Source organism: Paractinoplanes rhizophilus (assembly GCF_042664765.1).
In the GTDB taxonomy this organism is placed as follows: Bacteria; Actinomycetota; Actinomycetes; order Mycobacteriales; family Micromonosporaceae; genus Actinoplanes; species Actinoplanes rhizophilus.
The window spans coordinates 281978-506667 of record NZ_JBHTBJ010000001.1 but is presented as its reverse complement, the minus strand read 5'-3'; the positions used below and the strand labels follow the sequence as shown (position 1 = coordinate 506667).

Annotated in this window: 205 protein-coding genes, 3 tRNA genes, 1 pseudogene and 1 riboswitch (2 of these 210 running past the window's edge); of the genes and pseudogenes, 113 read left to right on the top strand and 96 right to left on the bottom strand. The window is 72.2% G+C overall.

From position 1 onward, the window contains the following. The 8 genes and pseudogenes from ACFQS1_RS02260 to ACFQS1_RS02225 form a co-directional block, all read left to right on the top strand. On the top strand, positions 1-923 hold the 3' portion of the coding sequence (locus tag ACFQS1_RS02260; RefSeq protein ID WP_378964204.1) for a glycosyltransferase family 2 protein. Its footprint begins 100 nt before the window's first position; 923 of the gene's 1023 nt are visible here — the last part of the coding sequence; its start codon lies beyond the left edge, outside the window; the stop codon is at positions 921-923. Beyond that, a complete protein-coding gene (locus ACFQS1_RS02255; protein ID WP_378964203.1) occupies positions 920-2629 on the top strand; it encodes an HAD-IIIA family hydrolase in 1710 nt (569 codons plus the stop codon). Before ACFQS1_RS02260 ends, ACFQS1_RS02255 begins: the two co-directional genes overlap by 4 nt. Further along, the gene (locus ACFQS1_RS02250) at positions 2626-3552 is read left to right on the top strand and encodes a glycosyltransferase (RefSeq protein WP_378964202.1); all 927 of its coding nucleotides are present in this window, start codon (positions 2626-2628) and stop codon (positions 3550-3552) included. The genes ACFQS1_RS02255 and ACFQS1_RS02250 overlap by 4 nt, the downstream gene beginning before the upstream one ends. Continuing rightward, positions 3537-4742, top strand: coding sequence for a glycosyltransferase (locus ACFQS1_RS02245; RefSeq protein WP_378964201.1), 1206 nt, complete (start codon positions 3537-3539; stop codon positions 4740-4742). Before ACFQS1_RS02250 ends, ACFQS1_RS02245 begins: the two co-directional genes overlap by 16 nt. Continuing rightward, positions 4742-5296 (top strand): annotated as a pseudogene (locus ACFQS1_RS02240) (D-sedoheptulose-7-phosphate isomerase); the annotation flags it as partial. The gene ACFQS1_RS02245 and the pseudogene ACFQS1_RS02240, both read left to right, overlap by 1 nt. Before the next feature lie 27 nt (positions 5297-5323). After that, on the top strand, positions 5324-6712 hold the full coding sequence (locus ACFQS1_RS02235; RefSeq protein WP_378964633.1) for a PfkB family carbohydrate kinase: 1389 nt from the start codon (positions 5324-5326) through the stop codon (positions 6710-6712). A gap of 14 nt (positions 6713-6726) precedes the next feature. After that, positions 6727-7407, top strand: coding sequence for an SDR family oxidoreductase (locus tag ACFQS1_RS02230; RefSeq protein WP_378964199.1), 681 nt, complete (start codon positions 6727-6729; stop codon positions 7405-7407). Further along, the gene (locus ACFQS1_RS02225; protein WP_378964198.1) at positions 7404-8363 is read left to right on the top strand and encodes a glycosyltransferase family 9 protein; all 960 of its coding nucleotides are present in this window, start codon (positions 7404-7406) and stop codon (positions 8361-8363) included. The genes ACFQS1_RS02230 and ACFQS1_RS02225 overlap by 4 nt, the downstream gene beginning before the upstream one ends. On the opposite strand, the gene ACFQS1_RS02220 is transcribed toward ACFQS1_RS02225, so the two are convergent. From ACFQS1_RS02220 to ACFQS1_RS02210, 3 genes are read right to left on the bottom strand one after another with little or no spacing between them, the layout of a single operon-like run. After that, on the bottom strand, positions 8360-8890 hold the full coding sequence (locus ACFQS1_RS02220; protein ID WP_378964197.1) for a DUF6328 family protein: 531 nt from the start codon (positions 8888-8890) through the stop codon (positions 8360-8362). The genes ACFQS1_RS02225 and ACFQS1_RS02220 overlap by 4 nt on opposite strands. A 51-nt stretch (positions 8891-8941) precedes the next feature. Continuing rightward, a complete protein-coding gene (locus ACFQS1_RS02215; protein WP_378964196.1) occupies positions 8942-10156 on the bottom strand; it encodes a PP2C family protein-serine/threonine phosphatase in 1215 nt (404 codons plus the stop codon). Positions 10157-10170: 14 nt separating this feature from the next. Further along, positions 10171-11148, bottom strand: a complete 978-nt coding sequence (locus tag ACFQS1_RS02210; RefSeq protein ID WP_378964631.1) for a DNA topoisomerase IB — start codon at positions 11146-11148, stop codon at positions 10171-10173. A gap of 99 nt (positions 11149-11247) precedes the next feature. Here ACFQS1_RS02210 and ACFQS1_RS02205 point away from each other — a divergent pair, with 99 nt between their 5' ends. From ACFQS1_RS02205 to ACFQS1_RS02195, 3 genes are read left to right on the top strand one after another with little or no spacing between them, the layout of a single operon-like run. Continuing rightward, positions 11248-13011 carry a thiamine pyrophosphate-dependent enzyme gene (locus ACFQS1_RS02205; protein ID WP_378964194.1) on the top strand — a complete coding sequence of 588 codons (1764 nt, stop codon included), beginning with the start codon at positions 11248-11250 and terminating at the stop codon, positions 13009-13011. 2 nt (positions 13012-13013) lie between these two features. Beyond that, positions 13014-15875, top strand: a complete 2862-nt coding sequence (locus ACFQS1_RS02200; RefSeq protein WP_378964193.1) for an FAD-binding and (Fe-S)-binding domain-containing protein — start codon at positions 13014-13016, stop codon at positions 15873-15875. Then, positions 15865-16935: an enolase C-terminal domain-like protein gene (locus tag ACFQS1_RS02195; protein ID WP_378964192.1), complete on the top strand. Its 1071-nt coding sequence runs from the start codon at positions 15865-15867 to the stop codon at positions 16933-16935. The genes ACFQS1_RS02200 and ACFQS1_RS02195 overlap by 11 nt, the downstream gene beginning before the upstream one ends. Positions 16936-17013: 78 nt before the next feature. Here ACFQS1_RS02195 and ACFQS1_RS02190 read toward each other — a convergent pair whose 3' ends face one another. Both ACFQS1_RS02190 and ACFQS1_RS02185 read right to left on the bottom strand, forming a co-directional pair. Further along, positions 17014-17475 carry an SRPBCC family protein gene (locus ACFQS1_RS02190; RefSeq protein ID WP_378964191.1) on the bottom strand — a complete coding sequence of 154 codons (462 nt, stop codon included), beginning with the start codon at positions 17473-17475 and terminating at the stop codon, positions 17014-17016. Between the two features lie 71 nt (positions 17476-17546). Next, positions 17547-18560 (bottom strand): NADPH:quinone reductase, encoded by a 1014-nt coding sequence (locus tag ACFQS1_RS02185; protein ID WP_378964190.1) that lies wholly within the window; start codon positions 18558-18560, stop codon positions 17547-17549. A gap of 94 nt (positions 18561-18654) precedes the next feature. Between ACFQS1_RS02185 and ACFQS1_RS02180 the strand changes: the two genes are divergently transcribed. Together ACFQS1_RS02180 and ACFQS1_RS02175 are read left to right on the top strand one after the other, a co-directional pair. Next, complete coding sequence (locus tag ACFQS1_RS02180; RefSeq protein ID WP_378964188.1) at positions 18655-19017, top strand: metalloregulator ArsR/SmtB family transcription factor; 363 nt, start codon at positions 18655-18657, stop codon at positions 19015-19017. Beyond that, complete coding sequence (locus ACFQS1_RS02175; protein ID WP_378964187.1) at positions 19014-19493, top strand: SRPBCC family protein; 480 nt, start codon at positions 19014-19016, stop codon at positions 19491-19493. The genes ACFQS1_RS02180 and ACFQS1_RS02175 overlap by 4 nt, the downstream gene beginning before the upstream one ends. Before the next feature lie 2 nt (positions 19494-19495). Here ACFQS1_RS02175 and ACFQS1_RS02170 read toward each other — a convergent pair whose 3' ends face one another. Genes ACFQS1_RS02170 through ACFQS1_RS02145 form a run of 6 tightly spaced genes read right to left on the bottom strand, consistent with a single transcriptional unit; the run spans position 19496 to position 28935 of the window. Further along, entirely contained in the window at positions 19496-22210 is a 2715-nt protein-coding gene (locus tag ACFQS1_RS02170; RefSeq protein ID WP_378964186.1) for an FtsX-like permease family protein, read from the bottom strand. Further along, positions 22207-25353, bottom strand: a complete 3147-nt coding sequence (locus ACFQS1_RS02165) for an FtsX-like permease family protein (protein WP_378964184.1) — start codon at positions 25351-25353, stop codon at positions 22207-22209. The genes ACFQS1_RS02170 and ACFQS1_RS02165 overlap by 4 nt, the downstream gene beginning before the upstream one ends. Then, the gene (locus tag ACFQS1_RS02160) at positions 25350-26027 is read right to left on the bottom strand and encodes an ABC transporter ATP-binding protein (RefSeq protein WP_378964183.1); all 678 of its coding nucleotides are present in this window, start codon (positions 26025-26027) and stop codon (positions 25350-25352) included. The genes ACFQS1_RS02165 and ACFQS1_RS02160 overlap by 4 nt, the downstream gene beginning before the upstream one ends. Continuing rightward, entirely contained in the window at positions 26024-26941 is a 918-nt protein-coding gene (locus tag ACFQS1_RS02155) for an ABC transporter ATP-binding protein (protein WP_378964182.1), read from the bottom strand. Before ACFQS1_RS02155 ends, ACFQS1_RS02160 begins: the two co-directional genes overlap by 4 nt. A 42-nt stretch (positions 26942-26983) precedes the next feature. Then, positions 26984-27883 (bottom strand): hypothetical protein, encoded by a 900-nt coding sequence (locus ACFQS1_RS02150; RefSeq protein ID WP_378964181.1) that lies wholly within the window; start codon positions 27881-27883, stop codon positions 26984-26986. Next, positions 27880-28935 carry an SPFH domain-containing protein gene (locus ACFQS1_RS02145; protein ID WP_378964180.1) on the bottom strand — a complete coding sequence of 352 codons (1056 nt, stop codon included), beginning with the start codon at positions 28933-28935 and terminating at the stop codon, positions 27880-27882. Before ACFQS1_RS02145 ends, ACFQS1_RS02150 begins: the two co-directional genes overlap by 4 nt. A gap of 62 nt (positions 28936-28997) precedes the next feature. Here ACFQS1_RS02145 and ACFQS1_RS02140 point away from each other — a divergent pair, with 62 nt between their 5' ends. After that, positions 28998-29696 (top strand): NUDIX hydrolase, encoded by a 699-nt coding sequence (locus tag ACFQS1_RS02140; RefSeq protein ID WP_378964179.1) that lies wholly within the window; start codon positions 28998-29000, stop codon positions 29694-29696. Between the two features lie 44 nt (positions 29697-29740). Here the strand turns inward: ACFQS1_RS02140 and ACFQS1_RS02135 are convergent, their stop codons facing one another. Beyond that, a complete protein-coding gene (locus ACFQS1_RS02135) occupies positions 29741-30229 on the bottom strand; it encodes a hypothetical protein (protein ID WP_378964178.1) in 489 nt (162 codons plus the stop codon). Positions 30230-30390: 161 nt separating this feature from the next. On the opposite strand from ACFQS1_RS02135, the gene ACFQS1_RS02130 reads away from it, so the two are divergent. Then, positions 30391-30765 (top strand): VOC family protein, encoded by a 375-nt coding sequence (locus ACFQS1_RS02130; RefSeq protein WP_378964177.1) that lies wholly within the window; start codon positions 30391-30393, stop codon positions 30763-30765. On the opposite strand, the gene ACFQS1_RS02125 is transcribed toward ACFQS1_RS02130, so the two are convergent. The 3 genes from ACFQS1_RS02125 to nadE form a co-directional block, all read right to left on the bottom strand. Then, positions 30744-31379, bottom strand: coding sequence for a hypothetical protein (locus tag ACFQS1_RS02125; protein WP_378964175.1), 636 nt, complete (start codon positions 31377-31379; stop codon positions 30744-30746). The two genes, ACFQS1_RS02130 and ACFQS1_RS02125, sit on opposite strands and share 22 nt — an antisense overlap. Positions 31380-31428: 49 nt before the next feature. Further along, positions 31429-31680, bottom strand: a complete 252-nt coding sequence (locus ACFQS1_RS02120) for a hypothetical protein (RefSeq protein ID WP_378964174.1) — start codon at positions 31678-31680, stop codon at positions 31429-31431. Positions 31681-31818: 138 nt separating this feature from the next. Then, on the bottom strand, positions 31819-32658 hold the full coding sequence (gene nadE / locus ACFQS1_RS02115) for an ammonia-dependent NAD(+) synthetase (RefSeq protein ID WP_378964173.1): 840 nt from the start codon (positions 32656-32658) through the stop codon (positions 31819-31821). A gap of 133 nt (positions 32659-32791) precedes the next feature. Here nadE and ACFQS1_RS02110 point away from each other — a divergent pair, with 133 nt between their 5' ends. Continuing rightward, positions 32792-33733, top strand: a complete 942-nt coding sequence (locus tag ACFQS1_RS02110; protein WP_378964172.1) for a serine hydrolase domain-containing protein — start codon at positions 32792-32794, stop codon at positions 33731-33733. Positions 33734-33807: 74 nt separating this feature from the next. On the opposite strand, the gene ACFQS1_RS02105 is transcribed toward ACFQS1_RS02110, so the two are convergent. The 4 genes from ACFQS1_RS02105 to ACFQS1_RS02090 are packed head-to-tail and all read right to left on the bottom strand — an operon-like array spanning position 33808 to position 38739. After that, positions 33808-35568, bottom strand: a complete 1761-nt coding sequence (locus ACFQS1_RS02105; protein ID WP_378964170.1) for an FtsX-like permease family protein — start codon at positions 35566-35568, stop codon at positions 33808-33810. A 2-nt stretch (positions 35569-35570) separates the two neighbouring features. Then, on the bottom strand, positions 35571-36302 hold the full coding sequence (locus ACFQS1_RS02100; RefSeq protein ID WP_378964169.1) for an ABC transporter ATP-binding protein: 732 nt from the start codon (positions 36300-36302) through the stop codon (positions 35571-35573). Then, positions 36299-36820 (bottom strand): PadR family transcriptional regulator, encoded by a 522-nt coding sequence (locus ACFQS1_RS02095; protein ID WP_378964168.1) that lies wholly within the window; start codon positions 36818-36820, stop codon positions 36299-36301. Before ACFQS1_RS02095 ends, ACFQS1_RS02100 begins: the two co-directional genes overlap by 4 nt. 41 nt (positions 36821-36861) lie before the next feature. Further along, positions 36862-38739 (bottom strand): MFS transporter, encoded by a 1878-nt coding sequence (locus ACFQS1_RS02090; RefSeq protein ID WP_378964166.1) that lies wholly within the window; start codon positions 38737-38739, stop codon positions 36862-36864. A gap of 135 nt (positions 38740-38874) precedes the next feature. Here ACFQS1_RS02090 and ACFQS1_RS02085 point away from each other — a divergent pair, with 135 nt between their 5' ends. Next, entirely contained in the window at positions 38875-39306 is a 432-nt protein-coding gene (locus tag ACFQS1_RS02085; RefSeq protein WP_378964165.1) for a universal stress protein, read from the top strand. A gap of 80 nt (positions 39307-39386) precedes the next feature. Here ACFQS1_RS02085 and ACFQS1_RS02080 read toward each other — a convergent pair whose 3' ends face one another. Continuing rightward, complete coding sequence (locus ACFQS1_RS02080) at positions 39387-40940, bottom strand: MFS transporter (RefSeq protein ID WP_378964163.1); 1554 nt, start codon at positions 40938-40940, stop codon at positions 39387-39389. Positions 40941-41000: 60 nt separating this feature from the next. Between ACFQS1_RS02080 and ACFQS1_RS02075 the strand changes: the two genes are divergently transcribed. Then, positions 41001-41447 carry a MarR family winged helix-turn-helix transcriptional regulator gene (locus tag ACFQS1_RS02075; RefSeq protein ID WP_378964162.1) on the top strand — a complete coding sequence of 149 codons (447 nt, stop codon included), beginning with the start codon at positions 41001-41003 and terminating at the stop codon, positions 41445-41447. 141 nt (positions 41448-41588) lie between these two features. Here the strand turns inward: ACFQS1_RS02075 and ACFQS1_RS02070 are convergent, their stop codons facing one another. Continuing rightward, positions 41589-42050 carry a PNPOx family protein gene (locus ACFQS1_RS02070; RefSeq protein ID WP_378964160.1) on the bottom strand — a complete coding sequence of 154 codons (462 nt, stop codon included), beginning with the start codon at positions 42048-42050 and terminating at the stop codon, positions 41589-41591. Positions 42051-42337: 287 nt separating this feature from the next. Here ACFQS1_RS02070 and ACFQS1_RS02065 point away from each other — a divergent pair, with 287 nt between their 5' ends. Beyond that, positions 42338-42553: a hypothetical protein gene (locus ACFQS1_RS02065; protein WP_378964159.1), complete on the top strand. Its 216-nt coding sequence runs from the start codon at positions 42338-42340 to the stop codon at positions 42551-42553. A gap of 33 nt (positions 42554-42586) precedes the next feature. Next, positions 42587-43372 carry an AAC(3) family N-acetyltransferase gene (locus ACFQS1_RS02060; RefSeq protein WP_378964158.1) on the top strand — a complete coding sequence of 262 codons (786 nt, stop codon included), beginning with the start codon at positions 42587-42589 and terminating at the stop codon, positions 43370-43372. Here ACFQS1_RS02060 and ACFQS1_RS02055 read toward each other — a convergent pair. Both ACFQS1_RS02055 and ACFQS1_RS02050 read right to left on the bottom strand, forming a co-directional pair. Beyond that, entirely contained in the window at positions 43365-44822 is a 1458-nt protein-coding gene (locus ACFQS1_RS02055) for an SMI1/KNR4 family protein (protein WP_378964157.1), read from the bottom strand. The two genes, ACFQS1_RS02060 and ACFQS1_RS02055, sit on opposite strands and share 8 nt — an antisense overlap. A gap of 242 nt (positions 44823-45064) precedes the next feature. After that, positions 45065-46147: a glycoside hydrolase family 19 protein gene (locus tag ACFQS1_RS02050; protein ID WP_378964155.1), complete on the bottom strand. Its 1083-nt coding sequence runs from the start codon at positions 46145-46147 to the stop codon at positions 45065-45067. A gap of 135 nt (positions 46148-46282) precedes the next feature. Here ACFQS1_RS02050 and ACFQS1_RS02045 point away from each other — a divergent pair, with 135 nt between their 5' ends. Together ACFQS1_RS02045 and ACFQS1_RS02040 are read left to right on the top strand one after the other, a co-directional pair. Further along, entirely contained in the window at positions 46283-48511 is a 2229-nt protein-coding gene (locus ACFQS1_RS02045) for a putative bifunctional diguanylate cyclase/phosphodiesterase (RefSeq protein WP_378964154.1), read from the top strand. Positions 48512-48641: 130 nt separating this feature from the next. Beyond that, positions 48642-48986, top strand: coding sequence for a response regulator (locus tag ACFQS1_RS02040; RefSeq protein ID WP_378964153.1), 345 nt, complete (start codon positions 48642-48644; stop codon positions 48984-48986). On the opposite strand, the gene ACFQS1_RS02035 is transcribed toward ACFQS1_RS02040, so the two are convergent. Next, on the bottom strand, positions 48983-49636 hold the full coding sequence (locus ACFQS1_RS02035) for a response regulator (protein WP_378964152.1): 654 nt from the start codon (positions 49634-49636) through the stop codon (positions 48983-48985). The two genes, ACFQS1_RS02040 and ACFQS1_RS02035, sit on opposite strands and share 4 nt — an antisense overlap. A gap of 85 nt (positions 49637-49721) precedes the next feature. Between ACFQS1_RS02035 and ACFQS1_RS02030 the strand changes: the two genes are divergently transcribed. Then, on the top strand, positions 49722-50075 hold the full coding sequence (locus tag ACFQS1_RS02030) for a DUF5999 family protein (protein ID WP_378964150.1): 354 nt from the start codon (positions 49722-49724) through the stop codon (positions 50073-50075). A gap of 194 nt (positions 50076-50269) precedes the next feature. Here the strand turns inward: ACFQS1_RS02030 and ACFQS1_RS02025 are convergent, their stop codons facing one another. Both ACFQS1_RS02025 and ACFQS1_RS02020 read right to left on the bottom strand, forming a co-directional pair. Then, positions 50270-51616 carry an ATP-binding protein gene (locus tag ACFQS1_RS02025; protein WP_378964149.1) on the bottom strand — a complete coding sequence of 449 codons (1347 nt, stop codon included), beginning with the start codon at positions 51614-51616 and terminating at the stop codon, positions 50270-50272. Positions 51617-51619: 3 nt separating this feature from the next. Next, complete coding sequence (locus ACFQS1_RS02020) at positions 51620-52069, bottom strand: nitroreductase family deazaflavin-dependent oxidoreductase (RefSeq protein WP_378964148.1); 450 nt, start codon at positions 52067-52069, stop codon at positions 51620-51622. A 165-nt stretch (positions 52070-52234) separates the two neighbouring features. On the opposite strand from ACFQS1_RS02020, the gene ACFQS1_RS02015 reads away from it, so the two are divergent. Both ACFQS1_RS02015 and ACFQS1_RS02010 read left to right on the top strand, forming a co-directional pair. Further along, the gene (locus tag ACFQS1_RS02015) at positions 52235-53152 is read left to right on the top strand and encodes an LLM class flavin-dependent oxidoreductase (RefSeq protein WP_378964147.1); all 918 of its coding nucleotides are present in this window, start codon (positions 52235-52237) and stop codon (positions 53150-53152) included. Positions 53153-53160: 8 nt separating this feature from the next. Next, positions 53161-53868, top strand: a complete 708-nt coding sequence (locus tag ACFQS1_RS02010; RefSeq protein WP_378964145.1) for a class I SAM-dependent methyltransferase — start codon at positions 53161-53163, stop codon at positions 53866-53868. A 3-nt stretch (positions 53869-53871) separates the two neighbouring features. Here the strand turns inward: ACFQS1_RS02010 and ACFQS1_RS02005 are convergent, their stop codons facing one another. The 3 genes from ACFQS1_RS02005 to ACFQS1_RS01995 all read right to left on the bottom strand — a co-directional run bounded on the left by ACFQS1_RS02005 (position 53872) and on the right by ACFQS1_RS01995 (position 56027). After that, positions 53872-54576, bottom strand: a complete 705-nt coding sequence (locus tag ACFQS1_RS02005; protein WP_378964144.1) for a hypothetical protein — start codon at positions 54574-54576, stop codon at positions 53872-53874. 370 nt (positions 54577-54946) lie between these two features. Further along, positions 54947-55621 (bottom strand): hypothetical protein, encoded by a 675-nt coding sequence (locus ACFQS1_RS02000; RefSeq protein ID WP_378964143.1) that lies wholly within the window; start codon positions 55619-55621, stop codon positions 54947-54949. A 7-nt stretch (positions 55622-55628) separates the two neighbouring features. After that, entirely contained in the window at positions 55629-56027 is a 399-nt protein-coding gene (locus ACFQS1_RS01995; protein ID WP_378964142.1) for an RDD family protein, read from the bottom strand. Between the two features lie 471 nt (positions 56028-56498). On the opposite strand from ACFQS1_RS01995, the gene ACFQS1_RS01990 reads away from it, so the two are divergent. After that, on the top strand, positions 56499-57365 hold the full coding sequence (locus tag ACFQS1_RS01990; protein ID WP_378964141.1) for a DUF6929 family protein: 867 nt from the start codon (positions 56499-56501) through the stop codon (positions 57363-57365). Positions 57366-57499: 134 nt separating this feature from the next. Here the strand turns inward: ACFQS1_RS01990 and ACFQS1_RS01985 are convergent, their stop codons facing one another. Beyond that, positions 57500-58075 carry an NADPH-dependent F420 reductase gene (locus ACFQS1_RS01985; RefSeq protein WP_378964139.1) on the bottom strand — a complete coding sequence of 192 codons (576 nt, stop codon included), beginning with the start codon at positions 58073-58075 and terminating at the stop codon, positions 57500-57502. A 91-nt stretch (positions 58076-58166) separates the two neighbouring features. Between ACFQS1_RS01985 and ACFQS1_RS01980 the strand changes: the two genes are divergently transcribed. Continuing rightward, on the top strand, positions 58167-58658 hold the full coding sequence (locus ACFQS1_RS01980; RefSeq protein ID WP_378964138.1) for a MarR family winged helix-turn-helix transcriptional regulator: 492 nt from the start codon (positions 58167-58169) through the stop codon (positions 58656-58658). Here ACFQS1_RS01980 and ACFQS1_RS01975 read toward each other — a convergent pair. Then, positions 58637-59908 carry an endo-1,4-beta-xylanase gene (locus ACFQS1_RS01975; RefSeq protein ID WP_378964137.1) on the bottom strand — a complete coding sequence of 424 codons (1272 nt, stop codon included), beginning with the start codon at positions 59906-59908 and terminating at the stop codon, positions 58637-58639. The genes ACFQS1_RS01980 and ACFQS1_RS01975 overlap by 22 nt on opposite strands. 109 nt (positions 59909-60017) lie before the next feature. Here ACFQS1_RS01975 and ACFQS1_RS01970 point away from each other — a divergent pair, with 109 nt between their 5' ends. The 11 genes from ACFQS1_RS01970 (at position 60018) to ACFQS1_RS01920 (ending at position 72797) form a co-directional block, all read left to right on the top strand. Further along, the gene (locus tag ACFQS1_RS01970; protein ID WP_378964136.1) at positions 60018-61040 is read left to right on the top strand and encodes a LacI family DNA-binding transcriptional regulator; all 1023 of its coding nucleotides are present in this window, start codon (positions 60018-60020) and stop codon (positions 61038-61040) included. A gap of 133 nt (positions 61041-61173) precedes the next feature. Then, positions 61174-62526 carry an ABC transporter substrate-binding protein gene (locus ACFQS1_RS01965; RefSeq protein ID WP_378964135.1) on the top strand — a complete coding sequence of 451 codons (1353 nt, stop codon included), beginning with the start codon at positions 61174-61176 and terminating at the stop codon, positions 62524-62526. Further along, positions 62523-63467, top strand: a complete 945-nt coding sequence (locus ACFQS1_RS01960) for a carbohydrate ABC transporter permease (protein WP_378964134.1) — start codon at positions 62523-62525, stop codon at positions 63465-63467. Before ACFQS1_RS01965 ends, ACFQS1_RS01960 begins: the two co-directional genes overlap by 4 nt. Further along, positions 63467-64255 (top strand): carbohydrate ABC transporter permease, encoded by a 789-nt coding sequence (locus ACFQS1_RS01955; protein ID WP_378964132.1) that lies wholly within the window; start codon positions 63467-63469, stop codon positions 64253-64255. The genes ACFQS1_RS01960 and ACFQS1_RS01955 overlap by 1 nt, the downstream gene beginning before the upstream one ends. 17 nt (positions 64256-64272) lie before the next feature. Continuing rightward, the gene (locus ACFQS1_RS01950; protein ID WP_378964131.1) at positions 64273-64629 is read left to right on the top strand and encodes a tautomerase family protein; all 357 of its coding nucleotides are present in this window, start codon (positions 64273-64275) and stop codon (positions 64627-64629) included. Then, positions 64626-65675 carry an NAD-dependent epimerase/dehydratase family protein gene (locus tag ACFQS1_RS01945; protein ID WP_378964130.1) on the top strand — a complete coding sequence of 350 codons (1050 nt, stop codon included), beginning with the start codon at positions 64626-64628 and terminating at the stop codon, positions 65673-65675. The genes ACFQS1_RS01950 and ACFQS1_RS01945 overlap by 4 nt, the downstream gene beginning before the upstream one ends. A 61-nt stretch (positions 65676-65736) precedes the next feature. Further along, complete coding sequence (locus ACFQS1_RS01940; RefSeq protein ID WP_378964129.1) at positions 65737-66684, top strand: aldo/keto reductase; 948 nt, start codon at positions 65737-65739, stop codon at positions 66682-66684. A gap of 301 nt (positions 66685-66985) precedes the next feature. Next, positions 66986-68527 (top strand): glycoside hydrolase family 13 protein, encoded by a 1542-nt coding sequence (locus tag ACFQS1_RS01935; protein ID WP_378964128.1) that lies wholly within the window; start codon positions 66986-66988, stop codon positions 68525-68527. Positions 68528-68579: 52 nt separating this feature from the next. After that, a complete protein-coding gene (locus ACFQS1_RS01930; RefSeq protein WP_378964127.1) occupies positions 68580-70127 on the top strand; it encodes a serine/threonine-protein kinase in 1548 nt (515 codons plus the stop codon). An 80-nt stretch (positions 70128-70207) separates the two neighbouring features. Beyond that, positions 70208-71458 carry an MFS transporter gene (locus tag ACFQS1_RS01925; RefSeq protein WP_378964126.1) on the top strand — a complete coding sequence of 417 codons (1251 nt, stop codon included), beginning with the start codon at positions 70208-70210 and terminating at the stop codon, positions 71456-71458. Between the two features lie 598 nt (positions 71459-72056). Further along, positions 72057-72797: an SDR family oxidoreductase gene (locus ACFQS1_RS01920; RefSeq protein ID WP_378964125.1), complete on the top strand. Its 741-nt coding sequence runs from the start codon at positions 72057-72059 to the stop codon at positions 72795-72797. A 138-nt stretch (positions 72798-72935) separates the two neighbouring features. Here ACFQS1_RS01920 and ACFQS1_RS01915 read toward each other — a convergent pair whose 3' ends face one another. The 3 genes from ACFQS1_RS01915 to ACFQS1_RS01905 are packed head-to-tail and all read right to left on the bottom strand — an operon-like array spanning position 72936 to position 75555. Beyond that, positions 72936-73304, bottom strand: coding sequence for a nuclear transport factor 2 family protein (locus ACFQS1_RS01915; protein ID WP_378964123.1), 369 nt, complete (start codon positions 73302-73304; stop codon positions 72936-72938). Then, positions 73288-74631 carry an NAD(P)/FAD-dependent oxidoreductase gene (locus ACFQS1_RS01910; protein ID WP_378964122.1) on the bottom strand — a complete coding sequence of 448 codons (1344 nt, stop codon included), beginning with the start codon at positions 74629-74631 and terminating at the stop codon, positions 73288-73290. Before ACFQS1_RS01910 ends, ACFQS1_RS01915 begins: the two co-directional genes overlap by 17 nt. 60 nt (positions 74632-74691) lie before the next feature. Then, entirely contained in the window at positions 74692-75555 is an 864-nt protein-coding gene (locus ACFQS1_RS01905; RefSeq protein WP_378964121.1) for an RNA polymerase sigma-70 factor, read from the bottom strand. 147 nt (positions 75556-75702) lie between these two features. On the opposite strand from ACFQS1_RS01905, the gene ACFQS1_RS01900 reads away from it, so the two are divergent. Together ACFQS1_RS01900 and ACFQS1_RS01895 are read left to right on the top strand one after the other, a co-directional pair. Next, complete coding sequence (locus ACFQS1_RS01900) at positions 75703-76653, top strand: alpha/beta hydrolase (protein ID WP_378964119.1); 951 nt, start codon at positions 75703-75705, stop codon at positions 76651-76653. Beyond that, a complete protein-coding gene (locus tag ACFQS1_RS01895) occupies positions 76653-77363 on the top strand; it encodes an alpha/beta fold hydrolase (protein WP_378964118.1) in 711 nt (236 codons plus the stop codon). Before ACFQS1_RS01900 ends, ACFQS1_RS01895 begins: the two co-directional genes overlap by 1 nt. Positions 77364-77465: 102 nt before the next feature. Here the strand turns inward: ACFQS1_RS01895 and ACFQS1_RS01890 are convergent, their stop codons facing one another. From ACFQS1_RS01890 to ACFQS1_RS01850, 9 genes are all read right to left on the bottom strand, one after another. After that, positions 77466-77996 carry a GntR family transcriptional regulator gene (locus tag ACFQS1_RS01890; RefSeq protein WP_378964117.1) on the bottom strand — a complete coding sequence of 177 codons (531 nt, stop codon included), beginning with the start codon at positions 77994-77996 and terminating at the stop codon, positions 77466-77468. Between the two features lie 124 nt (positions 77997-78120). Next, the gene (locus tag ACFQS1_RS01885; protein ID WP_378964116.1) at positions 78121-79866 is read right to left on the bottom strand and encodes a putative bifunctional diguanylate cyclase/phosphodiesterase; all 1746 of its coding nucleotides are present in this window, start codon (positions 79864-79866) and stop codon (positions 78121-78123) included. Positions 79867-79876: 10 nt separating this feature from the next. Then, a complete protein-coding gene (locus tag ACFQS1_RS01880; protein WP_378964114.1) occupies positions 79877-81046 on the bottom strand; it encodes an FIST signal transduction protein in 1170 nt (389 codons plus the stop codon). Positions 81047-81077: 31 nt separating this feature from the next. Continuing rightward, complete coding sequence (locus ACFQS1_RS01875) at positions 81078-81857, bottom strand: SDR family NAD(P)-dependent oxidoreductase (RefSeq protein WP_378964113.1); 780 nt, start codon at positions 81855-81857, stop codon at positions 81078-81080. A gap of 61 nt (positions 81858-81918) precedes the next feature. After that, positions 81919-83298, bottom strand: a complete 1380-nt coding sequence (locus ACFQS1_RS01870; RefSeq protein WP_378964111.1) for a sensor histidine kinase — start codon at positions 83296-83298, stop codon at positions 81919-81921. 15 nt (positions 83299-83313) lie between these two features. After that, positions 83314-83967 (bottom strand): response regulator transcription factor, encoded by a 654-nt coding sequence (locus tag ACFQS1_RS01865; protein WP_378964110.1) that lies wholly within the window; start codon positions 83965-83967, stop codon positions 83314-83316. Positions 83968-84013: 46 nt separating this feature from the next. Beyond that, positions 84014-86827, bottom strand: a complete 2814-nt coding sequence (locus tag ACFQS1_RS01860; RefSeq protein WP_378964109.1) for an FAD-binding and (Fe-S)-binding domain-containing protein — start codon at positions 86825-86827, stop codon at positions 84014-84016. A gap of 135 nt (positions 86828-86962) precedes the next feature. After that, positions 86963-87523 (bottom strand): DinB family protein, encoded by a 561-nt coding sequence (locus tag ACFQS1_RS01855; protein ID WP_378964108.1) that lies wholly within the window; start codon positions 87521-87523, stop codon positions 86963-86965. A gap of 40 nt (positions 87524-87563) precedes the next feature. After that, positions 87564-88475, bottom strand: a complete 912-nt coding sequence (locus ACFQS1_RS01850) for a TAXI family TRAP transporter solute-binding subunit (protein WP_378964630.1) — start codon at positions 88473-88475, stop codon at positions 87564-87566. A 74-nt stretch (positions 88476-88549) separates the two neighbouring features. Between ACFQS1_RS01850 and ACFQS1_RS01845 the strand changes: the two genes are divergently transcribed. Further along, complete coding sequence (locus ACFQS1_RS01845) at positions 88550-89119, top strand: hypothetical protein (protein ID WP_378964107.1); 570 nt, start codon at positions 88550-88552, stop codon at positions 89117-89119. 118 nt (positions 89120-89237) lie between these two features. On the opposite strand, the gene ACFQS1_RS01840 is transcribed toward ACFQS1_RS01845, so the two are convergent. Then, on the bottom strand, positions 89238-89624 hold the full coding sequence (locus tag ACFQS1_RS01840; RefSeq protein ID WP_378964105.1) for a DUF6582 domain-containing protein: 387 nt from the start codon (positions 89622-89624) through the stop codon (positions 89238-89240). A 108-nt stretch (positions 89625-89732) separates the two neighbouring features. On the opposite strand from ACFQS1_RS01840, the gene ACFQS1_RS01835 reads away from it, so the two are divergent. Then, positions 89733-90434 (top strand): DUF4142 domain-containing protein, encoded by a 702-nt coding sequence (locus tag ACFQS1_RS01835; protein WP_378964104.1) that lies wholly within the window; start codon positions 89733-89735, stop codon positions 90432-90434. Positions 90435-90444: 10 nt separating this feature from the next. Beyond that, complete coding sequence (locus tag ACFQS1_RS01830; protein ID WP_378964103.1) at positions 90445-90948, top strand: MarR family winged helix-turn-helix transcriptional regulator; 504 nt, start codon at positions 90445-90447, stop codon at positions 90946-90948. Between the two features lie 50 nt (positions 90949-90998). On the opposite strand, the gene ACFQS1_RS01825 is transcribed toward ACFQS1_RS01830, so the two are convergent. Further along, the gene (locus ACFQS1_RS01825) at positions 90999-91244 is read right to left on the bottom strand and encodes an aldo/keto reductase (protein WP_378964102.1); all 246 of its coding nucleotides are present in this window, start codon (positions 91242-91244) and stop codon (positions 90999-91001) included. Further along, a complete protein-coding gene (locus ACFQS1_RS01820; RefSeq protein WP_378964100.1) occupies positions 91241-91438 on the bottom strand; it encodes a hypothetical protein in 198 nt (65 codons plus the stop codon). The genes ACFQS1_RS01825 and ACFQS1_RS01820 overlap by 4 nt, the downstream gene beginning before the upstream one ends. Positions 91439-91535: 97 nt before the next feature. On the opposite strand from ACFQS1_RS01820, the gene ACFQS1_RS01815 reads away from it, so the two are divergent. The 9 genes from ACFQS1_RS01815 (at position 91536) to ACFQS1_RS01775 (ending at position 105570) form a co-directional block, all read left to right on the top strand. After that, positions 91536-91772 (top strand): hypothetical protein, encoded by a 237-nt coding sequence (locus tag ACFQS1_RS01815; protein ID WP_378964099.1) that lies wholly within the window; start codon positions 91536-91538, stop codon positions 91770-91772. Positions 91773-92271: 499 nt separating this feature from the next. Further along, the gene (locus ACFQS1_RS01810; RefSeq protein ID WP_378964097.1) at positions 92272-93276 is read left to right on the top strand and encodes an Acg family FMN-binding oxidoreductase; all 1005 of its coding nucleotides are present in this window, start codon (positions 92272-92274) and stop codon (positions 93274-93276) included. A gap of 436 nt (positions 93277-93712) precedes the next feature. Next, positions 93713-95110, top strand: coding sequence for a glycoside hydrolase family 6 protein (locus tag ACFQS1_RS01805; protein WP_378964096.1), 1398 nt, complete (start codon positions 93713-93715; stop codon positions 95108-95110). Positions 95111-95252: 142 nt separating this feature from the next. Next, positions 95253-96767 (top strand): type I restriction-modification system subunit M, encoded by a 1515-nt coding sequence (locus tag ACFQS1_RS01800; RefSeq protein WP_378964095.1) that lies wholly within the window; start codon positions 95253-95255, stop codon positions 96765-96767. Then, positions 96760-97893: a restriction endonuclease subunit S gene (locus tag ACFQS1_RS01795; protein WP_378964093.1), complete on the top strand. Its 1134-nt coding sequence runs from the start codon at positions 96760-96762 to the stop codon at positions 97891-97893. Before ACFQS1_RS01800 ends, ACFQS1_RS01795 begins: the two co-directional genes overlap by 8 nt. Before the next feature lie 241 nt (positions 97894-98134). Next, positions 98135-99931, top strand: a complete 1797-nt coding sequence (locus ACFQS1_RS01790; RefSeq protein ID WP_378964092.1) for a stealth family protein — start codon at positions 98135-98137, stop codon at positions 99929-99931. A gap of 44 nt (positions 99932-99975) precedes the next feature. After that, on the top strand, positions 99976-101508 hold the full coding sequence (locus tag ACFQS1_RS01785; RefSeq protein ID WP_378964629.1) for a stealth family protein: 1533 nt from the start codon (positions 99976-99978) through the stop codon (positions 101506-101508). 1 nt (position 101509) lies between these two features. Then, a complete protein-coding gene (locus ACFQS1_RS01780; RefSeq protein WP_378964091.1) occupies positions 101510-103567 on the top strand; it encodes a glycosyltransferase family 4 protein in 2058 nt (685 codons plus the stop codon). Beyond that, positions 103567-105570, top strand: a complete 2004-nt coding sequence (locus ACFQS1_RS01775) for a PIG-L family deacetylase (RefSeq protein WP_378964627.1) — start codon at positions 103567-103569, stop codon at positions 105568-105570. Before ACFQS1_RS01780 ends, ACFQS1_RS01775 begins: the two co-directional genes overlap by 1 nt. Before the next feature lie 7 nt (positions 105571-105577). Here the strand turns inward: ACFQS1_RS01775 and ACFQS1_RS01770 are convergent, their stop codons facing one another. After that, positions 105578-106615 carry an acyltransferase family protein gene (locus ACFQS1_RS01770; protein WP_378964089.1) on the bottom strand — a complete coding sequence of 346 codons (1038 nt, stop codon included), beginning with the start codon at positions 106613-106615 and terminating at the stop codon, positions 105578-105580. Between the two features lie 228 nt (positions 106616-106843). Here ACFQS1_RS01770 and ACFQS1_RS01765 point away from each other — a divergent pair, with 228 nt between their 5' ends. The 4 genes from ACFQS1_RS01765 (at position 106844) to ptsP (ending at position 111372) form a co-directional block, all read left to right on the top strand. Next, positions 106844-107197 (top strand): DUF2238 domain-containing protein, encoded by a 354-nt coding sequence (locus ACFQS1_RS01765; RefSeq protein WP_378964088.1) that lies wholly within the window; start codon positions 106844-106846, stop codon positions 107195-107197. Positions 107198-107285: 88 nt separating this feature from the next. After that, on the top strand, positions 107286-108275 hold the full coding sequence (gene dhaK / locus ACFQS1_RS01760; RefSeq protein WP_378964087.1) for a dihydroxyacetone kinase subunit DhaK: 990 nt from the start codon (positions 107286-107288) through the stop codon (positions 108273-108275). A 5-nt stretch (positions 108276-108280) separates the two neighbouring features. After that, entirely contained in the window at positions 108281-108916 is a 636-nt protein-coding gene (gene dhaL / locus ACFQS1_RS01755; protein ID WP_378964086.1) for a dihydroxyacetone kinase subunit DhaL, read from the top strand. Further along, positions 108916-111372, top strand: a complete 2457-nt coding sequence (gene ptsP / locus ACFQS1_RS01750) for a phosphoenolpyruvate--protein phosphotransferase (RefSeq protein ID WP_378964084.1) — start codon at positions 108916-108918, stop codon at positions 111370-111372. Before dhaL ends, ptsP begins: the two co-directional genes overlap by 1 nt. A 35-nt stretch (positions 111373-111407) precedes the next feature. Here ptsP and ACFQS1_RS01745 read toward each other — a convergent pair whose 3' ends face one another. After that, entirely contained in the window at positions 111408-112013 is a 606-nt protein-coding gene (locus ACFQS1_RS01745; protein WP_378964083.1) for a TetR/AcrR family transcriptional regulator, read from the bottom strand. Between the two features lie 58 nt (positions 112014-112071). Here ACFQS1_RS01745 and ACFQS1_RS01740 point away from each other — a divergent pair, with 58 nt between their 5' ends. Continuing rightward, entirely contained in the window at positions 112072-113319 is a 1248-nt protein-coding gene (locus ACFQS1_RS01740; protein WP_378964081.1) for an NAD(P)/FAD-dependent oxidoreductase, read from the top strand. 259 nt (positions 113320-113578) lie between these two features. Here the strand turns inward: ACFQS1_RS01740 and araA are convergent, their stop codons facing one another. Genes araA through ACFQS1_RS01715 form a run of 5 tightly spaced genes read right to left on the bottom strand, consistent with a single transcriptional unit; the run spans position 113579 to position 118474 of the window. Next, a complete protein-coding gene (gene araA / locus ACFQS1_RS01735; protein ID WP_378964080.1) occupies positions 113579-115069 on the bottom strand; it encodes an L-arabinose isomerase in 1491 nt (496 codons plus the stop codon). Next, the gene (locus ACFQS1_RS01730; protein WP_378964079.1) at positions 115066-115731 is read right to left on the bottom strand and encodes an L-ribulose-5-phosphate 4-epimerase; all 666 of its coding nucleotides are present in this window, start codon (positions 115729-115731) and stop codon (positions 115066-115068) included. Before ACFQS1_RS01730 ends, araA begins: the two co-directional genes overlap by 4 nt. Continuing rightward, the gene (gene araB / locus ACFQS1_RS01725; protein WP_378964078.1) at positions 115728-117359 is read right to left on the bottom strand and encodes a ribulokinase; all 1632 of its coding nucleotides are present in this window, start codon (positions 117357-117359) and stop codon (positions 115728-115730) included. Before araB ends, ACFQS1_RS01730 begins: the two co-directional genes overlap by 4 nt. 60 nt (positions 117360-117419) lie before the next feature. Further along, the gene (locus ACFQS1_RS01720) at positions 117420-117848 is read right to left on the bottom strand and encodes a hypothetical protein (protein WP_378964076.1); all 429 of its coding nucleotides are present in this window, start codon (positions 117846-117848) and stop codon (positions 117420-117422) included. Positions 117849-117901: 53 nt separating this feature from the next. Beyond that, positions 117902-118474 (bottom strand): hypothetical protein, encoded by a 573-nt coding sequence (locus ACFQS1_RS01715; protein ID WP_378964075.1) that lies wholly within the window; start codon positions 118472-118474, stop codon positions 117902-117904. A 173-nt stretch (positions 118475-118647) separates the two neighbouring features. Between ACFQS1_RS01715 and ACFQS1_RS01710 the strand changes: the two genes are divergently transcribed. Beyond that, positions 118648-121650, top strand: coding sequence for an AfsR/SARP family transcriptional regulator (locus tag ACFQS1_RS01710; RefSeq protein ID WP_378964074.1), 3003 nt, complete (start codon positions 118648-118650; stop codon positions 121648-121650). A gap of 243 nt (positions 121651-121893) precedes the next feature. Then, positions 121894-122043 (top strand): hypothetical protein, encoded by a 150-nt coding sequence (locus ACFQS1_RS01705; protein ID WP_378964073.1) that lies wholly within the window; start codon positions 121894-121896, stop codon positions 122041-122043. A gap of 181 nt (positions 122044-122224) precedes the next feature. Here ACFQS1_RS01705 and ACFQS1_RS01700 read toward each other — a convergent pair whose 3' ends face one another. Both ACFQS1_RS01700 and ACFQS1_RS01695 read right to left on the bottom strand, forming a co-directional pair. Next, positions 122225-123049, bottom strand: coding sequence for a hypothetical protein (locus tag ACFQS1_RS01700; protein WP_378964072.1), 825 nt, complete (start codon positions 123047-123049; stop codon positions 122225-122227). A 37-nt stretch (positions 123050-123086) separates the two neighbouring features. Continuing rightward, positions 123087-124715 carry a CotH kinase family protein gene (locus tag ACFQS1_RS01695; RefSeq protein WP_378964071.1) on the bottom strand — a complete coding sequence of 543 codons (1629 nt, stop codon included), beginning with the start codon at positions 124713-124715 and terminating at the stop codon, positions 123087-123089. 239 nt (positions 124716-124954) lie between these two features. Between ACFQS1_RS01695 and ACFQS1_RS01690 the strand changes: the two genes are divergently transcribed. Then, positions 124955-125722, top strand: coding sequence for a S1 family peptidase (locus ACFQS1_RS01690; RefSeq protein ID WP_378964069.1), 768 nt, complete (start codon positions 124955-124957; stop codon positions 125720-125722). Between the two features lie 117 nt (positions 125723-125839). Further along, positions 125840-127195, top strand: a complete 1356-nt coding sequence (locus tag ACFQS1_RS01685) for an HIRAN domain-containing protein (protein ID WP_378964068.1) — start codon at positions 125840-125842, stop codon at positions 127193-127195. A 112-nt stretch (positions 127196-127307) separates the two neighbouring features. Here ACFQS1_RS01685 and arfA read toward each other — a convergent pair whose 3' ends face one another. The 4 genes from arfA to ACFQS1_RS01665 form a co-directional block, all read right to left on the bottom strand. Further along, a complete protein-coding gene (gene arfA, locus ACFQS1_RS01680) occupies positions 127308-128819 on the bottom strand; it encodes an arabinosylfuranosidase ArfA (RefSeq protein WP_378964066.1) in 1512 nt (503 codons plus the stop codon). 358 nt (positions 128820-129177) lie between these two features. Continuing rightward, the gene (locus tag ACFQS1_RS01675) at positions 129178-130029 is read right to left on the bottom strand and encodes a carbohydrate ABC transporter permease (protein ID WP_378964065.1); all 852 of its coding nucleotides are present in this window, start codon (positions 130027-130029) and stop codon (positions 129178-129180) included. A gap of 47 nt (positions 130030-130076) precedes the next feature. Continuing rightward, positions 130077-131018, bottom strand: a complete 942-nt coding sequence (locus ACFQS1_RS01670; protein ID WP_378964064.1) for a carbohydrate ABC transporter permease — start codon at positions 131016-131018, stop codon at positions 130077-130079. 58 nt (positions 131019-131076) lie between these two features. Next, on the bottom strand, positions 131077-132435 hold the full coding sequence (locus ACFQS1_RS01665; RefSeq protein ID WP_378964063.1) for an extracellular solute-binding protein: 1359 nt from the start codon (positions 132433-132435) through the stop codon (positions 131077-131079). A gap of 269 nt (positions 132436-132704) precedes the next feature. Here ACFQS1_RS01665 and ACFQS1_RS01660 point away from each other — a divergent pair, with 269 nt between their 5' ends. From ACFQS1_RS01660 to ACFQS1_RS01635, 6 genes are all read left to right on the top strand, one after another. Continuing rightward, positions 132705-133721, top strand: coding sequence for a LacI family DNA-binding transcriptional regulator (locus ACFQS1_RS01660; protein WP_378964062.1), 1017 nt, complete (start codon positions 132705-132707; stop codon positions 133719-133721). A 91-nt stretch (positions 133722-133812) separates the two neighbouring features. Continuing rightward, a complete protein-coding gene (locus tag ACFQS1_RS01655) occupies positions 133813-134388 on the top strand; it encodes a LemA family protein (RefSeq protein WP_378964061.1) in 576 nt (191 codons plus the stop codon). Between the two features lie 4 nt (positions 134389-134392). After that, a complete protein-coding gene (locus ACFQS1_RS01650) occupies positions 134393-136108 on the top strand; it encodes a DUF2207 family protein (protein WP_378964060.1) in 1716 nt (571 codons plus the stop codon). 72 nt (positions 136109-136180) lie between these two features. Beyond that, the gene (locus ACFQS1_RS01645) at positions 136181-137332 is read left to right on the top strand and encodes a hypothetical protein (protein WP_378964059.1); all 1152 of its coding nucleotides are present in this window, start codon (positions 136181-136183) and stop codon (positions 137330-137332) included. Continuing rightward, positions 137329-138240: a hypothetical protein gene (locus tag ACFQS1_RS01640; RefSeq protein WP_378964058.1), complete on the top strand. Its 912-nt coding sequence runs from the start codon at positions 137329-137331 to the stop codon at positions 138238-138240. The genes ACFQS1_RS01645 and ACFQS1_RS01640 overlap by 4 nt, the downstream gene beginning before the upstream one ends. After that, the gene (locus ACFQS1_RS01635; RefSeq protein WP_378964057.1) at positions 138237-139595 is read left to right on the top strand and encodes a hypothetical protein; all 1359 of its coding nucleotides are present in this window, start codon (positions 138237-138239) and stop codon (positions 139593-139595) included. The genes ACFQS1_RS01640 and ACFQS1_RS01635 overlap by 4 nt, the downstream gene beginning before the upstream one ends. A gap of 25 nt (positions 139596-139620) precedes the next feature. On the opposite strand, the gene ACFQS1_RS01630 is transcribed toward ACFQS1_RS01635, so the two are convergent. Next, a complete protein-coding gene (locus tag ACFQS1_RS01630) occupies positions 139621-139941 on the bottom strand; it encodes a hypothetical protein (protein WP_378964055.1) in 321 nt (106 codons plus the stop codon). Beyond that, a complete protein-coding gene (locus ACFQS1_RS01625; RefSeq protein WP_378964054.1) occupies positions 139938-140489 on the bottom strand; it encodes a TetR/AcrR family transcriptional regulator in 552 nt (183 codons plus the stop codon). Before ACFQS1_RS01625 ends, ACFQS1_RS01630 begins: the two co-directional genes overlap by 4 nt. Positions 140490-140572: 83 nt before the next feature. On the opposite strand from ACFQS1_RS01625, the gene ACFQS1_RS01620 reads away from it, so the two are divergent. The 3 genes from ACFQS1_RS01620 to ACFQS1_RS01610 all read left to right on the top strand — a co-directional run bounded on the left by ACFQS1_RS01620 (position 140573) and on the right by ACFQS1_RS01610 (position 142561). After that, positions 140573-140944 (top strand): nuclear transport factor 2 family protein, encoded by a 372-nt coding sequence (locus ACFQS1_RS01620; RefSeq protein ID WP_378964053.1) that lies wholly within the window; start codon positions 140573-140575, stop codon positions 140942-140944. Between the two features lie 76 nt (positions 140945-141020). After that, complete coding sequence (locus ACFQS1_RS01615; RefSeq protein ID WP_378964052.1) at positions 141021-141353, top strand: YciI family protein; 333 nt, start codon at positions 141021-141023, stop codon at positions 141351-141353. Continuing rightward, positions 141350-142561: an RNA polymerase sigma factor gene (locus ACFQS1_RS01610; protein ID WP_378964051.1), complete on the top strand. Its 1212-nt coding sequence runs from the start codon at positions 141350-141352 to the stop codon at positions 142559-142561. Before ACFQS1_RS01615 ends, ACFQS1_RS01610 begins: the two co-directional genes overlap by 4 nt. Positions 142562-142882: 321 nt before the next feature. Here the strand turns inward: ACFQS1_RS01610 and ACFQS1_RS01605 are convergent, their stop codons facing one another. Beyond that, positions 142883-143374: a GNAT family N-acetyltransferase gene (locus ACFQS1_RS01605; protein WP_378964050.1), complete on the bottom strand. Its 492-nt coding sequence runs from the start codon at positions 143372-143374 to the stop codon at positions 142883-142885. A gap of 142 nt (positions 143375-143516) precedes the next feature. Between ACFQS1_RS01605 and ACFQS1_RS01600 the strand changes: the two genes are divergently transcribed. The 3 genes from ACFQS1_RS01600 (at position 143517) to htpG (ending at position 147617) form a co-directional block, all read left to right on the top strand. Continuing rightward, positions 143517-144518, top strand: coding sequence for an RNA polymerase subunit sigma-70 (locus ACFQS1_RS01600; protein WP_378964048.1), 1002 nt, complete (start codon positions 143517-143519; stop codon positions 144516-144518). 45 nt (positions 144519-144563) lie between these two features. Further along, positions 144564-145649 carry a hypothetical protein gene (locus tag ACFQS1_RS01595; RefSeq protein WP_378964047.1) on the top strand — a complete coding sequence of 362 codons (1086 nt, stop codon included), beginning with the start codon at positions 144564-144566 and terminating at the stop codon, positions 145647-145649. 120 nt (positions 145650-145769) lie between these two features. Beyond that, positions 145770-147617, top strand: a complete 1848-nt coding sequence (gene htpG / locus ACFQS1_RS01590) for a molecular chaperone HtpG (protein WP_378964046.1) — start codon at positions 145770-145772, stop codon at positions 147615-147617. 312 nt (positions 147618-147929) lie between these two features. On the opposite strand, the gene ACFQS1_RS01585 is transcribed toward htpG, so the two are convergent. Together ACFQS1_RS01585 and ACFQS1_RS01580 are read right to left on the bottom strand one after the other, a co-directional pair. After that, positions 147930-148085, bottom strand: a complete 156-nt coding sequence (locus tag ACFQS1_RS01585) for a hypothetical protein (protein WP_378964045.1) — start codon at positions 148083-148085, stop codon at positions 147930-147932. A 74-nt stretch (positions 148086-148159) separates the two neighbouring features. Next, positions 148160-149047: an amidohydrolase family protein gene (locus ACFQS1_RS01580; protein ID WP_378964044.1), complete on the bottom strand. Its 888-nt coding sequence runs from the start codon at positions 149045-149047 to the stop codon at positions 148160-148162. Between the two features lie 56 nt (positions 149048-149103). Between ACFQS1_RS01580 and ACFQS1_RS01575 the strand changes: the two genes are divergently transcribed. Beyond that, complete coding sequence (locus ACFQS1_RS01575; protein ID WP_378964042.1) at positions 149104-150612, top strand: MFS transporter; 1509 nt, start codon at positions 149104-149106, stop codon at positions 150610-150612. Next, on the top strand, positions 150609-151208 hold the full coding sequence (locus tag ACFQS1_RS01570) for an acyl-CoA-like ligand-binding transcription factor (RefSeq protein WP_378964041.1): 600 nt from the start codon (positions 150609-150611) through the stop codon (positions 151206-151208). Before ACFQS1_RS01575 ends, ACFQS1_RS01570 begins: the two co-directional genes overlap by 4 nt. Before the next feature lie 196 nt (positions 151209-151404). Here ACFQS1_RS01570 and ACFQS1_RS01565 read toward each other — a convergent pair whose 3' ends face one another. Next, positions 151405-151938 (bottom strand): TetR/AcrR family transcriptional regulator, encoded by a 534-nt coding sequence (locus ACFQS1_RS01565; protein ID WP_378964040.1) that lies wholly within the window; start codon positions 151936-151938, stop codon positions 151405-151407. Positions 151939-152010: 72 nt separating this feature from the next. On the opposite strand from ACFQS1_RS01565, the gene ACFQS1_RS01560 reads away from it, so the two are divergent. The 3 genes from ACFQS1_RS01560 (at position 152011) to ACFQS1_RS01550 (ending at position 154436) form a co-directional block, all read left to right on the top strand. Further along, positions 152011-152682 carry an SDR family oxidoreductase gene (locus tag ACFQS1_RS01560; RefSeq protein ID WP_378964039.1) on the top strand — a complete coding sequence of 224 codons (672 nt, stop codon included), beginning with the start codon at positions 152011-152013 and terminating at the stop codon, positions 152680-152682. Between the two features lie 138 nt (positions 152683-152820). Further along, positions 152821-152988, top strand: coding sequence for a hypothetical protein (locus ACFQS1_RS01555; protein ID WP_378964037.1), 168 nt, complete (start codon positions 152821-152823; stop codon positions 152986-152988). A 29-nt stretch (positions 152989-153017) separates the two neighbouring features. After that, on the top strand, positions 153018-154436 hold the full coding sequence (locus ACFQS1_RS01550; protein ID WP_378964036.1) for a GntP family permease: 1419 nt from the start codon (positions 153018-153020) through the stop codon (positions 154434-154436). A 135-nt stretch (positions 154437-154571) separates the two neighbouring features. Here the strand turns inward: ACFQS1_RS01550 and ACFQS1_RS01545 are convergent, their stop codons facing one another. The 5 genes from ACFQS1_RS01545 to ACFQS1_RS01525 form a co-directional block, all read right to left on the bottom strand. Further along, positions 154572-155417 (bottom strand): ABC transporter permease subunit, encoded by an 846-nt coding sequence (locus ACFQS1_RS01545; RefSeq protein ID WP_378964035.1) that lies wholly within the window; start codon positions 155415-155417, stop codon positions 154572-154574. Next, entirely contained in the window at positions 155414-156298 is an 885-nt protein-coding gene (locus ACFQS1_RS01540) for an ABC transporter ATP-binding protein (protein ID WP_378964033.1), read from the bottom strand. Before ACFQS1_RS01540 ends, ACFQS1_RS01545 begins: the two co-directional genes overlap by 4 nt. Next, positions 156295-157368, bottom strand: coding sequence for a hypothetical protein (locus tag ACFQS1_RS01535; protein ID WP_378964032.1), 1074 nt, complete (start codon positions 157366-157368; stop codon positions 156295-156297). Before ACFQS1_RS01535 ends, ACFQS1_RS01540 begins: the two co-directional genes overlap by 4 nt. Continuing rightward, positions 157352-157843 (bottom strand): sigma-70 family RNA polymerase sigma factor, encoded by a 492-nt coding sequence (locus ACFQS1_RS01530; protein WP_378964031.1) that lies wholly within the window; start codon positions 157841-157843, stop codon positions 157352-157354. Before ACFQS1_RS01530 ends, ACFQS1_RS01535 begins: the two co-directional genes overlap by 17 nt. A gap of 341 nt (positions 157844-158184) precedes the next feature. Continuing rightward, positions 158185-158628 (bottom strand): hypothetical protein, encoded by a 444-nt coding sequence (locus tag ACFQS1_RS01525; protein WP_378964030.1) that lies wholly within the window; start codon positions 158626-158628, stop codon positions 158185-158187. Between the two features lie 215 nt (positions 158629-158843). Here ACFQS1_RS01525 and ACFQS1_RS01520 point away from each other — a divergent pair, with 215 nt between their 5' ends. After that, positions 158844-160670, top strand: a complete 1827-nt coding sequence (locus ACFQS1_RS01520) for a LamG-like jellyroll fold domain-containing protein (protein ID WP_378964029.1) — start codon at positions 158844-158846, stop codon at positions 160668-160670. Positions 160671-160755: 85 nt separating this feature from the next. Here the strand turns inward: ACFQS1_RS01520 and ACFQS1_RS01515 are convergent, their stop codons facing one another. From ACFQS1_RS01515 to ACFQS1_RS01500, 4 genes are all read right to left on the bottom strand, one after another. Continuing rightward, positions 160756-162384 carry a protein kinase domain-containing protein gene (locus tag ACFQS1_RS01515; RefSeq protein WP_378964027.1) on the bottom strand — a complete coding sequence of 543 codons (1629 nt, stop codon included), beginning with the start codon at positions 162382-162384 and terminating at the stop codon, positions 160756-160758. A 9-nt stretch (positions 162385-162393) separates the two neighbouring features. Further along, positions 162394-164490, bottom strand: a complete 2097-nt coding sequence (locus ACFQS1_RS01510; protein WP_378964026.1) for a bifunctional polysaccharide deacetylase/glycosyltransferase family 2 protein — start codon at positions 164488-164490, stop codon at positions 162394-162396. After that, the gene (locus ACFQS1_RS01505; RefSeq protein WP_378964025.1) at positions 164487-164864 is read right to left on the bottom strand and encodes a hypothetical protein; all 378 of its coding nucleotides are present in this window, start codon (positions 164862-164864) and stop codon (positions 164487-164489) included. The genes ACFQS1_RS01510 and ACFQS1_RS01505 overlap by 4 nt, the downstream gene beginning before the upstream one ends. 156 nt (positions 164865-165020) lie before the next feature. Then, positions 165021-165644, bottom strand: coding sequence for a maleylpyruvate isomerase family mycothiol-dependent enzyme (locus ACFQS1_RS01500; RefSeq protein ID WP_378964024.1), 624 nt, complete (start codon positions 165642-165644; stop codon positions 165021-165023). Between the two features lie 334 nt (positions 165645-165978). Here ACFQS1_RS01500 and ACFQS1_RS01495 point away from each other — a divergent pair. The 4 genes from ACFQS1_RS01495 (at position 165979) to ACFQS1_RS01480 (ending at position 167142) form a co-directional block, all read left to right on the top strand. Continuing rightward, positions 165979-166051 (top strand) — tRNA-Gly (locus tag ACFQS1_RS01495). A gap of 10 nt (positions 166052-166061) precedes the next feature. Continuing rightward, positions 166062-166134: transfer RNA gene (locus ACFQS1_RS01490), tRNA-Leu, on the top strand. 10 nt (positions 166135-166144) lie between these two features. After that, positions 166145-166217 (top strand) — tRNA-Leu (locus ACFQS1_RS01485). A 175-nt stretch (positions 166218-166392) separates the two neighbouring features. Continuing rightward, positions 166393-167142 (top strand): sulfite exporter TauE/SafE family protein, encoded by a 750-nt coding sequence (locus tag ACFQS1_RS01480; RefSeq protein ID WP_378964022.1) that lies wholly within the window; start codon positions 166393-166395, stop codon positions 167140-167142. A 138-nt stretch (positions 167143-167280) separates the two neighbouring features. Here the strand turns inward: ACFQS1_RS01480 and ACFQS1_RS01475 are convergent, their stop codons facing one another. Continuing rightward, positions 167281-168714 carry a DHA2 family efflux MFS transporter permease subunit gene (locus ACFQS1_RS01475; protein WP_378964021.1) on the bottom strand — a complete coding sequence of 478 codons (1434 nt, stop codon included), beginning with the start codon at positions 168712-168714 and terminating at the stop codon, positions 167281-167283. 76 nt (positions 168715-168790) lie between these two features. Here ACFQS1_RS01475 and ACFQS1_RS01470 point away from each other — a divergent pair, with 76 nt between their 5' ends. Together ACFQS1_RS01470 and ACFQS1_RS01465 are read left to right on the top strand one after the other, a co-directional pair. Beyond that, entirely contained in the window at positions 168791-169339 is a 549-nt protein-coding gene (locus ACFQS1_RS01470) for a TetR/AcrR family transcriptional regulator (RefSeq protein WP_378964020.1), read from the top strand. Positions 169340-169354: 15 nt separating this feature from the next. Then, positions 169355-169582, top strand: a complete 228-nt coding sequence (locus ACFQS1_RS01465; RefSeq protein WP_378964018.1) for a hypothetical protein — start codon at positions 169355-169357, stop codon at positions 169580-169582. Here ACFQS1_RS01465 and folP read toward each other — a convergent pair. After that, positions 169579-170376 (bottom strand): dihydropteroate synthase, encoded by a 798-nt coding sequence (gene folP, locus ACFQS1_RS01460; RefSeq protein ID WP_378964626.1) that lies wholly within the window; start codon positions 170374-170376, stop codon positions 169579-169581. The genes ACFQS1_RS01465 and folP overlap by 4 nt on opposite strands. A gap of 129 nt (positions 170377-170505) precedes the next feature. Between folP and ACFQS1_RS01455 the strand changes: the two genes are divergently transcribed. Further along, positions 170506-171444: a TIGR03557 family F420-dependent LLM class oxidoreductase gene (locus tag ACFQS1_RS01455; RefSeq protein WP_378964625.1), complete on the top strand. Its 939-nt coding sequence runs from the start codon at positions 170506-170508 to the stop codon at positions 171442-171444. 43 nt (positions 171445-171487) lie between these two features. Here ACFQS1_RS01455 and ACFQS1_RS01450 read toward each other — a convergent pair whose 3' ends face one another. Next, positions 171488-171958: a MarR family transcriptional regulator gene (locus ACFQS1_RS01450; protein ID WP_378964017.1), complete on the bottom strand. Its 471-nt coding sequence runs from the start codon at positions 171956-171958 to the stop codon at positions 171488-171490. Positions 171959-172029: 71 nt separating this feature from the next. Between ACFQS1_RS01450 and ACFQS1_RS01445 the strand changes: the two genes are divergently transcribed. Beyond that, a complete protein-coding gene (locus tag ACFQS1_RS01445) occupies positions 172030-172695 on the top strand; it encodes an NAD(P)-dependent oxidoreductase (protein WP_378964016.1) in 666 nt (221 codons plus the stop codon). Here ACFQS1_RS01445 and ACFQS1_RS01440 read toward each other — a convergent pair. Further along, positions 172689-173312, bottom strand: coding sequence for a CG0192-related protein (locus ACFQS1_RS01440; protein ID WP_378964015.1), 624 nt, complete (start codon positions 173310-173312; stop codon positions 172689-172691). The genes ACFQS1_RS01445 and ACFQS1_RS01440 overlap by 7 nt on opposite strands. Before the next feature lie 275 nt (positions 173313-173587). Here ACFQS1_RS01440 and surE point away from each other — a divergent pair, with 275 nt between their 5' ends. Then, complete coding sequence (gene surE / locus ACFQS1_RS01435) at positions 173588-174349, top strand: 5'/3'-nucleotidase SurE (RefSeq protein ID WP_378964014.1); 762 nt, start codon at positions 173588-173590, stop codon at positions 174347-174349. 16 nt (positions 174350-174365) lie between these two features. On the opposite strand, the gene ACFQS1_RS01430 is transcribed toward surE, so the two are convergent. After that, positions 174366-174902: a TetR/AcrR family transcriptional regulator gene (locus ACFQS1_RS01430; RefSeq protein ID WP_378964013.1), complete on the bottom strand. Its 537-nt coding sequence runs from the start codon at positions 174900-174902 to the stop codon at positions 174366-174368. Positions 174903-174990: 88 nt separating this feature from the next. On the opposite strand from ACFQS1_RS01430, the gene ACFQS1_RS01425 reads away from it, so the two are divergent. From ACFQS1_RS01425 to ACFQS1_RS01410, 4 genes are all read left to right on the top strand, one after another. Further along, positions 174991-176178 carry a thiolase family protein gene (locus ACFQS1_RS01425; protein WP_378964012.1) on the top strand — a complete coding sequence of 396 codons (1188 nt, stop codon included), beginning with the start codon at positions 174991-174993 and terminating at the stop codon, positions 176176-176178. Between the two features lie 30 nt (positions 176179-176208). After that, positions 176209-178434: a S9 family peptidase gene (locus ACFQS1_RS01420; RefSeq protein ID WP_378964010.1), complete on the top strand. Its 2226-nt coding sequence runs from the start codon at positions 176209-176211 to the stop codon at positions 178432-178434. A 66-nt stretch (positions 178435-178500) separates the two neighbouring features. Next, positions 178501-178851: a hypothetical protein gene (locus ACFQS1_RS01415; protein WP_378964009.1), complete on the top strand. Its 351-nt coding sequence runs from the start codon at positions 178501-178503 to the stop codon at positions 178849-178851. After that, positions 178851-179360: a glycosyltransferase gene (locus ACFQS1_RS01410; protein ID WP_378964008.1), complete on the top strand. Its 510-nt coding sequence runs from the start codon at positions 178851-178853 to the stop codon at positions 179358-179360. The genes ACFQS1_RS01415 and ACFQS1_RS01410 overlap by 1 nt, the downstream gene beginning before the upstream one ends. 71 nt (positions 179361-179431) lie before the next feature. On the opposite strand, the gene cydC is transcribed toward ACFQS1_RS01410, so the two are convergent. Genes cydC through ACFQS1_RS01395 form a run of 3 tightly spaced genes read right to left on the bottom strand, consistent with a single transcriptional unit; the run spans position 179432 to position 185586 of the window. Further along, a complete protein-coding gene (gene cydC / locus ACFQS1_RS01405; RefSeq protein ID WP_378964006.1) occupies positions 179432-183232 on the bottom strand; it encodes a thiol reductant ABC exporter subunit CydC in 3801 nt (1266 codons plus the stop codon). Beyond that, positions 183229-184209: a cytochrome d ubiquinol oxidase subunit II gene (gene cydB / locus ACFQS1_RS01400; protein ID WP_378964005.1), complete on the bottom strand. Its 981-nt coding sequence runs from the start codon at positions 184207-184209 to the stop codon at positions 183229-183231. The genes cydC and cydB overlap by 4 nt, the downstream gene beginning before the upstream one ends. Before the next feature lie 15 nt (positions 184210-184224). Continuing rightward, entirely contained in the window at positions 184225-185586 is a 1362-nt protein-coding gene (locus ACFQS1_RS01395; RefSeq protein ID WP_378964003.1) for a cytochrome ubiquinol oxidase subunit I, read from the bottom strand. A gap of 76 nt (positions 185587-185662) precedes the next feature. On the opposite strand from ACFQS1_RS01395, the gene ACFQS1_RS01390 reads away from it, so the two are divergent. The 3 genes from ACFQS1_RS01390 (at position 185663) to ACFQS1_RS01380 (ending at position 188227) form a co-directional block, all read left to right on the top strand. Beyond that, a complete protein-coding gene (locus tag ACFQS1_RS01390; protein WP_378964002.1) occupies positions 185663-186010 on the top strand; it encodes a BlaI/MecI/CopY family transcriptional regulator in 348 nt (115 codons plus the stop codon). A 46-nt stretch (positions 186011-186056) separates the two neighbouring features. Then, on the top strand, positions 186057-186959 hold the full coding sequence (locus tag ACFQS1_RS01385) for a M56 family metallopeptidase (protein WP_378964001.1): 903 nt from the start codon (positions 186057-186059) through the stop codon (positions 186957-186959). Positions 186960-187081: 122 nt separating this feature from the next. Then, a riboswitch (cyclic di-AMP (ydaO/yuaA leader) is annotated at positions 187082-187218 on the top strand. Between the two features lie 16 nt (positions 187219-187234). Beyond that, positions 187235-188227, top strand: a complete 993-nt coding sequence (locus tag ACFQS1_RS01380; protein WP_378964000.1) for a C40 family peptidase — start codon at positions 187235-187237, stop codon at positions 188225-188227. Positions 188228-188379: 152 nt separating this feature from the next. Here the strand turns inward: ACFQS1_RS01380 and ACFQS1_RS01375 are convergent, their stop codons facing one another. Then, a complete protein-coding gene (locus tag ACFQS1_RS01375; RefSeq protein WP_378963998.1) occupies positions 188380-188829 on the bottom strand; it encodes a MarR family winged helix-turn-helix transcriptional regulator in 450 nt (149 codons plus the stop codon). Positions 188830-188882: 53 nt separating this feature from the next. Here ACFQS1_RS01375 and ACFQS1_RS01370 point away from each other — a divergent pair, with 53 nt between their 5' ends. Genes ACFQS1_RS01370 through ACFQS1_RS01360 form a run of 3 tightly spaced genes read left to right on the top strand, consistent with a single transcriptional unit; the run spans position 188883 to position 192464 of the window. Further along, on the top strand, positions 188883-189956 hold the full coding sequence (locus ACFQS1_RS01370; protein WP_378963997.1) for an epoxide hydrolase family protein: 1074 nt from the start codon (positions 188883-188885) through the stop codon (positions 189954-189956). 44 nt (positions 189957-190000) lie between these two features. Continuing rightward, positions 190001-191311, top strand: a complete 1311-nt coding sequence (locus ACFQS1_RS01365; RefSeq protein WP_378963996.1) for an AAA family ATPase — start codon at positions 190001-190003, stop codon at positions 191309-191311. Positions 191312-191330: 19 nt separating this feature from the next. Continuing rightward, entirely contained in the window at positions 191331-192464 is a 1134-nt protein-coding gene (locus tag ACFQS1_RS01360; RefSeq protein ID WP_378963994.1) for a tetratricopeptide repeat protein, read from the top strand. 150 nt (positions 192465-192614) lie between these two features. Here the strand turns inward: ACFQS1_RS01360 and ACFQS1_RS01355 are convergent, their stop codons facing one another. Beyond that, positions 192615-193007 carry an SCO5389 family protein gene (locus ACFQS1_RS01355; protein ID WP_378963993.1) on the bottom strand — a complete coding sequence of 131 codons (393 nt, stop codon included), beginning with the start codon at positions 193005-193007 and terminating at the stop codon, positions 192615-192617. Between the two features lie 91 nt (positions 193008-193098). Between ACFQS1_RS01355 and ACFQS1_RS01350 the strand changes: the two genes are divergently transcribed. Then, positions 193099-193716 (top strand): tyrosine-protein phosphatase, encoded by a 618-nt coding sequence (locus tag ACFQS1_RS01350; RefSeq protein ID WP_378963992.1) that lies wholly within the window; start codon positions 193099-193101, stop codon positions 193714-193716. 63 nt (positions 193717-193779) lie between these two features. Here ACFQS1_RS01350 and nicT read toward each other — a convergent pair whose 3' ends face one another. From nicT to ACFQS1_RS01325, 5 genes are all read right to left on the bottom strand, one after another. Then, positions 193780-194892, bottom strand: a complete 1113-nt coding sequence (nicT, locus tag ACFQS1_RS01345) for a Nickel transporter NicT (protein WP_465263192.1) — start codon at positions 194890-194892, stop codon at positions 193780-193782. Between the two features lie 129 nt (positions 194893-195021). Beyond that, on the bottom strand, positions 195022-195972 hold the full coding sequence (locus tag ACFQS1_RS01340; protein WP_378963990.1) for a GntR family transcriptional regulator: 951 nt from the start codon (positions 195970-195972) through the stop codon (positions 195022-195024). After that, complete coding sequence (gene trpA, locus ACFQS1_RS01335) at positions 195941-196738, bottom strand: tryptophan synthase subunit alpha (protein ID WP_378963989.1); 798 nt, start codon at positions 196736-196738, stop codon at positions 195941-195943. Before trpA ends, ACFQS1_RS01340 begins: the two co-directional genes overlap by 32 nt. Then, positions 196735-197889, bottom strand: a complete 1155-nt coding sequence (trpB, locus tag ACFQS1_RS01330; protein ID WP_378963988.1) for a tryptophan synthase subunit beta — start codon at positions 197887-197889, stop codon at positions 196735-196737. Before trpB ends, trpA begins: the two co-directional genes overlap by 4 nt. A gap of 78 nt (positions 197890-197967) precedes the next feature. Continuing rightward, on the bottom strand, positions 197968-199086 hold the full coding sequence (locus ACFQS1_RS01325) for a LolA family protein (protein WP_378963987.1): 1119 nt from the start codon (positions 199084-199086) through the stop codon (positions 197968-197970). A 103-nt stretch (positions 199087-199189) separates the two neighbouring features. Here ACFQS1_RS01325 and ACFQS1_RS01320 point away from each other — a divergent pair, with 103 nt between their 5' ends. From ACFQS1_RS01320 to ACFQS1_RS01310, 3 genes are read left to right on the top strand one after another with little or no spacing between them, the layout of a single operon-like run. Further along, positions 199190-199849 carry a response regulator transcription factor gene (locus ACFQS1_RS01320; RefSeq protein ID WP_378963986.1) on the top strand — a complete coding sequence of 220 codons (660 nt, stop codon included), beginning with the start codon at positions 199190-199192 and terminating at the stop codon, positions 199847-199849. 40 nt (positions 199850-199889) lie between these two features. Beyond that, positions 199890-201191, top strand: a complete 1302-nt coding sequence (locus ACFQS1_RS01315; RefSeq protein WP_378964624.1) for a sensor histidine kinase — start codon at positions 199890-199892, stop codon at positions 201189-201191. Between the two features lie 44 nt (positions 201192-201235). Continuing rightward, the gene (locus tag ACFQS1_RS01310) at positions 201236-201979 is read left to right on the top strand and encodes a YcnI family copper-binding membrane protein (RefSeq protein WP_378963985.1); all 744 of its coding nucleotides are present in this window, start codon (positions 201236-201238) and stop codon (positions 201977-201979) included. 280 nt (positions 201980-202259) lie between these two features. On the opposite strand, the gene ACFQS1_RS01305 is transcribed toward ACFQS1_RS01310, so the two are convergent. The 3 genes from ACFQS1_RS01305 to ACFQS1_RS01295 all read right to left on the bottom strand — a co-directional run bounded on the left by ACFQS1_RS01305 (position 202260) and on the right by ACFQS1_RS01295 (position 205726). Continuing rightward, positions 202260-203918, bottom strand: a complete 1659-nt coding sequence (locus tag ACFQS1_RS01305; RefSeq protein WP_378963984.1) for a family 43 glycosylhydrolase — start codon at positions 203916-203918, stop codon at positions 202260-202262. Positions 203919-204047: 129 nt separating this feature from the next. Continuing rightward, positions 204048-205016: a polysaccharide deacetylase family protein gene (locus tag ACFQS1_RS01300; protein ID WP_378963983.1), complete on the bottom strand. Its 969-nt coding sequence runs from the start codon at positions 205014-205016 to the stop codon at positions 204048-204050. A 440-nt stretch (positions 205017-205456) separates the two neighbouring features. Next, complete coding sequence (locus ACFQS1_RS01295) at positions 205457-205726, bottom strand: DUF2277 domain-containing protein (protein WP_378963982.1); 270 nt, start codon at positions 205724-205726, stop codon at positions 205457-205459. Positions 205727-205814: 88 nt separating this feature from the next. Between ACFQS1_RS01295 and ACFQS1_RS01290 the strand changes: the two genes are divergently transcribed. Beyond that, positions 205815-206201: a DnaJ family domain-containing protein gene (locus ACFQS1_RS01290; protein WP_378963981.1), complete on the top strand. Its 387-nt coding sequence runs from the start codon at positions 205815-205817 to the stop codon at positions 206199-206201. Between the two features lie 30 nt (positions 206202-206231). Here ACFQS1_RS01290 and ACFQS1_RS01285 read toward each other — a convergent pair whose 3' ends face one another. Together ACFQS1_RS01285 and ACFQS1_RS01280 are read right to left on the bottom strand one after the other, a co-directional pair. After that, a complete protein-coding gene (locus tag ACFQS1_RS01285) occupies positions 206232-207845 on the bottom strand; it encodes a DUF6114 domain-containing protein (RefSeq protein ID WP_378963980.1) in 1614 nt (537 codons plus the stop codon). Between the two features lie 101 nt (positions 207846-207946). Further along, on the bottom strand, positions 207947-208558 hold the full coding sequence (locus tag ACFQS1_RS01280) for a DUF6230 family protein (protein ID WP_378963979.1): 612 nt from the start codon (positions 208556-208558) through the stop codon (positions 207947-207949). Positions 208559-208951: 393 nt separating this feature from the next. Here ACFQS1_RS01280 and ACFQS1_RS01275 point away from each other — a divergent pair, with 393 nt between their 5' ends. Further along, positions 208952-211027 carry a transglycosylase domain-containing protein gene (locus ACFQS1_RS01275; RefSeq protein ID WP_378963978.1) on the top strand — a complete coding sequence of 692 codons (2076 nt, stop codon included), beginning with the start codon at positions 208952-208954 and terminating at the stop codon, positions 211025-211027. Positions 211028-211182: 155 nt separating this feature from the next. Here the strand turns inward: ACFQS1_RS01275 and ACFQS1_RS01270 are convergent, their stop codons facing one another. Further along, a complete protein-coding gene (locus ACFQS1_RS01270) occupies positions 211183-211701 on the bottom strand; it encodes a hypothetical protein (protein WP_378963977.1) in 519 nt (172 codons plus the stop codon). Between the two features lie 35 nt (positions 211702-211736). Here ACFQS1_RS01270 and ACFQS1_RS01265 point away from each other — a divergent pair, with 35 nt between their 5' ends. The 3 genes from ACFQS1_RS01265 to ACFQS1_RS01255 all read left to right on the top strand — a co-directional run bounded on the left by ACFQS1_RS01265 (position 211737) and on the right by ACFQS1_RS01255 (position 213459). Next, positions 211737-212114: a VOC family protein gene (locus ACFQS1_RS01265; protein WP_378963976.1), complete on the top strand. Its 378-nt coding sequence runs from the start codon at positions 211737-211739 to the stop codon at positions 212112-212114. A 114-nt stretch (positions 212115-212228) separates the two neighbouring features. Then, on the top strand, positions 212229-212789 hold the full coding sequence (locus ACFQS1_RS01260; RefSeq protein WP_378963975.1) for a TetR/AcrR family transcriptional regulator: 561 nt from the start codon (positions 212229-212231) through the stop codon (positions 212787-212789). A gap of 4 nt (positions 212790-212793) precedes the next feature. Next, positions 212794-213459: a lysophospholipid acyltransferase family protein gene (locus tag ACFQS1_RS01255; RefSeq protein ID WP_378963974.1), complete on the top strand. Its 666-nt coding sequence runs from the start codon at positions 212794-212796 to the stop codon at positions 213457-213459. Here ACFQS1_RS01255 and ACFQS1_RS01250 read toward each other — a convergent pair whose 3' ends face one another. Further along, positions 213460-214401, bottom strand: a complete 942-nt coding sequence (locus ACFQS1_RS01250) for a DUF4037 domain-containing protein (RefSeq protein WP_378964622.1) — start codon at positions 214399-214401, stop codon at positions 213460-213462. 134 nt (positions 214402-214535) lie between these two features. Between ACFQS1_RS01250 and ACFQS1_RS01245 the strand changes: the two genes are divergently transcribed. The 6 genes from ACFQS1_RS01245 to ACFQS1_RS01220 all read left to right on the top strand — a co-directional run. Then, positions 214536-215501 carry an SGNH/GDSL hydrolase family protein gene (locus ACFQS1_RS01245; RefSeq protein ID WP_378963973.1) on the top strand — a complete coding sequence of 322 codons (966 nt, stop codon included), beginning with the start codon at positions 214536-214538 and terminating at the stop codon, positions 215499-215501. Between the two features lie 169 nt (positions 215502-215670). After that, positions 215671-217110 (top strand): hypothetical protein, encoded by a 1440-nt coding sequence (locus ACFQS1_RS01240; RefSeq protein ID WP_378963972.1) that lies wholly within the window; start codon positions 215671-215673, stop codon positions 217108-217110. A 71-nt stretch (positions 217111-217181) separates the two neighbouring features. Beyond that, positions 217182-217964 carry an FAD binding domain-containing protein gene (locus tag ACFQS1_RS01235; RefSeq protein ID WP_378963971.1) on the top strand — a complete coding sequence of 261 codons (783 nt, stop codon included), beginning with the start codon at positions 217182-217184 and terminating at the stop codon, positions 217962-217964. Further along, the gene (locus tag ACFQS1_RS01230) at positions 217961-220723 is read left to right on the top strand and encodes a molybdopterin-dependent oxidoreductase (RefSeq protein ID WP_378963970.1); all 2763 of its coding nucleotides are present in this window, start codon (positions 217961-217963) and stop codon (positions 220721-220723) included. The genes ACFQS1_RS01235 and ACFQS1_RS01230 overlap by 4 nt, the downstream gene beginning before the upstream one ends. A 607-nt stretch (positions 220724-221330) precedes the next feature. Beyond that, positions 221331-222506: an alginate lyase family protein gene (locus tag ACFQS1_RS01225; protein ID WP_378963969.1), complete on the top strand. Its 1176-nt coding sequence runs from the start codon at positions 221331-221333 to the stop codon at positions 222504-222506. 14 nt (positions 222507-222520) lie between these two features. Continuing rightward, a protein-coding gene (locus ACFQS1_RS01220; RefSeq protein ID WP_378963968.1) for a ricin-type beta-trefoil lectin domain protein crosses the window boundary here: on the top strand, positions 222521-224690 show its 5' portion. It continues 11 nt past the right edge of the window; only the first 2170 of its 2181 coding nucleotides appear in the window; the start codon lies at positions 222521-222523; its stop codon lies off the right edge, out of view.

Below are 224690 nucleotides of genomic sequence, written 5' to 3'. Positions count from 1 at the left end.
GGCGGGACCGGTCGGCGGAACTCGGCGTGCCCGGCTGGGTCACCGTGCTGCCGGGTCCGGCGCGCGGCCCGGCCGCGGCCCGCAACCTGGGCTGGCAGACCGCCGAGAGCGAGTGGGTCGCGTTCCTCGACGACGACGTGGTGCCCGAGCCCGGCTGGCTCGACCACCTAGCCGAGGACCTGGCCGCGGCGCCCGAGGAGGTGGGCGGCGTGCAGGGCCGGCTGATCGTGCCGCTGCCGCCGGATCGCCGCCCGACCGACTGGGAGCGGGTGACGGCCGGCCTGGCCACCGGCGAGTGGATCACCGCCGACATGGCCTACCGCCGGGTCGCGCTGGCGCGCGCCGGCGGCTTCGACGAGCGTCTGCCGCGGGCTTTCCGCGAGGACGCCGAGCTTGCCTTTCGCGTACGGCGGGGCGGCTGGTCCCTGCGTCGCGGCCGGCGGCGGGTCACCCACCCGGTCCGGCCCGAAGGCCCGTGGGTCAGCGTGCGGACCCAGCGCGGCAACGCCGACGACGCCCTGCTCCGCCGCCTGTACGGGCCGCGGTGGCGCGCGCTGCTGGACGTCCCGGAGGGAAGGCGCCCCCGGCACGCGGTGATCGCCGCGGCCGGGCTGGCGGCGCTGGCATGCGGCGCGGCCGCCCTGGCCACCGGCCATCGGGGCTGGGTGGGCGCGGCCGGGCTCGCCGCCGCGGGCTGGGCGGCCGGAACCGCCGAGTTCGCGGCCGCTCGCATCGCGCCCGGCCCGCGCGACCCCCGCGAGGTGGCCACGATGCTCGCCACCAGCGTCGTCATCCCGCCGCTGGCCGTCGCGCACTGGCTGCGCGGCTGGTGGCGCTGGCGCGCCGCCCGCCCGATCCCGGTCATCACCGTGGGCGGTGAGCGCTCGGCGGGGGACCGTGCGCGCGCGGAGGCGGGCCGATGAGCCGGCTCTTCGACGCTGTCCTCTTCGACCGGGACGGCACGCTCATCGTCGACGTTCCCTACAACGGCGACCCGGCGAAGGTCGTCCCGATGCCCGGCGCCCGCGCCGCCCTCGACCGGCTGCGCGCCGCCGGCCTGCGCCTCGGGGTGGTCACCAACCAGTCGGGGCTGGCCCGCGGCCACTTCACCCGCGAGCAGCTCGACGCCGTCCACCGCCGCGTCGAGGAGCTGCTCGGCCCGTTCGGCACCTGGCAGGTCTGCCCGCACGGCGACACCGCCGGCTGCGCCTGCCGTAAGCCCGCCCCGGGCCTGGTCACCGCGGCCGCCGGCGCCCTCGGCACCACCCCGGCGCGGTGCGTGGTGGTCGGCGACATCGGCCGGGACATGGGCGCCGCCCTCGCGGCCGGCGCCTCCGGCATCCTGGTGCCCACCCCGGTGACCCTGCCCGCCGAGGTCGCCGCCGCCCCGGCCGTCGAGCCGACCCTGGCCGGCGCGGCCGACCGGATCCTGGTGCGGGAGGACCTCGTCCGACCGGCGCCGCGCCCGGGCCCGGCCGGCACGGTCCTCGTGGTCCGCTCCGACTCCGCCGGCGATGTGCTGGTCACCGGGCCGGCCATCCGCGCCGTCGCGGCCGGCGCCGGGCGGGTGGTGCTGCTCTGCGGACCGCGCGGCCGGGCCGCCGCCGAGCTGCTGCCGGGCGTCGACGAGATCGTCGAGTGGGGCCTGCCGTGGATCGACGCGCACCCGGACCCGGTCGACCCGGCCGGCATGGCGGCGCTCGTCACCCGGATCGAGCGGATCGGGGCCGACGAGGCGGTCATCTTCACCTCGTTCCACCAGTCGCCGCTGCCGCTGGCGCTGCTGCTGCGCCTGGCCGGGGTCGGCCGGATCAGCGCGATCAGCGAGGACTACCCCGGTTCCCTGCTGGACGTGCGCCACCGCGTACCCGATGACCTGCCCGAACCCGAACGTGCCCGCAGCCTGGCCGCGGCCGCCGGTTTCGCCCTGCCGGTCGGCGACGACGGCGCCCTGCGCCTGGCCGCCGCCCGCGGAGCAACCGGCACGAGCGGGCCAGGCATGAGCGGGCCAGGCATGAGCGGGCCCGGCACGAGCGCGGCCGGCACGAGCGGGCCCGGCACGAGCGCGGCCGGCACGAGCGCGGCCGGCCTCGGAGCAATCGGCCCGGGAGCAACCGGCCGGGGGGATTACGTCGTCGTTCATCCGGGAACGGCCGCCGCGGCCCGCGCCTGCCCGCCCGCGACATTGCGGGCCGTCGTCGACGCGCTCGCCGAGGCGGGCCACGACGTGGTGGTCACCGCCGGCCCAGGGGAGGAGCTGCTGGCCGCGCAGGTGGCCGGCGCCGGCGCCCGCTGGACCGCGCCCGGCTCGCTCGCGGCCATGGCCGGGCTGATCGCCGGGGCGTCCTGCCTGGTCGTCGCCAACACCGGGCCGGCCCACCTGGCGGCCGCCGCCGGCACCCCGGTGGTCAGTCTCTATGCGCCCACTGTCCCTTTCGGACGGTGGGGTCCCTACCGCGTTCCGGTGGTGCGCCTCGGCGTCCCGGACGCCCCCTGCCGGGACTCCCGGGCCATCACCTGCCCGGTCCCGGGACACCCGTGTCTGTCCACTATCGACCCGGCCGCGGTGCTCGACGCCGTACGTGTGCTCGGCGCCCGGCCCCCCACCGAGCGCGAGGTTGCCGCGTGAGAATCATGCTCTGGCATGTGCACGGCTCCTGGACGACGGCGTTCGTCCAGGGCAAGCACCAGTACCTGATCCCGGTCAACGAGGCCCGCGACAGTTGGGGCCGGGGCCGCGCGCAGACCTACGACTGGCCGCCGACCGTGGAGGAACGGCCCCTGGCCGCGATCCGTGACCCCGACGTCGCCATCGTGCAGCGCCCCGAGGAGCTTGCGCTCGTCCCACCCCGGGTCCCGATCATCTACGTCGAGCACAACACCCCGAAGGGGGACGTGCCGAACACCCGGCATCCGATGGCCGACCGGGACGGCGTCCTGGTCGTCCACGTGACCCACTTCAACGAGCTGTTCTGGGACTGCGGGAGCACCCGCACCACGGTCATCGAGCACGGCGTCGTCGAGCCGGAGCCGCGCTGGACCGGCGAGTTGCCCCGGCTCGCCGTGGTCACCAACGAGCCGATCCGCCGCGGCCGGGTCACCGGGACCGACCTGTTCGGCCGGTTCGCGGCGGTGGCGCCGCTCGATGTGTACGGCATGGGCGTGGCCGGCCTGGCCGGCGACCGGATCGCCGCCCATGACGACCCGCCGCAGCGCGCGATGCACGCCGAGGTCGCGCGCCGCGGCGCCTACCTGCACCTGTGCCGCTGGACCTCGCTCGGGCTGAGCCTCATCGAGGCCATGCAGATGGGCATGCCGGTGATCGGCCTGGCCACCACCGAGGCCATCGAGGCGGTCCCGCCGGACGCCGGCGTGCTCTCCACCGACGTGAGCGTGCTGGCCGAGGCTGCCCGGTGGCTGCTCGAGGAGCCCGCCGCCGCCCGGCGGCTGGGCGAGCGCGCCCGCCAGGTGGCACTGACCCGTTACGGCCTCGACCGGTTCCTCGCGGACTGGGACCGGCTGCTGGAGGAGGAGACATGCGCATCGCGATGATCTCGGAGCACGCCAGCCCGCTCGCCACGCTCGGGGGCGTGGACGCGGGCGGGCAGAACACCCACGTCGCCGAGCTGTCGGCCGCGCTGGCCGCGGACGGGCACGAGGTACGGGTCTACACCCGGCGGGACGCGGAGCTGCCCGAGGCGGTCCCGCTGGGCGACGGCGTCGAGGTGGTGCACGTGCCGGCCGGGCCGGCCGCGCCGCTGCCCAAGGACGAGCTGCTGCCGCACATGGGCGCGTTCGCCGAGTGGCTGTCCGCGGACTGGCGCGACACCTGGAAGCCGGACGTGGCGCACGCGCACTTCTGGATGAGCGGGCTGGCCACGGTCACCGCGGCGCGCGATCTCGGGGTGCCGGTGCTGCAGACGTACCACGCGCTCGGCTCGGTGAAGCGCCGCTACCAGGGCGCCGCCGACACCAGCCCGGCGCAGCGCATCGGCTACGAGCGGGCGCTCGGGCGGGCCGTCGACCGGGTGGTCGTGCAGTGCCAGGACGAGGTCGCCGAGCTGGTCCGGATGGGCGTCCCGCGCACCCGGATGGCGATGGTGCCGTCGGGCGTGAACACCGATCGCTTCGCGCCGGCCGGGCCGGCCGTGCCGCGCGAGCCCGGCCGGCAGCGGATCCTGACCGTGGCCCGGCTGGTCGAGCGCAAGGGGGTCGAGGACCTGATCCGGGCCCTGCCCAAGGTGCCGCGGGCCGAGCTGGTTGTGGTGGGCGGGCCGCCGGACGGCGACCTCGCGCGCGACCCGTACGCGTGCCGGCTCGGCGCCCTCGCCCGCAAGTGCCGCGTCGAGGACCGGGTCCGCCTGGTCGGCGCCGTGCCCGCCCAGGAGATGCCGGCCTGGTACCGCTCGGCCGACCTGCTGGCCGCCACCCCGTGGTACGAGCCGTTCGGCCTGACCGTGCTCGAGGCGATGGCCTGCGGCGTGCCGGTGGTGGCCTCGGCGGTCGGCGGCCTGGTCGACACGGTCGTCGACGGCGTCACCGGCGACCTGGTCGCACCCCGCGACGTGACCGGGCTGGCCCGCACCCTGCGCCGCCTGCTGGCCGACGACACCCGGCGCATCTCGTACGGCGCGGCCGCGCACGACCGGGCCGTCCAGTCGTACTCGTGGCCGCGGATCGCCCGCCGCCTGGCCGGCGTCTACACCACGGTGGCGGCCGCCCCCACGGGGGCGATCGCCTGATGGATCCGCTGGAACAGCACCTCACCGCGCTGTCCGCCGCGATCGGCGAGTTCCCCACCGTCGGGGCCCGGCTGGCCGGCTGGGGCGCCGAGCTCGCCCGGCACCTCGGCGGGGGCGGCCGCCTGCTGGTCGCCGGCAACGGCGGCAGCGCGGCCGAGGCCCAGCACCTGGCGGCCGAGCTGACCGGCAAGCTCCGCGAGGATCGCCGGCCGCTCTCCGCGATCGCGCTCACCGCGGACTCGTCGGCGGTGACCGCGATCAGCAACGACTACGGGTACGACGAGGTCTTCGCCCGCCAGGTGCGGGCGCACGGCCGCCCCGGCGACGTGCTGCTCGTGCTTTCCACCAGCGGCCGCAGCCCGAACCTGGTCGCGGCGGTGCGGGCGGCCCGCGAGTGCGGGTTGCGCACCTGGGCGATGACCGGCGCCGGGCCCAGCCCGGTCGGCGACGCCTGCGACGAGGTGCTGCGCTGCCCGTCGCCGGAGAGCCAGGTCGTGCAGGAGCTGCATCTGGTGGCGGTGCACGTGATGTGCGAACACGTTGATCTTGCCCTGGGGACCGAACCGCTGAAGGGGAGGACGATGAAGAGGCTGGTGATAGTGGGGGACACCCTGCTCGACCGGGACGTCGAGGGGGCGGTCCGGCGGATCGCCCCGGACGCGCCCGCCCCGGTGCTCGACGAGGAACGGGTCCACGAGCGGCCCGGCGGCGCCGGCCTGGCCGCCCTGCTCGCCGCCGCCGACGGGCACGAGGTCGCGCTGGTCACGGCGCTGTCCTCGGACGCCGGCGGGGCGCGGCTCAGCGAGATGCTCACCGCGGCCGGCGTCGAGCTCTACGCCCTGCCGCTGCCCGGGGCGACCCCCGAGAAGGTGCGGCTGCGCTCCGGCGGGCAGGTCCTGCTGCGCCTCGACCGGGGTGGCGACCCGGTGCCCCCGGGCGATGCCCCGCCGGCCGCGCTGGACGCGCTGCGCGATGCCAAGGCCATTCTGGTCAGCGACTACGGCCGTGGCGTCGCCCGGCACCCGGCCCTGCGCGCCGCGATCGAGGCCTCCGCCGCGCCGGTGGTGTGGGACCCGCATCCGCGTGGCCCGGCCCCGGTCCCGGACGCCCGGCTGGTCACGCCCAACCTCGCCGAGGTGTGCAAGCTGTCCGGCGACGCCGGCGACGGCGCCACCCTCACCACCGCCCAGCGGGCCGGCCACCTGCTGCGCCGGCGCTGGCGGGCCGCCGCGGTCGCGGTGACCTGCGGCCCCGGCGGCGCGGTGCTCTGCCATTCCGGGCCGACCCCGCTGGTGGTGCCGGCCCCGGCGGAGGCGAGCGGCGACACCTGCGGCGCGGGCGACCGGTTCGCCGTCGCCGCGGCGCTGGCCCTGGCCGACGGCGCGCTGGTCTCCGAGGCGGTGCAGGAAGCGGTCCGGGCGGCCACGGCCTTCGTGGCCGGCGGGCTGCCCGCAGCGCTCGGCGCGATGCCGGCGTCCCCGGCGGTGAGCGGGCCCGAGCGGGTCGGCGCCGACCAGGCCGGGGCGCTGGTCACCGAGGTCCGCGCCCGGGGCGGCGTCGTCGTCGCCACCGGCGGCTGCTTCGACCTGCTGCACGCCGGCCACCTGGCCACCCTGCGCGCCGCCCGCCGGCTGGGCGACTGCCTGGTCGTCTGCCTCAACAGCGACGAGTCGGTCCGCGGACTCAAGGGCCCCGGCCGCCCGCTCACCGCCCAGGCCGACCGGGCCCGCCTGCTCGCGGCCCTCGACTGCGTCGACGCCGTCGTCGTCTTCGACGAGCCCACCCCCGAGGCCGTGCTGTCCTGGCTGCGGCCCGACGTCTGGGTCAAGGGCGGCGACTACGCCGACGGCGGGCCCGAGTTGCCCGAGTCCGAGCTGGTCGCGCATTGGGGCGGGCAGACCGTGATCGTGCCGTACCTGGACGGCCGTTCCACCACCAGGACCATCGCCGCCGCCCGGAGCGGCTCGTAATGGGAGGGACAACCATGGACGCAGTGCTGATCACCGGCGGATCGAGCGGCCTCGGCGCCGCCGTCGCCGACGCCGTCCGCAAGGAGGGCGGCCGCCCCGTGATCGTCGATCGGCAGCGGCCCGCCGACGGCCTCGACTGGATCGAGTGCGACCTGAGCGACACGCGCGCCGCCGAGGACGCCACCCGGCGCGCCATCGCGCTGGCCGGCGGCCGGATCGACGGCGTGGTCACCGCGGCCGGCTTCGATGTCCCCGGGGCGCTCGCGGACATCCCGGCCGAGGTGTGGGAGCGGATCGTCACCGTCGACCTGCTCGCCACCGCCGCCGTCGTGCGGGCCGCGCTGCCCACGCTCGAGGAGACCCACGGCAGCATCGTCACCGTCGCGTCCACGCTGGGCGTCAAGGCGGTCGGCGACGCCACCGCGTACTGCGCCGCCAAGTTCGGGGTGGTCGGCTTCACCCGCTCGCTCGCCGCCGAGCTGGCCGGCCGGGTCAACGTCACCCTGCTCATCCCCGGCGGCATGCGCACGCGCTTCTTCGACGACCGCGACGAGCAGTACAAGCCCGGGCCGGACGCCTCGCTCAACGAGCCGGCCGACACCGCCGCGGCGGTGGTGTTCGCGCTGAGCCAGCCGCCCGGCTGCTCGATCCGGGAGCTGGTCGTCGCGTCCGAGCGGGAGACCTCGTACCCGTGATCCTCGCCCTTCGCGCGCTCGGCGTCGGCGACCTCGCCACCGCCGTGCCCGCCCTGCGCGGTCTGCGGGCCGCCTTCCCCGGCGAGCCCCTGGCGCTGGCCGCCCCGGCCTGGCTGACGCCGCTGATCGACCTGATCGGCGGCGTCGGCCGGATCGTGCCGACCGACGGGCTCACGCCGCGCCGCTGGGACATCGAGCGGCCGCGGCTGGCGGTCAACCTGCACGGGCGCGGGCCCGAATCGCACCGCCTGCTGCGCGCCGCCGCCCCGGAGACGCTGTGGGCCTTCGCCAACGCGGACGCCGGCCACCTCGACGGCCCGCCGTGGCGGGAGGAGGAGCACGAGGTCCGGCGCTGGTGCCGGCTGCTGTGCCGGCACGGGGTGACCTGCGACGAGAGCGACCTCGCGCTGGCGGTGCCGGATCTGCCGGCGCCGCGCGGCGTGACGATCGTCCATCCGGGCGCGAAGGTCCCGGCGCGTCGCTGGCCGGCCGACCGCTTCGCGGCCGTCGCGCGCCATCTCGGCGAGGCGGGACACCGGGTCGTGATCACCGGTTCCGCTTCCGAGCGAGATTTGCGCGTACGGGTGGCCCGGCGCGCCGGCCTGCCCGCGTCCGCGCTGCCGTTCACCGGCCTGGGCGAGCTCGCCGCGCTGGTCGCCCACGCCCGCCTGGTGATCAGCGGCGACACCGGGATCGCGCACCTGGCCACCGCGTACGCGACGCCGTCGGTCACGCTGTTCGGGCCGATGTCGCCGGCGCGCTGGGGGCCGCCGGACCGCCCGTACCACCGCGCGATCTGGCACGGCACCCAGAGCGAGCCGGGCGACCGGCCCGGCCCCGGCGTGCATCCCGCCCTGCTCGCCGTCGGCGAGCACGAGGTGCTCGAGGCCGCGGCGGAGGTGACCGGCGTCGCGGCCGTCCGTTCGGCTCCGCCGGGAATCGCGCGGCCGGCCTAGGAACGCGGCTGCTCGTCGCCGGTGGCCTCCTCGTCCTCTTCCTCGTCCTCCTCGTCGATCCAGTTGTGCCGGTACCACGGGATGCCGGCCCAGAAGGTCAGGAAGAAGACCGCGGTGAGGCCGCCCAGCAACAGCGCCATCGGCATGCTGAGGATGAAGTCGACGACCAGGAAGACGCTGCTGACCATCGCGACCAGCAGGAACGCGAGGCCGCCGGTGGCCATCCGGTGCGCGTAGCGGACGAGCTCGGGCTTGCGGCCCTGGCGGAACAGCGCGCGGTGGAACGCGACCGGCGAGATGATCATCGCGGTGGAGGCGGCGGCGGCCAGCAGCGCGACGATGTACACGTCCTTCTGGAACGCGGTGGTGCGCGGGAAGCCGTTGCTGAACGGCAGGGTCAGCAGGAACGCGAACAGGATCTGGATACCGGTCTGCGCGACCCGCAGCTCCTGCAGCAGGTCGGCGAAGTTGCGGTCCCAGCGCTTCTTCTCGTCCTCATACCGGACGCGGCGTTTCTCGGGGGCCATGCCGCTGGGTGCCCACTTCAACGATCATCGAAACGCCGCCGGGCGGCCGCGTCAGCGGTCGTCGAAACGCCGCACCACGAGCAGCGCCACGTCGTCGGTGGGACGCTCGAGGCCCATGGTCGCCATGATGCCGGCGCAGAGCGCCTCGGCCGGCGCGGCCTTGACCACGTCGATGAGCCGCTCCACCCCCTCGTCGATGACCTCGCCGCGCCGCTCCACCAGGCCGTCGGTATAGCACACCAGCGCCGCTCCGGGCGGCAGCTCGACGGTGGCAGTACGCCGCGGGCGGTGCTGGATGTCGACGCCGAGCGGCGGGTCGGCCGGCAGCCGCATCACCGTGGCCCGCGCGCCCGGCAGGGCCAGCACCGGCGGCGGATGCCCGGCCGTGGAGACCCGGACGGTGCCGCGGTCCGGTGAGATCATGGCGTACAGCGCGGTGGTGAGGCTGCCCGCCTCGAAGTGCCGCACCTTGCGGTCGAGCAGGCTGAGCGCCTCGGCCGGGTCGTCGGTGATCAGCGTGTACGCCCGCAGCGCGCTGCGCACCCGGCCCATCACGACCGCGGAGGCCAGGCCGTGCCCGGAGACGTCGCCGATCACCACGCCGAGCCAGCCCGAGGGCAGCGTGAACACGTCGTACCAGTCGCCGCCGATGCCGAAATCGTGACCGGGCACGTAGCGGGCGGCGAGCTCGACGCCCGGCACCCGGGGCAGCGTGCCCGGCAGCAGGCTGCGCTGCAGGGCGAGCGCCGCGGCCTGCTCGAGCTTCTGGCCGCGGATCTGCCCGGCGGTGCCGGCCCGGTCGGCGGCCAGCTCGAGCAGCTGGATGTCGTCGGCGCCGAACTCGTACGGGCTGAGCATGCCGACGTGCAGGACCCCGACCACCTCCCCGGCCGCGAGGATCGGCACGCCGAGCAGGGAGCGGATGCCCTTCTCCAGCAGGATCGGGTTGACCACGTCCTCGGCCGTCACCTCGGCGACCACCACCGGCCGGCCGGTCTGCGCCACCCGGCCGGCGAAGCCTCGCCCGACCGGGACGCGGACGCCCTGGCGTATCTCCTCCTCCAGGCCCTTGGCCGCGGTGGCGACCAGCTGCCGGGAGTGCGGGTCCAGCAGCAGGATCGCCGCCGTGTCGGCGCCGAGCAGATCGCGCACGCGTTCCAGCAGCTCGTCGAGGAGATCGGAGGCGTCCAGCCGGGACAGCGTGGCGTCGGTGATCGCCTCGAGCCGGCGCAGGCGCTCGCCGTTCCGCTTGCTGTCCAGGCCCATGGAGAACAACCTACTCAGGATTCGTCCGCGAGAAGGTCGCGCACCGCCTGCTCGGTGTCGCGCGCGACCGTCTCACCCTTCTCGTAACGATCGATGACCCGCGGATCCACATACGACGCGCGAGCCACCGCCGGCGTGTTGCCGAGCAACCCGGCCACCTCCTTCATGGCGTGGGCCACGACCTTCTTACGCTTCGCCTCGGTCGGTTGCGGGCCGGCCTCGGCGAGCGTCACGGCCGCCTTGACGGTGCCGTGCCACGTGCGGAAGTCCTTGGCAGTCATGCGCTGCCCGCTGACGTCCTGAAGATAGTCGTTGATCATCCCGGCGTCGACATCGTGCCACGTCCGGGTGTGTGGATCCCAGAAGGCGAACAAACGTTCGTCGCCCCGGCGTCGCCTCTTGAGCGCGGTCAGCACGGCGCACACCTCGCCGTCGTCGACCGTGCCGCTGTGCTCGACCCCCGCCTTGCCCGGGAATCGCAGCAGCGCACAGCCGCCCCGGGTCCGTACGTGCGAGGCGCGCAGGGTGGACAGCCCGAAGGACGGGTCCTCGTCCCGGGCGGCGTACTCGTCGCTGCCGATCCGGAACATGCCCAGGTCGAGGATGCTGACGACGGCGGCGAGCACGCGCTCGCGGGTCAGGCCGCGGCCGGTGGTGAGGTCGGCCTGCAGGCGGCGGCGCACGCGCGGCAGCCGGCCGGCGATCTCGCGTACCCGCCGGAACTTCTGCTCGTCGCGGCCGGCGCGCCAGTCCGGGTGGTAGAGGTACTGCTTGCGGCCCGCGTCGTCGATGCCGGTGGCCTGGATGTGCCCGCGTGGATCCGGCGAGATCCACACGTCCCGCCAGGCCGGCGGGATGACCAGCCCTTTGATCCGCTTGATCGTGGCGGCGTCGGCGATCCGGGCGCCGCCGGCGTCGAGGTACGTGAAACCGCGACCGGACCGGCGGCGGGTGAGACCGGGTCTGGTCAGATCGCTGCGCCGCAGCCGCACCACGGGTTCCTCCAGCACCATTCCAGGGGCCGAGGGGATGCCCCGGCATCGAAGTCGGCAAACCTGATTGGCGGCCGTGAACGGGGGTAGGCGCCGGGGGTGGCTGAGATAACTTCCGAACTTTTGATCAAGCGGCTGGCCGAGTGGGGCGTCGACACGATCTTCGGCATACCCGGGGACGGCATCAACGGGATCATGGAGGGCCTCCGGCGGCACGCCGACAAGGTCAAGTTCGTGCTGGTGCACCACGAGGAGGCGGCGGCGTTCATGGCGTGCGCGCACGCCAAGGCGACCGGCCGGATCGGCGTCTGCCTGGCCACCTCGGGCCCGGGCGGCATCCACCTGGCCAACGGGCTGTACGACGCGAAGCTCGACCACGTGCCGGTGCTGGCGATCACCGGGTTGCAGGAGTCCAGCGTGCTGGGCACCGGGTACCAGCAGGAGGTCGCGCTGGACCGGCTGTACGAGGACGTCACCGAGTACAACCAGGTGGTGATGAACCCGGCGCAGATGCCGGCCCTGGTCGACGTGGCGATCCGGACCGCGTACGCGCGGCGCGGCGTGGCCCATCTGACCTTCCCGAACGACATCCAGATCGCGCCGGCCGGGGAAGACCCGTACCAGACGGTCGCGCCGGTCCGGCCGCCGTCGACCGCGCCGATCTACGTGGATCCGATGGTGTGGCCGCGCGACGGCGACCTGCGCCGGGCCGCCGACGTGCTCAACGCGGGCACGAAGATCGCCATCCTGGCCGGGATCGGGGCGCGCGGCGCGGGCCGGTGGGTCGAGCAGGCCGCCGAGAAGCTGGGCGCGCCGATCGTGAAGTCGCTGCTCGGCAAGATGGTGGTGCCGGACGACTCGCCGTACACCACCGGCGGGCTCGGCCTGCTCGGCACCAAGCCCTCCGAGGAGCTGATGGAGGAGGCCGACACGCTGCTCATGCTGGGCACGAACTTCCCGTACACCAAGTTCCTCCCGGAGCCCGGGAAGGCCCGGGTGGTGCAGGTCGAGATCGACCCGGCGCGGGCCGGCACCCGGACCCCGACCGAGGTGCCGCTGGTCGGCGACGTCGGCGCGACGCTCGAGCGGCTCCTGCCCCTGCTCGACGTCAAGGACCACGCGTTCCTCGGCAAGTACCAGGAGAAGACCCGGGACTGGCGGGAGGCGATGACCGCGCTCGAATCGGCCGACCGGGACCCGATCGCCCCGCAGTACCTGGCCCACGAGCTCGACGTGCAGGCGGCCGACGACGCCATCCTGACGTGCGACTCCGGGACGATCGCGACGTGGGCGGCCCGGCACTGGCAGATCCGCGGCCGGCGCGAGTTCTACCTGTCCGGCACGCTCGCGACGATGGCGCCGGGGCTGCCGTACGCGATCGGGATCCAGCACGCCCACCCGGGGCGGCAGGTCATCGCGTTCGTCGGCGACGGCGGGTTCGCGATGCTGATGGCCGAGTTCCACACCGCGATGCGGTACGGGCTGCCGATCAAGGTGGTGATCAACAACAACAACGCGCTGGGGCAGATCCTCTGGGAGCAGATGGTGCTGGGCTACCCCGAGCACGGGGTGCGGTTCGGCGAGCCGCTGCCCGACTACGCGGCGTGGGCACGCGGGTGCGGCGGGTTCGGCGTACACGTCAACAAGCCCGGCGATCTGCCGGGCGCGCTGCAGGAAGCCCTCGCCCACCCGGGCCCCGCGCTGCTCGACGTCGCGGTCAACCCGGACGAGCCGCCGCTGCCCGGAAAGGTCAGCTACGACCAGGCGAAGAAGTTCGCCGAGGCGTGGCTGCACGGCCAGCCGCGCAAGGCGTCGATCGCGTCGACGCTGTTCAAGGACAAGATCCAGCAGTTGAAGGGCTGAGCATGGCGGTCATTTCCCTGCCGCACCCGACCGCTCGCCGGAACCCGCCCGCCGCCTCCTACGAAGCGCTGGAGGCGGCGCTGCGGTCCGCCGTCCGCGGCGAGGTGCGATTCGATGCCGGCGCGCGGGCGGCCTACTCGACCGACGCGTCGAACTACCGGCAGGTGCCGATCGCGGTGGTCTGCCCGCGGGACGTCGACGACGCGGTCGAGGCGGTCCGGGTGTGCCACGAGCACGACGTGCCGCTGCTCAACCGGGGCGGCGGCACCAGCCTCGGCGGCGAGTGCTGCAACGTCGCGGTGGTGCTCGACTGGACGAAACACGTGCGCGGCGTCGAGTCGGTCGACGTCGACGCCCGCACGGCGGTCATCCTGCCGGGGACCACGCTCGACGACGCGAACGCGGTGCTGCGCGAGCACGACCTGATCATCGGCCCGAAACCGGCCACCCACTCGCACTGCACCATCGGCGGGATGGTCGGCAACAACTCGTGCGGCGCGACGGCGCAATGGAGCGGCACCACCGCCGAGAACGTCGCCCGCCTGGAGATCCTCACCTACGACGGCCGCCGGATGTGGGTCGGACCCGGCGAGGGCGACGAGGACATCCGGCGCGCGTTGCGCGAGCTCTACGACCGGTACGCCGACCGGATCGCGACCCGGTTCCCGGACATCCCGCGGCGCATCTCCGGGTACAACCTGCCGGCCCTGGCCGACCTGGACCTGGCGCGGGCGCTGGTCGGCACCGAATCGACGTGCGTCACCGTGCTGCGGGTCGAGATCCGCTTGCTGCGGCCGCCCCCGCATCTGGTCACCGTGGTGCTCGGCTATCCCGACATCGCGTCGGCCGGCGACGCGGCGCCGTCGGTCGCCACGCATCAGCCGATCCAGCTGGAGGGGCTGGACGAGAAGCTGCTGCGGTACGAGCGCGAGGAGCACCGGCCCACCGAGATCCTCGACATGCTCCCGGCGGGCCGGGCCTGGCTGATGGCCGAGCTCGGCGGCGAGACCCCGCAGGAGGCCCGGGCGGCGGCCGAGCGGCTGGCCGGCGACCGCGGCGTAATCCTCGAGGACGAGCTGCGGGAGCGGCTCATCAAGGTGCGCGAGGCCGGGCTCGCCACCACCGCCCGCACGCCGAACGGCCCGGACGCCTGGCCCGGCTGGGAGGACTCCGCGGTCGCCCCCGAACGCCTCGGCGACTACCTGCGGGCCCTGCTGAAGCTGCTGGACGAGTACGGCTACGGCGCGACCAGCCTCTACGGCCACTTCGGGCACGGCTGCGTGCACTGCAGCATCCCGTTCGACCTGACCAGCGTGGACGGCATCAAGGCGTACCGGTCCTTCGTCGAGCGCGCCGCGCGGCTCTGCGTCGAGCACGGCGGCTCGCTCTCCGGCGAGCACGGCGACGGCCAGGCGCGCGGCGAGCTGCTGCGGACCATGTACGGCGACGACATCGTGCGCGCGTTCGAGGAGTTCAAGGCCGTCTTCGACCCGCGCAACCGGATGAACCCGGGAAAGGTCGTCCACGCCCGGCCGCTCGACCACGATCTGCGCCTCGGCGCCGACTACGCCCCCGCCCAGCCCGCCACCCACTTCGGCTACCACGAGGACGACGGCAGCTTCGCGCGCGCCGCCCTGCGCTGCGCCGGGGTGGGCGAGTGCCGCCGCTCGGCGCCGGACGGCGGCGTCATGTGCCCGAGCTTCCAGGTCACCCGGGACGAGGAGCACTCCACGCGCGGCCGGGCGCGGCTGCTGTTCGAGATGGTCAACGGCGGCGTGATCGACGACGGCTGGCGGAGCGAGGCGGTCCGCGACTCGCTCGACCTGTGCCTGGCCTGCAAGGGCTGCCGCAGCGACTGCCCGGTGCAGGTCGACATGGCGACGTACAAGGCCGAGTTCCTGTCCCACCACTACGCCGGGCGGATCCGGCCGCGCGACCACTACTCGCTGGGCTGGCTGCCGGCGGCGGCCCAGGCGGCGGCGCTTGCCCCCGGCCTGGCCAACACCATCGCGCGCTCGAAGACGGCCAAGCGGCTCGCCGGGATCGACCCGCGGCGGTCGGTGCCGCGCTTCGCGCCGGCCCGCATCGACCGGTGGCTGCGCAAGCGCAAGTCCCCGCCCGGCCCGCTCGGCCCGGTGCTGCTCTTCACCGACTCGTTCACCACCGCGTTCGCGCCCGGCATCGCGGCCGCGGCGGTCGGCGTGCTGGAGGCGGCCGGGTTCGAGGTGGTGGTGCCGCCGCGTACTGTCTGCTGCGGGCTCACCTGGATCTCGACCGGGCAGCTCGGCGTCGCGTCGCGCGTGCTGCGGCGCACCGTGGACACGCTCGCGCCGTACCTGCGGGCCGGCCTGCCGGTCGTCGGCCTGGAACCGTCGTGCACGGCCGTCTTCCGCTCGGACCTGCCCGAGATGTTCGGCCGCGACCAGGACGCCGACCGGCTCTCCCGGCAGACCCACACGCTCGCGTCGCTGCTGGTCTCCCGGGCGCCCGGCTTCCGGCCGCGGCTGCCCGGCGACGAGCCGGTGCGCGCGATCGTGCAGAAACACTGCCATCAGCACGCGGTGCTCGGCTTCGACGACGACCGCCGCCTGCTGGACCGGATCGGCGTCGACGTGTCCGAGCCGGCGTCCGGCTGCTGCGGCCTGGCCGGCAACTTCGGCATGACCGCCGCCCACCGGGACGTCTCGCTGGCCTGCGCCGAGCAGGGCCTGCTGCCGGCCGTGCGGGCCGCGGCGCCGGACACGCTGGTGCTCGCCGACGGCTTCAGCTGCCGCACCCAGATCGACGACGCGAACACCGGCAAGCGGCCCCGGCACCTGGCCGAGGTGCTGCACGCCGCGGTGCGAGGCCGCCGTGTCCCTTGACCTGTCCTGGGCGGCGTACCGGGTGCCGACCGACGGCCCGGAGGGCGACGGCACCTTCGCGTGGGAGGCCACCACGGTCGTCGTCGTGCACGCGCGGGCGGCCGGCCAGACGGGCCTGGGCTGGACGTACGCGCCGGCGGCGGCCGGGCACCTGATCGGCGAGCTGCTCGCGCCCGCGGTGGCCGGCCTGCCGCCCACCGACGTGCCGGCCGCCAACGAGGCGATGGTCCGCGCGATCCGCAACGTGGGCCGCGCGGGCGTCGCGGCGACGGCGATCTCGGCCGTGGACGTCGCGCTCTGGGATCTCAAGGCCCGCCTGCTCGGCGTACGCCTGGCGACCTTGCTGGGCGTGGCCCGCCCGTCGGTTCCGGTCTACGCCAGCGGCGGCTTCACCACGTGGGACGACAAGCGTCTCACCGGCTGGCTCGCCGACCACGCCGGGATCGGGCGGGCCAAAATCAAGATCGGCGAGTCCTGGGGTACGCGTGAGGCACGCGACCTGGCTCGCATCGCGGTCGCCCGGCGCGTGCTGGGCGACGGCGAGCTCTACGTCGACGCGAACGGCGGCTACTCCGCGAAGCAGGCCATCCGCCTGGCCGCCGAGTTCCCCGGCGTGCGCTGGTTCGAGGAGCCGGTCTCGTCGGACGACCTCGACGGCCTCCGCCGGGTGCGTGCCGCGATCGCCCCCGACGTGGCCGCCGGCGAGTACGCGTACGACCTGCCGTGCTTCGCCCGCCTGGCCCCGGTCGTGGACTGCCTGCAGGCGGACGTCTCACGTTGCGGCGGCATCACCGAGTGGCAGCGGGTGACCGCGCTGGCCGCCGCGCATCAGCTGGAGGTCTCCGGCCACTGCGCCCCGGCGCTGCACCTGGACTGCGCGGCCGCGACTGCCAACCTGCGGCACCTCGAGTACTTCCACGACCACGTCCGGATCGAACGGCTCTTCTTCGACGGGGTCACGCCGCTCGGGCCGGGCGGGACGCTGACCCCCGACCTGTCCGCCCCCGGCCACGGCCTCACCTTCAAGGCGGCCGACGCCGAGCCCTACCGCGTGGCGTAGGCCCTGTTTCGTAACCCGACCAGGGCTGCGGCGTGGCCTGGACCTCGCCTCGCACTTGGCCGGGTCACGAAACAGGGCCTAGCTCGCTCGGTGCGGTTGCCGCGTCTCCTTGCGCTCGGCGAGGTCGCCCAGGCGGCTCAGCGTCTCGGTGTTGCGCCCGTGCAGCACCAGGTCGTTGATCTTGTTCTTGACCCAGTGCAGCGGCCCGGCGTGGAAGTCCTCGCGGATCGTCACCTTGGTCGCGCCCGGCCCGGCCGGCTCCAGCACGATGTCGACGGTGGCCTCGCCGAACGGCCACAGGCCCGCCCGCAGCGTCAGGCGCCGGTCGGTCTCCACCGCCGTCACGGTCGACTTGTCCTTGAGCGAGAGCGGCCACGGCCCCGCCTTGTGGTGCAGCGAAGCACCGACCGCCGGCCAGGACGGGTCGACGTCGCGGATGTGGGCGGTGCCGACCACCCAGTCGCTGTAGGCCCATCCGTCGCTCAGGACCGCGAAGACGCGGTCCGGGGTTGCCGAGATCGTGCGGGTCACCGTTGCCATGGCATGCGATTACCCCGCGACAGCCGCTGATAACGCGGGGTCGTACGTCCGCCTGGCCGCCGTGGTTCTGCTCAAATGTCGACCAGGACCTTGCCGACCGCGCCGTTCTCGACCGCCTGCTGCGCCTCGGCGGTGCGGGCCAGCGGGAAGCGGACCAGCGGCAGGCCGTGCTCCTCGCCGACCGGCAGCGCGCCGTCGCGGACCGCGGCGGCGACGTCCTCGGCGCCCGCGGCGAGCGCCTCGTCGCCGACCGTGTAGAGTACGAGGAACTGGAACCGGGTGTTCAGCGTCATGTTCTGCCGCACGTCCAGCTCGACCGGCTTGCCGCCGTCGTTGGCGTAGGTCGCGATCGTGCCGCGCGTGCGCAGCACGGCCAGGTCCAGCGCGAGGTTGGCGCCGAGCGCCACCTCGGCCACGATGTCGACGCCGTCCGGCGCGATCGCCCGGATCTCGGCCGCCGGGTCGCCCTCGCGGTAGTTGACCACGTGGTGGGCGCCGGCGGCGGTGGCCAGCCGGGCCTTGCCGGGCCCGCTGACCGTGCTGATCACGGTGCCGCCGGCCCAGCGGGCGAGCTGGATGGCCGCGTGCCCGACCGCGCCCGCGCCGCCCGCGACGAGCACCACCTTGCCGTCGAGCGCGCCGGGCCGCAGCCGCCGCGGGCCGTCCTCGGCGACGGTGAGCGCGCGGTGCGCGGTGAGCGCGGGCACGCCCAGCGACGCGCCCACGTCGAAGCCGGCCTGATCGGCCAGCGGCACGGCCCGCGCCGCCGGCGCCACCGTGAACTCGGCGGCGGTCCCGCCGGACAGTCCCGCCCCCGCCAGGTACAGCCAGACCCGCTGCCCGGTCCGCCCCGGGTCGACGCCGTCGCCCACGGCGTCGATCATCCCGGCGCCGTCGAGCTGCGGAATGATCTCCGGGTGCTGCATGGGGTTGGTGGCGCCCGAGCGGTTCTTCCAGTCGGTGGGGTTGACCCCGGAGACGGCGAGCCGCACGCGTACCTCGCCGGGGCCGGGCGCGGGCACGTCCCGGTCGACGAGCTCGAGCACCTCGGGGCCGCCGTTGTCGCGGTAGATGATGGCCTTCATGGATCGACCGTACGTCGCACGTCTCGCGCCCGTCGCCGAAGGCGTACCGGATCGTGCGGTTGCGGACGCGTAACCCAATGGTTACGCTTCCGGCGTGGACGAGGTGGCGGGCGCGATCGCCGACCCGGTGCGGCGGGAGATCCTGCTGATGTTGCGCGACGAGCCGCTCTCGGCCGGCCAGATCGCCGGCCGGTTCGCGATCAGCCGCCCCGCGGTCAGCCGCCACCTGCGCGTGCTGCGCGAGGCCGGCCTGGTCCGCGACACCGCCGCCGGCCGTCGCCGGCTCTACGAGCTGGTCACCGCCCCGCTCGACGAGCTGTCCGGGTGGCTGGAGAGCGTGCGGCGCCCGTCCGGCTGGCCGCAGCGCCTCGACGCGCTGGAGACCGAGGTCTACCGCACCCGCCGCGAGCGGCGCACCGCCGCCGGACGCACCGCTTCTCAGGAGGAAACCGCATGAGCCCGACACCGGCCGGCCGTCTCTTCGGCGACGACCTCGTGCTGACCCGCACGTTCCGCGCGCCCATCGACGACGTCTGGGCGAGCCTCACCGATCCGGAGCGCACCGCCCGCTGGTTCGGCGCTTGGGCGGGCGACGCCGCGCCGGGCCGGATCGTCAAGGTGCAGATGGCGCAGGAGGAGGGACAGCCCTGGATGGACATGACCATCGACGCGTGCGAGCCGCCGCGACGCCTCGCCCTCTCGGCCGGCGAGGAGCCCGACCGCTGGCGCCTCGATCTGACCCTCATCGAGACGCCGGGCGGGACCGAGCTGCGGTTCACCCAGCACCTGACCACCACCGACGGCGTCGGCGAGGTCGGGCCGGGCTGGGAGTTCTACCTGGACGCCCTGGTCGCCGCCCGCGACGGCCGGCCGCTGCCGAGCTTCGACGACTACTACCCGGCGATGCGCGAGCACTACGAGGCGCAGCGATAGCGTCAGTCGCCGCCGGTGCGCAACACGTCGGACAGACCCTGGCGGCGCCGCACCGCCCCCTCGGCCGGCACCACGACGAGCAGGGCGAGCAGCAGCACGAGCGCCAGCGCGCCGAGCGCCCACCACGGCACCACCGTGGCCGGCGCGGCCGACTGGCCGGTGATCAGGCGCAGCGAGAGCGGGCCGAAGCCGAGCCAGACCACCGACAGCCCGAGCAGCGGGCCGAACACCGCCGCCGCCAGCACCGGCGGCAGCAGCTCGCCGGCCGCCACCCGGTGCGTGTCGCGCGGCCGCAGACCCAGCGTGCGCAGCCGGGCCAGGGTGCGCCACCGCTCCGGTGCGGTGGCCGCCGCACCCAGGGCGAAGCCGAGCAGCCCGAGCGCCAGCAGGGTCGCCGCCGCCGCGATGTCGAGCGTCAGCAGCCCGGACGTCAGCGCCGCCGAGCGCCGCTCGGCCAGCACCTCGGTCCGCACCACCGGGTGTCCGCTGATCGCCACCGCGTCCACCGCCCGGGCCGCGCCCGGCCCGGTGGCCCAGATCGTGTCCGGCTCGCTGGGCAGGGCCGACGCGTCGACCACCACGACGTCGCCGAGGTTGTTGAGCTCCGGGGCGACCCCGACGGCGGTCACCTCGACGGCCTCGTCGGGGTCGTCGACCCCGTAGCCACTCGTCCCGTAGGTGCCCGCGCCGTCGCCGACGTAGAGCCGCAGCTGCTGCCCGGGCCGCAGGCTGTCGTCGGACGTGCGGACCAGTGCCCCGCCGGCCGGCAGCCGGTCCAGCGCCGGCAGATCCCCGAGCGGTGTGGACGCCAGCATCCGGCGGAACGCCGCCGCGTCGACGATCACCAGGCTGGGCGTGACCGACGTGTCGTTCGTGACCACCCGTACGCCGGAAATGACCTCGCCCGCGACCGCGGCCGTGACCCCCGGCGAAGCGGCGATTTTCGCCGCGAGCTGCGGCGTCGACCCGGTGGCGTCGGGCGAGACGTCGAGCCGCGCGTCCGCGCCGACCGTGTGCCAGGCCCCGTCCGCGAGCCCGTGCGAGACGGTCGCCGAGAGTGTGACCGCGAACGACGCGAGCGCGGTCGTGGTCGTCAGCACCAGCAGCGGGAGCGCCCGGCCGGCCGTGGACGCCGCCTGCGCGGCCCCGAACACCGCCAGCGGCCGGCGCGACCGCAGCGCCCGGCGCAGCGCCAGGCCGGTACCGGCCGGCATCAGCCGCAGCAGCACCAGCGTGCCGGCGATGACCCCGAGGGCGGGCGCGGCCGCCGGCAGCGCCGAGTCGCCCACGCCGCGCTGCCGCAGCGACACGATCGCGCCCACCGCCGAGAGGACGATGGCGACGTCGAGAGCCGCGCGCCGCAGCTGGGCGGTGCGTTGCTGCCAGCGGCGGGCGGCCCGGTTGGCGGGCGTACGCCGGTCCCGCGTGGCCCGGGCCGCCGCGACCGTCCCGAATCCCGGCCCCGCCAGGACGGCGCACGCCACCACCGGCCAGACCCCGGCGATCGCCGCGTCGCCGGCGATCGCCAGCGCGAGAAGCACCCCGATCGCCGCCGCCGGGAGCGTCACGGCCACCGACTCGATCAGCAGCTCGGTCGCCAGGGTGGGCAGCGACGCCCCGCGCCGGCGCGCCGTGGTGAGCGCCGCCGCCCGCCGCCGGGTCAGCAGGTCGGCCGCGAGCAACAGCACCAGCACGCCGCCGGCCAGCACGGCGATCAGCAGCACCGAGGCCTGCGCGGTCGCCGCGTCGACCTGCTCGCGCACCTTGTGCAGCACCCGGTCGAGCTGGGTCTGCCACTTGAGCGAGTCGTCGCGCTCGGCGGACGACGCCGACTTGGCCTTGAGCGTGGCGACCGTGACGGCCAGGCGCTGCGCGGACTCCCAGGTCAGCTCGTCCGGGTCGGCCGAGAACCAGACCGTGCGCCGCAGCTGGTCCTGCAGGGTGGCGAGCCGGGCGTCGGGCAGCGAGTCGGCGGAGAGCAGGCCGCCCAGCCGGGTGGTGCCGGCGCCGTCGAGCCCCAGCGTGGGCCGCAGCACCCACGGCGTCCGCTGCCAGGCGGGGTCGGCGGTGTCGACCGGCTTGAAGATGCCGCTGACCTTCACGTTGTACTTGTTGCGCTGCTCGTCCTGCAGCGGGATGTGGTCGCCCGGACGCATCTTGAGCGCGGCCGCCTCGGCCTCGGAGAGCCCGACCTGCACCTCCCACGGCGCGCCGTTCAGCGCGATCTCCCGGTTGCCCTCGGCGGTGCCCTTCGGCGCGCCGCCGGCGACCCAGGTGACCGCCGGGCCCTGCTCGCCGCTGCGCAGGTAGGCCAGCAGGAAGTGCCGCTGCACGCTGCCGTCGGTGACCAGCAGGGAGAGGCTGGTGACGGTGGTGACCGGCGGTCGCAGGGCGGCCCGCAGATCGGGCGCGAGCGTCGATTCCGCCCGCTCGCGCATGTCTTCCATGTCTTCGGCGAGGCGGGCATTGCGGACGCGTCCGCCGGTGGGCCCGTAGTCGTCCTCCCACCGGGCGTCGACGCGCACGGCGGAGTCGTCGGGCGCCTCCCGGATCGCGTCCCGGGCGGCGTCGTCGGCGGTGGCCCGCAGCAGCGGCGGCACCACGGCGGCGAGCAGGCTGATCGCCGCGACCACGATCGCGACCAGCAGCAGCGGACCGGCGTCGGCCCAGGCCCGCCCGCGCACGCTGGGCCAATGCGGTGCCGGAAGGAATCTCATGAGGCCACCCGCAGGTGCGCGGCGTCGGCCCGGCGGGCCTGTACGGTGACGACCGCGGCCACGGCCAGCGCGGTCCCGGCGACGAGCAGGGCGAGCAGCGCCGTCTCGGTGAGCCATGGCCAGTGCGCCTGGGCCGGCGGCACCGGCGCCGCCCCGGTGTCGGAGCGGATCATCAGCGGCGCCACCACCCAGGTCGCGAGCGCCCCGACCGCCGCCCCGGCGGCGAGCAGCGGCAGCAGCACGGCGGCGTGCTCGCCGAGCAGGGCGCGCCTGATGTCACGGCGGGACATGCCGAGCCCGCGCAGCCGGGCCACCTCCAGCGCGCGGATCTGCACGTCGCAGGTCACGTGCAGGATCACTCCGCCGAGCAGCAGCAGGATCGCGGCGGCGACCAGCACCCGCAGCACCGCCGGCAGCGAGGCGCGCAGCGGGCTGCCGGTGAGCCGCTCGGTCTCGCCGGCGCGGGTGGTGACCACGCCGAGGTGCTGCCCCTCGACGCGTTGCTGCGCGCCGGCCCGGGGGTTGCCGACCCACCAGGCGCTGACCGGGGAGTCGAGGTCGCCCCGGGCGATCAGGGCGCGGGAGAGCGCGTCGACATCGGCCAGGGCCGCCGCGGCGCCGGGCGCGGCCGGCACGGACGGGATGACCTCGGTGACCACGGTGTCGACCGGCGTGACGCCGAAGGTGAGACTGAGCTCGCTGCCGGCCTTCGCGCCGACGTTGCGGGCGAGATCGTCGGAGATCGCGATCGGCACCGGGCCCGGGTCGCCGAACGCGGTGACGACCAGGGTCCGGCTCGCGTCGGTGGGGTCGGCGAACTGCAGCGCGCCGGACATCCGCATCCGGTCCCCGGCGACCGACACCTTGGCGCCGGTGAGCTGCCGCGACTCCGGCGAAGCGGCGCGCGCGGTCCAATGTGGCGCGGCGCCGGTGGCGCCCGGGACGGTCAGCGTGACGTCGACGGCGGCGACCGCCTGCCAGTCGAAGAGCTGGCCGGCGAAGGGCATGGCCACCGCGACGAGGCTCAGCCCGGCCGCCGGAACGCAGCCGGGCACCTTGTGCGGCCGGCCGTCGAGCGGGAGGTCCGGGCCGGAGCAGGAGGTCCGCAGCCCGGTCTCGTCCTGCAGGAGCAGCCAGGGCGTGACCGAGACAGCGGCGTTGCCGGTCGCGGTGCCGGAGACCACCGGGGTGGCGCCCTTCGGCAGCGCCAGGCCCGCGACCGGCGTCGCCGGGGTGAGCGGCGCGACGATCTGGGCCCAGCCGCGGTCGCCGTCGCCGCGCCCGCGCAGCAGGCCGCTCGCGCGCCGGGTGTCGACCGCCACGAGCTGCGGGGAGGAGTCCGGGCCGCCGAGCCATTGGCCGACCGCGATGCTGTGCCGGGCGACCGGGCTCACCACGCCGCCGGTGGCCGCCGCGACCGCGCCGCTCTGCCCGGTGACCGGGGGAGCGCCGAGCTCGATGGCGAGGTCGGTGCCGACGGCGAGGTCGGCCTGGTCGTGCTGGGAGGCGGTCCAGGTGGCGCCGAACGCGGTGCCGAACGTCGCGGCCGCGCAGCCGAGGCCGATCAGCAGCCCGGCGGCGATGGCCTGCGGCCGGCGGGCGGCCTGGAACGCGGCGAGCGGCAGCACGAGACCGCGCCGCCGGGCGGCGAGCCGCTCGGCCCAGCCGAGCGCGGGCGGGACCAGCCGCAGGGCGAGGGCGGTCCCGGCGGTGAGGAGCAGGGCGGGGGCGAGCACGCGTACGGCGTCGGCGCGCGTGCCCGAGGCCGCGGGCTGGGTGCTCAGCTGCCACCAGCCGACCCCGGCCAGCGCCACCAGCAGCACGTCGGCGCCGGACCGGGCGAGCAGCTCGCGGCGGCGGCGCCGGTCCCCCGACGGCATCGTGGGCCAGACCGCGAGCGTGACCAGCAGCAGCGCGAGGGCCAGCACGCCGGACCCGACGGTGACGAGCTGCGTGACCGTGACGGCCGGCCGGGCGGACAGGCCTGCGCCGGAGAGCGGCGGCACGTGGGTCAGCGCCGAGTGCAGCACCGAGGAGGCCGGGATGGACAGCGCGGCGGCCAGCAGGGCCAGCCCGAGGGCCTCGACGGCTGCGGCGGCGGCGAACTGGCCGCGGCTGGTGCCGAGCGCGGTGAGCAGGTCGCTCTCCTCGGCGCGCACGCCGGTGGCGAGCCGGCCGGCCAGGGCCAGCGCGATGGCGGTGAGCACCAGGCCGATGAGGGCGAGCGCGAGGACCGCGCCCGCCGTCAGCTGCTGCTGGGAGCGGGCGCCGAGCAGGGTGGCGGGCAGCGGGGAGGTGACGCGCTCGATGCGTACGCGGTCGGCGAGCGTCCCGGCCAGCTTGCGGTCGGCGGCGAGCAGCGCGGCGGCGAGCTTGTCGAGGTCGCGGGCCCGCGGCGCGGACAGGTCCGGCCGGGCGGTGACCTCCAGCCGGTCCAGCGCCGAGCCGCTGGCCAGCAGGTCGGCCAGGTCCACCAGGAACGGCCCGTACGCCTGCATCTTGCGCCCGAACGCGGCGTCGGTGGGCGTCGGGTCGAAGCCCTCGCCGGCGAGCGGATCCCGGTCCCAGCCCGCCGCGGGCAGCGGGTGCACGAGCCCGACCACGGTCACCTCGACCGGCGGCGCCGGGTCGCGGGTCATCTCCGCGCCGAGCCGGACCCGGCTGCCGACCTTCACGCCGAGCAGCCGCGCGGTGTTGTCGAAGAGCGCGGCCTCCAGCGGGGTGCCCGACGGCGCCGCGTCGGCCGCGGCCCGCGGCCACCGCCCGGCGATGAGGGTGGCGCGCGAGGCGAGACCCTCGACCCCCGACATGTACGCCTCCCGGTCGCCCGGCAGCGCCCGCATGACCGACGACGCGCGGGTGGTCGTGGTCGACGCGAACGGCGCGATCGCCGAGGTCAGCACGGCCCGGGTGTCGGCGGCGACCGAGCGGGCGTCGCCGGGCGCGATGGTGACCGTGTACGCGGTGACCGCGACGTCGTCGGCGTCGGCCCGGGTGGCGGCGACCTCCACGGCCCGCTCCGACGTGCGGGTCACCAGCAGCGCGCAGGCGCCGAGCAGGGTGGCGCCGACGGTGAGCACGGCGAGCAGGGCGGCCAGCAGCGGCCACTGCGCGCGGGCGCGCCGGGCGAGGAGCGCGATCACGGGAGCAGGTGTCCGTCGGCGATCTGGATGACCCGGTCGGCGAGCGCCATCATCACCGGGTCGTGGGTGGAGACGAGCGCGGTGACGCCCTCGGACTCGACGATGCCGCGCAGCAGCGCCATCACCGCGAGGCCGGTCTCGGCGTCGAGCTGGCCGGTGGGCTCGTCGGCGATGAGCAGCCGGGGCGACGCGGCCAGCGCGCGGGCGATCGCGACCCGCTGCTGCTGGCCGCCGGAGAGCTCGCCGGGCCGCTGCCTGGCGTGGTCGGCCAGCCCGACGAGCTCGAGGAGCAGCTCGACCCGGCGCTCGCGCTCGGCGGCCTCGGCGCGGGCCAGGCGCAGCGGCACGCCCACGTTCTCGGCGGCGGAGAGCACCGGGATCAGGCCGAAGGTCTGGAAGACGTAGGAGACCTTCTCGCGCCGCAGCCGGGAGAGCCCGTCCTCGTCGAGGCCGGTGACGTCGACGCCGTCGACGGTGACCGAGCCGGCGTCCGGCCGGTCGAGGCCGCCGATGACGTTGAGCAGGGTCGTCTTGCCCGAGCCGGAGCGGCCGACGAGCGCGACCATGGTGCCCGGCTCGACCTCGAAGGAGATGTCGTCGAGCGCGTGCACCGCGGCAGGCCCCGATCCGAAGGTGCGGTGCACCCCTGCGACCGTAAGAAGCGGCGCGGTCATGCGTCCGGCCGGATCGTGACGTGGTCCGGCTCCAGCGCCAGCCGCACCCGGCGGGTGAGGGCGAGGGCCTCGCGGTAATCGGCCGGGATCTGCACGCGGCCGGCCCGGTCCATCACCGCGTACTCCTCGGCGATGACGTGCTCGCCGCCGTCGTCGGCGGTGGCGGTGCGGCGCAGCACCTCGCTGCTGGTGCGGCCGTCACGGATGGCCACGGTGCGCTCCACCTGGCCGCTGACCGCCGGGTCGTGGGTGACGACGACGATGGTGACCCCCAGGTCGCGGTTGACGTCGCGCAGCGCGCCGAACACCTCGGCCGAGGTGGCGGTGTCGAGCTCGCCGGTCGGCTCGTCGGCGAGCAGCACGCGCGGCTCGTTGGCGAGCGACACCGCGATGGCGACCCGCATCTGCTGCCCGCCGGAGAGCTGACCGGGCCGCCGGTCGGCCAGCTCGCCGACCCCGAGCGCGCCGAGCAGCTCCCGGCTGCGCTTGTGGCGGGTCCGGGCCGGCACCCGGGCCGCGGTCATCGGCAGGTCGACCATCTGCCCGGCGGTCAGGTACGGCACCAGGTTGCTCGCGGTCTGCTGCCGGACGAAACCGACCGTGTGCCGGCGGTACCGCACCCGGTCGGCGCGCGACATCGACAGCAGGTTCCACCGGTCGACGCGGGCGCGGCCGGCGGTCGGCGCGTCGATCCCGGCGAGGATCGACAGCAGCGTCGACTTGCCCGACCCGGAAGCGCCGACCACGGCGACCATCTCGCCGGCCTCCACGATCAGGTCGAGACCCTGCAGGGCCTGCACCTCGACCGGCCCGGTCTGATAGATGCGCACCAGGCTCTCGCAGGCGATCAGCGCCTCGGCGCCGAACTCGGGCGCACGCGGCGGCGGGGGCGGCAGGGACAGCGGAGTGGACATCGGCGATCACCCTATACCGGCGCCGCCAACCGTGATCAAGGGTCAGACCAGGCGCAGCCGCCGGTCCGCGACGCCGATCGCGACCCGCTGGCCCCAGGAGAGCTCCAGCGCGTCGGACTCGAGCCCGTCGCCGAACACCACCAGCCGCTCCGATTCGCTGGTCAGCCGCACCTCCTCGCCCGCCGTCAAAAACCCGGCGGCTTGCCGCACGCCGGTGGTGGGTGAGGGCCATGCTTCGCGTACGAACCAGCACAGCGCCCGCTCGTCCGCGGCCGGCATGGCCGGGGCGGTCGCGCGCTCGCGGGCGATGGAGGCGCACCAGCCGGTGGCGCCGGTGCCGGTGCCCACGATCAGGCCGGAGGAGGACTGCCGCTCCCGGCCACCGTCCGGAGTGGTCAGCAGGTAGCGGGCGGACTGGTGGCTCGGGTGGCCGGCGTAGACCTCGTTGAGGCCGTACAGCTCCTGGCCGTCGTCGAGCCGCGCGACCACCATCGTCCGTTCCTGTCCCAGCCCGTCCTGTCCCCGCCCGCCGGCCCGGCGCAGCAGATCGGCCACCTCGGCCGCGCCGTGCCGTACCAGCACCCCGGCGTTGCGGCCGGGCTCCGGGTCGACGCCGATCACCGGCTGGCCGTCGACGTACTTCGCCACGTTCGCCACCAGGCCGTCCGGGCCGACGGCGACGACGATGTCCTCCGGCCCGAACAGGAACCGCGGCAGGTCGGCGCGCTCGACGTGGCCGCGCCGCCAGTCGGCCGGGATCGCGCCGCCCACCTCGGTCAGCGCGGCGGTCAGCGCCTCGTGCCGGGCGGTCACCTCGGCGAGGTCGCGCCCGCGCTGGCGCAGGAAGTAGGCGGCGGCGCCGCGGGTGCCGTGCCGGACCAGCAGCTCGTCGAGCTCGCTGCGCCGCGACACGACCACCACGCGCGGGGTGAGCACGCTCATCCCAGCCGGCCGATCAGCTTGCCGAGCAGGTCGGGGGTGACGGTGAGCTCGCCGATCGCGGGCACGTGCGCGGCCAGCTCGCGCAGCGCGAGCGACTGCAGGACGGCGGGCGGCAGGTCGCGGTAGGCGGCCAGGCGCGCGGCCTCGGCCTCCGCCTCGGCCAGGCCCACCACGCGGGCTCCGGCGGCGCGCGCGTCATCCCGTACGCGTGCCGCATCTGCCTCGGCACCCGCCGTGAGCCGGGACCGTTCCGCGGCGCCCTGCGCCGCCACCTCCTGCCGCTCCGCCTCGCCGCGCGCCGCGACCAGCCATGCCTCGGCGTCCAGCTCGGCCTCCCGCCGCGTGTTCGCGCCGCGCTGCTCGACCAGTTGCTGCTCGCGCCGGGCCAGCTCGATCTTGCTCTGCAGCTCGTTCTCGGCGATCGCCCGCTCCTGCTGCACCGCGTTGGCGCGCCGGGCGTAGGTGGCCCGGTCGGCGTCCTGCTGCACCTGCTCGCGGGTCGGCGTCTGCAGCGCCCGCTCCAGCTCGGGCTCGGGGCGGATCGCCGCCACCCGCGCGCTCACCACGGTCACGCCGGTCTCGGTCAGCCGCGGGTCGCCGGCGAGCACGTCCGCGACGGCCTGCCGCACCGGCGCGATGCCGGTGGTCAGCGCCTCCGCGAGCGGCACCCGGGCCAGCACGTCGAGGGCCGGCTGCTGGGCCAGCTCGGCCAGCAGCGTGGCGACCTGGTCGAGCGGCTGACCGCGCCAGCGCCCGCGGTAGGGATCGATGGAGAAGTCGAGGCGGGTCGCGGCGGCGGCCGGGTCGCTGAACCGGTAGGTCACCGTGGCCTGCACGGTCACGTCGGCGAAGTCCTCGGTGCGGGCGTGGAACAGCAGTGGCAGCTCCCGGTCGTCGACCGGCACCTCGGACAGGACCGCGGTCAGCGGCCGGTACCAGAAGGAGAGCCCCGTCCCCTGCGCCCGGACCTTTCCGCCGGCCGTGTGGCTTACCCAGCTGGTCGGGGCGCCGCGCAGGTGCCGCAGGTGCAGTCGTCGTGTCACGTCAGCCATGTCGGCCGTCCTCCCACTTTGTCGTCAGGATGACGATAAAGGAGTCCGCTATTATCGTCAACATGACGTTAAACACGGTGGCCGTCACGGTGGATCTGGTGCTGCTCACCATCCGGTCGGCGGAGCTGCAGGTGCTGCTGATCCGGCGGGCGATCCCGCCGTTCCGGGGCGCCTGGGCGCTGCCCGGCGGCTTCGTCCTGCCCGACGAGGATCTCGATGCCGCGGCGGCGCGCGAGCTGAGCGAGGAGACGGGGCTGCGCCCCGGATATCTCGAGCAACTTGCCACGTACGGGACGCCGGGGCGTGACCCGCGCGGGCGGGTCATCACGGTGGCCTACCTCGCGCTGCTGCCGGACCAGCCGCTCCCGGTGGCCGGCAGCGACGCCGCGGTCGCCTCCTGGCTGCCGGTGTCGTCGGTTTCCCCGGCTTCCTCAGAGTCGCCGGGTTCCTCGGGGGCGCTGGCCTTCGACCACGCGCGGATCCTCGCCGACGGGCTGGAGCGGGCCTCGGCCAAGCTCGAATACACGCCCTTGGCCACTGCGTTCTGCCCGCCGGAGTTCACCATCGCCGAGCTGCGCGCCGTTTACGAGACGGTGTGGCGCACCCGGCTCGACCCGCGGAATTTCCATCGCAAGGTGACCGGGGCGGAAAGTTTCGTGGAGCCGACGGGTGCGACCGCGATCCGGGATCGGGGGCGGCCGGCCCAGCTGTATCGGCGGGGGACGGCGACGCTGCTGCATCCGCCGTTGCTGCGGCCGTAAAGGCCGGGCGCGCTCGCGCACGCCCGGCCTCGATAGGGGTTACCTCAGCGGTGGCCGGGGCGGTGGTTCCCCGGGGCCCCGCCGATCTGGCGGATCACCGGCAGGCTGAGGTTGGCCCGGGTCCACTGGGTGCGGGCGTGCCGGCCGCAGTCCGTGTAGGACATCGACGCGCGCAGCACCACCACGCCGCTGCGGCGGGCGATCGGGTTGACCCGGATCGGGGTCGCCGCGGTGCGGCCCGGGCGCAGCGTGTTGCCGGTGGTGAACGTGGTCGTGCGGCGCAGGCCCGGGTACGAGACCCGCACCTGGCGGCCGCCGTCGACGGCCACCTTCGCGTTGCAGACCGGGCGGTTGGTGCGCCAGTAGATGTTCACCCAGCTGGCCGTGTTCGCCTTGACCGCGGTGAGCCGGTTGCTGACCGGCTGCGGGCCGCGCGCCACGGCGGACGCCGGACCGGCCGCGGCCACGGCCGCCACCGAGCCGGCCGCGCCGGCCAGCGCGACCGCCGCGATCACTCGCTTGATCGTGCTCATATGTCTGACCTCCTGTGTCAGGATTCCGAGCGATGGGGGAGCCCCGCTCGCGATAGGTCAGACGTTAGCGTTTTGTCCGATTCGCCGGACGCAGGCGCGCGGCGAAACGGTCATATCTGGACAAAAGGTCGCCGCTGGATGGCCGAAAGTATGATCGCGTCGTGCATCGCAGCCGCCTGTCCACCGTGCTCATCGACGTCCCGTCCGCCGCCGCCGGCGAGGCCGCCGCCTTCTGGTCCGCGGCGCTCGGCGTCCCGGCCCAGCCCGTCCCCGGCGAGGAGCAGTTCACCGCACTGCCGGGCGCGCTCCCGGGCCTGACCCTGGCGATCCAGGCCGTCGACGACCAGGCGCGCTATCACGTCGACTTCGAGACCGACGACCTCGACGCCGAGACCGCCCGGCTGATCGGGCTCGGGGCGCTGCAGATCGGCCAGTGGCTGGAATGCCGCATCCTGCGCGCGCCCGGCGGTCACCTGCTGTGCGTGATCCCCCGCCACAGCGACGACTTCGACCGCTACGCCACGGTCTTTCCCTGAGGGCCGGCGGACTCCTGCGTCTGGGTGGTCTCCGGCGCCTTGGCGGTCCCCGGCGTCTGGGTGGTCTCCGGCGTCTTGGCGGTCCGCGGCGTTTCGGCGGTCGCCGGATACGAGCCCTCGGGGTGGTCACCCACCGTGCCGCCCAGATAGAACGGCACGTCCTCCAGCGCGCGACCCAGCGATCGCCGGATCGCGTTGAGCAGCGCGAGGTGTGCGGCGGCGGCCGGCCGGGACGCCTCGTCCAGGCCCTTCTCGTCGACCGGGTCCGTCGCCGGGTCGCGGGTCGCCACCTTGCCGAGGAAGATCGCCACGGCCTTCGCGAACCGGTCGATGGCCCGCGCCACCTCCAGCGGCGCGACCAGGCTGGCGGCGGTGAGCGCCGCGCTCCAGGCGGCCCAGTCGACATCCGTGCCGCGGCGGTCCAGGTGCGCGCGGCGCAGGGCCATCATGAAGCGGGAGTACTGCGCGAACAGTTCCTGGTAGGCCTGCAACTGCCGGTCCCGCAGCCAGTGCCGCTCCTGGACCCGCCGGGTGACCGCCCCGCCGACCAGCACGCCGAGCGTCGCCGAGAACGCGCCCCCGAGTGTCGTCACGATCACCGGCGTCAATTCCACGACGGACTTCTTAGCGGGGCGGCGGCCGTCCTGGCAAGGCCCGCCGGTGTCAGCCCAGGGCGTTGAGCCGCGCCTCGATGCGCTCGCGGCGCTGCTCCAGCACGTCGATGACGGCCTCGGTCTCGTTGATGCCGGTCAGCTCGGTGGCGATCTCCTCCGGCTCGATGAAGCCCTCGGAGGTGTCGCTGTCCCGCCCGCGGCGCGCCTGCGCGTCGCCGACGAGCCGGCGCAGCTCGGCGAGCTCCGCGTCGACGTCCTTGAGTTCCTGACGCAGCTGCTCGGCCGTGGTCTCATCGGTCATGGCCCCATCCTAGGTACTGCCCCCGGCCGGCGCGTGGCGCGGGGCCCAGGTCGGCGCCGCGAGTCGTCGGCCCGGGCTGCCTGGCGGCGCCGCGAGTCGTCGCCCGGGGTGCCTGGCCGCGCCGCGAGTCGGGGCCGGTCAGCGCCACCAATCGTCGAGCGGGGTCACCGGCAGGGCGCGCTTGTGGCGGGTCGCCCGGAAGACCGACTCGACCTTCGCGGCGACCTCGGGGGCGACGTCGGCGCCTTCCAGGTAGTCGTCGATCTGGTGGTAGGTCAGCCCCAGCGCGACCTCGTCCGGCAGGGCCGGGCGGTCGTCCTCGAGATCGGCGGTCGGGATTTTCTCCCAGACGCTCGGCGGGGCGCCCAGCTCGCGCAGCAGGGCCGCGCCCTGGCGTTTGGTGAGGCCGGTCAGCGGGGTGATGTCGACGCCGCCGTCGCCGTACTTGGTGAAGAAGCCGGTCACCGCCTCGGCGGCGTGGTCGGTGCCGGCCACCAGCAGATTCAGCTGACCAGCGATCGAGTACTGGATCACCATGCGCTCGCGGGCCTTGATGTTGCCGCGGACGAAGTCGCGCAGCCGGGGCTCCCCGCCGAGCAGCTCGGCGAGGCCCAGCGCCGACTCGGCGGCCACCGCGTCGGCGGACGGCCGGACGTTCACGGCCACGGACCGGTCCGGCCGGATGAAGTCGAGCGCGATCCGGGCGTCGTGCTCGTCGGCCTGGACCCCGTACGGCAGCCGGACGGCGACGAAAGTCGCGGGCCGGCCCTCGGCCCGCAGCTCCTCGGCGGCCAGCTGGCACAGGCGGCCCGCGAGCGTGCTGTCCTGGCCACCGCTGATGCCGAGCACGTAGCCCTCGGCGGGCGTCGACCGCAGGTAGTCCTTGAGGAAGCCGACCCGGTCGCGGATCTCCGCCGCCGGGTCGATGCTGGCCTTGACGCCGAGCTCCGCCAGGATGTGCTTCCTCAGGTCGGTCATGCCCGCACTTTACTGACCGGCATCCCCGGCACGGGCCGCGATCCCAGCACGTCCAGGGCGCTCCCAGCAGGTCCAGGGCCTCGGCGACGACCGGCGCGCCGCTCGAGCAGGCGACGGGCGTTAGATTCAAGGCGTGGATCTCCGGGACGCGCTCGACGAACTGCGCGACGTGCCCGCCGCCGTCGCGGGCGTCTCCGTCGCCGGAGCGCGGGACGTCGCCGCGAAAGGGACGGACGAATTTTCGTGCTTTCGCATCGCCTCGCTGACCAAGGCCGTCACGTCGGCCGCGCTCGTGCTCGCCCTGCGTTCTCGCGGTGTGCCGCTCGACACTCCCGCGATCACGCTGCTGCCCGCCCTCGGGCCCGATTGGCGGGCGCGCACGGACATCACCGTCGCGCAGATCCTCGGCCAGGTCGCCGGCCTTCGTGAATCGGTGACTGCCGCGAACGTCGCTTCCCTTCCGCTCGCGGAGGCGGCCCGGCTGGTGGTGCGCGCCGGGAGCGAGCGGGTGCCCGGCGCGCGCTGGTCCTACTACAACGGCAACTATTTCCTGGCCGGCGCGATACTTGCCGGCCTCGACGACACAACTTTCGAGAAAGCTCTGGCCGCCCGCCTGCTCGGCCCGTGGGGCATGTCCCGCACCGGCTTCGCGACGCCGGCGAAAGCGATCGGCGGCTGGGACGGGCCGGAGGCGCTGCCCGCCATCGACTACCCGCCGTCGCGCCGCCCGAGCGGCGGGCTCTGGTCCTGCGTCCCCGACCTGCTCAGCCTGGGTGAGGGCCTGCTCCGCGAGCCGGCGGCGCTCGCCGCGATCCGCCGCCGGCAGACCACCGAACACGACCCCATGGCGTACGGCCTGGGCTGGGCGCTCGGGCCGAGCGGTCAGATGTACCTCAACGGCCGGCTGCCCGGCTATCGCGCCGCGATGCTGCTGATCCCCGACCGGGAGTACGTGAGCGTCGTCCTCACCGCCCAGCAGCGCGCGCTGCCCGCGGCCGCCAACCTCCTCAGTGACCTGCAGCGGCCCCTGACCGGCGACGACCTGAGCGCCGCCGTCGACGAGTTCGCGGCTTGACCTGAGCATCGACCCGGCTGGCGACGGCCGGCCAACGGCCGACCGCCGGGTGACAGCCGGCCGGCCGCCGCGCATCAGGGGGAGCGCAGCGCCTCCGCCACCGGGCGGCGCCCGCCCAGCCGGGCCGGCACCGCGGTCAGCGCCGCCACCCCCACCACCGTCGCCAGCACCAGGGCCGACACCTGCCAGAGCGACGGCAGGGTAGCCGCGTCCCGGCTGCCGCCAGTGATCGCGACGATGGCGACGAACAGCAGGAAGCCGCCCGGGAACACCCCGATGACCGCCCCGAGCAGCGCCGGCAGCACCTGCGCGGCGGACAGCGCCGCCGTCATCTCGCGCGGCGTCGCGCCCAGGGCCCGGGCCAGCGCCGACGCGTGCCGGTTGTCGAGGACGGTCGCCCAGGTGATGACGACCGCGTTCACCGCGGCCAGGCAGAGCAGGATGACCGTCCACACCAGCAGCACCTCGCGCAGCGCGGCGGCCCGATCCGGCTGGGTGTCCAGCACCGCGTTGAGGATCAGCGCCACGTAGACGCCGCTCACGGTGATCGCGACGCCGGCCACCGCCAGCGCGGCCCGGCGCGGGCGGCGAGCCGCGACCCGCACCGCGAGCAGCAGCGGCACCGGCAGCCGGGCCGAGGCGGCGATGATCCAGCCGACCCGCCGGGGCGGGCGCGGCGTGTCGGCGAGGGCGTCGACGGTGCTGGACCGGGCGGCGCGCAGGGCCGGGACGAGGGTCGCCAGGACCGCGACACCGAGCGCGGCGGCGGTCACCAGGCCGGCCGTGGCGGGCGTCAGCGCCGGCGTGCCCGCGCTGCCGATCAGGCCGGCGGTCGGCTGGATGAGCAGCGGCGCGGTGAGCGTGCCGAGGGCGAGCCCGGCCGCGGCCGCGACGACGGCGACGAGCAGGTATTCGGCGAGCAGCACGGCGGCGACCACGCCGGGGGTGCCGCCCGCCGCCTTGAGCAGGCCGACGCGCCGGGTCTGGTCGGCCATCCGCCCGCCGACCAGCACCGAGAGGCTGGCCACGGCGAGCAGGCCGAGCAGCCAGGCGCCGATCATCAGCAGGATCCGGGTGTCGCCGGCGACCTCGGTGGCGTCGGCCAGGACGCTCTGCCACGCGGTGCCGTGGTGCGCCTCGGCGAAGGCCGGCGCCTGGGCCGGGTCGGCCAGCCGGAGGTTCATCAGGTAGCTGCCGGCCGCCATGCCGTCCAGGTCGGGCCGGGCGACCCAGATCAGCCCGGGGTCGTGCAGCAGGTGGGGCAGCTCGCCGGGCGCGGCGCCGCTGACACAGCCCCCGGCGGTGATGCAGGAGGCGGCGGGATAGGGCGCGATGGCGGCGGTGACCCCGATGCCCGCGACCTCGAACGGCTTGCCGCCCAGCGCGATGCGGTCGCCGACGTGCAGGCCGAGCTCGGCGGCGAAGGCCGCCTCGACGACCGCGCCACCCTCGCGGACCCAGCCGCCCCGGACCGTCGCGGGCTGGTCGACCGTCGTGGGCTCGCGGTCGCGGCCCACGACCTGCACATCCGCCGTACGTGTGCCGGTCTTGATCTTGGTCCCGGCGACCGGAAACGGTCCACTGTGGCCGACCACGCCCTCCGTCCGGGCGAGCCCGGTCAGTTCGTCGGCCTGCATGCCGATGGAGACCACGTCCGGGCCGTGTGTCGCGTGGCGGGTGTTCTGATAGGGATCGCCGGCCGCGTCCCGCACGACCAGGGCGAGCGTCAGCGTCGTGGTGGCGGCCAGGATGGCGACGAGCAGGAGGGCGGCCTCGACGCGGCGCCGGCGCAGATCGCGTACGGCGAGGCGGCAGACCAGAAGCAGGCGGCCCATCCTCAGTCGTCCAGCCCGATCAGGGCGCCGAGCCGTCCGGTGGTGCCGCCGGTCAGCCGGGTCTCGTCGACGAACGCTCCGTCCCGCATCGAGATCATCCGTTCCGCCGTGGCCGCGACCCGTGCGTCGTGCGTGACGATGACCAGGGTCTGCCCGGCCTCGTGCAGGCTGTCGAAGAGCTGAAGAACGTCCAAGGTGGCCGCGGTGTCGAGGTTTCCGGTCGGCTCGTCGGCGAGGACGATCGACGGCTCGTTGCCCAGCGCCCGGGCGACGGCGACCCGCTGCCGCTGGCCGCCGGAGAGCGCGGCCGGGAGGAACCGCGCCCGGTCGGCCAGGCCGACCCGCTCCAGCAACTGCTCCGCGTGCCGCCGCGCGGGCCGCGGCGAGCGCCCGGCCAGCAGCGCCGACAGCTCGACGTTCTCCACCGCGGTGAGCTCCTCCATGAGGTGGAACGACTGGAAGACGAAGCCCACGCCGGTGCGCCGCATGCGGGCGAGCGCTCGCTCGCCGACGTCGTCGATGCGGCGGCCGTTCAGCGTCACCTCGCCGGCGGAGGGCCGGTCGAGGCCGCCGAGCAGGTGCAGCAGCGTGGACTTCCCGCAGCCGCTCGGTCCCATCACCGCCACGGTCTCGCCGGCGGCGACGTCGAGGTCGACCCCGTCGACGGCCCGCACCAGGCCGCTGCCCCGGCCGTACTCCTTGCGCAGCCCGCGGGCGCGAAGCACGATGCTCACGTTTCGCTCCTTCGACGAGTCCAGTTCTGCTCGCACGCCTCCAGCCAGCGCAGGTCGGCCTGCAGTCGCAGCACGACGCCCTCCAGCAGCAGCGCCGCGCCGGAGCCGGCCGGCTCGGCCATCGCGGCGCGCTGGGCGTCGCGCAGCCGCCGCAACAGCTCGCGCCGCTGGGCGTCCACGATGGACAGCGGGTCGGCGAGCCGGGCCGAGGCGGCCGCGATCAGCTTGAGGTGGAACTCGGCGAGGTCGGGCCGCGGCCAGCTCACCTCGGCGATCCACGCCGCGACCCGCTGCTGGCCCGCCGGGGTGAGCGCGTAGACCTTGCGGTCCGCGCGCTCCCCGTCGGACCGCTCCGCCACCAGCAGCCCGGCCTTCTCCAGCCGGGTCAGCGTGACGTAGACCTGTCCCGCGTTCATCGCGTCCCCGAGCGGGCCGAGGGCGTCCCGCAGCCGGGCGCGCAGCTGGTAGCCGTGCGTGGGCTCCTTGGCCAGCATCGCCAGCACGACTTCCTGCTGCATCGGCCCAACCTCCTCCGGTGGTCGGACCCAATGTCTAACGGTTAGCTATCGGTGTCAAGGGCCGGTTCCGAAGGGGCGAACAATCGCTCCTCGTCCAGGGCCGACGTCTGCACGACCAGAACGTCGCAGACCGCGTTGCGGACCACGCCGGCCGGCACCGAGCCGAGCAGCTGGCCCTCGTCGGCGCCGAGGCCGCGGTTGCCCACGACGATGAGGTTCGCCGGGTTCGCGCCGACCACGTCCAGCAGGGCCTGCGCCGGGTCGCCCTCGACGAGGCGCTGCTCGATGTAGCGGGCCCGCTCGCGGGTCAGGCCGGTCACCGACTTCGCCAGCGCGTCGCGGGCGGTGTCCACGCCGACGATCTCCCGGTGCGCGCCGGCCGTGGGCTCGCTCTCGGCCGGGTCCGCCCGGTACGCCGTGACGACCACGAGCCTCGCCTGCGCGGCCTGCGCCACCTCGGCGGCCCGGTCCACGGCGTACAGGCTGGTCGCCGTGCCGTCCGAGCCGACCACGACCCGGTCGTACACGCTGATGCTCCGCCTCGCGCCGAGCGGCACGATGGGGGATTCGTCGGCCTCGTCGGGCGGATTGACCCAGAGCATCGCCACGGCGCCGATGCCCATCAGCACGCCGGCCAGCAGGATCGCGTTCGAGCCCTTGCCGTCCAGGAACCGGTTGAAGATCCAGCCGAAGGTGACCGTCTCGATCAGCATCGGCACCACGATCATCATGTTGAGGATGCCCATGTAGACGCCGGTTCGCTTGGCCGGGACCATGCTCGCCACCATCAGGTACGGCACGCCGACCGCGCTCGCCCAGAAGATGCCCAGCCCGATCATCGGGACCAGCGCGAGGTACTGGTTGCCGATCTGCGCCAGCCAGATCAGCGCCACCGCGGCCAGCCCGAGCGCGATCGCGTGCACCCGCTTCGCGCCCAGCCGCCGGGAGAATCCGATCAGGAACAGCGCCGAGATCATCGTGACGAAGTTGTAGGCCCCGTTCATCAGGCCGCTCCACGCGATCGCGCGGTCCCACGCCGGGCCGCCCTGCTCCGGGTTCGCGCCGAAGACCGTCTCGCCGATGCTCACCGCGAGGAACTGCCAGTAGATGAACATCGCGTACCACTGGAACAGGAACACCACGCCGATCTTGTGCATCGCCACCGGCATGGTGCGCACGGCGTCCGCGATGTCCCGCACGAAATTTCCGACACCCTTCGGCGCCGCCCGCATCTCGGCGAGCTCCTCGTCGGTCGGGGTTATCTCACGGGTACGGGCCATCGCCGTGAGCACTGTGAGCAGGATGCACACCGTGCCGATCATGAAGCACACGTACATCCAGTAGGGAACCCCGTTCCCGGCGGTCCGATCGAGCGCGGAAACTTTCTGCAGCAGGAACAGCGAGATGTTGGCGAGGACCGCGCCCGCCCCGGTGAACATGCTCTGCGTCAGGAAGCCGCGGGCGAGCTGGGATTTCGGCAGCCGGTCGGAGATGAACGCCCGGTACGGCTCCATCGAGGTGTTGTTGCCGATGTCGAGCAGCCAGAAGCAGATCACGCCGAGCCAGAGCATCCCGACGAACGGGAAGGCGAACAGGATGATCGCGCACAGGATCGCGCCCGCGGTGACGAACGGGCGCCGCCGGCCCCAGCGGGGACTCCAGGTGCGGTCGCTGATCGCGCCGATCAGCGGCTGGATGATCAGCCCAGTGACCGGACCGGCCAGGTTCAGGATCGGCAGCTGGTCGGGATCGGCCCCGATCAGCAGGAACAGCGGGTTCACCGCCGACTGGGTGAGGCCGAAGCTGAACTGCACCCCGAAGAACCCGAGGTTCATCATCAGGATGGCGCGACCGGTCATCAGCGGCTTGCGTTCGGCCTCAGCGGTCGTGGCGAGTGACTGCGTTGTCGTGGTGGTCATGGCGACCCCTTCGACGGAGTGACCTACGTCACGAAGCTAAATCCGCCGGGGAGGCGTCGCAACCGCAGTCGTCGATCTCTCGACGTGCCTCACCTCGTGTAATACGTTCAAGAGACTCTCCGGGAAGGGGCGGCCATGCATCAATGGAAAAGGATCGTGGTCGGTGTCGACGGATCGCCCGGCAGTCGCAAGGCCCTGGCCTGGGCCGCCGCCGAGGCGGCGGATCACGGCGCGGATCTGCTCGTGGTGAATGTCTGGGAGCACACGCTGCTGCCGCCGGCCGGGAGCGTCAGCGTGTCCGAGCACTACGTGCCCGAGCCGAGCCAGACCACGACCGACGAGCTGGTCCAGGTGATCAAGGAGGAGCTCGGCGACGATCCGCCGGTACAGGTCCAGGCCCAGGTCAAGCAGGGCCGGCCGGCCAAGGTGCTGATCGACGAGTCGGCCGGCGCCGACCTGCTGGTGGTCGGCCACCGCGGCCACGGCGGCTTCGCGGGGCTGGTGCTGGGCTCGGTGAGCCAGCACGTCGCCGCGTACGCGAAATGCGCCGTGACCGTGGTCCGCTGAGCGTGACTCGGACGCTTTCCAGCGCCGCCACCGGGGTTCCGGCGCGGCCGTCGCCGTGACCATGGTCCGCTGCGGGCGACTCAGACGCTTTCCAGCGCCACCTCCGGGGTCCGGGGTTCCGGCGCGGGCCGGCGCCGGAACGCGACGAGCAGCAGCGCCGCGCCCAGAAGCAGCGCGAGGGCCGCCGATGCCGCGGTCACGTGCATCGCGCCGATGAAGGAACTGTTGGCCGCGTCGGCGAGGCCCGGCCGCTGAAGGGCGTCGGCGACCGCGCGGGTGTGCTCGGCCGACGCGGCCGCGGCGTCCCGTGCGCCGGGCGGCAGGGCGGTGAGCGAGGGCGCGATCCGGTCGCGGTAGGCGGTGGTCAGGATCGTGCCGAGCAACGCGATGCCCAGCACGCTGCCGACCTGCCGCACGGTGTTGTTGACCGCCGAGCCGGCGCCCATCCGGTCGACCGGCAGCACGGCGATGACGGCGGCTACGGTCGGTGCGATCGTGAGTCCCATTGCGACACCGCTGACGAAACCGACCGCGCAGAACCACGCCACCGGCGTGTCCACGCCGAACGAAAGATTCGCGAAAAACGCCGCCGTGACCACCAGCAACCCGATGCCGCTGACCAGCCCGACGCCGTGGCGCCCGGCCAGCCGCGCGCCGAGCGGGGAACCGGCGGCCAGGCCGATCGCGCCCGGCAGGAACGCCAGGCCGGTCTCCAGCGCGGTCATCCCGCGGGCGCCCTGGAGATAGAAATTTCCGTAGAACATCTGCCCGGTGATGCCGAAGAAGAGCAGGCCGAGCGCCACGTTGCCGGCGCTGAACCGGCCGTTGCGGAACAGCCGTGGGTCGAATGACGGCTCGGGGGAGCGCCACTCGAAAACGGTGAACGCGGCGAGCAGCGCCAGCCCGGCCAGCACCGGCGCCCACACCCGGGCGCGCGCCCAGTCGGTGTCCTGCCCGGCCTCGATCAGGCCGTAGGCGAGCAGGGCCAGTCCGGCGGTCGACAGGACCAGTCCGGCGGGGTCCGGGCGGCGGCGCGCCGCCAGCTTCGGATTGGGTACGACCCACGCGATGCCCGCCAGCGCTATCCCGACGACCGGCAGGTTGACCAGGAACACCGACCCCCACCAGAAGTGGTCGACCAGCACGCCGCCGAGCAGCGGCCCGAGCGCGACGCCGACCCCGGCCGAGGCCGACCAGGTGGCGATCGCCCCGGCCCGGCGCGCGGGCGGGAACGTCGCCCCGATGATCGCCATCGAGCTCGGCATCATCATCGCGCCACCCAGCCCCATCAGGCCCCGGGCCAGGATCAGGCCGGTCGCGCCGCCGGCCCAGGCGGCCCAGACCGACGCCGCGCCGAAGCAGAGCAGGCCGAGCACCAGGATCGTGCGATGGCCGTAGCGGTCGCCGAGCGCGCCCGCGGCGAAGAGCGCGGTGGCGAACAGCAGTGAATACGCCCCGACGGCCCACTGGAGCTGGCCCGGGGTGGCGCCCAGGCCGGTGCGCGGGTCGGCGATGCGCTCGAGCGCGATGCCCAGGATCGTCGTGTCGATCCAGATGAGCACCGCCGCGAAAACGAGGACGGACAGCACGCGGCGCTGCCGCGGTACGCTGATTGACAGGTCCCTTACGGTCATGCTTTCACCCTGGCAAGACTGTCAGGTCCCTGTCAATGTCGCGTGACGCACAATGGTCACGTGAACCCACCCGACGGCTGCTCGACGTTCCTCGTCCGCCATGCCTGGCTCGCGCTGCGCGGCGTCGTCGCCGAGGCGCTCGTCCAGCACGACCTGTCGGTCGCCCAGTTCGCCTCGCTGCTGATGCTCGACGAGTCGCCCGGCCTTTCGGTTGCCGACGTGGCGCGAAAGGTTTCCACCGCCCGGCAGTCCGCCAACGAGATGCTCGGCGGCCTCGAGCGGGCCGGTCTGGTCGAGCGGCGGCCACACCCGAACGACCGCCGAAGCCAGCAGATCTTCCTGACCGGCGCGGGCCGGCAGCGGCTCGCCGAGGCGATGCCGACGGTGCACGAGGTGGAGGCGCGGCTGGCCGCGGGCTTCAGCGCCGAGGAGATCGCGGTCGTCAACGCCTGGCTGCGGCGGATGACCGAGGCCGCCGCCGAGGGCGAGGAGATCCCGACGCTCTGACGTCCGTCCGGCCGGTCACCTGGGCCGCGGCGGTCGCCAGGGCCGCGGCGGTCGCCAGGGCCGCGGCGGTCGCCAGGGCCGTGGCGGTCACCTGGGCCGCGGCGGTCACCTGGGCCGCGGCGGTCACCAGGGCCGTGGCGATCACCGCAGGGTCAGGCGGATCACCCGGCCGCCGATCTCCCAGCAGCGGCGCAGGCCGGCCGCGTCCGGGTTTCCGTCCCGGTCCAGCGCGATGTTGTTGAAGCCGGCGAAATTGTGGTTGTCGCGGGCGATCACCTCGTACCCCCGCGTCACCCCGGCCTCGTCGGTGATCGCCTCGACCGTGGCCCGGCGCCGCCGTCCCTTGTAGGTCACGTCGACCGTGTCGCCGGTGCGCAAGTTTCGCGCCCACGCGAACGGCGTGCCGATCAGCAGCGCGCCCTGGTGGGCGGCGTAGGCGACCGGCACGGTGTAGCGCTTGCCGGACTTGCGTCCGACGACATGGACGGTGATCAGGCGGGTGCCGACGGCGCGGGCTATCAGCGGGGTGCGCAGGAGCACGCGCACGACACGGTTCGCCGCGCCCTGGAAGCGCAGCGTCTTGGGCAGCTGATCGTTGGCCATAGCATGACTCTCCCACCCGCGAGCCCGTCGCCCGTGCCCGCGAGCTGGTCGCTCCTGCCCGTGAGCCCGTCGTCTCTGCCCGCGCGTGTGCCCCTGCTTGCGACTGTTTCCCTGCCCGCGAGCGTGCCGCTCCTGCCCGTGAGCGTGCCGCCCCTGTCCGCGAGCGTGCCGCCCTCACCCGCGAGCCCACTTCCCGCGTTCGTGTGTTCCGCGTCGCCAAGTCGGCGCCCGCGTTCCGATCAACCCGGCCGCCGTCCCAGCATGGGATTTCGGAGGTGAACAGGGGCATGACATTCGTATACGTTTTCGTTCTGGTGGTTTTATCTTTCTGCGCGCTCTGGGTATGGAAACGCGTGGGCGAGCCCGCCGCGGCACGCCCCTGGCGGGCATACCGCGCGGCGTCGAGCACCGAGGGCGTCCTGGCGGCCCAGCTGGCCGCCGGCGACATCACCGACGACCAGTACGCCGACGCGATGGCGGAACTTGCCGCGAAACACTGCTGAGACCCGCCACCGGATTCTCGGCATACTGGCGCGGTGACGCAGAGGCTGCCGCACACCGCCGGATCCCTGGCCGCGGACCTGCGCGCCCTCGGGCTGGCGTCCGGGGACACCGTGCTGGTGCATTGCTCGCTGCGCGAGATCGGTTTCGTCGCGGGCCTGGCCCAGGCCGTCGCGCAGGCGCTGCTCGACGTGCTCGGCCCGACCGGCACGCTGGTGGTGCCGACGCACACCACCTTCAACTCCGACCCGGCCGCCTGGCGCAACCCGCCCGTCCCCGCGGAGTGGTGGCCGGTCATTCGCGAACAGAGCCCCGGTTTCGACCCGGCGATCACGCCGAGCTGGTGGGTGGGGACGCTGCCGGAGATCGTACGAAAATGGCCCGGCGCCCTTCGCAGCGATCATCCGCAAATGTCGTTCGCCGCGATCGGCGCCCGGGCCGAAACTGTCGTGCGCGACCACCGTCTGCAGGAGGGACTGGGCGAGGCCTCACCGCTCGGCGCGCCGTGTCGCCTGCGCGGCCGGATCCTGCTGATCGGCTGCGACCACGACCGCAACACCTCGCTCCACCTCGCCGAGTGCCGGCAGGTCCCGCCGGTGATGACCGAATACGGCGCGGCCGTGCGGCGGCCCGGCGACACCTCGCGCTGGGTCACCTGGACGGCGCCGCTCGCCGACAGCTCCGATTTCGCCGAGCTGGGCGCCGCCTACGAGCGGAACGGCGTCCTGGCCGTCGGGATGGTCGGCGACGCGGTGGCCCGGCTGATGCCCCAGGCCGAGCTGGTCGACTTCGCCACCGCCTGGATGCGGCGCTTCAGATGATGTCCCAGTCGAGCGTGCCGTCCGCGTCGACGCGCGCGCGATACCGGCCCCCGTACGGATGCCCGGTCTCCAGCGATGTCGCGGTCCCCTCGAGCATTTCCACGAAACTTGCCGGCCATCGAGAGAAATCGGTGCCGTCGTCCGGGTAGAACTCGCCGACCCGTCCGTGCCCGCCGGGCCGCTGGTCGGCGAACAGGCATCCGCCGCCGCCGTCGCGGGCGAACGGCACGAACGCCTTGTGCCACCAGGGGTTTTCCCCCGCCCAGTCGCCGACCTCGCCGGACACGACGCCGCAGGTCACCTTCCAGTCGCCGAGGATCTCGTCGAGGGGTTCCAGCACGTAGAACGGCGGCACCGCGAAACCGGCCGTCCAGGTGACGCCGTCGTGCCGGCGCAGCGAGGCCACCAGGTCGGGCGGAAAGGCCACCGACATCTGCCGCTGGATCGCGTCGATCCGCGCGGCCGGCGCGCCCGGCCGCAGCGAGCGGGCGGTGGCCGGGGCGTGCTTGGCGAGCCACTTCTCGAGCCGCCGCCAGGCCGCGTCGACCCGGGCGGTGGTGGCCTTGTCGGGCCGGGCGACGCGCACCCCGCCCGCGTTCTGCGGGCAGGCGTTGACCGCCGTCCGCGGGCGTGCCGGCGTGGCCGGGTTCGGCGCCGGAGCAACGTACGCCGAGTATCGGGTGGCCGGCACCTGGCCGGCGCTGTACTTCACGTCGGCGGATCCCCGTCCGAACCAGGCCACCCCGCACACCACCAGAACCATCGCCACGAAGACCGCCAGCAGCGCCAGCACGAGTCGTTTCCCGCTGACCGGTGCCCGACCGCCGGTGCCCGGCCCGGCCGCCGCCGGTGTGTCCGGGGCCGGCGTGACCGGCCCCGGCGGGGGAGTGGCGCGCAGCGCCGGATCGAGCCACTCGGCCGCCTGCGAGAGGTCGTCCGGCAGCTCGGCCGGGATCCGCCCGGCCGCCGCGACCGGCAGGCTCTCCTCGTCGACCTCGCCGATCGTCACCACAGCGGCGACGATCCCGTGGCCGGCCAGCGCGCCGAGCGCCAGCGTGGTGTGGTTGACCGCGTCCGGTCCCGGCCCGGTCACCACCACGGCCGGCGCGCCCACGGCGTCGGCGAGGTCGGCGAGCGTCCACCCGTCGCGCCCGACCGGCACCAGCAGCCCCGCGTCCGAGCCCACGAGCACCAGCCCGTGCGCCCAGTTCACGGTCACGACCATGTCCCGGGCCCGCTCGAGGCTCAGCTCACCCGCCGCGGTCAGCTCGAGAACCGTGGCGAGATGCCCGCGGATCGGATCGCCGGCCGCGATGCCGCCGCCCACGACGACGACCGCGACCGGCACCTCGGCGACCGCCGCCAGCACGGTGGCCGCCGCCCGCCAATCGACACCGGTCGACGTGGCCGCGATCATCCAGGGCCCGCGCCCCGGCCACCCCCGTTTCACGCCGACACTCTATAGAGCCGCCACGCGGCCGATTCCGGCGGCCGGAAACGTCGCAATAGCCTGCGCGCGCGGTGGTCAGAAACGTCGCAGGGGCTTCGCGTGGGCCGGGTTCCGGCGGCCAGGAACGTCGGAACGGCGGCCTGCGCTGCCGTCACGCCGACCACCGCGCCTGCCCTCGCTTCCGGGAGATGGTGGTGCCCCGGGGCCGGGGGCATGGCGGTGGCCGACGCGATGGCTCGTGCCTAGCAGCTCAGGTTGCCGCCGGTGCCGACGCCGAGGATGCCGGCGAACCGGGTGTAGAGGGTGATCCGGCTCTGCACCTGGGCCGGATTCCCGCCGTTGCACTCGATGCTGTTGATGGCCCGGATCGTGGTGCCGAAGCCCTGGCCGTTGACCATCGCGTTGTGCGAGGTCGTGCCCGCGTTGCCGGTGCCGGTCATCCAGTACCACAACCCGGTCTGCCACGAGATCGACGAGTTCGTGCCGACCAGGCCGGGGTTGTTCAGCAGGTCGACGCCGAGCGCGTTGCCGGCCGCGTAGTAGTTGAAGTTCCAGCTCAGCTGGATCGGGCCGCGGCCGTGGTAGGCGGACTGCCCGGCCGGGCACCCGTAGGGCTGCGAGTAGTCGCAGTAATGCGGCCAGTTCGCCTGGTTGATCTCGTCGATGTAGACGAGCCCGCCGGTCTCGTGGCTGACGTTGGCGAGGAAAGCGGCGGCTTCCTGCCGCCGCACGGTGTCGCTGCCGGTGGTGGCGAAGGCGGGAAACTTGCGCATCGCGTCGGTGAGTCCCGCGTACGTGTAGAAAGAGTTGCGCCCCGGGAACATCTGGTTGAACTGCGCTTCGGACACCACGAAACCACCGTTGCCGCCTCCGTTGCCCCCGCCGCCGCCCGAGCAGTTGTACGGCGACCAGAACCAGGTGCTGATCGTCGGGTCGTACCCCGGGTTCTCGTGGGTCGCCTGGTAGTAGAGGCCGTTGGTGTAGCGGACGATGGCGCCGACCGCGTAGTACTGCCCGGCGACCCAGTTCGGATAGTTGCAGGTGCCGCCGCCTCCGCCGCCGGACGAGCCGCCGCAGGATCCGTTGTCCTGCCAGACGCCCGAGCCGCCGGTGCTGGGCGCCTCGCCCTGCGTCCACCACTTGGCGGTCCAGTTGTGGCCGTTGTAGGACGCGGTCATGCCGCCGGTGTACACCGCGGCGCTGTTGTAGGGGGTGACGCAGGCCGCGGCCGCGTCGGATGCCGTGCTGGGGATCACCGCGCCCGCCGCGGCGATCAGGGAGATCACCGCCGCGGCGAGCACTGTGAGCAGGCGCTTTCGAGTCATGGCATCGACATTGTCAAATGCCAGTGCATCTGTAAAGAAACCTTACCCATAGGGGCAAAGGTCGAAGCTTTAAGTTACGCAGCGCCGTCGCCGATGACTACGGAGTTCCCACCCCCGCTGCGAGTGAGGCCCAGCATGCCGAACCGTGATCGTGCATGGCTGTGGTACCTGCTCATCGGTACGGTTGTCGCGGTCGCGTACATCGTGCTGCCCAGCAATCCGGCCACGAACTGGATCTTTCCGCTGGTCAACGCGACCGGCGGCATCGCGGCCTTCGCCGGCCTGCGCCGCAACCGGCCGAGGAACCGCTCCGCCTGGGCGATGCTGGCCACCGCGCTCTCGCTCTCGGCGGTCGGCGACGTCATCTTCGCCGGCTACGAACTCTTCCGGGCGGAGCCGCCGTTCCCGTCGATCGCCGACATCCTCTACATCGCCGCGCACCTGCTCGCCGCCGCCGCGGTCGTCCGCCTGAGCCACCACGCCGGCCGCGACAGTTTCCTCGAGGCCGGCGTGCTCACCGTCCCGCTCGCGCTGCAGTACTGGATCCACATCATCAGCCCGAGCATGCACGACCAGACCGGCAACGCCCTGGCCGTACTCGTCGCCGTGGTCACCCCGGCCGGCACGCTGATCGTGCTCTTCGGCGCGCTGCGCGCCGGTCTTTCCATGGAGATGCGAAAGATGCCGGCCCGGTTGCTGGTCGCCGGCATGGTCTGCTGGTTCGTCCCGGACGCCTATTACGCGACCGCCAGCCTCAACGGCACCTACGTCGCCGGCGGCTGGCTCGACCTGGGCTGGATGCTGATGCCGCTGCTGCTCGGCGCCGCCGCGCTGCACCCCCAGATGGCGCAGCTCAACGTGCCGCTGCACGTTTCCACGAACATTCTCAGCGTGCGCCGCTACCTGGTGGTCATCGCCGGGGTGCTGGCGCTCGACGCGTACGCTGCGGTCCGGGCCCACGGCACGGACCGGCTGGTCGGCCTGGCCGTGCTGGCCTCCGCGACGCTGGCGGCGGTCCGCATCCGCCGCCCGCTGCGCGACATGGGCCGCCGCGCCACCCAGGACGCGCTGACCGGGCTGCCGAACCGGACCGAGCTGCTGCGCCGGCTCACCTTCGCGCTGGCCGAGCTGCCCTCGGACGGCAGCAGCCGGGTCGCGCTGCTCTTCTGCGATCTGGACCGGTTCAAGGACGTCAACGACAGCCTCGGCCACCAGGCCGGCGACCGCATGCTGGTGACGATCGCCGAGCGCATCGTCGCGACCGTGCGCGGCGACCAGGACATCGTCTTCCGCCTGGGCGGCGACGAGTTCGTCATCCTCATGCCGGGCGCCACCGACGAGGATACCGACGCGGTCGCCGAACGGCTGGTCACCACGTTCACCGACCCGATCGTCATCGACGGCGTCGAGCTGTTCCCGTCGATCTCGGTCGGCGTGCGCACCACCGACGACTACCAGGCCGACCCGGATGAGCTGCTCCGCGACGCGGACACCGCGATGTACCACGCCAAGAGCAGCGGCCGCGGCCGCGGCGAGCGTTTCGACGACCGGTACGCGGTGGCGGCGAGCGCCCGCCTGCGGCTGGACACCGAGCTGCGGCACGCTCTGGTCAACGGCGAGCTGCTCTGCCACTACCACCCCGAGATCGACCTGGTCACCGGCCGGCTCTACGCCCTCGAGGCGCTGGTCCGCTGGCAGCACCCGGAGCGCGGGCTGCTCCCGCCGGACGAGTTCGTGCCGCACGCCGAGACGCACGGCATCATCGGCCAGATGTTCGAGCAGGTCCTCGACGAGGTGCTGACCGCACAGGACGGCTGGCTCACCGAGTTCGGCTGGCGCCCGACGGTGGCGGTGAACGTGTCGCCCCGGCAGCTGAACGACGCCCGGCTGGTACCGGTGGTGCTGGCCGCCCTGACGACGCACGCCGCGCCGCCGTCCGCGCTGATCCTCGAGGTCACCGAGACCGCGCTGGTCGACGAGGCGGTCATGACCGGCACCCTCGCCGAGCTGCGCCGGCACGGGGTGGCCGTGGCGGTCGACGACTTCGGCACCGGCTACTCGTCGGTGTCCCGGCCGGCCGACCGGCACTGGGACGCGCTGAAGATCGACCGCAGCTTCGTCTCGGACTTCACCGACGACCCCGCGCGCGAGGGCGTGGTGCGCGCGATGATCGCGCTGGCGCACGCGCTGGGCCTGCGCGCGATCGCCGAGGGCGTCGAGGACGAGCCGATTCTCGAGAAACTGCGCGACCTCGGGTGCGACGCCGCGCAGGGCTACTTCTACACCCGCCCGATCGACGCGGCCGCGATCAGCGACATGATCGCCGTTTCGCCGCAGTGGAGTGGCTCGACGGTCGCTGTTTAGGGTCCGGCCGGTGTTTCAGCCGGGCTGTGTCTCAGCCAGGCCGGTATTTCGGCCGGGTCCGTGTTTCGGTCAGGTCGGGGTTCGGGTTAGCAGGAATGCGGGCGCGGGAGCGGCCTGCCAAGCTGGAAGCGTGACCTTGCGCTGCCTCCTCGTCGACGACAACTCACAGTTCCTCGCCGCCGCCCGCGACCTGCTCGAGGGCGAGGGACTGACCGTCGTGGGCGTGGCCGGGCACATCGCCGAGGCCGTGGGGCAGGCCGCCGACCTCGGCCCCGACGTGGCGCTGGTCGACATCAACCTGGGCGGCGAGAGCGGCTTCGACCTGGCCGAGCGGCTGGTCCCGACCCCGGTGATCATGATTTCCACGCACTCCGGCGACGACTACGTCGACCTGGTCGAGGAAAGTCCGGCGATCGGTTTCCTGGCGAAGACCGCGCTTTCCGCCACCGCGGTGCGAAACTTGCTGCGAAACTAACGCGCCTCGAGGAACGCCAGCACGGCGAGGACCCGCCGGTGGTGGTCGTCGGTGTCGGGCAGGTTCAGCTTCGTCAGCACGCCGCGCACGTGCTTCTCGACCGTGCCCTCGGTGATGAACAGCCGCCGCGCGATCCCGGCGTTGGAGTGTCCCTCGGCCATCTGCCCCAGGACCTCCCGCTCGCGGGCGCTGAGCACGGCCAGGGGGTCGTTGCGGCGTCGTGCGGTGACCAGCTCGGCCACCAGGCCCGGGTCGATGACCGAGCCGCCCTCGGCGATTCTTTCCAGCGCGGCGAGAAACTCCGAGACGTCGGTGACCCGGCTCTTGAGCATGTACCCGATGGCGCGCCCGCCGGCCAGCAGCTCCATGGCCTGGTCGACGTCCGCGTACGCGGAGAGCACCAGGATCCCGACCTCGGGCAGCTCCCGGCGCAGCTGCCGGGCGGCCTCGAGTCCCTCGGTCGTGTGCGTGGGCGGCATCCGCACGTCGGCCACCACGATGTCGGGTTTCGTGCGCCGCGCCAGCTCCAGCAGCTCGGCTCCGTCGCCGGCCTGGCCCATCACGCTCAGGCCCGACCGCTCGAGCAGGCTGGCCAGCCCCTCGCGCAGCAGGACGTCGTCCTCCGCCAGCACCACTCGAAGACCGGTCACGGAAGCATTAAATACCGGCTAGCCGGTAACGAGGAGTCCGGCTGCCCTCGATGTGCCGAAGGCCGCCTTTCGCGAGGCTCTTGGTATGTGCGATCACCACCCCGAGTGCCCTCCGATCGACCAGCCCGGCTGGGACTCCGCCCGCGTCCTCGTCCACCACGCCGAGCTCGGCTGGACCATGCTGTGCAACGGCGCGATCGTCCTCGACGCCGCCGCCCGGCCCGCCCCCGCCCCGGTCGTTGCCCCGGTCGGTGCCCCGGCTCCGGTCGCCGTTCCGGCCCCGATGGCGGCTCCCGTCACGGTCACGGTCACCGCTCCGGCTCCGGCTCCAGCTCCGGTTGCGGCTCCGGCTGCTGTTCCCGTCACGGTTGCGGCCCCCGCCATGGTCACACCTCTGCGCCGCGAGCCCCGGAAGGCCGGCGTCCCGCTCGCGGCATAGAGACCGGGCCGACCCAGGAACTTTCGCGCGCAAGAACCTCCGCGTCGCAAGAACCAAGCCGCCGCAAGAAACGCGGTGCGCAAGAACCCCGCCGCCGCAAGAAACGCGGGGCGAGCAAGAATCTTTTCCGGGGCAAGAACCTCACTCGGTAGGAAACTGTCGTGACCCGGCACTCGGCGACCCGCGACAGGTCCTCAGCCGAGCGGGATCCGGCACGTCGCCGTCGTTCCGCCGCCCACGGGGCTGACCAGCTCGAACGTCCCTCCGAGCGCCGCGATCCGGTCCTTGAGTCCGACCAGCCCCGACCCCTTGCCCTCGTCCGCGCCCCCGGCCCCGTCATCGCGCACGACGAGCACGAGCGTGTCGTCGTCGACCGAAGCGTCGACCGCCACGACCGACGCCTCCGCGTGTTTCACCGCGTTGGTCACCATCTCCGAGACCACGTAGTACACGCCGACCTCCACCGGTTGCGGCAACCTTTCCGCCAGGTCGACGGAAACTTCCACGGGCACCGGCGAGCGCCGGCCGAGCGCCCGCAGCGCCGGCCGCAGCCCCGAGTCGGTCAGCACCGCCGGGTGGATTCCGCGGGAAAGTTCCCGCAACTCGTCGATCACCGTCGTGAGGTCGGCCGCCAGCTCGGGCAAGTTCGCGGCCTCGGCGGTGCGAAGCCGCAGCGACAGCGCGACGAGCCGCTGCTGCGCCCCGTCGTGCAGGTCCCGCTCGATCCGCCGGCGCGCCTCGTCGGCGGCCGCCACGATCCGGGCCCGGGAGCTGACCAGCTCGGCCCGGCTCTGCGCGTCGGCCACCGCGGTCGCCACCAGCTCGGTGAACTCGGCCATCCGCGCCTGCGAGTCCGGCGGCAGCCGATCCTCCGAGCAGACCAGGAACATGCCCCAGACCCGTCCGTCCACGTGGATCGGCGTGCCGAGAGCGTTGCCGTCCTGGGCGGGTCGCCCGGTGCCGCGAACCTTCGCGACCAGTTCGTCGGCCGGCGTCATCGCCCCCTCGACCGCGACGTCGGTCGCGCCGCCGTCGCGTTCGAAACGGATCAGCCGCGCGGTCCCGTTGCCGAAGTGCCGCAGCACTTCCCGGGTGACCGCCGCGAAGACCGACCGCGGCGACTCGCCCCGCGCGATGAGCAGGGCGAGCCGCCGCAGCGACGCCTGGGTTTCGGCGAGGTCGCCCCGGGCCCGCTCGGCGGCGAGCGCGCGCCGTCCGGCCGAGGTGGTGACCGAGCCGACGATCACCGCCATCACGATGAACAGCCCGAGCACCGCATACGCCGCGTCGTTCAGGTCGCGCAGCGGCGGCAGGAAGTACCAGTCGTAGGCCAGGATCGCCGCGACGCCGCTGGGCAGGGCGTAGAGGATCCCCGCCGCGCGCGCGATCCCGAGCACCACCAGCAGCAGGGCCAGGCCCATCACCAGGTCGGGAACGTGCCCGCGCGCCGCCGAGCAGACGAGCGCGGAGACGACGAACGCGCCCACGCCCGCGACGATCGCCAGCGCGACCTCGACCGGGAACGGAAGGCGGGATCGCACGCGTCAGGCGGCCCGTTCGGTGAGCCGGATGACCGGCATCTCGCGGTCGGTCTTCCGCTGATAGCCCGCGAAACGCGGCGCCGCCTCGCTGATCTTCTGCCAGGCCTGGTCGCGCTCGGCGCCGGAAAGTTGCGCCGCCGTGACCGGAACTTTCCGCCCGCCGATCTCGATGGTCACGTCCGGATTTGCGGCGAGGTTGTAGTACCAGGCCGGGTTGCCGGCCGCGCCGTTGGCGGACGCCACGACCAGCCAGGTGCCGTCGCCGCCCGGAAAGCTGCGGACCGGGGTTTCGCGGGCGGCGCCGCTCTTGCGTCCCACGGTCGTCAAGACCAGCATCTCGCCGGCCTTGCCGCCGCGGATTCGCTTGATCGTCATCCGGTTGGCCCATTTCAGCAGCGCGCCGCGGGGCTGACGGGCGCCGTGCGTGCCCTTGCGGGTGGTGTCGAAGCCCAATGCGATCTCCTCGCCTCACCGGCCGGGGTGCGGCCGTCCCGCTGCGATTCTGCTCGATGACTTTCGCGTACGCGACAGCCGCCGTGAAAAGCTTCGGCCTGGCCCTGTCCCTACCAGCCTGGACACGGCCTCCCTCCGCGGGCCGAGCCCCGGCACGCTGGAGGCATGGTGGTTTTCGGTTTCGGCATGCACAGCGGCTTCGCCGACCTGACGGAGCTGACCCGGATGGTGCGGCAGGCGGATGACGACGGGCTCGACCTGTTCTCCCTGTCCGACCATCCCTATCTGGGCGCGCGGCTCGACGCGTACGCGAGCCTGGGTTTTCTCTTGGGAAGCACCCGGCGGATAGCCGGCTTCGCCAACGTCACCAACGTGCCGCTGCGCCCGGCGCCGATGCTGGCGCGCACCGTGACGTCGCTGTCGGCCCTTTCCGGCGGCCGGGTCGTGCTGGGGGTGGGCGCGGGCGGCCTGTGGGAGCGGATCACCGCGATGGGTGTGCCGCGACTTTCCCCGGCCGACGCGGTGGCCGCCTTCGAGGAAGCCGTGCTCGTCATCCGCATGCTCTCCGGAGGCGGCGCCCCGGTAACTTTCCACGGCACTTTCCACTCGCTCGACGAAATCGAGCCGTCGACCGTTTCCGCCCCCGAGATCTGGACCGGCTCGGTCGGGCCGCGCTCGCTCGCCGCCACCGGACGGGTCGCCGACGGCTGGATCCCCGGCCACGCCGCCGACTGGCGGAGCCCGCGCTTTCTGTCGTCGCGCCCGATCATCGACGAGGCCGCCGCGGCGGCCGGCCGGGACCCCCGCTCGATCCGCACCGTCTTCAACTTTCCCGGCCGCATCACCGACCGGCCGCTCACCCGGACGAGGAACCCCGAGGGGCGCTGGATCGGCGGCTCGGCCGACCAGTGGATCGAGGAGCTGACCGGCGCGGTCCTCGATCACCACGCCTCGGGCTTCATGCTCTTCTCTCCGCAGGGTGGCGCCGCCGACGAACTTTCCCTCAGGCGCTGGGCCAACGAGATCGTCCCGGCGGTGCGCGCCGCGGTTAATCCGTTGCGCACATCGCGCGGCGAAGGCTGACTGCACGGATGCCGCTGGATTTCGCTGCCTCCTATGACGAGCTGAACCCGGGCCGCGACGACCATCTCTTCTACTTGGCGCTCGCCGCCGAGACCGGAGCGACGCGGGTGCTCGACCTCGGATGCGGCACCGGGACACTGACGCGGGCCTTGGCGGCGGCGGGCCGCAGCGCCGTGGGGATCGACCCCGACGCCTCGATGCTCGCCGTCGCCCGCGAACAACCCGGCGCCTCGCCGGTCGACTGGCGGCTCGGGTTCAGCGACCGAGCCGACACCGGCTCGGCGGATCTCGCCGTCATGACCGGCCACGCGGCGCAAGTTTTCCGCGATGACGCCGAATGGGCCCGCACCCTGGCCGACCTGCACCGGGCGCTCGTCCCCGGCGGGGTGCTGGCCTTCGAGTCCCGCAATCCGGCCGCCCGCGCCTGGGAGCGCTGGACACGCGAGCAGACGCTGCGTCTCGTCGGCCCGGTCGAGTTCTGGCACGAGACCGCGTGGGTGTCGCTGCCGCTGGTCGCCTACGACACCCGTACCCGTGACCAGCGCACCGGCGCGGAGACCGCGGACCGCGACATCCTCGCCTTCCGCGCCGGGCCGGCGCTGGTCGACTCGCTCGACGACGCGGGCTTCACCGTCACGCACCGATACGGCGACTGGGAGCGCGCTCCGCTGGCCGCCGAGTCGCCCGAGATCATCCTGGTCGCCCGGCGGCGCTGACGACTACTGGGGGACGTTCCACGCCTTCGCGCTGACATTCAGCACGCCGGTGTTGTTGTCGACCGTGATCGCGTCGATGGTGACGAACGCCAGCTTCTGGCTGATGCCTTGCGTCGCCGCGGCGTCCTGCGAGGTGAGGAAGCACAGTGTCATGCCGCGGGTAGGTGCGATCGGCGATCGTCCCGGATCCGTCCGGATAGTTTCCAGGCAGTCGGCCGGCGTCGCGCTCGCGCCGGGGACGACGGCGAACGGCAGTTTTGTATCGATCTTGCCGGGGTCGCAGCCCGCGTAGCCGAACTCGCCGGTCTCGGCGACCGCCCCGACGCGGGGTTCGTCGAGATCAACAAGAGCGTAGTTGTCCGGCCACCTGCACCCCTCCGAGCGGATCTTGAGCTTCTCGCCCTCGTACGCGACCTCGAACTTCGCGGTCGGGCTGATGTCGCCCGGGGAGGCCGACGTCGCCGGATCGGCCGCCTGGCCGGTCGCCGGATCGGCCGCCGGGTCGGTGGTTTCGGCGGCGGACGGGTCCCCGGCCGGCGTGCCGGCGGGATCGTCGGGGGTCGGGGTCGCGACCGAGTTCATGGCCGCGGGAGCCGGCGCGCCGCCGGCGCTCGCGGCCAGCGTGACGGCCTGGTCGCTGCGGCCAAGGGCGAGGGCCGCGAGGGCAGCGCCGGAGAGTCCGAAGACCAGGGCGATCACCGCGACCACCAGCGTGGCGATCTGGAGGCCGCTCCGAGGCGTGGCCGCCGGTATTGCCGGCGAGGGTCCGGCGGGAACGGCCTGCGTGGCCTGTGTCGGCGGGCTGGCCGGCGGAGCGGGTGGGCGTCCGGGCGCGGCGGGGATGGCCTGTGTGGTCTGTGCCGCAGGGCCGGCCGGCGACGCGGGCGGGCGTCCGGGCACGGCGGGGACGGCTTGCGTCGGCGATGCGGGCGGGCGTCCGGGCACCGCCGGGGTGGCTTGCGTCGGCGACGCGGGCGGGCGTCCGGGAACGGCGGCGGAAGCGTGTGCCGACGCCTGGGAATGCGGTGGGAAAGGGCCTGGAGGATTCGACACCTGAGTCGCTCCCTTGTGGATTCGCCTAGGAATGGACGAGGCTGGGATTTCCGAGAGTGAGCTCACTTTCGGGTGATTCGCAGATAAGCTGGATTCGCATCTTCTCGACGCCCTCGAAGGGTACGTACAGCCGATCCTGAGGTCCCCTTTTCAGGGTACGGTTCGCCACTTCCCGGCCGTCCGAGAAGATCTTTATCTGTACGCGGCTGTCGGCGTCGGGCGCTTTCGAGACGGTCAGATTCGTCGCCAGGCTCGTGTATCGGTTCAGCAGGTCGTATTCGACCGTGCGCTGCCGATCGGACGATTGGCCGCTGGCACACGGCATCGTGAGGTTTCCGGCACCCGCGTGAATGTACGCCGCCCCGGCGACCGGCCGGAGCTGCGACAAAGGGACGCGTTCTCCACCCGCCGCGGCCGGCCCGCCGGAACCGGCGTCGCCGATCGCGTCGCCCGTGTTCGCGCCGGCTGTGTCCGCGGCGGCCGTGTTCGCGGCGGCCGGCGGGCGCCCAGTCTCCTCGGAGGAGTGCGGTTGTATCCAGGCGAAATAAGCGAACACCGCGGCCACGATGGCGACCACGACGCCGATCGCGCCCAGGGCCACCTGCATCCAGGACGCCGCGTCCGCCGCGGCCGCGGCGTGCTCTGCCGGCGGCGTACGGGAACCGGGGTTGCCGTTGATTTTGCGGTCCTTCAAGGGCATGAGTGGCTCACACGTGCCGGACGATCGAGCCCGCCATGCGGTCGTGCAGGGTGCGCTGCCGGTCGCCGAAGACCATGAAGGCGTCGACCCAGAAGTAGATTCCGCACGTCACGGCGTCGAGCAGCCAGGCGAGCAGGCCGTCGAGGAAAATTTCGCGAAACGCCGTGCGGCCCCATCCGAACGCCTCGCCGGTGTGCACGTCGGCGATCACGTGGCCGAGCAGGCTCTTCGCGGGTGTCTGGCCGTTCGCCCAGGTGACGCAGGACCAGATCAGCCAGCCGATGCCGAGGGTGACCACGAAGAGCAGGCCGTCGAGCAGGCGCGCACCGAGCCGGCCGCCCGCCGAGACCAGAATGAACCCGTAAGGATTAACCGGAATGGGTGGAGCCGTCGGCGAATAAGGCATCGGCGCCCCACGATAGGGCTGAATCGCCTGACCGGCCGGTGGGTAATAGGGTTGCGCATAGGGGTATGCGGGCCGATACGTTTCGCCCTCGTGCGGTTCTGTCATGTGATCGAGCGCCCTCGTGAAAGGAAGAATGTGGAATCACGCTGATCCAGATCTTGGATGCGCGATATCCGCCGCTCGGCCGTTCAATGTGTCCGGTCGGTCCATTGGCGCGGTGGTCGCTCGCCGAGGGCACGGGCAATCGCCGGTCGCTGCGGGGCCGGATGTCCACAAGCTCATCGACGAAACGATCGCCGCTACTGCCGCGGTCGCTTCGCCGACGACCGCGGGATTCTGCTTTCACGTTCGGGGGCCGGCGATTTCGTGGGCAGATCGTCGGCCGGTGCGAGCCGCCCGGCCAAGCGGCTCGTCCCACGACGAAAGTTTCCAAGGTTCCGGCATGCGCGCCGATGGCGGATCCTGGGTGTCGTGAAGGTGGTTGTCGAGGGGACACGCGCGCTCTCGTTCGCCGACGGGTCACCGGTGCGGGCCGCGTCGGCGATCGTGTCGTTCGGGGACGGCTGGCTTGTCGTTCAGGACGACGCGACCCATGCCGCCTGGGTGCGGCCGTCCGGAATCACGCCGGTGCGGGTGACCGACGCCGTCGAGGGCCTCGACCTGTTCGGCGAGGCGGCGGGGACCAAGCACCTCAAACCCGATTTCGAGGCGGCCTGCCCGATCGGGGACGCGGCGCTGCTGCTCGGCTCGGGCTCGTCGCCGGCCCGGATGCGGGGCTCGCTGGTGCGGCTCGACGCCGACGGAGAGCCAGGCTTCACCGGCGCGAACCTCTCGCGGGTCTATCGCGACGTCGCGGCGGCCATGGGCCTGACGGATCAGCTCAACCTCGAGGGCGCGTGCGTGCTCGGGGACCGGCTGCGGTGGTTCCAGCGGGCCAACCGGGCGGCCGGAGCGCCGACGGTGTCGGTGGACATCGACCTGGAAACATTGCTGGCAACTTTCGAGGGCCGGGACCGAAAGGTGACGATCGCGAATGTCCGCCGCTACGCGCTCGGGGACGTCGGCGGGGTGGCGCTCGGGGTCACTGACGCGGTCCCGGCCGGCGACGGGCTGGTGCTGGTCAGCGCGGTCGCCGAGGACACGTCCAACGCGATCGACGACGGCCCCCTCGCGGGAGCGGCCCTGTTGCTGCTGGACGACGAAGGCGTACGGGACAGGGGTCTGCTGAGTGCCAAGGTGGAGGGCCTGACTTTCGCCGGGACGACGCTGCTGGCGGTGGTCGACGCGGATGACCCGGCCGCGCCCTCCCAGCAGTTGACGCTCAAGGTCACTTACTAAGCAGCGCCCGCGCCGGAGTCAGCGCCCGCGCCGGAGTCAGCGCCCGCGCCGGAGTCAGCGCCCGCGCCGGAGTCAGGACCTCGTTCCGGCCCCGACTCCGGCAGAGCCGCAAGGGTCCGCGGCCGCTGCGGTCGTCAGGCCGTGACGGCGAAGCCGCCGGTCCACGAAATTTTCTCGCCGGCGGCCAGCGTGATCTGCAGGAAGGCGAGCGCCTCCAGCTCACGCGCCCGCTTGAGCGACCCGGCGTCGATGGCCTTGAGGCCGGCAGCGGCGACCACGCCGGAGAGCAATGCCTTGGCGTTCGCGTCGTCGCCGGCGATCAGAACGGTGGTGGTCTCGGCGCCGATGCTGCCGGAGGCGAGGGTGCCGCCGAAGTTGGTGTTGAAGGCCTTCAGGACCCGCGCGTCCGGCAGCGCCGCGGCGATCTCGGCGGCCGCCGAGCTGTCGGCCGGCACGGTGAGGCCGTCGAAGGTGGCGAAGTCGATCGGGTTGGTGATGTCCACCACGACCTTGCCGGCGAGCTGGTCACCGCGCTGGGCAAGAACGGTCGCGACCGACGGGTACGGCACGGCGAGCACCACGATGTCGCCGGTGACGGCCTGGCCGGCGTGCGAGGTGTTGAGCAGCTCGACCTCGTTGCCGCCCTTGGCCGCGATGCCCGCGATCGCCTGGCCCATGTTTCCGCTGCCGATGATGCTGATCTTCGCCACGATGACCTCCTGGAGACAATTGGTTGTAGAAACAACTATCGCACGACGACGTAGTTGTAGCAACAACCAATGCGCCTGTCAGAATGTGATCGTGGATACGCGATGGCTCGACACGGGGGAGATGGCGGCCTGGGTGCGGCTGGCCGCGGTGCTGGAGCTGTTGCCCGCCGCGCTGGACGCCCAGCTACGGCGCGACGCCCAACTCACGCACTTCGACTACTACGTGCTCGCGATGCTCTCCGAGGCCCCGCAGCGCACGCTCCGGATGACCGCCCTGGCCGAGCGCACCACCGCGACACTTGCCCGGCTCTCGCACGTCGTGCAGCGCCTCGAGCAGCGCGGCCTGCTCGAGCGGTTCCCCTGCCCGGAGGACCGGCGAGCGACGAACGCCCGCCTCACCGCGGCCGGCTGGGAAAAGGTCGAGGAAAGCGCGCCGGGCCACGTCGCGACCGTTCGCGAGTACGTGATCGATGCGCTCACCCGTGAGCAGGTGGTCCAGCTGGCGGCCATCGCCGACGCCGTCCTGCACCGCCTCGACCCGGACGGCGCCCGCTCGGCGATCTACGAGAGGTACGACCGCTGAAGGGTCACCTCCGCGTGCCGGGGCCCGCCGGCGCTGATCGAGAAGGGAGCGCCGGAAATTTCGTAGTCGCCGAGGAACCCGCGCACCGTCAACTTTCCGTCCGCGTCGGTGCGCATCTCGGTCGGTGACAGCCACCACTCGTCCTTGATGAGCGATTCGAGCGCATCGTACGACGGCTTTCGCGAGCCGTCCGCCCGCACCAGCCCGATCGGCGCGCCGAGCCAGGCGCCTTCGTCGGTCAGCCCCCAGTAGTTGATGCCCTGCACGGCCGGGTGCTCGACCAGTGTGCGGTAGTGCCGGACGATCTCGTAGGCCTGGCGGGCCTCGCCGACCGGCGTGCTCGGCCAGGACGAGATCTGGTAGTCGTTGAGGTCGACGATCTCCTTCGGCATCAGGTGGCCGGAGACCAGGCTCGTCTCGGTCATGTACAGCGGCAGGCCGAAGCGGGCGAACCGGTCGAGCACCCCCTGGGTGTAATCCTCGCCCCGATAACCCTGGTGCATATGGGTCTGCAAGCCGATCGCATCGACCTCGATACCGGCCTCGAGAACACCTTCGATCAAGCACTCGTACGCCGAGCTCAGGTCGAAGTCGTTGAGGACGAGCGTGGCCGACGGGTTGGCGGCGCGCGCCTCCTCGAACGCCATCCGCACCATCGCGATGCGACCGCGGTCGCGAGCCAGCGGGGTGATGGCGTTCTCGCCGTTCGCGAAGACCGGCATGATCACGGCCTCGTTGATCGCGTCCCAGGTGTCGATCAATCCGGCGAACCGACCCACCACCTCGCGGATCCTGTCCCGGACCCGGCGCTCGACCTCGTCCAGCTCCATCCCGAGCAGCCAGGACGGCTGCACCGTGTGCCACAAGAGCGGGTGACCCTTGACCGTGACGCCCTGATCGGCGAACCAGCGTGCCACTTTCTCGAGCCGGACGGCGTCCGTCTTGCCCGGTAGCGGCTCATATCTGCCCCAATAGAAGGGCAAAGTCGCGGTGTTGAAGAGGTTCGTCCACAGCCCCGCGAGGACGTCGAGCCCCGGCCCCCTGTGGATAACTCCGCCGAAGCTCTCCACGTCGTCTATAACTTCCGGATCGGGCCCGCCGACGAGCGGAACGAAATCGAAGCCGATGTTGCCGAAGGCGAACGCGTGCCGTTGCTGGGCGACCGTCAGGAGACGGTCGGCGACCGGACGGCGGTCGGGTCCGAGCACGGTGAGCGTTACCTCGCCGTAGCGATGATCGAGAGTCGACATCATGGAAACTTTCTCTAGAGATTGCGAAAGTGTCGTGGAAAATCGCAGCATAGGTAGGTCCGCTCAACGCCGTCAACGGCGCGGAATCGCACAGACAGGCTCGATGCACATGCCCGGCAAACCCCGCGCCGTCACGCAGGCCGAAATCGCCAAGCAAGCCAGCACCACCGTGCCCACAGTGTCCAAGGTTCTCAATGGCAGGCCCGGCGTCTCGGACGAGCTGCGGGCCCAGATCGAGGCCGTGGTCCAGCGGCTGGGGTACCAGCAACCGGCCCGGAAGCAGCAGAGCGCGCGCCTGATCGAGGTGCTCTGCTACGAGATCGACAGCCCGTTCGGCAGCGAGGTGGTGGCACACATCGAGCAGGCCGCCCGGCAGAGCGGCTTCGGTATGGTGCTGACCGGCTCGAACGCCGACAACCGGCCGCATCCGGGGTGGGTCGACGACGTGGTGGGCCGGCAGCCCGTCGGCGTTGTCCTCATCGCCTGCCGGCTGTCCGAGGCCGACCGGAAGATGTTGCGCTCGCGCAACATCCGGATCGTGGCCATCGACCCCGCCGGCACCCCGGCGCCCGACATCCCGTCGATCGGCTCCGCCGACTGGAAGGGCGGCTACCTGGCCACCCGCCACCTGATCGACCTGGGGCACCGCCGGATCGGGATCATCACCGGCCCAGCCGACATGATGGCCTCGACCGCCCGCCAGTCCGGGTACACCGCGGCGCTCGAGGCGGCGGGCATCCCGATCGAGCCCTCGCTCATCCGGCCGGGCCAGTTCCACCATGCCGACGGCCTGGCCGAGGGCCTCGCGCTGTTGTCACGCCCGGACCGGCCCACCGCGATCTTCGCCTCCTCCGATCTGTACGCGCTGGGCGTCTACGAGGCGGCCCGCTCGCTGGGCATCGGCATCCCCGACGAGCTGTCCGTGGTGGGCTACGACGACCTCCGGATCGCGCAGTGGGCCGGGCCGCCGCTGACCACGGTGCACGTCCCGCTGGCGAGGATGGCTCAGGACGCTGTGCACCTGATCCAGCGGCTCGGCGAGGAACCCGAGCTGAGCTCCAGCCGGACCGACATCGAGACCACGCTGGTGGTCCGGGCGAGCACGACCGTCCCAACGAAAGTTTCCAACTGAACAAGAAACATTGACGCGCAAGTTTCGTGCGGCCTAGCCTCGGGCAACAGCCAGGGCGGTCCCGGCCACTGGTCCGGACCGCCCTCTTACTTTCCCGACGCCCGCAAGCTCCATGAGAAGTGGAGAGGGTCCCATGCGCCTTCTGCCCGTCCTCGCCGCCGCGACTTTGGCCATTTCCGCCCTCACCGCTTGCGGTGGCGGATCCGACAACTCCGCCGACGCCGGGAGCGCGACCTCCGGCACCGTGAACTGGTGGGGCTGGACGCCGACCGACAACGCGACGGCCGACACCTACATCGCCGCGTTCAACCAGAAGTATCCGGACATCAAGGTCAACTTCAAGCTGGTCAGCATCTCCGACTGGGTGGCCGCGCTGCGTCCCGCGCTCGCCTCCGGCAACGGCCCCGACGTGTTCGACATGCAGCCCGGGGCGTACGTGTCGCAGTTCAAGTCCTTCGCGGTCGACCAGACGAAACTGGCCGAGGACGCGCTCGGCGCCGACTGGAAGTCCAAGGTCGCGCCGATCGGCATCAGCGGGCTCTCCGCCGACGGCAAGCTCACCGCGCTCTCGGTGGGCTCGGTCTACGCCGGCATGCTGTGGATCAACGGCGACATCTTCAAGAAGTACGCGCTGCAGCCGCCCACCACGCTCGCCGAGTGGGAGCACGTCTGCGACGTCCTCAAGCAGAACAAGGTCGGCTGCTTCGTGCAGGGCGCCGCGCAGGAGGGCTTCGACCAGGACACGCTGCAGTCCATCGCCAACTCGGTGCAGCCCGGACTCTGGACGAAAGTTTCCACCGGCGACGCCAAGTGGACCGATCCCGGCATCGTGAAGACCTTCGAGATCTGGAAGCAGCTCTTCGACAAGGGGATCATGCAGCCCGGCGCGGTCGGCTACCAGCAGTACCCGGACGCCAACAACGACTTCCTCACCGGCAAGTACGGCATGGTCATGATGGGCACCTGGTACACCCAGTACGCCACGAAGAAGGCGATGACCGCCGCGCTCGGCGCGGCCGGGGTCAGCGGCGCGAAACCTTTCCCGATTCTGCCGATCGCCTTCCCGGACGTCGCCGGCGCCGGCAACACCAGCGAGATGTACGGCGACGCCGACTTCGGCCTGGCGATCTCGACCAAGGCGAAATCGCGGGCGGCCGCGGAAACTTTCGTGAAGTGGATGGCCACCTCCGCCGAGGGCCAGCAGGCGATCGCGAACCAGTTGAACGACCTGCCCGCGCTCAAGGGCGTCGAGCCCGACTTCGGCAGTATCGAGCTGGTCGACCCGGCCGCGCAGAAGCAACCGGTGGAGCAGCTGATCGAGAAGGCCGGCGACGTCACGGAACCGCGTGAGGCGCTGCTCAACGCCGACGTGCAGACCGGCATCCTGGCCGCGGCCACCTCGGTCGCGACCGGCAAGGCGACCCCCGCCGACGCGGCCAAGACCCTCCAGCAGGCCGCCGAGGCCGCGGGAGTGACCTTCAAGTGACCGCGTCGTCCACGCTGACGCGCCCCGGGCGAGCCGCGGTGAGCGGCGCCGGCCGGCCGGGGCGCCGCGGCCCCCGCCGGCCGCCGGGCCTGCCCTGGATCCTCCCCGCGCTGGTGCTGAGCGTCGGGCTGATCTATTACGGCATCGGCTACACCGGCTACATCTCCACGCTGAACTGGGACGGCATCAGCCCCGGCCCGGAGAGCGTCGGCGCCCGGAACTACACGCGGATCGTGCACGACCCGGTCTTCTGGGCCGCGGTGCGGCACACCGTGGTCTTCTTCGTGGTGACTTTCGCGATCCAGACGCTGCTCGGTCTGGCGTTCGCAGTCATGGCGCACTCCCGGCTGCGGCTGGCCGGCCTCTACAAGGTGATCGTGTTCATCCCGGTCGTGCTCGCGCCGGCCATCATGGCGCCGGTCTTCCGGCACATGTTCGCCCCCGACGGCGAACTCAACGCGGTGCTTTCGCACATCGGGCTCGGCGCGCTGGCCCAGCCCTGGATCGGCCAGACCAGCACCGCGCTGCCGGTGATCATGTTCATCACGATCTGGCAGTGGACCGGCGTCACGTTCGTCCTCTACTACGCGGCGATGACACAGGTCGACCCGTCGATCCTCGAGGCCGCCCGGATGGACGGCGCCGGAAACTTGCGCGCGCTGCGCAGCATCATCTGGCCGGAGCTGCGCGGCACCACGGTCGCGCTCGCCATCCTCGGCGCGATCGGCGCGCTGAAGACGTTCGACGTGCCGTACCTGGTCACGATCGGCGGGCCCAATTACGCCACCGAGTTCCTCGGCACCTACATCTATCGGCAGACCATCCCGCTCGCGCACGTCGGGTACGGGGCCGCGCTCTCCATCATCCTGCTGGTGGTGGCACTGCTCATGGCCCTCGTTCTGCAACTCGCCGGGCGCGAGCGGGATGCGGGGCGGCGCTGATGTTCGAGATCCGCTCCCGCGCCGGCCGCATCGTGCTGCAGATCGTGGCCACCGCCCTCGTGGTGCCGTACCTGTTCCCGCTGATCGTGATGGTCAAGGGCGCCCTCGCCGGCGAGGGCGTCGGAAACTTTCGGGCGGTCCTCGGTGTGCCCGGCTTCGCCCGCTTCTTCGTAAACAGCGTGATCATCGCGGCCGCGGTCATCGTGCTGGTCTACGCCGTGACGATGATGGCGGCGTTCGGTTTCGCGAAACTGCACATCCGCTTCCGCGAGGTCTATTTCTGGCTGCTCCTGGCCTGCCTGACCTTGCCCGAGGTGGTCCTGCTGGCGCCGCTTTTCGCGACCGACACGAAACTCGGGCTCTACGACACCTACTGGGCGGTGATCCTGCCGCTCGCGGCGCTGCAGGTGCCGTTCGCCGTGCTGCTCACCCGCAACTTCATCAACAGCCTGCCGGACGAGCTGTTCGAGGCGGCCCGGGTCGACGGCGCGAACTCGTTCCGCGGCTTCCGCTACCTGGTCATCCCGCTGACCCGGCCGATCGCCGCCGCGGTGCTGATCTTCACGCTGGTGGCGGCGTGGAACGACTACCTCATGCCGCTGGTGTTCCTGCAATCCCCGAGCCTGCAGACCATCACCCTGGTTCCCCAGTTCTTCGTGGGGGAATTCAGCAACGACCAGACGAAGATCCTCGCCTCCGCCGTCATCACCGCGATCCCCGAGATCGTCGCGTACCTCAGCCTCCAGCGCCTCTTCGAGCGCGGCCTCTCGGCCGGCGCCATCAAGTGAAAGTACAGGTGACATCCGTGCCGCTCATCCACGTCCATCTCGACCGGGAAACTTTCGAGAAACTCCACGAGGAGATCGGGACCGCGATCCACGACGCGCAGATCGAGGCGCTCGGCATCCCCGCCGACGACCGGTTCCAGATCTTCCAGCCGCACGGCCCCGGCGAGCTCAAGTTCGACCCCGGCTACAACGGCGTGGACCGCCGGAACCTGCTGGTGATCCGGGTGATCGCGGTGCACATGTACCCGGTGAGCACCAAGCGGCAGTTCTTCGAGGCGGTGATCCGCCGGCTCGAGCCGCTCGGCATCCGCCCGCAGGACGTGCTGATCAGCCTGACCGAGAACGGCTTCGAGGATTGGTTCGCCGGGAAATGAGCGCCGACACCGCCCCGCTCGACGTGCTCTACCTCGGCGGCACGGGGACCATCAGCGCCTCGTGCGTGCGGCTCTCGGCCGCCGCGGGCATGCGCGTCACCGTCGTCAACCGCGGCCGCAACCGGCAGGAACGCGCGCTGCCCGGCGAGGTGCAGACGCTCGTCGCCGACGTCGCCGACGAAACCGCGCTGGCCACCGCGATCGGCGATCGCACCTTCGATGCTGTGGTCAACTTTCTTTCGTACGACGAAAACGACGCGCTCCGGAAGGCCGCTCTGTTCGGGCCTCGCACCGGCCAGTACGTGCACATCAGCTCGGCTTCCATCTACGCCAAGCCGGTGCGCCAGGTGCCCATCGACGAGTCCACGCCGACCGGGCCGAACCCCCCGCTCCCGTACGCGACGGCGAAGTGGCGCGCGGAACGGGCCCTGCTGGACGCGTACGCGGAGAACGGCTTTCCGGTCACGATCGTGCGCCCGTCGCACACCTATGACGACGCGAACCCGCCGCTGCCCGGCGGCTGGACCGTCGTCGACCGGATGGTCCGGGGCGCCGAGATCCCGGTGCACGGCGACGGGACGTCACTGTGGACGCTCACCCACGCCGAGGACTTCGCGCAGGGCCTCGTCGGCCTGCTCGGCAACCCGCGGACCCTGGGGGAGACCTTCACCATCACCGGTCCCGACGTCTACACCTGGGACCAGATCTACACGATCATGGCGACCGCGCTCGGCGTCGAGGCCCGCCTCGTGCACGTCGCGTCGGAAATGTTTCCGCTGGTGGCGCCGAACTGGTTCTGGTCCGGCGAGATGGTCGGCGACCTCGGGCACAGCGCCGTCTTCGACAACACGAAAATCCGGACTTTCGTGCCGGGTTTCGCGCCGCGGCTGACTTTTCACCGGGCCGCGGCCCGGATGGTCGCCTGGCGCGAGAATCACCCGGAGAGCACCCGGGGCGATGCCGGCGACGACGCCGTGCTGACCCGGATCGTGGACGCCTACCACGCCGCCCGGGAAATCTTCGTGGCCAAGGGGGCGCCGGCATGATCGGGTGGGGGAGCACCGGCCATGCCGCCCGGGGAATCGTCCGGACCTCGGGGGCGCCGGGATGATCGAGCTCGGGAGCACCGGACTCCGGGTGACGCCTCTCTGCGTGGGCACGAGCCCGCTCGCGAGCATGCCCGGCCTCTACGGGTACGAGGTGAGCGAGCGCCGGGCGGTGGAAACGGTCGACGCGGTGCTCGCCGGCGACGCGATCAACTTCATCGACACGTCGAACGGCTACGGCGCCGACGGCTCGGCCGAGCGCCGGATCGGCCTGGCCCTGCGCGGGCGCGGTGGCCTGCCGCCCGGTGTCGTGCTGGCCACGAAAGTGGACCCCGACCCGCACTCCGGCGACTTCTCGGGCAAGCGGGTGCGGCGCTCGCTCGAGGAGAGCCTCGAACGGCTCGGCCTCGACCGGGTCCAGTTGCTCCACCTGCACGATCCCGAGCGGATAAGTTTCGCGGAAGGCACCGCGCCGGGTGGTCCGGTAGAGACCCTGGCCGAGCTCAAGCGCGAGGGGCTCGCCGAGCACCTCGGCGTGGCCGGCGGCCCGGTCGAGCTGATGCGGCAGTACCTGGACATCGGCGTCTTCGAGGTGGTGCTCACGCACAACCGGTACACGCTGCTCGACCGCTCGGCCGAGAAACTTTTCCGGGACGCGTACGCCCGCGACATCGGCGTGCTCAACGCCGCGCCGTACGGCGGCGGCATGCTGGCGAAAGGCCCGGAGAAACAGCAGAAGTACGCCTACGGCCGGCGCGACGACACGATCGCCGCGGCCGCGGTCGCCATGCGGGACGCGGCGACCCGGGCCGGGGTGCCGCTCGCCGCCGCGGCGCTGCAGTTCTCGCTGCGTGCCCCGTTCGTGCACTCCACGGTGGTCGGCGTCTCGTCGCCGGAGCGGGTCGCCGACACGGTCGCCCTTGCCGGGACCGCGATCCCGGACGCCCTCTGGGCCGAGCTGGACTCGCTGGCGCCCGGCCCGCGGCTCTGGCTCGATCCGCCGGACTGATCCACCACCGCATCCCGATCCGCCAGACGGGACGCACCCGAGGCGCCGGACCCGGCCGGCGCCTCGGGCCCGGCGCGGCTCACGAGGCTTGCACGCTCCCGCCAAGTCCGGCGGTGCCGACCCTGCTCCGGCCGGCGGCGCCGGGTCTCGCTCCGGCCCGCGCGTCCCGCCCCGCCCGGCGGGTGCGGTTCGCCGTGCGTGGCACGCGCCACGGTTCGCGCTCGGGCCGCCCGGCGAAGTGACATGCTGAGTTTCCACGGCGCGAGGAAGCTTTCCGCGCACGTCGAAGGGAGCCGAGCCGGTGGCCTGGTGGCGGGACGCGGTGATCTATCAGGTCTATCCGCGCAGTTTCGCGGACTCCGACGGCGACGGCATCGGCGACCTGCCCGGCGTGATCGAGCACTTGCCGTATCTTTCCGAGCTCGGCGTGGACGCCATCTGGCTGAATCCGTTCTACCCGTCCCCGCAGGCCGACGCCGGCTACGACGTGGCCGACTACCGCGACGTCGACCCGCTCTTCGGCACCCTCGCCGACGCGGACCGTCTGATCGCCGACGCGCACCGGCTGGGCCTGCGGGTCATGGTCGACCTCGTGCCCAACCACACCTCGTCGAAGCACCCCTGGTTCCAGCGCGCGCTGGCCGGCGACCCCGAGGCTCGCGCCCGCTACATCTTTCGCGAGAAGCCCAACGGCTGGCAGTCGGTCTTCGGCGGCCCGGCCTGGACGCAGGTCGCCGACGGCCAGTGGTACCTGCACCTGTTCGACACCGAGCAGCCCGACCTCGACTGGACGAATTCCGAGGTGGTCGCCGAGTTCGAGAGCATCCTGCGGTTCTGGCTCGACCGTGGCGTCGACGGGTTCCGCATCGATGTCGCCCACGGCCTGCGGAAAGACCCGTCCCTGCGGGAACTGCCCGACAATCTCGACCCCGCGCTGCCGGTCCACGTCGCGCAGCCCGGCCATCCGTTCTGGGACCAGGACGAGGTGCACGAGATCTGGCGGGGCTGGCGCCGGATCATCGACGAGTACCCGGGCGACCGGGTCACCGTTGCGGAAGCCTGGGTCTACGATTTCGCGCGGCTCGGGCTCTACTTGCGTCCCGACGAGCTGCACACCGCGTTCAATTTCGCGTTCCTGGTCGCGCCCTGGGACCCGGCGGCGTTCCGCAGGGCGATCGACGACACGATCGCCGGCCTCGCGCCGTTCGGGGCGCCGGCCACCTGGGTCCTCTCCAACCACGACGTGATCCGCCACGTGAGCCGGTACGGCGGCGGCGAGACCGGCCGGCGACGGGCGCGCGCCGCCGCGCTGATGATGCTGGCGCTGCCCGGCGGCGTCTACCTCTATCAGGGCGAGGAGCTGGGACTCGAGGAGGTCTTCGACATTCCCGACGCGATGCGGCAGGACCCCACTTTCCTGCGTACGGGCGGCGCGGACCGCGGCCGCGACGGCTGCCGGGTGCCGCTGCCCTGGTCGGGCACGGCCCCGCCGTTCGGGTTCAGCCCACCGGGCGCCACCGAGCCACCCTGGCTGCCGCAGCCCGCGCAATGGGCCGCGGAAACTGTCGAGGCCGAGCAGCAAAACCCCGCCTCCATGCTTTCGCTCTACCGGTCGGCGCTGGCCCTGCGCCGCGAACACCTCGGCGGCGACGGCGGCCTGGAGTGGCTGGACGCCGGCGACGCCTCGGTTCTCTGCTTCCGCCGTACGCCGGGCCAGGTCGTCTGCGTGGTCAACACCGGCCCGGATCCGGTCCCGCTGCCGCCCGGCGAGCTGCTCCTCGCGAGCGCGCCGATCGGCGCCGATGGCGCCCTGCCCGGGGAGGCCGCCGCCTGGCTGCGTTGACGCCCTCCTCTATGGTTACGTCGCGCTACGAGCGTCGATGGAGGGGGACCGGATGGCGACGCCACTCCGGCCGGGGGACGGCACCCGGATCGGCCGGTACGACCTGGTAGGACGGCTCGGCGAGGGCGGCATGGGCACGGTCTACCTGGGCCGGTCGCCGCAGGGGCGGCCGGTCGCGATCAAGACGGTCCGGATCGACTTCACCGGCGACGCCGAGTTCCGCGCCCGGTTCCGCGGCGAGGTCAATCGCGCGCGGCAGGTCCCGCCGTTCTCCACCGCCGAGGTGCTCGACGCCGACCCCGATCACCAGCCGCCGTACCTGGTGGTCGAGTACGTCGACGGCCCGAGCCTCGCCACGAAGGTCCGCGAGGACGGACCGCTCACCGGCTCCGGCCTGCACGGGCTCGCGATCGGCATCGCCACCGCGCTCACCGCCATCCACGGCGCCGGGGTGATCCACCGCGACCTCAAACCCGGGAACGTGCTGCTCGCGCCGGGCGGCACCAAGGTCATCGACTTCGGCATCGCCCGCGCCTTCGAGGCGACCAGCCGCCACACACGCACCGACCAGATGGTCGGCACGGTCGCCTACATGGCGCCCGAGCGGTTCGATCCCGCGCCGGGCGGCCGTCCGACCACCGCGGCGGCGGACATCTTCGCCTGGGGCGCCGTCGTCGCGTACGCGGCGACCGGCCGCACCCCGTTCGACGCGGATTCCGCCACCGCCACCGCCGTGCGGATCCTCACCCAGCCGCCCGACCTCACCGGCCTCCCGCCCGCGCTGCACGACGCGGTGGAGTGGGCGCTCGCCAAGGAGCCGCAGGACCGCCCCACGGCCCGCCAACTGCTCGACCTGCTGGTCGCCGCCCCGACGTCCGCCTCCCCGGCTTCGCCGTCCGCAGCCCCGCCCGTGCCGTCCGCCGCCGGTGTCGCTCCCTCGGGCCCGGTCCCGCCGGATACGCTCCCGCCCGGCCGGCGCGGCCGCCGTCTTCGCACGGCGGCGATCGTCGGGCTTGCCCTGGCGGCGCTGGCCGGTGCCGGCCTGGTCGCCGCGCACGAGCTCTCCGCGGCGGACAAGCCCGAGCCCCCGGCAGCCGCCCCGTCGGGCGGGCCCGCCTCGCGGCCCACCCCCTCGCCGGTCGACACCCACGCCGCGATCCTCCGCGGCAAGCACCGCACGCTGATCCACCTGGCCGAGGCGGATCGCGATCTAGCCCTCGACCTGCACGACAACCAGGTCGTCGCCGGCGACGGCACCGGGGCGAAGTCGCTGTTCGTGCTGGTCCCGTACGGCGTCGACTATCTGATCAGGACCCTGCGGGACACCGCGTCGGCGGCGGAGACCTGCCTCGGTGTGAAGATCGTCCCGGACGGCCCCGCGTCGCTCGCCCCGGCCGACTGCGAGCCGACCGCCGCGACCGTCTTCTCGCTGAGCGCCGCGAACGGCACGGACGACAAGGGCCGCCCGACCTACTGGATGACCAATGAGGCGTACGGTTTCGTCCAGTACAGCCCGACCCGGCGCGCCGTCTTCGTCCAGGAGGTCGGCGACGCCCGGCCGCTGTCCACCTTCAGCCTGGTCGACCGCGGGCCGGACTGAGGCCGGCACGCGAAAGTTTTCCGCAAACGCGTGCGGTGCGGGGTCTGTTCCGCACGGCCGGTTCCGACGATGATCCGTTGATGCGGACAGAGGTGAGCGGCGGGCGCCGGGCCGGCTGGATCGGGGCCGGGTACGCCGCCCAGGGCTTCGGCTACGCGGCGGTGGTGACCGCCCTGCCTGCGTTCAAGGAGCGGCAGGGGATCGACGACGGTTTCGTCTCCGTCATCCTGCTGCTGGTCTGCGTGGCAGCGGCGGGCGGCTCGATCCTCGCGGACAAGGCCGCGGCGCGCTGGGGAAGCCGTTACGCGCTGAGCGGCGGCCTGCTCGCGGTGGCGGCCGGCCTCGGATTGACGACCTTTCCGACGCCGACCCCAATTTTCACGGTCATTCTCATCGCGTACGGGATCGGCCTCGGCGCCGTCGACGCCAGCCTGAGCATGCAGGGGGTTCTGGTGCAGGCGCGCCTCGGGCGCAGCGTCATGAGCCGCTTGTTCGCCGCCTACACCGCCGCCGCCATCACCGCCGCCCTGCTCATGTCCGGCTTCGCCGCCTCGGGCGGGGGAGCGGCGCTCGCCGTTGGCGCCGCCGCCGTCCTTGCCGCCGGGGTCGTGGTGCTGGGGTTCTCGTCGCTCGAACCCGCGAAAACCGTCATGCCCGACCTCGTCGGCAGCACCCGGCACGGGGGCACCGGGCACGAGAACACAGGGCACGAGGGCACCGGGCACGAGGGCAGCCGGCGGGACAGCACCCGGCACGTCGTCCTGGTGTGCGGCGCGTTCATCTTCACCGCTTTCCTGGCCGACTCGGCCGTGTCGACCTGGAGTTCCGTCTATCTCGACGACTCGTTGCTCGCCTCGGCGGCTGTGGTGCCGCTCGGCTACGCCGCCTACCAGGCGGCCGTTTTGATTTCGCGCCTGGTCGGCGACCATGTCGTGCCACGCGCCGGGCGCGGCGCGGCCGCCGCCGGCAGCCTCCTGATCTGCGCGGTCGGCTGCGGCATCGTCGTCGCCGTCCCCGCGGTCGTGCCCGCCATCATCGGTTTCGCGCTCGCCGGCATCGGCGTCGGCATCCTGGTCCCGCTGGCGTTCAGCGCGGCGGGCGAGGCCACACCGGGCCACAGCGACGAGGTGATCGCACGGGTCAACCTCTTCAACTACGGCGGCGCGCTCCTCGGCGCGGTGCTGCTGGGCGCCCTGTCCGAGCCGATCGGCCTGCGCACCGCGTTCCTCATCCCGGTGATCGGCCTGCTCGCCACCGTCCCGGTGGTACGCGCCCTGCGCCGCCTCCCCACCACCCCAGCGATCCTGCCCCCGGCGACCGCCCCACGCTGAGCAACCAAGGGCGCCGACGAGCCCGCCCCGGCTGAGCAACCAAGGGCGCCGACAGGCCCGCCCCGGCTGAGCAACCAAGGGCGCCGACAGGCCCGCCCCGGCTGAGCAACCAAGGGCGCCGACAGGCCCGCCCCGGCTGAGCAACCAAGGGCGCCGACAGGCCCGCCTCCCTGAGCAACCAAGGGGCGCCGAATGGCCCGCCGCGCTGAGCGGGCCAAGCGCGTCGGGTGAGCCGCCAACGCTGCGCGGACCGATCGCGTCAGCTCGGCCGCCCCACGCCGAGCAGCCGAAACGGGTCAGGTCGGCCGCTCGAGGCGAGCAGGCTCGACGGGTCAGGTGGGGGCCGCCCACGCTGACCGGGCCCAGCGCCTCGGATCGGCGGCCCACGCTGAGCAAACCAACCCCCTCGGTCGGCCGCCCACGTTGAACCCATCGGCGGCTGGGGGACGGCTTGACCTGGCACCCAGCCGGACCGCAACGCCGGGGCGGCCGGGTTCGCGGAAAGTTTTGTGCCGCCGCGGAAACGCCGTCACAAGTCACTCGCCCGCGTTGTCTTAGCTGACGACAGCAGAACGGCTGCTGGAAAGGGTGTGAAGTCATGAACATCGCCGTGCTGGGCGGGACCGGACTCATCGGGTCGCAGGTAGTCAAAATTCTCACCGCGGCCGGGCATGAGGCGACGCCCCTGGCGCCGTCCAGCGGGGTCGACCTGCTCACGGGCGAGGGTCTCGACGGGGCGCTCAAAGGCGCCGACGTGGTCGTCAACCTGACGAACTCGCCGACGTTCGACGATGCGTCGCCGGCCTTCTTCCAGACGACCATGGACAACATGCTCGCCGCCGCCAAGCGCGATGGGGTCGGCCACGCGGTCATCCTGTCCATCGTCGGCGTCGACCAGGTACCCGAACTCGCCTACTACCGCGCCAAGGTGCTCCAGGAGAAGCTTCTCGAGACCGGGCCGGTGCCTTACTCGATCGTTCGCGCCACGCAGTTCTTCGAGTTCATCCCGTCGGTGCTGACCTGGACCGCCGACGACAAGACGGTTCGCCTGCCGGCCACGCCGGTGCAGCCGATGGCATCGGCGGACATCTCCCAGGCGGTGGCGGACGTCATCGTGGGCAAGCCGCTCAACGGCATCCGCAACCTGGGCGGCCCGGAGGTCTTCACCCTCGACGAGCTGGGCCGGATCATTCTCCAGGCCAGGGGCGACAAGCGTGAGGTCGTCATCGACAACACGGCGGGAATGTTCGCGGCCGCCCCGGGCGACGTGCTCACCGCCCCGGCCGACGCGATCCTCTCCACCACGACTTTCCGCGAGTGGCTGGCGACGCAGAAGTAAAACTTTCCGCGAAAAGGGCGCCGGTTTTCCGGCGCCCTTTCGTTGTCGGTATCGCACTCCGGCCGCCGCCAAACGGTGCACCTGGGCCGGCTTGTCGGTGTCTCACCCCGGCCGATGCGGTGCGGCTGGGTCGGCGTCTCATCCCGGCCGGTGCCAGCGGTGCAGCTTGGCCGGGTTCAGCACGATCCAGACGGCGGCGATCCGGGTCGCCGCGGCGGCCACGGCCATCACGGCCACGGCCGTGCCGTTCTGGCGCAGAGCCAGCCCGGCCCGGCCGTTGACGCTCTCGACGGTCAGCTCGGTCCCGGGCCGCTCGGCGAGCAGGGCGAGGATCAGGCGGGCGACCCCGGCCGCGCCGTGCACCGGCTGGACGGCGGCGAGCACCTGCCCGCCGCCGTCGCAGTGGGCCACCACCGTGGCGTGCAGGAGCGCCTCGAGAGCATCGAGGTCGCCCCGCGCGCAGGTGTCGGCCAGCCGCCGTACGAGGTCATCAGGAACGGGGGGCATCGGCGCCCGACAGCACCAGGTCACCACCCGTGACGAAGGCGTCCCTGGGATGCTGTACCGAGGCGAGCGAGACGATGTCGCGGCCGAACAATGCGGCCGTCGCCCAGACCGCCAGGACGCGCACCTTGCGCTCCCAGGTGGGCACCGCCAGCACGTGGTATCCGCGGTGCATCACCCAGGCCGGCAAGCCCTTGATGACCAGGCGGTGGTACTGGAAGATGCCGCGCCCGAGCCCGAGTGTCGCGACCGTGCCGAGGCTGTGGTGCACGTACGGCCTGGTCTTGCGCCCGCGCAGCGTCGCGACGAGATTGTTCGCGAGCAACTTTCCCTGCCGCACCGCGTGCTGGGCGTTGGGTACCGTCGCCGCGCCCGCGTGCGGGGCCGCCAGGTCGGGCACCGCGGCGTCGTCGCCGGCGCCCCACGCGTCCTCGACCGGCGCGTCGTCGGTGCCCACCCGCAGGTCGGCCCGGACGACGAGCATGCCGCGCGAGTCGATCGGCAGGTCGGTGTGGTTGTGCACCATCGGGTTGGCGGCGTTGCCCACGGTCCAGACAATCAGCTCGGAGTCGAACTCTTCGCCGGTCGAGAGCACGACGTGGCCGTCCGTGGCATCCAGGAGCTGCGCGTTCAGGTGCACGCGCGCCCCGCGCTTCTCGAGCGAGCGCACCACCCACTCGCCGGGCTTGTCGGTCACCTCGGGCAGGATCCGGTCGCGGGCCTCCACCAGGTGGAAGCGCAGCTCGTCGGCGCGGAGCTCCGGGTAGCGCCGGATCAGCGCCGTCGCGAGGGCGAGCAGCTCGCCGAACCCCTCGACGCCGGAGAACCCGCCGCCGACGAAGGTGACGGTGAGAAGCCGCTGCCGCTCCGGCCCGGGGGAAAGTGTCGACGCCTGGTCGAAAGCGGTCAGCAGCCGGTCGCGGATGGCGACCGCCTCCTCCACGTGCTTCATCCCGATGGCCCGCTCGGCGATGCCCGGGACGGCGAGCTGACGGGTCACCGCGCCGGCCGTGACCACGATGATGTCGTAGTCGACGGCGAATTCCGCCCCCACCGGCGGGCGGACGGTGACCGTGCGGTTCGCGTGATCGATCCGGGTCACGGCACCGGTGATCAGCCTGGTCTTGCGCAGGTGCCGCCGCAGGGACACGGCGGCGTGCCGTGCCTCGACGGAGCCGGCGACGACCTCGGGCAGGAACGGCTGATATGTCATGTACGGCCGGGGGTCGACGACGATGACGCGCGCCTCGCCCCGGCGAAGTTTCTTCTCAAGTTTCCAGGCGGTGTAGAAGCCGGCGTAGCCGCCACCGACCACCAAGATCGTCCGCACGGTGACTCCCGTTCTGTCGCAGTCGCCATACTGGACAGGACAGCCCGGGAATTTGTGACATCAGATCGACGAAAGTTTCTCCGGGTTCATCGCCCACAGCAGCTGGTCGATGCCGTCGGCCGAGGCGGTCAGCGTCACCAGCCCGAGAACCTGGCCGTTGCGGCTCATCACCGCGCCGGGCCGCCCGTTCGCGGTGACCCAGCGGATCTCGACGCCCTCCCAGTACCAGCTGGAGAACGCCGCGACGAACTTCGCCACCCGCTCGGCACCCACCACGACCTGGCGCGAGACGTTCCGCGCTCCGTTGCCGTCGGAGACGCTCGCCACGTCGGCCGCGAAAAGTTTCTCGAGGGCCTCGAGGTCGCCGGTGCGGGCCGCCTCGAGAAAGGTCGCGAGCAACTCGCGCTGCATGATGTCGGAAACCGGCACCTTGCGCTCGCCGGTGACGTGCTTGCGAGCCCGGCTGACCAGCTGCCGCACGGCCGGCTCGGTCGACTGCAGGATGTCGGCGATCTGCGAGTACGGATAGTCGAAGGCCTCCCGCAGCACGTAGGCGGCCCGCTCGGTCGGGGTCAGCTTCTCCATCAGCATGAGCACCGCGAACTCGAGTGCCTCGCCGCGCTCGGCGCCGAGGTAGGGGTCGGCGGCGGTGTCGACCGGCTCGGGCAGCCAGGGCCCGATGTACGTCTCACGCCGCGCCCGCGCCGACTGCAGTTCGTTGATCGCCAGCCGGGTGGTGGTCGTGGCCAGGAAAGCAGCCGGATTCTGGACCGTGTCGCGGTCGTACGCCTGCCACCGCAACCACACGTCCTGCACCAGGTCCTCGGCCTCGGAGGCGCTGCCGAGCATGCGGTACGCGATCCCGAACAGCCGCGGCCGCACCCCCGTGAAGATCTTGGCAGCCTCGTCGAGATCTCCCGCCATGCCCGCGTCTCCCCCCAGCTCGTCGACCCCTCATCCTCACCCGGCGGGCAGTCGATCACCAGTGTGCCTCGCGCAACATCGGACGGCCTGTCACAGATCCGCCGGCCGCCCGGTCTGGCCTAGCGAGACGTCAGAGAGGGCAGACACATGACCGACCACGTGCTCGAACCCGCGGCGCAGGAGTTCGCCGACGCGACAAGCAAACCCCCGTTCGTGTACGAGCTGGGCGTCGACGGCGCGCGAAAGTTGCTCGACGACTTGCAGGCCGCCCCGATCGACAAACCGGATGTGGACGAGAAGTGGATCACCGTGCCCGCCGCGGTGGGCGATGTCCGCGTCCGCATCGTCAAGCCGGCCGGCGCCACCGGGACGCTCCCGGCCATCCTGTACGTGCACGGCGGCGGCTGGATCCTCGGCAACGCCGGCACCCACGACCGGCTCGTGCGTGAACTCGCCGTGGGCGTGCGCGCCGCGGTCGTCTTCGTCGAGTACGACCGGTCGCCGGAGGCCCGGTACCCGGTGGCGATCGAGCAGGCGTACGCGACAGCGCAGTGGATCGTCAAGGACGGCGCGAGCGAAGGGCTCGACGCGTCGCGGCTCGCCATCGCCGGCGACTCGGTCGGCGGAGGCATGACCGCCGCGGTGACGATCCTCGCGAAACAACGCGGGGACGTCCACTTCGTGCATCAGTCGATGTACTACCCGGTCACCGACGCCGGCCAGGACACCGCAAGTTACCGCGAGTTCGCCGACGGCCCGCACCTGCGCGCCCGGAGCATGGCCTGGTTCTGGGACGCCTACCTGCCCGAGGTGGACAAGCGCGGCGAGATCACCGCGTCGCCGCTGCGTGCCACCCTCGACGACCTCGCCGGGCTGCCCGAGGCGTTCCTCGTCGTCGACGAGAACGACGTGCTGCGCGACGAGGGCGAGGCGTACGCCCGCAAGCTCATCGCGGCCGGCGTGCGGACCACGGCCGTTCGCTACAACGGCACGCTCCACGACTTCATGATGCTCAACCCGGTTCGCGGCACCGCCGCCACGACCGGCGCCGTCGAACAGTCCATCTCCATCCTGCGCAAGGCCCTGGGAGGCAACTGATGTCCGAGAACAAGCCCACCGTCGTCCTCGTCCACGGCGCGTTCGCCGAGTCCGCCAGCTGGAACGGCGTGATCGAGCGTCTGCACGACGCCGGCTACGACAGCGTGGCCGTCGCCAATCCGCTGCGCAGCCTCGCCGGCGACGCCGCCTACGTCCGCGACGTGGTCAAGTCGATCACCGGCCCGATCGTGCTGGTCTGCCACTCGTACGGTGGCATGGTCATCACCGAGGCGGCCGCCGGCCTGTCGACGGTGACGTCGCTGGTGTACGTCTGCGCGTTCGCCCCGGACACCGGCGAATCCGCGTTCGAGCTGTCCGCGAAGTTTCCCGGCAGCACGCTCGGCGAAGCCCTGAACTCCTACCCGGTGAGCACCGGCGGCAACGACCTCGCCATCCGCCAGGACGCCTTCCACCACCAGTTCTGCGCCGACGTGCCGGTGAAGGAGGCCGCGCTGATGTACCACACCCAGCGCCCGGCCACCCAGACCGCGCTCACCGACACCGTGACCACGGACAAGCCGGCCTGGCAGTCGATCCCGAGCTGGTTCGTCTTCGCCGACCAGGACCTCAACATCCCGGTCGCGCTGCACCGCTTCATGGGCCAGCGGGCCGGCGCCAAGGGCGTACGCGAGATCGCCGGCGCGTCGCACGCATTGAGCGTCTCCCAGCCGGAAGCCGTCACCCAGTCGATCCTGGAGGCCGCGCAGTAGTGCGCGGCTGGTGAGCCGCCGGGTAGTCCGCGGCTGGAGGCCGCGCACTATTCGCGCCCGGGGTGGCCGGAGTCCCGATTCGGGTTCCGGCCACTGGCCATTTCACCAGTAGCCGGCGCCGTCGGAATGCCGGCCCTCGTGCTCCCGGAACAACAGGCACGCATCACCGCCGGGATCGCGTTTCGCCGAGCACACGGGCAGCCGGTTGATCTCGGATGCCCGCAGGGTCCAGAGCACCCACCAACGCCCCTCACCGGCATGCCGCCCGACGCAGGCGTGCGCCCCGGCATGGGCCTGCTCCAGCTCGCAGCGCAGCGCCCGCAGCACGTCGTGACCCGGCCGCGACAGCCAGGTCAGCTGCTCGGCGTCGAGCTCGAGGCGGGCCGGGCAGCGGCTGCCGTCGGCCACCGCCGCCGCGACGACGAAATGCCCGGCGCCCTTGCGCGCCGTGATCAACCCGTCGTTGCGCAGCGTGCGCAGTGCGGACTGCACGGTCGCGCGGGCGACGTGATGCCGCGCGGCGAGCTCATGCTGGGACGGAAGTTTCGCCCCGACCGGAAGACTGCCGTCGAGAATCTGGTCGCGCAGGCCCGCGGCGATCTGCCGGTACGGCGGCGGCCCGGTGGTCGACATCGCTCGATGGTCGCTGGCGTGCCCAGGGACAACAAGTACGCAACCGCGCCCGAGTCATCGACGAACGTGACAGAAAGCTTCCTCCTGGCCCGGGCCGGGCGGGCGCCTCGACCCGGAACGTGCCTCAGGCGGCCGCCGCGGTCAGCAACAGCTCCGGATCGGCCGGCCGGCGCAGGTGGAAACCTTGCCCGAAATCGCAGCCGAGCCGTCGCATCGCGACCAGCTGCGACTCGGTCTCGATGCCCTCGATCACGGTCCGCAGCCGCAGCGCGCGGGCCAGGCCGACGACGGCGCGGATCACCGCGAGGTCCTCGACGGTCGGCTCGGCGTGCGCGATGAACGCCCGGTCGATCTTCAGCTCGTCGACCGGCAGGCGCTGCAGGTACGACAGCGACGAGTAACCGGTGCCGAAGTCGTCGACCGCCAGGCCCACGCCCAGCGCCTTGAGGTCGGTGAGGCAGGCGATCGCGGTGTCCGGGTCGCTCATCACCACCGACTCGGTCAGCTCCAGGGTCACCGCGGTCGGCGGCAGGCCGGTCCCGGCGAGCATCCGCTGCACGTCGGCGGCGAACGACGAGTCGGTGAGCTGGCGCCCCGAGACGTTGATGTTGAGCTTGAGGTCGGGCATCGTGCGGCGCCAGCGGGCGGCCTGCTCGCCGGCGGCCCGCAGCACCCAGCGCCCGATGTCGATGATCAGGCCGTTCTCCTCGGCCATCGGCACGAAATCGGCGGGCGGCACGTACCGGCCGTCCGGCCGCCGCCAGCGCACCAGCGCCTCGACGCCGGCCGTCGTGCCGTCGGCGAGCCGGATCAGCGGCTGGTACTGCAGGTGGAACTCGTCGTGCTCGAGCGCCCGCTGCAGCTCGCTGGTCAGCGTGAGCCGGGTCAGCGCCTCGGCGTGCATCTGCTGCGCGAAGACGACAACCTTTCCCGGTCCTTCCTTCTTCGCCTTGTACATCGCCACGTCGGCGTTGCCGAGCAGATCGTCCGGATCGACCGGGGCCGTGTCGCAGTGGGTGGCGACGCCGATGCTGGCGCCGATGAACACGTCCCGGCCGGCGATGTGGAACGGCCGGCGGATCGCGTCGATGAGCCGCTGCGCGACCGGCACGGCGTCGTCGGCGCCGGTGTCGTCGAGCAGCACCGCGAACTCGTCGCCGCCCAGGCGCGCGCCCACGTCGGCCGGGCGCAGGCAGTGCCGGATCCGGCCGGCCACGTGCCCGAGCAACTCGTCGCCGGCCCGGTGACCGAGGCTGTCGTTTACCGCCTTGAACCGGTCGAGGTCGATGAAGAGCACGCTGGTCGGGGTGGCCGCGTGAACCTTTTCCGCCAGCATCTCGAGAAACAGCACGCGCGTCGGCAGGCCGGTCAGCGAATCGTGCCGGGCCTCGCGCAGCGACTCGATCAGGGCGAGCCGCTCGGCGGCCTCCCGCTCGCGCTCCTCCCGCAACTTTCGCTCGGCGCTGAGCAACGTGATGTTGTCCAGCGCCAGGCCGAGCGTCTGCGCCATGGCCTGCAGAAGTTGCCGCTCCTCAGCGCTGAGCGGCTCGCCGGCCCGGGCCACCAGCAGGTCGCCGCGGTGCTGCGCGCCGAACCGGGCGGACGCCACGTGCAGGTCGTCGAGGCCGGCCACGCCGATGGTCTCGATGCCGGCCCGGCTGTCCGGCGCGGCGGCGAGTGCGGCGTTCAGGTCGTCGCCGCGTACGCCCCAGGCGACCTCGACCCGGCCGCCGATCAGCACGGCGCCGACCTCGGCCTCGAGCACCTCGCTGGCGCGTTCCATCGCGACCATGGTGGCCGAGCGCTCGTCGCGCGACGAGCCGACCGCGGCGAAGAACTCGGTGAGTTGATGGGTCGACCAGTGGTTCACGGTCGCCCCCTCAGGCCAGGGCCAGCGTGACCAACGTGAAGTGGTGCATGCCCAGCGCGCCACGCAGCCGCGCTATCTCGCCGTTGGTGTAGAAACCACCGTACGGGACGCCGCCCAGCTCCTTGCCGATCACGCCGATCTCCTGCCGGACCCCCTCGGCGCCCAGGACCGTGCGCCGCCCCGCGCAGTCGAAGGCGAGCAGGCCGATCGCGGGCCGCCCGTCGAGCCCGTCGAGCGCCTGCCCGGCCGACTCCCGGGCGCCGTCGACGATGGCGTCGTGGTCGCTCTCCATCAGCCAGGTCAGCGCGCCCTGCGGCACGTCGGCCAGGCAGAGCAGCGAACGGTCGTCCCGGTCGAAGCCGTGGATCACCCGGATGTCCTCGCCGCTGCGCCGGGAAAGCCCGAGCGGATGCAGGAACACCAGATCGCGAAAGCCCGCCTCGTCCTCGAGCACCGACTCGTCCAGGTCCAGCCGCCGCATCAGCACGTCCAGCGCCGGCTCGCCGTCGAGCTCGTACACCCGGCCGTCGCGGCTGTTGGTCACCACCATGGCGTCGCTCTGTTTCCGCCAGCCGTGCGCGATGCCGACGCCGAGCGGCGCGTCCGACCCGAGCGCGATGCCGATGGCGGCGTCGGAGAGAATCTCGACGCCGTCCCGGCCGCCGTAGAACTGGTAGGTCCGCACGTAGGTGAGATCGTCGCCCGCGCAGCCGCCGACCAGCGGCGCCGCGGCGCCGACAACCGAGAAAGCGCCGCGCACCATCTCGTGCTGGTTGCCGGTGAGCCCGTCGCAGATCATCACCAGGGCGCGGTGCGGCCGGTCCACCTCGTCGAGGCAGGCCGCGATCTCGGCGCCGGCGTCGCGCAGGCGGGCGGTCACGCTCCGCGAGATTCTGGTACGGGCGGAGAAGCCGTCCCCGCCGAGCCCGACCACGGCGACGCCTTCGCCGCTGACCTCGCCGGTCGTCATCTGACCGGACGTGGTGGCCCCGACGATCACGGTCTCCGGCCCGACCCGTTTGCGGACCTCGTCGAGCATGGCCGGCACCTGATGGCCGACCGAGCAGAACACGAACGCGAGAACCGGCTCCCGCCCCTCGAAGGCGGCCTCGGCTGCGGCGGCGCCCGCCGCAGCCGGATCCGTCAGGGTGCTGTGCCCGGTGCCAAACCAGCGAGTCATGGCCAGGGGATCGGCGCGCCGACCGGCGACTTTAGGGAAGAATCGCGTCCACGTAGCCGCCGTCGACCCGGATCGCCCCGCCGGTGGTCGCCGACGCGAGCGGCGAGGACAGGTACACCACCATGTTGGCTATCTCGGCCGGCTCGATCAGTCGCTGCAACAGCGACTGCGGCCGGTGTTTCCGCATGAACTCGCGCTGCGCCTCGTCCCACGGCAGGTTCCTGTCGACCAGCTCGTACACGAAACTTTCCACGCCGCCGGTGTGCGTCGGCCCCGCGACCACGCAGTTGACCGTCACCCCCGATCCGGCCGCCTCCTTCGCGAAACCCCGCGAAACCGCGAGCAGCGCCGTCTTCGAAACCCCGTAGTGGATCATCTCGGCCGGGATGACCACCGCCGAGTCGCTGGCGATGTACTGCACCCGGCCCCAGCCCCGCTCCCGCATGCCCGGCAGGTAGGCCCGGGTGAGCCGGACGGCGGCCAGGACATTGACCTCGAAATACCGCCGCCAGTCGTCGTCGGTGATCTCCAGGGCCCGCTGCGCCCCGAAGATCCCGAGGTTGTTGACCAGGATGTCGACGTGCGGCAGCTTGTCCCGTACGGCGTCCGCGCCCTCCGCGGTCGCCACATCGGCCGGCACCGCCACCAGGTCGCCGGACATCTCCGTCATCGCCCGCTCGACCGACTCGGCCGACCGCCCGTTCACCCCGACCCGCGCGCCGGCCGCGGCGAGCCCCGCCGCGATCGCCTGCCCGATGCCCTGCGTCGAGCCGGTGACGAGCGCGGTCTTTCCCGAAAGATCCAGTCGCATGCCTCCCATGCTGCCCCGTCCGGCCCGGCCGGACCCCGCCCCCGGCCCGATCGAGACGGCGTCAGTCGTCCGGGTCCGAGGCTCCGCCGGGCAGCCAGATGGTGGCTTCGAGGCCGCCTCCGCCGGCCGGCGCCAGCGTGAACCTTCCGCCCGACGCGTCGATCAGCACCGCCACGATCGAAAGCCCCAGCCCCGCCCCGTCCACGTTCTGGGCGTCCGGGGCGCGCCAGAATCTTTCCGTCGCCAGGCGACACTGTTCGTCGGTCATCCCGGGTCCGGTGTCGCGCACCCGGATCGCCACCCCGCCGGAAAGTTTCGCGGCCGAGACCTCGACCCGGCCCCCGGCCGGCGTGAACTTGAGGGCGTTGTCGATCAGGGCGTCCAGGGACTGGTCAAGCGCGGTGGGCACCGCGCAGGCCGGCAGCGGCGCCGGCGGCAGCTCGGTGACCAGCGAGATGTCCCGCCGGGAGACGAGCGGCTGCCAGGCCGCCGCCCGATCCCGCGCGACCGCGGCCGCGTCCACCGGCGCGACCTGATGCTGGCCGCGTTCGGCCCGGGCCAGCGCGAGCAGCCCGTCCAGCACGTCCGCGAACCGATCGGTTTCGGCCAGCGCCAGCGAGTGGTCGTCGCGCGCCGAGTCGTCGCCGAGCCGGCCGCCCAGGTCTTCGATGCGCAGCCGCAGCACGGTGAGCGGATTGCGCAGCTGGTGGCTGGCGTGCGCGACGAACGACCGCTGCCGCTCCAACGCCGACGCCACCGCGTCGGCCATCTCGTTGAAGCTGACCGAAAGCCGCCGCAGCTCGGGCGGGCCCAGGCCCGGCTGCACCCGCGCGTCGGTGTCGCCGGCCGCGATCTCGTGCGCGGCGGCATCGAGCCGGATCACCGGCCGCAGCACCCAGCCGGCCAGCCGGTGCGCGGTCAGCACGCACACGGCCACCGCCGCGAGGCCGCCCAGGCCCAGCTCCAGCCAGGTGAAGACGATACAGCGCCGGTTCGGCCCGGTCGGCGACGCGGTCAGCACGCTGCCCAGCACCGCGCCGCCGTCGCTGACCGGCACCGCGACCACCAGCGGGCCCGACCGCCACGGCCAGACCACCGAGGGGCTGCTGACCTGGCGGCCGGCGAGCGCGCCGCGGATCGCGCCGTCCGCGCCGGCCACCGGGCCGCCGAAGACGCTCAGCACCCGCCGATCCTGGTCGACCACCATGGTCGCGATGCCGTAGAGGTCGTGGTAGCCGCGCAGCTCGTCGGTGAGCGACTCGAGCTCGCCGCCGCGCAGCGCGGGCGCGGCCAGCGACGCGAAGCGGGTGGCGTCGGCCAGCCGGTCCGCGACCACCCGCTCGGTCTCGCGGTTGGTCAGCGCGATCGCGAGCGGCACCTCGAGGGCGAGCAGCACCATGCACAACAGCAACACATAGGTGCCGACCAGCCGGTTTCGCACTCGAACCCCCGCACGCTAAGAGCGCAAACGGTAGCCCACTCCGCGAACCGTCTCCACCAGCTCGGGCCGGCCGAGCTTGGCGCGCAACGACGCCACGTGCACCTCGAGGGTGTGCTTGCCCGACCACGTCGTCTGCCAGACGTCGAGCAGGATGCGCTCGCGGGACAGCGCCACCCCGGGCTGCCGGGCGAGCGACGCCAGCACGTCGAACTCCTTGCGCGTGAGCGTGACCGGCGCGTCGTCGACGTGCACCGTGCGGGCCGCGTGGTCGATGCGCAACGGGCCGATCTCGGCGACCTCGCGCGCGGGCGCCTGCCGGGCCGTGCGCCGCAGCAGCGCCTCGATGCGCGCCTGGAGCTCGGCCATGGAGAACGGCTTCACCACGTAGTCGTCGGCGCCCACCCGCAGCCCGGTGACCTTGTCGCGTTCCTCGCCGCGGGCGGTCACCGCGATAATGCCCAAGTTTTCGTTGCGGGCGCGCAGGGTGCGGCACACGTCGACGCCGTCGCCGTCGGGCAGGTTGAGGTCGAGCAGCACCAGGTCGCACGGCGCGGCCTCGAGCGCGGCGGTGGCCGTGGCGGCGTGCTCGACGTCGTATCCGCGCCGTTGCAGCATCGAGAGCATGACCGCGCTGACCCGGCGGTCGTCCTCCACGAGCAAGATCCGCATCCGCCTCCGCCCATCCTCCGGGCGGCAAATCTACTGCACGAGTGCTTCAGCGGGGTTTCTTGGCCGCCAGGAGTTGCACCAGGTGCGTGCCGGGGATCCCGGCGAGGTCGGCCGACTGCGTGCGGCAGGAGAAACCGTCCGCGAGAAAGACGTCGCCCTCTTTCGCGTCGCGCAGCGCCGGCAGCAGCTGCTGCTCGGCGACCTGGACGGAAACTTCGTAATGGCCGCGCTCGACCCCGAAATTTCCGGCCAGCCCGCAGCAGCCGCCGAGCCGCACCAGCTCGGCGCCGGCCCGCCGCAGCAATTTCGCGTCGGCCTCCCAGCCCATCACCGCGTGGTGGTGGCAGTGCGGCTGGGCGATCACCTTCAGGCCGTCGAGCGACGGCGGGCGCCAATCAGGCGTACGGGCGAGCAACTCGGCCACGGTGACGGTGGCCCCGCTCACCCGGCGGGCGGCGTCGGTGTCGACCAGTTCGGGTAGGTCGCCGCGGAGCACGCCGGTGCAGGACGGCTCGAGCCCGACGATCGGCACGCCACTTTCTGCCGCTTCGCGCAACTCGCCCACGGTCTTGCCGAGGATGCGTTTCGCGGCGTCCAGCTGCCCGGTGGAGATCCAGGTCAGGCCGCAGCAGGCCGCCTCGGTGGTCACCCGCGGGGCGTAGCCGGCGTCGGCGAGCACCTCGACGGCGGCCTTCGCGACCTCGGGCGAGAAATGGTCGGTGAAACTGTCGACGAACAGGACGACAGGTTTCCCGCCTTCTTTCTTCGGCTGCCCGGCGAACCATTGCCGGAACGTCTGGTTCGCGAACTTCGGAATGTCGCGACGGGCGTCCACCCCGGCCGCGAACAGGGCCAGCCTGCGCAAGCCGGGCAGGGTGATCAGGCGGTTGGCCAGCCGCGGCATCTTCGCCGCCAGGCGCGACCAGCGCGGCAGCCACCCGAGCGAGTAGTGCGACCGCGGCCGGATCCGGCGCCGGAAGCTCTGGTGCAGCACCTCGGCCTTGTAGGCCGCCATGTCGATCCCGGTCGGGCAGTCGCTCGCGCATCCCTTGCAGGACAAACAAAGATCAAGAGCATCGTGTACGGCCTCGGCCCGCCACCCCGGGGCAAGATCGCCGTCGAGCATCTCCTGCAGCACGCGCGCCCGGCCCCGGGTCGAGTCCTTCTCGTTCTTGGTCGCCAGATACGACGGGCACATCACGCCGCCGAGCACGGTCGTGTCGGCCCGGCACTTGCCCACGCCGGTGCAGCGGTGCACCGCCTGGTTGAAGTCGCCGTGATCGGAGTGATACGCGAGCGCGAGTTTCGTGCGCACCGGCCGGGCCTGCGCCACCCGGATGTTGGCGTCGACCGGGTCGGGCGCGACGATGTTTCCGGGGTTGAGCAGGTGGCCCGGGTCGAAGGTCCGCTTGATCTCGCGGAACAGCCCGATCGCGGCCGGCGAGTACATCCTGGTGAGCAGCTCGCTGCGGGCCCGACCGTCGCCGTGCTCGCCGGAGAGCGAGCCGCCGTAGCCGACCACGAGGTCGGCCGCCTCGGCCAGGAACTCGCGAAACTTTCCGGGCCCGCCCGGCTTGTCGAGCGGAAAATCCAGGCGTACGTGCACGCAACCGTCACCGAGATGCCCGTACGGCATGTTGCTCAGCTCGTGCTGCTCGCAGAGCGAGTCGAAGTCCCGCAGATAGGCCCCGATCCGCGCCGGCGGCACCGCCGCGTCCTCCCAGCCCGCGTGGGCGGGCAGCCCGGAAGGCGCCCGGCCGGCGAGGCCCGCGCCGTCCTCCCGGATCCGCCACAGCGGGGCCGCCTTGACCGGGTCCTCGACGATCAGCGTGTCGACCGCGCCCGCCGCCTTCGCCAGCCGTTGCGCCTGGTCGCGGGCCTCGGCCAGGTCGTCTCCGGCGATCTCGACCATCAGCCAGGCCTGGCCGCCGGGCAGCGGCGGCACCGCGCCGGGCCCGCGGCGGCTGCGCACGACGTCGCAGATGCGCGAGTCGATGCCCTCGCAGGCGGTCGGCCGGAACTGCAGGATCCCCGGGACCGCGTCGCCGGCAGCGCCGAAGTCGGGGTAGCCGAGAACCACCAGGATCCGGTGCTGCGGGTCGGCGACCAGCCGCACGGTGGCCTCGGTGACCACGGTCAGGGTGCCCTCGCTGCCGACCAGGAACTCGGTGAGGTTGAAGCCGTTCTCGGGCAGCAGGTGCTCGACCGCGTACCCGGAAACTTGCCGGCCAAAGCGCCCGAACTCGGTGCGGCCGACCGCCAGGTTCGCGCCGATCACCTCGCGCAAAGCCGTGGTGACCTTATCGGCGCCCTGGAAAGTTTTCTCGCTGGTGACCAGCCGCTCCCCGTCGATGGTCAGCGCGCTCAGGCCGGCGACGTTGTCCGAGGTGCGGCCGTACCCGAGGGTGCGGGAGCCGCACGAGTTGTTGCCGATCATCCCGCCGATGGTGCAGCGGGTGTGCGTCGACGGGTCGGGGCCGAAACGGAGACCGTGCGGTTTCGCGGCGGCCTGCAGGACGGCCTGGACCGTGCCGGCCTGTACCCGGGCGGTCCGCGTCGCGGGGTCGACCTCGAGCACCTTGTTCAGGTGCCGGCTGAAGTCGAGCACGACACCCGGGCCGATCGCGTTGCCGGCCACCGACGTGCCCGCGCCCCGGGCAGTGACCGGGACGCCGAGCTCGCGACTGACGGAAAGTGCGGCGGCAACCTCGTCGTCCGACCGCGGCCGCACGACGGCCTGCGGGACCACGCGGTAGAGCGAGGCGTCGGACGCGTACATCGAGCGGTTGGTCGCGTCGTCCAGCACGTCCCCGATACCCGCCCGGCGCAGCCGGCGCACCAGCTCACCCGCATCAGTCATGTGCCCGACCCTTCCACCCCGCGCCCGTCGCCCGACGGCTCCCCGGACGTTACCCAGGTGGTGGGACGGCCGGATCTGGTGGTCCCGGCGGTCCGGCGTGCGTCACATGCGCGCCACGCGCCGGCCGTCCGCGGCTCATTGGCCGACCCGGCCGTCGACACATTCGCGCAACAGGTCGGCGTGGCCGCAGTGGCGGGCGTACTCCTCGACCCGGTGCACCCACAGCTCTCGGACGGCGATGCCGTCCCTGCCCAGCCGCTCACCCAGATCCGGGTGCATCAGCAACGCCTCGTCCGTCGCCGCCTGCTCCCGGGCCAGATCCGCGAAAGCGCCGCCCACCACGGCCTGGTCCGCGACGGCGCCGTCGAAATCCCCGTCCGGCACGCCGTAAAGTTTCGCGGCCGGCTCGTCCGGGCGGATCCATGTGCGCCAGTCCCGTTCCACCTCGGCCATGTGCCGCACCAGCCCGAGCAGCGACATCGTCGACGGCGGCACCGACCGCCGGGCGAGCTGCTCGGGATCCAGCCCGTCGCACTTCATGAGCAGGGTGAGCCGAAAGTTTCCCAGCACGTCGCGAAAGGTCGGCAGCTCCCCGTCCGGGGCCGGTCCGTCGCTGTTGCGCGGGTCGTCGTCGGGGTCCGCCCACATGTCGGGGTAGACGGTGGCCCGGGTCCACCGCTGGGGTAGGTCGCTCATCGTGCCACGATGCGGAGCCACCGCCCGGCGTGCAAACCGTTTACGGCTTGGCCGAGCGGTAGTACCGGGCCGCCCCGGGATGCAGCGGCACCGGCAGCGTGGCGATCGCCGAGCGGATGTCCAGCCGTTCCGCCGCCGGGTGGGCCGCCGCCAGCACCTCACGCCGCTCCAGCAGCAACCGGGTCAGGTCGAACGCCAGGTCATCGGCCATCGACGCGGCGACGACCAGCAGGTTGGGCACGGCCACGGTGGCGACGGCGGGCATCTGGTACGCCGACACCGGGACGTCGCGCACGACGTACACGTCGCTGTAGGCCTTTCGCAGTTCGCTCGCCCACGGGGAAAGGTCCACGAGGCGGGCCGGGGACGACAGGCTGAGTTGCCGGATGCCGGTCACCGGCAGGCCGCCCGAGAAGAAGAACGCGTCGATCGCGCCGCTGGTCAGCGCGGCGGTCGAGTCGTCGAGGCCGAGTTGCCGCTCGTCGATGCCGGTCATCCGGGCCACGGTCAGCAGGCGCCGCACGGTGATCACCGTGCCCGACCCCCGCGCGCCCACGGAAACTTTCTTGCCGCGCAGGTCCTCCAAGGACCGGATCTTGCTGTCGGCCCGCACCACCAGGTGCAGCAGGTCGTCGTACACCCGGGCCAGCGCGACCGTCGACCGCGCCGGAACGCCGGCGGAGACCAGCACGTCCGACTGGCTGAAGCCGACCTCCGCCCGCCCGGAGGCGATCAGCTGGAGGTTTTCCGCCGACGCGGCGGTGACCAGCACGCTCGCCTCGGTCCCGGGCAGATCCTGCTCGACGACCCGCGCGAACGCGGAACCGATCGCGTAATAGACCGCGGTGGGGCTCCCGGTCGCGATGCGGACCGTGCGACGGCGCGGCTCCCGGCCGACGCAGCCGGAGACCGTCAGCGCGACAAGTCCCCCCAACAGGGCACGGCGGCGAATCACCCGCGCAAGTTTCCCTCAAGTCCTGCCCGGCGGTGTACCCGCCGAACGGCCCGATCGGCCACGGTGTCGAGATGAACCACGATCAGGTCCGGGACATCGTGCTTGCCGCGGCATTGCCGGCGGCTTTCGAGGTGGCGTGCCTCCTGCGGTGCGCGGTCGCCCAGGGGCAGCCCGCCTCCATGATCGAGTTCGACCGGGAGGACGCCGCCGGCCGCCTGACCTCGTTGCTGACCCGTCTGGGGTGCGCGGCGGAACGCGAGGTGCACACGGGGGGCGGCCGTCGGCGCTACGACCTGCAGCGCGTGCTGATTCCCGAGGCCCAGCACCGCGCGACCGCCCGGATGGTGGCCGCCGCCTGGCGTCAGGGCCGGCAGGCGCTGCTCTCCACCGAGACGCTCGGCTCCTCGTCGCCGCGGCACGCGCAGCGGGTCACCCTCGCGCACGCGGCGTGGCGCGCCGCCCTGCTCGCCGGCGGCCGGCGCCGCCGGGGCGAGCTGACGTCGGTCCGGCTGGGTGATCACGAGATGGCCGCCGTTCTGGTACGCGCGGCGCGCGTGCTCGATGTTTCGCCCGAAGTTTCGCGCCGGCCCGGCTGTTTCATGGTGGCGATCCCGGCCCGCGGGGTGCCGGCGGCCGCCTGACGCGTTCCAGCGGACCCGCCAGACCCCGCGGAGAAGTCCGACATCTCAGATAATCCGGAAGCAACTTTCGGCACGGTCCTTCCGCCGGGCGTCGCCTTCTGCGGCGCGCCGGCCGGCCTCAGCGCTTCTTGTCGAGGGCGCGAATCAATTCGTCCTTCGTCATCCGGGAGCGCCCCTCGATGCCGCGGTTGCGCGCCTCGGAGTACAGCTGGGCCTTCGACTTCGGCTTGTCCGACGACTTGCGGCCGGCCGCCGGCTTGCCCAGCTCCTGCCAGCGGGTCTCGGTCATCTGCACGCCATGTTTCTTGGCAGCTTTCCGGATGCGCCGGAAAGCTTCCTCGCGCTCCGCGTCGGTCACGTCCCGCACCTGGTCGAAGCGGGCGATCGCGTTGCGCACATGGCTGGTGTCGGTGAGCGGCTCCTTACGCTCGCGCGGGAAGGCGAACGCGCTCTCCGGCAGCGAGTTGCGGTCCTCTGCGTCCAGTTCATTCGTCCGTGTGGCCATGTCGTTGGCTTACCCATCGAGTCATCGATCATGCTCCCTCCAAATTTGCGTGCACATGTGAACCTTTTCGCCCGGCGCTCCGTACTGACCGTCGATGGGAGGTCCTCGATGATCCGTACGTTGCTCACCGGCGCCACCGTGGTCGCCGTGCTCGCCCTCGTCCCGGCGCCCGCGATGGCGGCCCCGGGCGTGCCGACGCAGCTCAACGCCGCCGACCAGGCCCTGCTCAACGGCGTGCGCCAGGCCGGGCTCTGGGAGATGCCCGCCGGTCAGATGGCCGCGCAGAAGGGCAGCACCGAGAAGATGCGGGCCGTGGGGCAATACATCGCCGATCAGCACGTGCAGCTCGACCAGCTGGTCGTCGACGCGGCGAACGAGCTGGGCGCGACCATCCCGGCGACGCCGACGGCCGAGCAGTCGGGATGGCTCAGCGAGCTGCAGAACGCCGAGGGCGCCCGGTTCGACCAGACTTTCGTGACCCGGTTGCGGGCCGCGCACGGAAAGATCTTCCCGGTCATCGGGGCGGTGCGGGCGGCGACCCGCAACCCGGTCGTGCGCAAGCTGGCCGACCAGGCCAACACGTTCGTCTCGAACCACATGAAGATGCTGGAGAGCACGGGCCTGGTCCAGTACGAGAAGCTGCCGCCCGCCGCCATGCCGCCGGCCCAGGACCTGTCCGCGATCGGGATGGCCACGGCCAACGCGGGGATCAACCCGCCGGTGAGCCCCATCGTGCTGTGGACCATGCTGATCGGCATGCTGGCGATCGCGGCGTTCGCCAGCCTCCGTATCATGCGCTCCCGCCGTTAACCTGTCGGACGTGACGGAAACACTGTCCTCGGCCGAGGAAGAGGTAGTCGGTGCGCTGCTGACGGTGAGCCGCGTCTTCGTCGCGGTGGCCGCCCGATCCCTGGCCGGGCTGGACGAGGACGTGACCCTGCCGCAGTTCCGCGCCCTCGTGGTGCTGGTCACGCGCGGCCCCCAGCGGATCGTCGACCTGGCCCAGGAGCTGGCGGTGACCTCGTCGACGGCGACGCGCATGTGCAACCGGCTGGTCGCCAAGGGACTGGTCGCCCGGGTATCGCGGCCCGAGGACCGCCGCGCCGTCTGGGTGACCCTGACCGGGCCCGGCCGCACCCTGGTCGGCGACGTCATGCGCCGCCGCCGCGAGCAAATTTCGGCGCTGGTGGCCGAGCTGTCGCTGACCCGGCCGCTCGGCTTCGCCGCCACCCTCAACGCCCTCGCCGAGGCCGCCGGCGAGCCGACCGACGCCGAGTGGCAGCGCCGCTGGCAAGGCGCACAACTGCACGAGTCATCCGTGTGACGACGCCCCCGGAACGCCGTCGCCCCCGCCCGGCACATCAGGATCAAGCGCTACGGCGACGTGCTGTTCTCGAGGATCATGACCACGAAAGTGTCGCGCGGCCGGTCGCGCAGCGCCGCGCCGAGCCGCCGTTCGGAGAGCCCCAGCCCGTAGTGCGGCGCGGTGTCGAAGTATCGGACTCCCTCCTGCCACGCCGCGTCGACCGTCGCGAAAGCCGTCGCGTCATCGATCGCCGTGTAAGAGGTTGCCGAGCTGGGCGCACCCTGCCCGGCGCGGGAGAGCGGAAGCTCGGTCACGAGCGCACCTCGGCCGCGCGAGGTGCGCCGCCGAACTCGGGTGGATTGGTGGCGGGCAAATTTTCGTCCTCGTTCTCCATGGCCGGCTTCGGCCGGGTGTGCAGCCGGATGTCGTGCGTCTCGACCGTCGTAGTCCGATGACTGGCCGCCGCGGTGCTCGCGCGTCCCGGCACATCGACCTCATCCCGCGTCATACACCGGATGCGTAGCAGCCGGGTGCGGCCGGGACAAGAGTGGTTGATCCGTCCGCTCCCGGGTATGCGCATGGTCGACCCCGGAAAGGAGCTCGCCATGACCGCCGGATCGTCCCCGCAGGGAATCCCCGCCGCCGTGCCCTTCGCCGCCGACCTGACCGAGCACGAACAGGCCGACGAGAAGACCGGCCCCACCGTCGGCGCGTCCGACGCCGAAGCCGACGCGGCCGCCTCGGGCGCCGACGCCGACCTCACCGACGCACACCGCGACTCGGACGGCGTCCCGGTCGGCAAGGACGACGCCGAGGAGGACCGCCGCGCCTCCGGCGCCTGACGTCGCACGCCCGCCGCGACTCCGGCTGCATGCTGCGTAGGCCCGGCGCACAACCGGGCGCGGCATGCCCGGCCGCGCCAGGCGCGCGGCGCGTGGCAGTGCGCGGGCGCGTGGCAGTGCGCGGCGCGTGGCAGTGCGCGGCGCGTGGCAATGCCAGGCCAGGCAGGGATGACTTCGTAATATTTGAGCGGCGACCAACGCATGCCGTGCCTCGCGCCGGACGGTACGCCGCGAGGCGGTGCGTTGCGCGGGCACAGCCGTCGGGCCGGCAATCACCCGCGAGCCCTCACGCAGCCCCCCGGCCGACCGCCGCACCACCGTGGCACCCAGCTCCGCATGATGCCCGCGCCCGCCCCTCTTCAGCGTCGCGGCCCTGTGAGCCCCGGGCCGTTTGCCGCCCCGCTTCTGCCCGGCATCCGCCAGGCCCGGCCCGGGCGGGACCAAAGCCTCTGCCCCCTCGCGCCCCGCTGCGCGAGGCTCGAGGTGGAGGTGAAAGGCCATGGACATCATCGTCCCGCCCTCGCGAAAGGTACTGGTGGATTGCGTCCGCTCCGCCACCGCCGCGCCGTCGTTGCACAACAGCCAGCCGTGGCGGTTCCGGATCCGGTCCGGGAGGATCGACGTGTTCGCCGACCACGAGCGCCGGCTGCCCGTGCTCGACCCTCAAGGGCGCGAGCTGATGATGAGCGTGGGAGCGGCGGTCCTCAACCTGCGGCTCGCCCTGCGGGTGGCCGGCTACCTCAACGACCTGCAGCTCTTCCCCGAGCCCGGCGTGGTGGCACGGGTGACGGCCGCCCATCCCGCACCGGTCAGCGACGAGATCGCGGCCCTGGCCGAGGCGATACCGCATCGGCACACCAACCGGCTGCCCTTCGCCCACCTGCCGGTGCCCGCGGAGGTCCTCGACAAACTGCGCGATGCGGCGCGCGCCGAGGGCGCGACCCTGGCCGTGGCCACTCCGGACGGCCGCGACGCGATCCTGCGCCTGGCCGGCACCGCCGACCGTGTGCTGCGCGAGAGCCCGGGCTATCGCACGGAACTCGCCCGATGGACCGGCGACACCCGCCACGAGGGGGTGCCGATCTGGGCGGCCGGTCCCTGGGACGCCCTGGAAGCGGTCCCAATCCGCGATTTCGCGCAACTCTCCGGAAAGCCGCGCCGGCGGGAGAGCTTCGAGCCGTACCCGATGATCGTGGTCCTGGCCACCCACGGCGACGACCGTGCGGCCTGGCTGCGTGCGGGTCAGGCCCTGCAACGGGTGCTGCTCACCGCCACGTGGCACGGTCTCGCCGCCACGCCGATCGGGCAGCCGGTCGAGGTTCCCGAGATCCGCCGGAGGCTGCTCGACCCGGTCGCCGGCCTTTCCGTCCAGATGGTCCTGCGGATCGGCTACGGCCGCACGTCGGGCCGCACCCCGCGCCGCCCGGTGACCGAGGTCCTGATCGGCGGCGACCCGGCCCACGAGAGCGCCCACCGACCGGCGCACCCGCTGACCCGGCGGTGACGCCGCGCGAAAGTTTCCCTGAGCGGCGCGCCCGCTGACCCGGGGTGACACGCCGCGCGAAAGTTGCCACTGAGCTGCACGCCGGCTGCTGAATCGAGGGCGGCGCGCTGCGCGAAAGTTGCCGCTGAGCTGCACGCCGCCTGCTGAATCGAGGGCGGCGCTCTGCGCGAAAGTTGCCCCTGATCGGTGTGCCCGCTGGCCCGGCGGTGACGCGCGCACGGGCGGCGAAATCTGTTCTTGAGCCGCGGCCTCCGAGGGAACCGTTTCACGGCTACCGACGGTGTCCTCGGTGGCGCCCTCGACGCCCCCGGCGGCTCGACGGGCGATTTAACGCTTGCTCGTGCTGAAACAAGGTGCGTTGACAGTTGCCTGGAAATTTCCGGCAGGTTACCTTGGGAGCGCTCCCATAGACCCCCGTCTCTGGAAGGACCTCCCCGTGCCCCCTCTCCCCGCAAAACGGCGACTGACCATCGCCGCCGTTGCCTGCCTGACCGCCGCCGCCGGCGTGTGGGTCTCCACCGGCACTGCCAGTGCCGGACAGATCAGCGGCGCCCTCTACCGCGATCCCGACACCGCCGTGGCCCGCTGGGTCGCGTCCAATCCCAACGACTACCGTGCCGGCGTGATCCGGGACAAGATCGCCAGCCAGCCGGCCACGCGATGGATGTCCAATTTCAACGTCAACACCGTCCAGGCCGAAGTTTCCGGTTACGTGAACGCGGCCAACGCGGCCGGTCAGATCCCCGCCCTCACGCTCTACGGCATCACCAACCGCGACTGCGGCGGCGCGTCCGCCGGCGGCGCGCCCGACCTGGGCACCTACCAGACCTGGATCGGAAACCTTTCGCGCGGTCTCGGCGGCAGCACCGTCCTGATCATGCTGGAGCCCGACTCGCTCGCCCTGCAGACCTGCCTCAGCGCCAGCGAAAAGAACGCGCGTGACCAGGCCCTGCGCACCGCGACACAAACGATCAAGCGGGCCAACCCGAACGCGAAGGTCTACCTCGACGCCGGCCACTCCACGTGGAACAGCGCGGGCGATCAGGCCGGGCGCCTGGTGGCGGCGGGTGTCGCCGACGCCGACGGCTTCTACTCGAACGTCTCCAACTTCAACCCCACCAGCTCCGAGGCCGCGTACGGGCGGAACATCATCTCCGCGCTCAACGGCCAGGGCGTCAGCGGCAAGCGGCAGGTCATCGACACGAGCCGCAACGGCGGAGCGAGCGGCGACTGGTGCGGCGACGACAACACCGACCGGCGGATCGGGCAGTACCCGACCACCGCGACCAATGACGGGAACATCGACGCCTATCTGTGGGTGAAGCCCCCGGGCGAGGCGGACGGCTGCCGCTACGCGGCCGGGTCGTTCCAGCCCGACCTGGCCTACAGCCTGGCGAACGGCGCCCCGAACCCGCCCACCACGCCGCCGACGACCGCACCCACCACGCCGCCGACGACCCCGCCGACGACGCCTCCGACCACCCCGCCCACCACCCCGCCCACCACGCCGCCCACGACTCCGCCGACCACGGCGCCGGCCGGGGCGTGCTCGGCGGTCTACCAGACGGCCGGCTCGTGGCAGGGCGGCTTCCAGGGCTCGGTCACGGTCACGGCGGGCAACGCCGCGATCAGCGGCTGGACGGTCAGCTGGCCGCTCGGCTCGGGCCAGTCCATCACCCAGATCTGGAACGGCGAGATGGTGAGCAGCTCGCCCACCGTGACCGTCCGGAATGTTTCGTGGAACGGTTCGCTCGCCCCGAACACCTCCGCGCAGTTCGGTTTCCTCGCCAACGGCGCGCCCTCCACGCCGACTATCACCTGCGCGTCCCGCTGACCGATCGATAACCGACCGGCCGGGCCGCGGAATACCGTGGCCCGGCCGGTCGGCTGGCGCCGATGGCGTCTCCCATGGCCGAAACTTTCCGCCACGATCGGCGTTCCCGCAAAGAAAGCTGCGTCTGTGGCAGCCTGTGCGGATGCCGGCACGCGCATCCAGCACCCGCGAGATCCAGGACATCCTCTGGCGGGCCGCCGGCAAGCTGCGCGGCTCGGTCGACGCGGGCGAGTACCGCGAGTTCATCCTCGGGCTGGTTTTCCTCAAGTACGTGTCGGACGCCCGGGTGCTCGGCGTTGATTGGGCGGCCCTGACCGCGGCCGCGGGGCAGCGGCCGCTCGGGGAGCGGCTCGACGCCGCCATGGACGCGGTCATGCGGGACAACCCGGCGCTCGCCGGCGTGCTGCCCAAGGTCTTCGGCAAGGTCGACCCCCAACGGCTCGGCGAGATCGTCGAGCTGATCGGCGACGCCCGGTTCACCGCGGACGGCGACCGGCCGGCGCAGGACGTGCTGGGCGAGGCGTACGAATATTTCCTGGAACGTTTCGCGCGCGCCGAGGGGAAACGAGCGGGGGAGTTCTACACCCCGGCCGGCGTGGTCCGGCTGCTCGTCGAGATGCTCGAGCCGTACGAGGGCGACGTCTACGACCCGTGCTGCGGGTCGGGCGGCATGTTCGTGCAGGCCGCCAAGTTTCGCGGGCGGAACGTCGCCGTGCGCGGGCAGGAGAGCAACGAGCGCACCTGGCGGCTGGCGAAGATGAACCTCGCCATCCACGGGATGGACCCGGGCGGCCTGGGCCGGACCTGGGCCGACACTTTCGCCCGCGACCTGCACCCGGGGCTGCGCGCCGACTTCATCCTCGCCAACCCGCCGTTCAACCAGTCGGACTGGCAGCGGGACCCGGCCGACCCGCGCTGGGTCTACGGCGTGCCGCCGCTCGCGAACGCGAACTTCGCCTGGCTCCAGCACATCGTCGCGAAACTTCGCGGCAGCGCGGGCGTCGTGCTGTCCAACGGGTCGATGTCGGCACGCCAGCAGGGTGAGGGCGCGATCCGGGCGGCCCTCGTGCGGGACGACCTGGTCGCCTGCATGCTGGCACTGCCCGGAAACCTCTTCCGCACCACCGCGATCCCGGCCTGCCTGTGGTTTCTCGCCCGGGAGAAGGGCCACCGGCGCGGCCAGATCCTGTTCGTCGACGCGCGGGCCATGGGCACGATGGCCGACCGCACCGAGCGGGTGCTGACCGACGCCGACATCGCCCGGATAGCGGGCACCTACCACGCGTGGCGCCAGGCAACCGGAAGCGCATCCAAGCGACAAATCGAAGCCGGCGACGAGGACAAGCGACAAATCGAATCCGGCCACGACTGCAAGCGAGAAACAGAATCCGGACCCGAGCACGAGCGACAAACGGAAACGGGGGAGGAGTACGAAGACGTCCCCGGTTTCTGCTACTCGGCCACCATCGCCGAGGTAGCCGCCCAGGATTTCGTGCTCACCCCGGGCCGCTATGTCGGCGCGGCCGAGAGCCGCGACGACCACGAGCCGGTCGCCGACCGGATCGAGCGGCTCGTCAAGGAGCTCCACGCCCGGTTCGAGGAGTCCGCGCGGCTCGAGGCCGTGGTGCGCGAGCAGCTCGGGCGGCTGAATGGCTGACTGGCGAACCGGGACGCTGCGCGACGTGGCGGCGCCGAGAGGGCTGGTCGGTGGCCCGTTCGGCTCCTCGCTGGGCGGCAAGGACTACGTCCCGTCCGGGGTGCCGGTCATTCGCGGCGTCAATCTCGCGTCGCACGGCTACTTCGACAGTTCCGAGCTGGTTTTCGTGACGCCGGCGAAAGCGCGGAAACTTTCCGCGAATCAGGCTCTTCCGGGCGATGTCGTCTTCACCCAGCGCGGCACGCTGGGCCAGGTGGGAATAGTCCCCGCGGAATACGACAATTACGTCGTCTCGCAGAGCCAGATGCGCCTGCGCGTCGACCCGGTCAAGGCCGATCCGCGTTTCGTGTACTACCAGTTCCGATCGCGGGCGATGGTCGACACGATCCGTAACAGCGCGATCACCACCGGCGTGCCGCACATCAACCTCGGCATCCTCGCCGCGCTACCGATACTGATCCCCCCGTTGCGCCATCAGGTGGCGATCGCCGGCGTCCTCGGCGCCCTCGACGACAAGATCGCTGCCAACGAGGCGACCGCCCGCACCGCCCACGATCTCGCCTCCGCCGATTTCGCGAGGGCGGACGCCGGGGCGAGTCGCGCGGGCCGGCTGGGCGACATCCTCGATCTGGCCTACGGGCGAGCCCTCCCGGCGCGGCTGCGGCGTGCCGGTGACGTGCCCGTCTTCGGCAGCGCGGGCCGGGTCGGCCGGCACGACGAGGCGCTGGCCCCAGGCCCCGGCATCATCGTCGGCCGCAAGGGCACGGTCGGTTCGGTCCATTGGTGCGCCGAGAGGTTCTTCCCGATCGACACGACGTATTATGTACGTATAAAACGCAAAAACGTCAGCTTTCCGTACGCGTACCATATGCTCCTGAATTTGGGTCTTGACCGGATGAATCAGGACTCGGCGGTTCCCGGGCTCAATCGATCGCACGCCCTCGCGGTGCCCGTACGCCTGCCGCCCGCCGACGTGATCGCCGCATTCACCCAGCGTGTCGATCCCTTGTTCGCGCTGCGTCAGCGGCTGGCCGAGGAGAACGCCACCCTCACCGAGCTGCGCGACTACCTGTTGCCCCGGCTGTTGACACGAAATGTAACCATCGACGAGCACCGCCGCCCTTGAGGGTTCGACGCCAACCCTGAAACGGGCAAAAGTTCGGAAACCTTCCAGCAGGGAAACCTCGAGATTGTCTCGCGTTCACGGGTTGGTTACCCTGCATCCGCCACGGCGACCGATCGACCCTGTTCCGGTCGATCCCGCCGTGCGAACTGCACACGGGGATACGGGGATGGCTCGGAATGTTGCGCGAAGAGGGACTTGATCTGTCCTGCTCAGGGGCCTGCTGGTCCCCGAGGGCCGAGGCATGATCGCGCTGCGGTTCTACCGCCTGCTGCCGAAGGACTACCGGCTGCGGCTGATCGAGGTGCTGCCGCCGCATCGGCAGCTGTGGCTGGTCCGCCGGCTCACCCGGCAGCGCTCGCTGGCCCACCCCGCGACGCCCGGCTCGCTGATCAAGACCCGGGACGCCGGCACCACGCTGCACGCGACGGTCGAGGCCGACACGACGCCGGCCGGCGCCTGGCACCGCAACCTGTCGGCGGTCACCGCGGTCCTCGACCGAGCCGGCATCGAATACTTCTGCCTGCGTCCGACCGACCGGCTGCACAGCGCCGTCGCCGTGCACAAGCGTGACCGCGAGCGCACGCTCGAGGTGCTGCGCACCGACCCCGAGACGGCCGGCGCCCGAATCCGCACCGGCGAGGCGACCGACGAGGGCTTCCGGCCCAGCCGGCGCGGCAAGACCGGCGTGCAGGTCTTCTTCCCGGTGACCGACCCGCACGGCGCCACGGTGCTGGGCAGCGGGTCGGCCTGCGAGATCGAGTTCTGGCGCACGATCAAGGGCGTCGGCGGCGCGCCCGACACCATCGCCGGCCCGCGGCGCAACGAGGTCGCCTCGGTGCTGCCCGCCGAGGCCGAGTATCACCAGGTGCCGCCGGTCGCGCTCAACCCGATCCTGTCGGTCACCGAGGAGCAGCCGCGGTACCGCACCCGGTCGGAGTTCGCCGGCGTGCCGGCCGAGGATGTCCGCTTCCCGATCGACGTGGTCTACACCTGGGTCGACGGCAGCGACCCGGACTGGCTGGCCCGCAAGAACGAGTCGCTCGCCGCGTTCGGCAAGGAGCAGATCAACACCATCGCGACGAACCAGTCGCGCTTCATCAGCCGCGACGAGCTGCGCTTCTCGCTGCGGTCGATCGCGTCGTTCGCGCCCTGGGTGCGGCATGTCTTCCTGGTCACCGACGACCAGCTGCCGTCGTGGCTGGATCCGGACTCGCCGCGGCTGACCGTGATCAGCCACCGGGAGCTGTTCGGCGACACCGGCGTGCTGCCCACCTTCAACTCGCACGCGATCGAGTCGCGGCTGCACCGCATTCCCGACCTGGCCGAGCACTTCATCTACTTCAACGACGACATGTTCCTGGGCCGGCCGGTGCTGCCCAACGCGTTCTTCCACGCCAACGGCATCGCGAAGTTCTTCCAGTCCACCGCGCAGTTGGAGGCCGGCCCGGCGACGGTCTTCGACGCGCCGGTGACCGCGGCCGGCAAGAACAACCGCCGGCACATCCAGGAGCTGTTCGAGCGCAGCATCACCCGCAAGATGCAGCACGTGCCGTACCCGCTGCAGAAGGGCGTGCTCGAGGAGATCGAGAAGTGGCTGCCCGAGGAGGTCAAGCAGACCTCCGAGCATCCGTTCCGGCACCCGAAGGACCTGTCGATCCCGTCGTCGCTCCAGCATTACTGGGCGTACCTCACCAAGCGGGCCGTTCCCGGCACCATCAAATACACGTACGCCGATCTGGCGCACCCCTCGACGCCGGTGCAGCTGGCGTTCCTGCTCTCGCGCCGGCACTGCGACGTCTTCTGCCTCAACGACACCGACTCCGCGACGGTGGCGCTGGACGAGCAGGCCGCCATGATGGCCGACTTCCTGCCCAAGTACTTCCCGTTCCGCTCGGAGTTCGAGCTGCCGGAGGACGTGGCCGACGAGCGCGCCCGGTTCACCGCGACGGCGCTGGCCCGCGAGGCCCGGCACGGCACCACGGCGATCATCCCCGAGCAGCTGTCCCGCCGGGGCCGACACTCGCTGCAGAAACATTGATCACCGGCCGTCGACAGACCACACGAGGAGAGCCGTTGTACGCGGTGGAGATGTCCATCCAGATGACGCCGCGGACGGTGCACGTGCACCCGGGGCTCACCCCCCTGCAGGCGCGCACGCTCAACCACGTCGCGGTGGCGCAGGCGCTGGCCGAGGCCGGCGTCGAGCACTTCGCCGTGCGGGGCCTCGAGGACCGCGTACCCGTGATCGGGGTGCGTGCCGACGAGCGCGACGCGGTCGTCGCCGCGCTGGCCGGCCTGGCCCGGCGGTCGCGCGCCTACCTCTCCTCGATCATGCCCAAGCCCGCCGTGCGCGACGTGCTGCTGGACGGCGCCGACGACGCCGCGTGGGGCAAGGTCGCCGGCGCCAAGGTGCTGCGCCTGGTCTGGTTCCGCACCGACCCCACCCAGACGCTGGTGTACGGCCGTGAGTACGGCTGCGACATCGAGTTCTGGGGGACCGCCCGGGACGGCCGGATCTGGGGCCCGCGGCACAACCGCGTGGGCCGGGTGCTGCCGGGCGAGGACACGCCGGTCGAGGCGCCGATGGAGCTGTTCACCCGGCTCGCCGGCGTCGGCCGGACGCTGCCCCCGGTGCGCACCCGCCCGGAGATGACCGTCACGCTGCCGGACGACATCACCTTCCCCATCGACCTGGTCTACACCTGGGTCGACGGCACCGACCCGGCCTGGCAGCAGAAGCGCGCGCAGGTGACCGGGGAGACGTACCACGCCGAGTCGGCCAGCGCCGCCCGGTTCCTCAGCCGCGACGAGTTGCGCTACTCGCTGCGGTCGATCCACGCCAACGCCCCGTGGATCCGCAACATCTACATCGTCACCGACGAGCAGACGCCACCGTGGCTGGACAGCACCCAGCCGAACATCCGGGTGGTGAGCCACAAGGAGATCTTCAGCGACCCGACCGTGCTGCCAGTGTTCAACTCGCACGCGATCGAGAGCCAGCTGCATCGCATCGGCGGCATGGCCGAGCACTTCCTCTATCTCAACGACGACATGTTCTTCGGCCGCCCGCTGGCGCCGCAGACGTTCTTCCTGGCCAACGGCCTGTCGAAGTTCTTCCTGTCGCAGGGGCGGGTGCCGGTCGGCCCGGTCCGGGTCGACGACACCCCGGTCGACGCGGCGCACAAGAACAACCGCCGGCTGCTGGCGGACAAGTTCGGGCCGGTCACCACTCAGGTCTTCCAGCACGTCCCGTACGCCCTGCGGCGCAGCGTGATGGCCGAGATCGAGGCCGAGTTCCGGGCCGAGTACACGGCCACCATGGCCTCGCGTTTCCGCAGCACCGAGGACCTCTCGCCGGTCTCGAACCTCTACCACCACTACGCCTTCCTCAGTGGCCGCGCGCTGCCCGGCTCGGTGAAGTACGGCTACGTCCAGCTCGCGGTTCCCGACCTCGCCGCCCGCCTGGCCCGGGCCCTCGAGCGGCGGGACTGGGAGGCGTACTGCATCAACGACGCCTTCTCCACCGAGGACCAGCTGGCGGTGCAGGACGCGGTGCTGCGGCCGTTCCTGGACGGCTACTTCCCGGTGCCGAGCCCGTACGAGAAGCAGGCCTGACATGCGGATCGCCATCCTGGTCCACAACGTCTACGGCGTCGGCGGCACCAACCGGACCGTCATCAACCTGGCCACCGAGCTCTCCAAGCGGCACGACGTCGAGATCGTGTCGGTGCTGCGCCGCCTCGACCGGCCGATGATGGAGATCCCGTCGCGGGTCTCGGTGGTGGGACTCGTCGACCTGCGCCGCGGCACCGCGGACAGCAAGGACCCGCGCGGCCGCGAGATGTCCGAGCTGGTGCCGGTCGAGGAGGAGTTCTACCGCTTCTACAGCCGGCTGACCGACGAGCGCGTCGGCGAATACCTGCGGCGCACCCCGTACGATGTGGTGGCCGGCACCCGATCGGCCCTCAACCTCTATGTGGCCCGGCTGGGCCGGCCCGGCAGCGTGCGCATCGCCCAGGAGCACATGACGCAGGACATGATTCCCGCGTCCGTCCACGAGCAGATGCGTGCCCACTATCCGGCCCTCTCGGCGGTCACGGCGGTCACCGAGGCCGACGCCGCCGCTGTGCGCGAGGTGCTGGGCGCGGGCGCACCGCCCGTGCTGGCGATCCCCAACAGCGTTCCCGAGCCGCACGTGACGCCCGCCCGCGGCGACCGCAAGATCGTGGTGGCGGCCGGCCGCCTGCACCCGATCAAGCGGTACGACCTGCTGGTCCGGGCGTTCGCCAAGGTCATCACCGAGCGGCCGGACTGGACGCTGCGCATCTACGGCACCGGCGGCGAGTCGCGCCCGCTCGGCGTCCTGATCGGCGATCTGGGGTTGCAGAACCACGTCTTCCGGATGGGCGGCTACGCGCCGCTGGAGGCCGAGTGGGTGAAGGGCTCGATCGCGGCGGTCACCTCGGACCAGGAGTCGTTCGGGATGACCATCGTCGAGGCGATGCGCTGCGGGCTGCCCGTCGTGAGCACCGCGTGCCCGGTCGGCCCGGCCGAGATCATCGACGACGGGGTGGACGGGCTGCTCGTCCCGACCGGCGACATCGACGCCATCGCGGCGGCCCTGCTGCGGCTGATGAACGACGACGCCTTGCGGGTCCGGCTGGGCGCCGCCGCACGGGAGAACGCGCGGCGCTACGACCCCGAACCGGTGGCCGCCCGGTACGAGGAGCTGTTCCAGCAGCACTTGACGGCCGGCGCGTCGCGGCTGCGGGCCCCCGCGCACACGCTGCGGTCCGGCGGCCGGGCCCTGATGCGCATACTTCCCGACCTCCGGCCCCGCAAGGAGACCACTCCCGTCGCGGCGTGCCGGGTGGAGAACGGTCACGTGGTCGTCACGGTCGCCGGCGCCGGCCTGCCGCGGCACCTGACCGATCTGGTCTGCCGGCCACGCCGCATCGAGGGAGTCCGCAAGGCCGTCCGGTTCCCGCTCGGCGGCGACCCGGCACAGTGGACGGCCTCCTTCCCCGCCGCGTCCCCGGTGTTCGCCGAGGGCCGCTGGGACCTGTACGTGGCCGACCGGCGCGACGGCCTGCACCGCCTGCGGGCCGGGTTGCTCGACACCCGGGAGCTGATCGGCGGCGGTGCGAGCGCGCCCTTCACCCGCAACGTGCCGTACGAGACCAAGGACAAGTTCCTCGCGGTGGCCGCGTGGACCCGGGACGAGCACGCCGAACTGCACCAGATCTGGTACGGCCTCGAAACGATCACGGTGACCGGCCGCGTCGTCGCGGGCAGCTTCGGCGACACCACCCCGGTGCTGACGCTCAGCCGCCGCGAACGCCCCGAGACCGTGACCGTCGCGGGCACCAGCGACGGCGACGGCCGGTTCGCCTTCGACGTGCCGGTGGACCGGCTGGCCGCCGCCCGGCTGCTGCGGTACGAGGACTGGGACGCCTCGGTGTCGCGCGGCGTGGACGGGACCCCGATCCCGATCGCCCGGCTGATGGACGACGTCGTCGAGCGCAAGCGCACCTACGTCTACCCGTCCGTGCGCGTGGACGAGGAGCAACCACCCGAGCTCTACGAGGAGACCCCGATGGCCGAGGTCCGCATCACCCCGTACCTGACCATCCAGAGCGGGCTCTCGTTCGTCGTCTCGGATCGGCAGCCGTGATGCGGGGCTGGCTGCGCTCGCTGCGCGGCGGGCCGGGCAAACCGGCGCCGGCCGACGGCAGCTGGCACCCGGGGCCGGCGATGACCCTCGTGGCGCACCCGGACGACGACCTCTACTTCGTCAATCCCCACGTCCGCATGGCGATCGCCGCGAAGGTGCCGGCGATCGGCGTGGTGCTCACCGCCGGCGAGGGCGACGGCATCAACGTCGACACCAGCGACCCGGACCGGGAGAAGACCCCGGTCCACCACGCCGCCTACTCGACGGCGCGGCATGTCGGGCTGCGCCGCGCGTACGCCCGGATGGCCGGGCTCCCGGTGGACAGCCCGTGGCGGCAGGAGGCCGTCACGCTGGACGGCGGCCTGATCGTCGAGCGGGACACGCTCAAGGCCGCTCCGCACGTGGTCCTCTACTTCTTCAACCTCGCCCACCGGCAGGCCGGAGGCCGCTCGTACCACACCTTCCCGCCGCTGCTCGACGGCGAGATCGAGCACGTGCCCACGTTGCCCTCGCTGGACCTGAGGACTCCCGTGCAGAGCGTCTCGCTGGAGGCGCTGACCGCCGCGGTGGTGGAGCTGATCGAGCGGTATCGCCCGGCGGTGATCCGCACTCTGGACCCGGACCCCGAGCACGACTGGGGCAAGACGGAGTTCGTGTGCTCGGACCATCCGGAGCACACCGCGACGGCCCGTCTGACCATCCGGGCCGTCCAGCGGGTGAGCCGCGACAACCCGAACCCGCCGGTGGTCGAGTACTACCGGGCGTACGCGAACCGGTACTGGGCCTACAACCTCAGCGAGCGGATCCACCGGGAGAAGGCCGACTACCTGAGCACGTATGCAGGCGCCGACGGCGCCGAGAACCCCGGATTCGCGTACGGGCACGGCGACTACCAGCTCGGCACGAATCCGTACCGCAGCACCCACATCTTCAGCACGGCCCAGCGGTACGTCGCGACCTCCACGTGGCTCACCCGGCTCCCGTCCGGCGCGCTCGCGGCGTTCGCGGTGCTCGGCGATCGGCTGGCGATGTGGACGGAGCGGAAACCCGGCTCCGGCGCCTGGCAGGGCCCCGAGCTGACCGGCGACGGGCTGATGCCGACGCTGGCCGTGGCCGCCGGCGGCGCCGGCCCGGTGCACGTCGTCGCCCTGCGCCGCACCGACGTGCACGGCAGGATCGACATCGAGGCCGGCCATTTCACCGTCGACGAGCACGGCACACTTTCCGGCTGGCAGTCCCTCGACGGCCCCGAGTCGGCCGACCCCGACCGCCGCAAGCAGCGCGAGGTCGGCGTGCCGGCCGCCACGGTCGACCCCGACGGCTTCCTCTGGGTCTTCGTGCGCGACTTCACCGGCGGCCTGAGCGTCCGCCGGCAGACGGCCGAGGGCTGGCAGCCGTGGGAGCAGCTCGGCGGCGGCCCGCTCCAGGACGTTCCGGTGGCCGCCGTCAGCGGCGCGGGGCTCGTGCAGGTGTTCGTGGCGGCGAAGCGCACCGTCCAGCACTGGCGGCAGACCGAGAAGGGTGGCCCGCTCGTCGCGCACCACACGCTGCGGACGACGCCGGTGGCCAGCGGCGGCCTGCGCGTGGTGCGGACCGCGGGGGACCGGGCCTGTCTGCTCTTCCGGCAGGCCGGCACCGGGACGGTGCTCGCGTACCGGGAGCACGAGGAGCCGGTCACCTGGCCGGGCAAGCCGGCCGAGTTCGGCGGCTACGACGGCCTCGGCCCGATCGCCGCGCTCGACAACCCCGCCCGCGGCGCCGGGGACCTGCTGATGGCTCAGCGGAACCGCTTCGCGACGGCCAGCCTGTCCGTGCTTCCCGCGCCCGCCACGGGATCGCGGTGGCGCCGGCTGCCGGGGCAGATCAGCGGCGGCCCGGCGCTGGCCACCGATCAGGCCGGGCGCGCGGTTCTCGCGGTGATCGGCCTGGACGGGCGGCTGCACGTCTGCCGGGCGAGCGGCGCGGATCCGGCCAGCCCCTTCGGGAGCTGGACGACGATCTGACGGCTCGCTACGTCAGCCCGTCGGTTGTCGTGGCCGCGCCCACCAGCGGCCTGGGCGCCGGCGCCACGCTCGGCGGCGCCGGTCGCTTCCGGCCGCCCCCGAGCAGCCGCATCATCGGCTTCTCCACGCCCTCGTAGAGCACCGCCGCGGCGGCCAGCGCCAGGCAGAACGTGGCCAGCACCAGCACCAGCGCGGCCACCGTCGGCCGGTGCGGCTCGTCGTCGCCGAAGGTGTGCCGCACCGCGTACAGGCAGATCTCGTGCACCATGTAGAAGGCGAAGGACACCTCGCCCAGCCAGACCAGGCGACGGGCCCGCCAGATCGACCGGGTGCGGCGCACGTCGGCCAGGGCGCACGCCGGGATGAGCAGCGCGAAGCCCAGGACCGTGCAGGCGGCGTCGCGGGCGAGCCCGTACTCCTCGGGGAGGTTCGCCGCGACGGCCATGCCGGCGGCGATCACCGCGAAGCTGACCCACATCCCCGGCCCGCGCCAGCGGCCGTCGCGTACCAGAAGGGCGAGGCAGACGCCGAGGACGAACTCGGCGATCCGGACCGGCGGAAGGTGGTACACGATGAAATGCTGCGACCATCCGAACGGCTCGCCGAACGGCTTGATGGCGAACGGGAGAGCCGCGACGAACAGCCCCGAGCCCGCCGCGATGGCCCACCAGGCCGCCGGGCGCAGCCGGCGCAGTCCCGCGAAGAGCAGCGGGAAGCAGAGGTAGAAGAACGCCTCGCAGCTCAGCGACCAGGACGGGGCGTTGAACGAGTACCAGATGTCGTCGCGCGCGGGCACCCAGGAGTGCAGCAGCGTGAGGTTGTAGAAGATCCGCTCCGGGTTCAGCACCTCGAGGCCCCGCCACGACAGCAGGAGCGCGGCCAGCAGGAACGTCACGAAATGGTTCGGGTAGATCTTCGCGAAGCGGCGCCGCCAGAAACGCCCCGCCGTGTCCGCCGGCCGCACTGACCAGGCCAGCACGAAACCGGACAGGATGTAGAAGAACGACACTCCCGATCGCCCGGCCGCCAGCGCCACGTTCAGCATGTGCTGGGCGCGGCTGTCCGCGACGAAGAAGTTGCTCTCGCTCTAGATGTGCAGACAAAAGATCATCAGGGCCGCGACCCAGCGCAGCCCGGTCAGCGAGTCGAGCCGCGCCGCCGCCGATGGTGTGGAGCGAATCGTGGCGGAAGCGGTCGTCATGCATCGTCCTCGGCGTCAACGGGAGTGATTCCGGCAGCGGCAGCGCGGCCGGGGGCAGTGGATCATAACTGGATGCCGCCGGATGACGAAGTCGCGCCGTCCGATATCCATTCATGCCGATGCCGAGACGTCCCGGTGATCGTGGCCGTCACCTGGCGGCGGCCCCTCTACCCGGCCGAACAGGCCATGCGCCATTCGCTCACGCTGGTCGGATTGGTCGCGCTGCTGCTCGTCCGAAGAGCCAGGCCCATCCCGTACGGGTCATTTCTGCTGATTTTAGTTTTCCTGGCTCTCCAATCGGTCGCGGCCCGGTGGATCTATTCGTTCGTGCCCTACGACGACTGGACCGCGGCGCTGTCCGGGGTGTGCGCATCTCGGAACCTTTCGGCTGGCAGCGCAACAACTTCGACCGTCCCGTGCACCTGAGTTACCGGCATTGTCTTGCGGTGTCCGGCGCGATCATCGGGGTCGCGATCGCGGTGGCCCGGGCGCGGCGGCGGCGTAAGTTGTCGGTATGAACAAGCTCATCAACGATCCGGCGCGCGTGGTCGCTGACGCCCTGCGCGGCGTCGCGGCAGCCCACCCGGAGCTGAGGGTCGACCATGAGCAGCGCGTCGTCTTCCGCGGTGACGCTCCCGTCCGCGGCAAGGTCGGCCTGATCTCCGGCGGCGGCTCCGGTCACGAGCCGCTGCACGCGGGCTTCGTCGGCATGGGGATGCTCGACGCCGCCTGCGCCGGGGAAATCTTCACCTCGCCCGTACCCGATCAGATGGTCGCCGCCACCCAGGGCGTCGACGGCGGCGCCGGTGTGCTGCACATCGTGAAGAACTACACCGGCGACGTCATGAACTTCGAGATGGCGGCCGAGATGGTCGAGACCGAGGTGGTGGCGGTCGTCGTCGACGACGACGTGGCCGTGCAGGACAGCCTGTACACGGCCGGCCGCCGTGGCGTCGGCGCGACCGTGCTGGTGGAGAAGATCGCCGGCGCGGCCGCCGAGCAGAGCCGTCCGCTCGGCGAAGTTGCCGAGGTCGCCCGAAAGGTGAACGCGAACGCCCGCAGCATGGGCGTGGCGCTCACCTCGTGCACGGTCCCGGCCGCCGGCAAGCCCACTTTCGACCTGCCGGCCGGTCAGATGGAGGTCGGGATCGGCATCCACGGCGAGCCCGGCCGCCGTCGCGTCCCGGCCGGAACGGCCGCCGAGGTGGCCGAGATGCTGGTCGCTCCCGTCCTGGCCGACCTCGATTTCACCGGCGGCGACGGCGTGATCGCCTTCGTCAACGGCATGGGCGCCACCCCGCTCATCGAGCTCTACGTCATGTACGCGGAAGTTTCCGCGATCCTCGAGAAAGCCGGCGTCCGGATCGCGCGGTCGCTGGTCGGGCCGTACATCACCAGCCTGGACATGGCCGGCGCCTCGGTCACCCTGCTCAAGGCCGACGACGAGATCCTGCGGTTGTGGGACGCGCCCGTGCGCACGCCAGCGCTGCGGTGGGGAGTCTGACCACCATGGCCGACACCGTCGACACGGCGGCGCTGGTCGCCTGGATCCACGAGTTCGCCCGCCTGGTCGGCGAGCACAAACAGATGCTGACCGAGCTGGATTCGGCGATCGGCGACGCCGACCACGGCGTCAACATGGACCGGGGCATGACCGCGGTGGTCACGGTGCTGCGCGCGGAGAGTCCGGGCCGTCCGTCCGAGGTCTTCAAGCGTACGGGAATGACTCTCGTCAGCACGGTCGGCGGCGCCAGCGGTCCGCTGTACGGCACGGCGTTCCTGCGGATGTCCTCCACCGCCGGCGACGCCGAGGAACTGGACGGCGCGGATGTCGCGAAACTTCTCCGCGCAGCCCTGGACGGGGTGGTCGCGCGGGGAAAGGCCGCCCCCGGCGACAAGACCATGATCGACGCCCTGTCCCCGGCCGTGGAGGCGCTGGAGGCGGCGATCGAGGCCGGGCAGCCCCTCGCCGCGGCCCTCGACGCCGCGGTCCGGGCCGCGGAGGAGGGGCGGGAGGCCACGATCCCGATGGTGGCCCGCAAGGGCCGGGCCAGCTACCTGGGTGAGCGCAGCGCCGGCCATCAGGACCCGGGCGCGACGTCGGTGACGTTCCTGCTGGCCGCCGCGGCGACCGTGCTGGCCTGATGGTCGGGCTGGTCGTCGTCAGCCACAGCCACGCGCTGGCCTCGGCGGCGGTCGCCCTGGCGTCGTCGATGCTGCACGGGCAGGAGGTCCCGATCGAAGTGGCCGCCGGTCTGGACGAGTCCACATTGGGCACGGACGCGGTGGCCATCTCGTCGGCGGTCACGGCCGCCGACCAGGGCGACGGCGTGGTCGTCCTGATGGACCTGGGCAGCGCGGTGCTCTCGGCCGAGATGGCCCTGGAGATGGTCGATGACGCGGTGCGGGAGCGGGCCGTGCTGTGCCCGGCGCCGCTGGTGGAAGGGCTGGTGGCGGCGGTGGTCTCGGCCGCCGGCGGCGCCGGGCGGGACGAGGTGGCAGCGGAGGCGGCGGGGGCGCTGGAGGCGAAGGAATCGCACCTTGGCGCGCCGGCGCGATCCGCCGCGTCCGCTCCGGCACCCGCGCCGGTGTCCCCGGGCGGGCCGGCCGAGCCGACGCGGGCCGTCACCATCACGAATCGGCACGGGTTGCACGCCCGGCCGGCGGCGCGGCTCGTCACCACGGCGAGCCGGTTCGACGCGCACGTGGAGATCCGCAACCGCACCACCGGGTCGGCGTGGGTGCGGGCGGGCAGCCTGTCCCGGGTGGCGACGCTGGGCGTGTTGCAGGGGCACGAGATCGAGCTGCGAGCCTCCGGGCCGCAGGCCCGGGACGCCGTCGACCACCTGGTGGAGCTCGCCGCCCGCGCGTTCGACGAGGCGGGCCGCCCGTTCGGGTCGGACAAGGACTTCGCAACCGCTGCCGAGGAGCGTGTCCCGGCTCGCGGGCCCGGTGCCGAGGAGCGTGTCCCGGCTCCGGGGCGTGGCCAGGCTGCCTCGGCGGGCGTCGGGATCGGACCGGCCTGGCAGCCCGCCGTGAGCCGGCCGCACATTCCCGAAACAACCGCCCGGAGCGCCGAAGTGGAGGCTCGCCGCCTCGACGACGCGGTGGCGGCGGTCCGGCGCGACATCGGCGAGATGCGGGCCGCCGCGGCCGATGACGAAGCGGCGGCCGACATTTTCGGGGCGCACTTGCTGCTCCTCGACGACACCGAACTGCTCTCCGACGTGTCGGCCCGCATCCAGCGCGGCGATTCCGCGCCCCGCGCGTTCCGGGACGCCGCCGAGCGGGTGGCGGCCGAGTTCGGGGCGCTGCCCGACTCGTACCTCAACGCCCGCGCCGCCGACGTGCGCGCGGTGGGCGACCAAGTTGTCCGGCAGCTGCTCGGCCTGACCGCCGAGCCGCTCGACGGCGACGGCGTGCTGATCGCCGGCGACCTCACGCCCGCCGAGGCCGCCGGCCTCGATCCGCGCCGGGTGGCCGGCGTGCTGCTGGCCGGCGGAAGCCCGACCGCGCACGCGGCCATCATCGGACGGGCCCGGAACATTCCGATGGTGGTCGGCGCCGGGAGAGACGTGCTCGGCATCGCGGCCGGGACCACGATCGCCCTCGACGGCGGCTCCGGGGAATTTGCGGTCGCGCCGGACGAAACTGTCGTGGGTCAGTTTCGCGACCGGGCCGCGGTCCGCGACGCCCGGCGGCGCGAGGCGGCCGGGCGGGCGCACGAGCCGGCCGTGACCCGCGCCGGCGTCCCGATCCTGGTGGCGGCCAACGTCGGGTCGCTGACCGACGCGCGCGAGGCGGCGGCGAACGGCGCCGATCAGGCCGGCCTGGTGCGCACCGAGTTCCTCTTCCTCGACCGCGACGAGGCGCCCGGCGTCGACGAGCAGGTTTCCGTCTACGGGCAGATCGCCGAGGCGATGGGCGGGCGCCGGATCACGCTGCGAACCCTCGACGTCGGCGGGGACAAGCCATTGCGGTACGCGCCAGGCCGCCCCGAGCAGAACCCGTTCCTGGGCGTGCGCGGCCTGCGCCATTCCCTGGAAAATCCCGCCCTGTTCGGCGCCCAGCTCGACGCCATCGTCCGGGTCGCCCGCCGGACCCCGGTCAGCGTGATGTTCCCGATGGTCACCAGCGCCGACGAACTGATCGCCGCGCGGCGGATGCTCGGCGACCGCAAGCCGCCGGACAGCCTCGAGGTGGGCATCATGGTCGAGGTCCCGGCCGCGGCGCTCAAGGTGGAAACTTTCCGGCCGTACGTCGATTTCGTCAGCATCGGCACCAACGACCTCACGCAGTACACCCTCGCCGCGGAGCGTGGGAATCCGGCGGTGCCCGCGGATGGCCTCGACCCCGCGGTGCTGCGCTTGATCGACGCGGTGTGCCGGAACGCGGGCGTGCCGGTGGCGATCTGCGGCGAGCTCGCGGCCGACGAAGCCGCGGTCCCGTTGTTGACCGCTCTGGGCGTGCGCGAGCTGAGCGTGGCCCCGGCCGCCGTGCCGTTGGTGAAGGAGGCCGTCCGCGTGAGCGGGACCGGAAGCGCGGACTGGGCTCTCGGCCTGCCGGACGCGAGCGCCGTGCGCCGCCGGCTCAGCGGTTGAGCAGCTTTCCGCGATCGCACGGAGTCCCAGCCATGCTATTCGCCCGCCGGCGGCTGTTGGAGGCCGGCGAGGGTCGCCGTGACCGCGTGCCGCCAGACGCCCACCGCCGTGGCCTCATCTCCCAGCACGCCACGCAACTCCAGCGACGCCAGACCATGCACCAGCGCGAAAAGATTCCGTCCGATGTCGAATTCGGTGCGCCCCGGAAAGACTCCCGACGCCATGGCCCGCCGCACCACCCGCAGCACCCGGTCGAAACTGCGGTACACCAGCGCGAACAGCGGATCCGCCTGGGACGCGCCCGGACTGACTGTCCCGAAGAAAAGGTCGTAAAGTTTCGGCTTCTCCAGCGCCGCCGCCCGGTAGGCGAGTGCCAGGGAAAGTATTTCCGCGATCGGATCGTCGTGAGCCGGCACCGACTCGTGGTGGCGGCGCATGGTTTCGGCGACATCGACCGAGAGCGCCCGCAGCAATCCGTCCTTGTCGTCGAAAATGCTGTAGACCGCCCGCGTCGACGTGCCCACCGCCGCCGCGACCCGGCGGACCGAGACCGCGGACGGCCCCTCGGCGTGCAGTAACTCGGCGGCGGCGGCGAGCAGAGCGGCCCGGGTTTGCGCTCCGTGCTCCTTCGGACGTCCCATGCTTCCGATATTACCGGGACGCTGTTACGTTACGCCGTAACGAAACGGGGAGGTCATCATGGATTTCGACGTGATCGTGGTCGGCGCCCGCCCCGCCGGCGCCGCCACGGCCATGCTTCTGGCCCGCGCGGGACTGCGTGTGCTGGCCGTGGACCGGGCGCGCTTTCCCAGCGACACGCTGTCCACCCACCAGATCCAGATCCCGGGCGGCGCGCTGCTGCGCCGCTGGGGGATCCTCGACAAGCTGATCGAGCGCGGCACGCCCGCCGCCCGCAGCGTCCATTTCGACGCCGGCCCCGCGGTCCTCCGCGGCGACTACGCCGCCCACGACGGAGTCGACGCCGTCTACAGCCCGCGCCGCACGGTTCTGGACGCTCTGCTGGTCGCCGAGGCTCGAGCCGCCGGCGCCATCGTCGAGGAAGGTTTCGTCGTCGAGGACCTCATCCGCGACGGCGGCCACACCGGCGGCGGGCGCGTCACCGGCATCCGCGGGAAGCGCAAGGGCGCGACTGTCGCGCGCACCATCACGGCCCACCTGGTCGTCGGCGCCGACGGCAAGCACTCCACCGTCGCGAAGGCCGTGCGCGCCCGCACCTACCGTGCCCGCCCGCCGCTCACGGCCGCCTGCTACGGCTACTTCGCCGATCTGCCGCTGAAGGGCGGCGAGGTCTACACCCGCCCCGACCGCATGGTCGGCCTGTGGCCGACCGGCGACGACCTGACGATTGTCTATCTGGGCGTTCCGGTTTCGCGCTTCTCCGACGTACGTCGCCCCGAAGGTTTCCGCGCCGCGGTGTCCGAGCCCGGCGACCTGCGCGACCGCATCGCCGCCGCCACGCTCGTCGAGCACCTTCGCGCCACCACCGACGTCCCCGGCCTGATCCGCCACCCGTACGGTCCCGGATGGGCACTGGCCGGCGACGCGGGCCTGGTCATGGACCCGATCACCGGCCAGGGCATCGGCAACGCCCTCCGTGACGCCGACGCCCTGGCCGCCGCCATCGTGGCAACTTTCGACGGCGACCGGAAAGCTTTCCGCGCCTACCACCGCGCCCGCGACGCGGCCCGCCGCCCGATCTACGACCTGACCGCCCGCTTCGCCGCGTTCCGCCCCGACCCGGCCGGCGAGATTCTCTTCCCGGCGCTGGCCGAGGATCCGGCCCAGGTGGCCCGTTTCCTGGGAGTGCTGGCCGGCACGGTGGCGGTCCGCGACTTCTTCAGCCCCGCCAACCTGCGCTCGGTCGTGGGCGCCCGCGGGCTGCTCCGCATGGCGGCCGCCCGCGCCGCCGCCCGGCTCTTCCGCTGACGGCCCCCAACCCGACCGGCATCGTGAGGTCTGAGGCCCTACCTGACCGACATCGTGAGGCCTCCACCTCACCGGCATCGCGGACAAGAAAGAGCAGCCGGGAATCGGAACGCACCCGCGGAGTGCGCTGCACTGACCGAGCTGTCCCGGATCCTCGCGACCTGAACGACGTGGTGACCCATTCGTCCGGCGGCCTGGTTCATCCGGCTGGCAGCGGTCGAGGCGCCGCTCCCCGCAGGAGGAGAGCGGCGCCGGGCGATCACATCGGCCGGGACAGGCGGTAGTACGCCTGGTTCCACCGGACCCGGTCGGCGAAGTCGTGCGGCGTCGTGCGCTCGTCGATCAGCAGGAGCTCGGTCCGCTCCATGTCCGCGAAGTCGCGCAACGTTTCCGCGCCCACCGCCTGCGTCATCACCGTGTGGTGCGGGCCGCCCGCGGTCAGCCAGCACTCGGCCGACGTCGACAGCGACGGCTGCGGCTTCCACACCGCCCGCGCGACCGGCAGCGAAGGAAGCGGTTCGTCCGGCGGAACCACCTCGATGGCGTTGGCCACCAGGCGGAACCGGTCGCCCATGTCGGCCAGGCCGATCACCACGCCGGGGCCGGGCGCGGCGTCGAAGACCAGGCGCACCGGGTCCTCGCGGCCGCCGATGCCGAGCGGGTGGATCTCGCACCGGGGGCGCTCGGCGGCGATCGTGGGGCAGACCTCGAGCATGTGCGCACCGAGAATCTTCGGCTCGCCGGGCCCGAAGTGGTACGTGTAGTCCTCCATGAAGGACGTCCCGCGCCCGGTGCCGGCGCCCATCGCCTTCACCGCCGCGAGCAGCGCCGAGGTCTTCCAGTCGCCCTCGCCGCCGAAGCCGTACCCGTCGGCCATCAACCGCTGCACCGCGAGCCCGGGCAGTTGCCGCAGCCCGCCCAGGTCCTCGAAGTTCGTCGTGAACGCGCCGAACCCGCCGGCCGTCAGAAATTGTCGCAGGCCGACCTCGATCTGCGCGGCATACCGCAGCGAAGAATGTTGCTCGCCGTCTTTGCGCAGCGACGGCGCCAGGTCGTAGACGTCCGAGTACTCGGCGACGAGCGCGTCCACTTCCGACGGGGACACGGCGTCCACCACCGCGACGAGGTCGTTCACCCCGTACGTGTTGACGGAAACCCCGAAGCGCAACTCGGCCTCGACCTTGTCGCCCTCGGTGACCGCGACGTCCCGCATGTTGTCGCCGAAGCGGGCCAGGCGCAGCCCCCGCAGGTGGGCGAAGCCCGCCGCGGCCCGGGCCCAGGCGTCGATCCGCTGCGCCACCACCGGGTCGGCGGCGTGCCCGGCCACCGTCTTGCGCGGCACCCCGAGCCGGGACTGGATGAACCCGAACTCGCGGTCGCCGTGCGCGGCCTGGTTGAGGTTCATGAAATCCATGTCGATGGTGGCCCACGGCAGCGACTGGTTGTGCTGCGTGTGCAGGTGCAGCAGGGGCTTGCGCAAGGTGTCCAGCCCGGTGATCCACATCTTGGCCGGCGAGAACGTGTGCATCCAGGCGATCACGCCGAGCACCGACGGGTCGGCGTTGGCCTCCAGCATCACCTGGCGGATCGCGCCCGAGTCGGTGAGCACCGGCTTGCCGACGATCTCGGCGCTCAGGCCGGCCGCGACCAGCATCTGCTGGATCTCGGCGGATTGCGCGGCAACTTGCCCGAGTGTTTCGGGGCCGTAGAGGTGCTGACTGCCGGTCAGGAACCAGATCTGGGGCTTCATGCGACGGGCTCCTGTCCGTAGACGTTCTGGTAGCGGGCGTAGAGGGAGTCGATGTCGGCCTGCTCGATCGGGATCGGCACGCCGATCTGCCGGGCGATGTGCACGGTGCGCGCGACGTCCTCGCACATGACGGCAGCTTTGACGGCGTCTTTCGCGGACTTTCCGATCGTGAAGACCCCGTGGTTTCGCATCAGCACGGCGGGGGAGCGGTGGCTCTGCAACGTTTCGACGATGCCGCGGCCGATCGAGTCGTCGCCGATCAGCGCGAACGGTCCCACCGGGATCTCGCCGCCGAACTCGTCGGCGATCATCGTGAGGACGCAGGGGATCGGCTCACCGCGGGCGGCCCACGCCGTCGCGTACGTGGAATGCGTGTGCACCACGCCATTGACGTGCGGCATGTGCTTGTAGACGTACGCGTGGGCCGCCGTGTCCGACGACGGCTTGTGACTGCCCTCGACGAGGTTGCCGTCGAGATCCGTGACGACCATGTTCTCCGCGCTGATCTCGTCGTAGGAGATGCCGGACGGTTTGATCACCAGCAGGTCCTCGCCGGGCACCCGGGCGGAAACGTTTCCGGCCGTCCACACCACCAGGTCGTTGCGCGGCAGCTCGGCGTGCAGATCGGCGACCGTCTGCCGGATCTCGTGCAGCAGACTCACGCGGAAACCTTTCGCTGGATGGCCCGCAACTTGCGCATCACCTTGTTCGCGCCGCGGCCGAAATAGTCGTGCAGCGTCGAATACTCGGCGTACAGCTCGTCGTAGACCGAGGCCGCGGCCGGGTCGGGGACGTAGGCGTTGGCGGAGACGCTGCCCATCGCGGCCGCCGCGTCGCGCACGGACGGGTAAGCCCCGGCCGCCGCGGCCGCGTGGATGGCGGAGCCGAGCGCCGGCCCCTGCTCGGAGCCGATCACCGACAGCGGCATGTTCAGCACGTCCGCGTAGATCTGCATGAGCAGCCGGTTCTTCAGCAGCCCGCCGGCGGCGATGAACTCGCGCACCGGCACGCCCGCCACCGCGAAAGTTTCCACGATCTTGCGGGTGCCGAACGCGGTCGCCTCGATCAGCGCGCGGTAGATGTCCGCCGGCTTGGTCGCGAGCGTCTCGCCGACCAGCAGACCCGACAACTCGTGGTCGACCAGCACGGAACGGTTCCCGTTGTGCCAGTCCAGCGCGATGAGCCCGTGCTGACCCGGCCGCTGCTCCGCGGCGAGGTCGGTGAGCTGCTCGTGGGTGAAGGCGCCGCGCAAGTTGTCGACGTAGTGGCCGAAAATGTCGCCGACGCCGCTCTGCCCCGCCTCGTACCCCCAGAGGGCGGCCACGATCCCGCCGTCGACGACCCCGCACATGCCCGGGACCTCGCGCAACTCGTCGCTGTTCATCACGTGGCAGGTCGAGGTGCCCATGATCGCGACCATCTGGCCCGGCTCGAGCGCCTTCGCCGCGGCGCTGGTCACGTGCGCGTCGACGTTGCCGACCGCGACCGCGATGCCCTCCGGCAGCCCGGTCCACTGCGCAGCCCGCGCGGTCAGCGTGCCTGCCGCGTCGCCGAGCTGCCCGATGGGCTGCTCGAGCTTGTCCGCCACGAAACTTTCGAACGCGGGGTTCAGTTCCGCCAGGAAAGATGCCGACGGGTACGCGCCGTCCTGGAGGATGCCCTTGTATCCCGCGGTGCAGGCGTTGCGGACGTAGCGCCCGGTGAGCTGCCAGACGATCCAGTCGGCTGCCTCCACCCAGCGGTCCATCGCCGCGTACGCCTCGGGGTCCTCCTCCAGCAGCTGCAGCCCCTTGGCGAACTCCCACTCCGAGGAGATCAGCCCGCCGTAGCGGGCCAGCCACGGCTCGCCGCGCTTCGCCGCGAGCTCGTTGATGCGGTCCGCTTGCGGTTGCGCGGCGTGATGTTTCCAGAGCTTCACGTACGCGTGGGGCCGGCTGCTCCACTCGGGCAGCTCGTTGAGCGGCGTCCCGTCGGCCAGGGCCGGCACCATCGTGCAGGCCGTGAAGTCGGTGCCGATCCCGATGACGTGCCGCGGATCGATGCCGGCGGCGGCGACGGCGGCGGGCACGGCCGTCTTGAGCACGTCGACGTAGTCCGAGGGCACCTGCAGGGCCCAGTCGTGGCCCAGGGGGGTGCCGTCGGGCAGCGACTCGGTGAGGACGGCGTGGGAGTAATCGTGCACCGCGGAGCCGAGCTCCGCGCCGTCCGAGACACGGACGACGACCGCGCGGCCGGAGAGGGTGCCGTAATCGACACCGATCACGCAGGCCACGGTGGGGTCAACGGGCATGGGGGGATACCTCCACGTTGAGGGGGCGTTTCAGCATTGTTATCGCTAACAACACAGGTGTCAACGCTCCTCGGCGGTAGCAATTGTTATCGCTAACACGATGCAGGTCAGGGCGTTGCGACCCGCTCGCGCCGCGATCCTGGAGGGGGAGCGGCCGCACATCGATGCCGCGAACCACAGCGGGGTGCCGGGCAATGTCGTGGGGTGGGCATAGCGCGGCGCCGTCCGGTTCGCGCGGCACGGCAGGCGTCGAGGCGGCGCATGGGCGGGTCGGGTGCTGCGGCGGCGGATCCCCGCGATGCGAGTTCTCTCGCTGTCCGTCGCGGCCGGCCGGCGGCAGCCGACATGGTTCGGCCGCGTCCTGCCGGACGTCGAGAGCAGAGGCGAAGGCTGAGGCGACGGCCGGACCAGGCAACTTGCCGTCGAGACGAGCCCGTCGCCGAGAAAGAAGGCGTGGTCGAGCCGGTCGAGAAAGAAATCGGTGGGCATGGGGAACACCCGAAGGGGCCGCCCGCGGGTCCGCCCACCCGCGAGCGGCCCCCTCAGGCTGTCCTGGTGTCCTTCCGTTTGCCTTCCATCACCATTCGAACGATGGAAACTTTCTTCGGGACACACACCCGGGAGCGCAGCCGGATGACGAGATGCCGGCACATCTCCTCCGGCGGCAGCCAGGAAAGCCCGGCCGGCGATGTCAGCGGCAGAGCCGGCGTCCCCACCCCCGACGGATGCACCACCACGACCGCCGCCACGTCGCGTTTGTGCAGCCGGCGCCGCAGATGCCGGACGGCGCCGACCAGCGGGTGCACCGTCTGGCCGATGTAGACGCCGTCGCACAGCACCCCACCCTGCGGGGTCGTCGAGTACGCCCCGGCCGGCCAGGCCACCGGCTCGACGAGCACGACACGGTGGCCCGCGCTGACCGCGAAGGCGATCGGCGGCACGTCCGGGCGCAGCCGCAGACCCGCGAACACCTGCACCCCCGGCGCCTCGCCGAGCCGGGCCAGCAGATCCCGGGTGCGCGCCGCCACCTCCTGAACGCTCATCCCGATCGGCCGCAACGGCCGTTGCTCGGAGTCGGTCAGTCGATCGATGCTGCCGTACAGGCGATGGGTCATCGCACACCCCCGTCACGATGGGCTGATGAGGCGAAGGCACACCGCGATTCGGCCACAGTGAACTACCGGAGCGCTTCCGTTTCGGTTCCGAACATGTCGACTACCCCATTCGGCGATGGTGCAAGGTGGCACGTAACTCCTACCGTGACGGCGTAGCTCCGGACCGTGGCGGCGTGAGGGAGGGCATCGGCGTGATCTACGGCGTGCTGGGCGATCTCGAGGTTCGCGCCTCGACCGGCGTGCCCGTCGAACTGCCCCGCGGGCACGCGCTGGCGGTGCTCGCGGCGCTGCTCATCCGCCCGAACCGCCAACTGTCCACTCCGGACCTGATCGAGGCCGCGTGGGGCGACTCCGAGGTGCGCCCGGCGCAGCTGCACAAGGCGGTCTCGGCGTTGCGGAAACTTTTCGCCGAAGCCGGCCGGCCCGCCGCGATCAAGACCTACAACCGTTTCGGGTACGGGGTGCAGGCGGCCGACGACGAGTTGGACCTTCTCGCCTTCCAGCGCCTGGTGGAGTGGGCCGACGCCGACCGGGCCAAGGGCGAGACCGGCGAGGAGGCCGAGCACCTCCGGGCGGCGCTGGATCTGTGGCGCGGCACGAAGCCCCTGTCGAACGTCCCGCTCGGCGGCTTCGGCCGGGAGATCGAGGCGCTGCGGGCCCGGCGCAAGCGGTGTGCGATCCGCCTGTTCACACTGCAGATCCAGCGCGGCGAGCACGCGTCCGTCCTGGACGATCTCGAGCAGTTCGCCGTCGAGTACCCCGAGGACGCCCAGCTGTGCAAGCTGCGGATGTTCGCGCTCTACCTCGCCGGTCACGCCGACGACGCGACCGCAGCCTACGAAAGTTTCGAGGAGGCGGGCGGCGGCGCCGACCGGACGCTGCGCCGCCTGGCGTACGCGATGGCAGTCCGCAACGACCACGAGGTCGCCAAGGCGATCGGCGCCGAATCACGGCCTGCCCCGGCCTCCGCGGTGGCGAGGCCGGCGCCGCTGCCCCGCCAGCTGCCGCCCAGCCCGGCGCATTTCGTCGGCCGCGAGGGCCTGCTCGCCGAGCTCACCTGGCTGTTGCGCGAGCCGCGGATGCGGGTCCTGGTCATCTCGGGCGCCGGCGGGATGGGCAAGACCGCGCTCGCGCTGACCGCCGCGCACGCCGCCGCCCACGCGTACCCGGGCGGCCAGCTCTGGGCCGACTTGCGCGGCACCACCGATCAGCCGTCCGACCCGGCGGAGGTACTCGCCGAGTTCCTGCGCGGGCTGGGCGAGCCGGCCGTCCCGGAAACTTTGCGCGAAAGGGCGGCGCTCTTTCGCTCGCTCGCCGCCGATCGCCGGATGCTGGTGGTGCTCGACGATGCCGCCGACAGCGCGCAGATCCGCGATCTGATCCCCGGCGGCGGCGACTGCGTCGTGCTGGTCACCGCGCGGCGCCGGCTGCCCGGCATCGAGGCCGCCACCCACCAGGTCGCGCCGCTGCGCGCGCTCGACGACGAAACCGCGTCCGCGCTGTTTCGCGAGATCGTGGCGGCCGGCCACGTCGACCTCACCGGCGAGGGGGAGGCGGTCACGGCGGTGGTGCGGCTCTGCGGCGGGCTGCCGCTGGCGGTGCGCATCGCCGCGATGTTGCGGGTGGAGGATTTCCACCGGCCCACGGCCGAGCTCTGGCGCCGGCTCAGCGATCAGGGTCCGGACGCTTTCGTGTATGGGCAGCAAAGCCTCGCCCGGACGCTCGGGGCCGGGCTGGCGCCGCTCGACGACCGCGCCCGCGAGCTCTTCCTCGGCCTGGGGCTGCTCGGCCTGCCCACGTTCGGCGAGTGGGCGGCGGCGGCCGTGCTGGACGAGCCGGGCCCGGCGGCCGGCCGTGCGCTGTCCCAGCTGGCCGCGGTCGGCATGATCGAGCCGGTCGCCGCCGGTCCGCGCTACCGCTTCCACGACCTGACCCGCGACTACGCCCGCGCCCACGCCCCGGAGTCGGCCGACGTGCCGGCCCGGGTCTGCCGGGCCCTGCTGACCCTGACCCGCCGGGCGCACGAGGCGATCTACGGCGGGCAGTTCGACGTGGTGCACAGCAACCTGCCCGACGTGGCGGTGCCGCCCGCCGAGCTGGCCGCCGCGACCGCGGAACCGCTGCAATGGCTCGACCGGGAGCGCTCCAGCCTGCGCGCCACGGTCGAGCAGGCCGCCGCGCTCGGGCTCACCGAGGTCTGCTGGGATCTGGCCGTCTCGGCCCACGAGTTCTACGCGCTGCGCGGGTACTTCGACGACTGGCGGGTCACCCACGAGGTGGCCCTCGCCGCCTGCCGGGCGGCGGGGGACCGGCGCGGCGAGGCGCTGGTGGTGACCGCGCTGGGCCAGCCACCGCTGGTCGCGAGCGGCTGCCCCGCAGTGTCCGGCGTGCCCGAGCTCGAGACCGCGTTCCGGCTGCTCACCGAGGCGGGGGAGCGGCACGGCCGGGCGATCGCGCTGCGCACCCTCGCCAACGCGCTGCGCCGTCGCGGCGAGCTCACCAGGCCGCTCCGGCTGTTCCAGGAGGCCCTCGACGGCTACCGGCGCAGCGGCGACGACGTGGGCGTCCAGCAGACCCTGCGCTTCATCGGCCAGACCCAACTCGACCTGGGCGACGCCGACGCCGCCGTGACGACGTTGCGCGAGGCCGAGCGGATGGCACGCCACCAGGGCCAACCGCGGCTGATCAACCCGACGCTCTACTGGATCGGCCTCGCCCAGCTCGTCCGCGGCGACCTCGGCGCGGCACGGGAGGCGTTCGAGGAGATCCTCGACGGCGCGCCGCTCGCGCAGGCCTACGCGATGCACGGGCTCGGCGAGCTCGCGCTCGCGTCCGGTGATCGCGAAGCGGCCCACGAACGCCTCGAGCTGGCCGGCGCCCTGGCCGCCGAGAGCGCGGACGCCGTCCTCGCCGGGCGGATCTGGCTCTCCCTGGCCGCGCTTGCCCCGGCCCCCACGGCCGGGTCGCGCGCGGACGACCGGACGGCCGCCCTGCTGCGGGCCCAGGCCGCGTTCCACTCCTGCGGCGCGATCCACCTCGAGGTCGAGGCCCTGGTGGCGCTGGCCGAGGCGTACGCGTCGAGGGGCTTGCCCGAAGCCGCGGCCTCGGCCCGGCGGCAGGTCGGCGAGGTCTACGACGCCGTCGGCGTGCCCATGCCGGACCGCAAGCACGCCTGACTTCTTAATGTCCTCTTGACACAAACGTCTAGCGACACTTACTGTCTCAGTGACAGTTAGGACCGTCTCTCCGGACGTGGCGTACGACCGGGCCGGAGCGGCGCACTTGCCGTCGATTGCGCGCAAGGGGCACGCGCGGGGAGGCCGGCCAGCCTCCGCCGCCCTCCGCTCGGCCGGGCGGGGCGAAACCGCGCGAGCCCGTTATCCCGAAAGATTCCCGCAACCTTCCCGAAAGGAATGGTCATGCGCGCACGTCATCGTCACTTCCTGGTCACGCTCATCGCCGCGATCGCCGTCGCCCTGGTGGCGCCCTCCGCGGCTCCCAGCCACGCCGAGGCGATCACCTGCCCCGGCAGCACCAGCTGGGACAACCTGTTGCAGCGCTGCGTCTGACAGCGGCGTGAGGTCGTTGCCGAGCGTGCGCCGGCGGCCCGGTTCCGGGTCGCCGGCGCACCGCCAACCTCCCGGCAGGAAAGTGGAAGGCTTCGACGTTACGTTCCCGCCGGAAACACAGCGAGACCCGCAGAACCGAGACGAGACAACAGATCCACATCGGATTGGTTCGGCGGCCAGGTCAACGGGGGCCGGCCGGGTTGACTGGGCCCGCCGGGCTGAGATCGTCCAGGTCCAGGACGTGCAGCGACTCCTCCTTCTCGCGGCAACGGGCGGGCCGGGAGTCGCGCTTGGCCCGGTCGGAGACCACGACCATGCTCTCCGGCCCGAGCCAGCACACGCCCTCGACCGTGCAGTAGCCGCGGGGGAAGCGACGGACGCGCCCCGGGCCGGTGGCCGCCCACTTGTCCGGGGCGAGCTCGCCGACCCACACCGCGGCGGATTCCTGGGAGAGGAGGGCGATGCGAGCGCCGGCCACGGACACGCCGGCGAAGTCGGCCAGCGGCAGCCCGGCCGGCAGGTCGACGGTGGCGACGTGCCGCCAGTTCCGCCGGCCGGGCCGGAACACCAGCAAACCGCCGCTCTCGTGCAGGCCGAGCAGGTACACCTGGTCGTCGCGGCGGGCGAACTCGAGGCCCTCGATGCCCTTGTTCGGGCGGGGCAGGGGATATTCGAGCCAGCCCGCCGCGACGAACCGGAAACTTTCGTCGTACTCCTCGACCCGCGCCTGGTGGCCGCCGTCCCGCTCGGCCGATTCGACCAGCAGGAAGACGTGGCCGGTGACCGGATCGCGGGCGATGTCCTCGTAGCCGTTGCCCGGGCCCGGCCCGGTCGGGTTCAGCGTGTTGGCCGCCACCCGGCTCAGGTCGGCGTCGATCACGGCGACCGCCCGAAGGTTGTCGCAGACGACGAGATAGTGGCCGTCGGCGGCGACCACGCCGCTGGCCTCCAGCCGGCTCGGCGAGCCGGCCGGCAACAGATCGCGCAGCCGAGCCTCGCGGATCACGCCGGAAGCGGCTCGGACACGGCAGGGAGACTCTCGGCTACGGCGGGCACGCTCTCGGAAACGACGGGGAGACTTTCGGCTGCGTCGGGGAAAGTTGCCCCGCTCGCCCCGGCCGGATATCGCGATCGCAGCGCGGAAAGTTGCTCGCGGGCGCTGTCGCAGCGCATCCGCGCGTAGTGGAAGATCCCGAGCACGAACTGCTTGTCGTGCCGCAGCTCTGCTGTTCGTGTCCGGCCCGGTACACCTCGTCGTTGGTGAACTGCCGCCCGGTGAACGGCGCCGAGCAGGGGAAGTCGGCCTCGAAGTAGGCCGACGGGACCACCCGCGGCCACAGCGCGGCCATCCGGTCCGACAGCGCCTGCGGAGTGAAGTCGGTCTCCAGCAGGAAGTCGAGGTGGTCCAGGTAGTACTGGGCGAAGTCGTGGTTGGCCAGCAGGTTCTGCACGAGCGGGATCCGCGACAGGCCCTTGCCCTGGTGATATGCCTTGGTGTTGGCGGCCCAGTCGAGCAGGTCGGTGTACTGCCACGCCGTGCCGAAGTAGTCGATGCCCAGGCAGTTGTCGTAGTCCCACGGGATGAACGTGAAGTACGGCCGGTCGTAGTCGCCGGAGTTGTAGAGGTAGTAGTTGGACGGGGTCGCGAAGTAGTTGTCCCAGCTGCCGAGGAGCAGGTTGAGGCCCGCCCAGCGCAGGAAGGCCCGCACGTCGAGGGTTTCCGCGACGGCGGTGCTGTCGAGCGGGCGCTCGTTGACGACGCGGACCAGGTGCGCGAGGTCGTCGTACCCGTTGATGGTCTGATCGTCTTCGTTGGTCTTGAGCCGGTAGGTCAGATCCGGGTGGTCGTGCCGGGTGAAGTACTGCCTTCCACTGTCGTCGCCGTCCCCGCCGACGCGGTGCTCGAGGGTCGCGCAGCCGACGTCGCCGCAGTAGGCCTTGTACAGGTTCCCCCGGAAATTGCCGGCGAAATGGTCGCGCAGGAAGCTCTTGTCGACCTGCTCGATCACCGAGTACAGACCCTGGTAGCGGCCGTTGATCGCGACCCGGGCGTAGGTGTGCCGAGCGGCCGGGACGCCGATGCGGCGCAGCAAAGGCCAGGCGATCGCCTCGCGCATCTGCGACGGGTCGTTGTACATCGACTTGAGGTTGATCCGCGCCATGCCGACGAGCTTGTCGTCGTCATCGCCCGGCTCGACGGCGACCTTCCAGGAGCGCTTCGGCGCGAACTTCGTCTTGTTGCCACTGTTCACCAGGGCGAACGTCGTGGTCGTGAACAGCACGCCGGCCGCGTCCGGCGGCGGCAACTTTCGCTGGTCCGCCGGGTCCACCCGCCACACCGAGATCCGCGCGTCGCCGGTCGCCACCACCGGCTCCTCCGGCTTCATCTCCGCGTCGGGCCAGCCCGTGACGGCGACCTGGTACATCGGCTCTGCGAAAAGTTCCTTCTTTCCGATGGAGACTTTCGCGTACGTGTCGGTCAGGCGTTCCGCGTCGTGGCCCTGGACGGCGGCGAAGAGCGCCTCGAACTCGGCTCTCGTCCGGAGCGTCGCGTCGCCGGGGTCGGCCTGGCGGTTCGCCGCGGCGGCGAGGTCCCGCGCGATCCCGGCCGGCACGTCGGCCACCACGATCGCCCGGTTCTCGAGCAACTTGCGGAACTGCTTTTCGTCCATCTCCCGATAAGGCGCTGCCCGCCCCTCGTACAGAAGGACTTAGTCGGAGATCTGCCTGGCCGTCACCTCGGTCCGGCGGCGCCTGACGCCGGCCACGGCCGCCTCGTCGTGCCGCCGCGGCCGACGGCAGCGCGCCGGCGTCCCAGGTGGAGCTTTTCGTCCTGCTGACCGGCCTGATCCGTGCGTTGCTGCCCGGTACCGGACTGCGGCGATTGCCGGCGGTCGATAGCTTGGGCCGCATGTCCCGATCCTTCCTTCTCGCCGCGACGGCCGCGCTCGGCTTGCTGCTGAGCGCTGCCACCCCGGCGAACGCCGTCGCCGACGGCGAATCCGTGCCCGACGGGCGCTACACGTTCTCGGTCAAGCTCACCATGACCGGGATCCCGACCGCGGACGGAGGCAGACGCAACAGCGCCTGCTCCGGCGCCCTCATCTCGGCCCGCTGGGTGATCACCGCCGGCCACTGTTTCCGCGACGCGAACAATGTCCGCGTCGAGTACCCGGTGGCGGACCTGACGACGGCGACGATCGGACGCACCGACCTGACCGACACCGATCACGGCATCGAGGCGAAGGTCATCGCCGTCCGCCAGTCCCCGACCGCCGACGTCGCCCTCGCCGAGATCGACACGCCGGCGTGGCGGATCCCGCCGCTCCGCCTCGCCACCCGGGCGCCGCAGGTCGGCGACATTCTCCGGGTGACCGGCTACGGCTCCACCACCAGCGTCAACCCGGCGCCCGTCACGCACCTGCGCACCGGTCAGCTGCAGATCCTGACCGTCGGCGACTCCGTCCTCGGCCTGCACGGCTACGCGCCGGCCGCGGACACGACGCCGTGCCCGTACGACTCCGGCGGCCCCTATTTCGCCGAGCGCAAGCATCACCGGCCGCAGTTGGTCGCCGTGGTCAGCAACGGCCCGAGCTGCCCGCACACCGCGACCGAGAACGCCGCCCGGGTGGAAAACATCGCCCCGTGGATCCGTTCGGTCCTGCGGGCGGCACGCTAGGCTCCGCCGCCCGCTTTCTGTTGTCGCGTGGGGCCCACCGCTCTGGGCCGGTCGGCCCATGCCGCCTGCCCGAGCGGTGGGCATACACGGTGTGCCCGAGGCAATATTTTCGGACCCGTGGCAATCCCCTTCGACCTGTGGGGCCAGCGCGGGTACCCGCACGCCGACATCGTCGGCGAGTCGCATTATGCCGCCGCGATCCGCGATGTTCTCGGCAACGACTTCAAGGTGGACGGCAGCGAGGTCATGGCCGTCGCCGAGCTGGTTCCCGAGCCCGGCAACCGGCACGACCGGAACGCGGTGGCCGTGCGGATCGGCGGCCAGCTGGTCGGCTATCTGCCCCGCGACGAGGCCGCTCGGTACTCGCCGGCGCTCTTCCAGCTGATGACCCAGGGGTGGTCGCCGCAGGTGGCGTGCCGGGTCTGGGGCGCCTCGTGGGACGGAAACTTTCGTGGCTCGGTGCGCCTCGACCTCGCCGAACCGCACCTGATCGCGCCGGCGAACCGGCCGCCGAGCGAGGAGCACCGCGTGCTGCCGCCCGGCCACGCCATCCAGGTGACCGGCGAGGAGCAGCACCTGGACGCGCTGCTGCCCTTCGTGCACCCCCAGGGGGAGTGCTGGGCCCACGCGACGCTGCACGAGGTGGTCGAGCAGTCCGCCCGCACCTCGAAGGTCGTGGTGGAGGTCCGCCTCGACGGGGCGCGGGTGGGCAAGCTGAGCCCGAAGATGAGCGGCGATCTGCTGCCGGCCATCCAGCACCTCGCCGGGCAGGGGCGTGCCACGGTGGCGCGCGCCCTGGTCAAGGGCAACCGGATCAAGGCAGAGGTGACCCTGTACGCGTTGCGCGCCCACGAGCTGCCGCACAGCTGGCTGGGCCCGGCGTCGTCGGTTGCTCTGTCCTCGCCGGTTGCCCTGGCCTCGCCGGTTCCCATGGCTGGGTCGGCGCCGCCGGTTGGGCCGGGGCCGCTGGTTGGATCGGCACCGCTGGTTGGGTCAGGGCCGCTGGCTGGGTCGATGCCGGCGGCTGGGTCGATGCCGGCGGCTGGGTCGGCGCCGGTGGCCGTGTCGGTGTCGGTGGCCGGGCCGGGGTCGCCGGCCGGACCGACGCCGCCGGCCGGATTGGCGCCGCTGGCCGGATTGGCGCCGCTGGCCGGGTCGGCGCCAATGACGGGGTCAGCGCCGGCGGCCGGGGCGGCCCCGGTCGTTGCGGCGGCTTCGGCGGCCGCGTCCGTTCCGGCACGCGCGCATCGGCCCATTCCGCCGCCGCCGACCGGTGTGCGGTTCGCCGTGCCGCCCGGCTGGCCGCGGCCGCCGGCCGGGTGGACGCCGCCGCCCGGCTGGACCCCCGACCCGTCCTGGCCGCCCGCCCCGGACGGTTGGCAGTGGTGGGAGCTCGTCTGGGACCAGTCCCCTGGCCCGGATCACCAGACCGGGGCGGATCACTCGGCGAAAGTTTCCCTCCCGCGCGGCTGAAAGGCGCGAGCGATGCACTGACCCTGCGAAGTGGGCTGATCCCCGGGCGGGTGGCGGACCCCCGAGGGAGATCGGTGGCCCGGGCCTGACCTGCCGGCCCGGGCTCCGGTGGTCACGCGGGGGAGAGGCGGATCGCCGTCCACGAGACCGGGGGCAGGGATGCGTGCAGCTCGCCGTCCTCGACCCAGGCGGTCCCGTTCGTGCGGGGGACGACCCGGTCGGGGTTCTGCTCGGTGTTGGCGGCGGTCAGGTCGTCGTCGGACAGGGTCCAGGACTCGGCGATCCGGAAGGCGCGGCCGAAGCCGGCCACCGCGACCGTCAGGTCGGCCGAGTCGGTGAGCGAGCGGTTCACCACGAAGACGGTCACGTCGCCGGTCGCGTCGTCGTGGGTGGCCACCGCGTCCAGCGTTGGCACGTCGCCGAAGCGGGCCGTGGCGTACAGCGGCGCGCGCATCTCGACCCGCAGCACCTCGCCGCGGGCCAGCCGGGACGTGAGCGCGAACGGGTGGAAGATCGTCTGCCGCCACGCCGGGCCGCCGGGCTCGGAGCGGATCGGGGCGATCACGTTGACCAGCTGCGCCTGGCAGGCGGCGGTCACCCGGTCGCTGTGCCGCAGCAGCGAGATGAGCAGGCTGCCCACCACCACCGCGTCGGCGACGTTGTACTGGTCCTCGATGATGCGCGGCGCGATCGGCCACTCCGACGTCGGCGGGGCCGCCTGGAACTCCTTCAGGTACCAGACGTTCCACTCGTCGAACGAGATCTGGAGTTTCTTCTTGCTCTTCAGCCGCGCCCCGACGCTGTCCGCGGTGGCCACCACGCTGTTCACGAAGTGGTCCATGTCCACGGCCGAGGCCAGGAAACTTTCCAGGTCGCCGTCGATCGGCTGGTAGTACGCGTGCGCCGAGATGTAGTCGACCGAGTCGTACGCGAGCTCGAGGACCTGGGCCTCCCACGCGGCGAAGGTGGGCATCGAGGAGTGCGAGCTGCCGCACGCGACCAGCTCGAGCCCCGGTTCGGCGGCCCGCAGCGCCCGAGCGGTTTCGACCGCCAGCCGCCCGTACTCGACGGCGGTCTTGTGGCCGATCTGCCACGGGCCGTCCATCTCGTTGCCGAGGCAGAACATCCGGATCCCGTAGGGTTTGTCGGACCCGTTGGAGCGGCGCTGGTCGGACAGGCGCGTGCCGGACGGGTGGTTGAGGTACTCGTGGACGTCGAGCGCCTCCTGCACGCCGCGGGTGCCGAAGTTCAGCGCGTACATCACCTCGACGTTCGCCTTCTCCGCCCAGCGCATGAACTCGTCGATGCCGACCTCGTTGGTCTCGAGGCTGTGCCAAGCGAGATCGCGCCGCACCGGGCGGTCGGCGACCGGCCCCACACCGTCCTCCCAGCGATAGCCGGAGACGAAGTTTCCGCCGGGGTAGCGCACGATCGACACGCCCAGCTCGCGGGTCAGCGCCAGCACGTCCTGCCGGAAACCGTCGGCGTCGGCGGTGGGGTGGGACGGCTCGTAGATGCCGGTGTAGACGGCGCGGCCCATGTGCTCGACGAACGAGCCGAAGGTGCGGCGGGACACCGGCGCGATGGTGAACGCGGGGTCGAGGCGAAACGAAGCGGAAAGCACGGGACTCCCAGGAGACGAACGGACGGAAAGGACGGGCGGGCGAAGGAGTGGACGGGCGGGCGAAGGCACGGGCGTGCGGAGAAGGAGTGGACGGGCGGGCGAAGGCGTGGAGGGGGCGAAGCAGTGGACGGCGGGCGAAGGCGTGGAGCGGGCGAAGCAGTGGACAGACGGGCGAAGGCGTGGAGGGGCGAAGCAGTGGACAGGCGGGCGAATGAGTGGCCGGGCGATCGGAAAGGACGGGGGCGGGAGGACGGGCGGAAAGCAGTGGGCGGAAGGGAACGAGCGGCGATGGAAGAGGAGAGGGCGGGCGGACGGTAGGAGAGGCGGCCGGGCGATAGGAAAGCGTAGGCGGGAGGTCCTACTTGAGGCTGCCCACCGACAACCCACCCTGCCAGTATTTCTGCAAGGTCAGGAAAGCGATGATCAAGGGGATGATCGACACCAGCGAGCCTATGATGATCAGGTTCCACACGGACTGACCCCCGCCGTTGTTCGCGCTGGCCAGTTGCGACCACAGGCCGATGCCCACGGTCAGCGGGTAGAGCTTCGAGCTGGACAGCATGGTCAGCGGCAGGAAGAAGTTGTTCCAGGTGGCGACGATCGACAGCAGCAGCACGGTCACCACGCCCGGCCGCATGAGCGGCAGCGCCACGCGCCAGAACGTGCGCAACTCCCCGGCGCCGTCGATGCGAGCCGCGTCGAGCAGCTCGTCGGGGACGGACGCGCCGGCGTACACCCGCATGAGGTAGACGGCGAACGGGCTGAGCAGCGACGGCAGGATCACCGCCCAGATGGTGTCGACCAGGCCGACTTTCGACATCATCACGAAGGTCGGGATGACCAGGGCGGTCAGCGGCACCATCACCGAGCCCAGCACCAGCGCGAAGACGATGTTGCGGCCGCGGAAGGAAAATTTCGCGAAACCGTAGCCGGCGAGGACCGAGATGACCGTGCAGCCGATCCCGCCGGCGAACGCGTAGAGCGCCGAGTTGCCGAGCCAGCGCAGGTATTCGCCGTTGTTGAAGGTGAAGAGGTCGTGCAGGTTCTCGAAGAGGTGGAAGCCGTGGAACCACAGCGCGCCGGTGCCGGCGAACAGGCCCTCGGCGTTCTTGGTGCTGGCCACCACGAGCCACCACGCGGGAACGAGGAAGTAGCAGCACAGGGCCAGCAGCAGGAGCTTGGCCCAGACATGCTGAGGCTGCGTCCGCATCGGGGCCCGGTCCTGCGGACGGCCCGGAGAACGCGGGCGAGGCGTGGTCATGTGAACAGGCTCCCTCGCTTGCGGGTGAGGACCATGAAGATCGCCACGGCCACGAACACCACGAAACCGAGCGCGAACGAAATCGCCGACGCGTAGTTGAACTGCGCGTAGTTGAAGGCCAGCTCGTACGCGTAGATGTTCGGGGTGAAGTCGGGCGTGATCGAGCCGTTCGCGATCGGGCGCAGGATCTGCGGCTCGGAGAAGAACTGCAGCGTGCCGATCAGCGAGAACACCAGGATCAGCGCGAGCGCCGAGCCGACCATGGGCACCTTCACCCGGACGGCGATCTGCCGCGGCGAGGCGCCGTCGATGCGGGCGGCCTCGTAGATCGACGAGTCGATCCCCTTGAGCGCCGCGTAGATGATGATCATGTAGTAGCCGGCCCACTGCCAGGTCACCACGTTGAGCAGGCCGTAGTAGACGTTGCCCTGACTGAGCAGGAACGGCGCCCGCACGTCGAAGAACGAGGAGATCTGCTCGATCGGGCCGAAGCTCGGGCTGTACAGGAAGCCCCACATCAGCGCGCCGATGACGACCGGGATCGCGTACGGAAGGAAAATCACCAGGCGCGAGAAACGCGCGATGCGCCCGGTGATCTCGTCGAGCAGCAGCGCCGCGCCCAGCGCCACGATGATCTGCAGCGGGATCACCACGACGCTGAACCGCAGCACGAACCACAGGCCCTTGCGGAACGAAGGGTCGGCGAAGGCGCGGGTGTAGTTGTCGAACCCGGCGAAGGTCGTGCCGGTCGCGAGGCCTTTCGTCCAGAGGCTCAGATATCCCGCGTACGCCAGCGGCGCCACCAGGAACGCGGCGAACACCACCAGGAACGGGAGGATGAACAGCCAGCCCTTGTTCTGGTGACGGCGACCCGACCTCGTGGCCGTGGTCGCCGCCGGGGAGGAGGTGCCGGCGCTCACCGGCGTCTCGACTGCCATGTCGTGCACTCCTTCGAGCCGGGCGGCGTCCGGCGGGAACGCCACCCGGCCACGCGGATCAGTGGACCGTGAAGCCCTGCGTCTTGGCGTACTGGACGATCTGGTTGTGCAGGTCGGTGGCCGCCTGCGTACCCGTGGTCCGGCCGTTGTTGATCTTCGCGATCTGCGCCTGGAGCTGGGCGTAGTAGTAGACGGTGAACGGGCTGTAGACGGCGCCCTGGTACGCGTTCTCGGCCGGCACGTAGATGTCCTTGTTCACGGTCTGCCCGTTGAAGAAGTCGATCTTCGCGTTGAGGAGCTCGTCGGACTTCAGCACGCCCTGGTTGAGCGGGAAGATCGTCTGCGTCTTCCACCCGTCGGTCAGCGACGCGTCGTCCGCGTACAGTCCGAGCGCAACTTTCGCGGCCGCGGCCTTGTCCGAAGCCTGCGAGGTCACCGCGAAGGCCGACCCGCCCCAGTTCACCGAGACCGGGTTGGTCACGTCCCACTGCGGCAGCGGCGCGACCGCGAACTTTCCCTTGTCCTTTCCGGCCCCCACGCCGGCGCCGGTCAGGTAGCCCGGCGCCCAGGCGGCCGAGACGTAGGTGGCGTACTTGCCGCCCACCATGCCGGCGATGTAGTCGGTGGTGAACTGGTCCTCCTTGCCGACCAGTCCCTGCTTCGACAGGTTGCCCCAGTACTCGAGGACGTCCTTGGTGGCCTGGTCGTCGAGCTTGATCGTGATGTTCTGCTTGTCGGCCAGGTCGTAGACGAACGGCCGGGCGCCCTTCTGGATCATCAGGGCGGTGGTCACGGCCGGCACGTTGCTGCCGAAGTCGCCGAAGACCGGGCCGCCCGCGTCCTTGACCTTCTTCGCGTCGGCGGCGTACTCGTCCCACGTCTTCGGCGGGGTCTTGATGCCGTATTTCGCGAAGATGTCGGTGCGGTAGATCAGGGCCATCGGGCCGCCGTCGATCGGGGCCGCGAAGACCTTGTCGCCCTGGGACACGTCCTTCCAGGCGCCCGCGGAGAAGTTCTTCTTGATGTCGTTCGCCCCGTACGGCGCGAGGTCGACCAGCGCGTCCTGGATCTCGAACCCGACGAGCTGATCGGCCTCGAGCATGACGACGTCGGGCGCGCCCTTCTTCGCCGAGATCGCGGTCTGGAACTTCGCGTACTCCGGCTGGCCCTGCCCGGCGTTGGTCCAGCACACCTGCACGTCGGTGTTCTGGTTGTTGAAGTTGTCGACGACCTTGGCCATGTTCGGGTACCAGGCCCAGACCAGGACCCGCTTGGCGTCCTCGTGAACGATCTTGTTGGTGCAGTTGGTGGGCTTGGCCGCGGTGCCGCCGCCGTCGCTGTCGTCGCCCCCGCAGGCGGCGAGGCCGAGGGCCAGGACGACGGGGATGGTGGCGGAGAGTCCTGTCTTGAAGCGCATTTCCTGGCCTCCTGGATCAGGCGGCGCGCCGTCTCCGCGGACATTTCGGGCAGCACGAATGACGGGCTGTGATGTCCAGCTCGGAGGGGGACGCGCTATCTGGGGGTGGATGCCGAGGGGAGGGGGAGCTCACCTCTCGCCGGTGATGTGTGATGTAAGTTCCGATTGCAGCGCTGCAAAGGACTATGCCTCGACCGTTCGGCTCTGGCAAGAGGCAACGTCGCGGAAATACTTTCGTCACCGCAGGCAACAAATCGGGGAGGCTTTCCGTGAAAGAAACCACGCTGCGTGATGTGGCTGACCTGGCCGGCGTCTCCCCGCGCACGGTCTCCAACGTGGTCAACGGCTACGCCAGGGTCACCGACGCGACGCGCGCCAAGGTCGAGGCCGCCATCGCCGAGCTCGGGTATCGGCCCAACGTGCTCGCCCGCAACCTCGCCACCGGCCGGTCCGGCCAGATCGTCGTGGTGGTGCCCTATCTGGACACGCCGTACTTCGCCGAGCTGCTCCAGGCGATCATCCCGGCCGCGCGGAAACTCGGCTACAACGTGCTCATCGACCAGACCGACGGCGACCGCCAGCACGAGGGCGAGCTGATCGGCCGCGGCTCGCGCCGATTCCTGTTCGACGGCATGATCATCAGCCCGCTGGGGCTCGCGCAGGAGGACCTTTCGGTCCGCGATCCGGACCTGCCCCTGGTGGTGCTGGGCGAGCGGCGCTCGGACGGCACCTTCGACCACGTCGGGATCGACGACGTGGCGGCCTCCACCGAGGCGGTCTCCCACCTGATCCAGATCGGTCGGCGGCGCATCGCGGCGATCGGCGACCAGCCGTACCCCACCGGCGAGGCCGCGCAACTTCGCACGAAAGGTTTCCGGGCCGCGCACGAAGCCGCCGGCCTGCCCCTCGACGAGTCGCTGATCATCGGGACCGCCCGCTTCAACCGGATCGACGGCGCCACCGCGATGGCCGCGCTGCTCGACCGCGCCGACCCGCCCGACGCGGTGTTCTGCTACAGCGACCTGGTCGCCTCGGGCGCCATCCACACCATCATCGGCCGGGGGCTGCGGGTGCCCGAGGACGTGGCGATCATCGGCTACGACGACATCGAGGACGGCCGCTACAGCCAGCCCACGATCAGCACGATCCAGCCGGACAAGAAGGCGATCGCCCAGCTCGCGGTCGATCGCCTGGTGATGCGCATCGGCAGCGCCGGGCCGGTGCCGGGGGTGGAGCTCAAGGTCGCGCACCGGCTGATCCCCCGGGAGAGCACCGTCGGGCATTGATCTTCATTCGTCCGAACGGCCGGTCCCGCGACCTGCGCGCAGCGCCTACTTTGATGGCGACAAAATTCGCTCCCTTCTCCTGCGGAGAGAGATGACCACGGTCACGGCTGTCGCCGGCGGCATCGTCTGCCTTCTGCTCATCGTCGTCGTGGCCGTGCTGGTGGCCACCTACAACCGCCTCGTCCGGCTGCGCAACCAGGCCGACGCCTCCTGGGCCCAGGTCGACGTCCAGCTCAAGCGCCGCTACGACCTCATTCCCAACCTGGTCGAGACCGTCCGGGGCTACGCGGCGCACGAGCGGGGCACGCTCGACGCCGTGGTCGCCGCGCGCGGCAACGCCATGTCGGCCGCACAGGGCGCCGGTCCCGCGTCGCGGGCGGTGGCGGAGGGTGAGCTGACCTCGGCCCTCGGCCGGCTGTTCGCGGTCGCCGAGGCCTATCCGCAGCTCAAGGCCAACGAAAATTTCGCCGCCCTGCAGGCGGAACTTTCCACGACCGAGGACAAGATCGCGTACGCGCGGCAGTTCTTCAACAGCGCGATCCAGTCCTACAACAACGCCGTCCAGACGGTGCCGACCAACATCGTGGCGGCGCTCACCGGCTTCCGGGCCCGCGAGTTCTACCAGGCCGCGGGCGACGAGCGCGGTCCGGTCCGGGTGCAGTTCTGAGCCGATGATCGACCTGGTGGTGGCGGCCGCGGCCGTCGGTTTCTGGGTGCTCGTGTACGCGTTCTGCCGGCTGCTGACCCGCCCGGCGTCGCCCGCCGCCGCGCCGGCGACGATGGAGCTCGGAGCCGAGTCGCCGGCGCTGGTCAGCCTGCTGGTCAACCGGTGGTCGCTGACCGAGGACGCGGCCGAGTCGACGCTGCTCGACCTGGCCGCGCGCCGCTTCTTCGAGCTGCGCCAGCCCGGCGACGACCCGATGCGGACGACGGTCCATCTCAGCGCGCGGCCGCCGGCTTCGAGCGATCTTGCCGCGTACGAGTCCCAGGTGCTCGAGCGGATCCGGGGGCTGTCCGTCGACGGGGTCGTGCCGATCACCGCCCTCACGTTCCGCAACGCCGCCGAGTCGGCCCGCTGGAACAAGCGGCTGCGGCAGGCCGTGCTGGCCGAGGCGCGCGCGGCCGGGCTGTCCCGCCGGCGGATCAGCAAGACCATGTCGACCCTGCTGTCGGTGCTCGCCGCCGGGGTGGGCGTGGTGGTCGGGTTCGCGGCGCTGCGCTACGGGTTCGGCAAGCCCGAGGACGATCAGCCGCCGGCTTTCGCATTCGGGTTCTTCACTTTCGCGGTGCTGAGCACGCTCGGGGCGAGGTCGCTGGGGGAACGCGACACGCCGGCCGGTCGCGCCGCGGCCTCGCGCTGGCTGGGCGTGCGCGACTGGCTGCGCGGGCACGACCAGTTCGCCTCCTTGCCGCCGGCGGCGGTGGCGGTCTGGGACAGATACCTCGCGTACGGGGCGGCGGTCGGCGTCACCCGGCTGGCGAGCGCGGTGCTCGACCTCGAGATGGGCGACAAGCGGCTGGTCTGGTCGTCGTTCGGCGGCACCTGGCACCGGGTGCGCGTGCGGTATCCGAGGTTCTGGCCCCGCTACGGCCGGCCGCTGCCGCACCTGCTGCTGCGCGCGGCGGCGTACCTGCTGGCCGGTGGCCTGATCCTGCGGCTCTTCGGGGCGCTCGACTATTTCGCGGCGCCGGCCGTCCTGCTGCTCGCGCTGGGCGCCTATGTGCTGATCCGCTCGCTGCTCGATCTGGCGTTCACCCGGGAGATCACCGGCGAGGTGCTCTGGCGGGAGTCCTGGAAGAGCAAGAAGCAATCCGACGACTCGTACGTGACGTGGCTGTTCCACCTCGCCGTGGACGACGGCTCGGGCGACCGGACCACGGCCTGGGGGCTGCCCGCCGCCGTGGGCTCCGGCGTGCGGGACGGCGACACGGTCACCATCACGGTACGTCCCTGGTCCCGGCGCATCGTCAAGATCGTCACGGTGGGTCATGGCCGGTCGCGGGAGATCGTCGACACGGTCACCGAGGAGGAGACCGGATCGTTGTCGCTGACGATGATGCCGGCCGTCGCCACGCCGCTGTTCTCCGACGAAACTGTCGCACAAGTGGTCGGGCGCGCGGTGGTCTCCGCGCCGTTACCGCTGGGGCTGCAGTACAACGCGGCCGACACCGGAAAGCCGATGGTGCTCGTGCAGTCGCTTTCCGGCCTGCCGGGAAAGGTCGCGTGGCGGGCCAACCAGCGCGGTGCGGAGGTGCCCGGCGGCGCTTTCGTGGCCGGCGACCGGGCGGCCTTCCGGCGGGGCGAGACGACCTATGTGGTCACGCTGATGGGCGAGGGGCGCGCCGGGCGGCCGCACCTGCCGTGGCTGGTCGCCCAGGCGCGGTGACGATCCATCCATCCCCGGGAATGTAAGTTGATGTGGTCCGGCCGCCCGTGCCCGTGTCCCGAGGAGATCATCGTGCCTTCTTCGCCGGCCGTCGCCGCGTTCTCCGCCCGCGAGCGCTGGATCATGCTGGTGGCGAGCGCCTGGCTGGTCACCGGACTCCAGCTCGACGCGTACGCGCACGCCACCACCCCCGAGCTGGAAACTTTTTGGACGCCGTGGCACGCGGTGCTCTACTCCGGCATCGCCGTGTCCGGGCTGACCCTGGTGTGGCTGCTGCGGCCGAGGCTGCCGCGCATCCCCACGTACGAAAGTGTCCTGGCCCTGCCGAACGCGCTGCGCGTGCCGATCCTCGGCATGGCTTTCCTGCTGGTCGGCGGCGGCATCGACACGCTGTGGCACAACGTCTTCGGCATCGAGCAGGGCCTGGAGATCTTCGTCAGCCCCAGCCACGAGCTCATCATCCTCGGCATGGTGCTGGTCGCCGCCGGCCCCGCCCTGATGACCAGCACCCCGCGGCTCGGCCTCGCCGACGGCGCCCTGGTGACGATCTCGGCGCTGCTCACCGTCCTGCCGCTGCACATCTACTCGTTGCACGCGAACGTCCTCGGGACGATCTATTTCGGACGGGGCGAGAACCCCGTACGCATCTATTCGACGGACGCCCAGATCTTCCACGGCTATGTCTTCACCACCGTGCTCCTGCTGCTGCCGATCGTCCTGATCGGCCGGCGGTGGCCGCTGCCGCCCGGCGTGCCCACCGTGCTGGTGGCCCTGCCCGCGCTGGCCATGCACCTGATGTTCCTGTCCGAGGAGCCGTGGTGGATGTCGCTCACCGTCGCCGCCGCCGCGGCCGGCGCCGAGCTGGTGATCCGCGTGGTCGCGCCGCTGATCCCGGCGCCGCCGGCCATCGCGTGGCTGCTCCTGGGCCTGGTCGCGCCGCCGCTGGTGTGGGGCGCCCTGTTCGTCGTGGCCGACGTGAAGGTGGGCGTCGGCTGGAACGTCCACGTCGTCAGCGGCCTGCTGACCTACGTCGCGCTGACCGGCGCCGCGACGGTCCTGGTGGCTCGCAACGTCCGGCCGCCCGCCCAGCCTTCCGCCGCTCAGCCCGCCGCCGCTCAGCCGTCTGAAGCCGCTCAGCCGTCTGAAGCCGCTCAGCCGTCTGAAGCCGCTCAGCCGTCTGAAGCCGCTCAGCCCTCTTCCGCCTCGGAGAGCGCCGCTTCGTGACCGTCGTCCGTCGCTCCGCTCTGCTGCTCGTGCTCGCCGGCATCGTCGTGGCCGGCTGGGTCTCGCCGGCGCTCGCCCACGCCGGCGGCCTGGTGGCCACCGACGCGCGCAGCCGGGTGGTGTCGGTGTCCCCGCCGGTGCCCGGCCTGTCGGTCGCCGCCATCGAGGAGGGCGCCAAGCTTCGCCTGGTCAATTCCACGTCCTCGCCGGTCACCGTCCCGCCCGGCGGCGGCCCGGCCGTTCCCGCCGTGATCCCGCCCGGCCACACCGCGACGTGGCCCGACACCCGCACCTCACCGGTCGGCAAGAAGGTCGCCGCCGGCGATTCCCGGCCCTGGTCGCTGACGCTGGGCGTGGCCGGCTCCCCGGTGACCGTCACCGGCCTCCTGGAGGGCCACCCATCGCCCCCGGCCGCCCTGTGGTGGGCGGCCGCCGTCGCCCTCGCCGCGGCCGTCCCGATCCTCTGCCGCCGTTCCGGCCGTCCCGACCTGCTCCTGGCCGCCACCGCCCTCACCGCCATGGCCGCCTCCGTGGCCCACGTTCTCGGCTCCACCATGGAGGTCGTCTCGGCGCCGGTGCTCGGCACGTTCCTGAACGCCGCCGGCATCAACCTTCTGGCCTGGCCCCTGATCCTCGGGGGCGCGGTGGCCGCCCTCCGGGGCCGCCCGGCGGGCCTGCTCGCCGTCTGCGCCGGCGCCGCGCTGACCGCGGTCTTCGTGCTGCCCGACGTGACGTCCTTCCACCGGGCGGTGCTCCCGTTCGCCGGGCCGGACCTGCTCGAACGCCTCCTGGTGCTCCTCGCCCTGTCCGGCGGCGCCGGCGCGGCCGTGGCCGGCGCCTCGGTCCTGCGCACCCTCGCCGCCGCGCAGGCCGCCACGCGGCCTGCCGCCACCGGAGATCCCGCATGACCGCCGCGTTCCCGGACGGACCCGCCGACCTGCTCGTCCCGCTCGCCCACGGCGTCGGCCGGTCCGCCGACCTGCCGCTCCCGCTGGACCTCGTCCTCCAGGCCGGCGCGGCCACCGTGGTCATCTCCTTCCTGGCCTCGGCCCTGCTGTGGCGCCGTCCCGTCCTGACCCACCCTCGCGAACGCCACCCTCGCCCGACCTGGTGGCGCCGTCCGCTGCGGCTGCTGGTGCTGGCGCTCGCCCTCTACCTGACCGCCGCGGCCCTCGTCGGCCCGCGCGAGCACAACCCGGCCGCCCACGCCCTCTTCGTCTGGCTGTGGGTGGGCCTGATCCCGGTGAGCGTCCTGTTCGGACCCGTCTGGCGAGCGCTCAACCCGATCCGTACGCTCGCCGAGCTCCTCCACATCGGAACGCGCGAGCCCGCGCACGCCCCGGACCGGGCACCGGCGCGTGTCCCCGGCCCCGCGCCGGCCACGACCGTCCTCTCCGACCCGGCGCCCCCGGCCGCCCAGTCGTGGGTGGCCGGGGCCGGCCTTCTCGCCTTCGTCTGGCTCGAGCTGGTCGCGCTCGGCCGGGCCGATCCGGTCGTGCTCGGGCTCTGCGTCGCCGGATACGCGGGCGTCCAACTCGCGCTCGTCGCGCGCCACGGCGCCCAATGGCCGGCCCGCGGCGACTTCCTCGAGGTCTACTCCGATCTCGCCGGGCGGCTGAGCCCGCTGCGATGGCGACCGCCGCTCTCCGGGCTGACCGCGGATCACCCGGCCGGCGCCGGGCGGGCCGCCTTCCTCGCGATCTGGTGGGGCTCGACCATCTTCGACAGCGCGTCCGGGTCGCCGGCGTGGGCCGGGTTCGTGCAGCGGTCCGGCGTGCCGCTGCTGTGGTCGACGGCCGGTCTGCTGGCCGTGTGCGGGATCGTCTTCGCCGCCGTCCGATGGCTGCCGGGCCGCCTGGACGTCACCAACTCGCTGATCCCGATCGCGGTCGGCTACACGCTCGCGCACTACCTCACGCTGCTGCTGGTGGAGGGCCCGCGCGGCGCGCTGCTGCTCGTCCAGCAATGGGGGTTGGCCCACGGCGCGACCTGGGATGTCGTCCCCGACCCGCACGTGATCTCGGTTCTGCAGGTGACGCTGATCCTGGGCGGCCACGCGCTCGGTGTCCTCGCCGCCCACGACATGGCCCTCGCCGGCAACCCCGGCCGGCCGCCCTCGAGGTCTGTGTCGACACCTGGACCTCGCCTCGCTCCGGCCCCGCCTTCGACACAGACCCTGGCCGTGCTCGCCGAGGAGTTGCCGGTGGTCCTCTTCATGATCCTCTGCACCTGGGCGGGCCTGTTCCTCCTCTTCGTCCGATGACCGACCGGTGCGGAATCCCGGCCGGCTAACCGCCGAACCGCCGGGCCTGCTCCCGATGGTGCTTCGCGGCGGCGAAGAGATCCCGCGACGGGAAACCCGCCGATCCCGGCGCGAGCAACCGCATGTCGTCGGCGGCCGCGCGATGCCAGCGGGCCGCGTGGTCGCGGCAGGGCAGGCAGGTCACCTTCTCCGGCTGGGCCGAGGTCATCGCGTACGCCACGGTCAGCCCGCACCCGGTGGTGACCGTCGCCGGGGAGTCGGCGACCAGGCCGAACGTCGCGGCCAGCATCCCGCGCGCGGCGGCGTTGCGGTTGAGGTTCTTCTCGACGTGGATGTGCGAGATCATGGCCGCAGCCCGTCCAGGATCACCGACAGGATCCGGTCCCGCGAGGACGCGTCCGCCCCGGCGTACTCGATGGCTTTTGACGCTCCCGCAAGCAGGCCGATCAGATCGGCCACCCGCAGGTCCGGCCGCACCGCGCCGGACTCCTGAGCGTTGCGCAGCAGCGCGCCCAACGCCCGCCGGACCTCCTGCTGCGCCTCGCCCGCCGCCTCGTGCAGGTCGACGCCCGCCGACGTCAGCATGGCGGCGAGCGCGTTCTTGACCTCGCCCTGCGCGACCGCCTGGCGCAGGAACGACGCGAGCGCCGCGCCCGGATCGGGATCCTCGGCGAGCCGGGCCGCGTCCGCGGCGAGCCGGTGCAGGCGCGCGACGAAGACGCCCTCGATGAGCTCTTCCTTGGTGGGGAAATGGCGGAACAGGGTGCCGATCCCGACGCCGGCGGCGCGGGCGATCTCCTCGGTCGGGGCGGTCGTGCCCTTCTCGACCAGCACCTTCTCGGCGGCCTCGAGGATGCGGGCGCGGTTGCGGCGGGCGTCGGCGCGCAGGCTCATGCGAATCCCGGGTGGTAAACGGAGTACGTGCTCCGTATAGTCGGAAGCGGAGTGGACACTCCTACTTTAGTCGAGGGGGAACGATGAGCACACCCAGGGACGTCTTCCAGCGGCTCAGCGACGGCATCGGCAGCGGCGACTTCTCGCGGTTGCACCTGCTGTACGCGGAGGACGCGTCGGTCGAGATGCCGTTCATGCGGCCGCGGGCCGTCCGGATCCACGGGCGCGACGAGGTGCGCGAGCATTTCGCGCGGTTCGACGGGCAGATCAGCCTCACGCCGAGCAATGTGCGCGTCTACGAGACCGCCGACCCGGAGCTGATCGTCGCCGAGTTCGACTACGAGACCGGCGGCGAGCGGCTCGCCAACATCCAGGTGCTGCGGATCCGTGACGGCCTGATCGTCGAGTCGCGCGATTATCACAACCACGCGGCGATCGCGGACATGATGGGCTGAATCCGCGGGGCCGATCTGTCGAGAAGCGTGGTGGCCCGTTCGTGTAGAGGGTGAGACACACGAGAGGAGCGATCCGATGAGGCAGTATCTGCTCAGCGTCTACCAGCCCGACGGCGACCCGCCGCCGCCCGAGATCCTCGATCCGATCATGGTGGACCTGGGGAAGCTCAACGCCGAGATGCAGGCCGCCGGGGCCTGGGTCTTCGCGCTCGGGTTGCATCCGGCGAGCACCGCGACCGTGATCCGGGACGGGGTGCTGACCGACGGGCCGTTCGCCGAGGGCAAGGAGCACCTGGGCGGCTTCACCGTGATCCAGGCGCGCGACCTGGACGCGGCGCTGGAATGGGGCCGCCGCATGTCGGCGATCCTGCGGCCGCCGCTGGCGATCGAGGTCCGGCCGGTCGTGTGAGCGAGATCGAGCGGATCTTCCGCGCGGAGTACGGCCGTGCCGTCGCGGTCCTCACCCGTCACTTCGGCGACATCGACATCGCCGAGGAGGCGGTGCAGGACGCGTACGTCGCGGCCGTGCGCCGCTGGCCGGAGTATGGCATCCCGCCCAGCCCGGCCGGCTGGATCATCACGACCGCGCGGAACCGGGCGATCGACCGGCTGCGGCGGGAAACGGCCCGCCCGGGGTTGGAGGCCGAGGCGGCCGGGGTGGCGCCGGTGGACACGGGGGAGGAGGACATGCTGCGGCTCATTTTCACCTGTTGTCACCCGGCGCTGGCGCCCGCCGCCCAGGTCGCGCTGACATTGCGGCTGCTCGGCGGGCTCACCACCGCGGAAATCGCCCGGGCCTTCCTGGTGGCCGAGCCGACCATGGCGCAGCGCATCTCCCGGGCCAAGGGCAAGATCCGCGACGCCGGCATTCCCTATCGCGTGCCGCACGACGCGGACCTCCCGGCCCGGCTGGCCGGCGTGCTGTCCGTGCTCTATCTGATCTTCAACGAGGGGTACGCGGCGAGCGGCGGCGACACCCTCACCCGGCCCGATCTCACCGCCGAGGCGATCCGGCTGACCCGTACCCTCGTGGGGTTGATGCCGGACGAGCCGGAGGCTCGCGGCCTGCTGGCCCTCATGCTCCTCGTCGAGGCCCGCCGTCCCGCCCGGACCTCGGCCACCGGCGACCTGGTGCTTCTCGCCGACCAGGACCGCCGCCTCTGGGACCGCGCCCTCATCGCCGAGGGGCAATCCCTGCTCCGGGACTGCCTGCGTCGCGACCGCCCGGGCCCTTACCAGCTCCAGGCCGCCGTCAACGCCGTGCACGCGGACGCCCGGACGGCCGCGGCGACCGATTGGCCGCAGATCCTTCATCTGTACGACCACCTGTACGCCCGCACGCCGACGCCGATCGTCGCCCTGCACCGCGCGGTGGCGGTCGCCGAGGTGCACGGCCCCGCGCTCGCCCTGGAACTCGTCGAGAGCCTCGACGGTCTGGACCGCCACCACGTGCGCGACGTCGTCCGGGCCGACCTGCTCCGCCGGCTCGGCCGGGACTCGGACGCGGCCGAGGCCTACCGGCGGGCCGCCGCCGGAGCGGGGAGCGAGCCCGAACGCCGATATCTGACGGGGCGCGCCCGAGCGCTGGGGGCGGCACCTGGCGGGGCCGGCGGCTGAGGCTCCGAGTGAGGCTCCGAGCCGGGGGACGCGGCCGCGCACGGGGGTGACGCGGCCGCGCGTGGCGGCGACGCGGCCGCGGGCGGGCGATGGCGGTCACCGACCCACGGCCACGCCTGTCGATGCGTCTCCGGATGACGAAGGCACCGGAACGTATCACACATCGAAAGAACCGTCAGTGCAACAGTTCTGTCGGATGTGCGGACCGGAAAACCCGCTCGGTGCCTAATCCGAGGTTCTCGGGCAAACGCTGTCCATTCCCCTGAACCTCGATCGGACGATTCGCCAAATTTCGCTACGAGGCCTGGGTTTCCGGGTCGGTCACCGCCGCGGCAGGCGCTTCGCCAGGACGATCTCGTCGTGGATCTCGATGCCGTGTACCCCGGCGAGCGGAATGGCCGGCTTCAGCATCCGGGCCTCGTCCACCGCGCCCGGATTCACCCCGACGATCCGCATTCCCCGCCGCTGATAGAACCGGAGCGCATCCACATTGTCGTTGGTCGTGATCAACCAGATCCGCTCCAGCCCGTTCGCGGACGCCACCTCCGACGCGGCGTCGAGGAGCGCCGTGCCCACGCCCGCGTACCGCTCGACCGCGTCCAGCGTGACGACCTCAAAACCGTCGACCCCGATCGCGTACGTCAAAAGCCCGGCGACCCGGCCCGCGCGCTCCGCGACCAGCGCGGGCAGATCCGCCGCGTCATAGCGCACCCCGTGCGCGACCACCGTCGTGCTGCCCCAGGAGCGCAGCAGCACTTCGGTGATCCGTCCGCGGTCCTCCGGGCCGGCGTGCCGGACAACGAGCTCATCCATGCCTCGAGACCCTTCTTGTCCGAGGGGCGAGTAACTTTCCCGATGTTCTTGTCGGCCGGGCGAGCAACTTTCCCGATGTCATGTCGGCGGGGCGAGCAACTTTCCCGTTTTCTTGTCGGCGGGGGCGAGTAGCTTTCCCGGCATGGAAGCACAGCTGACGGCGATGCGCACGGAGCTGGTGGCGTTCGCGTACCGGATGCTCGGCTCCCCGTCCGACGCGGAGGACGCCGCTCAGGAAACGCTGCTCCGCGCCTGGAAACACGGCGGCGACCACGACCCGGCCCGCGCCTCGCTGCGCACGTGGGTCTATCGCATCGCCACCAACGTCTGCCTCGACATGCTGCGCTCCGCCCGGCGCCGCGCCCGTGCCGTCGACTTCGCCTCCACCGCGGTTCCCGGCGGCGATCTGGGCGCGCCGCTGCCCGAGTCGGCCTGGGTGCTGCCGATCCTCGATCGGTCGCTGGCCGACCCGGCCTACGCCGACCCCGCCCATGCCGACCCCGCCGACGTGGCGGTTCGCCGCGAGACGGTCCGCCTGGCCTTCGTCGCCGCCCTGCAACACCTGCCGCCCCGCCAGCGCGCCGTGCTGATCCTGCGTGACGTGCTCTGCTGGCCGGCCGACGAGGTCGCCACCCTGCTCGAGACGACCGTCCCCTCGGTCACCAGCGCCCTGCAACGGGCCCGCGCGTCCCTGCGCAAGACCGGCCTGCCGCCACGCAGCCCCCTCTCCGACGCCGCCAAGCGTGATCTGGTCGAGCGCTACGCCGACGCCTTCCACCGCGATGACGTCGCCGCGCTGGTCGCCCTCCTGCAGGAGGACGTCATCAACTCCATGCCGCCCTTCGCCTGGTGGATCCAGGGCCGCGACGTGGTCGCCGCCGTCATGGCGGCCTCGGACGGCTCGTGCCACGGCGCCCGCCTGGTGCCCGAGCCGGCGAACGGCCAGCCGGCCCTGTGGCAGGAGCGCCCGACCGGACCGGACGGGGCGTTCGAGCCGTTCGCCCTCATGCTCTTCGAGTTCGGCGATTCCCTCATCTCGTCGGTCACCACGTTCCTCGGCTTCCGCCCGCCCACGCCCCACGAGTTCCCGCCTCGGGCTGACCAGAGGGTCGCGGGTCGGCCGGATGTCATCGGGCAGGGGTGACATCCGGCCCGGATGATCCGGGTCGCGAGGCGTGAGCATCACGGTATGTCCATGCGTCGGGTGGCGCCCGCGATAGCCCTCTTCTTCCTCTCACCGCTGGTGGCCGAGTTCCTGCTCGGCGACTTCACGCTCGCTCAGCTGCCGTTCCTGGTCGCGCTGGCGCCCGCCTACGGTGGCGCCGCGGTGCTGGTGCGGGAGGTGACCCGCCGGGCCGGCCGGGGGTGGGTCACGATGATCCTGCTGGCCCTCGCCTACGGCGTGCTCGAGGAGGGGCTGGAGACGCAGTCGCTGTTCAACCCCGACTACCTCGACGCCCACCTGCTCGACCACGGGTTCGTGCCGGCGCTGGGTATCGCGATCCCGTGGACGCTGTTCGTGCTCACGCTGCACACCGTGTGGAGCATCAGCGTGCCGATCGCGCTGGTCGAGGAGTGGACCGTCCGCCGCACTGAGCCGTGGCTGCGGGTGCCCGGGCTGGTGGTAGCCGCCGTGCTGGCGGCGGCCGGCGCCGTGTTCACGTTCGGCATCTCGTACGCCGACGGGCATTTCATGGCGAGCCCGGCGCAGCTGATCACGACGGGCGCGGTGGTGGCGGCGCTGATCGTCGTGGCGTTCCGCGTGCCCCGGCCCCGAACGGCCGCAACCGTCCTGCCGCGAGACGGCGCGGTGGCCGGCCCTGCGGTCCCGGCCGACCCTGCTCTCCCGGCGGACCATGCCGTCCCGGCCGATCATGCCGTGCTCGGTGCGGTTGTGCCCGGTGCGGTTGCGCCGGCGCCGTGGGTCGTGCTGGTGACGGCGCTGGCGGCCGGCGCGATGTTCGTGGTGGGGGAGGGGGTGCCCACCGCCCTGGGCGTACCGCTGCTGATCGCGGCCCTCGCCGGCGCGGCCGCGGCGATCTACCGCTGGTCGGGCCGGGACGGCTGGGACGGCCGGCACCGGTTGGCGGCGGCCGGTGGGGCGCTGCTCACCTATGTCTGGCACAGCTTCCTGATGCACCCGGTCATCGAGTCCTCCACGGCGCTCGTCGTGGTCAGCCACGTCGTGTTCGCGCTCGCCGCACTGCTCCTGCTCGCGGCCGACGTCCGCCGCGTCCGGGATCGGGCGCCGGCCGCCATGCAGCCGGTCGGCTGACGACGCGGCGGGAGGGGGCGGCGCGCCACGCCGTGCGGAGAGGCCCTGGGTCGCGGGCCGGTGACGCTCAGGTCATACCATCGGGGAGCGAAAGTCGGCCGCGAAAATTGGAGAGCGGGAATGGAGACGTTGGAGTTTCAGGCTGAGGCTCGGCAGCTGCTGCAGCTGATGGTTCATTCGATCTATTCGAACAAGGACATCTTCCTGCGGGAGCTGATCTCGAACGCCTCCGACGCGCTGGACAAGCTTCGGCTGGCCACGCTTCAGGACGGGCTTGAGGCCGATACCTCCGACCTGCACATCGAGATCGAGGCGGACGCCGAGGCCCGCACGCTCACCGTGCGCGACAACGGCATCGGCATGACCCACGAGGAAGTGGTCGATCTCATCGGGACGATCGCGAAATCGGGCACGGCCGACCTGCTGGCCAAGCTCAAGGAGGCGAAGGAGTCCCCGGAACTGATCGGCCAGTTCGGCGTGGGGTTCTACTCGACGTTCATGGTCGCCGACAAAGTTTCCCTGGTCACCCGAAAGGCGGGCACCGAAGGACACGGCACGACGTGGGAGTCGTCGGGCGAGGGCACGTACACGATCGACGATGCGCCGGACGCGCCGGTCGGCACCAGCGTCACCGTGCACCTGCGGCCCAAGGACGAGGAGGACCGCCTCTTCGACTACGCCGACGAGTGGAAGATCAAGGAGATCGTCAAGCGGTACTCCGACTTCATCTCGTTCCCGATCAGGCTGGTCTCCGCCGACAAGCCCGCGGAGACGCTCAACTCGATGAAGGCGCTGTGGGCGCGGCCGCGCTCCGAGGTCTCCGACGATGAATACCACCAGTTCTACCGGCACATCAGCCACGACTGGAGCGATCCGCTCGAGATCATCAACATGAAGGCGGAGGGCACTTTCGAGTACGAGGCGCTGCTGTTCCTCCCGTCGCGGGCGCCGCACGACCTGTTCCAGCGGGACGCCCGGCGCGGCCTGCAGCTGTACGTCAAGCGTGTCTTCATCATGGACGACAGCAAGGAGCTCATCCCCGACTACCTGCGCTTCGTCAAGGGCGTCGTGGACGCGGCCGACCTTTCGCTGAACATTTCGCGCGAAATTCTGCAGCAGGACCGGCACATCCAGATGATCCGCCGCCGGCTGGTCAAGAAGGTGCTGTCCACGATCAAGGACCTGCTCACCAACAATCGCGAGAAGTACGACACTTTCTGGCGCGAGTTCGGCCGGGCGCTCAAGGAGGGCCTGCTCAACGACCCGGACAACCAGAAGGCGATCCTCGACGTGGCGACGTTCGCGTCGACCGCGTCCACCGACGAGCCGACCACCCTCGCCGCCTACGTGGAGCGGATGAAGGAGGGCCAGGAGGAGATCTACTACCTGACCGGGGAGTCCCGCTCGCAGGTGGAGAACTCGCCGCACATGGAGGCGTTCCAGGCCCAGGGGTACGAGGTGCTGATCCTGACCGACCCGGTCGACGAGATCTGGGTCGAGGCCGTGCCCGACTACGACGGCAAGAAACTCCAGTCGATCGCGCGTGGCAACGTCGACCTGCCCAAGGACAAAGAGGAGCCCGAGCCCGAGGGTGACTTCGGCCCGCTGCTCGGCTTCCTCAAGGAGAAGCTCGACGAGAACGTCAAGGAGGTCCGGCTGTCGCACCGCCTGACCACCTCGGCGGCCTGCCTGGTGAGCGACGCCGACGACATCACGCCGACGCTGGAGAAGATGTACCGGGCGATGGGCCAGGAGGGGCCGCGGGTCAAGCGGATCCTCGAGCTCAACCCCGGCCACCCGCTGGTCGGCGGGCTGCGCGAGGCCCACGAGCGGAACGCGGACGACCCGGCGCTGCCGGAGACGGCGGAGCTTCTGTACGGCACCGCGCTGCTCGCCGAGGGCGGCGACCTGGAAGACCCGGCCCGTTTCGCGAAACTTCTCGCGGACCGGCTGGCCCGCACGGTCTGATCATCCGCCGGGGCCGCGAGCCAGCCTCGCGGCCCCGCGTGGGTCGGCCGCGTGCGCGTGGGTCGGCCGCGTCCGCGTGGGTCGCCGCGTCCGCGTGGGTCGCCCGCGTCCGCATGGGGTCGCCCGCGTCCGCGTGGGTCGGCCGCGCCCACGTGGGTCGCCGCGTCCGCGTGGGTTCCCCGCAGTCCGCGGGCCGCCCACAAAGCGCGTGGCGACTCGCTAAGTTACGCACCCGCTAAGTCGGGCCACCCGCCAAGTTGCGCGACCCGTTAAGTTGCGCAACCCGCACACCGCGCGCGCCGGGGCGCCGGCTCAGGTGGCGAGGTCGTGGAAGAACGTGCCGATCCCGCGGAACGCCTCGGCGATGCCGTCGCCGATGCTGCGGGCCATCTCGGCGGCGGGGCCGGGGCTCGTGCCGATGTAGAAGATGACGAGGATGAGCACGATCCAGCCGATTGCCTTCTTCATGCCGGTCCCTTCCGCGACCCGGACGCGCTGCTTTACATGATCGTGACACGTCCGCGCACGAGGATCGCGGATCTTCACCCGCGCGGCGTCATACCGAACAGGTCACAGGCATTCTCCCAGCACACCGCCCGTAGCCAGTCCTCGCCGAGATCCAGCCGGGCGAGGGACTCCAGCTGGTGCGCGTACGCGTACGGAATGTTCGGGAAATCGCTGCCGAGCAGAACCTTTCCGCTCAGCCCGAGCGAACGCAGCCGCGGCCGCAGGCCCGGCGGGAACGGCGCCATCTCCTCGAAGAAATCCGTGAACGCCATGGTGGTGTCGAGCCGGACTCGCGGATAAGTTTCCGCCAGCGACAGAAATCCGTCGTATTCCGGCGCCCCGACATGCGCCACGATCACGGCGAGATCCGGGTGCCGGGCGAGCACCTGGCCGATCGGTCCCGGCCCGGTGAAGCCCGCCGCGACCGGCCCCGATCCCGCGTGCACGACGACCGGGACGCCGGTCTCGGCGAGCCGCCCCCACACGTCGTCCAGCTCGGGCGTCCGGGGGTCGAAGCCGCCCACCTGCAGATGCACCTTGAAGATCTGAGCGCCGGCCGCGAGCGCGGCCCGGGTGTAGCCGAGCACGCCGGGCTCGGGGAAGAAAGTTGCGCTGCGAAGACAGCCGGGGGTCCGGGCGGCGAAATCCAGCGACCATCGGTTCAGGTCGGCGGCCATGTCCGGCTTGTGGGCGTACGCGAGGGCGCTGAACACCCGCACGCCGAGCCGGTCCATCAGCGCGACCCGTTCCGGCAGGCGCAGCTTGTAGGTGATCGGCCATGGGCGTCCGAGCAGGGGTCCCGCCATGGCGAAGTGGGCCCACACCCGGCGCTCCATCCGGGGCGGCAGAAAGTGCGTATGCACGTCGAACAGCCCGGGCAGCCCCAGCCCGGCCCAGAAGGCGGGCACCTCGTCGTCGTTCATCACATCACGATCCTAGAACTTGACAGCCGCTATGAAGTGACAGCTACTGTCAAAACATGGCAACTCCCAAATCGCGCTGGTACGCGCTGGCCGCCCTGGCCCTGTCCACGCTCGCCATCGGGCTGGACACCACGATCCTCAGCGTCGCGCTGCCCACGCTGAGCCGGGACCTGCACGCCACCACCGGCGACCTGCAGTGGTTCACGAACGCCTACCTGCTGGTCCTCGCGGCCGTGCTGCTCCCGGCCGGCATGCTCGGCGACCGCTACGGCCGCAAGAAGCTGCTGCTCGGCGCGCTCTTCGTCTTCGGCGCCGCCTCCGCCGCGTGCGCCTGGTCAGTCACCACCGGCCAGCTCATCGCCGCCCGCGCCGTGCTCGGCCTGGGCGCGGCCGTGCTCATGCCGCTTTCCGGCGCCGTGCTGACCGTGCTCTTCGACGACAAGGAGCGCTCCAAGGCGCTGTCGGTGTGGCTCACCGGGAGCGCGCTCGGCATCCCGCTCGGCCCGCTGCTCGGCGGCTGGCTGCTCGACAACTTCTGGTGGGGCTCGGTCTTCCTGATCAACGTTCCGCTGGTGGCGATCGCGCTGGTCGCGGTGACGCTCTGGGTGCCCGAATCGCACGGCGACCGCGCCCGCCGCTTCGACCCGCTCGGCGTGCTGCTGTCGGCGGGCGGCCTGGTGGCGCTCACGTACGGCATCATCGAGGCCGGCGACCGCGGCTGGGGCGATGCGCGCTCGCTGGCCACCATGATCGGTGGCGGGGCGCTACTTGTCGCGTTCGTGGCCTGGCAGCGAAAGGCGACGGCGGCGCTGGTCGACCTCGGCCTGTTCCGCTCCCGCGCCTTCACCGGCGGCGCGGTGCTCGCGACCATCGCCAGTTTCGCGATGCTGGGGCTGCTCTTCGCGCTGCCGCAGTTCTTCTCGGCGGTCGGCGGCCAGGACGCGTTCGGTTCGGGTCTGCGGCTGCTGCCGATCATCGGCGGCCTGCTGCTCGGCGCCCGTACGGCCGAGAAAGTTGCCGCCCGAGCCGGCAACCGCGTCGTCATCGCCGGTGGCCTGGCCCTGATGACCGCCGCGATGGTCGTGGGCAGCCTGACCGGCGCCGACAGCGGTTACGGTTTCGTCGCCGCGTGGATAAGTGTCGCCGGCATCGGGCTCGGCCTCACGCTCCCGCCGTCGATGGACGCCGCGCTCGGAGCGCTCACCGCGGAGCGCAGCGGCGTCGGCAACGGCCTGCTCCAGGCGATGCGCCAGGTGGGCGGCGCGATCGGCGTCGCGGTGCTCGGCACGGTCCTCAACAGCGCCTACCGCTCCGAACTGCCCGTCTCGTCCGGCCCGGTGCGCGAGAGCGCCTCCTCCGGCGTCACGGTGGCAACGCAGGCGCACGATGCGGGGCTGCTCGACGCCGTACGCGACGCCTTCACCCACGGCATGGACGTTTCCCTGCTGGTCGCGGCCGCGATCGCGGCGGCCGGCGCGATCCTCGCGCTGCTGCTGCTCCCGCGCCGCACGCCCGCCGCGCCGGTGGAGGAGGAACGACTCGTGCTGGCAGAATCGGGACTATGACGTCGTCCCTGCCGGCCGGTTTGCGGGAACGCAAGAAGGCGAAGACCCGGGCCGCCATCCGTGATCACGCGATGCGACTGTTCGAGGAGCAGGGGTACGCGGCGACCACCGTGGACCAGATCGCGGAGGCGGCCGAGGTCTCGCAGAGCACGTTCTTCCGATACTTTCCGACCAAGGAAGACGTCATCATCACCGATGACTACGACCCGCTGATCGTCGACGCGATCAAGGCCCAGCCGCCCGGCGTCAGCCCGGTGCGCGCCCTGCTCGAGGGCATGCGCTCGGTGTTTCTGCGGCTCACCCCGCAGGAGTGGGAGAGCGAGCGCCGGCGCCAGCGCATCTACCAGACGGTTCCCGAGCTGCGCGCCGCCGCGATGAACCAGACGGTCTCGGCGGTCGACATGCTCGCCGCCGCGCTGGCCGAGCGCGACGGAAAGCCGGCCGACGACCTGGTCTACCGCGTCGTCGCCGGCGCGATGGTCGGCGTCGTGCTGGCGGTCGCGCCGCCCGGCGCAACGGGCGGCTTCGAGGCGGCCGACTTCGCGCGGGTCGAGGCCGCCCTGGAGATGCTCGAGGAGCAGTTCAGGCTTCGCTGAGCAACTTTCGCCCGGGTCGGGTCGGGCTTCGCTGGGCAACTTCCGCGCCGGTCGGGTCCGGTTCTGCTGGGCAACTTCCGCGCCGGTCGGGTCCGGTTCTGCTGGGCAACTTTCGCGCCGGTCGGGTGGGAGGTTGCTGAGCAACTTTCGCGCGGGCGGATCAGGCTTCGCCGAGCGAATTTCCCCCGAGGGCGGTTCAGGCTTTGCCGAGCAGTTGCTCGCGGGCCGCCTCGAGGAGGCGGTCCGAGGTCTCGGTCCCGGCCGTCGCCCGGGCCAGCACCATCGCCCCGACCAGGGTGGCCACGGCGGCGTAGTCCTCGTGCCCGTCCGTGCCCAGCCAGCGCGCGTAGTCCTCGATCCCGGCCGCGTAGGCGGGCACCGCGGTGCTCTCCCGGCTCTCGTGGGCGAGATCGCCGCCGAAACCGGCCGCCGGGCAGCCGGCGCCCGGCGCGTCGCGGTGCTCGGGGGAGAGGTATCCGGCCACGAAACTTGCCCGGTCGGTCCCGCCGAGTCGGCCGGCGAGCTCCCCGAAGGCCTGCCCGACCGCCTCGGCCACCAGGGCCTCCTTCGAGGCGAACTGCTTGTAGAACCCGCCGTGGGTCAGCCCGGCCTCGGCCATCACGTCGGCCACGCTCACCCCGGCCACCCCGCGCTCGCGAAACAGCCGGGCGGCCGTCTCGACGACAAGTTTCCGGTTCTCTTTCGCCTGCGCCTGCGAAACCCTTCCCATGCCCACCAGTATAGATGTCGTGTGTCATCTATTACCTTGCCGGAGTTAGATGTTGGACATAATCTATTGCATATGGACCTGAAGAACTCCGTAGCCCTCGTCACCGGCGCCAACCGCGGCCTGGGCCGCCACTTCGCCGCCCAGCTGCTCGAGCGCGGCGCCAAGGTGTACGCCGGCGCCCGCGATCCCGAGACCGTCGACCTGCCCGGCGCCGTCCCGCTGCAGATCGACGTCACCGACCCCGCTTCGATCGAGCGCGCCGCGAAGATCGCCGGCGATGTCACCCTTCTGATCAACAACGCCGGATCGAGCACCCGCCAATCGCTGATCGACGGCGACCTCGACCTGATCCGCCTCGAGATGGATACGCACTACTACGGCACGCTCGCCGTGACCCGGGCGTTCGTCCCGGTCATCGAGGCCAACGGCGGCGGCGCGATCCTCAACGTGCTGTCCGTGCTCTCCTGGTTCCACCCGGCGGGCGCGGGCGCGTACAGCGGGGCGAAGGCCGCCGGCTGGGCGCTGACCGACGCCGTACGCGATGAGCTCGCACCCCGCGGCATCGCGGTCTCCGCGCTGCACGTGGCCTACATGGACACCGACATGGCCGCGCACGTCCCGGCCGACCAGAAGACCGATCCCGCGGTCGTCGCCACGCTGGCCCTGGATGGCGTCGCCGAGGGCCGCCCCGAGATCCTCGCCGACGACACGACCCGCGCCGTGAAGGCCGGCCTCGCCGGATAACCATCGACCGACGCGGTGGCGGCCGTCGAGCGGAGCTTCCGATGCGCCGCGAGCGCGCCTCCGAGGTGGGCGCCTGGGCGCCGCCGCGAGCTCGGCGGGTCGGGCCGCCGGCGGCGTGGCGACCCCGGCCCACGCCGGGTGGCCGGCGGCGACGAGCGCGACCGGCGGGATCGCGACAGCCAGGCCGGCGCGCGGCGCGAACGCCCAGGCCGCGTCGGCCGGCCGCAGACCGCCGCGGCGCGCACCTCCGGCCGGATCGACCTGGGCATTGTTCCTTTTACCCGCTTCGAAATCTGGCAAGATTGAAAACCGGCCGGCGGGGGTATCGCGCACGCATGATGCCCCTCGCCGCCGAGGCGATAACCGACGCCGGGAAAACTCAACTCGTGCTCGCCGCGGTGCTCGGCATCGCGGCCGTCGTCCTGCTGATCGCGTGGGCGAAGTTTCACCCCTTCCTCGCCCTGATCCTCGGCTCGGCCGTCCTCGGCCTCGTGGCCGGGGCCGCTCCGGGCGACACCGTCACCTCCTTCACCGACGGCCTCGGCAGCACCGTCGGCAGCGTCGGCCTGCTCATCGCGCTCGGCTCGATGATCGGGGCGCTGCTGGCCGAATCCGGCGGGGCCGACGGCATCGTCAAACGGATCGTCGAGCGGGTCTCCGGCTCGGCGCTGCCGTGGGCGATGGCCGGTGTGGCCGCGCTCGTGGGCCTGCCGCTGTTCTTCGAGGTCGGCGTGGTGCTGCTGGTGCCCATCGTGCTTCTGGTGGCCCGGCGTACCGACATCGGACTGCTGCGGATCGGCATCCCGGCGCTGGCCGGCCTCTCGGTGCTGCACGGCCTCGTGCCGCCGCACCCCGGCCCGCTGGTCGCGATCTCCAGCCTCAACGCCGACCTCGGCCTGACGCTGCTGTTCGGCCTGATCTGCGCGATCCCGACGGTGATCGTGGCGGGTCCGGTCTTCGGCAACTTCATCGCCAAACGGGTACGGGTGCCGGTGCCGGCGCTGCTCGAGCCGGTCGGCGCGGGCGCGGCGTCCGGCGACGAGGACTACGCGGAGGACGCGACCCGGCCGGATCGGGCCGACCGGCGCAACCCGGGCTTCTGGGCCGCCGTGCTGACCGTGCTGCTGCCGATCGTGCTGATGCTGCTGCGGGCGATCGGTGAGCTGACCCTGGAGAAGGGCAACGGCCTCCGCGGCGCGCTCGACGTGCTCGGCAACCCGCCGGTGGCGCTGCTGATCGGCGTGCTGGTGGCGATGTGGACGCTCGGGAAGCGCTCGGGCATGGACCGGCGCGAGACCAACGCGGTGCTCGGCGGCTCGCTGCCCCCGATCGCCGGCATCCTGCTGATCGTCGCGGCGGGCGGCGGCTTCAAGCAGGTGCTGGTCGACGCGGGCGTGGGCAACGTGGTCGCGGACGCGGCCCAGGACGCGCACATCAACGCGCTGCTGCTGGGCTGGCTGGTCGCGGTCGGCATCCGGCTGGCGACGGGCTCGGCGACGGTCGCGACGATCACAGCGGCCGGCATCGTGGCGCCGCTGGCGGCGACCCTCGACCGGCCGGAGATCTCGTTGCTGGCGCTGGCGATCGGGTGCGGGTCGCTGTTCTTCTCGCACGTGAACGACGCCGGGTTCTGGCTGGTCAAGGAGTACTTCGGGATGACCGTGGGACAGACCATCAAGACCTGGTCGATCATGGAGACGATCATCTCGGTGGTCGGCGTGATCTGCGTGTTCCTGCTGGATCTCGTCGTTTGACCGGCCGCGCCCGGCGGTGCGGGGCTGCTCCTTCTTTCGCTCCGGATTTCTGTCCGGTGCGTAAAGATTTCCGCAGCACGCCCGGCCGCCGAGCCAGGAGGACACCCTCGGCCGCCCCCTGGTGATCCCCGGGAGTCACAGGTCCCGGCGCGCCAGCGCCACCCCGGCGAGACCGAGGATTAGCGCTATCCAGGTCGCCGACCAGGCCAGATAGGCGAGGGTCACGCTGTTGGCGCTGATGAAGGGCGAGGCGCCCGCGCCCGAGGTGAGCTGCGCCATGGCGCTGGGGTCCTGGAAGGCGTTCATGGTGCCCTGCCAGAGGCCGTCGGTCGGCAGCAGCGCCCGCGAGACGGTGCCGACCCGGGCGACACTTTCGTTGCCGAGGTCCTCGCCGACCGTGCCGACCACCCCGGCGATCCAGGTCGCGCCGAAGAGGCCGACCGCGACGACCCCGGAGGCCATCGGTGAGACCACGGCCGACAGCAGCAGGCCCAGCGTGAGCAGCACGGTCGCCTGGCCGGCCAGCAGCGCCAGGCCGGTCAGCGGGTGCGGCGGCCAGTAGCCGACCGTCACCTTCACGATGATCAGCTGGGCGAGCCCGGCAACGGCGACGAAGCCGCTGCCGAAGACGACCAGCCCCAGCCACTTGCCCAGCAGGATCCACCCCCGGCGCACCGGGCGGGCCAGCATGGCCAGCGAGATGCCGGACTCGAACTCGCCGGACAGCGTGGGCCCGGCCAGGAACGCGGTGCCCAGCGCGGCGATCAGCGAGAGCCCGAACATGACGAGGTTCAGCACGATCGAGGCCACCATGCGGGCCTCGCCGGTGGTGAGCCCGCCGAACTCGGTGTCGATCCGCGAGAATCCCCAGGCGCTGAGCGAGAGCAGGAGCACGGTGAGCGCGGCGAGGGCCCGCAGCACGCGGCGGCGGGCCGCCTCCTTGAGCGTGAGCGCGGCGATGACGCCGATGGTCTTGATCATTTCGCCTCTCGCAGAATGTCGAGCAGCCGCTCCTCGAGGGTGATCCGGCCGGGCTCGACCGCGTGGATCCGGACGTCCAGCGCGACCAGGTCGGCCACCAGCGCCGGCACCTCGTCCTCGCCCGCGTCGAGCACGACGTATTCGGCGCCGTCGCGCAGGAAGTTTCCGAGCCGCTTCTCGGCCTCTTCGCCGACGTTGCCGAGCCGCAGGCGCACCTCGGGCCGCCCCAGCAGTTCGGGCAGCGTCCCGGCGGCGGCGACCCGGCCCTTGTCGAGGATGACGACCCGGTCGCAGACCCGTTCCACTTCGCCGATCAGGTGCGAGTTGAGCAGCACCGCCACCCCGCGCGCCCGGAGCCCGACCAGCAGGTCGCGCACGTCCGCGCGGCCGATCGGGTCGAGCGCGCTGGTCGGCTCGTCGAGCACCACCAGCTCGGGCCGGGACACCAGCGCCACCGCGAGTCCGAGCCGCTGCTGCATGCCCTTGGAGAAGCCACCCACCCGGTCACCGGCGCGATCGGCGAGGCCGACCTGGCCCAGGGTCTCGCGGCGCGCGGCCGCGGGGACGTCGGCGCCGGCCAGGCGTACGTGCAGGTCGAGCACCTCGGTCGCGGTGAGCCAGGGCTGGTAGCGGAACAGCTCGGGCAGGTAACCGACCTTGGCCCGCGAGGCCGGGTCCCGGCCCGGCCGGCCCAGCAGCAGCACCTCCCCGGCGTCCGGCCGCACCAGGCCGAGCAGCATCTTGATCACCGTGGTCTTGCCGGCGCCGTTCGGCCCGAGCAGGCCCACCACCTCGCCCCGGCGCACGGTGAGCGAGACGTCGCCGATCGCGGTGCGCTGCCGGTAGCGCTTGCGCAGGCCCGAGCACCACGCCGCGGTCATCGGCTCCATCGCAGCCCCCGGGCCACGCCGACCGCCTCGTCGGCGGAGATCGAGCCGGCCACGCCGGTGAGGTAGCCGCCGTCCACCCAGACCACGCCGGCCATCGTTCCGTCCTTGAGCGCCAGGACGGTGGCCGGCACGCCGTTGACGTCGACGGTTGCGGTGGTCTCGCTGGCACCCTTGACGATCAGTGACAGGGCGGCCGTCCCGCGCAGCTCAGTGGCGACCGATTCCGGCAGTCCGGGCAGGGACAACAGGTAGTCGCGGGCGGTCTCGAACGGGATGCCCGTGGAGTAGACGACCGGCGCGGCGACCCGGGCGACGACCATGGCCGGCACGCCGTGGCCCTCGGCCCAGATCGCGGCCAGGCCCGGCCCGGCGGTCAGCCGGAACTGGCTGCCGTCCATGCCCGCCGGGGGTGGCGGCAGCGGCTTCCCGGCGGCCGCGGCCGTTCGCGCCGCCTTCGCGGCCTGGAAGGTGAAGGTCGCGACGGCACGGTCGCCGACCCGGTACGACGGCGACCCGGTCACGCCGCGCGGCAACTTGCCCACCTGGGGGACGGGCAACCCGGTCGCCTCGGTCGCCGCCGCCGGGCCGTCCACCGCCCGCACCCGCGCCGGCTTGGTGAGCTCGACCGTCCCGTACGCGGAAAGGTCGGGCAGCGCGACCAGGTCGCCCGGGGTGACCACCACCGGCGTGACCCGCTCGGCGCGGAAGATCGGCAGCCAGTCCGCCGCGGCGGCGGCCCCGGCGCCCGCCAGCACGACCGCCGCCGCGACCCCGGCCACGATCGGGCTGCGCAACTTCCTTCCCGGATGGCGAAACTTTCCCGGCGCCGCGGTCGTCGCGGACAGTCGCCGCCAGGCCGCGTCGACGTCGGTGCCGGCCTCGATGTCGTCGGCGCCGGCCTCGGCGTGCAGCGCGTGCGCGGCGAGATCCGCGTCGCTTTCCGCGGCCGCCAGCCCGGCCCGGCATTCGGCGCAGCCCAGCACGTGGTGGCGGGCGGCGTCCGGGACTCCGTCCGGCTCGTCGACCAGCCGGCGCAGCGTGCCCTCACTCGGATGACGCATGACGGTTCAACTCCTTCCGCAGCGCGGACTCGGCGCGTCGCACGGTGGTGCCCACGCTGGCCGGAGAAAGATCGAGAGCGGCCGCGACCTCGGCGTAGCTGAGCCCGCTGTGCCGCAGGACAAGGGCGACGGCCTGTTTGCGGGGCAGGCGGGAAAGGGCCGCGCGCACCCGGCGCCGCTCGTCGAGAGCGACCACCGCGTCCGCGACATCGGGCGAGAAAGTTTCGCCGTTCCCGGCGGCGTTCTCCCGGCCGGCCCGGCGCCGGCCCGTCCGCAGATGATTGAGCGCCGCGTGCGCCGCGGCGACCGACAACCACGGCAACGCCTCGTCGCCCGGCACCGATGACCGGCCGAAACTCAGGAAAACCTCCTGGGCCACGTCCTCGGCCTCGTCGCGTGACCCGAGCACCCGGGCCGCGACCGCCACCACCCGCGGATAGGCGGCGCGGAAGACCTGCTCGAGGTCGTTCCGCACGGCCGGTCGTCTGAAAACGGCCACGCCACCCTTCCGTTCGCCCCACCACATCCCTGCAACGTCCACATCCATGAAGCACCGCCGGGCCGGAAAATGTGACAGCTCCCGGCACAGTCCCATGCGCACCGGCGAAGCAGCGAGGACACGGGCGAGCGGGCGTTCGCGCGGACGGGGCGGGACAGCGCCGGGCGTTCAGACGCAGACACGGCGGGGCTCACGCGAAGGACGGAGCGGGCGAGATAAGGCCGCGCGTAGAGGCGCGGACGGGGGCGGCTGTCGTGAGGCGCGTGGGCGGGCGTCCGGGCGGACGGGCGGCCTGCTCAGGCGGACACAGCGGGCGCTCAGGCCGACGGGCAGGCGGAGTCGAGCTTCTGGCCCACGGTCTGGAAACCACCGTTCGCGTACGCCTTCGGATCCGGGCCCTGCGCCGCGGCCGTCAGGTCGGCGGACATCGCACCCAGCGCCTCCTTCAGCGCGGGGTCGGTCACCCCGGCGGCCTCGGCGTCCAGCTTGGCGGCCATGCCGGCGAAAGTGTCGCGCAAACCTTGCCGGTTGTGCTCGCCGTCGCCGCGCACATAACCGGCGAGCCGCACCGCGCCGTCGGTGAGGATCTTGTAGGCGGCGGTGCACACGTACTTGGGCACGCCGGCCGAGCCGGACGGCGTCGGCGCCACGCTGAACGGCACGGGCACGCTCTCGGGCGAGATGTCGATCGAGCAACCGGCGGCCAGGGCCGCCGTCGCGACCAGGGCGAGGGGCACGGCGGCGAGGCGGGGTTGCGGCACGGCGTTTCTCCCTCTTTCTCTCACGCGTACGTCGGAAACTTCGCGCGTACGCCGGGAAGCTTTCTTGCTCACGCGCGTAAGTCGGAAGCATAAGTTCCCTCGGCACAAGATATTGAACGTACGCTATGGGGCTTCGACCGGGTTACCCCTTCGGTCGTATTTGCCACCCTTTCGGTTGCGCATCTTCGGCGCCGGAACCGCCGTTGGGGTGCAATGTGCTCAACTTGCGGAAAAGCGGTAAATCGCTCGTTCGGCGGACGCTGATCGTCGGCGTCGCGACGGTCGTGGTCGCGGCCGGCGGCGCCGCCCTCGCCGAGGTCGTCTCGCCCGACCCGGTCACCTCGCCGTCGTTCAACGGCCCGGTCTACGCGGTCGCTTATCGGGGCAGCACCGTCTACGTCGGCGGAAACTTCACCACCGCCAACGCCGGCGGCAAGAAGGTCGCCCGGACCCGGCTCGCCGCCTTCGACGCCCAGACCGGTGCGCTGCTGCCGTGGAGCCCCAGCGCGGACGCGAACGTGCGCGCCCTCGCCGTCGAGGGCGACGTCGTGTACGCGGCCGGCGACTTCGACACCGTCAACGGCGAGCCGCGCGACGCGGTGGCCGGGATCGACGCGACCAGCGGCCAGGCCACCGCGCTGCGGCACACCGTGCTCGGCCAGCCCAACGCTCTGGTCACCGGCGCGGGCCGGCTCTACGTCGGCGGGCGGATCACCGCGGTCGACGGGGTTCCCCGCGCCAACCTGGCCGCATTCACGCTGGCCACCGGTGCGCTCGACCCATGGGCGCCGACCACGGACGACTCCGTGAACGCGCTCGCCTTCGCGGGCGAGCGGGTCTATCTGGGCGGGCGTTTCCACAAGGTCAACGGGGTGCGGTCCACCCTTCGCCTCGGCGCGGTCGACCCGGCCACCGGCGTACTCGACCGGGGTTTCCTGCCGAAACCGGTGTCGCAAGTTTTCGCGCTCGCCGCCGACGCCACCGGGGTTTATGCCGCCCTCGGCGGCCTGGGCGGACGCGCGGTTGCCTATACCCACGCGGGCGAGACGCGATGGACCCGAGTTTTCGACGGCGACGCGCAAGCGATCGCCGAGCTCGACGGCACGACCTATGTGGGCGGGCACTTCGACAAGGCGTGCACCACCTCGAACAACGGGGTCAAGGGCGTGTGCACCGACGGCTCGGTGCCGCGCGGGAAACTTGCCGCGATCGACAGTCAGGGCAACCTGCTCGACTGGTCGCCGCAGGCCAACGGCGTCGCCGGAACCCGGCAGCTGGCGACCAGCGCGGCGCTCGGCGCGATCAGCGCGGTTGGCGACTTCACCGTGGTCGGCAGCGTGAGCCGCAAGCGGTATGTCCAGTTCGCGGGGGTGACGCCGCACGCGGAGAGGGCCACCGCGGCCGCCGATCACGTGGCTTCGTACAACTTCGACACGACGATCGCGGACGGAACCTTCGACGACGGGTCGGCGCACGGGCATCTGCTGCGCGCCGTGACGCGCAACGGCGGGAAGATCACGCTCACGCCGCACGGCACCGGGCAGGCACTGACCTTTCCGGCCAAATGCACCGGCGCGGACTGCCCGCGACTCGTGCTGCAGGCGGCCGACACGCCCGACCTGAACCCGGGAACCAGAAACTTGCGCTACGGCGCAGCGGTGCTGCTGGCGCCGGCCGAGACGGCCGGCGGCGAGAACATCCTGCAGAAGGGGTACTCGACCGGCGGCGGACAGTACAAGCTTCAGGTCGACGGGGTTTCGGGCAAGCCGAGCTGCGGCATGGCCGGCGGATCCGAGACGGCCGTGCACATCGCGCGCAGCCGTCAGTCGATCGCGGACGGCAAGTGGCACACCCTGGAGTGCCGCCGGACCGGGCCGACGCTGTCGATCGTGGTGGACGGGCTGGTGCAGGCGAGCGAGGCCGTGCCCGCGAACCTCGCCGTCGCGTCGGCTCAGCCGTTCAGCATCGGCGGCAAGGGCGTGGGCGCCGACAACGACCAGTTCCACGGGTCGGTCGACGACGTCTGGATTCACATCGGCTGACCAGCGCTCGAGGTTCGGACGGGGTGCGCGTGCGGGTGGCGACGACCGATCCGGTCGACGTCGCGTAGATGAACGAAGCGAAGGCTCAAGCAGTTGCCGTCGCGGCGGCCTGGGCGTTCTCGTCGCCCTGGTCGCCGCCGCCACTGCCGCCGCTCCCGCTTTCGCTACTTCCGCCTCCGCTGCTCCCGCTTGCGCTGCCGCCTCCGGTCCCGCTGCCGCCTCCGGTCCCGCTGTCACCACTCCCGTTCGCGCTGCCACCGCTTCCGCCGTCGCCTTGATCCCCGCCGCCGGTGTCCGCGGTGGTGGGATCGGTCGGGTCGGGCTCGGCGGGCGCCGTGGAGGTTTCCTTCGGCGCCGACGTGGTCGCCTCGGTGGTGGGGTCCGGGCTCTCGGCCGGGGTGGTGGCCGGGGCCGGGTCGCCGGCGGGGTTCGTGGTGGCGGTGGCCCCGGGGGTGGTGCCGGCGCCGGGCTTCGTGGTTTCGCGGGTGCCGTTCTTCTTCGTCGCGTTGCCGGCCGGGGCGGCGGGGGAGACGCTCGTGCCGCTGGTCGTCGCGTTCGCCGGGGGAGTGGTGGGCAACTTTCCGCCGGTGTTGGCAAAAAGCACGGCGGCGAGAGTGCCCAGCACGATCAGGGCGGCCGCGGCCAGCGAGATGTTCCGCCGCTTGTGGTTGGGCGCGCCCACCCCGGGGCCGCCGGGTGTCCATGGTGTTCCCGCCGTTCCGGGCGCACCCGCCGTTCCGGGCGCACCCGCCGTTCCGGGCGCGCCTGGCATTCCGGGCGCTCCCGGCGTCACGGGCAAGATGGCCGTGCCGGAGCCCGCCGCGCCCGCGGCACCGGCGGCGTCCGCGGCACCGGCGGCGCCGAGCAGGCCCGTTGCCGCAAGGATCGCCGTCGTGCCCGCGCCCGTCGAGGCCATCTCCGCCGCGTCGGCCATCGCCGCCGCCGACGGGAAGCGGTCCGCCGGGTTCTTCGCCATCGCGGTCTGCACCACGGTGCGTACCGCCTCGGGGACCTCCCCGGGCAGCGGCGGCGGCTCCTCCTTCAGGTGATGCAGGGCGATCTGGATCGGGTTGTCGCCCATGAACGGGGGGTGCCCGGCCAGGCAGTGGTAGGCGACGCAGCCCAGCGCGTACACGTCGGCCGAAGGCCCGGTTGTTTCCTTGGAAACTTGCTCGGGTGCGATGTAAAGGGCGGTGCCCACCACCTCTTTCGCCCCGGTCAGCGCGGCCGACTCGGCCGAGCGCGCCACCCCGAAGTCGACCAGCACGACCGTGCCGTCCGGCTTGATGATGAGGTTTCCCGGCTTGACGTCGCGGTGCACGATGCCCGCCTGGTGCGCTGCCTCGAGGGCTCGGCCGGCCTGCGCCACGATCGACATGGTCTCGGCGGGCGTCAACCGGCCCCGGGCCGCGATCCGCTGGTTGAGCGCCTCGCCCTCGACGCGGGCCATCACGATGTACGCGTCCGGCCCGCTCTGCCCGTAGTCGTAGACGTCCGCCACCCCGGGGTGGTGCAGCACCGCCATCGCCCGCGCCTCGTGCTTGAAGCGGGTCTGGAAGCCGGGATCCTCCGCCCGGCCGGCGTGCAGCGTCTTCACGGCGACGTCGCGGCCGAGCACCGTGTCGGTGGCCTGCCAGACCTCGCCCATGCCGCCGGCCGCGATCCGGTCGTCCAGCCGATATCGATCACCGAGAACTTCTCCAGGGTGGGGCATGCTGTCCCTCTACCCACTCGGCGCGGCGCTGAAATCTCCCGTCCGGCGTATCTTCTGCCAGCCCAGCCGCCGCCCGGTCAGCGCGGCGAGCGCCGAGGAGAGCAGCACCGCGTACATCGCCTGGCGGTAGACGATCTGCTGCAGCGGCAGCGTCCACAGCGGGCGCAAACTTTCGTGGTCGAGACGGAAAGCGAGCACCGCGGTGAGCGTCTGGACCAGCAGCATGGCCAGCCAGCCGAGCAGCGTGATCCGCCGGTCCAGGAAGATCAGCCCGTACACGGCCATCAGGTCGATCAGCGGAGCGAGCAGTGGCAGCACGACGCTGAACAGTGCGATGAACGGAATCCGCGTACGGCCGAAATGACCGTGCCGATGTTTCCACAACGCCTGCATCGTGCCGTAGCTCCACCGGTATCGCTGACGCCACAGCTGCCGCGCGGTGGCCGGCGCCTCGGTGTAGGCGATCGCGTTCTCCTCGTAGACGACCCGCCAGCCCGCCTGCTGGATAGCGAGGGTCAGGTCGGTGTCCTCGGCCAGGGTTCCGGTGCTCAGCCCTCGGGTGTCGTCGAGCGCGGCGCGGCGGTACGCGCCGAGCGCACCCGGGACCGTCGGGATGCAGCCGAAGGTGTCGTAGAGCCGGCGGTCCAGATTGAAGCCGATCACGTACTCGATGTGCTGCCATTTTCCGAGCAGACCACCCCGGTTGCTCACCTTCACGTTTCCGGCGACCGCGCCCACCTTCGGATCGGCGAACGGCTGGACCAGCTTGTGCACCGAGTCGGGCAGCAGCACGGTATCCGCGTCGACCATGACGATCAGGTCGTCGCTGGACAGCGCCACGCCGGCGTTCAGCGCCCGGGCCTTGCCGCCGCTCGGGATCCGGACAACCCTGACATTCCCGATTCCCTCCACGGCATCGGCGGTGCCGTCGGTGGACTCGTCGTCGACCACCAGGACCGATACGTCCGGGTGCGCCGAGCGGGTCATCGACGTCACGGCGGGGACGATCGTCTCGCGCTCGTTGTAGGCCGGCACCACGATCGTCACCGGGTCGCTCACCTCCGGCCCCCACGACCAGGCCGGATCGCGCCGCCGCCGGGCGTGCGCCACCGAGAACACGAAGAGGATCAGCGTGCGGACCACGATCAGGCCGCCGGCCAGGATCAGCAGGATCCAGAGAAGCCGCAGGACGGCGTCCGAGCCGCGTACGGTCCAGGCCAGCGCCCGGCCGCGCCAGATCTCCGCCGTACCCGCCGCCGGGTTGGGCTGCCCGCTCACCGTGCGGAACCGGTAGCCGCGCTGCTGCAGCAGCGGGATGAGCCGGTCGAGGGCGGCCACTGTCTGCGCGCGATCGCCGCCGGCGTCGTGGAACAGCACGATCGCGCCCTCGTCGCCGCGGGGCGTCGCGTTCCGCACGATCCGGTCGATGCCGGGCCGCCGCCAGTCCTGGCTGTCCAGGTCGTCGAGCACGGTCAGGTAGCCCTGCGCGCCGACCGCCCGCACGGTCGCGTAGTCGTCGTCGGTGAGCGCGTCCGCCGTCGACGAGTAGGGCGGGCGGAGCAGCGCGGTTTCGCGGCCGGTCGCGTAGGCGATGGCGAGCTGGGTCTGCGAGCTCTCCAGTTGTCTCCGCCATCGCGAAAGTTGCGCGAGATCCGGGTGGGTGAACGTGTGCGAGCCGATCTCGTGGCCCTCGGCCGTGATCCGCCGCGCCAGCTCGGGATGCCGCGCCACCTGCGACCCGATGACGAAGAAAGTTGCCGGCACATGATGCTTGGCGAGCACGTCGAGGATCCGCGGCGTCCACGTCGGATCGGGCCCGTCGTCGAAGGTCAGCGCGATCGTCCGGGCCGGCATCCGCTGCGAGGTGGGCTGCCCGCCGTCCACGCCGATGATCGGCCCGCCGTCCTGCACGGCCGTGGGCACGTCGCTGGTCGCGGTGGAGCGCGGGGTGGTGCCGTCCGGGCTGAACCCCGCGTCGGCGTACACCTCGACCACCACGACGGTCCCGATCACCAGCAGCGCCACCAGCGCGAACAGCAACCGCGGGCCGCGCCGGGGCGGTCGCGGCGCGGTCTCGGCCGGAACCGGCGTCCCGTAGATCGTCACCGGGACCCCGCAACGGACGGCACCGGCCGCGGCGGCGGTGCGGCCGGCCCGACCAGCTGACTGACCCACACCACCGCCAGCGCCAAGATCAAGAGCACCCCGATCGCGTACGCGAACGCGCGCACCCGCCGGCGCCGGGCTCCGCTCGGGTCCACGAAGACCGGCTGGGTGAACGACACGTCGTGCTCGACGATGCCGGTGACCGCGTGTTCGGGCAGCTGGGCCTTGCCGACCGCCTGCCCGATCTTCGCCCGGCCGCGCGGAGGCCGCCACACCGGAGCCCGCCCGGTCGGCTTCTCCTCGGCCGCCGGCTTTTCCCCGGCCGCCGGCCCGCTTTCCTCCTCGGCGGTTCGCCGGCTGTCCTCCCTGGCCATTGGCCGGCTTTCGTCCTCGGCGGTTCGCCGGCTTTCCGCCCTGGCAGCGGGCCGGTTTTCGTCCTCGGCCGTTCGCCGACTTTCCGCCCCGACTTTCCGCCGACTTTCCTCCGCGCTCACGCATCGACGCTAAGAGAAGCGGCCCGAGCCCGCATCTCAGCCGGAGAACCGTGCCGCGGCCGTACCCGTCAGAAGGGCGGCCGGAATCCGCCTGCCGCACACCACCAGCAGCAGGTCAGCGGCGCTGCCGCGCAGCGGCGTGCCCTGACCGAGACTCCAGTCGAGGTCGTCCGCCTCGAGCCGCACGCCGGACAGATCCGTTCCGAAGTAGCGAATGTTCTTGCCGGTCATCGAGTCCAGGACGATCCGCACCCGCGACGCCGGCGGGCGCCGGTCGAGGCCGAGCCCCACCGAGATGTCCAGGCCGTGGATGACGTCGTGGGAGAGCGCGCCCACGATCCCGCCGCCCGGCGGCCGCCACGGGTGCTCGGCGTTGTCGCGCAACGAGGCCAGCAGCTCCTCGTCGCTCAGCCGATCGGTGTCGCGCCGGGCCTGCCGATCCGCCATCCGATGGAAGTTTCCGCGGGCCCGGACCATCCCCATCGCGAAACTTGCCGCCGACATCCGGAACGGCATCGTCATGTGCGCGACCACCTCCCGCACCCGCCAGCCCGCGCACAGCGACGGTGCCGCCCACTGCTCCGGCGTCAGGTCCGCGAGCATCGCGGCCAGCTCGGTCCGCTCCGCCACCACCGCGTCCCGCGGCGTCCGATCGTCCATGTCTGTCTCCTCCGGCGCGCGCCCCTCGGCGCGCTTCGGAAAGATGTACGCCCGGCCCGGGCCGAACTAATCGGTCGCGGCCAAATCCGTTGCCGGCTCGCCATCCCTGGCCGTACCTTGTCAATCACCGACCGATTCGCAGGCGCAGGAGAGAACGATGACACGGCACATCCCGACGGGTCCGCAGCGGCGCACGCCGCGCGGCCGGGGTGTCGTGACCGGCCTACGAGGTCTTCCGCTGCTCCTTCCGGGACGGACGCGCCGCTAGCGCACGCCGGCGTCAGCCGAGCCGCCCTCCCGGAAACCGGGCCGGGCGGTTTTCTTTTTGTTTCCCGCGGTTGTAGCTCAGCAGGCAGAGCGCCACCTCGCCATGGTGGAGGCCACCGGTTCGATCCCGGTCAGCCGCTCGTACGAAATGCCCTCGTAGCCCAACGGCAGAGGCACGACGTCGAGAGCGTCGACGGTGCGCGTTCGAATCGCGCCGAGGGCACGGCACACCCGCCCGGGTAGCCCAACGGCAGAGGCACGCCGCTCAGGACGGCGCAAGTGCGCGTTCGAATCGCGCTCCGGGCACGAAACAAAGCGGAATGCCGGAGCGCCGGCCCGAATCCGGCCGGCCCGGCGCCCATGGAGCTCCGCGGACCGCCGCCCGCACACGGCGGAGGTCCCTGGCGTGGGCACAGTGGCCGCGGCTCAGCAGGCCAGAACACCCAACGCGACCAGGGCTGGGGCCGGATAGGGTGGCCCGGTGCAGCCGGGCAACGCGATCCTGCTCGCGCTCGGCGGGGTCGGGGCGGGGCTGACCGGCTCGATGGCCGGCCTGGCGTCGCTGGCCAGCTATCCGGCCTTGCTGGCCGTCGGTATCCCACCCATCGCGGCCAACGTCACCAACACCGTGGCCCTGCTGTCCACCACGATCGGCACCGCGGCCGGCGCCCGCCCGGAGCTGCGCGGGCATCGCGATCGGCTGGTGCGGCTCTCGGCCGTCGCGGCGGTGGGCGGGCTGGCCGGGGCGGTGTTGTTGCTGGCGACGCCGTCGGAGGCGTTCGAGCGGATCGTCCCGGTGCTGATCGCGCTCGGCGCGGCGCTCCTGCTGCTGCGGGATCCGCTGCGCCGGTGGGCGGGGCACTGTTCGATGGCGCCGCCGTTGCTGGGGGCGGCGGTTTTCCTGATCGGGGTGTACGGCGGATATTTCGGCGCGGCCGCGGGCGTGCTCATGCTGGCGGTGCTCTCGGTGGCCGCGACCGAGCCGCTCCCGGTGACCAACGCGGTGAAGACCATCGCCCTGGGCGCGTCCAACCTGGCCGCCGCGGTCATCTATGCCGTGGTGGCGCCGGTGCACTGGCCGGCGGCCGCGTTTCTCGCCGCAGGGTGCCTGCTCGGCAGCTGGCTGGGGCCGGCGCTGGTCCGCCGCACCCCGGAACGCCCGCTGCGGGCCGCGATCGCCGTGGCCGCCCTCGGGCTGGCCGGTTATCTGTGGTGGCGTGCCGGCGGCTGAGCGGGACGCGGATTATCTGTGGTGGTGAGCCGGCGGCTGAGCGGGACGCGGCGAGAGCCACCGAGAACCCGGTCACGCGCAACGCAAAAAGCGGCGCCCGCCGAAGCCGGAACTTCGGCGGGCCGCAACTTTCGCCGGTCAGGCGTCGATGCTTTCGACGGCGGCGGGAGTGGCCCGGCGGGGGAGCCACAGCGCCACCATCGCCCCAGCGGCCACGATCGCGGCGCCCACCAGCACGGCCGGCCGCAGACCGTCGACGAAACCTTCGTGGGTGGCGTAGTTGCCGTACGAGGAAAAGATCGACGCCAGGGCGGCGACGCCGACCGCCACGCCCAGCTCGCGGATGGTGTTGTTGGCGCCGGAGGCGACGCCGCGCTGCTGCTCGGTCACGCTGGCCAGGGCCATCGTGCTGATCGGCGCGAAGGTCAGGCCCATGCCGACGCCGGCCATCACGAACGCGATCACCAGGTCGCCGTAGCTCACCGTCGCCGAGGTGGTGACGCCGATCCAGAGGATCGCGCCGGCGAGGAGCACCTGGCCGGCGAAGATCAGGTTTCGCTGGCCGATGCGGTCGCCGAACAGGCCGGCCAGCGGCGCGACGACCATCGGCGCCATCGTCCACGGCAGCGTGCGCAGGCCGGAGCCGAGCGGGCTGAGTCCCTGCACGACCTGGAAGAACTGGGCGAGCAGGAACACCGCGCCGAACGTGCCGGCCGAGAAGGTCAGCGTGACGATGTTGACGAGGCTGAAGCCGCGCGAGCGGAACAGCGAGAGCGGCAGCATCGGGGTGCGGTTGCGAGCCTGCCAGGCGACGAAGGCCACGATCAGCACGCCGCCGGCGATCAGCATGGTGAGCACCCGGGCGGAGCTCCAGCCGTGGTCCGGCCCGTCGACGACGCCCCAGATCAGCAGCAGCATGCCGGCGGCGGAGAGCACCAGGCCCAGCGGGTCGAGCCGGCGGGCGCCGCCGCGGGACTCGTCGAGCACGGTTGCCGCCAGCACGATCGCCACGACGCCGACCGGGACGTTCAGCCAGAAGATCCAGTGCCAGTCGAGGCCCTCGACGACCGCGCCGCCGACGACCGGGCCGACCGCGACGCCGAGGCCGCTGATGCCGCCCCAGATGCCGACCGCCGCGGTGCGCATCCGGTCGGGCACCGCCTGCGCGAGCAGAGTCAGGGCCAATGGCGCGACCGCCGCGCCGCCCAGGCCCTGGATCGCCCGGGCCGCGGTGAGCTGCCACGACTCGGTGGCCAGGCCGGCGGCGGCCGAGGCGAGCGTGAACACCGTGATGCCGAACAGAAACATCCGGCGGCGGCCGATGCGGTCGCCGAGCGCGGCCGCGGTGAGCAGGAAGGCGGCGAAGGGCAGCGTGTACGCGTTGACGAACCACTGCAGGTCCGTGAGGGACGCGTTCAGGTCGGTGCGGATCACCGGTAGCGCGGTGCTCACCACCAGGTTGTCCAGCGTGACCATGAAGGTGGGAATGCCGACCGCGGCCAGCACGGCGGCCAGCGGTCGGGTGGCGCGGCCCCGCGAGGGCGGTGCCGGGCGTACGGCGGTGGTGGTCATGGGTTCGCTCCCCGAAGTTGTTATCGACTGATAACTTCGTTTGCACACGTTAGTTATTCGCTGATAACTTGTCAACATGACCCGGACACGTCTCACCGCGGAGGAGCGTCACGAGCAACTCGTGACGGCCGCCGTGACCGCGTTCAGCCATGGCGGATACGCGGGCACCACCACCGACCAGGTGGCGCGGCTGGCCGGTGTCTCCCAGCCGTACGTGATCAGGATCTTCCGCACGAAGCAGGAGCTGTTCATCGCGGCGGTGAACCGCGCGGGCGCCCGGATCGAGGAGCGGTTCCGGCGGGCGGCCGCCGCGGAGCCCACCCTGGAGAGCCTCGGCGAGGCCTACAACGACCTGCTGGCCGAGCGGGAGCTGATCACGCTGCTGCTGCACGGCTTCACGGCCAGCGCCGACCCCGCGATCGGCGACCCGGTGCGCGCCTGTTTCGGCCGGCTCTACGAGGTGGTGCGCGAGCTGACCGGCGCGAGCGCGGAGGAGGCGCGCGACTTCTTCGCGATCGGCATGCTGCTCAACTGCCTGGGCGCGATGCGGGTGGTGGGGCCGGATCCGGTCGCGCGCAGCCCGTGGATGACCGACCTGCTAGGCACGTTCGACCACGACATGTGAGGGTAATCGGCTTGCATGAGCAGTGATGAGCAGACCGTTCACGGAGCCAGCACCGACCAGCACATCACCGGCCGCGAGGAAGAGGAAACTTTCCTCACCGACGAGCCGCCGACCGCCACGACGCCGGCCAGCGGCAGCAGCAACGCCGGCATCAACAAGTTGCGCGCCAACCAGCAGGAGCCGGAGGCGCAGAAGTTGCGCGCCGGCCAGCAGGAGCAGAGGTCGGAGGCGGAGCGCCGCTAGACGTTGTGCCGGGTGTAGGCGGGCGGCCGCCATCCGAGGATCGCCTCGGTCATCCGCACGGCGCCCACCGTGGCGACCACGTCGTGCACGCGGACGATCCGGGCGCCGTGCAGAATGCAGAAAACCACCGCCGCCAGGGTGCCGGCGAGCCGGTCCGGCTGGGCCGCGTCGAGGGTCTCGCCGATGAAGTCCTTGTTGCTGACCGCGGCCAGCATCGGGTACCCGACCGCCGCGATCTCGTCGAGGCGCCGGGTCAGCTCGAGCGAGTGCAGCGTGTTCTTGTTCAGGTCGTGGCCGGGATCGATGATGATCTGATCCGGGCGGACCCCGCGATCGAGCGCGACCCGTACCCGGTCGCGCAGGAACGCGGCGACCTCCGCCGCCACGTCGCCGTATCGCGGGCTGGGCCAGGGCGTACGCGGCGGCGCCAGGCTGTGCGTGATCACCAGCTGCGCGCCGGTGCCCGCCACCGCGTCGGCCATGGCGGGGTCGCGCAGCCCGGACGTGTCGTTGATGACGCCGGCGCCTGCCTTGATCGCCTCGGCGGCGACCTCGGGGCGGAACGTGTCGACGGAGACCACGGCCAGGTCGCGCGCCTTGATCACCACCGGCAGCACCCGGTCGATCTCCTCGGCGGCACTGACCTCGGGCCCCGGCGCGAACGGCACCCCGCCGATGTCGATCCAGTCCGCGCCGGCCTCGGCCGCCCGCTCCACCGCCGACAGCGCGTGATCGAGCGCGAAAGTTCTGCCCTTGTCGTGGAAAGAGTCGGGCGTCCGGTTGATGATCGCCATCACCGCGACCTGCCGTGCGAAGTCGAATTCCCGCCCGCCGATCACCCGCACGCTGTGCTCCTCGCCCACGGTCGCCGAGGGTAACAGCAGACGGGTTTGGGCTGATCCGGCCGGGGAAACGCGGTGAGAATGAGACTGGGATACAAGCTCGCGGCCGAGGCTTTCGGGCCCAAGGAGCTCATCCGGCAGGCGGTCCGCGCCGAGGAGTGCGGCTTCGACTTCGTCGAGATCAGCGACCACTACCACCCGTGGCTCGACGTGCAGGGCCACTCGCCGTTCGCCTGGTCGGTGCTCGGCGCGATCGCGGCCCGGACCCAGCGGCTGGGCCTGGCGACCGGCGTGACCTGCCCGACGGTCCGCTACCACCCGGCGATCATCGCGCAGGCGGCGGCGACGCTGGCGATCATCTCCGATGATCGCTTCACGCTGGGCGTGGGGTCCGGCGAGCGTCTCAACGAGCACGTGGTGGGTCAGGGCTTTCCCGGCGTACGCGACCGGCACGCGCTCCTCGCCGAGGCACTCGAGATCATCAACCTGCTCTGGCAGGGCGGATACCAGTCGTACCGGGGGGAGTACCTGTCGCTGGAGGACGCCCGGGTTTTCGACCTGCCGGAGAAACTTCCCGCGATCGCCGTCGCGGCCGGCGGACCGAAAGCCGCCGAGCTGGCCGCCACGCACGGCTCGGGACTGTTCGCCACGGAACCCCGCGCCGACCTGGTGGAAACTTTCGCCGCGGCCGGCGGGAGCGGCCCGAAATACGTGGAGATCGCGGTGGCGTGGGCGCCGGACGAGGAGGACGCCGTCCGGGCGGCCCACGAGACCACCCGCTGGTCGGTCCTCGGGTGGAAGGTCATGTCGGAGCTGCCCAACCCGGTGAACTTCGAGGCCGCGTCAGCCGTGGTGCGGCCCGGCGACGTACGCGGGAAAATGGTGACCGGCCCGGACCCGCAGCCGTACCGCGAAGCGATTGAAACCCACCGCAAGGCCGGTTTCGACCACATCGTCCTGATGAACTGCGGCCCCGACCCCGACGGTTTCCTCGACTTCTGCGCGAAAGAACTGCGCTGACAGTCGCGGAAACTTTCGCTGATCGATCCGGAAACTGTGCCGGTCAGCCCGCCAGTCCCGCGGTCGCGTCGTTTCCGGCGGCGGCCGCACGCTGCAGGAAGTCGAGGATGACCGCCAGCTCCTCGGCGCTGTAACCGGCGCAGACCTCGTCCATCGCGTCGCTCATCCCGGCGTACAGGCCGAGGACCTCGCGGCCGCGCCCCGGCGGCGTCCGCACCACCACGGCCCGCCGGTCGCCGGGATCGCGGTCGCGGGTGACGAAGCCCGCCTTCTCGAGGCGGTCCAGCACGCCGGTCATCGTCGCCGGGTGCAGCCCGGCCAGCTTCGCGAGCGTCCCCGGCCCCAGCGGGCCGTGCCGGCTCAGCAGGTTGAGGCAGTCGAAGTCGGCGTCGCGCAGCTTGAGCCGGGCGCCTACCTGGTGGTTGAGCAGGGCGAGCTGCAGCGACGTGTCGCGCAGCGCCTGCTTCACGCCGGTCTCGAGCCGCCGCCGGTCCCGAGGTGTTATGGAAGTCATACGATACGAACCTCAAAGGATGATGTTATGGTTTCCATATTATCTGAGTAGTACGGCCAGGGGAGGACATCATGCGGCTCACCATCGTCGCCGCCACCGGCGGGATCGGGCGGCACCTGCTGCGGCAGGCCATCGAGGCGGGCCACGACGTGACCGCCGTGGCCCGCAGCCCGCAGAAGATCGCCGACCCGGTGCGCACCGCCTATGCGGATCTCGCCGCGCCCGATGTGGACGAGCTCGCGGCGGCGGTCAAGGACTCCGACGCGATCCTCTCCGGCCTCGGCGCGCGCACGAACGCCGAGGCCGGCGTGGCCTGGCGTGGCACCGAAGCCCTGGCCGAGGCCGCGCGGGCCGCCGGCGTCCGGCGCCTGATCGTGGTCAGCGCCGCCCCGATCGGCACGGTGCCGTCGCCGGCCAACCCGCACCCGCCGCGGCACGACCCCGGCGACGGCTTCGTCATGCGCCACCTGGGCGCGCCCTTCGCGCGGCGCATGTTCCGCACCCACTACGACGACCTGGCCCGGATGGAGGACGTGGTCCGGGCGAGCGACCGGGACTGGACGATCAGCCGTCCGCCCAAGCTCACCGACGGCCCGCTGACCGGCCGCTACCGCACGGCGCTCGACCGCAACGTCCGCGGCGGCTTCTCGATCTCCCGCGCCGACGTGGCTCACCACATGCTGGCCTGCGTCACGATGCCGGAGACGATCGGCCACACGGTCGGGGTGGCTCAGTAGAGCACGGCCAGCACCGTCGGAGGCTGGCCGGCCCACGTCGCGACCAGCGACAACGGCCCCTCGGCCGGATCCGCCGACAGCACGCGGCGCACGTCGAGACGGGCGGACTCGGCCACCACCACCGCTGGGTCGCCGTCCTCGACGCGGACGAGCCGCCCGGCCGGGGCCGACTCCGGCGCCATGCCGGTGCCGCGGACGGTCATCGACGCCTCGCGCTGCCGCGGCCCGTCGGGTGTCTCGACCATCTCCGGCGCCTCGCCGCCGCCCGTGCGGATCGCCGTGGTCAGCGCCTCCACGTAGACCGGGTCACCCACCGCGTCGTACACCCAGCGGGATCCGAGCACCGAATGCTCCAGCGTCCCCACCAGGAAGAAGTCGCCGTCATCCAGCGGCGCGCCCCGGTACGTCATGGGCACGTGGACCAGCGGGCCGTCCGCGCCCGACCGGACCACGAAAATCTCCACCCCGACCTCGCCCGCCGGGTCGTCGAACCGGCAGGCCGCGATCCGCCGCAGCCCCGGCGCCTCGTCGGCGGGATACCAGTGGCGGCCGGGCAGCCAGGCCTCCAGCAACTCGAGCTTCGTCGGGGTGAGCGTGGCCTGGTGGATTGTCGCCATGGCCTCGGACTCTAAGCGATCCGAAGCGATCTTCCCGGGGCGGCCCGGCGGTGCTCCGGCACAGCTCGCCCGGTCGCCGTCCGCCGGAAACCCCGTCCGCATTGGAGCGGCTGTGTGAAATTCCCGGGCTCGCGCGTCGAGATCCACCGGCCTCCTGACGTAGTCTCTGCCCACCAGGACGGTCGGGGGGTGCGCATCGCGATGGACGATTTCGGCCGCACGATCGTCGCGGCGGTGACGGCGCCGGGCTGCCCCGCCGGCCGGAAGGCGGCCTGATGCGCATCCTGGTCACCAATGACGACGGCATCTCGTCCCCCGGCCTCGAAGTGCTGGCCGCGGCCGCCCGGTCGGCGGGGCACGACGTGGTGGTGGCGGCGCCGGCCACCGAGTACAGCGGCATGAGCGCGGCCCTGGCCGCGGTGACCGACCAGGGCCGGGTCGTGATCGACAAAACCCCGCAGGGGTACGCGGTGGCGGCCGCCCCCGCATTCATCGTGGTCATCGCCGTTCTGGGCGCCTTCGGCTCGCCGCCCGACCTGGTCCTGTCGGGCATCAACCCGGGCGCGAACGCGGGACGCGCCGTCCTGCACTCGGGCACGGTGGGCGCCGCCCTGACCGCCGCCGCCCGGGGCTGCCATGCCATGGCGGTCTCGCTGGACTACCTGGCCGCCCAGGGCGAGACCCTGCACTGGGAGACGGCGGGGCGGGTCGCGCGCGACCTGCTGGACCGGGCGGCGGCCGCGCCGGCCGGGACGGCTCTCAACCTCAACGTGCCCAACCTGCCGTCGGTGACCTCGCTGCGGGAGGCGCGGCTGGCCGCGTTCGGGCAGGTGCAGATCCGGATCCTCGAGTCCGGCGACGGTTTCGTCCGCACCGATTTCCTGCAGACGGGCCGGCGTCCCGATCCCGGCTCCGACCTGGCGCTGCTGGCCGAAGGGCACGCCACGCTGACCGTGGTGCGGCCGCCGTCCGAGGTCGCCGACCAGGCGATCCCGCACCAGCGCCGGCCGGCCCCCGACAACACCACGCTGGAGTGAGCGGCCGCCGCGCTCGTCAGCCGACCAGTTCCCGGGCCCAGTCGACGGCGACCCGCGGCGCGGTGCCGGTGCCGGCGTAGAGGGCGTCGATCAGCAGCCAGATCCGATCGGCTGTCACGGGCGGGGCGCCGAGCTCGGCGACCAGGTCGTCCACCTGCCGCCGGGTGTCCCGCAGGTACGTCCGGGCGACCCGGGCCGGCTCGTCGTCGCCGTCCGGAAACTCGGTGAGGTAGTTCCGGAAGGCGCAGCCGCGAAAGTTCTCCCGCCCCACCCACGCGGCAACCTCGCCGACCAGCGCGACGAGCCGCTCGCCCGGGTCCGTCGCCGCCAGGGCCTTCGCCGCCGCCTTGTCGCGCTCGGCGCGCACGCCGCGCAGGTAGGCCGCGACCAGCGCTGCCTTGCCGGGGAAATGCCGGTACAGCATGTTCTTTCCGCAGCCGGCCGCCGCGATCACCTCGGCCGTCCCGACCGCCCGGACGCGGTTGACGTAGAACAACTCGGTCGCCGCCCGCAGGATGCGCTCGCGCCCCGCCGGATCCTCCGCTCGTGCCACGAGTGACAAGTTTAACGGACCGGTCGGTCCGCCGAGCGCCTAGTATCGGACCGACCGGTCCGTCGCCGACCAGCCTTGGAGGCAGGCCATGCGAGATGCCGTCATCGTCGACGCCGTGCGTACCCCGATCGCCAAGGGGAAACCGAACGGCGCCTACCACGACATCCACCCCGTCGCCCTGCACGCGCACGTCCTGCGCGCCCTGATCGACCGCAACCCGGGCCTCGATCCGGCGGAGATCGACGACGTCATCGGCGGCACCGTCGGCCAGGTCGGCGAGCAGAGCCTCAACAACACCCGCCTGGCGGCGCTGGCCGCCGGCTTCCCCGAGTCGGTGCCGGGCGTCACCGTCGACCGGCAGTGCGGCAGCAGCCAGCAGGCCTTGAGCTTCGCGGCTCAGGGTGTCATCGCCGGGGCGTACGACGTCGTGATCGCCTCCGGTGTGGAGTCGATGTCGCGCGTGCCGATCGGCTCCTCCGCGTACGTGAACGGCAGCCGCGCCGACGTCGGCGGCCCGGACGTCGCGCGGCGGTTCGGCGGCCGCCTGATCCCGCAGGGGGTCAGCGCCGAGCTGATCGCCCGGCAGTGGGAACTTTCGCGCGCCCAGCTGGACGAGTTCTCCGCGACCAGCCACCAGCGGGCCGCCGACGCGTGGAAGAGCGGCAACTTCGAGGCGCAAGTTTCCCCGATCAACGAGCTCGCCGTCGACGAAACTGTCCGGCCGGGAACGACGCCCGAGATCCTCGGCGGGCTGCGCACCTCGTTCGAGGACGCGCGCTGGGAACAGCGGTTCGGGCCGATCGAGTGGAAAGTCACCGCCGGAAATTCGAGCCCGGTCAACGACGGTTCGGCGGCCCTGTTGATCACGACCAGTGAGATCGCCCGTCAGCACGGATGGCGACCGCGGGCCCGTGTCCACACCGCGACCGTGGTCGGCGACGATCCCATCCTCATGCTCACCGGCATCATCCCGGCGACCGCGAAGGTTCTGCACCGGGCCGGCCTGCGCCTCGCCGACATCGACGCCTTCGAGGTCAACGAGGCCTTCGCCGCCGTCGTGCTCGCCTGGCTGGCGGAGACCGGCGCTGACCCGGCCAAGGTCAACATCGACGGCGGTGCGGTCGCGCTCGGGCACCCGCTGGGCGCGAGCGGGGCAAGACTGGCCACGACCCTACTGTCCGTGCTCGAGCGCACCGGCGGTCATTACGGACTGCAGACCATGTGCGAGGCCGGCGGCACCGCGAACGCGACGATCCTCGAGCGTCTGGGCAGGTAGGAACCGCGCGCTTGCGGGAGACTGGCCGGCATGTTCGCCGCGAAGATGCCGGAGTATCCGAGCCTGCTCGCCCGTACCCAGCGTTTCCGGCTCGGCCGGCCGCAGCGCGTCACCCTCACCCCGGACGGCCGGCGGGTCCTCTTCCTGCGCTCGCGCGGCGCCGAGGACCCGGTGCGCTGCCTGTGGCAGCTCGACCTGGAAACCGGGGCGGAGCGCGTGCTTGCCGACCCGCTTTCGCCCGGCCCGCTTTCGGTTGGCGGCCCGGTTTCGCCCGGGGATTCGCTTTCGGTTGGCGGCCCGGTTTCGCCCGGGGATTCGCTTTCGGTTGGCGGCCCGGTTTCGCCCGGGGATTCGTCTTCCGTTGGCGGGACGGTTTCGCCCCGCGGTCCGCTTTCGGTTGGCGGTTCGGTTTCGCCGGGCGCGGGCGAAACCGCGCCTTCGGCGCAGGAGCGGGCCCGGCGGGAGAGGGCCCGCGATCAGGGTTCCGGCGTCGCGGCCTACAGCTTCGATCAGGACGTACGGCTGGTCGCGTGCACGATCGGCGAGCAGCTGCATCTGGTCGGCATGCGGACCGGCACGGTCACCCGGCTGGGGGCGCGCGGCCCGCTCACCGACGCGACTATCAGCCCGGACGGCGCCCACGTCGCGTACGTGCACGACGGTGAGCTGCGGCTGATCGGCACCGACGGCGACGACGACCGCCCGCTGGCCACCCCGGAGGGCCCGGCCGTGACGTACGGGCTGGCCGAACACGTCGCGGCCGAGTCGATGGAGCGCCACCGCGGCCACTGGTGGTCCCCGGAGGGCGACCGGCTCGCCGTGGCCCGCGTCGACAACTCGCCGGTCGGCGTCTGGTATCTGAGTGACCCCACCGATCCGTCGGCCCCGCCGACCGCGCAGCGCTACCCGGCCGCGGGCACCGGCAACGCGATCGTCGACCTGTGGATTTTCGCGGTGGACGGGCGCAAGACGCGGGTGGACTTCGGCTGGGACGAGTACGAGTACCTGGTCGACGTGGTCTGGGACGCGCACGGACTGATGGCGGTGTTGCAGAACCGCGCGCAGACGGTGCTGCGGACCGTCGCCGTCTCGCCGGAGACGGGCGAGACGAGAACCCTGGCCGAGACCCACGACCCGGCCTGGACCCAGATCGTCCCCGGCGTGCCCGTGCGCACCGCCTCGGGCGCCCTGATCGCCACGGGCGACATCGGCGAGACCCGCCATCTGACCGTGGACGGCGTCCCGGTCACACCGGCCGGCCTGCAGGTGTACGAGGTGCACGGCGTCGACGGCGACACCGTGCTGTTCGCCGCCACCGACGAGCCTACCGAGCGCCATCTCTGGACGTGGTCGGCGGCCGGCGGCCTCGACCGGATCACCTCGGCGCGCGGGTGTCATTCCGGCATTCGTACGGCGGGCACGACCGCGATCCTCGGCGCCACGCTGGACGGACACGCGGTGACGGTCGGCGGCCGGACGATCAAGGATTTCTCGGCCACTTCTCCCGTCGTACCCGAAGTGAATTTCCTCAACGCCGGTGAGCGTGAGTTGCGGACGGCCGTGCTCCTGCCCGCCGGATGGCGGGGTGAGACGCTCCCGGTGCTGATGGATCCCTACGGGGGCGCGGCCATGCAGCGCGTCGTCGCCGACCGCGACTATTACTACGCGTCGCAATGGTTCGCCGACCAGGGTTTCGCGGTGATCGTGGCGGACGGGCGCGGCACGCCCGGCCGCGGGCCACGCTGGGAGCGCACCATCCACGGCGACCGCTCTACTTTCCTGCTCGAGGACCAAGTTGCCGCGCTGCACGCCGCCGCGGGGCAGTTCCCGCTGGATCTGTCCCGGGTGGGGATCCGCGGCTGGTCGGCCGGCGGCTATCTCGCGGCGATGGCGGTGCTGCGCCGGCCGGAAACTTTCCACTGTGCCGTCGCCGGGGCGCCGGTCACCGACATGTGGCTCTACGACACGCACTGGCAGGAACGTTTCCTCGGCGATCCGCGGCTCGATCCGGCGGCGTACGAGAACAGCTCGCTGCTGCGCGACGCGCCGAAACTGTCCCGGCCGCTCATGCTGATCCACGGCCTGCGGGACGACAACGTCTATCCGGCGCACACGCTGCGCCTGTCGGCCGCGCTGCTCGCCGCCGGGAAGCCGCACACCGTGCTGCCGCTGCCCGGGGGCAGCCATATGCCGCCCGGTGTCGACCTGCTCACTCCCGAGCTGATCTTCATCCGGGACGGTTTGGGCATCGCCTGAACGGACCCCGGGTCAGCACTCCACAGTGGATTCGCGGAAGCGCTGACCGGTCTACCGTCTCGGCCCATGCGCGTGCTTCTCGTGACCGGCAGCGGTAGTGCGCTGCTGGACCTCCTCGCGATGCGGCCGTGGTGGGAGCGGTACGACACGTCGTGGGTAGCCGTGGCCGCCGCCGACACGACGAGCGCATTGGCCGGCCACCTGGTGACGTGGGTGCCCTCGCCGGCGGGCCCGTGGCGCGCGTACCGCATATTGCGTAAGTCCCGGCCGCACCTGGTGGTGTCCGCCAGCCCACCGGAAGCGCTGCCGTTCTTCCTGGTCGCCCGTCTGTCGCGGGTGCCGGCGCTGTGGATCGGGACGCCGTCGTGCCGGGCCGCTCGCCTCGCCCGGGAAACTTTCGCGGGAGAGCTGTACTGATGGCTCGTCTGCTGGTCACCGTCGGCATGGGATCGTTCCCGTTCAACCGGTTGGTCGCCGCAGCCGCGCCGCTCTGCGCCTACCACGACGTTTTCGTGCAGACCGGCACGTCGCCGGTGACGCCTCCCTGCCCGCACGCCCCCTACGTGCCGTTCGCCGAGATGCGCGAACGGCTCGCCGAGGCCGACATCGTCATCACCCACGCCGGCCGCGGCACGATCCGCCTGGTGCAGCGCCTCGGCGGCGTGCCCGTCGTGGTCGCCCGCCGGCGTGCGTTGGGCGAGAGCCGATCCTCCCACCAGGAAAGTTTCTTGCGCTCCGCGGAACAGACCGGCCGGCTGCGCGCGGTCTGGGACGTCGCCTCGCTGCCTGCCGTGGTGGCCTCGCACGGCGAAACGGCGGCGCGGTTGGCGGCGAGCCGCCCGCTCCCGCCGGTGCTTGCGCCGGAGGAGATGATCGCCGCGCTCGACGAGATCGCGGTCCGCCTCCGCGGCGGGCCGCTGCCGTAACGCCGTCCCGGTCCCGCCGCCGTCTCGTCCGGCTGTGCTGTGCCGATCTCGCCGCGTGCTGAGCCGTGCCGTTACGCTGCGACGCCGGCCGCCAATGCCGCCGGTGCCTGGAGGTCGATCACCCGATCCATCCGGTCGAGGCCCTCGGTGCGGTGGGTGAGCAGCAGGACCGTCGGCCCGCCCGTCGCGTCGAGCAGGTCGGCCATCAGCGACTCGGCGAGCTCGGCGTCGAGGCCCTCGGTGGGCTCGTCGAGGATCAGCAGCTCCGGTTCGGCGAGCAGCGCCCGGGCCGTGGCCAGGCGGCGCGCCTGGCCTCCGGACATCGTCGTGCCGCCGGTGCCGAGCCAGGTGTCCAGGCCGTCGGCCAGCGTCGCCAGCCAGCCGTCGAGACGGACCCGCCGCAGCACGGCCCGCAACTGGTCATCGGTGGCGTCCGGCCGCGCCAGGCGCAGGTTCTCCCGGACGGTGGAGGCGAACACGTGCCCGGTCTCGTCGCCGACCAGCACGATCCGGCCGCGTACGTCCTGCTCCGGGAACGCCAGCAGGTCCCGCCCGCCGGCCGTGATGGTTCCGGCGCGCGGGTCGAGCAGGCGCGCGACGACGGCACCGAGGGTCGACTTGCCCGACCCGGAACGCCCGACGACCGCGACCCTGGACCCGGCGGGAAGGTCGAGGTCGAGATCCCGCAGGACGGGTTCGCGCTCGGGATCCCAGCCCGCGCTCAGCCCGCGGATCGCCACCGAGCCGATCGCGCTGGGGACCGGTGTTGCCCGGAGTCGTGCTCCCGGTGCGGGCGCCCCACCGGGTGTCCGCGTCTCTCCGGGTTCCGGAGTGCGGGCCGGTACGCGGGCCGGGAAAGTCGCCGGGGCCGCGGACTTCGTCAGCTCGGCCAGGCGGGCGGCGGCGCCGGCGTCGCGGCGGCGGGCCACTGCGGTGTCCGGGAGGGTCAGTACGGTTTCGCCCAGGGCGACCACGGCCAGGAGAACCACGGCGGTCCACTCGGCGGAGAGCGCCGCGGCATGGGTCAGGGCCCACGCGGTTCCGGTCGCGGCGATGCCCCAGCCGAGGTGGGCGATCGCGGCGGCCCGGCCGGCCGTGTTCGCGGCCCGGGACTCCAGGCGGAACAGGGCTCGGCTCCGCTCCGCCGGGACCGGGCTGCCGGCGGTCAACTCCTCGATGCCGTCGACGGTTTCCACCATGGAGTCGCGGAGCCGGGCTCGGGCGGTCGCGGTGCCGGCGTCCTCGCGGGCTGCCTGGCGGGCGGCGACCGCGGGGGCGATCACCGCCGAGACCAGGAGGCCGGCGGCCAGCGGGATGGCGATCGCGGGCGCGACGGCCACGGCGGTCACGGTCGCCACGGCCAGGGTCACGGCCGCGGTGAGCGCGGGCAGGCGGCCCCGCAGCAACCCGTCGACCCGGGCGTCCACGTCGTCGACGACCCGGGTGAGCAGGTCGCCGCGGCGGCGCAGGCGCGGGCCGGGCACGCGGGGGATCAGCGCCGCGTAGACGCGGGCCCGCCGCTCGCCCAGCCGGGCGAAGGCCACGTCGTGGCCGACGAGACGTTCCACATAGCGCAGCAGCGGCCGGGCGACCGCGCTGCCGCGCACCAGCACCACGGCCGCGGAAAGCGTGAGGACCGGCGGCAGCGTCGCGGCTCGCACCAGCAGCCAGGCGGCGGCCCCGGTGAGCAGGATCCCGGCGAGCGAGGATCCGCTGCCCAGCGCCACCGCCACCGGCCACGACAGAGCGCGCCGGCGCCCGGCGGGACGGCCCGGGGCAGCGGGAGGCCCGGCGGCCGGCTCCGGGCGGGTCGTCGACGCCGCGAGTCCCGGCCGGGGCGCGTGGGCGGGCGGAACGAGATCGGTGTGGGCAGGCGCGGCGGGGTGGGTGTGTGCGGGTGCGGCGGGGTGGACGTGTGCGGGTGCGGCGGCGTGGGCGATGGCTGGTGCGGCGAAGCCGGCGGCGGGGGGTGCGGTGAGGTGGACGACGCGGTCGGCCGCAGCCAGGAGTGCTGGGCGGTGGGCGACCACCAGGACGGCGGAGCCGGCGGCGGCCGCATCGCGGAGGCGGGCTATCACCAGGCGTTCGGTGCCGGCGTCCAGGTGAGCGGTGGGCTCGTCGAGGAGCAGCGTCGCGGGCGTGGCGCTCGCCTTCGCCAGCACGGCCGCCAAGGCCAGACGGTGCCGCTGGCCGGCGGACACGCCGGTGCCATGTTCGCCCAGCGGAGTCTCGGGTGTCAGATCGCCGGCCAGGCCGACGGTCGCCAGCGCGGCCTCGGCGGCGCCCGTGGGGAACAGGTCGGCGACCACGCGGGCGTGCGGGAGGGCCGGCCGCTGCGGCAGGTAGAGGGCGTCCGGCGCGGTGAACTCGCCCGCCGAAGCGGGGTGCAGGCCGGCCAGGACCCGCAGTGCGGTGGTCTTGCCCGCACCGGACGGGCCGCGCAGGGCGACGATCTCACCGGGGGCGACGGCCAGGGCGGGCAGCGAGAGCGCTTCGACGGTCGCGCCGAGGTAGCGGGCGCGCAATCCGGAAGCCGTCACGCCGACGCCGTCGTTTCCGGAACCGGAACCAAAACCAGGGCCGGAACCAAAACCAGGGCCGGAACCAAACCCAGGGCCGGAACCAAACCCAGGGCCGGAACCGGAAGCGGAACCAGGGCCGGAACCGGAACCATGGCCAGGGACAGGGGCGGGCGCGGCGGGTACGGCCGGGAGGGTGAGGACCTCGTCCACGTCGGCGATGACGGCGGTGGCGTCGGTGGCGGCGTGGTAGCGGGCGGCCATCTCGCGCAGCGGACGGTAGGCCTCGGGCGCGAGCAGGATCACCAGCAGGGCCGGGGCCAGCGCCAGGTTGCCGGACGCCACGCGGAGACCCGCCTCCACCGCGATCAGGCCGACGGACAGGGTGCCCACCAGATCGAGCGCGGTGGACGACAGGAAGGCCACCCGCAGGACCCGCAAAGTCGCGGAGCGGTGCCTGTCGGTCAGCTCGGCGATCACGGCGGTCTGGCGGTCGGCGCGGCCGAAGATCCGGAGGGTGGGCAGGCCCTGGACGACGTCGAGGAAGTGGCCGGCCAGGCGGGCGTCGGCCTGCCAGCGGGCGCGGGCGCGGGCCGCGGTGGCCCAGCCGATCAGGGCGCCGAGCAGCGGGATCAGCGGGAGGGTGGCCAGGGCGATCAGCGCCGACGGCAGATCGACCCAGGCCATGACGAGGATGACCAGCGGGGGAAGGGTCACGCCGAGGATGACCGACGGGAGGTAGGCGCCGAACCACGGGCGCAGCGACGCGAGGCCGGTGGTCAGGACGGCGGTGAGGCGGCCGGGGCCGAAGGCGGCCACCCAGGCGGGGCCGCGGAGGGGGAGGGCGCGCAGCATGCGGCGGCGCAGGGTGTCCGTCACCCGGGCGGCGGTGCGGACGGCCACGACCTGCTCGGCCCAGGAGAGGAGGGCGCGGGCCACGTACGCGCCGGCCAGCAGGGCGGGCGCCCACCAGCGTGGGGCCGCGACCAGCAGGGTGAGGGCGACCGCCACGACCAATGTGGACACCGCCTGACCGGCGCCCAGCCCGGCCAGCGCGACGACCCCGCCGCCGGCATGCCGAAGCAGCCGCGGGTCGACCGGGCCGCGCCGCCCGGTGCGGCGCGGGGTGGCCGAGCCGTCGGACCGGCGTTGGACTGCGGCCGGGCCGTCGGAAGGGCGTTGGGCGGAGGCCGGGCCGTCGGACGGGTGTCGGGCGGAGGCCGGGCCGTCGGAACGACGCTGGGCACTGGCCGGGCCTTCGGGCAGATGCCGGGCGGTGGCCGGGCCCTCGGGCACGCGGCCACCGGCGGCGGCCCGGGCCGTGTCGCCGAGGGCGACGTCGGCCGCGGTCATGATGGGACCCGTTCGCTGGCGACGCGGCGGCGGAAGACGAAGTACGAGTACGCCTGGTACGCCAGCACCCCGGGCAGGATGATGACGCCGAAGACCGTGAGCAGGCTCAACGCCGATGGGGTGGCGGCGGCCGCGGACATGGTCAGGGACCAGGAGCCGTTGAGGGTGCTCGGCAGAACGACGCTGCCGTTGGCGGTCAGGACGGCCACGACGGCGCCCGCCACGCCCACCACCGTGGTGGCGAAGGCGAGGGCCTCGCGGCCGTGCCGGGCCAGCAGGCCGGCGGCCAGCGAAAGAGCCGCGGCGGCGAGGACCGTGCGGGACGCCGTACCGAAACCGATCAGCACCAGCGCGACGGCGCCGCCGGTGCCCAGCCACCGCGCCAGATCGCGCGCCCGGCGGCGGACCGGTCCGCTGGTGCGCAAGGCCAGGAAAGTTGCGCCGAGCAGCAGCGCGGCGAGCAACGCGGCGCCGGCGCCGACGAGGGACTGCCAGGTCAGGACGGGGGAGAGGCTGCGGTTCAGGCCCGAGCCGGTCACCGAGCCATCGGGGCCCAGGGCGAGGCCGCGGACGAAGACGGTGAGCAGCGCGCCCCACAGCAGGACGATCGCGGCGGAGCTCACGGCCAGGAAAATGTCGCAGCGGCGGCGCCAGCGCTCGCCGTCGCCCTTGCCGCGGAACTCCAGCGCCACGCCGCGTACGGCAAGGAGGAGAAGCAGCACCGCCACCGGGAGGTAGAGGCCGGAAAGCAGCGCGGCGTACCACGCGGGAAAGGCGGCGAAAGTGACGCCGATCGCGGCGACCAGCCACACCTCGTTGCCGTCCCAGAATGGGCCGATGGTGCGCACGATCGCGCCGCGCTCGTGGTCGTCGCGGCCGAGCAGTGGGCCGAGGACGCCGACACCGAAGTCGAAGCCCTCGAGCACGAAGAACAGCACCCAGGCGAGCACGACGACCGAGAACCAGAAAGTGATCACGACCAACCAAATCCCTCAGTAGACGGGAGCGAGCTCGGGCGACGTCTCGGCAGCCTCGGAAACATGCAGGGGCTGCCGGGCCAGATGGCGGATCAGGCGGAACCAGACGATGGCGACGATCCCGTAGATCACCGTGAAGCCGGCCAGCGAGGCGAGGACCTCGGCGCTGGTCAGGCCGGGGGAAATGCCGTCGGCAACTTTCGTGAGGCCGAACGCGATCCACGGCTGCCGGGCCGTCTCGGTGAAGATCCAGCCGAGCGTGTTGGCCGCCGCCGGCAGCAGTGGGATCAACGGCAACCATCGGGTCAGCCAGCGGGGAGCGGCCCGGTTCTTTCGCGTACGCCAGAGGTAGAGCGCCCCGACGGCCGCGGCCAGCATGCCGGCGCCGATCATCAGGCGGAAGCTCCAGAACGCCACCGGGATCATCGGCACGTAGCTGCCCGGACCGTACTGGGCCGCGTACTGCGCCTGCAGGTCGTCGATGCCCTGGACGGTCGCGCCCGGCGAGCCCTTGGCGAGGATCGACAGCAGCCATGGGATGTCGAGCGAGAACGACGGCAGCGGCGAGCCGATCGTGAAGATCGAGAACGGCGCGCCCTTGGTGGTCTCGTACAGGGCCTCGGCGGCGGCCATCTTCATCGGCTGCACCTCGGTGATCACCTTGCCCAGGTGGTCGCCGGTCAGCGCGGTCGCGGCCCCGCCGGCCAGCATCACCCAGGCGCCCAGCCGGGCGAGCGTCCGGTGCGCCGGCTCGGCCGCCATCCGCCACACCGCGATCGCCAGCAGCAGCGCGCCCCCGATCATCGCCGCCCCGGCCAGGGTGTGCGGGAAGGCGGCCAGGTTCACCTTGTTCGTCAGCAGCTCGGCGAACGACGTCAGGCGCGCACGTCCAGTGACCGGATCCATCTCGTACGCGATCGGGTTCTGCATGAAGCTGTTGCCGGCCAGGATGATGAACGCCGACAGAATCGTGCCCAGCGAGACGACCACGATCGTGGCCGCGTGCGCGAGGCGGGGCAGCCGCTCCCAGCCGAAATACCAGAGCGCCAGGAAAGTTGCCTCCAGGAAGAACGCGAGCATTCCCTCGATGGCCAGCGTGGGCCCGAAGACGTCGCCGTAGAACTTCGCGAAGGCGCTCCAGCCCATGCCGAACTGGAACTCCTGCACGAGGCCGGTCACCACGCCGACCGCGAAGGTGACGATGAGAAGTTTTCCGACGAATTTCGTGAGGTCGCGGAACTTCTCGTTCTTCGTGCGCAGCCAGGTGATCTCGAGGCCGGCCGCGATCGCCGCCAGGCTGATCGACAGCGGCACGAAGAAGTAGTGGTAGATCGTCACGACCGCGAACTGCAGGCGCGTCAGGTCCAGCACGTCCACTGAGTTCCCCCCTCTACGACGGCTCGTAGTAGATACTACGTCGTGTAGTACGACGCCGTGCAGTAGAGTGGGACACATGGCACTTGGGGACCTGGAACGCGAGGTCATGACGGTTCTGTGGGACGCCGCGGAACCGCTCACCGTGCGGCAGGTGCACGAGTCGCTGAGCCGCGACCGCGACCTCGCCTACACGACCGTGATGACCGTGCTCGACCGGCTGGCCAAGAAATCGGTCGTCGTGCAGCAGAAAGCCGACCGGGCTTACCGGTACGTCCCGGCGCAGTCGCGTGAGGAGATGACCGCGGCCGTCATGCTCGACGCGCTCAGCGCCACCCCCGACAAGGACGCCGCCCTCGCGTATTTCGTCGGGCAACTTTCGCCGGCGGCGTTGCAGGCCGCCATCGAAGCCGCCCGGAAGGGATGATGGCTCGCCGTTCGTGGCCGGGGCGGCGAGCGGGCCGGTGGGGCGGATGACCGCGCTGCTGCTCGGCGCGCTCGGCCTGACCCTGTCGCTGATCGTGCCCGGCCCGCTGGCGCGGGCCCGCTGGCCCGACCGGGCGCCCGCCGCCGCCGTGCTGCTGTGGCAGGCCGTCACCCTGGCCGCCGTGCTCTCCGCCCTCGGCGTCGTGCTCGCCGCGCCCGAGGAGCTGACCCGCGCCGCCGGCTCCGGCAAACCGGTCACCGCCGCCGCGCTGATCGGCGCCCTCGCCGTCGCCGCCGTCATCGTGCTGCGGCTGCTGGTCTCGCTGTGGGGCGTCTCGCGCCGCTCGCGTGCCCGCCGCGCGAAGCATCGGCTGCTCGTCGACCTGCTCGACCGGGCCGAGCAGCGCCAGGAACTGGACGCCGGAAACGTTCGGGTCCTCGCCGGAAACTTGCCGCTGGCGTATTGCGTGCCCGGCCGCGAGACCCGCGTGGTGCTCAGCGACGGCGCGCTGCGCCTGCTCGACCGCGATCAGGTCGACGCCGTCCTCGCCCACGAGCAGACCCACCTGCGCCACCGGCACGAGGTGGTGATGGAGTCGTTCACGGCCTTCTATCGCGCCGTGCCCCGCCCCCTGCGCAGCCGGGCGCCGCTGGACGCCGTCCATGTGCTCCTGGAGATGGTGGCCGACGACGCCGCCAGAAAGCGCACCGGCGCGGCGCCGCTGCGCGGCGCCCTCGAACGCCTGACCGACGCCGTCCCCCTGGCGGAGGAAGTCGTGCCCGAACGGGACTCGCAACGGCGCCGGCTGGACCGCCTGGCGGCCTCGCAACCGCCGTCGCGGGCGCTCACCGCGGTCGCGGCGCTCGCCGCGCTTGCCCTGCTGGTGCTACCCACCGTGATCCTGGTGGTCCCGTGGCTCGACCGCGCGCTGGACGCCTGGCCGCTCTGACCACGCTCGGTAGCGAAAGCCGTGCAGGAAGTTTCCCCGCCGTGGCAACTTCAGTTACCGACATGATCGAGGGTACGGTGGTCGGCGGTCCGGCAGCCCCCCATCGTCCATCCGGCCGATCTGACGGATCACCGCCTAATCGCCGCACGCGGCGAACCGGGGACCCAGGTAGTCGGGGTGAAGCCGCAGTCCCCCTGCGGCCGGGCGCGCTTCCCGCCCGAACCCGTCAGCTAACCCGGTCGGCGGCCAGACGGAAGAAGGGATGACGCACCTACGTGAAACGGATTGGGGCGCGCCGCGCCGCAGTTCTGCGCAGTCTCGTCTGCGCCGCCGCCGCGGTCGGGATCGTTCTCACCGGCCCGTCCGTAGCGCACGCAGCACCCGACCCGGCCACCGTCGAGGCCGAGATCGACAAGCAGTGGAACCAACTCGAGCCGGTCATCGAGCAGTACAACGACGTGCACGGAAAACTGCTCAAGAACCAGGCTCAGCTGAAGAACCTCACCAAGCAGCTCACTCCGCTCCAGGTGCAGGTGGACGTCGCCCTTTCCCAGGTTCGTGGCCTGGCCGTCGACGCGTACAAGCAGGGCGCGCCGAACGCGTTCAACGCCATGATCATGAGTGGGTCGCCCACCGGGCTGACCGACAAGCTGACCTATCTCGATCAGCTTGCCCGGCACCAGCAGGACCAGATCGCCGGTGTCGCGAAACTTCGCGACAAGTACGCCGGCATGAAGTCCGACCTGGACGTGCTGACCAAGTCCATCGCGGCCCGCGATGCCGACCTGGCCAAGCAGAAGGCCGCGATCCAGAAGAAGATCGACAGCCTGCAGAAGCTGCGGATCCAGGCGTACGGCGCCTCCGGCGAGGCCGACGGGCCGTACAAGACCGGACCGTGCCCTGTCACCTACACCAACGACAAGGGCGGCCGTGCGGCGCAGCGGGCCTGCGACCTCATCGGCAAGCCCTACGTCTTCGGTGCCGACGGACCGGGCAGCTACGACTGCTCGGGCCTGACGAAGGCGGCGTGGGCCAGCGTGGGTGTGCACCTCGAGCACTACACGAGGGACCAGTGGAACGAGGGAAGGTCCGTGTCCCGGAGCAATCTCCAGCCCGGTGACCTGGTCTTCTACTACCCGGGAAGCCTCCATCACGTCGCCATCTACATCGGCGGCGGCATGGTGGTGCACGCGCCGCACACGGGCGACCATGTGCGGATGGCGACGATCGACCGGGGTCCGATCGCCGGCTACCGGCGACCGGGCTGAGGTCCGATCGCCGGCGAGCGGCGACCGGGCAGAGGTTCTTCATGACTGTGCCGGCGGGGTTCTGAACCCTGCCGGCATTGTTGTCTCCACACTCGACACGGAAAGTTGCCTCGGCCTCAGCACGTCGCGAGGCCGCAAACCAGCCGCGCGGCTCATTCCATCGGCGGGGGAGACTCCCGAGCCCGGTGGTGCCGGTAGAGCTTTCCCAGCAGCGTCGTCAGCTGCTCGCGCTCCGCGTCGTCGAGCGGCTCGAACACCTCGTCCTGGATCGCGCTGACCTGGCGCGCCAGCTGCTCGGCGCGCTCGCGGCCCCGATCGGTGATCGTGATGATGTTGCGGCGGCGGTCGCCGGGGTTGGGCACCCGCTGGACGAAACCGCCGGCCTCCAGCTCGTTCAGCGCCTTGACCATGTCGCTGAGGTGGATGCCGACGCGCCGGCCGAGATCGGCCTGGCTGGCCGGGCCGCCGGTGGCCAGCGAGGAGAGCACCCGGTAGTGGTAGCCGCGCGCGCCGACATCGGCGAACCGGGCGCTGACCATGCGTCCCGCGTACCCGGCCGTCTGGGTCAGCAGCCAACTCGGCAGGTGCTCCACATGGTCCACGTGATCACCCTAACATTTGTCGTTCTAACGTTAGTCGGACTAACGTTAGCCATATGAACGAATACCGCATTCACGTTGCGCAGGCCGACCTCGACGACCTTCACGACCGGCTCGCCCGCACCCGCTGGCCCGACGAGCTGCCCGGCGCGGGCTGGGACTACGGCATCCCGCTCGACCGGGTGCGGCAACTTGCCGACTCGTGGCGCAAACTCGACTGGCGTGCCCACGAGGCGCGGCTCAACGCGTACCCGCAGTTCACGACCACCATCGACGGCGAGAACATCTGGTTCCTGCACATCCGCTCGGCGTCGCCGGACGCGATCCCGCTGATCCTCACCCACGGATGGCCCGGCTCGGTGGTCGAGTTCCTCGACCTGATCCCGCTGCTCACGGCGCGTTTCCACCTGGTGATCCCGGCGATACCGGGGTTCGGTTTCTCCGGGCCCACCCACTCGCGCGGGTGGGGCCAGCAGCGGGTCGCGCAGGCTTGGGCGACCCTCATGGCCCAACTCGGGTACGAGCGATACGGCGCCCAGGGCGGGGACTGGGGTTCCGGCATCTCGCGTCTCGTGGCCGCCGCCGACACCGAGCACGTGATCGGCGTGCACATCAACTTCATGCCGACCGCCGGCGACTACGACGGGAAACTCTCCCCGCTCGATGCCGAACGGCTGGCGAAAACCCGGAAACTGGCCGCGAATCGGCATCCACATCAGGTGCTCTTCGCGGCGGCGCCGCAGACCATCGCGTACGCGTTGAACGACTCCCCGGTCGGACAGCTCGCGTTCCTCGCGGAGAAATTTTCGCAGTGGGCCGACCCGGCCCATGCGATCTCGGACGAGGTTGTCGTCACGGACGTCATGCACTACTGGATCACTCGCACCGCCGGGTCGTCGTCGCGGCTGGTGAAGGAGAGCGGCCTCGGCGGCGGCCCGGTCCCGTGCCCGGTCCCGATCGGCATCGCGGTCCTGCCCCAGGACATCGTCCAGCCGGTACGCCCCCTGGTGGACCTGCGCCACGACGTGCGGCAGTGGACCGAGTTCCCGTCCGGCGGGCACTTCGCCGCCCTGGAGGTGCCCGAGCTGCTGGCGGCCGACATCACGTCGTTCTTCCACGAGGCCCTCTGACCGGGCCGCGATCTTGTCGGGGGGCGCGGGCATAATTTGCTGTCATGAGCGACTCGCCCCTCATCGACAGCTTGAGCGCGGCCGTCGAGGCTCGGCCCGACGACCTCACGCTCCGGCTCCACCTGGCCGAGCTGCTGGTGGGGGCGGGCCGCGGCGCCGAGGCGATCGGCCACGCGGCGCAGGTGCTGGCCCGCGAGCCGGGCAACGAGACCGCCCAGCGGCTGATGTCGACGGCGCTGGGCGGCCCGGCGGCGGCCGCACCCGCGCCGCAGGCCGGCGCTCCCGGGTCACCGCAAGGGGGCGCTTCCGGGCCTCCGCCGCAAGCGGGCGGCCCCGTGCCCGCGCAACCGGCCACGCCGAGGGGCGACGACACCGTCGACTGGGCGGCCATGGAGCAGGAGCTGGGCGACATCGTGCCGCCCCGGTTCGCCAAGGCCGACGACGAGCCCGACCCCGTCCAGGGCCACGCCGACCGCACCTTCGACGTCGAGCGCTCCACCATCACGCTCGCCGACGTCGGTGGCATGCAGGAGGTCAAGAAGCGCCTCGAGGTCTCCTTCCTCGGGCCGCTGCGCAATCCCAAGCTGCGCAGCCTGTTCGGCAAGAGCCTGCGCGGCGGCCTGCTGCTCTACGGCCCGCCCGGCTGCGGCAAGACTTTCCTGGCCCGGGCCGTCGCCGGCGAGATGGGCGCCGCGTTCATCTCGCTGTCCATCACCGACGTGCTCAACATGTGGGTCGGCAGCTCCGAGCGCAACCTGCACGACCTGTTCCAGTCGGCCCGCGGGCACGCGCCGTGCGTGCTGTTCCTCGACGAGATCGACGCCCTTGGCCACAAGCGCAGCCAGCTCAACTCGTCGTCCATGCGCACGGTGGTCAACCAGCTGCTCACCGAGCTCGACGGCGTCGACGGCAACAACGACGGCGTCTTCGTGCTGGCGGCGACGAACGCCCCGTGGGACATCGACTCCGCGTTGCGGCGGCCCGGCCGGCTCGACCGTACGCTGCTGGTGTTGCCTCCCGACAAGGCCGCACGCGCCGCGATCCTGGAGTATCACCTGCGCGACCGCCCGGTCGCGGGCATCGACCTCGGCAAGGTCGCGGATGCGACCGAGCACTACTCGGGCGCCGATCTCGCGCACGTCTGCGAGACCGCCGCCGAGTTCGCGATGCGCGACTCGATCGCCACCGGCGAGATCCGCATGATCGCCCAGCACGACATGCTGTCCGCCGCGCGCGAGGTGCGCCCGTCGACCGACGCGTGGTTCTCCACCGCCCGCAACGTCGCGATGTTCGCCAACGAGTCGGGGGAGTACGACGACCTCGCGGCGTACCTGAAAAAGCGCAAGCTCCGATGATCGCGCAAGCTCGGCCGAGATGAGCGATTCCTACCGGCGGGCCCACCACCTCGCGCAGGCCGGGCGCTATGCGGAAGCCGAGCGGATCGTCCGTGCCGGGCTCGCCGAGGAGCCGGGCGACGGCCGGTTGCTCACCCTGCTCGCGTGGGTGCTGCGGATGCGCCGCGAGTATCCGGCCGCCCTCGCCGCGGCCGATTCCGCCGTCGCCGCGTCCCCGCACGACGCCGATGCGCACGCCGAGCGCGCGGAGAACCTCATTCTGCTGATCCGCTCGAAGGACGCCGCCGACGCCGCCCGGGAGGCAGTCCGCCTCGATCAGCTCAGCGCTCCCGCCCACCTCGTGCTGGCCCGGGCCCTCGCCGCCGCCCACGACCTGGCGGGTGCCCGCGCCGCCGCCGCGCGCGGCCTGAGCCTCGACCCGGATTCGGCCGAGGGCCTGCTCACGGTGGCCGAGGTCGAGCGGGACGCCGGCAACCGCGAGGCCGCGACGGCCGCCGCGCGGTCCGCGCTCGCCATCGAGCCGGAGAGCTCGTACGGCCGCTGGATGATCGCCATGCTCGACGCCGAGCGGCTGCACGTGCGCCGCTCGATGCGCGGCCTGCGGGACGCCGCCCGGATCAGCCCGGCCCGTCCCGACCTGATCTCGATGACCTGGCCGATCCGCGGCGTGCTCAGCGGCCTGCGCCGGGGCCTGTTCGCCGGCGCGGTTCTGGTCGGCGCCCTTCTGCTGGTGGGCCACTGGTGGTGGCCGGTCGCCGCGACCTTCGCCCGCCTCGTTTCCGGCGTGCTGGCCGCCGTGCTGACCGGTTTCGGCGCGCGGGTGCTGCTGCCCGCCGGCTGGCTGCCGTGGCGGTGCCTGCCGTTGCTGCCCCCGCTGATGCGCCGCCCCACGTACGCCGCCTTCCCGGTGCTGGCCCTCGCGGTCGCCCTGCTCGTCGTGCACGCCTCGACCGGCTGGTGGCCGGCGGCCGTGCTCGCCCTCGCCATGGCGCCGGTGCTGTGGGCGCTCAGCCTGGTCGAGATGCTCGGCGCCGGCCTCGACGACCCGGGCATCCGGCACGCGCTGCGCAGCCTCGCCGGGGAGTTCCGCGACTGGTGGGTCACCACCAAGCGCGACCTGCGGGACGCCTGGAAAGACGACCCGAAGAGCTGAGGATCGTGGCCTTTGCTCGCCGCCGCTGTCGCTGCGCGGCGCGGCGCGGCGCGGCGTAGCGGACCCGCGGATTGCCGGAAAGTTTCGCCCGCAACGGGAAACGTCCGCCGCCCGGTCGGTCCGGTTCCGGCCGGGCGGCGGACGGCCCGGTCAGCAGTTGCGCAGCTCGGGGGACTGGTTGAGCAGCTGGCCGCGCGGCGACACGAACGCCCGGTAGCGGTCGCCGCCGACCGCGCCGAAGGAGAACGCGGCGACGCGGTGGCAGTTCTGGAACGCGAGTTTCGCGCCGAAGTGCCGCTCGAGGCCGCCGCGGATCGAGTCGCTGGCCAGGGCGCGCAGCAGCTGGCCGCGCTCCAGCTCGGTGGGCGGCGGGATCTCGTGGTCGGCGAAGTCGCCGCCGCCGGAGCGTAGGTCGGTCATCACCTTGCTGACGACCTCCCACGCGTACGGCAGGGAGTCGCGCACGCAGGCGACGAACTCCTCGTCGGCGACGGGTCCCCGCTCGGCGGCGGCGAGCAGGGCGGGCGAGACGTTGAGTGACATTGGTTTCCTTTCCATCAGGATGCCTGCGACCATCTTGTTGGAAACGATTCCCATTAGCAAGCACGGATCACCCGTTCGGTACGCTGCTGTCATGACGGACGTCGACTGGCCGGAGTGCCGCAATGCCCGTGACCTCGGGGGACTGCCCACCATGGACGGATCGGTCACCGGCAAGGGCGTCCTGTACCGGACGGAAAGCCTGTGCCTGCTGACCGAGGCGGGCGTGGCGGCGGTGCGCAAGGCCGGCATCGCACGCATCATCGACCTGCGCTGGCAGCGGGAGCTCGACGCGGAGCCCGGACCGTTCGCCGGCGACCCGATCTACCGCCACGTGCCGATGCTCGAGGACGTCCTGTCCTACGAGGTGCGCCACGAGACGTACGGCCCGATGCTCGACTTCAACCGCGAGCGGATCGCGGCGGCCTTCGTCGCGCTGGCCACCGCGCCGCCCGACGGCGGCGTGATCGTGCATTGCCAGGGCGGCCGGGACCGCACGGGCGTGCTCGTGGCGCTGGCCCTCGCGGTGGCCGGCGTGCCCGCCGAGGAGATCGCGGCCGACTACGGCCTTTCCCCCGAGCGGCCGCCGATCGCGATGGCCAACACGCTGGACCACCTCGAATCGCGCTACGGCGGCGCGGCCGGCTATCTGCGCGAGATCGGCGTGACCGCGGCGGAGATCGAGGCGGTCAGGGCGCGGCTGAGGTCCTGACCGGCAGGCGGCGTCGCGGTGTCACCGGGCGGCTGAGGTGATGACTGGCAGGCGGTGTCGCGGTCAAGGGGTGGCCGAGGTCGCGGCCGGGGCCGCCTCGCGCGTCTCCCATTTCTGCTCGATGCGGCCGTAACGCCACACCAGCAGCGCCACCGCCCAGGTGAACACGAACAGCCCGACGATCACGAAACCGACGTAGTTCAGGTCGAGCCCGCCGATCGCGGCCAGCGGCCCGGTCGTGATGCTCAGCTTGTCGGTCACGATCGAGACCAGCTCGATGGTGCCGATGATGAGCGCGACCGCGACCGAGAGCCCGGTGATGGTGAGGTTGTAGTAGACCTTGCGGACCGGTTTCGCGAAAGCCCAGCCGTACGCGAAGTTCATGAAGCAGCCGTCGACGGTGTCGAGCAGGCTCATCCCGGCCGCGAACAGCACCGGCAGCGTGAGGATCGCGTACCAGGGCAGCGCGAAAGCCGCGGCGCCGCCGGCCAGCACGAGCAGCGAAATTTCCGTCGCGGTGTCGAAGCCCAGGCCGAAGAGAAGGCCGATCGGATACATCTGCCACGGCTTGGTGACCGCCCCGGTGGTGCGGGACAGGATGCGGTTGAGGAAACCCCGGTTGTTCAGGTGTTCCTCGAGCTGCGCCTCGTCGAACGAGCCCGCGCGCATCCGGCGGAAAACTTTCCAGATGCCGACCAGCAGCACCAGGTTGATGATGCCGATGACGTAGAGGAAGACGCCGGAGACGCTGACCCCGATCACACCGGTGATCCGCTGCAGGGCCGAGGACTCGCTCTCCACCTGGCCGGCCAGCGACTTGACGCCCAGGCCGAGCAGCAGGCAGAGGAAGAAGACCACGCTGGAATGGCCGAGCGAGAACCAGAAACCCACCGACAGCGGGCGCTTCTCGTTCGCCATCAACTTTCGCGTGGTGTTGTCGATCGCCGCGATGTGGTCGGCGTCGAAGGCGTGCCGCATGCCCAGCGTGTAGGCGGTGACGCCGAGCCCGACGCCGTACACGCCGGCCGCGCCGACCTGGTAGTGCGCCGGCACGATCACGAAGAACAGCAGGCCCCAGCCGACGACGTGCAGCAGCAGGATGAACGCGCTCATCCCGCCGAGGCTCGCCCACCCCTTCGGCCCGACGGCAGCGCGTACGCGCCCGCGGGCCGACACCGAGTTCGCCACGATCAACCTCCCACGCGTCAGTCTTGCTGTTGCCATAGTTTTGCAACAGCTGGCCGCGAGGAAAAGTGGTCGGCCTCACGCCGCGAGTCATTCGGCGCGTCGGCCGCGGCGGATGGGTCAGGTCTGCCGGCTCCATTGCATGGACAGCCCGGTGACCGCCCGCTCGGTGCGAATTTCCAGAATATTTCCGAGGATGGTGGCCCGGTCGAACACCAGCGCGCGATCGTCGAGCCCGAAAGTGACGCGGTCCGACACGAACGCCGGCGTCCCCTCCGGGTGCCCGAGCAGATCCGCGGTCACCGCGTCGAGCACCCCCGGCCGCACCACCTCCGAGGCCCGGTGCACGACGATGCCGCGGTCGGCCAGCGCCGCATAGAGCGAGGTCCCACTGAGATCGACGTCAGCAAGATCAATCCCGGCGATCCATGACAATTGATGTACGGCGGGGCGCCCGGCCAGCAGGCGCAGTCGTTCCAGGCGCACCACCCGGTCGGCGTCCCCGCCGAGCCGCGCCGCGACCCAGGACGGCGGCCGGCGCACCGCCTGCCCGAGGATCTGCGTGCTCACCGTCTGGCCCTGGGCCCGCAGGTCCTCGGCGAACCCGCGCAGCGAGTCGAGCCGGTAGGCGGCGCGCGGCTCGGCCACGAAAGTTCCCCGCCCCGGTTGCTGCGAGACGAGCCCGTCGTCCTCGAGCTGCCGCAGCGCCTGCCGCAGCGTCGCGAGCGTCACCCCGAAGGCGGCGCTGAGCTCCTTCTGCGGCGGCAGCGCCGATCCGGGCGCCAGCTCCCCGCCCCGGATCCTCGCCGCGAGCTCGGCGGCGATGGCCTGATATTTAGGGGTACGCGGCGCGGTCAGCGCATCCTCCCGGCGAGAAGGTCCGGCACGCGGGAACGATCGCCCCGCGTGCCAGACCCTAACCGAGCACGTCCGCGCCGTCTGCAACCCGCCACGCCCGTGCCCTCGGCGGCCGGCCGCCCCCGTGCCGTCGGCCACCCGCCACCACGGGCCGTCGGCGCCGCCGGCCCGGACGTCGACGTCAATCCAGCGCGGCCCGCAGGGCAGCGACATCCGCGCGCAGGTCATCCGGGCCGGCGCCGTCGAGCACCCGGCGCATCAGCGCCGACGCCACCACCACCCCGTCCGCGCGCCCGGCGGCCGCCGCGGCCTGCTCCGGGCTCGACACCCCGAAACCGATCAGCACCGGCAGGTCGGTGACCGCCTTGACCCGATCGGCCAGCCGGGCGGCCGCGGCGTCGAGCTCGGAACGCTCGCCCGTGGTGCCCATCAGGCTGACCGCGTACACGAAACCGCGGCTGCGGGCCGCGATCTCGGCCAGCCGGTCGTCCGGCGTGACCGGCGCGACCAGCAGGATCAGCGTCACCCCCGCCTCGGCCGCGGCCCGCTCCACCGGGGCCGCCTCGTCGACCGGCAGGTCGGGAACGATCAGCCCGGTCACGCCGGCCGCGGCCAGCCGCCGGCAGAACGCCGCCGGTCCGGACCGGAAGACCAGATTGGCGTACGTCATCGCGACCAGCGGCACGCCGACCTTTGTTTCCGACAGGTCGGCGAGGATCGACTCGACGGTGACGCCGCGGGCCAGCGCCCGGTCGGAGGCCTGCTGGATGGTCACCCCGTCGAGCATCGGATCCGAGAACGGCAAGCCGATCTCGATGGCATCCGCCCCGGCGGCGGCGTAGGCCCGGACGTAATCCGTCCAGTCCGCGGTGATTCCGCCGGTCACATAGGGCACCAGCGCTTTCCGGCGGCCGAGCCCGCCCAGCAGGCCGAGCCCGCCCAGCGGACCGGGCGCGCTCGCGGAGGCGTACGAAATCATGCCGCGACTCCCTCGCTCAGCGCGACCATGTCCTTGTCTCCCCGCCCGGAAAGCGTCAGCAACACCGACGACCCGGCGGGAAGGTCTGCCGTGCCGGCCGCCCGCAGCACCCACGCCACCGCGTGCGCCGACTCGAGCGCGCAGATGATGCCCTCGCTGCGCGCGAGCCGTCGCAGCGCCGCCACCACCTCGTCGTCGGTCACCGTGCGGTACTCCGCGCGGCCGATCTCGCCCAGGTACGCGTGCTCCGGCCCGACGCCGGGGTAGTCGAGCCCGGCCGCGATCGACGACGCCTCCGCGACCTGCCCGTCCGCGTCCTGCAGCACCATCGAGCGCGCGCCGTGCACCACCCCGGGCGATCCCGAGGTCATCGCCGCGCCGCCGGCCGCCTCGACGCCGATCAGCCGTGCCGAAGTTTCCACGAAACCCGCGAAAGTTCCCGCCGCGTTGGAGCCGCCGCCGACGCAGGCCACCACGACGTCGGGCGTGGCGGGGACCTGCTCGCGGGCCTCCGCGCCGATCACGCTCTGCAACGATCGGACCATCCACGGGTACGGGTGCGGGCCGCCGACCGAGCCGAGCAGGAAATGGGCGTTGTCCACGTCGGACACCCAGGCGCGCATCGCCTCGTTGGTGGCGTCCTTGAGGGTCCGGCTGCCGCTGGTCACCGGCACGACCGTGGCGCCGAGCATCTCCATCCGGAAGACGTTGAGGCGCTGCCGCTCGATGTCGCGCGTACCCATGAAAATTGTCGCGGAAAGCCCGAGCAGCGCGGCCGCCGTCGCCGTGGCCACCCCGTGCTGGCCGGCGCCGGTCTCCGCGATCAGGCGGGTGCGTCCCATGCGGCGGGCCAGCAGCGCCTGCCCGAGCACATTGTTGATCTTGTGGCTGCCGGTGTGGGCGAGATCCTCGCGCTTGAGCCACAGCGAGATGCCCAGTTGCGCGGAAAGATTCGTGGCCGGCGTCAGGGGAGTGGGCCGTCCGGCATACACCGCGAGCAACGAGTCCAGCTCGTCGCGGAAAGTCTTGTCGGCCCACGCCGCGGCGAAGGCCTCGGCGAGCCCGGCGCACGCCGGGACCAGGGACTCCGGAACGTACCGGCCGCCGAAGGCGCCGAACCGGCCGTGGACCGGCTCCGCCATGAGGGTCATCGCAACCTCCAACAGTTATAGAACTCTCCGCCACAGTGTCGCACGATGTGGCGGAGAGTTCTAGAACTATTTGAGCGGTTACTTGGCGGCGGCCTCGTACAGCTTCTCCGGGGTCACCGCGCCCGCGAACACCCGGCCGTCGTCGGTGACCAGCACCGTGAACAGCGGCCCGGCGAACTGGTGCCCGCTGCCCCACGACCCGCTCACCGCCGGCAGCATGTCGACGATGCCGGCGAGCTGCTGAGCCTCGGCGCCCGCGGACTTGTCCGCCGCGGCCGGCTTCGGCAGCTTGGCCTCGACGATCGACGTCCAGCCCTCGCCGATGATCCTCGGCTGCTCGGCCTCGCGCGCCTTGGCCGCCTTCTCGGCCTCGGCCCGGTGCTCCGCGGCGAGCCCCTCGGCGCTGCCCTCGGTCACCTTGGTGCCCGGCGGCGGGTTGAACTTGAACTGCGCCGCGTCCGGCACCGCGAAGCTGATCTGCTGGAACGCCACCCGCACGGCCGGCTTGGTCGCGTTCTTCGCGTACACGTCGACACGCAGCGGGATGTGGTGCTCGGCGTCGATCGCCAGGCGGACCTGCCCGATCAGCGACGCCGTGTCCTTGGGACTGAGCACCAGCTCGTACGCGTCACGACCGGCCACCTTGGCCGCGCCCGTGGTCGTCACCGTGGTGGTCGGGTCGATCGCGGCCAGGGCCGCGTCGGCCGCCTCCTGCGGCGTCTTCGGAACCTCGGCCATCGGGTGCCTCTCGGCGGCCCCGGCCGGCAACTTCAGGTGATTGGCGCGCTGGTCGGCGCTGCTCCACAGCCAGACGTCGTCGCCGTTGCGGATGACGTCCGTCTCGCCCTGGGTGCCGACCAGCGCGAGGCGCATCTTCTCCTCGCCGGCGTACCAGACGCGGGCCGTGTTGCTGCCCCCGAGGACGCTGGCCAGGTCGCCGCCGCCGGACTTGGCGTTGCCGGCCAGCGAGGCGATCGCCGGCAGGCCGAGCTCGGCGCTCTCGACGATGGTGCCGGACAAGCCGTCGACCTTGGCGGTCTGGACGTCGACAAGCAACTCGGCCGCACTGCGATCCGGCAGCGAAGGGTCCGCGCTCGCGACGATCGTGCCGGCCGCGGCGCCACCCCCGATGACGATGACCGCGGCGGCGGAGGGCACTAGCCAGCGAAGCGCCGGCCTGGACCTGAACACGGACACGATGTCCACCTCCCGTTCTCTGCCACCAAGACTGCGTCGCGAGCGCTGTGACGTCGCTGAGAGCTTCCCCTAGGGGTGGCTCCCCACGTGTAAAGGTAGTCCCGTGCGGTTGCTGGTGGTGGAAGACGAGGCGCGCCTGGCGGCGGCGCTGCAGCGCGGGCTGCAGGCGGAAGGTTTCGCGGTGGACGTGGCCGGCGACGGCCAGGACGGTCTCGAGATGGCCCGTCACGGCGGGTACGACGCGATGATCCTGGACGTCATGCTGCCCCGGCTGAGCGGCTATCGGGTGGTGCGCCAGCTGCGCGCCGAGCGCAACTGGGTGCCGGTGCTGATGCTCTCGGCCAAGGACGGCGAGTACGACCAGGCCGACGGCCTCGACTGCGGGGCCGACGACTACCTGACGAAACCTTTCTCGTACATCGTGCTGCTCGCCCGCCTGCGGGCGCTGCTGCGCCGCGGCGCCCACGAGCGCCCGCCGGTGCTCGCCCACGGCGACATCGAGCTCGACCCGGCCGAGCGCCGCGTGCTGGTTTCCGGCTCCGAGGTGGTCCTCACCACCCGCGAGTTCGCCCTGCTGGAGTACCTGATGCGCCGCCCGGGCGAGGTGGTCAGCAAGATCGAGCTGCTCGACCACGTGTGGGACGCCGCCGTCGAGACCGCGCCCAACGCGGTCGAGGTGTACGTGGGATACCTCCGCCGCAAGATCGGCCGCGAGCGCCTCGAGACCGTGCGCGGCGCCGGCTACCGCCTGTCGGGCGGCTGACGTGCGCCGTCCCCGCGAGTTCAGCCTGCGGTCCCGGCTGGTGTGGCTCACCGTCATGGTGGTCACCGCCGGCCTGGCCGTCGGCCTCTTGCTGCTGGTCGGCGTGCTCAACTACGCCCTGCTGCGCGCGGTCAACGCCGAGGCCCTCGACACCGCCACCAGCGTCGCGAAGCTCGTCGACCAGCACCAGCTCAGCCAGCCCATCCCGGTCAACCCGGCCATGCAGGTCCAGGTGATCGACGACCAGCAGCGGGTGGTGGCCGTCTCGGCCGGCGCCGACCGGCTCATCCCGATGCTGCACGACGACGAGCTGCGCGCGCTCTCCGACGGCGAGGTCACCGAGATCCCCGGCGACCGGATCGGCCTGGAGGGCAACGCCCGCGTGGTGATGAAGGTGGCCGGCCCGCCCAGCGAGCCGGTCCGCGTGCTGGTGGCCCGCTCGACCGACGACCTCAGCCAGGGCGTGCACATCCTGCGGGTCACGCTGCTGGTCGCGTTTCCGCTGCTGGTCGGCATGCTCGCGGTCGTCATGTGGCGGATCCTGGGCGCCGCGCTGCGTCCGGTCGACGCGCTGCGGGCCGGCGCCGAGGAGATCACCGGCGGCACCCGGCACGGCCGGCTGCCGCTGCCGGAGTCGCGCGACGAGATCTACCGGCTCGCCGTCACGCTCAACGGCATGCTCTACCGGCTCGACTCCGCCCGCGCCCGGCAGCGGGCGTTCGTCGCCGACGCCGCGCACGAGCTGCGCAGCCCGCTGACCAACATGCGCACCGAACTCGAGGTCGCCCAGCGCCTGCCCGACACCGACTGGCCGGCACTCTCGGCCGACCTGCTGACCGACGTCGGCCGGCTCAGCCGCCTCGTCGACGACCTGCTGCTGCTCGCCCGCTCCGACGACGCCGCCCCGCCCGGCCGGCTCGCCGACGCCGACCTCGACGGCGTGGTCGCCGACGTCGCGTCGCGCTACGAAAATGTCTGCTACGAGCGGCCGGCCGAGCCGGTGCGGGCCACGGTCGAGCCCGACGCGATCGGCCGGGTCGTGGCCAACCTGATCGACAACGCCGAGCGGCACGCCCGGTCGCGGGTCACCGTGGAGGTGGCCGACGAGGGCGAATATGCGCGGATCACCGTGCGTGACGACGGCCCCGGCATCCCGCCCGAGGACCGCGAGCGGGTCTTCGACCGGTTCACCCGCCTCGACGACGCCCGCGCCCGGGACGCCGGCGGCACCGGGCTGGGCCTGGCGATCGTGCGCGAGCTGGTGCGCCGGCACGGCGGCACGGTCACGCTGGGCGACGCGTCACCCGGCCTTCGCGTGGACGTGCGCCTGCCCGTCACCTGAAAGTTTCGGGGGAACTTTCCCGGCGCCCGCGCCGACCAACGAACGTGCGAACACTCATCAAGCGATCCGTCCTCGTGGCCGCCGTCGTGGGCGGCCTCACCCTCGCGCTGGCCGTCCCCGCGTCCGCGCACGTCACCGTGAACCCCAGCACCGCCACCCCCGGTGGCTACGCCAAGGTGACTTTCCGCGTCCCCACCGAAAGTGACACGGCGAGCACCACCAAGGTCGAGGTGAACCTGCCCGCCGACAAGCCGGTCGCCTCGGTCTCGATCAAGCCGGTCCAGGGCTGGACCGCGGTCGCGGTGAAGTCCAAGCTCGCCACCCCGATCAAGGCGCACGACACCGAGATCACCGAGGCCGTCTCGAAGATCACCTGGACCGCCGACGCGAACGCCGCGGTCAAGCCCGGCCAGTTCCAGGAGTTCGACGTCTCGCTCGGCCCGCTGCCCGACTCCGGCCAGATGGTGTTCAAGACGCTGCAGACGTACTCCGACGGCTCGATCGTCCGCTGGATCGACGAGCCGACCACCGACGGTTCCGAGGCCGAGCACCCCGCCCCCGTGCTCAAGCTCGCCGCCGCGACCGCACCGGCCGCCGCCGCGCCGGCTCCCGCCGAGAGCGCCGGCGAGTCGTCCGACGGCCCCGACGCGTACGGCATCGCCGGGCTCGTCGCCGGCCTGATCGCCCTGGTGCTGGCGCTGTTCGCGGTGTGGCGGGCGGGCCGCAGGGCCGGGCCCGCCTCGCCTGCGGCCTCGGACAAGGAGAAAGTTTCCGCCGGCAAGGCGTGATTCTTTCGCATCCGCATCGGTACGGGCGACGGAAAAGTCACCGGCGTGGCGGACGGCCCGGGCGGCCCATCAGGCCGTCGCGGGCCGTCCGGCCGTGTGGTGGGCCGGCCTGGCTTTCACGGCTGGGCCCCGGCTCTACTGCTGGCCCCCGGCTCTACGGCTGGGCCCCGGCTCTACGGCTGGGCCCCGACCGCTCGATCGCGGTCTCGCAGCGGGCCGGTGACCAGCTGCTGGCTCCACGGCTGGGCCCAGGGGGATTGCCGCGCCGCGGCGGCCGGGCTCACGGCGTGGCCAGGTAGGCCGGCATCTCGTGCCCGTCCTGGCTGACCAGCCCGCCGGTCGCGGTCCCGTCCGGGCTCACCAGCCCGCCGGTCACGATGCGCCACGGCCCGCCGGGCAGCGCCCGCCCGCTCCGCGTGTTCACCACCCGGTAGTAGCCGTCCCCGGCGTGCTCGAAGCGCCACCACCCCGCCATGGCATGCGTGCGTCCGGCGTCGGCGATCAGCACCTCGCCCACCGGCTGGAGGCGGAACTGCTGGCACGCCGAACCGTTCGCGGCAACCGTCCGCACGAGGTCGCCGGTGCACGCCGCCGGCTGCAGGACCCGCCCGTTGAGCTTGCTGCGGATCACCGCCCAGCCGTCGCCGGCCGGGTCGATCGCGAACTGCTGGCAGTCGTTGTGCAGCCAGCCCCACTGCGCCACCCGCGCCCCGTCCGCGTCGACCCACGCCGCCACCTCGGCGACCTTGTTGCTGAACCGGTTGCCCAGGCTCACGTACCCCGGGTCCCGCTCGTCGAGCCGCCACTGCGCGCACGGGCCGCCGGGCCCGGCGGCGAGGGCGATGTCGGCGCCCTCGTAGCCGCACGACGGGTTGGCGACGACCCGGCCGTCGGTCCGGCTCACCATCGTCATGTACGCCGGCCCGTGCCCGACCGCCCGGCTCCCGGTCAGCGGGTCGCCGAGCGACGGCCAGCCGCCGGTCCAGCGCAACGGCCGCACACTCAACTTCGGCGCGCCGTCGTCGTCCAGGTCGTAGTAGTGGTGCACGGAGAAGTTGCCGTAGACGTCGCCGCCGCCGGGCCCGCGGAATTCGTTGTAGCCGCGCAAAACTTCGCTGCCGCCGCCGGAAAGCATCGGCGTCCCAGCCCGGTCCACATAGGGCCCGTTCACCCGGGTGGCCCGGCCGACCACGACCCGGTAGTCGCTGTCCACCCCGCGACAGCAGTAGTCGAAGCTCGCGAACAGATAGAAGAACTTTCCGTGCCGCACGATCGAGGCGCCCTCGATCGAAGCTCCGCCGCGCGAGGCGAGCGAGACCAGCTCCGGATCCCCGGCCAGGCCGGTGGCCGGGTCGAGGCGCCGCATCTTGATCCCGTCCCAGAACGAGCCGAATGCCAGCCACGGCTGTCCGTGGTCGACGATCACCTCGGGGTCGATCGCGTTGAAGTCGTCGCCCGCGCCCGACCGCAGCACCATGCCGCGATCCACCCACCCGTAGTCCGGGCTGGCCGGGTCGAGCGTGCGGTTGGTGGCCAGCCCGATCACCGAGTTGTTCGTCCCGAACGAGGAGGCCGCGTAGTACAGCCGGAACTCGCCGTGGAGATAGCTGATGTCGGGCGCCCAGAAGTCGCCCGGCGTGGTCCCCAGCTCGCCGGCGACCCATGCCGGCGGCGTGCTGAACACCGGCCCGAGGAACTCCCAGTGCACCAGGTCGGCGGACCGCCGCATCGGCAGGTAGGTCCGCGTCCCGATGTCGCCGGTGATGAAGCTGTAGTAGTACCGCCCCTGCCGGATCACCGTGGGATCGTGCGCGACGGGATCGCCGGCCACCCGCCCCGCGGGTTTCGTGCCGTGCGCGACCGCCTGCCCCGGCATCACCGCCCCGGATCCGACGATCAACAGCAAGACGGCGTACGCCCGGCAGAAAGCTCTCCGCATCCGCTGATCGTTGTCAATGTCCCGCGGAAACACCAGACGTTCGCCGCCGGATCCGGAAATTTTCGCGGCCCCGGACGCGAGGCGCGGCGGCCCCGTGGACCGCCGCGCCCGTCACTTGCACGTACGGGATCAGGTCACACTGCAGGAGACCGACGGCCACGTCCAGTTCCCGTTGGTCTGGATCGTGAGACCCCAGTTGTTGCCGCTGCCGTTCGGTTTCGCGATCAGCACCTGCGAGCTGGGGTAGCTGGCCGAGATGTTCCAGGTGGTCATGATCCGCTCGGGGTAGGGGACGTTCATCGTCACGGTCCACGAGTTGGACCCGGTCACCGAGACGTTGAGGTTGTAGCGGTCGCCCCACGCGGAGCCGGCCGACAGCGACGCGGTGCAGCTACCGCCGCCACCGCCGCCGCCACCGCCGCTACCGTCCGGGGCCACGGCCCGGCCGGTCGTCGGCGAGATCATGCCGGCGCACAGGTTCTTGCTGGCGAGCGTCTGCGCGATGCGCGGGATCGCGGCGAGCGTGTTCCCCGGCCACTCGTGCATGAGGATGATCTGCCCGTTGCTCAGGCGGGCGTTGGCGTTGACGATCGCGTCGACGCTGGCGTTGTTCCAGTCCTGCGAGTCGACGTCCCAGATGATCTGGGTGAGGCCGTATTTCGCCTCCACCGACTGCAGGGTGCCGTTGGTCTCGCCGTAGGGCGGCCGGAACAGCCTGGGCGTCCCGCCGCCGGCGTTGGCGATCGCGCTCTGCGTACGCGAGATCTCCGAGTCGATCTGGGCCTGGCTCTGCTGCACCAGGTGCGGGTGGGTGTAGCTGTGGTTGCCCACCCACATGCCCGCGTCGACCTGCGCCCGCACCTGTGCCGGATAGGCGGCCGCATACTGGCCCTCGTTGAACATCGTGGCCCGCAGCCCGTTGGCGCGCAGCGCGTTCAGGATCGCGGGGGTGTGGTCGTTGGACGGCCCGTCGTCGAAGGTGAGCCCGACGTACCCGTTGCAGGTGGCGGCCTGCGCGGGGGCCTGGAGGGCGGCGAGCGTGCTCGCCACGGTGAGCGCGGCGACGGCCATCCCGGTGAGAAGGGAACGCTTTTTCATAGGTCACCGGCCCGGGTCCGGTGGGAGGTGATCGCCGTGCCGGCGCCCGGCCGGAGGAGCGTGGCCGTGACCAGCGCGGCCGCGCGGGCCGGAGGTCGGATCGCGCCGCGTCCGCGGCGCCTCGGGGGAGCGTCCATGACACGCTTCTTTCTCGTGACGGCCGGCCAGGGAGGAGCCGGCGTTACGGTCTGACGCCGGCGCGCGGCAGCGGCCGGCCGGGGACGGGCAGCCTGCATCGAGCCGGCTGGTGGCGGCCGGCTCGAGGGCAGGGTGATGGAGGCCGTCACGGGGGCGGCGACCTCGCTCGATCGCCGGGTCAGGGGACGACCCGGATCGACGTCATCGAGTCGCGTCGATGGCGCCAGTATTGGCCCGCGCGCGCCGTCGTGTCAACAACTTCCGGTGAGTGACCGAAACTTTCGGACACCCGCGGCGATAGTTCAGGAGGCGTAGCGCCGCTCGGCCCGCGCGCGGGCCTTCGCCGCCTCGACCTCGCGATTCTTCGGCGGGGCGGTGGTCACGAGGGCGCCCAGCAGATCGGCCGTGGCCGCGGCGACGGCCGCCACCGCCTGGTCGAAGGCCTCCTGATTGGCCTGGGACGGGCGGGTGGCGCCGGCGACCTTCCGCACATATTGCAGGGCGGCGGCCTGGATCTCCTCGGCGGTCGCCGGCGGGTCGAAGTTGTGCAGTTGGTGGATGTTGCGGCACATCGCGTCGGTCCTCCTCGCTGGACTGCGGCCCAACCTACGCCCCGCGGCCACGGGAGCCGGGGCGGAGGCGAAACTACACTGGGAAAGCATGGTGCACTGGTACGAGTCGTCGATCGACCGGCAGCTGCGCGAGGCCCGGGAGCGCGGCGAGTTCGACAACCTCGAAGGGGCCGGCAAGCCGCTGCGCGGCCACGGCGGGGAGTACGAGGAGGACTGGTGGGTCAAGGACTGGCTCGCGCGTGAGGGCGCGACCGCGGGCGTGGTCCCGCCGACGCTCGCCCTGCGCCGCGAGGTGGAGGACGCCGAGGCCCGCGCCGACCGGATGACCACCGAGCGCGAGGTCCGGGAGTACGTGGCCGACCTCAACGAGCGCATCCGCAAGGCGAACGTGGGCCTCATGGACGGGCCGCCTGTGGTGCTGCGGCCCCGCGACCCCGACGAGGTGGTCGCGGGCTGGCGGGAGCGGCGCGGCTGACCAGCCCTGCACCCTCGAGCCGCCGTGCGGCTAGCCCTGCACCCGCAGCGGATCGCCGGTGAGCGTGTCGCAGCGGACGAAGGACAGCTGGATCTTCGCGTCGGTGAACCAGAGGATCGGCAGCGTCAGCGGCGGCGGCCGCTCGGGAGTGAAGACCACCGGGATGATGCCGAAGAGCTTGCCCTCGAACCGGGAGGTGTAGAACTTCACGGTCCCGGTGGTGGTGAGCGTCTTGCTCGTGATCTTCGTCTGGCTGCCGTTGGGCTCGTCGATGGTCAGGCTGAACGGCTTGTTCACGGCCTTGTCCATGGTGAACTTCAGCGCCTTGTACGACCCGCCGCCGGCCGTCGGCATGTCGACCACGCCGTCGTAGGTGGAGTCGTACATCGTCAGCGAGTCGACCTCCATGACGCCGGGTTTCTTCGCCACCGTGGGGATGTCGTCGGGGCTGGCGACCTTGCCGTAGACGCGGGGGCCGAGGCAGGGGATCTCGTCGTCGGTGGCGCTGGGCTCCGCCGCCTTCGCCCCGTCCGCCTTCTTGGTGGGGCCGGCGGCCGGCTCGGTGGTCTTGGCGGGGCCGGCGGCCGGCTCGGTGGTGGCGGTGGGGTCGGCGGCCGGCTCGGTGGTGGCGGGCTCCGACGATGCCTGCGACGTGCTGGGAGCCGGCGACTCCTCGTCGCCGATGCCGAGCAGATTGCTGACGCCGTCGACGATGTTCTCGATCCCGTCGGTGATCGGGTTGCCGCCGTCCTTGGCCGGGGCGGTGGTGGGGGCGGCGGTCGTCTCCCCGGCGGTGGGCTCGGCCGCCTCGGTGGTCTTCCCGGCGCCGGGGCTGGCCGGCTTCGGCGAGTCGTCGTCCGCGGCGGGGGTGGTGGGCTCGGTCGTGGGCCGGGCCGTCGCCGGCGACGACGAGGCGGCGACCGATCGCGACGGCAGCCCTTCCGGGCACTCGGCCGCGCTGGCCTGCAGACTGGCGCCGGCCACGATCGTCGCGGTGACCGCGACCGGAACCAGCCCGAACGCGATGACCCGCCGGCTGCGCGCCGGCCCTTTCCGGCCGGCGCGGCGGGAGATGCCCGGCGGCACCGCGGCGAAGAGGGCCGGCCGCACCTGCTGCTCCTCGTGCGGCCGGTCGTCGTGCCCGGCGATCTCGATCTGCTGGGTCTCCTCGACGTCCTCGCGGCTGCCGTCGTCGAAGATGTCGTCGCCGACGTCGGCCGGCTCGTCCTGCTGGTGGTCGGTGGGCTCGTCGGTCGGCGGGGCGGCGTGGCCCTGGCCGGGCCGGTCGCGCGGCGGCCCCCAGGCGATGACCAGGGCGCCGCCGAAGATGCCGAGCAGCATGCCGATGACGAAGCCGCCGAGGTTCAGCCCGAGAAACGTGTACAGCGCGGTCAGCAGCGCCACGATGCCGTAGAAGAGCCGCTGGGCCGGGGTGAACCAGGCGAGCAGGCCGCACATCAGCAGGATCAGCGGCAGCAGGTAGGACAGGAAGCCCTGCGGGCCGAGGTGGACCTCGACGCCGCCGAGGGCCAGGTTGGCGCTGAGGTAGAGCTCGACCGCCGACAGAATCAGGAGCAGGCCGCCCCAGAACGGGCGGTGCCGCCGCCAGCGGCGGAACTTGCCCCAGAAGTTGTCGGTCGCCACGAGATCCTCCGCGTTTCCGCAATGCCGCGATGGTAGAAAAGTGAGGGGGATTGAACACGAACAGGGCTCGCGGGACAAACCCGCGAGCCCCACGTGTCAGCTCAGAAACATTCCGTGCCGTCGCCGATGTGCAGCTTGAGCGACATGCCGCTCAGCTTGAACGTCGACGCCGACGTCGAGTACGCCTTCTGGTGCAGGTCGGTGATGGTCACCGACTTGGCACCCTGGCCGAAACCGCCGGCCGCGCCGTGGCTCGCCGCGCCGTCCTGGTTCAGCGTCGAGGCGTCCTGCCCGATGTTGATGTCGGTGAACGTCGCGTCACCGCTCAGCTCGGACATGCCGATGAGCAGGTCCTGTGCCTCGACCGGACGATCCGAGTCCTTGCCGGCTTCGATGCGGAGGACGACCGGCCCGACCGCCACGGTCTGGCAGAGGTTGTAGATCTTCGCGGACTTGATGCCCGACATCGCGGCCGGGATCTTCTTGCTCGGGTCGGCAGTGTCGAGCACGCCGCTGTACTGCGTGAAGCCCTGGCCCTCGAGCCGGTCGGCGGAGAGCTTGAACTGGGTGCCCGACACCGAGAAGCTGGCAGCGAGGGCGCCCGACGCCACGCCGAACACCAGCGCACCCGCGACCACGGCGGGCACACCTGCCGCGACAGCGAACCGGCGCCAGTTGGTGCGCCCCTCCGCCGCGTCTAGCGAATCCTTCACGGATCCTCCTATGGAAGTCAGACGGCTCGCAGGGCCTCACCGCCATGGGCTCGCATCGACGGGCGACCCTGTCGATCAACCGCCAGCAGAGAGGTTCGTCGATGCCGTCGTTTAACGTGCGGGAAATGTTGCCGCCCCTGCTCAGCGGTTACAAGTGCCAGAGCTACCAGTCAGTAACCCAGGTCACGGAAAAGTGATCACGCACAGTGACCTTGGTCATGAGATCCGCCGGATTTCGCGGCTTAATCTGGACAGAAGCGTGCTCGAAGCACGGTGTGACGGTCACCACGTGTAAGGGACCCCGGAAAGTTACGGATCGGTAACGAAACCCAGGGACATCTCAGATTCCGGTGCTACCGACTAGAAGGTCTGACCGATGAAGGGATCTTGACGATGACACGGGAGACGCGGGGCGGGGCACTGGCCCGCCTCAGCGGCGTGCTGATCCTCGTCGGCGCTCTCGTCGGCGTCGCGGCGATCCCGGCCGGGGCCGTCCTGATCTCCGCCGCGCACTGGTCCGAACAGCAGCGCGCCGAGCTGCCCGAGCAGCTCCTGGACCCGCCCACGGCCCAGGTCACCAGGGTCTACGCGAACGACGGCAAGACGCTGATCACCACGTTCTACGACGAGGACCGGCACGACGTCGCGCTCGGCCAGATCGCCCCCGTGATGCAGCAGGCGATCGTGGCCGCCGAGGACGTCCGCTACTACCAGCACGGCGGCGTCGATCTGAAGGGCGCCGTCCGCGCGCTGGTCACCGACGCGCGCAGCGGCGAGGCCGAGCAGGGCGCCTCGACGCTGACCATGCAGGTCGTCCGGAACGTCCTCAAGGAGGACCCGACGCTCACCGCCGCCGAGCGCGCCGGCGCGACCGCCGACACCCCCGCTCGCAAGCTCAAAGAGGTCCAATACGCGATCGAGCTCGAGCAGCGGCTCACCAAGCAGCAGATCCTGCAGAACTACCTCAACATCGTGTACTTCGGCGACGGCGCCTACGGCGTGGAGGCGGCATCGCGGCGCATCTTCGGAGTCCCGCCGTCCCGCCTCGACCTCGCGCAGGCCGCCATGATCGCCGGCATCGTGCAGTCGCCCGACGCCGACAACCCGATCAGCGGCGACAGATCCAAGGCCAAGGCCCGGCAGCTGTACGTGCTGGGAGCGATGCGGAAAGCCGGGATGATCACCGAGGCGCAGCGGAAGGCGGCCGCCGCCGAGAAGCTGACGTTCTCCGGCCGATCCCAGCCCAACGGGTGCGTGGACGCCTCCGGCAAGACCAACGGCTGGGGCTTCTTCTGCGACTACGTACGCAGCTGGTTCGACGCGCAGCCGCAGTTCGGCAGGACCGCCACCGCACGCGACACCGCCCTGCGCCGCGGCGGCTACACCATCGTCACCACGCTCGACCCGGACGTGCAGCGCGCCGCCGCCGAGCAGTCCCGCGCCGTCTACGGCCTGAACAACAAGAAAGTTTTGCCGATCGCGGTGGTGCAGCCCGGCACCGGCAAGGTCCTGGCGCTCGCGGTCAACCGGCACTACAGCACCGCGAAGGGCACCTCGAACACAGTGAACCCGCTGGTCAGCGGGGGCCCCAGCCTGCACGGCTACCCATCCGGCTCGACCTTCAAGTTGTTCACCATGCTCGCCGCGCTCGAGGCCGGCATGCCGCTGGACACCGGCTTCGACGCGCCGGCCAAGCTGCCCACCGAGTGGCCCGACAACGGCCCGGACAGCTGCGGCGGCAAGTACTGCCCCGGCAACAGCAACCCCGCCTGGATGGACGGCTACCGCACCATGTGGAGCGCGTTCGGCCGCTCGGTGAACACGTACTTCGTGCACCTGGAGGAGCAGGTGGGCCCGGCCGCCGCGGTCGCCGAGGCCAAGAAGCTCGGGATCAGCTTCAGCTCCCGGTCCGACGCCGCGCTGGCCGCCGAGCCGGACGGCTGGGGCTCGTTCACCCTCGGCGTCGTCGACACCACCCCGCTCGAGCTGGCCTCCGCGTACGCCGCCGTGGCGAGCGAGGGCGTCTACTGCTCGCCGCTCCCGGTCCAGTCGATCACCGGCCCCGACGGCGGGAAGGTCGCCGTCTCGTCCAGCTGCCGGCAGGTCCTCGACCCCGAGGTCGCCCGCGCGGCCACCGACGCGGCCCGCTGCCCGGTCGGCCAGCAGAGCACGTACGGCAAATGCGACGGCGGCACCGCCACCCAGGTCGACTCGATCATGGGCGGACGGCCGGTGGCCGGCAAGACCGGCAGCACCGAGGACAACCGCACCGAGACGTTCGTCGGCTTCACCCGCACAGCGGTGGCGGCGGGCATCGCGGCCGACCCGGTGACCCCGTCCGACCACGTCGGCAGCGCGGTCGAGTCCCAGGTGGTCACGGCGGTCGGCCGTACGCTGAAAATCGCCGTCGGCGACGGCGACTATCCCGGGTTCACCGCGCCCGGCGCCGGGATCGCGCTGGGCGGCTGAGCAGCTCGTCGTCGGCGACCGCCTCCGGGCCCGCCACGATGCCCGCTTGAGCGGGATGTGCCGGGTCGGCCGCTTGAGCGGCCGCGCCTGAGTGCGCCGCCCCGGCGCTCACGTGAGTGGCGGCAGCCGCTGCGTCGGACGGGGACGCCGCGACGTCAGCGCTGCAGCGGGCTCGGCATCGGCTCGGGCCGCAGGCCCCGGCCCAGCGCGTCGGCGATCTCGTCCCGCCGGCGCAGGGCCGCGCGCCAGCCCACCACCTGCTGGGCGACCCCGGGCTGCCCCGTAGCGGTGGCCTCCACCGTCCACGGGCGACGGAACAGCACGCGCGCGACGACCGACACCGCCAACAGGAGCAGGACGATCACCAGGTCGAGGACGAGCAACAGAAGCGGCAGCAGCACCCACCAGAACAGCGCGGCAGCCAGCACGAAGGCGATGAGGACGAAAACGATCGCCGCGATCTCGTCACCCAGCCCGGAGCCGCCACCGCCACCGCCGGAGCTGGGCATGTTGCCGCCCACCTCGAGGGCGCCGTCGACCACGTCGCCCGAGGTGCCGGTGCGCTTCGAGCGCCAGCCGCCGAAACGCCGCGCCAGGGCCCGCCAGCGCGGCGCCCACACGACCCGGACGCGCCACGCGGTGCCCGAAGGCGCCGTCACGGTGACAGTTCGCATGCCGCCACGGTAAAGGTCGGCGACAATCGGGAGTCATGCCCATCGGCCGACTTCACCACGTCATCCTCGACTGCCCCGAGCCGCTCGCCCTGGCCTCCTTCTACAGCGAGCTGCTCGGCACGCCGATCACCTACTCCGACGACGACTTCGCCGTGGTCGCCGCGAACGACCACACCTCGGGCCTGGCCTTCCAGCGCTCCCGCGACCAGCGCCCGCCCACCTGGCCCGACCCCGCGATCCCGCAGCAGATCCACCTGGACGTGATGGTCGACGACCAGGCCGTCGCCCACGAGCGCGTGCTGGCGCTGGGCGCGACCCCGCTCCCGGGCGGCAACCACGTCTACGCCGATCCGGCCGGCCATCCGTTCTGCCTCATCCCCCGGCCCGGCTGGGCCCCACCGGTCGGCCAGTAGCCGTCACGCCGGCCCGGACCGCGCAGTAGCCGCCAACCTTCGCCCCACTACCCGGAACACCAGTCGCCCGGCAAGCGGTAGACAGTGTCTACGCGACGGTGGTAGACACTGTCTATGCAACCGGGGGATCTGGAAACGCGGCTCGTCGCCGCGGGGGTCGAGCTGCTGGCCGAGGCCGGCACCGACGCGCTGTCGCTGCGCGAGATCGCCCGCCGGGCCGGGGTCTCGCACGGCGCGCCGCGGCGCTACTTCCCGACGCATCAGGCTCTCCTCGCGGCGATCGCGCGCGAGGGATACCGCAAACTCGGCACGGTGGTCGCCGAGACGATCGGCGAGAGCGGCGCGCAGCCGCGCGCCGCGTTGCTCGCGCTCGCCCGCCGATACGTGGACTTCGCCAGGAACGAGCCCGGAATGTTCGCGCTGATGTTTCGCCACGATCTGCTGCGCGGCAACAACATCGGGTTGCGCGAGCAGAGCACGCCACTTTTCGGCGTACTCGTGAAACTGCTGACGCAAGCGCGCCTGGCGCAACCCACGGCCGGCGCCGCGGCGCTGTGGGCGGCCCTGCACGGCATCGCCCAGCTCTGGCACTGGGGAACGCTGCAGGTGGTCACCGGTTTCGACACGCCGGAACCGCTGCTCGTGGCCGCCGTCGACGCTCACCTGAAGGGCTGACGCCATGCTCGCCGCCGCCCTCCGGCCGATGCTGCTGCCGATCTCGCGGATCGCCTTCCGTCCCGAGGTGCACGGCGCCGCCAACGTTCCGCGCACCGGGCCGGTCATCCTGGCGGCCAACCATCTGTCTTTCGTGGACAGTTTCCTGATCCCGCTCCTGACACCGCGCCGCGTTTCTTTCCTGGCCAAGGCGGAATACTTTCGCGCCGGCGGCCCGAAACAATGGGTGACCCGCACGTTCATCACCGGCATCGACGCGATTCCGGTGCCGCGCGGCGGCTACCGGGCTGCGCAGGAGTCGCTCGAGGTCGCGCTGCGGGTGCTCGAGGCCGGCGGCGCCTTCGGCATCCACCCCGAGGGCAGCCGCTCGCGCGACGGCCGGCTCTACCGCGGCCGCACCGGCGTCGGGTGGCTGGCGATCGCCTCGGGCGCGCCCGTGGTGCCGGTCGCGCTGCTCGGCACCGACCGGATCCAGCCGGTCGGCGCAAGTTTCCCCAAACCCGGGAAAGTCACCGTGCGGTTCGGCGAGCCGATGCGCTTCGGCCCTCCGCCGGACGGGCGGCCCGGCCCGGCCCGGCGCGCCGCCACCGACGAGATCATGGCCGCCATCGCGAAACTTTCCGGCCAGGAGGTGGCGGCGGAGTACAACGAACTTTCCGGCGGACGATGACTATCCCAGGCCGAGCAGCAGCCCGGCGGCGCGGAAACGTTCCGTGTTGCCGAGGATGTCGGTCGAGTCGACGGCCTGGTCGATCGTGCCGGGCAGCTTGGGGATCTGCTGCCGGCGGCCGGCCCGGCCGACGACCCCGAGCAGCACGGGATCGGTGATCTCCGCGGTCAGCGCCACGGTGAAGCGGTCGCCGGCCAGCACCCGGATGTCCCGCGTGTAGAACGGGCGCGGCGACGGGTCCAGCTCCGGGCACAACCCGAGCGCGTTGGTCGCCGCCGCGAGCGTGCTTCCCGCCGTACAGATCATCTCCTCGCGCTCCCGCCAGCCCTCCGCGGCCATCGCCGCCCGCAGCGGCGCCGCCAGCGTCGCGGCGAGCGAAAGCTCGCCGAAAGCCCGGCCGAACCATTTCGCGTACGGCGCCCAGCGCCGCTCCACCAGGAACGCGAGCCGCATCAGCTCCCGCGCGAGCCGCGCCGCCAGGATCCGCGACCCGATCTCGTCGCCGGCGGCGCCGGTGCGCGCGACGAACGCCTCCTCCTGGGAGACCTTCAACCACCCCGCCGCCAGCGCATAGCGCCAGACGTCGTCCGGATACCACGCGATCGCCGCCCGCCGGTTCGCCAGCTCGCCGTCCGGGTCGTGGAAGACCGCGCCGCGGGTGAGGCTGGCGAAAATTTGCGTTGGTGTGAGCAGCCAGTCGGCGACGGTCACGCCGTCGGCCGGGTCGAAGCCGAGCAGCGCCGCGAAGAACTCGCCGGCACTTTCGTGGCCGGGACCGAATATCTGCACCCGCTCCCCGAAGTCGTGGTCGGGCGAGACCTCGTCGTCGTACCCGAGCACTTCGGATCCGGGGCCTAGCAGCGCCGCCGCGTGCCGCACCCCGCGCAACCCCGGCGCCACCGACGACAGGTAGTACCGCCGCGAAATTTCCACCCCGTTCATGACCACAGAAGTAGCACCTCCGGACGGAAAGTGCGTCTTCGGTTGCGAACCCGGGTGAAACGTCAGAGCGCGCACCACCGCGACCGATACGACAGGCCGACGCCGATCCAGCGTCGATCTCGAAGGAGAGGTTCGTGAAGATTTCGGCGAGGCGCCTCACCGTGGCGCTGGCAGTGCCGCTGCTCCTTCTCGGCGCCGGCCCGGCGCAGGCCCGGGCCGAACGGCCGGTCCGCGAGGCAGGCAGCCCCGCCCAGGTCATGCCGCTGGGCAGGGCGAGCGGCCCCGTCCGGATCATGCCGCTCGGGGACTCGATCACCTGGGGCGTCGGCTCCACCAGCAACGACTCCTACCGCAGCGCGCTGTTCTGGCGGCTCAGCCGGGCCGGCGTGCAGGCCGATCTCGTCGGCTCGCAGCACACCGGCACGTCGCGCGACCCCGACCACGAAGGGCACAAGGGCTGGACGATCGCGCAGCTCGCCGAGCATGTCGACGACTGGCTCGCCACCTACGAGCCGGACGTGATCCTGCTGCACATCGGCACCAACGACATGGTGCGCGGCAACCGGAACGCCGCTCGCGACCTCGACCGGCTGCTCGACCGGATCGCCGCCGACCGGCCCGGGGCGCAGGTCTTCGTCGCGAAGATCGTCGGCCTCGGCGACTACTCGGACGCCGCTGCCCAGCGGTGGCGGACCACCGGCTACAACGAGGCGGTCGCCCGGATCGTCGCCACCAAGGGCCCGGACTTCCACCTCGTCGACCAGAGCGACGTGCGCGGCATCGACATGTGGAACCGGGAGCACCCCAACGACTACGGCTACCAGAAAATGGCGTGGAACTGGTACGTGGCCCTGGAATCCGTCCTCGGCGGCGAAGCCGCGTGGCCCGCCGCCGACGACCCGTACCGCGCGAGCTTCGGCTACCGCTGCATTCAGCGGTCGGGGCTGGGCCGTGCCGCGGAGGGCTGCCATACCTGGTACCGGCAGGCCGGCCTGGGCTGGCGGCTCCCGGTGCCGGTCAAGCAGCGCTACCAGGTCAAGGTCAAGGGCAAGGTGGTCAGCCGGGTGCGGACCGTCACCCGCTGGATCGTGGCCTCGTAGCGGTCCATATCCGCCGAGGGTGGCCCGCGCGCCGTGAAGTCTCCCGGGTGGCGGCCGGAAAGTTTCCCGTCACCCGGGCCCCGCGCGCCGCGGCTGGCGGCGGGTCGCCGCCGGAAAGTTTCCCGGCATTCCGGCCCGCGCGCCGCGAACTCTCGCCGACGATGAGGACATGGGTCGGCTGCTGCGGGTCGAGGGGCTGGTGCCGGTCACCGGGGCGGTGGCTTTCCTGCTGCTTTTCGGGCGTCTCGGCGGTGCCGGCGACCCGTCGCCCGCCGCCGCGTGGGTCGGTCTGGGCGTTCTGGTCGCGCCCGCGATCATGGTGTACGCGCATCGCGGCGCCGCGGCCTGGGCCGGAGTGCTCGCCGCGGTGGTGTGGACGTCGCTCGCCCAGACCGCGTCGGCGGCGCTGGTCGGCTGGGCGTACGCGTTGGTGGCCATCGCCCTCACCCGGCGTGACCGCTCCCCGGTGGCCGCCATGGTCCCTCGCCGCCAGCCGCCGGCACCCGCCGGCCTGCCGCACGTCGCCGTGCCCGCCGAGGTCGCCGGCTTGACCCTGATGACGCTGGCCATGGCAACTTTCGTGGCCGTGCTGCTGCGATACGCGGGCCCGCCGTGGATCACCGGCGTGATCGCGGCCTTCGGGCTCGGCTGCGCGTTGGCCGCCCGCGTCCTCACCCACCGTGCGCGGCTGCGGCAGCTGTTCGCCACTCCGCAGCCCGTGCACGAGGTCCGCGTCGTCGAGCAGATGGGCCACGTGCACGTGCTCCTGCCGCACCCCGGCGGGCTGGTCGCGAAGGAATTCGCCTTCGACGTCGCCGAACCGGCCTGGACCGGGGAGGGCGAGGCGAGAACGCGGCCGGGGACGCTCTACGGCGAGCCGCGACCGGGCGCGTGGTGCGCGGTCGAGGTCGAGGGGCGCATCCATGTGCCGGTCGGACCGGTCGGCGACGTGATCGAGGTGGCCTACGACGTGGTGCAGGGGCTGCCGCGCGAGATCGAGGACGACGAGGAGCAACTGGTCGACCCCGACGCGCTGCGGCCGGCCGACCGCGGGGCGGACGCCTTCGAGCCGCGCGAGCACCGGATCGCGCCGCAGCGCGCGTGGGCGGCAACTGTCGCGATCGGTTTCGGCGCCGCGCTGGCCGCCGGCGAGCTCGCGGGCATCGCGGGCGCCGACCCGGCGGTGCTGGCGCCGGTCGCGGCGGTGGCGGGCGCTTTCGGGTACGAGTTCGGGTGGCGCACCCAGCTGCGCCCGCGCCTGCGGTGGCACGCGGGCGGCGTGGCCGCGATCGGCTTCAGCGGGCCCGATCGGCAACCGTGGGCGACCGACAGCGCGGTGGTGCACGACGACGCCGGGACGGTGCTGCTCACCGCGGGCGAGGCGGTGCTGACCGTGCCGGTGCCGCCGCCCTGGCCCTCGCCGGAGAGCCAGCGCAGTGCCGACGAGCTGGTGGCCGCGTTGCGGGACGCGCGCAGCCAATCCCTCGCGATCAGCCCGCTGCCGCCGCCGCCCGAGATCGTGGTGCCGCGCCGGCCGCTGGCCCTCTACGCCGCGTGGCTGGTCTCCGTCGCGCTCACGCTGCTGATCCTGCTTCCCGCAACGATCTGACGAACCTTTCCGCAAGGTTGGAAACAACCTTCCCGCAAAGATCGGAAACAACGGGCGCGTAACGTACGAACGTGGATCTGAACACTGTCGCCGAAGTGATCAGCCCGGCCGGGGTCGGCCAGTGGCGCCCGGGCGACGCGTGGCTGGGCGGCGGGACGGTCCTGTTCTCCGAGCCACGGCCGCATCTGACCCGGCTGCTCGACCTCACCGTCGCCGGCTGGCCCGCCCTGACCGCGGGCGCGGACGAGCTGGAGATCGCCGCCACCTGCACCATCGCCGAGCTTGCCAGCAGCGGCTACGACATCGTCTCGCGCTGCTGCCACGCGTTCCTCGCGTCCTTCAAGATCTGGAATGTTGCCACCGTGGGCGGAAACTTGTGCGCCGCGTTGCCGGCCGGGCCGATGACCGCGCTCGGGGCCGCCCTGGACGGCACCTGCCTGCTGCTGAGCCCGTCGGGATCACGGAAGGTTCCGGTTCGCGACTTCGTGACCGGCGAGGGCACCACCGTGCTGGCCGAGGGCGAGCTGCTCAGGTCCGTCCACCTGCCCACGGACGCACTGGCCGCGCGGACGGCCTTCCGCCAGGGCTCACTGCATGCCAACGGCCGTTCGGGCGTGCTGCTGATCGGCCGGGTCACCGCCGGCGGTGGGCTGGTCATCACGGTCACCGCGGCCACCAAGCGGCCGCACGTCCTGAGTTTCCCGATGCTGCCGAGCGCCGAGGTCGTGCAGATCGCGCTCACCGAGCGCATCCCCGACGACGAGTACGTCCGCGACGTGCACGGCTCGCCGGCCTGGCGGCGGCACATGACCCGGCTCTACGCCGAGCAGATCCGCCGGGAGCTGTGCCCATGAGAATCAACGGACACGACCACGACCGCCCGCCCCGGCCGGGCCAGTGTCTGCGCACCTACCTGCGCGAGGAGGGCTGCTTCGGCGTCAAGAAAGGCTGCGACACCGGGGACTGCGGCGCGTGCACGGTGCATGTCGACGGCATGCCGGTGCACTCCTGTGTCTATCCGGCCTTTCGCGCTGTTTCGCGAAACGTGACCACCATCGAGGGCCTGGCCGGCGCCGACGACCTGCATCCGGCGCAGCGTGCTTTCCTCGACGCGCAAGGTTTCCAATGCGGGTTCTGCACCGCCGGTCTGATCATGACCACGGCCGCGCTCACCGACGACCAGCGCGCCGACCTTCCCCGCGCCTTCAAGGGCAACCTCTGCCGTTGCACGGGGTACCGCGCCGTTGCCGACGCGCTGGCCGGCGTCGTCAACGCGTCCGAGCCCTCGGCCGGGCCGGCCGTCGGCGCCAGCCTCGGCGCCCCCGCCGGGCCGCAGGTCGTCACCGGCGCCGCCCGGTACACGTTCGACCTCGACGTTCCCGGCGTGCTGCACATGAAGGTGGTGCGGTCGCCGCACGCGCACGCCCGGATCGTGGCGATCTCGGTGGAGGCCGCGCTGTCGGTGCCCGGCGTGGAGGCCGTCTTCACCCACGCCGACGCACCCAGCGCCCGCTTCTCCACCGCTCAGCACGAAAATGTCGCGGAGGATCCGGCCGACACGCGCGTGCTCGACGACGTGGTCCGCTTCGCCGGCCAGCGGGTGGCCGCCGTCGTCGCCACCTCGGAGGCCGCGGCCGAGGCCGGCTGCCGGGCGGTGACCGTCGAGTACGAGGTGCTCCCGGCCGTGCTGTCGCCCGAGGCCGCCATGGCGCCGGGCGCGCCCCTCGTGCACTCGTCGGTGCCGGGCAACGTGATCGGCCGGCTCGACGCCTCGATGGGCGACGTCGAGGCGGGTTTCGCCGAGGCGGACGCCGTCTACGAGGAAACTTTCCATACCGCCCGGGTGCAGCACGCCAGCCTCGAGACGCACGGCGCGGTCGGCTGGCTCGACGACGACGGCCGCCTGGTCATCCGCACCAGCTCGCAGACGCCGTTCCTCACCCGGCGCGCGGTCGCGTCCCTCTACGACCTGCCGCTCGACCGGGTGCGCGTGCTCGCCGGCCGGGTCGGCGGCGGTTTCGGCGGCAAACAGGAAATGCTTGTCGAAGACCTGGTCGCGCTCGCCGTGCTGCGGCTGCGGCGCCCGGTGAAGCTGGAGTACACCCGGGCCGAGCAGTTCACCTCCGCGACCACGCGGCACCCGTTCACCGTCACTCTCAAGGCCGGGGCGCGCCGCGACGGCACCCTCACCGCGATGCAGCTGCGGGTCGTGGCCGACACCGGCGCCTACGGCAACCACGGCCCGTCGGTGATGTATCACGGCTGCCACGAATCGCTCGCCGTCTACCGCTGCCCGAACAAGAAGACCGACGCGTACGCCGTCTACACCAACACCGTGCCGTCCGGCGCGTTCCGCGGCTACGGCCTGGGCCAGGTGACGTTCGCGGTGGAATCGGTGCTCGACGAACTCGCCCGCGAACTTTCGCTCGATCCGATCCAAATGCGCGAGGCCAATATCGTCCGGACGGGCGAGCCGCTCCTCGCCCCCGGCGACCACGTCGACGACCTTTTCATCGCCAGCTACGGCCTCGACCAGTGCCTGTCGCACATCCGCGATGCCCGGAAAATTTCCGACGACGTGCCGGAGGGCTGGTTCGTCGGCGACGGCACCGCGATCGCCATGATCGCGGCCGGCCCGCCCGGCGGCCACTACGCCGACGCCACCGCCACGCTCCGGCCCGGCGGCCGCTACGAGATCGCCGTCGGGACCGCCGAGTTCGGCAACGGCAGCACCACCGTCCACGCCCAGATCGCCGCGGACGCCCTGCACACCACGCCCGACCGGATCTGCATCCGCCAGTCCGACACCGACGTGGTCCGGCACGACACCGGCGGCTTCGCCTCCACCGGCGTGGTCGTCGCCGGCCGCGCCGTCCTCGAAGCCGCAACGGCCCTGTACGAGAAAATCCTCGCCGCCGGCGTCGCGCCCGACGCCCTGCCCGACGCCCTGCCCGCCGCCGCGCCCGACGGCTCACCCGGCGCCCTGCCCAACGGCCTGCTCGGCGCGGCGTCCGACGGCTTACCCGGCACCGCGCCCGACGGCCTTCCCGGCGTCGCGTCCGACGCCTCGCCCGGGGTCCCGGCTGACGCCTCGCCCTGGGTTCCGCCGGACTCGCTGGTCGGCCTTTCCGCGACCGGCCACTTCGACGGCACCCCGCGCTCGGTCGCCTTCAACGTTCAGTGGTTCCGGGTGGCGGTCGACCCCGACACCGGCGAGCTGCGGATCCTTCGCAGCGTCCACAGCGCCGACGCGGGCACCGTCATGAACCCGCTGCAGTGCCGCGGCCAGGTCGAGGGCGGCGTCGCTCAGGCCCTGGGCGCAACCCTCGCCGAGCACGTCGACATCGGACCGGGCGGCGAGGTGACCACGACCAGCTTCCGCCAGTACCACCTGCCCACCTTCGCCGACGTCCCGCGCACCGAGGTCCTGTTCGCCGACACCACCGACGAGATCGGCCCGCTCGGCGCCAAGTCGATGAGCGAGAGTCCGTTCAACCCGGTGGCCCCCGCGCTGGCCAACGCCCTGCGCGATGCCACCGGGGTCCGTTTCACCGATCTGCCCTTCACCCGGGACCGCATCTGGGAGGGCCTGCAGCGCTCCACCAGGAGTTAGCCGGAACTACTTCAACGCCACTTCGGCACCACCGGACCACCACGACACGCCGCCGGACCATTACGACACGCCGCCGGACCATTACGACACGCCGCCGGACCAGAACGACACCGCCGCGCCTGAACCACACGCCGCCGCGCCGGAACGGATAGTGCAGCCGACGGGCGACGGGCGCCGCGTCCGAATCTTGATGATGTGCCGCGCGCAGCGCGCGCCAACTCTTCAAGTCGCACCGCGATGGCGCCAACTTCTCAAGTCGCACCGCGATGGCGCCAACTTCTCAAGTCGCACCGCGACCGCGCCAAGTCCTCAAGTCGCACCCGCGATGGCACCAACTTCTCAAGTCGCACCACGATCGGTCATGGTGTCCGCGTCGGCCGCGTGGAGCGTTGCCACCGTGGTAGAGCGGTCGACTCGTACGGTATGAGGCTTTTGATGGTGGGCGGAAGCGGTTCCGGGAGCGGTGCCGAGCAGAGAGCGCTCTCTTGTTCCGGAACCTTTAAGGGAAACTTAAGTCGGTCGATGGCGGGTTGACCCGGTGGTCGGCGAGCGGGAACTGTTAACCCACTTTCCGGTTTCCCCATCCCCACTTTCCGGGAGCATCCCCATGCGCAGACGCGCCCTATTGGCGGCTTTCACGGCCTTGGTCGCGGCGGTCGGCGCCTTTGGCGCCCGGCTCGCGACCGCCGATGCCGCACCGATCAGTTTCAGTCATCCGGGCGTGCTGGTCAGCCGCGCCCAGCTGGACTTCGTCAAGGGCAAGGTGAACGCGGGCGCCGCGCCCTGGCTCGCCGCCTACAACCAGATGATGGCCAGCCGGTACGCCTCGCTCGCGCGCACCCCCAAGCCGCGGGCGACGGTCGAGTGCGGCTCCTACTCCAACCCCAACAACGGCTGCACCGACGAGCGCGAGGACGCGATCGCCGCCTACACCGACGCGCTGGCCTGGTACATCACCGGTAACACGGCCTACGCCCAGAAGTCGATCGCGCTGATGGACGCGTGGTCGGCGACGATCACCTCGCACACCAACAGCAACGCGCCGCTGCAGACCGGATGGGCCGGATCGGTCTGGCCGCGCGCCGCCGAGATCATCAAGCACACGTATGCGAGCTGGCCCGGCCAGGCGCGGTTCGCGACCATGCTGCGCACCGTCTACCTGCCGGTGGTGATCGCCGGAAGCTCCAGCAACGGCAACTGGGAGCTGTCGATGATGGAGGCCGCGGTCGGGATCTCGGTGTTCCTCGACGACAAGGCGAACTACGACCGGGCGATCACGCGGTTCAAGGCGCGGGCGGCCGCCTACATCTACGTCGCGGCGGACGGCGTGCAGCCGAAGTATCCGCCGGTCGGCAGCGTCGACACGCCGAGCGAGCTGATCTCCTACTGGCAGGGGCAGCGCACCTTCGTCGACGGTCTTTCGCAGGAAACTTGCCGCGACTTCACGCACACCGGCTATGGCATCTCCGCGATCAGCCACGTCGCGGAGACCAGCCGGATCCAGGGCGAGGACCTGTGGCCGTCGCTGCAGGAGCGGATGCGGCACGCGCTCGGTATCCACACCAAGTTCGAGAACGGCACGGCGGTGCCCTCGACCATCTGCGGCGGCGCCGTGACCAAGGGCCTCGGGCCGGTCACCGAGGTGGCCTTCAACGCGCTGCACAACCGGCTCGGGATCGCGATGACCAACTCGCAGCAGTACACCGAGTCGCATCGGCCGCAGGGGACGAACAACCTCTTCGTGGCCTGGGAAACGCTCACCCACGCCGGCAACCCCGCCTGATCGGAGTCCCGCACATGAGATCAAGAAAACTGCTGGCCGGCGCGATCATCGCCGCGGTCGTCGGCGCGCTCGGCGTCGCCGGCATCACCAGCGCGTTCGCCGCCGCGTCGGGGACGATGGTTTCCTCGCTGAACGGAAAGTGTCTCGACGTCACCGACGGGTCGACCGCCAACGGCAACCAGCCGCAGATGTGGACCTGCACCCCGGGCAACCAGAACCAGGTGTGGACGCTCGCGGACGACGGCTCGGTGCAGGGTCGCGGAAAGTGTCTCGACATCGCGAACAACTCGAGCGCCAACGGCGCGGTCGTGCACCTGTGGGACTGCTACGACTCGGTCGCCACCCAGAAGTGGACACTGACCGCCTCGAAGGATCTGGTCAACAACGCCGCCGGAAAGTGTCTCGACGTCAAGGACAACAACTCCGCGGACGGCGCGAAACTCCAGATCTGGGACTGCGCCGGAACGCCGAACCAGAAGTGGACCTTCTCGGGCGGGACCACGACGCCCACCACGCCGCCGACCACCGTGCCGACCAACCCCTCGAACCCGGACCTCGGCCCGAACGTCAGTGTCTTCGATCCGTCGATGTCCGCGTCGACGATCCAGAACAAGCTGACCAGCGTCTTCAACGCGCAGGTCCGCAACCAGTTCGGCAACGCGCGCTACGCGCTGCTGTTCAAGCCGGGCAGCTACAACGTGGACGCCAACGTCGGCTTCTTCACCCAGGTCGCCGGCCTCGGACTGACCCCCGACCAGGTGAACATCAACGGACACGTGCACGTCGAGGCGGACTGGTGGCCGGACGGCACGCAGAACGCCACGCAGAACTTCTGGCGCTCGGCCGAGGGCCTGTCGGTCACCCCGGGCGACGGGCTCGACCGCTGGGCCGTTTCCCAGGCCGCGCCCTATCGGCGCATGCACGTCCGCGGCAGCCTGGCGCTGTCCGACGGCGGCTGGTCGTCCGGCGGCTTCATCGCCGACTCCAGGATCGACGGCCAGATCCAGTCCGGCTCGCAGCAGCAGTTCCTCACCCGCAACTCGCAGATGGGCAGCTGGACCGGCTCGAACTGGAACCAGGTCTTCGTCGGCAGCCCGGGCGCGCCGTCGCAAAGTTTCCCGTCCCCGCCGTTCACGACAATCGCAAGCACCCCGGCGATTGCCGAAAAGCCCTACCTGTACGTCGACAGCGCCGGCGCCTACCAGGTTTTCGTCCCCGCGCTGCGATCCAACGCGAGCGGCACGACCTGGGGGAGCGGCAACCCGGCCGGCACCTCTCTGCCGATCAGCACGTTCTACATCGTCAAATCCGGTGACACCGCCGCGACGATCAACGCGGCCCTGGCCGCCGGGAAGAACCTGCTCGTCACGCCCGGTGTCTACCACCTCGGCCAGACCCTCAACGTGACCCGGGCCGGCACCGTCGTACTCGGTCTCGGCCTCGCCACGTTCATTCCCGACGGCGGTGTCGACGCGATGCATGTCGCCGACGTCGACGGGGTGCGGCTGGCCGGCGTTCTCTTCGACGCCGGCACCACCAACTCGAACATCCTGCTGCAGGTCGGCCCGGCCGGCTCGTCCGCGTCGCACGCCGCCGCCCCGACCGTGCTCTCCGACGTCTTCGTCCGGCTCGGCGGCGCGATCGCCGGCAAGGCCACCGTCAGCGTCGAGATCAACAGCAACAACGTCATCGGCGACCACGCCTGGATCTGGCGGGCCGACCACGGCAACGGCGGCACGTACGGCTGGAACGTCAACACCGGCCGCAACGGGCTGATCGTCAACGGTCAGAACGTGACCTTCTACGGCCTGTTCGTCGAGCACTACCAGCAGTACCAGACGATTTGGAACGGCAACGGCGGGCGGACCTACTTCTACCAGAACGAGATGCCGTACGACCCCCCGAACCAGGCGGCCTACATGAACGGGTCGACCCAGGGCTGGGCCGCGTACAAGGTGGGCGCATCGGTGACCGCTCATGAGGCGTGGGGCCTGGGCAGCTACTGCTACTTCAACGTCAACCCGGCGGTGGTGAACGCCCGCGCGTTCGAGGTGCCGGCCGTGACCGGGGTCAGGTTCCACGACATGGTGACGGTCTCGCTCGGCGGCACCGGCACGATCAGCCACGTCATCAACAACACCGGCGCCGCGGTGAACAGCGGACACCAGGTGACCAGCATCGTCA

Excerpts from the sequence above, each read along its gene's own strand:
- ACFQS1_RS01605 (WP_378964050.1), bottom strand. The coding sequence starts at position 143,374 with ATGGATGAGCTCGTTGTCCGGCACGCCGGCCCGGAGGACCGCGGACGG.
- ACFQS1_RS01505 (WP_378964025.1), bottom strand. The coding sequence starts at position 164,864 with ATGGCCAGGGAGGACAGCCGGCGAACCGCCGAGGAGGAAAGCGGGCCG.
- ACFQS1_RS01740 (WP_378964081.1), top strand. The coding sequence starts at position 112,072 with ATGGATTTCGACGTGATCGTGGTCGGCGCCCGCCCCGCCGGCGCCGCC.
- ACFQS1_RS02245 (WP_378964201.1), top strand. The coding sequence starts at position 3,537 with ATGCGCATCGCGATGATCTCGGAGCACGCCAGCCCGCTCGCCACGCTC.
- ACFQS1_RS01615 (WP_378964052.1), top strand. The coding sequence starts at position 141,021 with ATGAGGCAGTATCTGCTCAGCGTCTACCAGCCCGACGGCGACCCGCCG.
- ACFQS1_RS01930 (WP_378964127.1), top strand. The coding sequence starts at position 68,580 with ATGGCGACGCCACTCCGGCCGGGGGACGGCACCCGGATCGGCCGGTAC.
- ACFQS1_RS01370 (WP_378963997.1), top strand. The coding sequence starts at position 188,883 with ATGAACGAATACCGCATTCACGTTGCGCAGGCCGACCTCGACGACCTT.
- ACFQS1_RS02105 (WP_378964170.1), bottom strand. The coding sequence starts at position 35,568 with ATGGGCCGCCTGCTTCTGGTCTGCCGCCTCGCCGTACGCGATCTGCGC.
- ACFQS1_RS01560 (WP_378964039.1), top strand. The coding sequence starts at position 152,011 with ATGGACCTGAAGAACTCCGTAGCCCTCGTCACCGGCGCCAACCGCGGC.
- ACFQS1_RS01385 (WP_378964001.1), top strand. The coding sequence starts at position 186,057 with ATGACCGCGCTGCTGCTCGGCGCGCTCGGCCTGACCCTGTCGCTGATC.
- ACFQS1_RS02090 (WP_378964166.1), bottom strand. The coding sequence starts at position 38,739 with ATGACCACCACGACAACGCAGTCACTCGCCACGACCGCTGAGGCCGAA.
- ACFQS1_RS01545 (WP_378964035.1), bottom strand. The coding sequence starts at position 155,417 with ATGATCAAGACCATCGGCGTCATCGCCGCGCTCACGCTCAAGGAGGCG.
- ACFQS1_RS02155 (WP_378964182.1), bottom strand. The coding sequence starts at position 26,941 with ATGTCCACTCCGCTGTCCCTGCCGCCCCCGCCGCCGCGTGCGCCCGAG.
- ACFQS1_RS01765 (WP_378964088.1), top strand. The coding sequence starts at position 106,844 with ATGCCGCCGGATGACGAAGTCGCGCCGTCCGATATCCATTCATGCCGA.
- ACFQS1_RS02085 (WP_378964165.1), top strand. The coding sequence starts at position 38,875 with ATGCATCAATGGAAAAGGATCGTGGTCGGTGTCGACGGATCGCCCGGC.
- folP (WP_378964626.1), bottom strand. The coding sequence starts at position 170,376 with ATGGCGATCATCAACCGGACGCCCGACTCTTTCCACGACAAGGGCAGA.
- ACFQS1_RS02220 (WP_378964197.1), bottom strand. The coding sequence starts at position 8,890 with ATGGCCCCCGAGAAACGCCGCGTCCGGTATGAGGACGAGAAGAAGCGC.
- ACFQS1_RS01955 (WP_378964132.1), top strand. The coding sequence starts at position 63,467 with ATGTTCGAGATCCGCTCCCGCGCCGGCCGCATCGTGCTGCAGATCGTG.
- ACFQS1_RS02150 (WP_378964181.1), bottom strand. The coding sequence starts at position 27,883 with ATGAGCGTGCTCACCCCGCGCGTGGTGGTCGTGTCGCGGCGCAGCGAG.
- ACFQS1_RS01270 (WP_378963977.1), bottom strand. The coding sequence starts at position 211,701 with ATGCGAACTGTCACCGTGACGGCGCCTTCGGGCACCGCGTGGCGCGTC.
- ACFQS1_RS02080 (WP_378964163.1), bottom strand. The coding sequence starts at position 40,940 with ATGACCGTAAGGGACCTGTCAATCAGCGTACCGCGGCAGCGCCGCGTG.
- ACFQS1_RS01770 (WP_378964089.1), bottom strand. The coding sequence starts at position 106,615 with ATGCTGAACGTGGCGCTGGCGGCCGGGCGATCGGGAGTGTCGTTCTTC.
- ACFQS1_RS01900 (WP_378964119.1), top strand. The coding sequence starts at position 75,703 with ATGACCGACCACGTGCTCGAACCCGCGGCGCAGGAGTTCGCCGACGCG.
- ACFQS1_RS01300 (WP_378963983.1), bottom strand. The coding sequence starts at position 205,016 with ATGAAAAAGCGTTCCCTTCTCACCGGGATGGCCGTCGCCGCGCTCACC.
- ACFQS1_RS01565 (WP_378964040.1), bottom strand. The coding sequence starts at position 151,938 with ATGGGAAGGGTTTCGCAGGCGCAGGCGAAAGAGAACCGGAAACTTGTC.
- ACFQS1_RS01570 (WP_378964041.1), top strand. The coding sequence starts at position 150,609 with ATGACGTCGTCCCTGCCGGCCGGTTTGCGGGAACGCAAGAAGGCGAAG.
- ACFQS1_RS01620 (WP_378964053.1), top strand. The coding sequence starts at position 140,573 with ATGAGCACACCCAGGGACGTCTTCCAGCGGCTCAGCGACGGCATCGGC.
- ACFQS1_RS01795 (WP_378964093.1), top strand. The coding sequence starts at position 96,760 with ATGGCTGACTGGCGAACCGGGACGCTGCGCGACGTGGCGGCGCCGAGA.
- ACFQS1_RS01420 (WP_378964010.1), top strand. The coding sequence starts at position 176,209 with ATGTTCGCCGCGAAGATGCCGGAGTATCCGAGCCTGCTCGCCCGTACC.
- ACFQS1_RS01720 (WP_378964076.1), bottom strand. The coding sequence starts at position 117,848 with ATGCCCACCGATTTCTTTCTCGACCGGCTCGACCACGCCTTCTTTCTC.
- ACFQS1_RS01690 (WP_378964069.1), top strand. The coding sequence starts at position 124,955 with ATGTCCCGATCCTTCCTTCTCGCCGCGACGGCCGCGCTCGGCTTGCTG.
- ACFQS1_RS01745 (WP_378964083.1), bottom strand. The coding sequence starts at position 112,013 with ATGGGACGTCCGAAGGAGCACGGAGCGCAAACCCGGGCCGCTCTGCTC.
- ACFQS1_RS02200 (WP_378964193.1), top strand. The coding sequence starts at position 13,014 with ATGGCGGTCATTTCCCTGCCGCACCCGACCGCTCGCCGGAACCCGCCC.
- ACFQS1_RS02255 (WP_378964203.1), top strand. The coding sequence starts at position 920 with ATGAGCCGGCTCTTCGACGCTGTCCTCTTCGACCGGGACGGCACGCTC.
- ACFQS1_RS02215 (WP_378964196.1), bottom strand. The coding sequence starts at position 10,156 with ATGGGCCTGGACAGCAAGCGGAACGGCGAGCGCCTGCGCCGGCTCGAG.
- ACFQS1_RS01920 (WP_378964125.1), top strand. The coding sequence starts at position 72,057 with ATGAACATCGCCGTGCTGGGCGGGACCGGACTCATCGGGTCGCAGGTA.
- ptsP (WP_378964084.1), top strand. The coding sequence starts at position 108,916 with ATGGTCGGGCTGGTCGTCGTCAGCCACAGCCACGCGCTGGCCTCGGCG.
- ACFQS1_RS01410 (WP_378964008.1), top strand. The coding sequence starts at position 178,851 with ATGGCTCGTCTGCTGGTCACCGTCGGCATGGGATCGTTCCCGTTCAAC.
- ACFQS1_RS01290 (WP_378963981.1), top strand. The coding sequence starts at position 205,815 with ATGGTGCACTGGTACGAGTCGTCGATCGACCGGCAGCTGCGCGAGGCC.
- ACFQS1_RS02170 (WP_378964186.1), bottom strand. The coding sequence starts at position 22,210 with ATGAGATTCCTTCCGGCACCGCATTGGCCCAGCGTGCGCGGGCGGGCC.
- ACFQS1_RS01265 (WP_378963976.1), top strand. The coding sequence starts at position 211,737 with ATGCCCATCGGCCGACTTCACCACGTCATCCTCGACTGCCCCGAGCCG.
- ACFQS1_RS01790 (WP_378964092.1), top strand. The coding sequence starts at position 98,135 with ATGATCGCGCTGCGGTTCTACCGCCTGCTGCCGAAGGACTACCGGCTG.
- ACFQS1_RS01580 (WP_378964044.1), bottom strand. The coding sequence starts at position 149,047 with ATGAACGACGACGAGGTGCCCGCCTTCTGGGCCGGGCTGGGGCTGCCC.
- ACFQS1_RS02185 (WP_378964190.1), bottom strand. The coding sequence starts at position 18,560 with ATGAAGGCCATCATCTACCGCGACAACGGCGGCCCCGAGGTGCTCGAG.
- ACFQS1_RS01295 (WP_378963982.1), bottom strand. The coding sequence starts at position 205,726 with ATGTGCCGCAACATCCACCAACTGCACAACTTCGACCCGCCGGCGACC.
- ACFQS1_RS02235 (WP_378964633.1), top strand. The coding sequence starts at position 5,324 with ATGAAGAGGCTGGTGATAGTGGGGGACACCCTGCTCGACCGGGACGTC.
- ACFQS1_RS01895 (WP_378964118.1), top strand. The coding sequence starts at position 76,653 with ATGTCCGAGAACAAGCCCACCGTCGTCCTCGTCCACGGCGCGTTCGCC.
- trpB (WP_378963988.1), bottom strand. The coding sequence starts at position 197,889 with ATGACCCTCATGGCGGAGCCGGTCCACGGCCGGTTCGGCGCCTTCGGC.
- ACFQS1_RS01585 (WP_378964045.1), bottom strand. The coding sequence starts at position 148,085 with ATGAAGAAGGCAATCGGCTGGATCGTGCTCATCCTCGTCATCTTCTAC.
- ACFQS1_RS01445 (WP_378964016.1), top strand. The coding sequence starts at position 172,030 with ATGCGGCTCACCATCGTCGCCGCCACCGGCGGGATCGGGCGGCACCTG.
- ACFQS1_RS01775 (WP_378964627.1), top strand. The coding sequence starts at position 103,567 with ATGCGGGGCTGGCTGCGCTCGCTGCGCGGCGGGCCGGGCAAACCGGCG.
- nadE (WP_378964173.1), bottom strand. The coding sequence starts at position 32,658 with ATGACCGACCTGAGGAAGCACATCCTGGCGGAGCTCGGCGTCAAGGCC.
- ACFQS1_RS01940 (WP_378964129.1), top strand. The coding sequence starts at position 65,737 with ATGATCGAGCTCGGGAGCACCGGACTCCGGGTGACGCCTCTCTGCGTG.
- ACFQS1_RS01845 (WP_378964107.1), top strand. The coding sequence starts at position 88,550 with ATGAACCACGATCAGGTCCGGGACATCGTGCTTGCCGCGGCATTGCCG.
- ACFQS1_RS01810 (WP_378964097.1), top strand. The coding sequence starts at position 92,272 with ATGGACATCATCGTCCCGCCCTCGCGAAAGGTACTGGTGGATTGCGTC.
- ACFQS1_RS01340 (WP_378963990.1), bottom strand. The coding sequence starts at position 195,972 with ATGTCGCTGCCCTGCGGGCCGCGCTGGATTGACGTCGACGTCCGGGCC.
- ACFQS1_RS01865 (WP_378964110.1), bottom strand. The coding sequence starts at position 83,967 with ATGCGGATCTTGCTCGTGGAGGACGACCGCCGGGTCAGCGCGGTCATG.
- dhaK (WP_378964087.1), top strand. The coding sequence starts at position 107,286 with ATGAACAAGCTCATCAACGATCCGGCGCGCGTGGTCGCTGACGCCCTG.
- ACFQS1_RS01600 (WP_378964048.1), top strand. The coding sequence starts at position 143,517 with ATGGAAGCACAGCTGACGGCGATGCGCACGGAGCTGGTGGCGTTCGCG.
- ACFQS1_RS02190 (WP_378964191.1), bottom strand. The coding sequence starts at position 17,475 with ATGGCAACGGTGACCCGCACGATCTCGGCAACCCCGGACCGCGTCTTC.
- ACFQS1_RS02135 (WP_378964178.1), bottom strand. The coding sequence starts at position 30,229 with ATGAGCACGATCAAGCGAGTGATCGCGGCGGTCGCGCTGGCCGGCGCG.
- ACFQS1_RS01550 (WP_378964036.1), top strand. The coding sequence starts at position 153,018 with ATGATGCCCCTCGCCGCCGAGGCGATAACCGACGCCGGGAAAACTCAA.
- ACFQS1_RS02140 (WP_378964179.1), top strand. The coding sequence starts at position 28,998 with ATGACGTTAAACACGGTGGCCGTCACGGTGGATCTGGTGCTGCTCACC.
- ACFQS1_RS01880 (WP_378964114.1), bottom strand. The coding sequence starts at position 81,046 with ATGACTCGCTGGTTTGGCACCGGGCACAGCACCCTGACGGATCCGGCT.
- surE (WP_378964014.1), top strand. The coding sequence starts at position 173,588 with ATGCGCATCCTGGTCACCAATGACGACGGCATCTCGTCCCCCGGCCTC.
- ACFQS1_RS01890 (WP_378964117.1), bottom strand. The coding sequence starts at position 77,996 with ATGTCGACCACCGGGCCGCCGCCGTACCGGCAGATCGCCGCGGGCCTG.
- ACFQS1_RS01655 (WP_378964061.1), top strand. The coding sequence starts at position 133,813 with ATGACCACGGTCACGGCTGTCGCCGGCGGCATCGTCTGCCTTCTGCTC.
- ACFQS1_RS01800 (WP_378964095.1), top strand. The coding sequence starts at position 95,253 with ATGCCGGCACGCGCATCCAGCACCCGCGAGATCCAGGACATCCTCTGG.
- ACFQS1_RS01625 (WP_378964054.1), bottom strand. The coding sequence starts at position 140,489 with ATGAGCCTGCGCGCCGACGCCCGCCGCAACCGCGCCCGCATCCTCGAG.
- ACFQS1_RS01630 (WP_378964055.1), bottom strand. The coding sequence starts at position 139,941 with ATGATCTCGCACATCCACGTCGAGAAGAACCTCAACCGCAACGCCGCC.
- ACFQS1_RS01355 (WP_378963993.1), bottom strand. The coding sequence starts at position 193,007 with ATGTCACTCAACGTCTCGCCCGCCCTGCTCGCCGCCGCCGAGCGGGGA.
- ACFQS1_RS01595 (WP_378964047.1), top strand. The coding sequence starts at position 144,564 with ATGTCCATGCGTCGGGTGGCGCCCGCGATAGCCCTCTTCTTCCTCTCA.
- ACFQS1_RS01965 (WP_378964135.1), top strand. The coding sequence starts at position 61,174 with ATGCGCCTTCTGCCCGTCCTCGCCGCCGCGACTTTGGCCATTTCCGCC.
- ACFQS1_RS01475 (WP_378964021.1), bottom strand. The coding sequence starts at position 168,714 with ATGACCACCACCGCCGTACGCCCGGCACCGCCCTCGCGGGGCCGCGCC.
- cydC (WP_378964006.1), bottom strand. The coding sequence starts at position 183,232 with ATGACCGCGGCCGACGTCGCCCTCGGCGACACGGCCCGGGCCGCCGCC.
- ACFQS1_RS01540 (WP_378964033.1), bottom strand. The coding sequence starts at position 156,298 with ATGACCGCGGCGTGGTGCTCGGGCCTGCGCAAGCGCTACCGGCAGCGC.
- ACFQS1_RS02095 (WP_378964168.1), bottom strand. The coding sequence starts at position 36,820 with ATGCAGCAGGAAGTCGTGCTGGCGATGCTGGCCAAGGAGCCCACGCAC.
- ACFQS1_RS01995 (WP_378964142.1), bottom strand. The coding sequence starts at position 56,027 with ATGCCTTATTCGCCGACGGCTCCACCCATTCCGGTTAATCCTTACGGG.
- ACFQS1_RS01225 (WP_378963969.1), top strand. The coding sequence starts at position 221,331 with ATGCGCAGACGCGCCCTATTGGCGGCTTTCACGGCCTTGGTCGCGGCG.
- ACFQS1_RS02065 (WP_378964159.1), top strand. The coding sequence starts at position 42,338 with ATGACATTCGTATACGTTTTCGTTCTGGTGGTTTTATCTTTCTGCGCG.
- ACFQS1_RS01650 (WP_378964060.1), top strand. The coding sequence starts at position 134,393 with ATGATCGACCTGGTGGTGGCGGCCGCGGCCGTCGGTTTCTGGGTGCTC.
- ACFQS1_RS01360 (WP_378963994.1), top strand. The coding sequence starts at position 191,331 with ATGAGCGATTCCTACCGGCGGGCCCACCACCTCGCGCAGGCCGGGCGC.
- ACFQS1_RS01455 (WP_378964625.1), top strand. The coding sequence starts at position 170,506 with ATGAGACTGGGATACAAGCTCGCGGCCGAGGCTTTCGGGCCCAAGGAG.
- ACFQS1_RS01240 (WP_378963972.1), top strand. The coding sequence starts at position 215,671 with ATGGGTCGGCTGCTGCGGGTCGAGGGGCTGGTGCCGGTCACCGGGGCG.
- ACFQS1_RS01970 (WP_378964136.1), top strand. The coding sequence starts at position 60,018 with ATGCCCGGCAAACCCCGCGCCGTCACGCAGGCCGAAATCGCCAAGCAA.
- ACFQS1_RS02015 (WP_378964147.1), top strand. The coding sequence starts at position 52,235 with ATGGTGGTTTTCGGTTTCGGCATGCACAGCGGCTTCGCCGACCTGACG.
- ACFQS1_RS01575 (WP_378964042.1), top strand. The coding sequence starts at position 149,104 with ATGGCAACTCCCAAATCGCGCTGGTACGCGCTGGCCGCCCTGGCCCTG.
- ACFQS1_RS01250 (WP_378964622.1), bottom strand. The coding sequence starts at position 214,401 with ATGAACGGGGTGGAAATTTCGCGGCGGTACTACCTGTCGTCGGTGGCG.
- ACFQS1_RS02145 (WP_378964180.1), bottom strand. The coding sequence starts at position 28,935 with ATGGCTGACGTGACACGACGACTGCACCTGCGGCACCTGCGCGGCGCC.
- araB (WP_378964078.1), bottom strand. The coding sequence starts at position 117,359 with ATGCCCGTTGACCCCACCGTGGCCTGCGTGATCGGTGTCGATTACGGC.
- ACFQS1_RS01925 (WP_378964126.1), top strand. The coding sequence starts at position 70,208 with ATGCGGACAGAGGTGAGCGGCGGGCGCCGGGCCGGCTGGATCGGGGCC.
- ACFQS1_RS02175 (WP_378964187.1), top strand. The coding sequence starts at position 19,014 with ATGAGCCCGACACCGGCCGGCCGTCTCTTCGGCGACGACCTCGTGCTG.
- ACFQS1_RS01855 (WP_378964108.1), bottom strand. The coding sequence starts at position 87,523 with ATGAGCGACCTACCCCAGCGGTGGACCCGGGCCACCGTCTACCCCGAC.
- ACFQS1_RS01780 (WP_378964091.1), top strand. The coding sequence starts at position 101,510 with ATGCGGATCGCCATCCTGGTCCACAACGTCTACGGCGTCGGCGGCACC.
- ACFQS1_RS01515 (WP_378964027.1), bottom strand. The coding sequence starts at position 162,384 with ATGCCCCACCCTGGAGAAGTTCTCGGTGATCGATATCGGCTGGACGAC.
- ACFQS1_RS01820 (WP_378964100.1), bottom strand. The coding sequence starts at position 91,438 with ATGACGCGGGATGAGGTCGATGTGCCGGGACGCGCGAGCACCGCGGCG.
- ACFQS1_RS01875 (WP_378964113.1), bottom strand. The coding sequence starts at position 81,857 with ATGCGACTGGATCTTTCGGGAAAGACCGCGCTCGTCACCGGCTCGACG.
- trpA (WP_378963989.1), bottom strand. The coding sequence starts at position 196,738 with ATGATTTCGTACGCCTCCGCGAGCGCGCCCGGTCCGCTGGGCGGGCTC.
- ACFQS1_RS02000 (WP_378964143.1), bottom strand. The coding sequence starts at position 55,621 with ATGCCCTTGAAGGACCGCAAAATCAACGGCAACCCCGGTTCCCGTACG.
- dhaL (WP_378964086.1), top strand. The coding sequence starts at position 108,281 with ATGGCCGACACCGTCGACACGGCGGCGCTGGTCGCCTGGATCCACGAG.
- ACFQS1_RS01465 (WP_378964018.1), top strand. The coding sequence starts at position 169,355 with ATGAGCAGTGATGAGCAGACCGTTCACGGAGCCAGCACCGACCAGCAC.
- araA (WP_378964080.1), bottom strand. The coding sequence starts at position 115,069 with ATGAAGCCCCAGATCTGGTTCCTGACCGGCAGTCAGCACCTCTACGGC.
- ACFQS1_RS02010 (WP_378964145.1), top strand. The coding sequence starts at position 53,161 with ATGCCGCTGGATTTCGCTGCCTCCTATGACGAGCTGAACCCGGGCCGC.
- ACFQS1_RS01275 (WP_378963978.1), top strand. The coding sequence starts at position 208,952 with ATGACACGGGAGACGCGGGGCGGGGCACTGGCCCGCCTCAGCGGCGTG.
- ACFQS1_RS01835 (WP_378964104.1), top strand. The coding sequence starts at position 89,733 with ATGATCCGTACGTTGCTCACCGGCGCCACCGTGGTCGCCGTGCTCGCC.
- ACFQS1_RS01975 (WP_378964137.1), bottom strand. The coding sequence starts at position 59,908 with ATGTCGACTCTCGATCATCGCTACGGCGAGGTAACGCTCACCGTGCTC.
- ACFQS1_RS02030 (WP_378964150.1), top strand. The coding sequence starts at position 49,722 with ATGTGCGATCACCACCCCGAGTGCCCTCCGATCGACCAGCCCGGCTGG.
- ACFQS1_RS01705 (WP_378964073.1), top strand. The coding sequence starts at position 121,894 with ATGCGCGCACGTCATCGTCACTTCCTGGTCACGCTCATCGCCGCGATC.
- htpG (WP_378964046.1), top strand. The coding sequence starts at position 145,770 with ATGGAGACGTTGGAGTTTCAGGCTGAGGCTCGGCAGCTGCTGCAGCTG.
- ACFQS1_RS01365 (WP_378963996.1), top strand. The coding sequence starts at position 190,001 with ATGAGCGACTCGCCCCTCATCGACAGCTTGAGCGCGGCCGTCGAGGCT.
- ACFQS1_RS02120 (WP_378964174.1), bottom strand. The coding sequence starts at position 31,680 with ATGACCGATGAGACCACGGCCGAGCAGCTGCGTCAGGAACTCAAGGAC.
- ACFQS1_RS01425 (WP_378964012.1), top strand. The coding sequence starts at position 174,991 with ATGCGAGATGCCGTCATCGTCGACGCCGTGCGTACCCCGATCGCCAAG.
- ACFQS1_RS01815 (WP_378964099.1), top strand. The coding sequence starts at position 91,536 with ATGACCGCCGGATCGTCCCCGCAGGGAATCCCCGCCGCCGTGCCCTTC.
- ACFQS1_RS02160 (WP_378964183.1), bottom strand. The coding sequence starts at position 26,027 with ATGACCGCGCCGCTTCTTACGGTCGCAGGGGTGCACCGCACCTTCGGA.
- ACFQS1_RS01350 (WP_378963992.1), top strand. The coding sequence starts at position 193,099 with ATGACGGACGTCGACTGGCCGGAGTGCCGCAATGCCCGTGACCTCGGG.
- ACFQS1_RS01675 (WP_378964065.1), bottom strand. The coding sequence starts at position 130,029 with ATGCGGACGCAGCCTCAGCATGTCTGGGCCAAGCTCCTGCTGCTGGCC.
- ACFQS1_RS01230 (WP_378963970.1), top strand. The coding sequence starts at position 217,961 with ATGAGAATCAACGGACACGACCACGACCGCCCGCCCCGGCCGGGCCAG.
- ACFQS1_RS01305 (WP_378963984.1), bottom strand. The coding sequence starts at position 203,918 with ATGCGGAGAGCTTTCTGCCGGGCGTACGCCGTCTTGCTGTTGATCGTC.
- ACFQS1_RS01905 (WP_378964121.1), bottom strand. The coding sequence starts at position 75,555 with ATGGCGGGAGATCTCGACGAGGCTGCCAAGATCTTCACGGGGGTGCGG.
- ACFQS1_RS01470 (WP_378964020.1), top strand. The coding sequence starts at position 168,791 with ATGACCCGGACACGTCTCACCGCGGAGGAGCGTCACGAGCAACTCGTG.
- ACFQS1_RS02070 (WP_378964160.1), bottom strand. The coding sequence starts at position 42,050 with ATGGCCAACGATCAGCTGCCCAAGACGCTGCGCTTCCAGGGCGCGGCG.
- ACFQS1_RS01840 (WP_378964105.1), bottom strand. The coding sequence starts at position 89,624 with ATGGCCACACGGACGAATGAACTGGACGCAGAGGACCGCAACTCGCTG.
- ACFQS1_RS01715 (WP_378964075.1), bottom strand. The coding sequence starts at position 118,474 with ATGACCCATCGCCTGTACGGCAGCATCGATCGACTGACCGACTCCGAG.
- ACFQS1_RS01415 (WP_378964009.1), top strand. The coding sequence starts at position 178,501 with ATGCGCGTGCTTCTCGTGACCGGCAGCGGTAGTGCGCTGCTGGACCTC.
- ACFQS1_RS02230 (WP_378964199.1), top strand. The coding sequence starts at position 6,727 with ATGGACGCAGTGCTGATCACCGGCGGATCGAGCGGCCTCGGCGCCGCC.
- ACFQS1_RS01260 (WP_378963975.1), top strand. The coding sequence starts at position 212,229 with ATGCAACCGGGGGATCTGGAAACGCGGCTCGTCGCCGCGGGGGTCGAG.
- ACFQS1_RS01945 (WP_378964130.1), top strand. The coding sequence starts at position 64,626 with ATGAGCGCCGACACCGCCCCGCTCGACGTGCTCTACCTCGGCGGCACG.
- ACFQS1_RS01915 (WP_378964123.1), bottom strand. The coding sequence starts at position 73,304 with ATGCCCCCCGTTCCTGATGACCTCGTACGGCGGCTGGCCGACACCTGC.
- ACFQS1_RS01535 (WP_378964032.1), bottom strand. The coding sequence starts at position 157,368 with ATGCGTCATCCGAGTGAGGGCACGCTGCGCCGGCTGGTCGACGAGCCG.
- ACFQS1_RS01255 (WP_378963974.1), top strand. The coding sequence starts at position 212,794 with ATGCTCGCCGCCGCCCTCCGGCCGATGCTGCTGCCGATCTCGCGGATC.
- ACFQS1_RS01695 (WP_378964071.1), bottom strand. The coding sequence starts at position 124,715 with ATGGACGAAAAGCAGTTCCGCAAGTTGCTCGAGAACCGGGCGATCGTG.
- ACFQS1_RS02045 (WP_378964154.1), top strand. The coding sequence starts at position 46,283 with ATGCCGAACCGTGATCGTGCATGGCTGTGGTACCTGCTCATCGGTACG.
- ACFQS1_RS01390 (WP_378964002.1), top strand. The coding sequence starts at position 185,663 with ATGGCACTTGGGGACCTGGAACGCGAGGTCATGACGGTTCTGTGGGAC.
- ACFQS1_RS01500 (WP_378964024.1), bottom strand. The coding sequence starts at position 165,644 with ATGGACGATCGGACGCCGCGGGACGCGGTGGTGGCGGAGCGGACCGAG.
- ACFQS1_RS01670 (WP_378964064.1), bottom strand. The coding sequence starts at position 131,018 with ATGGCAGTCGAGACGCCGGTGAGCGCCGGCACCTCCTCCCCGGCGGCG.
- ACFQS1_RS01440 (WP_378964015.1), bottom strand. The coding sequence starts at position 173,312 with ATGGCGACAATCCACCAGGCCACGCTCACCCCGACGAAGCTCGAGTTG.
- ACFQS1_RS01450 (WP_378964017.1), bottom strand. The coding sequence starts at position 171,958 with ATGACTTCCATAACACCTCGGGACCGGCGGCGGCTCGAGACCGGCGTG.
- ACFQS1_RS02050 (WP_378964155.1), bottom strand. The coding sequence starts at position 46,147 with ATGACTCGAAAGCGCCTGCTCACAGTGCTCGCCGCGGCGGTGATCTCC.
- ACFQS1_RS01665 (WP_378964063.1), bottom strand. The coding sequence starts at position 132,435 with ATGCGCTTCAAGACAGGACTCTCCGCCACCATCCCCGTCGTCCTGGCC.
- ACFQS1_RS01860 (WP_378964109.1), bottom strand. The coding sequence starts at position 86,827 with ATGACTGATGCGGGTGAGCTGGTGCGCCGGCTGCGCCGGGCGGGTATC.
- ACFQS1_RS01635 (WP_378964057.1), top strand. The coding sequence starts at position 138,237 with ATGACCGCCGCGTTCCCGGACGGACCCGCCGACCTGCTCGTCCCGCTC.